Consider the following 222,942-nt stretch of genomic DNA (forward strand, 5'->3'; position numbering starts at 1 on the left):
GAGGGCCGCGTGCCCGCGGGCCTGAAGCCGGCCTTCGACTTCGAATCGCCGCCGCTGGCCGAGGTGGTGCGCGACATCAACAAGTACAGCAACAACGTGATGGCGCAGCAGGTGTTCCTCACGCTGGGCCTCACGCAGAAGCAGCGCGGCACCTTCGAGGCTTCGCGCAGCGCGCTGGGCCAGTGGTGGCGCGAGCGCATCGGCACCGGCGAGGCGTCGCCGGTGTTCGAGAACGGCTCGGGCCTGTCGCGCGACGAGCGCATCAGCGCCGCCGCGCTCGGAAAGATGCTGCAGGTGGCGTGGCGCTCGCCCGTGATGCCCGAGTTGGTGGCCTCGCTGCCCGCGATGGGCGTGGACGGCACGCTGAAGCGGCGCACGCTGCGCTCGGGCGGCGCGGCGCACCTGAAGACCGGCACGCTGCGCGACGCCTCGGGCGTGGCCGGCTACGTGCACGGCGCGAGCGGTCGGCGCTACGTGCTGGTGGCCATCGCCAACGGCGAGAACGCCGGTGCCGCGCGCGCGGCCTTCGACGCGCTGATCGACTGGACCGCGCAGGACCAGTGACTCGGACGGGGCCCGAGCCGCCCCGCTACTGAATAGGTTCTGCTCGCAAACGCTGCTTGCGCGCGGCCATGGCGCTGCCCAGAATCGGACGCTCGTTCGTTTTCGATACAACTCCAGGAGACGCGTCTTGACCTTGCAGCACCCACGGCATTCACAGCCCTCGTCCTTCCCGGTCCGCCGGGTCACCGCCGCGGCGACGCTCGCCGGCGCCACGTTGCTGCTCGCCGCCTGCGGCGGGGGCGGCGGTGGGGGCGGCGTCGGCATCGGATTTCCGCCGCCGGGCGGCGGCAGCGACACCGGGCGCGGCTCGGTCGTCACCAGCCCGCCCGAGCAGGGCACCAAGCTCACGGCCGACCAGTTCAGGGCCAGCCTGCAAGCCTCCGACCAAGGCAAGGCGCTGCTGCAGGTCACCGGCACGCCCAAGTGCGGCGTCGACATGCGCTACCTCGAGTACCGCACCGTCGGCGGCAAGAACGAAGCCACCAACGCCACCGCCGCGATCATGGTGCCCTCGGGTTCGGACGTGGCCTGCAGCGGCGCACGCCCCGTGGTGCTGTACGCGCACGGCACCACGCCGGCGCGCAACTACAACCTCGCCAAGTGGACCGACACCACCCAGCCGGCCGCCGGCGAAGGGCTGATGGTGGCGGCCATGTTCGCGGCGCAGGGCTACATCGTGGTGGCGCCCAACTACGCGGGCTACGACAAGTCGACGCTGCCCTACCACCCGTACCTCAACGGCGAGCAGCAGGGCAAGGACATGGTCGATGCGCTCGCCGCGGCGCGCAAGACCTTCTCGGACATCGGCGCGAACGACGCCGGCTCGCTGTTCATCACCGGCTATTCGCAGGGCGGCTACGTGGCGATGGCCGCGCACCGCGAGATGCAGGCCACCGGCAAGATGGTGACGGCCTCGGCCCCGCTGGCCGCGCCCTCGGCCATCAGCCTCTTGACCGACTACACCTACCTGGGCTGGCCGGCGCTGGGCGCCACGCTGTTCGTGCCGCTGCTGTCGACCAGCTGGCAGCAGCAGTTCGGCAACGTCTACAACAGCACCAGCGACGTCTACGAAGCGCAGTACGCCACCGGCATCGACACGCTGCTGCCCACCCTCACGCCGGGCACCCTGTTCTCCAGCGGCAAGCTGCCGCAGCTGGCGCTGTTCCCGGCCGACGGCAAGCCGGGCCCGGTGAGCCCCGAGCTGGCGATCTTCTACGGCGCCAACAACCTCATCAAGCAGAGCTTCCTCACGCAGGCGGCCACCGACATCCAGTCGGCCCCCTGCCCCGGCAACGCGCTGCCGGCCACGGCCGCGTCGCTCGGTTCGGCCACGCCGCTGGACTGCAAGCCCGCCACGGGCTTCCGCAAGGCGGCCATCGCCAACGACCTGCGCAACTGGGTGCCGACCAAGCCGATGCTGTTGTGCAGCGGCGCGAACGACCCGACCGTGAACTTCCTGAGCACGCGCGCCACGGCCGGCTACTTCCGCGCCAAGGGCATGCCCGCCGCCGCGCTCGCGGTGGTCGACCTGGAAGACCGCGGCACCACCGACAGCTATTCGGCGGCACGCGCCGGCTTCGCGCAAGCGAAGGACCTGCTGACGCAGAGCACGCCGGGCAGCGCCGCCGACAAGGCGCGCGCCGTGACCGCGGCCTACCACGGCACGCTGGCGCCGCCGTTCTGCCTGGCGGCAGCGCGCGGGTTCTTCCAGGGTGTGCTGGCGGCCGGGGGCTGAGCCCCGCGGCCAAGCAGCCGATCCGGCGTTGATCAGGCCGCTGCAGCGCGCTGCAAGCGGTCCTTGACGCCTTCCCACTCGGGCGTGTCGGGCGGCGTCTCGACCCAGATCAGCTTCACGCCCTGCGCGTCGAACTCGCGCAGCACCGCGAACAGCTGCTGCGCGGTGGCCGCCGCGTCGTCGGGCATGCGCCGCAGCAGCACGCGCTGCGAGCGGCTGCGCACATTGCTGCGCGTCCACACGGCGATGTGCGCGGCGTTGGCGCCGAGCACATCGAGGCCGGTCTGGATGGCCTTGGGGTCCATCAGCCGCACCTTGGCGTCGGGCGCGTAGTGCGCCTCCAGCGTGCCCGAGGCGCGCGGGTCGGGCGTGTCGAGCACCTCGCGGTCGCGCAGCGGCTCGCCGACGGCGGCCTCGATCTGGTCGCGCGTGATGAGGCCCGGGCGCAGCAGCACGGGCGCGCCGCGGCTGCAGTCGACGATGGTCGATTCGATGCCCACTTCGCAGGCGCCGCCGTCGATCACCAGCAGCGCGTCGCCGAACTCGTCGTGCACGTGCTGCGCCGTGGTCGGGCTGACGCGGCCGAAGCGGTTGGCGCTGGGCCCCGCCAGGCCGGGCACGCCCTGCTCGGCGCAGGCTTCGAGCAGCGCCTGCGCCACCGGGTGCGCGGGGCAGCGCAGGCCGATGGTGTCCTGCCCGCCGGCCGCCGCCGTGCCCACGCCGGGCTGGCGCGTGACGATCAGCGTGAGCGGGCCGGGCCAGAAGGCCTGCACGAGTTTCTGCGCGAAAGGCGGCAGCGGCTGGGCGAAGCGCGACAGCGCCTGCGCGCCCTTGGCGCCCGCCGCCACGTGGACGATCAGCGGATGGTCGGCCGGCCGGCCCTTGGCCACGAAGATGCCGGCGACGGCGGTGTCGCTGCTGGCGTCGGCGCCCAGGCCATAGACGGTCTCGGTCGGGAAGGCGACCAGCCCGCCCGCGCGCAGCACGCGCGCGGCCTCGGCGATGGCGTCGGGAGCGTGGCCGTCGAGGATCATGCGAGCGCCGGCAGGCCCAGCAGCAGCGCGGCCTGCGAGGCATTGGCGCGCACGCTCTCGAGCGTGGCGCCGGTGAGGGTCAGGTGGCCCATCTTGCGGCCGCGGCGCGGCGCCAGCTTGCCGTACAGGTGCAGGTGGGTGCCGGGCAGGGCGAGCACCTCGCTCCAGCGCGGCGCGACCGGCTTGGCGCCGTCGCCTTCGCCGCCCGGGAACCACAGGTCGCCCAGCAGGTTGAGCATGACGGCGGGGCTGTGCTGGCGCGGCGCGGTCAGCGGCAGGCCGGCGAGGGTGCGCACCTGCAGCTCGAACTGCGACACGTCGCAGGCTTCCATCGTGTAGTGGCCGCTGTTGTGCGGGCGCGGCGCCATTTCGTTGACCACCAGCGAGCCGTCGGCCAGCGCGAAGAACTCGACGCACAGCACGCCCACGTAATCGAGGCCGCTGGCGATGCTCTTGGCGGAATTGACCGCGCCCTGCGCCACGGTCTTGGGCATGTTCTGCGGGTGCACCTCGGTCACGGCGAGGATGCCGTCGCGGTGCAGATTGCGCTGCGGCGGGAAGTGCACGATCTGGCCGTCGCGGCCACGCGCCAGGATCACCGAGCACTCGAACTCGAGCGGCAGCATCTTCTCGAGCACGCAGGGCACGCAGCCGGCGGCCTGCCAGGCCTCGACCAGCTCGGCGCGCGTCTTCACGCGCTGCTGGCCCTTGCCGTCGTAGCCCAGGCGGGCGGTCTTGAGGATGCCGGGCAGCAGCTGGTCACCAACGGCGGCCAGGTGCTCCGCGGTCTCGATGACGGCGTAGGGCGCGCAGGGCACGCCGCAGCGCGTGAAGTGCGCCTTCTCGGCGATGCGGTCCTGCGCGATGGCGATGGCCGAGGCGGCGGGCGACACCGGCCGCGCCACCGCCAGGTGCTCCAGCGAGGGCGCAGGCACGTTCTCGAACTCGGTGGTCACCGCGTCGGCTAGGCCGGCAAGGCGGGCCAGGCCGTCGACGTCGGCGTAGTCGGTGTGGATGTGGTGGTGGCTCACCCGGCCGGCGGGGCTGTCGGCGTCGGGGTCGAGCACTGCGGTGAAGTAGCCCATGCGCTGGGCCGCGTGCGCGAACATGCGTCCGAGCTGCCCGCCGCCGAGCACGCCGAGCGTGGCGCCCGGGAGGATGGGCAGGTCACCCGAATGGCCGGTGCTCACAGCGCACCCCCGCCTTGCGGCGAGAACGGGGACACCGGCGCGCCCGCTTCGGGCGGCGGCAGCACCATGGCCTCCGCTGCGGCGGTCTGGGCCGTGCGGAAGGCGTCGAGCTTGGCGCGCAGCGCCGGGTTGTTCACCGCCAGCATGGCCACGGCGAACAGCGCCGCGTTGGCCGCGCCGGCGGTGCCGATGGCAAAGGTGGCCACGGGCACGCCCTTGGGCATCTGCACGATGCTGTAGAGGGAATCGACGCCCTGCAGGTGGCGGCTGGCCACCGGCACGCCGAGCACCGGCACCGTGGTTTTGGACGCCAGCATGCCCGGCAGGTGGGCCGCGCCGCCCGCCCCGGCGACGATCGCCGTGAGCCCGCGCCCGACGGCGCTTTCGGCGTACGCAAACAGCGCATCGGGCATCCGGTGGGCCGAGACCACCTTCGCTTCGTGGCTGATTCCGAATTGCTGGAGAATCTCGACCGCGTGGCGCATCGTCTCCCAATCGGAGTTCGAGCCCATCACTACACCGACCTGAATGGTTTCGTTCATGGTTTCAATTTTACGTTTCACCCCCAGCTGTTCCCGATGATCGACATCACTCTCGAAAATTTCCAGGCCGAGCTGATCGAAGGCTCGGTCGCCACGCCGGTGCTGCTGGACATCTGGGCCGAATGGTGCGGCCCCTGCAAACAGCTCGGCCCGGTGCTCGAAAAGCTCGAAACCGAGTACGCCGGCCGCTTCACGCTGGCCAAGCTGGACGCCGACAAGGTGCCGCAGATTTCCTCGCAGCTGTCCGAAATGTTCGGCGTGCGCAGCATCCCGTTCTGCGTGATGTTCAAGGACGGCCAGCCGGTGGACGGCTTCGTGGGCGCCATTCCGGCCGAGAAGATCCGCGAATTCCTCGACAAGCACGTGCCGGGCGCGGATGAGGCCGAGGCGGCTTCGGAAGGCGCCGCCGCGCAGGAAGCGCTGGCCGAGGGCGACACCCTGGGCGCGCTCGAGAAGCTGCAGCACGCCGTGGCCACCGACCCGGCCAACGACGACGCGCGCTTCGACTACATCAAGCTGCTGCTGCAGGAAGGCCGCGTGGACGACGCCAAGGTCGCCTTTGCCCCGGTGATCGCCAAGACCACGCTGGTGCGCCGCTTCGATTCGCTGCAGCGCTGGATGGACGCCATCGATTTCGCCGCCCCCGTGACCGGCGCCGCGCCGACTTTGGGCGATTTCGACGACAAGATCGCCGTCAACAAGCGCGACTTCGACGCCCGCTTCAACCGCGCCCGCCTGCTGATGGCCGCCCAGCGCTGGACCGACGCGATGGACGAGCTGCTCGACATCCTCATGCGCGACAAGACCTGGAGCGAAGACCTCGCGCGCAAGACCTACATCGCGATCCTCGACGTGATCGAGCCGCCGAAGGTGAAGGTCGCCGACGGGCAGATTCCGCCGGACGATCCTGTGGTGGCCACCTACCGCCGCCGCCTCAGCAGCGTGGTGTTGAGCTGAACGGCTGAACGACGCATTGCGCCTTTCAGTGCGCAATTGAACAAAAAAGCGACCTGTGGGTCGCTTTTTTATTGCCGCCACCGCCCCACATAGATAGCATTGCTACTCAATTTCCGATAAAAGCGCATTGCAATGCTCCAACTCACTGAAGAACTCGAAAAAGCCCGCAAGGCCGGCGGCCTGAGCCAGGAGGCGCTGGCCACGCGCGCCGGGCTGTCGCGCATGACGGTGCAGCGCATCGAAAGCGGGCAGATCGATCCACGCCTGTCGACGCTGCTCGAAATGGCCCGCGTGCTGGGGCTCGAGCTGATGCCCGTGCCCGCCAGCCTGCGCCCGCAGCTGGAAGACTTCGTGCGCTCGGGCGGGCGCCTGCTCGGCCAGCCGGCGGGCGTGGGGGCGCCGCCGTCCATCGCGCAGAGCCTGGCCGACGAGAACCGGTGAGGCGGTGAGCACGCGCGCCGTCTTCAACACCGGCATCCGCTACCTGCGGATGCACCTGCACCTGCCTGGTGGCGGGCGGCGCGCCATCGGTTACCTCTCGCAGTACGGCGACATCCTGCGCGTGTCCTTCGACGAGGCCTACATCGCCGACCCGGGCCGGCCCACGCTGTCGCTCGCGTACCGCGGTGCCGACGAGGCCGCCACGCGCGCCATCCTGGCCTCGGCGCGCGACACCCGCGTCTCGCGCAGCGACGGCCGCTGGCCCAGCTATTTCCAGAACCTGCTGCCTGAGGGCCACAACCGCGAGCGCCTGGCGCAGCAGCGCGGCTGCGCGGCCGACGACGAGTTCGAGCTGCTGGCCGCCGCCGGCCACGACCTGATGGGCGCGCTCGAGGTCGAGCCGGTGCCCACGTCCGAGGGCATTCCCGACACCGTGCGCCACTGGCACACGGCGCTGGGGCTCGACGTGCTCGAACCCGGCTTTGTCGAGATGCCCGTGGAAGACGCCGCCGCCATCCCCGGCGTGGTGACCAAGTTCTCGGCGGTGCAGGACGGGCGGCGCTACGTGGTCAAGCGCCACGGCGCGGCGGGCTCGTTCATCCTCAAGCTGCCGAGCACACGCCACCCCGACCTGGTCGCCAACGAATACACCGGCTACCGCCTGTGCGGCGCGCTCGGCCTCGACTGCGCGCAGGCCCACGTGATCGACCGCGCCGACGCCGACCTGCCCGAGCAGGTGCCCTTCGCGCAGATCCTGGCGGTGCGCCGCTTCGACCGCACGCCCGAGGGCGGGCGCATCCACATGGAAGAGTTCGCGCAGGTGCTGCAGTACGAGCCGCGCCAGAAGTACGGCCGCGGCCTGGCCACCGACTGGCCCGCCATGCTGCGCGTGCTCGACCGCCTGTCGCCGAACCCGGTGGCCGACGTGCGCGAGTGCGTGCGCCGCCTCGTGGCCTTCATCCTGCTGGGCAACAGCGACGCGCACCTGAAGAACTGGGCGCTGCGCTACCCCGACGGCGTGGCGCCGGTGCTCGCGCCGCTGTACGACCCGGTCTGCGTGGCCGCCTTCTTCGAGGACGTGCCGGCGCGCGATTACGGCGTCAACCGCGCCATCGACGCCACGCTGCGCGCCTTCGACGGGCCGGCGCTGGAGGCGCTGCTGCGCGCGGCCGGGCTGCTACGGCCGGCGCGCTTGATGGCCATCGCGCGCGACACGGTGCGCCAGGCCCAGGCCGAGTGGCCCGCGCTGCTGGCGCAGGACGGCACGCCGGCCAGCGTGCGCCGCTGCGTCGAGGCGCGCCTCGCGGGTGGCGTGGCCCTGGCGGCCCTCGGGGCCTGAAGAAGCCCGGATGCGCCATCGGGCCTGTCTTCGCACCGGCCACGGCGTCGCATACGATGGCGCCGGTTTTAACTTGTTGCAGATTGAAAAGGAAAATTGGCCATGCGTTCCTTCGCCCGCCGTACCGCGCTCCCCGCCATTGCCTCGGCCGCGCTGCTGCTGACCGCCCTGACCGGTTGCGGCAGCGGCATCAGCCTTGACGAGCCGATCGAAGGGCCGGTGTGGCGCCTGGTGCAGCTGGGCGACGAGCCCATCGCGCCGGGCGGCGATGCGCAGCTGCAGTTCGATCGCAACAGCGGACGGGTGAGTGGGTCGGGCGGCTGCAACCGCGTCACGGGATCGTTCACGCGCGCGGGCGTGTCGCTCAAGCTCGGCCAGATGGCCGCGACGCGCATGGCCTGCGCCGACCCGGTGCGCGGCGCCAACGAGGCGCAGTTCCTGTCGGCGCTGCAGAACACGGCCAGCTACCGGCTGGCGCCGGGGCGGCTCGCGCTGCTCGATGGCAGCGGCCGCACGGTCGCGCTGCTCAGCAGCGGCAACCGCTAGGAAAAAACAGATCAGCCGTGGGTGAGGCGGTCCAGCGCCTCGCGGTACTTGGCGGCCGTCTTCTCGATGACTTCGGCCGGCAGGCGCGGCGCCGGGGGCGTCTTGTCCCAGGGCTTGCCGTTGATCTTGGTGGCTTCGAGCCAGTCGCGCACGAACTGCTTGTCGTAGCTCGGCGGGTTGGTGCCGGCGGCCAGCGCGGCCTCGTAGCCCTCGACCGGCCAGTAGCGCGAGCTGTCGGGCGTGAGCACTTCGTCCATCAGCACCAGCGTGTCGTTCTCGTCCAGGCCGAACTCGAACTTGGTGTCGGCAATGATCATCCCCTTGGCGAGCGCGATCTGGGCCGCCGCCTCGTAGATGGCGATGCTGACCTCGCGGATCTGCTGGGCCAGCTTGGGGCCGACGACCTCGACCACGCGCTCGTAGCTGATGTTCTCGTCGTGCTCGCCGGCCGCGGCCTTGGCGGCGGGCGTGAAGATCGGGCGCGGCAGCTTGCTGGCGTTGGTCAGGCCCTCGGGCAGCGGCACGCCGCAGACGGCGCGGTTGTCCTGGTACTCCTTCCAGCCGCTGCCGGCCAGGTAGCCGCGCACCACGGCCTCGACGGGGATCGGACGCAGGCGCTTGACCAGCATCGATCGGCCCGTGACCTGCGCCACCTCGTCGGGCTGCACCACGCTCTCGGGCGCTTCGCCCGTCAGGTGGTTGGGGCACAGCGCGCCCAGGCGGTCGAACCACCACAGCGCCATCTTCGTGAGGATCTCGCCCTTGCCCGGGATGGGCTCGCCCATGATCACGTCGAAGGCGCTGAGCCGGTCGCTCGCGACCATCAGGATGCGGTCTTCGCCGACGGCGTAGTTGTCGCGCACCTTGCCGCGCGCAAGCAGGGGCAGGCTCTGGATGGAAGAGGTGTGAACGGTGGTCATGGACGGATGCTCGGCTGGGAAACGGTGACGGGAAAAGCGGATTGTGCGCGCAGAAAAAAGCCACCGCGAGCGGTGGCCTGCGGCGCGCAGTCTGTCTTCGTTAGATGACTTGCTGCGCCAGGTCGCCCTTGGCGTACTTGGCGGCAACGACCTGCAGCGTGTCGCCCTTGATCTTGGCGCCCTGGCCTTCGCAGCCGAACTCGATGTAGCGCTGCTTGCAGATCTGCTTGGCGGCTTCGCGCGCGGGCTTGAGCCACTCGCGGGCGTCGAACTTCTCGGGGTTCTCGGCCAGGAACTTGCGCACCGCGCCGGTCATCGCCAGGCGGATGTCGGTGTCGATGTTGATCTTGCGCACGCCGTACTTGATGGCTTCCTGGATTTCCTCGACGGGCACACCGTAGGTTTCCTTCATGTTGCCGCCGTATTTGCGGATGATTTCCAGCAGGTCTTGCGGCACCGACGACGAGCCGTGCATCACCAGGTGGGTGTTGGGCAGGCGGGCGTGGATTTCCTTCACGCGCTGGATCGACAGGATGTCGCCCGTGGGCTTGCGCGTGAACTTGTAGGCGCCGTGGCTGGTGCCGATGGCGATGGCCAGTGCGTCCAGCTGCGTGGCCTTCACGAACTGGGCGGCTTCTTCGGGGTCGGTGAGCAGCGACGCGTGGTCGAGCACGCCTTCGGCGCCGATGCCGTCTTCTTCACCGGCCATGCCGGTTTCGAGCGAGCCCAGGCAGCCCAGCTCGCCTTCGACCGTGACGCCGACCTTGTGGGCCAGCTCGACCACCTTGCGGGTCACGTCGACGTTGTAGTCGAACGAGGCGGGCGTCTTGCCGTCTTCGTGCAGCGAGCCGTCCATCATCACGGACGAGAAGCCCAGGTCGATCGCGCCCTGGCAGATGGCCGGGCTCTGGCCGTGGTCCTGGTGCATCACCAGCGGGATGTTCGGGTACTGCTCGATGGCGGCCTGGATCAGGTGCTTGATGAAGGCTTCACCCGCGTATTTGCGGGCGCCGGCGCTGGCCTGCAGGATGACGGGCGCGCCGGTTTCCTTGGCGGCCTCCATGACGGCCTGGACCTGTTCGAGGTTGTTGACGTTGAAGGCCGGAATGCCGTAGCCGTTGGCGGCGGCGTGGTCCAGCAGTTCGCGCATCGAGACGAGTGCCATGGGAAATACCTCGTGGGAATAGAAAAAGACGGGAAAAAGAGAAGGCGGAAAGTCGGGAGAAAACTACCCCGATTCTACCGAGCCCCCTTGTGGGACAGGGCCGACGCCACCCCGGGCGCCACGGGTACTGGCGCGCAGCTCTTTTTCAACTTTTTCAGATCGGCAACTGCGTGGTCGACAGCACCTGCTTGAGCACCACGAAGGTCCGGATCTGCCGCACGCCCGGCAGGTACAGCAGCTGCTCGGCATGCAGGCGGTTGAAGCTGTCGTTGTCGCGGGTGCGCACGAGCATGAAGTAGTCGAATTCGCCCGTGACGACGTGGCATTCGAGGCAGCCCGACACCTTCTGCGCCGCCTTCTCGAAATCGGCAAAAGAGTCGGGCGTGGAGCGGTCGAGCACCACGCCGATCATCACGAGCATGCCGACCTCGAGCGCGTCGGGGTCCAGCAGGGCGACCACGCCCTTGATGAAGCCCGCGGCCCGAAGCCGCTCGACCCGCCGCAGGCAGGCCGGCGCGCTGAGGTTCACCTTGGCGGCCAGCGCCACGTTCGACACCGAGGCGTCGCGCTGCAGGGCGCGCAGGATGGCGCGGTCGGTGCGGTCGAGCTCCGTCGGGGCACGCAACTTTGTTGTGCTCATGGCTTCCTTTCCGGATGAAAAGCCTTCTGTATGGCGATCCTGCCTTCTTTTTAGCGACGAAGCCAGCCAACTTCGCAAGCACATTGCAAAGCCTTCTTCCTACGATCGACAGCTTCAACCCTCACCGCTTTTGGAGCTGCGTCGATGAACCTGAAGAAATTCCCCCGCCACGCCCTGACCTTCGGCCCCACGCCGATCCAGCCGCTGAAGCGCCTGAGCGCCCACCTGGGCGGCAAGGTCGATCTCTACGCCAAGCGCGAGGACTGCAACAGCGGCCTGGCCTTCGGCGGCAACAAGACGCGCAAGCTGGAGTACCTGATTCCCGAGGCGCTCGAAGGCGGCTACGACACGCTGGTGTCGATCGGCGGCATCCAGTCGAACCAGACGCGCCAGGTGGCGGCCGTGGCCGCGCACCTGGGCCTGAAGTGCGTGCTGGTGCAGGAGAACTGGGTCAACTACTCCGACGCGGTGTACGACCGGGTCGGCAACATCGAGATGTCGCGCATCCTCGGCGCCGACGTGCGGCTGGACGCGGCGGGCTTCGACATCGGCATCCGCCAGAGCTGGGAACAGGCCATGGCCGACGTGCGCGCGGCCGGCGGCAAGCCCTTCCCGATCCCGGCGGGCTGCTCGGAGCACCCGCGCGGCGGCCTGGGCTTCGTGGGCTTTGCCGAGGAAGTGCGCCAGCAGGAGGCCGAGCTCGGATTCAAGTTCGACTACATCGTGGTCTGCTCGGTCACGGGCAGCACGCAGGCCGGCATGGTGGTGGGCTTCGCGGCCGACGGGCGCGCGGACCGCGTGATCGGCATCGACGCCTCGGCCAAGCCGCAGCAGACCTACGAGCAGATCCTGCGCATCGCCAAAAACACGGCCGAGCTGGTCGAGCTGGGCCGCGACATCACCGAGAAGGACGTGGTGCTCGACCGCCGCTTCGGCGGGCCCGAGTACGGGCTGCCGAACGAGGGCACGCTGGAGGCGATCCGTTTGAGCGCGCGCTTCGAGGGCATGCTGACCGACCCGGTGTACGAGGGCAAGTCGATGCACGGGATGATCGAGAAGGTGCGGCTGGGTGAATTCCCGGCCGGCTCGAAGGTGCTCTACGCCCACCTGGGCGGCGTGCCGGCCCTCAACGCCTACAGCTTCCTGTTCCGCAACGGCTGAACCAGACGGCGCAATGAAAAAGGCCGGCATGTGCCGGCCTTTGTCTTGTGGCGAACGAACTCAGCTCGCCCTGCAGATCTTCAGCATGTTGGTGCCGCCCGGCGCGCCCATCGGCTCACCGCAGGTGATGGCGTACACGTCGCCGCTTTGCACGATGCCGCGCTTCTTCAGGTGGCTCTCGGCTTGGCGCAGCGCGGTGTCGCGGTCGCTTTCCGAATCCATGAGCAACGGGCGCACGTTGCGGTACAGCGCCAGCTTGCGCTGCGTGGCCAGGCGTGAGGTCAGCGCGTACATGGGAATGTGCGCGCGGTGGCGGCTCATCCACAGGATGGTGGAGCCCGACTCGGTCAGCGCCACGATGGCCTTGGCGCCCAGGTGGTGCGCCGTGAACAGCGCGCCCATGGCGATCGACTGGTCGATGCGGCTGTAGGTCTTGCCGCTGAAGTCGGCGTCGAGCGTCTTGTCTTCGGCGGCCTCGGCGGCTTCGCAGATGCGGCTCATCTCCTGCACGGTCTCGAGCGGGTAGCGGCCCGAGGCGGTTTCGGCCGAGAGCATCACGGCGTCGGTGCCGTCGAGCACGGCGTTGGCCACGTCGCTCACCTCGGCGCGGGTGGGCACGGGGTTGGTGATCATCGACTCCATCATCTGGGTCGCGGTGATGACCACCTTGTCCATGTCGCGCGCCATGCGGATCATCTTTTTCTGCAGCGCCGGCACGGCGGCGTTGCCCACTTCAACAGCCAGGTCGCCGCGGGCGACCATGATGCCGTCGCTGGCGCGCAGGATTTCTTCCAGCTTCGGAATGGCTTCGGCGCGTTCGATCTTGGCGATCATGCCGGGCTTGTGGCCGTACTCGGCGGCCGCCACGTTGCACAGCTGGCGCGCCATTTCCATGTCGGTGGCGTTCTTGGGGAAGCTCACGGCCACATAGTCGGCCTGGAAGCTCATCGCGGTCTTGATGTCTTCCATGTCCTTGGCCGTCAACGCGGGCGCCGTGAGGCCGCCGCCCTGCTTGTTGATGCCCTTGTTGTTCGACAGCTCGCCGCCCAGTTTGACGGTGGTGTGCACCGCCTCGCCCTTGACGCCGTCGACCGTGAGCACGATCAGGCCGTCGTTCAGCAGCAGCTTGTCGCCGGGCTTCACGTCGCGCGGCAGGTCCTTGTAGTCGAGGCCGACGGCGTCGACATCGCCCAGCTCGGTGCGCGAGGCGTCGAGCACGAACTTGGCGCCGGGTTCGAGCCAGATCTTGCCCTGCGCGAACTTGCCGACGCGGATCTTCGGACCCTGCAGGTCGGCCATGATGGCCACTTCCCGGCCGGCCTTGCGGGCCGCCTCACGCACCATGGTGGCGCGGTCGATGTGGTCCTGCGCCGTGCCGTGGCTGAAGTTCAGCCGCACCACGCTGACCTTGGCCAGGATCATCTGTTCCAGCAATTCCGGCGTGCTGGAGGCGGGGCCGAGGGTGGCGACGATCTTGGTGGCGTGGCGGGGGATGCGGTCCGAGCTCATGAAGGGGGTCTCCGTTTTGTATTCGCTACTGTATACACTTTGTGTGTCGAACGGAAGTCAGTCGCCACGGGGGATTTCCCTCCCGTGGCCGGACCGCCGCCGGAATCAGCCGGCCGCGCGCTTGGCCAGGATCTCGAAGGCCGGCAGGGTCTTGCCCTCCAGCACCTCGAGGAAGGCACCGCCGCCGGTCGAGATGTAACCGACCTGCTTTTCGATGCCGTACTTGGCGATGGCCGCCAGGGTGTCGCCGCCGCCGGCGATCGAGAAGGCGCTGCTCTCGGCAATGGCTTGCGCGATGGCCTTGGTGCCGCCCGCGAAGGCGTCGAACTCGAACACGCCCACGGGGCCGTTCCAGACGATGGTGCCGGCTTCGCGCAGCTGCGCGGCCAGGATGGCGGCCGTCTTCGGGCCGATGTCCAGGATCAGGTCGTCCTCGGCCACGTCGGTGGCGGCCTTGACGGTGGCGGGCGCGTCGGCCGCGAAGGTCTTGGCCGTGACCACGTCCACCGGGATCGGCACGTCGGCGCCGCGCGCGCGCATGGCGTCGATCACGGCCTTGGCCTGGTCGAGCAGGTCGGGCTCGGCCAGCGACTTGCCGATCGACAGGCCCGCGGCCAGCATGAAGGTGTTGGCGATGCCGCCGCCGACGATCAGCTGGTCGACGTTGGCCGACAGGCTCTTGAGGATGGTGAGCTTGGTGCTGACCTTCGAGCCCGCCACGATGGCGACCAGCGGGCGCTTGGGCTGGGCCAGCGCCTTGGTGATGGCGTCGATCTCGGCCGCCAGCAGCGGGCCGGCCGCGGCCACCTTGGCGAACTGGGCGATGCCGTAGGTGGTGGCTTCGGCGCGGTGGGCGGTGCCGAAGGCGTCGTTCACGTAGATGTCGGTGAGCGCGGCCAGCTTGCGGGCCAGCGCTTCGTCGTTCTTCTTCTCGCCCTTGTTGACGCGGCAGTTCTCCAGCAGCACGACCTGGCCGGGTTTGACGTCGACGCCGTCGACCCAATTGGCCACCAGCGGCACTTCACGGCCGAGCAGCTCGCCCAGGCGCTGGGCGACGGGGGCCAGCGAGTCTTCGGGCTTGAACTCGCCTTCGGTCGGGCGGCCCAGGTGCGAGGTGACCATCACGGCCGCGCCGGCGTCGAGCGCCAGCTGGATGCAGGGCACCGAGGCGCGGATGCGCGTGTCTTCGGTGATGCGGCCGGCATCGTCTTGCGGCACGTTGAGGTCGGCACGGATGAAGACGCGCTGGCCGGCGGCCTTGCCTTGCGCACAGAGGTCGGTGAATCGAATGACGTTCATGGGTCTGAGGATGGTGAAAGACGGGACTGCCCGCATTGTAGTTTTCGCCCTCTGGCGCCCCTGCGCGTCTCTTGCGGGGCGGTGATGCTTTTTCAGGCCTTCGGCTGCGCGGTCGCGAACTGCTCCAGGATGCCGACGAAGCTCGCCGCCGCGGGCGACAGCGAGCGCCGCGCCGCGCTGTACACGCACACCTCGCGGTGGAAGTCGGGCGACTCGAGCCGCACCATCTGCAGCCCGTGCGCGCGCACCAGCGACGCCGAGTAGGTCGGGCACACGGTCAGCCCCAGCCCCGAGGCCACCATGCCCAGCGCGGTGGTCATGTACGACACCTCCTGCGTGCCCGGCCGCATCAGGAAGGCGCGCTCCTCGGCCCCCAGCTCGGGCAGCACGCGCTGGCGGAAGTCGCGCGTGGGCGCGATGAAGGTGTAGGGCCCCAGCTCGTGCCAGCGCACCTTGCGGCGCTTGGCAAAGGCGTGGCCGGGCGGGCAGATCAGCCAGTGGCGGTCGCGGAACAGCGTGCGGCGCTCGATGGCGGCGGCGTCCACCGCCACGTCCTGGCCCACGGCCAGCTCGACGTCGCCGGCCGCCACGCCCAGCAGCAGGTGCTCGGGCAGCGTGTCGGCCAGGCGCACGTCCACGTCGGGGTACGCCTCGCGGTAGGCGGCGATCACGCGCGGCATCAGCGTGCAGGCCATGAGCTGCGGCGCTGCGAGCCGCAACAGCCCTTTCTTCTTGTCACGCAAATCGGTCACGCCCGCGACCGCGCTCGTGAGGTCGCCGAGCAGCCGGTGCACCGACGGCAGGAACTCGCGCCCCGCCTCCGACAGCTGCACGCGCCGCGTGTTGCGGTCGAGCAGCTGCACGCCCATCTCGCGCTCGAGCTCGCGCACCAGCACGCTGAGCGCCGACTGCGTGAGGTGCAGCTGCCCGGCGGCGGTGGTGAAGCTGCCGGTTTCGGCCACGGCGGCGAAGGCGCGCAGCTGGCGCAGGGTGAGGTTCATATATACGGTTATTTCATCAATCGATGAATTAATTTCGATTGCATCATAAGACGCGGCATTGCCCAATCGCGGCCTCAACGGAGACACGACATGCCGACGACCGCCACCCCCACGGCGCCCCCACCCATTCGCGGGCTGCACCACTTCGCCTGGCGCTGCCGCAACAGCGAGGAAACCCGCCACTTCTACGAAGACCTGCTGGGCCTGCCGCTGGCCCACGTCATCAAGAACGACCACGTGCCGAGCACGGGCGAGTACTGCCCCTACGTGCACATCTTTTTCCAGATGCGCGACGGCGCGTACATCGCCTTCTTCGACCTGGGCGACGACACCGCCGCGCTGCCCTCGCCCAACACGCCTTCGTGGGTGAACCACATCGCGCTGCGCGTCGACTCGGGGGCCGACCTGCTGGCCGCCAAGGCGCGGCTCGAAGGCGCGGGCATCGAGGTGCTGGGCGTGACCGATCACCACATCATCGAGTCGATCTACTTCTTCGACCCCAACGGCATCCGCGTGGAACTCACCACGCCGACCGTGCCGCAGGCAGAGATGGACGCGCACGCGCGCCATGCCCATGCGGACCTCGACGCATGGACCGCGCGCAAGGCGGCGCTTCGCGCAGCGAAAGGCGCGTCGCATGTCTGAGCTGCAACTTGCCGTCATCGACGTGAAGCCCGGCGCGGCCATGGACAGCCAGTCGGGCCTGCAGCTGCTGCGCCCGCGCATCTACGGCGCCTTCCGCGCGCCGCCGGGGCCGAAAAAGATCGCGGCCATCGTGATGCACCCGACCAGCAACTTCATGGGCCACTACCTCATCGGCCCGCTGGCCGAGCGCGGCATCTGCTGCCTGGGCCTGAACTCGCGCTTCGTCGGCAACGACACGGTGCTGCTGATGGAGCGCGCGATTCAAGACCTGGGCGCCGGCGTGCAGTACCTGCGCGCGGCCGGCTACGAGAAGGTGTTCCTGGTCGGCAACTCGGGCGGCGCGGCGCTCTCGGCCTTCTACCAGGCGCAGGCCGAACGACTCACGGCCACGCACCTGCCCGACGGCGACCCGACGCACCTGCACCCCAGCGACCTGCCGCCCGTGGACGGCCTCGCGCTGTGCGCCGCGCACCTGGGCCGCACGCGGCTCATGCGCGACTGGATCGACCCGTCGGTGACCGACGAGCACGACCCGCTCTCGGTCGACCCCGATCTCGACATGTACGACCCGCGCCACCGCGTGCCCTACGAGGCCGACTTTCTCGCGCGCTTCAGCGCGGCGCAGAAGGCGCGGATGGACCGCATCGAGCAGTGGTGCCTCGAGCGCCTCGCGCTGCTGCGCAACACACCGGGCGCACCGCGCGACCAAACCTTCGTCGTCTACCGCACGCACGCCGACCCGCGCTGCGTCGACCTGTCGCTCGATGCGAACGCGCGCCTGCCCGGCAGCGTCTGGGGCGACGCGCGGCAAGTGAACTACTCGGCCAACGCGATGGGCCGCACCACCTCGCTCACCGCGTTCCTCTCGCAGTGGTCGTCGCGCTCGCAGGCCGACGGGCCCACCAACCTCGCGCGCACCACGGTGCCGAAACTGCTGCTGACCTACACCGGCGACCAGTCGACCTTCCCCAGCACGCGCGACGCCTGGATGGCCGCGGGCGGCGCGCGCATCCGCAACGTCGACATCGTCGGCGGCAACCACTACATGGCGGGCCAACCCGAGCTGATCCCGCTGGCGGCCGACGCCATCGCCGAGTTCGCGCACGCGCTGTAGAAGAGCCATGGAAAACTTTGCATTCACGCCGGCCTACGAACTGCCGGTCTGGCCCTTCACGCCGCCGCCCGAGCTGAACGGCACGACCGTCGTGCGCCACCCGGTCGTGATCGTCGGCGCCGGCCCCTCGGGCCTCACGCTGGCTTGCGACCTCGCGCAACGCGGCGTGCGCGCCGTGCTGCTCGACGAGGACGACACCGTGGGCGTGCGCGGCGCCTCGTCGCGCGGCATCTGCTATGCGCAGAAGAGCCTGGAGATCTTCGAGCGCCTGGGCATCTGCGAGCGCATCGCGGCCAAGGGCGTCATCTGGTCGTTCGGGCGCACCTTCTCGGGCAACGAGGAGGTCTACAACTTCAACCTGCAGGCCGCGAGCGTCTCGACGCAGCCGCCCTTCATCAACCTGCAGCAGTTCTACATCGAGTGGTTCCTGGTCGATCGCATCCTGGAACTCGGCGTGACCGACCTGCGCTGGAAGAGCCGCGTGACGCGCGTCGAGCCGCTGGCCGACGGTGTGCGCATCGACATCGAGACGCCCGCCGGCAGCTACACGATCGAGGCCGACCACCTGATCGACGCGACCGGCGCGAACAGCCCGATCCGCACGCAGCTCGGCGTGGCATCGCATGCCTCGCGCAGCACCGACCGCTGGTGCATCAGCGACGTGCGCTTCGAAAAACCGCTGCCCACCGAGCGCTGGACCTGGGTCGACGCGCCCTTCAACGAAGGCCGCGGCGTGTGGCAGCACCTGATGGCCGACGGCGTGTGGCGCATCGACTACCAGATGCCCGAGGACTGCGACCCGGCCGAGATCAGCCGCCCCGAGGTGGCCGGCGCGCGGCTGCGCGAACAGCTCGGGCCCGACGTGGCGTTCGAGTTCGTGTGGATCGGCCCCTACGGCTACCGCGACCACCTGCTCGAGCGCTTCCGCCACGGCCGGGTGTGCTTCATCGGCGACGCCGCGCACGTGGTGAGCCCTTTCGGCGCGCGCGGCGGCAACACCGGCATCCAGGACGCCGCCAACCTCGGCTGGAAGCTCGCGCTGGTCGCGCAAGGGAAGGCCGGCGATGCGCTGCTCGACAGCTACGACGCCGAGCGCCGCCCGGCCGCGCAGGAGAACCTGACGGTCACGAGCCGCTCCGCGCGCTTTCTTGCGCCGCGCTCGCCGGCCGAGCACACGCTGCGCCGCGCCGTGGTGGCGCTGGCCAAGCGCCACACCTTCGCGCGCGCGCTGGTCAACACGGGCCGCATGTCGGTCGCCAACGACTACCCCGCCGCGCCGCTGCTGCCCGAGGGCGGGCGCACGGTGCAGAACCTGCCGCTGCATTGGGCCGACGGGCGCCAGACCACGCTGATGCAGCTGCTGGCCGAGGGCACGCAGTGCCTGGGCCTGTGGTTCGCGCCGACGCGCGCGCAGGCCCAGGCCGCGAGCGATGCCACGGCCGCACTGCCGCTGCGCCTGCTGGCCGTGGGCGGCGACAGTGGCCTGCCGACCTTGCAGGCCGACGAAACGCTGGCGCGCCACCTCGGCATCGACCCCAGTGCAGCGAGCGGCTTCGTGCTCGTGCGCCCCGATGCCTACCGCGCCGCCGTGCTCGCGCAGGCCACACCCGACACGATCAACGCCGTCGTCCACACGGCGCTCGCACTCACCGCTTCGTCCTCATGATCACCGAGCCCCGCATCCCCGACCCCGACGGCTTCTACGCCGCCCTGCTGGCCGCGCACGAAGGCCGCACCGAGGCGCAGAGCGCCGACCTCAACGCGCGCCTCGTGCTGCTGCTGGCCAACCAGTGCGCCGACCAGGCCGTGCTGCTCGCGTGCATCCGCGCGGCGACCGAGGCCGGCGACGACATCCCCCCGACCACGACACCCATCCCATGACCGCCACCGTCTCTTTCGCTTCCGCCTCCGACACCCGCGAGCAGAAGCCCCGGCTGCAGGAACTCGCGCCGGGCGCCTACGGCTACATCAGCGACTTCGATCCCAACTGCGGCTTCGTCGTCGGCGACGAGCAGGTGGTGCTGATCGACACCCGCCCCACACCGCGCATGGCGCGCGACTTCCTCGCGGCGATCCGCAGCGTGACCGACAAGCCGATCCGCACCATCGTGCTCACGCACTACCACGCGGTGCGCGTGATGGGCGCGAGTGCCTTCGACGAGGTGCAGGAGATCGTCGCCAGCAACGGCACGCTCGACTGGATCCGCACGCGCGGCCAGGCCGACTTCGAATCGGAAGTCGGCCGCTTCCCGCGCCTGTTCGCGGGCGTGGAAGAGATTCCGGGCCTGACCTTCCCGACCACGGTCTTCGAACGCGAGATGACGCTGCCGCTCGGCGGCGGCCGCGAGTTGCGGCTCATGGCGCTGGGCCGCGGCCATTCGAGCGGCGACACCGTGGCCTGGCTGCCCGACAGCGGCGTGCTGTTTGCGGGCGACGTGGTCGAGAACCACTGCGGCGTGTACGCGGGCGACGCCTACATCGGCGACTGGGCCGGCACGCTCGACGCGGTGCGCGCGCTGCAGCCGCGCGTGCTGGTGCCGGGGCGCGGCGCGGTGCTGCAGGGCGAAGGGGCCTGCGCCGAGGCGATCGGACTCACGAAGGACTTTCTCTCCACGCTGCTCGACAGCGTGCGCGCGGGCATCGCCGCGGGCGAGACGCTCAAGGGCTGCTTCGCGCGCGCCGAGGCGGCCATGACGCCGCGCTTCGGCGGCTGGCCGGTGTTCCAGCACGTGCTGCCCTTCGACGTCTCGCGCGCCTACGACGAGCTGCGCGGCATCGAGCACCCCGTCGTGTGGACCGCCGAGCGCGACCGCGAGCTCTGGCAGATCCTGCGCGGCACCTGAGCCGCCCCCTTTTCAACAAAGCAACGGAGACAACAAACGATGAAGCGCTTCCTTCCCCTGCTGGCCGCGACCCTCGCGCTCGCCGCCGCCCCCTTCGCGTCGGCGCAACCGGCGGCCTACCCCAGCCAGCCCGTGAAATGGATCGTGCCCTACGTGGCCGGCGGCGGCACCGACAACCTCGCACGTTCGCTGGCCGAGGCCATGCAGCCGTCGCTGGGCCAGCCGCTGATCATCGACAACCGCCCCGGCGCGTCGACCAACATCGGCGTGTCGGTGATGATGCAGGCCAAGCCCGACGGCTACACGATCATGCAGGCCGAGAACGCGGCGCTGCTGTTCAACGAGCACATGTTCGCCAAGCTGCCCTACAAGCCGGCGACCGACTTCACCTACATCGGCACCATCGGGCGCTTCCCGGTGGCGCTGGTCGTGCACCCCGACTTTCCCGCGAAGAGCGTGGCCGAGTTCGTGCGCTACGTGAAGGCCAACCCCGACAAGGTGAGCTACGCCTCGCCCGGCAACGGCTCGCCGCACCACATGGCGATGGAGCTGTTCAAGCAGAAGGCGGGCCTGACGATCACGCACGTGCCGTACAAGGGCGCCGCGCCCGCCATGACCGACGTGATGGGCGGCCAGGTGCCGACGATGATGCTCGACCTGGCCTCGGGCCTGCCGATCATCAAGTCGGGCAAGGTGCGCGTGCTGGCCATCGCGCTGCCGCAGCGCGCCAGTGCGTTGCCCGAGGTGCCGACCTTCGTCGAAGCCGGCTTCAGCGACGTCAACGCCTACGCCTTCCACGGCCTGATCGGCCCGGCCGGCATGCCGCCCGAGGCCGTGGCGCGCATCAACACCGAGCTGCACAAGGCGATGAAGGCACCGAAGGTGGTGAAGCTGTTTGCGGAGTTCGGCTTCGAGGCGCTGCCCGGCACGCCGCAAGACTTCTACAAGCTCTCGCGTGCGGAGAGCGAGCGCTGGGGCAACATCATCAAGACCGCCGGCGTGAAGCTCGACTAGTCTGAGCCGATCACCAGCCCAGGCCGAGGTGCAGGGGCAGGTAGACGGCCATGCCGGCCAGCATCGTGCCGAGCACGCCGCGCCGCCAGAAGTAGTAGGCGCCGCCGACGACCGCTGCGTAGAGGCGGGCGTCGTGCAGCGTGGTGATCAGGTGGCCCTGCGTCATCACGATCTCGGGTGCGATCACGCCGGCCAGCGCGGCGGCCGGCGCGTAGTGCAACGCGCGGTGCGCCCACTCGGGCAGGCCCCAAGGGCGGTCGAGGATGAAGAAGAAGCAGCGCGTGAGCACGGTGACGCCGGCGAGGCCGGCGATCACGGCCAGGGTCCACCAGTCGGTGCCGCCGCCGCTCACTTGTCGTCCTCCGCGTCGGGGTCGAGCCCGAACTGCTTTTCGAGCCAGAAGCACAGCAGCACCGCCACGCCGATCGCGACCACGATGTTGAGCTTGAGCGGCAGCGCATAGGCCGCGACCGCCGTGGCGCCCGCGATGAGCGCGGCCAGCACGCGCAGCCGCGTCGTCGCCATCGAGCAGACGATGGCGACCAGGCTCAGCACACCGGCAAAGCCCAGGCCCCAGGTCTGTGGAATGAGGTTGGCCAGCGCGATGCCCAGCAGGCTCATGCCCATCCACGCGCACCAGGTCACGAAGTAGTTGCCGGTGAGGTAGGCCTCTTGCGCCAGCCGCTCGGCGGGCGTGGTCGGCGGGGCCGTGTACTGCTTCGTGAAGAGCGCGTAGCTCAGGTCGGCCGTCAGGTAGCCGTGCAGCAGGCGGCGCCAGCGCGGCATGTGCATGAGGTAAGGCCGCAGGTGCAGGCTGAACACCACGAAGCGCAGGTTGACGCAGAAGCCCGTCGCCAGGATCACCCAGGCCGGCGCGCCCGCGGCCAGCAGTGGAATGGCGGCCAGCTGCGAGCTGCCGGCGTAGACGAACAGCGTCATCGCCACGGCCTCGAGCACGCTCATGTCCGACTTGACCATGGCCACGCCGGTCATCAGGCCCCAGGCGCCGATGCCGAGCGCGGCCGAGGCCATGTCGCGCATGCCGGCGCGGAATTCGGGCTGGCGGCGCAGCGTGGGCGAGAGGAACATCAGCCGAAGACCTGGCCGGCCTTCAGGTCGAAGCCGCGCAGGAAATCGGCCGCGGGCAGGCGCTTGCCGCCCGGGCGTTGCAGTTCGGTGAGCACCACGGTGGCGTCCGACGCCGCCACGGCGACGCCCGTTGCATCGGCCGAGATGATGGTGCCGGGCGCGGCGCCTGCAGGGCCGGGCGCCACGTGCGCGGCCCAGAGCTTGACGGTCTCGCCACCGAGCGGGCTGTTGGCGCCGGGGAACGGATCGAAGGCCAGCACGCGGCGCACGATGGCCGCGGCCGGCTGCGTCCAGTCGATCAGCGCTTCGTGCTTTTCGACCTTGTGGGCGTAGGTGATGCCTTCGGTGGGCTGCGGCGTGCGAACCAGCTGGCCGATCTGCGCCAGTGCCTCGACCACCATGCGCCCGCCGAGCGCGGCCAGCCGGTCGTGCAGGCGGGCGGTGTTCTCGCCGGGCGCGATGTCGAGCGCCTCGCGCAGCAGCATGTCGCCGGTGTCCAGGCCGGCGTCCATCTGCATGATCGTGATGCCGGTCTGTGCGTCGCCGGCCTCGATGGCGCGGTGGATCGGCGCCGCGCCGCGCCAGCGCGGCAGCAGGCTGGCGTGGATGTTGAGGCAGCCGTGCGCCGGCAGGTCGAGCACCCACTGAGGCAGGATCAGCCCGTAGGCGGCGACCACCATCACGTCGGGCTGCCACGCCAGCAGCGTGTCGCGCGCGGCGGTGGCCTCGTCGGGGTGCTTGCCGTCGAGCCGCAGGCTGCGCGGCTGGGCCACGGGCCAGCTGTGGGCCACGGCGCACTGCTTGACGGGCGAGGCCTGCAGCTTCATGCCGCGGCCGGCGGGCCGGTCGGGCTGGCTCATCACGCCGACGATGTCATGGCCGGCGGCGGCGATGGCCTCCAGGGCGACGCGCGCGAACTCGGGCGTGCCCGCAAAAACGACTTTCAACGCGCTCAATCCCGGATCCGTTCGAATTCGAGGTCATCCCCCGTGTGGTACCGGCGCACCACGCCGGTGGGGTCGATGTAGATATAGAGCATGCGGCGCTCGTTGATGGCCTTGTAGCGCCAGGTCCAGACGGTGCCGTCGAAGGAGCTGACGCGGCTGATTTCGTAGGGCTTGCCGTAGAAGGCCAGCACCTCGTTCTGGCGCCAGCGGTCGACCTGGATGTCGTGGCCGAAGCGTGCCTCGGTCAGCACCTGGGTCACCGAGACGACCTTGCCGGACGCGTCGAGGTCGATGTCGACCACCTCGAAGCCGGCCGGCATGCGCGAGTACTGCAGGCGCTCGCCGCCGCCGTTGAGCGGGTAGCGGCCGGTGGGCGCGCCCAGGCGCTGCAGGGTTTCGGCGGCGGAGGTGCCGGGCTGGATGCGCGTGGGTTCGCTGACGCAACCTGCCAGGAACAGCAGTCCGGCGGCGGCCAGCGAGGACCACGCAGCCCGGTGGCTCATGCCCGTGCTTCTTTCATGTCCTCGCGCTGCTGCTTGAGGAGCTTGCTCTTGATACGGTTGCGCTTGAGCGGCGACAGGTATTCGACGAACACCTTGCCCATGAGGTGGTCGAGCTCGTGCTGAATGCACACGGCCAGCAGGCCGTCGGCCTCGATGGTGTGGGTGTTGCCGTCGGCGTCGAGCGCCTGGACCTTCACCGAGGTGGAACGCATCACGCCGTCGTAGATGCCGGGCACCGAGAGACAGCCCTCTTCATTCAGCACTTTTTCGTCGCTGGCCCAGGTGATTTCGGGGTTGATGAGCACGATCGGCTCGTTTCGCTCTTCGGAGACGTCGATCACGACCACGCGCTCGTGCACGTCGATCTGGGTCGCGGCCAGGCCGATGCCGCTCGCGTCGTACATGGTTTCCAGCATGTCGGCGACCAGGGTCTTGATGCGCGCGTCCACGCCCTGCACCGGCTTGGCCACCGTGTGCAGGCGCTTGTCGGGGTAACTCAGAATGATTCGTTTGGCCATGAAATCGGGGGGAAGTTGTGGCTATTTTCGCCAATTCCGCGACGCGTCGCGGCGCATTGACGCGAAAACGTTGCCCTTGCAAGGGCTTCGGGCGCAGAATTCGTAGCAAATTGTGAGATTCGTATGCGCCACGATACTTCGTGCGCTCACCCATCCAGACATGACACAGCCCAGCTCCACCGAACACCAGCGCCCGACCTTCTTTGCCTTCTGGACGGCCGCCCTGGCAGTGGCCGGCAGTTGCGGCGCCACGGCGGCCTGGGCGCAGACGACCTACCCGGTCACGCCCCAGCAGCGCGCCACCGCCCAGCAGACCGCCCAGGCCGGCGTGCCGTTGAGCGAGCTGTCGCCGAAGGCGCCCGACGAGTACACCGTCAAGCCCGGTGACACGCTCTGGGCCATCTCGCGCCTGTACCTGCTGCGCCCCTGGCGCTGGCCGGAGCTGTGGGGCATGAACATCAACGAGATCCAGGACCCGCACCGCATCTACCCGGGGCAGGTGCTGTACCTGGACAAGAGCGGCGGCCGCGCGCGCCTGACCACGCGCCGCGGCGTCTCTGGCGGCGACGGCGGCACCATCAAGCTGTCGCCGCGCACGCGCTTCGACTCGCTCGCCGGCATGGCCCTGCCCACGCTCAACCCGAGCCTGATCGAGCCCTTCCTCAGCGAACCCATCGTGGTCGATGCCAACACGCTCGACGCCGCGCCGCGCATCGTGGCCGGCAATGACAGCCGCGTGCTGCTGTCGCGCGGCGACCGCGCCTATGCGCGCGGCAATGCCGAATCGCCGCTGGTCGAGAAGCCGGGCCCGGTGCAGCACTACCGCATCTTCCGCAGCGCCACGCCGCTGAAAGACCCCGGCACCGGCGAAATCCTCGGCTACGAGGCGCAGTACCTGGGCAAGGCGCAGCTGCAACGCGGCGAATCGACCACCATCGAGACGACCGGCGACAAGGACGTCATCACCGTCGTGCCGGCCAGCATCGACATCATTGCGTCGCGCGAGGAAATGCGCGCCGGCGACCGCCTGCTGCCCGAGCCGCCGCGCCAGCTGCTGAGCTACGCACCGCGCGCGCCCTCCACCCAGGTGGACGGGCGCATCGTGTCGGTCTACGGCAATGCCGTGCAGTACGCGGCGCAGAACCAGGTCGTGGCCATCAACAAGGGCACGCGCGACGGCGTCGACAACGGCCACGTGCTGGCCATCCTGAAGAACGGCGAGACCATCCTCGACCGCACCGGCGCCCGCAAGGAAACGATCAAGCTGCCGAACGAACGCATCGGCCTGCTGATGGTGTTCCGCACCTTCGAGAAAGTCTCGTACGCACTCGTGCTCGAAATCAACGACACTCCCCGCGCCGGCGACTTCCTCGTCAATCCCTGACACGCGCCTGAGGCTTCTTTCTCGCACACTCGTTTGGAACGCGCAGAACTCGCAGGCTGGCTGCGACTTTCACTGACACCAGGCGTCGGCGACGGCGCCGCACGCCGCCTGCTGGCGGCCTTCGGGCTGCCTGACGCGATCTTCGCGCAGCCCGAGGCAACGCTGTGCGAAGTCGTCAGCACCGCCCAGGCCGCCGCGCTGAAGCAGCCGCCCTCCGGCCTGCAGGCGCAGGTCGACCAGACCTGGCAATGGCTGCACCCCGCGGACGACCCCACCGGCGGCGCCATCACGCGCCGCGTCGTGACGCTCGGCGATACCGGCTACCCGGGTTCGCTGCTCGAAATGGTCGACCCACCGCTGATGCTCTATGTGCTCGGTGCCGCCGCCTTCGACCTCACGCAACTCGGCCGCAGCCTGGCCGTGGTCGGCAGCCGCAACCCGACGCCGCAGGGCGCCAGCCACGCGCGCGCCTTCGCACGGGCGCTGGGCGAAGCGGGCCTGCCCGTGGTCTCGGGCCTGGCACTCGGCATCGATGGCGCGGCGCACCTGGGCGCGCTCGACGCGGCCGGCGACGCCCCGGTGCTCGCCACGGTGGCGGTGGTCGGCACCGGCCTGGACCGCGTGTACCCCGCGCGCCACCGCGACCTCGCGCACCGCATCACGCTGCAGGGGCTGATCGTGAGCGAGCTGCCGCTGGGCACGCCGCCGCTCACGCAGAACTTTCCCAAGCGCAACCGCCTCATCGCGGGCCTGGCGCGCGGCACGCTGGTGGTCGAGGCCGCACTGGCGTCGGGCTCGCTCATCACCGCGCGCCTCACGTCGGAACAGGGCAAGGAAGTGTTCGCGATCCCCGGCTCGATCCACTCGCCGCAATCGCGCGGCTGCCACGCGCTGATCCGTCAGGGCGCGAAGCTGGTCGAGTCGGTGAACGACATCCTCGAAGAACTGCCGCCGCTGGCGGCGCCCGCTCGCACGCCTTCCACCGACACGCCTTCGCCGGCCCCGGAGCATCCGCTGCTCGATGCCCTCGGCTTCGACCCGGTGAGCCTCGATGCGCTGAGCGCACGCACCGGCTGGAGTGCGGCCCAGCTGCAGGCGAAGATGCTCGAGCTTGAACTCGACGGGCATGTCTCGCGGCTGCCCGGCGGCCTGTTTCAAAGAGCCGCCGTCGGCTGACGCCCGGTCCGCGCCCGCTTTTTCGTGGAACACCGCGGAACCGGCTTTGCCGGGCCGCTGGTGTTGCCCCCGGTAGGGGGTTGGCGCAGCGACACGAAGTGCGCGAAGACTGGGGGCGAGCAACGGTTTCCTCGGCTATATTGGGCCCATGTTCGAAGTGCTCGTGTTTGTGTATGAAAACTACTGGCGCGGCGATGCCTGCCCCGAACCCGAACAGCTGGGCCGCAAGCTCAGTGCGCACGGCTTCGAGGCGGACGAGATTCGCGACGCCCTGCAGTGGCTCGACGGCTTGAGCCTGGCCACGCAAGGCCTGCAGTTTGAACACCAGGCCAGTGAAGGCGATGACGACAACGCCATCACCGCCGCCCGCGTCACGCTGCGCGGCGCGCCCGAAGCAGCGCTGCCCCAGTCGAGCCAGTCGATGCGCGTGTACTCGCCGTCGGAACAGGAACACCTCGGCGCCGAGTGCCTCGGCTTCATCCGCTTTCTCGAACTGTCGAATGTGCTGCCCTGCGGCCTGCGCGAGATCGTCGTCGAGCGCGCGATGGCCGCACCGGGTGACCCGGTGGCATTGGACGAACTCAAGATCATCGTGCTGATGGTGCACTGGAGCACGGGCATCGAGCCCGATGCACTCGTGCTCGACGAGCTCTGCGAGAGCCGCGAAGGCCGCACGGCGCACTGAACTCGCCCCCAGGCAGTGCAAGCCCTCCCCGGAACAGACGAGAACCGCCGCGCGGCTGACTAGTTCAGCAGCCGCTCGGGATTCGCATCGAGCTTCGCCAGCGCCTCGCGCGTCGCGCGCGCGGTGAGCGTTTCTTCCTCGGCCGGCACCAGCAGGCCGGCCTGCAGGTACATCGCCAGCCGTCCGGCCTGGATGAGGAAGCTGCGGCCGTCGGCCGAGGCGAACAGGTGCAGCTGCTTGCGGTCGCTGCGCCAGACGAACTGGACCTGGGTCACGCGGTCGTTGTGGTCCAGCATGAACCAGTTGCCGACCTGCAGTTCGTGGGTCCACGCGAGCATGTCCTCGGCCACCTTGACGCCGGCGGTGTCGGAAATGACCTCGATCGCGGTCGCGTCCACGCCGAGCAGCAGTTCGATGCTCTGGGCGTCCAGCGGCAGGCTGGAGGCGCTGCCGTCGTCGGTCACGAAATCTTCCAGGTGCGCCAGCCGCTCGGCCATGGCCTCGATCTTGGCCTGGGGAATGGCTTCGGTCTTCGACATGAAGGCGTCGGTGAGCGTGGCGCCGATGGTCTTGATGTGTCCTTCCTGCGGCTCGCCGACGATGCCCAGCAGGTCCATGCCCTGACGCAGGCGCTGCAGCAGCTGCGGCAGGTCTTGAATGACGCGGGCGCGGTCGGCGCGGTTGGGCTTGGCGCTCGCGGCCCAGACCAGCTCGGAGGCCACGCGCTTGAGCATCACGGTGTGCTCGCCCTGCGCGCCGTAGCGCAGCGCGGCGATGGCCAGCACCTCGGCCCAGACCTTGAACAGGAACTCGCGGATCTCGTCGCGCACTGGCATGTCGTTGAGCATCTTGCGCAACTCGATGGTGTACTGGATCGCCATCGTCTCCTTCTGCTCGACCTGCTGCGCCACGCTCATGACGCGCTGCGTGGCGTCGCTCTGCGTGAGGTAGCGGCTGAGAAAAGCGACGAACTCGTCGAACACCAGCTTGAACACGCGCTGGCCGGTCTCGGGGTACTGCTCGATCACCTGCACCACGCGCTTGATCTCGTTCTCGAGCGCGCTGCCGGTGATGGCGGCGGCGTCGAAGCCCATCACGCACGAGCCCATGCGGTCGATCAGCATGCGCGCGGGGTGCTGCAGGGTGCCGAAGAATTCGGGCTCGGCGATGGCCACGCGCAGCACGGGCATCTGCAGCCGCGCGAACCAGACGCGCGCGGAGAACGGAATGCGCTCTTCCGCGAGGATGGCCTGGAACATCAGCGCCACGATCTCGACCGTGGCCTTGTCGGCCGTGGTGGGCGCGCGCTTCTTGAGCTCGGCGGTGCGCCGGCGCAGGTCGACGGCGGTCTGCTGGATCAGCGTGGCCTGCTCGCCGCCGCCGTCGATGTACTGCGTGGCCGCCATGCGGTAGGCGACCTCGGCATCGGCGATGGCGCCGGCAAAGGTGCGTGAAAACACGCGGGGCGCGGCCACGCCGCCGCCGGTGCCGGTCGTGCCTCCGCCCGGTTGCGAGGCGCCGGCCTCGCCGCCGATGCGCGCGGCGACAAAGCGCTTGAGGCTCAGCAGCGCGGTCTGCGCGCGCTGCCGCGCGAAGGCGAGCGGCGAGCTGCCCATCATCGAGCTGGAGGCCGGCCCCGACGACGGCACGGACGCCGCATGCGAGGCCTGGAAAGCGAAGCCCGGACGTTGCTGTTGCGATGGCTGCTGGCCGTGCGGCATCGCCGCACCTGCCGACGAGCCTTGCCCGATCGGCATGCTCGACGACACCGGCATGCCCATGGACGACGGGCCGCCGCCCGAATCGCCCGTGCGGCGCACGAAGCTCTTGAGGTCGATTTCGGGCATCACGCCCTGCGCGATCAGGAAGGCGTTGGCGCTTTCGTAGGCCTTCACGACCACGTCCGCCAGCGCCTGCTGCACCGTGCCCTGCACGCGGCCCCAGGCCTCGCGGCTCAGGCCGGCGGCCAGCCACTGTTCCACCAGCAGCTTGGCCAGCGTTTCGGGCTTGAGCACGTCCCGGGCATCGAGCTCGTGCGTGCCTTCGAGGTGCTGGATGCGCAGGCGCAGGTCGCTGAGTTCGAAGCTGGCCTTGTCGTGGATGGTCTGCGCGAGGCGCGAGGCAAGGATGTTGCTCTCGACCACCTCGTCGCCGATGAGTTCCAGCCGCAGCGCCGCGGGGGCCGACGAAGTGCCGCCCGCTGGGCCCGTGCCCAGCGCCTTGCGCCAGCCGGTCTGCGCCAGCGACACCCACTGCGATGCATGCCCCTGGAACGCCACGAGGTCGTCGCGGCTTTCCTGCATGGTGCGCGCGCTGCCGACATCGGAGGCCACCGCGGTCAGCCGGTCGCGAATGGCCTGGGCCAGCGGAGCGATCGCACCTTCCGTGGCCGCCACGAAACGCTCACGCGCCTCGCGTGCGAGCTGCAGGGAAGAAACGGACCGCGCAGTGCTCATTGATGGATCGGAAAGGCCGGAGAGAACGGTTCATCGGCGACAGCCCCGAGCTTGCATCGGGATGCGCCACCGCACAAGTGCGGGTGACGCGAAGCTGGCGCCGAAGTATCCCTCAGACGACGGCGCCGGCGTTCGGGTCGTCGCCGCCGGAGTCGCCGTCGCGCTTGACCGGCGGGCCCTTGATCAGGTCCTCGCGCTTCACGCCCAGCCACATCGCGATCGCGGCGGCCACGAAGCACGACGAGTAGATGCCGAAGCAGATGCCGATGGTCAGCGCCAGCGCGAAGTAATGCAGCGTGGGGCCGCCGAAGAAGAACATCGACAGCACCACGAGCTGCGTGGAGCCGTGGGTGATGATCGTGCGGCTGATGGTCGAGGTGATCGCGTTGTCGATGACTTCGGTGGTCGTCATCTTGCGGTAACGACGGAAGTTCTCGCGCACGCGGTCGAAGATCACGACCGACTCGTTCACCGAGTAGCCCAGCACCGCCAGCACCGCCGCCAGCACCGCCAGCGAGAACTCCCACTGGAAGAAGGCGAAGAAGCCCAGGATGATCACCACGTCGTGCAGGTTGGCCAGCACGGTGGACAGCGCGAACTTCCATTCAAAGCGGAACGCCAGGTAGATCATGATGCCGATCACCACCATGGCCAGCGCCTTGATGCCGTTGGAGGTCAGCTCGTCGCCGACCTGCGGCCCGACGACCTCGATGCCGCGCTGCGTGGCCGACGGGTCGACCGACTTCAGCGCCTGCATGACCTGCGCGCTCTGCTGGTCGGAGCTCATGCCCTTCTGGGTGGGCAAGCGGATCTGCACGTCGCGCGAGGTGCCGTAGTTCTGCACCTGCACTTCGGGATAGCCGAGCTTGGTGACGGCCTCGCGCACCTTGCCGATGTCGGCCGATTGCTCGTAGGCCACTTCCATCACCGTGCCGCCGGTGAACTCCACCGACAGGTGCAGCCCGCGGTGGAACAGGAAGAACAGCGCCAGCGCAAAGGTTGCGAAGGAAATGATGTTCAGCACCAGGGCATGGCGCATGAACGGGATGGTCTTGTGGATGCGGAAGAATTCCATGGCGATGGTCCTCGGCCGTTACTTGGTGTCGACCACGGCCGTGCCGTCGGTCTTGGGCCGCCAGACGGTGCCGATCGACACAGACTTGAGCTTCTTCTTCTGGCCGTACCAGAAGTTCACGAGGCCACGCGAGAAGAACACGGCGGAGAACATCGAGGTGACGATGCCGATGCAGTGCACCACCGCGAAGCCGCGCACCGGGCCCGAGCCGAAGGCCAGCAGCGCAATGCCCGCGATCAGCGTGGTCACGTTGGAGTCGAGAATCGTGCCCCAGGCGCGGTCGTAGCCCGCGTGGATGGCGGCCTGCGGCGAGGCGCCGTTGCGCAGCTCTTCGCGCACGCGCTCGTTGATCAGCACGTTGGAGTCGATGGCCACGCCGATGGCCAGCGCCATGGCCGCGATGCCGGGCAGCGTGAGCGTGGCCTGCAACATCGACAGGATGGCGACCAGCAGCATCAGGTTCACGGCCAGCGCGATCGACGAGAACAGGCCGAACAGCGCGTAGTAGGCACACATGAAGACCATGATGGCCAGGAAGCCGTACATCACGCTCTTGAAGCCTTTTTCGATGTTGTCGGCGCCGAGCGTCGGGCCGATCGTGCGCTCCTGGATGATCTCCATGGGCGCGGCCAGCGAGCCGGCGCGCAGCAGCAGGGCCAGGTCGCTCGCTTCGGCCACCGTCATCGAACCCGAGACCTGGAAGCGGTTGCCCAGTTCGCCGTTGATCGACGGGGCCGTGAGCACTTCGCCCTTGCCCTTCTCGAAGATCAGCATGGCCATGCGCTTCTTGTAGTTCTCGCGGCTGACGTCGCGCATGATGCGACCGCCCTTGGCGTCCATGGTCAGGTCGACCTTGGGCTGGTTGCTCTGCTGGTCGAAGCCGGGCTGGGCGTCGGTGAGGTTCTCGCCGGTGACGAGCACCTGCTTCTTCACGATCACCGGGCGGCCACCGCGGTCGAGGAATTTCTCGGAGCCGAAGGGCACGGGCGCGCCGCTCAACTCGGCCGCGCGGCCTTCGGCGCTTTCGTCGACCATGCGCATTTCGAGCGTGGCGGTGCGGCCCAGGATTTCCTTGGCCTTGGCCGTGTCCTGCACGCCGGGCAGCTGCACGACGATGCGGTCCAGGCCCTGCTGCTGGATCACGGGCTCGGCCACGCCGAGTTCGTTGATCCGGTTGTGCAGGGTCGTGATGTTCTGCTTGAGCGCGGCGTCCTGCAGGCGGCGGGCCGCCTCGGGCTTGATGGTGGCGGTCAGGCGCCAGTTGGTGCCATCTTGCGTGTCGGTGGTGCTGAGGTCGGGGAACTGGTCCACGATCAGGCGCTTGGCGGTCTCCAGCGAGGCCGCGTCGCGGAACGTCACCTCGACGGTCTGGCCGTTGCGGCTGACCTGGGTGCCGCGGATGCTCTTGTCGCGGAAGGTGGTGCGCAGGTCGCTCGCGAACGATTCGGCCTTCTTGTCGATGGCGCCCTTCATGTCGACCTGCAGCAGGAAGTCGACGCCGCCGCGCAGGTCCAGGCCCAGGTACATCGGGAACGCATGCAGCGACGTGAGCCACTTGGGCGAACGCGACAGCAGGTTCAGCGCCACCGTGTAGGGCGGGTCGCTGGCGTCGGGCACCAGGGCGCGCTGCACGACGTCGCGCGCCTTGAGCTGGTCGTCGGTGGTGGTGAAGCGGGCGCGCAGCGAGCCGGCGTCCAGCGTCACCAGGTCGGGCGTCAGGCCGGCCGCCTTCAGCGCCTCCTCGACCCGGGTCTGGGTGGCGGCATCGACCTTGACGGTCGTCTTGGCCGCGGACACCTGCACCGCGGGTGCCTCGCCGAAGAAATTGGGCAGGGCGTAGATGAGCCCCACGAGCAGCACGATCACGATGATCGTGTACTTCCAGACCGGGTAACGGTTCATGAGAAGGCGCTTTTCACAAGCGTTTCAGAAATGGAACACGGCGTGACTTGGGGCCCTGCGCCCTGAAGCGCAAGGTTCAGCTCACGCTTTTATTGCTTGACGGCGCCCTTGGGCAGCACCTGGACCACCGCGCTGCGCTGGATCTTGATCTCCACGCCGTTGGCGATTTCCAGGCCGAGGTACTGGTCGTTCAGCGAGGTGATCTTGCCGAGCACGCCGCCGGCCGTGGCGACTTCGTCACCCTTGGCCAGGGCTTCGATCATGGCGCGGGCCTCTTTCTGGCGCTTCATTTGCGGGCGGATCATGACGAAATACAGCACCACGAACATCAGCACCAGCGGCAGCATGCTGCCCAGCGAAGACAACATGTCGCCACCACCGGCGGCTGCGGGCGCGGTTTGAGCGAAAGCAGAGGAAATGAACAAGAGAGTCTCCAGCAGAGGGAAGAGAGAAGAAAAAGACTTCAGATGCGCGGGCCGGGCCCGCGGTTCCGCGCCCACGAGGGATGCGGGCCGCAAGTCAAAGGCTCGGCGGGGGAGGCCGCGCGCAGTCGGGCATTGTATTCGGCGCGGATGGCCGTTTCGCGCCCTTATCCGGCGCACCCCCGAGGGCTTTCAGCTATCGTTTAAATAGCAAAGAGCGCCGCAGGGGCGCTCTTTGTCAGGGGAAACGGGCCTGGCGGATCAGGCCGCTGCGCGCTGCGCCTGGGGGTTGCGCCACTTGCCCATCAGTTCGGTCCAGCGGGTGCGGGCCGCCGCGAGGTTGCGCTCCTTGACGTGGCCGTAGCCGCGGATCTGCTCGGGCAGGCTCGCGATCTCCAGCGCCAGCGCGTGGTTGTCGGCGCGCAGGCCCTTGAGCACTTCCTCGATGCTGGCGCGGTACTCGCCGATGAGGGCTCGCTCGGTCTTGCGCTCTTCGGTGCGGCCGAAGACATCGAGCGCCGTGCCGCGCAGGCCCTTGAGCTTCGCCAGGAAGCGGAAGCCCGTGAGCATCCAGGGGCCGAACTTCTGCTTCTGCAGCTGGCCCTTGGTGTTCTTCTTGGCCAGCAGCGGCGGCGCCAGGTGGTAGTTGAGCTTGTAGTCGCCTTCGAACATGCCCTCGACGCGATCGAGGAAGGTGCGGTCGGTGTGCAGGCGGGCGACTTCGTACTCGTCCTTGTAGGCCATGAGCTTGAACAGGTAGCGCGCCACCGTTTCGGCCAGTCCTGTGCTCTTGCCGACGGCCGACTCGACCTGCTGCACGCGGCCGACGAAGGCCTTGTATTCCTCTGCGTAGGCGGCGTTCTGGTAGCCGGTCAGGAACTCGGCGCGACGAGCGACGAGGGCCTCGACCGTCTCGCGCTTCTTGAACTCGATGACCTGGCCCGGGCGCACGCGCTTTTGCAGCTCGTCGGGACGCACGGCGGCCTGGCGGCCCCACTCGAAGGCGGTCTTGTTGTTCTCGATGGCCACGGCATTCAGCTCGATGGCGCGCATCAGCGACTCGTGCGCCAGCGGCACCCAGCCCCTTTGCCAGGCGTAGCCCAGGATCATCGGGTTGACGTAGATGGTGTCGCCCATCAGCGCGGTGGCGGCGGCATCGGCGTCGAAGGCGCCCAGGCCGTCGATGCCCACGGCGCGCGCAATTTCAGCGGCGCAGGCGTCTTCGGGGTTCTGCCAGTTGGCGTTGCGCACGAAGGCGGCCGTGGGCGCGCTGTGGCTGTTGAGCGCCACGTGCGTGCGCCCTTCGCGCATGCGCGCCATGGTCTCGGCGTTGATCGTGACCAGCGGGTCGCAGGCCAGGATCAGGTCGGCCGCCGCGGTGCCCACGCGGGTGGTGCGGATGTCGTCCTGCGTGTCGCCGATGAGCACGTGGCTCCAGGTGGCGCCGCCCTTTTGCGCCAGGCCCGCCGCGTCCTGCGTGACGATGCCCTTGGCCTCGATGTGCGCGGCCATGCCCAGCAGCTGGCCGATGGTGATCACGCCGGTGCCGCCGACGCCCGCCACCACCACGCCCCAGACCTTGCCGCCCGCGAGCGACGGAATGGCGGGCTCGGCCAGCAGGCCGAACTCGGCCGGCGTGGCCGCCTTGTTCTTGCCCTTCTTCTTGAGCTGGCCGCCCTCGACGGTCACGAAGCTCGGGCAGAAGCCCTTCAGGCAGCTCATGTCCTTGTTGCAGCTGCTCTGGTTGATGGTGCGCTTGCGGCCGAACTCGGTCTCCAGCGGCTCCACCGAGAGGCAGTTGCTCTGCACGCTGCAGTCGCCGCAGCCTTCGCAGACCAGCTCGTTGATGACCACGCGCTTGGCCGGATCGACGGCCGTGCCGCGCTTGCGGCGGCGGCGCTTCTCGGTCGCGCAGGTCTGGTCGTAGATGATGGCCGTGGTGCCGGCCATGGCGCGGAACTCGCGCTGGATGTCGTCGAGCAGGTCGCGGTGCTTCACCTGCACGTGGTCGCCCGGAATGCTCACGCCCTCGTACTTCTCGGGCTCGTCGGTGACGATGACGACCTTCTTCGTGCCCTCGGCATGCAGGCTTTCTGCAATCTGCAGCACCGAGTGGCCCTCGGGGCGCTCGCCCACGGTCTGGCCGCCGGTCATGGCGACCGCGTCGTTGTAGAGGATCTTGTAGGTGATGTTCACGCCCGCCGCGATGCTCTGGCGAATCGCCAGCAGGCCGCTATGGAAGTACGTACCGTCGCCCAGGTTCGCGAAGATGTGCTGGTCGGTCGTGAAGGGCTGCTGGCCGACCCATGGCACGCCCTCGCCGCCCATCTGCGTGAAGCCGATGGTGGAGCGGTCCATCCAGGTCGCCATGAAGTGGCAGCCGATGCCGCCCATCGCGCGCGAACCTTCGGGCACGACGGTGCTGGTGTTGTGCGGGCAGCCCGAGCAGAACCAGGGCTGGCGCGTGGCGTCGGCCACGCTGGTGGAGGCCTGCTGCACCACCATCGCGCGTTCCTTGGCCTCCAGGATGGCCAGCTGCGCGTCGATGCGGGCGGCCATGTCGGCGCCGGCGGCAGCCAGCAGGCCCGTCTTCTTCAGGCGCCCGGCGATGGCCTTGGCGATGAGCGCCGGGTTCAGGTCGGCGTTGGCGCGCAGCAGCGTGTGCGAGGTCGGGTTGGGCATCGACCATTCGCCGCCGGAGTAGCCGTCGTCCGTGGAGCTGGCGCCTTCGTCGAACTTGCCGACCACGTTGGGGCGCACGTCGGAGCGCCAGTTGTAGAGCTCTTCCTTGAGCTGGTATTCGATGACCTGACGCTTCTCCTCGACCACCAGGATTTCCTGCAGGCCGGTGGCGAATTCGCGCGTGAGCTGCGCTTCGAGCGGCCACACCACGCCCACCTTGTGCAGGCGGATGCCCAGCTGGCGGCAGGCCGCGTCGTCCAGGCCCAGGTCGATGAGCGCCTGGCGCGTGTCGTTGTAGGCCTTGCCGCTGGCCATGATGCCGAAGCGGTCGTTCGGGCCTTCGATCACGTTGTGGTTCAGGCGGTTGGCGCGGATGTAGGCCAGCGCGGCGTACCACTTGTAGTGCATGAGCCGGGCTTCCTGCTCCAGCGCATGGTCGGGCCAGCGGATGTGCAGGCCGCCGGGCGGCATCTCGAAGTCGGTGGGAATGACGATGTCGACGCGCTCGGGGTCGATCATGGCCGTGGCGCTGGACTCGACGATCTCCTGGATCGTCTTCATGCCCGACCACACGCCCGAGAAGCGGCTCAGCGCGAAGGCGTGGATGCCCAGGTCCAGGATTTCCTGCACGTTGGCCGGGAAGAACACCGGCGTGCCGCAGGCCTTGAAGATGTGGTCGCTCTGGTGCGCGGCCGTGCTGCTCTTGGAGATGTGGTCGTCGCCCGCCACCGCGATCACGCCGCCCCAGGCGGTGGTGCCGGCCATGTTGGCGTGCTTGAAGACGTCGGAACAGCGGTCCACGCCCGGGCCCTTGCCGTACCAGATGCCGAAGACGCCGTCGAACTTGTTGGTGCCCTGGGGCGAAAAGCCCAGCTGCTGCGTGCCCCACAGCGCCGTGGCCGCGAGCTCTTCGTTCACGCCGGGCTGGAAGACGATGTTCTGTTCCTTGAGGAACTTGCTGGCCTTCCACAGCGCCTGGTCGTAGCCACCGAGCGGGGAGCCGCGGTAGCCGCTGATGAAGCCGGCGGTGTTCTTGCCGACCTGCTTGTCGCGCAGGCGCTGCAGCATCGGCAGCTTGACCAGGGCCTGCACGCCGCTCATGAAGGCGCGGCCGTAATCGAGGCTGTATTTGTCGTCGAGCGTGACGGTTTCTAGCGCGCGGCGAATGTGCTCGGGCAGCGGGGCGTTCATGTGGTCTGTCTCCGTGTGGCAGGGCTTTGTGGGCCTGGCTGAATTGGCGGTGGGTCTGTGCCCGGTAGGGCGCAAGCCCATGGTGACGCAAAGTGTATGCCGGGGTCCGCGACAGGTGTTTGCGTTTTTTGCTTCGAAAAAACGACTTTCAGAAAGAATCTTGCTTAACATCCACCCCTATGGAAAGCATTGACAAGTTCGACCTCGCTATCCTGCAAGAACTGCAGACCGATGGCCGCCTCACGAACGCCGAATTGGCGCAGCGCGTGGGCCTGTCGGCGGCGCCCTGCTGGCGCCGCGTGCGCGCGCTGGAAGACGCCGGCTTCATCAAGGGCTACCGCGCCGAGATCGACCGCCACAAGATCGGACTGGGCGTGCTCGCTTTCGTGCGCGTGGACACCGAGCGCGTGACCCACGAAGCCACGCGCAAGCTCGAGGACGCGATCCGCAAGATGCCCGAGGTGGTGGCCTGCCACTACATCAGCGGCACCGGCACCTTCGAGCTGCAGGTGGTGGCGCAGGACCTGAACGGCTTCTCGGCCTTCGCGCGGCAGAACCTCATGAACCTGCCGAACGTGAAGGACCTGCACACCAGCTTCTCGCTGGGCGAGGTGAAGGCCAACAGCGCGCTGCCGCTGGGGCACCTGGCGAAGTAGCCGCCCCACAAAAGAAAAAGGCCGCCTCCCGCGAGGGAGCCGGCCCGTCCATCCGCCCGAGGGCGGTGCACCTTCTATCTGGTTAGAAGGTGATGTCCTTCTCGACGTCCTGCAGCTTGCGGCGCGCCAGCGCCAGGTTCGACTTCGCCTTGTCGAGCACGAAGTAGATGAACACGCCTTCCTTCTGCGCCATCGGGCGCAGCAGGTGGTACTGCTTGCCCAGCGTGATGAGGATGTCTTCGATGGTGTCGCTCAGGCCCAGCGCGCGCATCGTCTTGAGCTTGGCGCGCATCACTTCGGTGTTGCCGGCGGCGGCCACTTCGAGGTCCACGCCGGTGCCGGCGGCGCCCAGCATCATGCCGCTGGCGGAGTCGACCACGGCAGCGCACAGGGCGCCGTCGGCGGTCAGGAGGGTGTCGAGGCTGGTCTGGATCGAGGCCATGTCAGTAAGTCCTGTGAGTGAAATTCATGCGAATGAAAAAAGAGGGTGGAGACGTCGCATGCCAATCCGTCCCCGCCCGTGAATTCGTGGATAGGGTCTAGAACTGCGGCGCCTCGAGCGCCCGCACGCAGGCCGCCGTGCGGTACATCGCCTGCGCGAGCACCGCGTCGGCGTCGGCGATGACGTTCACCACCAGCGAGGTCTCGCCGCTGTGCACCGGGCTGACGAGCGCAAAGCCGTTGTCGGTCGCGACCGTGATGCAGGTGCAGCGGCCCAGGCGCGCCTCCTGCGACACCACCGCGCCGATGGCGGCGATCGAGCTGGCCATGGCGGCGATGCGCGCGGGCTCGACGTCGCGTCGCGCAACGCTCGCGATCTCGAAGCCGTCGGGCGTGGCGATCACCACCGAAGCGATGCCGCTCACCTCGTCGAGCACGCGACGGGCCTCGACCGCAGCGCGCAGCTTCAGGGCGTGGGGAATCTTCATGGCGCGGCCTCCTCGTCGAGCACTTCGATCTGCATCAGCAGCGTCTCGATCAGCGCGACCACGTCGTCCTTGCGGCGCGGGTCGACCGCCAGCAGCGGCAGCACCAGCCCGCGCGCCGCCAGCGCCTGCGCGTAGTCGTCCAGCGTGGGGGTGGGGTGCGACGGCAGGCGGCTCACGCCCACGGCGCAGGGCATGCGCTCGAGCGCGCCGGCGAAGCCGTCCAGGTACTGGGCCAGGTCGGCCATGGGGTCGGGGCGGCTGTTGTCCAGCAGGATCGCCAGGCCCAGCGCGTCGCGCACCAGGATCTTCCACATGAAGTCGAAGCGGCTCTGGCCCGGCGTGCCGTACAGGCGCAGCCGGTCGCCGTTGTCCAGCGTCACCTGGCCGAAGTCGAGCCCCACCGTGGTGGTGGCCTTGGCGACCGAGGTGTCGGCGTTGGCGACCTCGGTGGCGATCGGCGCGGTCTCGCTGATGGCCGCGATGGCCGTGGTCTTGCCCACGCCCATCGGGCCCGTGAAGACGAGCTTGAAGTCCCTCATGCCGGCGCCCTGCTCAGGCCAGCCCGAGGCGTCGGCGGATGCGCGAGAGCAACCCCCGCTTGTGCTGCGCGGCCTCGCCGCCGGCACTGGCCCCCGAGGGGCGCGGCGCGCGGGCTTCCTCCGACCAGGTCAGCGCGCCTTCTTCCTCCAGCAGGCCGAGGAAGGTGCTGCACTCCTGCACGTCGATGCGGCCCAGCACGCTGAGGCTTTCGGCCGACTGCGCGCTCTTGGACAGGGCCGCCGCCAGCCGCACGTAGATCGGATGGCGCTGCAGGGTCACCTGCGAGGGCCAGCGGATCAGCGAGGCCCGCGCGCGGATCGAGCGCACCATGGCGCGCGCCGCGTCGCCCGAGGCCCCGCTGGGCGCAACCTGGTTGAGCAGCGCGACCAGCTCTTCCGCGTAGATGGGGCGCGCCAGCGTGCGGCGCGCGGGCGCGGCCGCCACGGCCTCGCCGCGCGCCACCATCGGCACCACGAAGCGCGCGGCCGGCGTCTGCCGCTCGGCGGCGGGCGCATCGCCGTCCACCAGCAACAGGTCGCAGGGCTGCGACTCGCTGACTGTCCACAACGACCGGAGATTGGAGCTGAGGCGAACGATGATCCGCAGGAGCTCGACCTCGACCTGAGGGAGCCCCATGACGCCCAAAACCAATGGCATACCTTCTTCCCTGAGCAATTGTTCTTAATAGTTCCTTATTGTTATATGTGTTAACTAATTGATGCGTTGTGTATCGAGTCGATGCCCAAATTTGGACACGCACCGAGAAGTAACGCACACGCTGGGAGCGCCGAGCCGGCGGCGCGGCCCTTCGCGAGACCTCTGGGACACTGGGGCCCATGAATTCCGAAGAAGCTGGCCCACGGGCCCTGTCGCACCTGCACACCCTGGGCCTGCTGACCGACGCCGAACACGCGCAGGCGCTCGCGCACCCCGACCTGCCGGACACGCCGCTGCGCACCCCGAGCGAAGCGCTGGGCTGGGTGGCCGCCAAGGGCATCGTCGCGGCGGAGGCCCTGCCCGGCCTGCGCGCCCGCGCCACCCCCGACGCGCAAGACGAGGCGCACCGCACCGTGGCGAACGCCGTGGCCATGGTCAGCGGCCAGGCGCCGGCCTGGGTGCTGCTCGAGATCAGCCTCATGGCGAACCGCCTGGAAGATGGCGTGACCGATGACGCGCTCGACCGGCTCCAAGCGCTGCAGCTGATCGACCCCGCGCAGCACGCACAGGCCCTCGGCCTGCTGCCCGCACAGGAACCCGAATGGGCAGCGCCCGCCTCGCCGGCCGCCACGCTCGCCTGGGCCGTGCGCACCGGCGTGCTGACGCCCGCGCAACTGCAGGCCCTCGCATCGCCGATGTCCGCGGTCTCGCCGGAAGGCCGGCAGGTCGTGGCCGACGCGCTCGTCCGCACGGAGCGCAGCAGTGGCGGGCGCACGAAGACCGTGCGCACCCACAGCGTGACGTGGAGCTCCACGGGCGCCTCCGGCTCGCCCCGCGCGGGCAAGGTGATCGCTGTCGTGGCCGTGGTGGCCGTCGCGCTCTACCTCCTGTTCGCCCGGTAGGCGGCAAGGGGTCCCGATAGCGACCGCCTAAAATGCTCGCCCACCGCTTCCCGCCGGGCGGCAAAGACACAAGGACCCCGAATGAACTCTCTACGCCGTGCCCTGGCCCTCGGCCTCGCTGCCGCCACGCTCGCCTTCGGTGCCCAGGCCCAGAACCGCGAACTCACCGTGGCCTCCAGCGCCACCTACGCGCCGTTTGCCTTCGAGAACAAGGACAAGCAGATCGTCGGCTTCGACATCGACATCATCAACGCCATCGCCAAGCAGCAGGGCCTGAAGATCAAGATCGTCAACACGCCCTTCACCGGCATCTTCGGCGCGCTGAACAACGGCGACGTCGACCTCGTGATCTCGGGCGTCACCATCAACGAGAAGCGCAAGCAGAGCTACGACTTCACGCCGCCGTACTTTGCGGCCCGCCAGCTGATCGCGCTGCCGAAGAACAGCACCGTGGCCTCGCTGAAGGACCTCACGGGCAAGAAGATCGCCGTGGTCAGCGCCTCCACCGCCGACGACATCGCCTCGCGCGAGTTCGGCAAGACCAGCCCCAACATCCGCCGCTTCGAGAGCACGCCGCTCATCATTTCCGAGCTGGCCGGCGGCGGCGTCGATGCCGCCATGGGTGACAACGGCGTGATCGCCTACCGCGTGGCGCAGCACCCCGAGCTGAAGACGCTGGACGACAAGTCCTTCCCCGAAGAGGGCTTCGGCATCGTCGTGAAGAAGGGCGACAAGGCGCTGCTGGACAAGCTCAGCGCCGGCCTGGCGGCCATCCGCGCCGACGGCAGCTACGTGACGATCTACAAGAAGTGGTTCAACAAGGACCCCAACGTGCGCTGAGCCGCACGGCAATTTCCTGAACACGGCCGCCCTCACGCGGCCGTTTCGTTTTTCCGCTGACCGACAGATAGACAGAGAGTTGAGGACGCAAGCATGGAACAACCAGTGCTGCTTTTCGGATGGTTCCGCTGGGACATCCTCGTGGAATACAAGGACCTGTTCTGGCAGGGCGCCTGGATGACGCTGCGCATGACCGTGGTCTGCGTGCTGCTGGGCGCGAGCTGGGGCCTATGCCTGGCGCTGGCGCGGCTGGCGCAGGCGCGCCACGCACCGTGGACCTGGGTCACGCGCCTGCTGCTGCGCTGGCCCGCCACGGTGTACGTGAGCTTCTTCCGGGGCACGCCGCTGTTCGTGCAGATCCTGCTCATTCACTTCGCGGTGATGCCGGTGTTCATCCACCCGAGCACGGGCATCCTGATCGACGGCGAGCTGGCGCGCACGCTCAAGCAGGAGCACGGCGCCCTCATCTCCGGCGTGGTCGCGCTCACGCTGAACTCGGCGGCCTACATCTCCGAAGTGTTCCGCGCCGGCATCCAGTCGATCTCGCGCGGGCAGTTCGACGCCGGCCGCTCGCTGGGCCTGAGCCCCGCGCAGGTGATGCGCTACGTGGTGCTGCCGCAGGCCTTTCGCCGCATGCTGCCGCCGCTGGGCAACAACGCGATCGCGCTGCTCAAGGACACCTCGCTGGTGTCGGCCATCGGCCTGGCCGAGCTGGCCTACGCCGCGCGCACCGTGGCCGGCGCCTATGCGCGCTACTGGGAGCCGTACCTGGCGATCTCGGTGGTGTACTGGGTGATGACGCTCGTTCTCACGACCTTGCTGCGCCGCCTGGAACACCGTCTCGCACGCAGCGACCGGGGCTAGGCGCGCCGCCTCGCGCCACAATAGCGCGACATGCCGCCCATATCCCCCGAAGAGACACCCCTCCCGCCGGCCCGGCCGCAGCCCTCGAACCTCGCGGCGCTCGAGCCCCTGAAGCTCCCCGTGTTCCGCATGCTGTGGAGCACCTGGCTCATCGCCAACATCTGCATGTGGATGAACGACGTGGCGGCGGCGTGGATGATGACCTCGCTGACCACCTCGCCGATCTGGGTCGCGCTGGTGCAGTCGGCCTCCACCCTGCCGGTGTTCCTGCTCGGTCTTCCGAGCGGCGCGCTGGCCGACATCCTCGATCGCCGGCGCTGGCTGGTGGCCACGCAGTTCTGGCTGGCCGGCACCGCCGTGGTGCTGTGCGCCGCCATCGCGCTCGACGTGATGACCGCGCCGCTGCTGCTGGCGCTCACCTTCGCCAACGGCATCGGGCTGGCGCTGCGCTGGCCGGTGTTCTCGGCCATCGTGCCCGAGCTGGTGCCGCGCCAACAGCTGCCGGCGGCGCTGGGCCTGAACGGCATCGCCATGAACGCCTCGCGCATCGTCGGCCCGCTCACGGCCGGCATGCTGATCGCCAGCGCGGGCAGCGTGTGGGTGTTCGCGCTCAACGCGGTGCTGTCGGTGGCCTCGGGCTTCGTGGTGCTGCGCTGGCGCCGCGAGCACACGCCCAACCCGCTGGGGCGCGAGAAGCTCATCAGCGCGATGCGCGTGGGCGTGCAGTTCGTGCGCCAGTCGCAGCGCATGCGGGCGGTGCTCACGCGCGTGTCGCTCTTCTTCTTCCATTCGACGGCGCTGCTGGCGCTGCTGCCGCTGCTGGCACGCAACCTCCAGGGCGGCGGCGCCGGCACCTTCACGCTGCTGCTGGCCGCCATGGGCACGGGCGCGATCATCGCGGTGCTCTTCTTGCCGCGGCTGCGCCAGGCGCTCGGGCGCGACCAGCTGGTGCTGCGCGGCGCCATGCTGCAGTCGGCCGCCACGGCCGTGATGGCCGTGGCGGCCAACGCCTGGGTCGCGGTGCCGGCGATGTTCTTCGGCGGCATGGCATGGATCACGGTGGCCAACTCGCTGTCGGTGTCGGCCCAGCTGGCGCTGCCCGACTGGGTGCGCGCGCGCGGCATGTCGACCTACCAGATGGCGATCATGGGCGCGAGCGCGATCGGCGCGGCGCTGTGGGGCCAGGTGGCCACCGTCACGTCGCTGAAGCTGAGCCTGGCCATCGCCGCCGTGAGCGGCACGCTGCTGATGCTCGCGGCCATGCGCTGGGTGACCGACGTGAGCGGCGAGGACGACGTGCGCCCCGCCCAGGCCGGCTGGGCCACCGGCCCGCCGGCCGAGGCGCCGCAGGAAGACGGCCGCGTGGTGATCACGGTCGAATACCTCATCGACCCGTCGCGCGCCGCGGCCTTCCACCTCGTGATGCAGCAGACCCGGCGCGCGCGCCTGGGCCAGGGCGCGATCGGCTGGGAGCTGCTGCACGACATCGCGCAGCCCGAGCGCTACGTGGAGCAGATCGTCGACGAGTCGTGGACCGACCACCTGCGCCGCTTCAACCGCGCCACCGCCGCCGACATGGCGCTGCGCGAGCGCCGGCTGGCCTTCCACCTCGGCGAGTCGCCGCCGGTGATCACGCGCTTCGTGGTGCGGCGCTGAGCCGGGCCGTCAGCGGAAGAACGCCAGCCGCGCGAGGAAGGTGTGGTCGGCCTCCGCCGCCATCAGTCCGACCAGCACCAGAAGGCACAGCGGCGGCAGCAGGATCGCGTAGACCAGCGCCATCCGCTCCCAGGCCATGTGCATGAAGACCGCGACGATGAGCCCGGCCTTCAGCAGCATGAAGACGATGATCAGGCCCCAGCGCAGGTAGCCCTGCACATGGAAGTAGTCGACCATGTACGACATTGCGCTGAGCACGAACAGGAGCCCCCAGATCTTCAGGTACAGGCCGATCGGGTGCTGCTGGCCGGTGGTGGCGTGGGTGTTGGTGGTGTTCATGGCGGTCCTCACCAGAGATAGAACAGCGCGAAGATGAAGACCCACACCAAGTCGACGAAGTGCCAGTACAGGCCCACGATCTCGACCACCTGGTAGTTGCCGGCCTTGTCGTAGTCGCCGCGCATCAGCTTGAAGGCCACCGCGAACAGCAGCACCACGCCGGCCGACACGTGCAGCCCGTGGAAGCCCGTGATCATGAAGAAGGCCGCGCCGAACTGCGCCGCGCCCATCGGGTTGCCCCAGGGCCGCACGCCCTCCTCGAGGATCAGCTTGGACCACTCGAAGGCCTGCATGCCCACGAAGAGCTCGCCGAAGGTGGCGGTCACGAGCATCAGCGTGGCGGCGTTCACGCGGTCGCCGCGGTAGGCGAAGTTGACCGCCATCGCCATCGTTCCGCTGCTGCTGATGAGCACGAAGGTCATGATCGCGATCAGCAAAAGCGGCACGTCGGCCCCGCCCACGTGCAGCGCGAACACCTCGCTCGGATTCGGCCAGGCCACGGTGGTCGAGACACGCACCGTCATGTAGCCCGTGAGGAAGCAGCTGAAGATGAAGATGTCGCTCAGCAGGAAGATCCACATCATGGCCTTGCCCCATGAGACGTGGAAGGCCTGACGGTCGGACGACCAGTCGGCCACCAGGCCGCGCCAGCCGCTCGCGGCGACGGCGGAGCCGGTGAGGGTTGCGGTGCTGGAGTTCATGCGAAGCCTCCTCACGCCGTGCCGCAGAGGACGCGCGCCACCTCCGGCGTCACCCACCCCAGCAGCGCGAACAGCGCCAGCCACACGGCCAGCATGAAGTGCCAGTAGCGCGCGCACAGCGCGATGCGCCATCCGGCGCGGGCGGGATCGGCCCACGCGACGCGCGCCGCCATCGCCCACCCGACCAGCCCGCCCGCCAGGTGCAGCCCGTGCATGGCGGTCAGCAGGTAGAAGAAGCTGCCCGACGGGTTGCCCGCCGGCAGCACCTGCGCGTGCGCCATCGCGGCCCAGGCCCACAGCTGCACGCCGAGGAAACCCACGGCGCACAGGCCGCCGGCCAGCAGCAGGCGGCGCATGCGCGCCGGGTCCATGCGGCGCGAGGCGGCTTCCAACGCCACGCTGCCCGCCGCCAGCAGCGCCGAGCTGAGCCACACCTGCCACGGCAGCGCGAGCGCGACCGCGTCGCCGCTGCTCATGCGCATCACGTAGGCCACGGTGAACAGGGAGAAGAGCGCGGTGACCACGCCCATGAAGACCCACAGGCCGATGCCGGCGGCGCTCGCGTGCGCGTCGCGCAGCCGCACGTCGCGGGGCAGGCCGCGCAGGCGCAGGGCGGCGTCCGCGTTCATGCCGGTGCTCCGCGCGCGCCGCTCACGGGCACGTCGTCCTTGTCGTCGCTCGCCAGCGGCGGTGCGTTCTGCGCGATGAAGTCTTCCGCCGCGCCCGGCACGCCGTAGGCATAGGCCCAGCGGTACGCCACGGGCAGCCGCGGCCCCCAGTTGCCGTGGCCGGGCGGCGTCTCGGGCGTCTGCCATTCGAGCGAGGCAGCGCGCCACGGGTTGGCGCCGGCCGGCCGGCCGCGCCAGGCGCTCCAGGCCAGGTTGACGATGAAGAGCAGCTGCGCCGCGCCGACCACCAACGCGACCACAGTGATGAATTCATTCAGGCTGAAGGCCGACGGCGGGATGAACTTGTAGCCGTCGAAGTTGTAGTAGCGCCGCGGCATGCCCAGCACACCGAGGTAGTGCATCGGGAAATAGATCGCGTAGGTGCCCAGGAAGGTGATCCAGAAATGCAGCCGCCCGATCCGGTCGTCCAGCATGCGCCCGGTGATCTTGGGGAACCAGTGGTAGATGCCGCCGAACACCACCAACAGCGGCGCCACGCCCATCACCATGTGGAAGTGCGCCACCACGAAGTAGGTGCCCGACAGCGGGATGTCCACGCTCACGTTGCCCAGGAAGAGGCCCGTGAGCCCGCCGATGACGAAGGTGCACACGAAGGCCAGCGCGAACAGCATCGGCACCGACAGGTGGATGTCGCCGCGCCACAGCGTGAGCAGCCAGTTGTAGACCTTGATCGCGGTGGGCACCGCGATGACCAGCGTGGTGGTGGCGAAGAAGAAGCCGAAGTACGGATTCATGCCGCTCACGAACATGTGGTGCGCCCACACCACCACGCTGAGCCCGCCGATGGCCACGATGGCCCACACCATCGTGCGGTAGCCGAAGATGCGCTTGCGCGCGTGCACGCTGATGAGGTCCGACACGATGCCGAAGGCCGGCAGCGCCACGATGTAGACCTCGGGGTGGCCGAAGAACCAGAACAGGTGCTGGAACAGCAGCGGGCTGCCGCCCTTGTGGCCCGACAGCTGCCCCATCGACACCAGCGCCGGCATGAAGAAGCTGGTACCCACCGTGCGGTCCAGCAGCAGCATCACGCCGCTGACGAACAGCGCCGGAAAACCCAGCAGCGCCAGCACCGTGGCCACGAAGATGCCCCACACCGTGAGCGGCATGCGCAGCAGCGTCATGCCCCGGCAGCGCGCCTGCAGCACGGTGGTCGCGTAGTTCAGCCCGCCCATGGTGGTGGCCACGATGAAGATCAGCAGCGACACCAGCATCAGCACGATGCCGCCGCCGTGGCCCGGCGTGCCGGGCAGGATCGACTGCGGTGGGTACAGCGTCCAGCCCGCGCCGGTGGGGCCGCCCGCGACGAAGAAGCTCGCCATCAGCACCACCACCGACAGCAGGTAGACCCAGAAGCTCAGCATGTTGAGGTAAGGGAACACCATGTCGCGCGCCCCCACCATGAGCGGGATCAGGTAGTTGCCGAAGCCGCCGAGGAACAGCGCCGTGAGCAGGTAGATCACCATGATCATTCCGTGCATGGTCACGAACTGGTAGTAGCGCTCGGCGTTGATGAACTCGAACTGACCCGGGAACCCGAGCTGCAGCCGCATCAGGTTGGACAGCACCAGCCCGACCACGCCCACCGCGATGGCGGTGCAGGCGTACTGCACGGCGATCACCTTGTGGTCCTGGCTCCAGACGTAGCGGCGCAGGAAGCCCTGCGGCGCCGCGTGACCGGCGTCGTCGTGCTCGTCGTCTTGAGTGAGCGCAGAAGAAGTCATCGCGCGGCCTTCTGTTCGGTGGCAGCCTGCGCCGGCGGGCTGCCCAGACTCTGGATGTAGGCCACCAGCGCGGCCAGTTCCTCGTCGCTCAGGTCGATCTTCGGCATCACCGGCGGGAAGCCCTTCACGTGGCGCGCCTGCGGGTCGCGGATGAAGCTGCGCAGGTAGGCCTCGTCGACCAGCGCCGTGCTGCCGTCGGCCATCGACTCGTTCTTGCCGTACAGGCCCTTCCAGGTCGGTCCGACGCGTGTGCTGCCGTCGATGGTGTGGCAGGCCACGCAGCCCTTGGTGTCGGCCAGCGCGCGGCCCTGGTCGACGCGGCCGCCACCGCCGGCCGGTGCCTGGGCAGCCTGCGCCGCCTGGGCCGCTTGCGCCAACTGCATCGCGCCGAAGGTCGGCAGCGCCGTGCGCCAGGCGTCGTAGGCCGCCGCGTCCTCCACCACCACGAAGCCGCGCATGTTCGGATGCCCAACGCCGCACAGCTGCGCGCACAGCGCCTCGTAGCGGCCCGCGACGGTGGGCGTGAACCAGAAGCGGCTGACCTGCCCCGGCACGATGTTCATGCGCGCGCGGATGGGCGGCACGAAGAAGTCGTGCAGCACGTCGTGGGAGCGCATCAGCACCAGCACCGGCTGGCCGATCGGCAGGTGCACCTCGTCGCCGGGAACCAGCAGGTCGTCCAGCCCCGCCGCGTCGGCCGGGTCGAGCCCGAAGGGGTTGGCGGCGCTGACGAAGCGCGCGTCGGTCGCGCCCAGCTTGCCGTCTGCGCCGGGCAGGCGAAAGCGCCACTGCCACTGCTGGCCCAGCACCTCGAGCACGCGCGCGTCATGCGGCGTGCGCACGTAGTTCGCGTACACCACGAGCCCGGGCGCCAGCAGCGCCATGATGCCGACGGTGGTGCCGCCGATGAGCCAGCGCTCCAGCGTGCGGCTCTCGGGCGCATGCGGCGCCACGCGGCGCCCCTCGCGGTGGCGAAAGCGCACCACGGTGTAGGCGAGGAACAGGTTGATGACGACGAAGAACAGGCCCGTGATGAGCAGCGTGATGGTCAGCGTGTCGTCCATGCGCTGCCAGTTGGAGGCCAGCGGCGTCGTCCACCACGGATTGACGGCGTGGAACGCCACCGAGGCCACCACGATGAGCAACAGGACGACGGCGATGGTCATGTGCTGCGCTCCCTGGGGTGGCCATCGTGGGTTCCGGGAGTCGCATGCGCGGCGGCTTCAGCGGATCGCCGGGATCCGCGGCTCTTCGCCCTCGAAGCGGGCCTCGGGGTGCGTGGCCTCCAGCATCGCCTCGACCTCGCGCACGCGCGACGGCGGCAGGTCGACCATCAACAGGACCTGGCCCTGCGCGATGGCGCTCTCGAAGCGCGCCAGCCGCGGGCTCGGGATCGACACGCCGACCATGGTGGCCGACCATGCGCCCACCACGCCGCCCAGCAGCGCCAGGCCCACGGCCACGGCCCATTCGGGCTCGTCGCCGAACACAGGGAACAGCAGCGCGGCCAGCAGCCCGACGACCACGCCGCAGGCGGTGCCGAGCACCCAGCCGGTCTTGGCGGCGTGAACGAGGTCGGAGGTCTGCCAGACGTTGGCCGCATGGAGCCCGGCCATGTCCTGGCCTTCGCGTGCGGCGAAATGCAGGTGCGCGATGTCGACACGCGCCTGCAGCAGATCGTGCATGGCCTGCCTGGCACTCGCCAGGTCCGGCAACAGCCAATAGATGCGTCTTTTCACGGCGCCTCCTTTCCGTCTTGCGACGAGCAAGAGACCATGCTTGAGTTATAGGCTCAACAAGGGCCGCATTCAAGTCGACGCGCCATCGGGACCGACCCGGTGAGTACGGAAGTTCGTCGGTTTCCAGAAGGGCAATTGCACTGAATAATCCGCCGCTCCAGGCCCCCACGGCCTCATGAAAAACAAGAAGGAGCAGACGACATGCGCATGGAGCGAGGCCCCCGGTTTTCCCACTTTTCTCGGTTTTCTTTTCCCCGCCGTCATCCGGCATCCCCCCTTCCCTGGCTCGCGGCCGCCCTTGCAGGGCTCGCAGGCGGCGCCGCGCACGCGGCCTGCGGCCCCACCGCCACGCCGGTCACCGGCGACACGGTGGTCTGCGACGGCACCACGACCGTATCGCCCAGCGTGATCGCCACGCCGGGCAGCACCGGCGTCACCATCACCGTGAACAGCGGCGCCACGCTGACCACCAACGCCACGCAGGCGCTGCTGGTGCGCGATGCGAGCACCATCACCAACAACGGCACGATCACGGTGTCGGGCGGCTCGGGCTCGGCGCGCGCGGCGATGGTCGCCACGGGCAACGACAACACGCTGACCAACAACGGCACCCTGAGCACCACGAGCAGCGGCACCGCGGGCATCCTGGTGACGTCGAACAGCAGCACGCGCACCCTCATCACCAACAACGGCAGCATCGGCACCACGGGCCTCAGCTCGCACGGTATCTCGTTGCTGGGCCCGGGCAACACGGTGGTCAACAACGGCAGCATCTCGACCATCGGCACCTCGGCCAAGGGCGTGTACCTGCAGGGCGGCAACCTCGTGGCCAACCTGCTGGTGAACACCGGCAGCATCGCCACCACGGGCGCCAACTCGCCGGCGGGCGGCGCCGACGCGGTGCATGCGAACACGCTCGGCGGCAGCTTCTTCTCGCGCGTGGAGAACCGGGCCGGCGCCACGCTCTCGAGCGCCAACGGCTACGGCTACCGCGGCCAGAACGGCAACGACGTGATGGTCAACGCCGGCACCATCGAAGGCCACGGCGGCACCGCCAGCACCGACGCGATCTACATGGGCGCGCTCGGCAACGGCACGTTGATATTGCAGACCGGCTCGGTCATCAAGGGTGGCGCCGACGGCGGCGTCGGCAAGACGGCCAGCACCTTTCTCGAAGGCAGCGGCACGGTCGACAACGCCTTCCGCAACTTCCAGCACCTGACGATGCGCGGCACCGCGTGGTCGTGGCAGACCGACGCGAGCTTCTCGGATTCGATCCGCGTCGAGTCCGGCCGCTTCACCCTGCCCGCCACGCTGACCAGCCCGGTCATCGCGGTGTTGCCCGGCACCACCGTCGCCGGCACCGGCACCTTCGCGGGCAACGTCACCAACCAGGGCACGCTGCTGCCCGGCCCGAACGACGGCGTCGGTTTCGGCGCCTTCACGGTGCGCGGCAACTACGTGGGCGGCAGCGGCGCACTGCTGCAGGTCAACACCGTGCTGGCGGGCGACAACGCACCCTCGGACAAGCTGGTGATCGACGGCGGCGCGGCCACGGGGTCCACCGGCCTGCGCGTGGTGAACCGCGGCGGCCTGGGCGCGCCCACGCTGGCCGACGGCATCCTGGTGGTGCAGGCCGTCAACGGCGGCACCACGGCCGACCACGCGTTCTCGCTGACCCATGCGGTGGAGGCCGGGGCCTACAACTACCGGCTGTTCCGCGGCGGCGCGACAGGCAGCAACCGCGACAACTGGTACCTGCGCAACAACGGCTACCTCGTGGGCGGCACCGTGGTGGGCTCGCTGGAAGAAGCCGCCGAGGTGATCGCCGAGTCGGGCTCACCCGCGACGGTGGAGCAGGTCAAGCTCTACCGGCCCGAGGTGCCGCTGTACAGCGCCCTGCCGATCGCCGTGCGCCGCCTCGGGCTGGCGCAGCTGGGCACCTTCCACGACCGGCAGGGCGATGCGCAACTGCTCGCGGACGGTGAAGGCCGGCAGGCCTCGTGGGGCCGCGTGTTCGGCGAAAGCACGCGGCAGCGCCTGCGCGGCGATGCGAATCCGCAGTTCGACGGCAGCGTCAGCGGCCTGCAGCTGGGCCACGACTTTCTGGCGACCACCGACGGCGCGGGCGGACGCCACCGCGTCGGCGTGCTGGGCGGCTACACGCGGGCCAGCGGCCACGCGAGCGGCGTGGCCGGCGGCGCCACCAACGAGGCGGCCGGCCGGCTCACCGTCGAGGGCTACAGCCTGGGCGCCTACTGGACGCGCATCGCGCGCAGCGGCTGGTACAGCGACGCCGTGCTGCTGGCCACGCGCTACAAGGCCGATGCGCGCTCCACCTTGGGGCGCGGCGGCCGCCCGCACGGCACCAGCGTGACCGCATCGCTGGAGGCCGGCTACCCGCTGGCGCTGAGCGACACCGTCACGCTGCAGCCGCAGGTGCAGCTCATCTGGCAACGCAGTTCGCTCGACGACTTCGACGACGGCCTCGCGCGCGTGCGCTTCGAGCGCGACAACGCCGTCACCGGCCGGCTCGGCGCGCGGCTCGAAGGCCGCTTCGAGGCGGGCGGCGGCGTCTGGAAGCCCTACCTGAAGCTCAACCTGTGGCACACCTTCAGCGGCAGCAACTCCCTCTACTTCGGGCCGAGCGATCGGGTCGCCAACCGCCGCAACGCGAGCGCCCTCGAAGTGGGCGGCGGCATCGTCGGGCAGGTGAACAAGACGCTGTCGGTCTACGGCGGCCTGGCCTACACCAGCGCCATCGGCATCACCGAGCAGACCGGCGTGCAGGGGCAACTGGGGCTGCGCATGCGCTGGTGACCCCGGGGCGCCGGGCGCCCGGACGGCTCGACTTTTGACCGTCCGTGTAAATTTGATGGCATGCGGTTTGCTTGATAAATATCAACGGGTATCCACGGATAGCCAGTCTTTTTTGACCGTATGGATAATTTAGCCCATCATCCCGTCCGCCCGCCACGAGGTACACCCCGATGAATCACCCCCCCTTGCGCAGCCGCTTCTGGTCCGACCTGACCAGTGAAGAGTTCTCCCGCCTCGACCGCGAACGGCTGATCGCCGTGCTGCCGGTGGGGGCGACCGAACAGCACGGCCCCCATTTGCCGATGTCGACCGACACCGCCACCATCGACGGCATGGTGCGCGCCAGCCTGCCCTACCTGCCCGACGACCTGCCGGTGCTGTTCCTGCCCACCGTGCCCTACGGCAAGAGCAACGAGCACTCGCGCTACCCGGGCACGCTCACGGTGTCGGCCAACACGCTGATCTCGCTGTGGAAGGACGTCGGCGCCTGCGTCGCCAAGGCCGGCGTGCGCAAGCTGGTGCTCTACAACAGCCACGGCGGCCAGATGAGCGTCATGGACATCGTGGCGCGCGACCTGCGCGAAGAGCACGACATGATGGTCGTGGCCGCCAACTGGTACACGCTGGGCCTGCCCGAGGGCCTGTTCACCGCGCACGAAGGCAAGCACGGCATCCACGCCGGCGACCTCGAGAGCTCGGTGATGCTGCACCTCACGCCCGACTACGTGCGCCGCGACCAGTTCCAGAATTTCGGCTCCCTGACCGAACAGATGGCGGCCGAGAACAAGTTCCTGTCGATCACGCCCAGCGGCAAGCTCGGCTGGCAGATGCACGACATCAACCCGGCCGGCGCCGCCGGCGACGCCACCCGCGCCAGCGCCGAGAAGGGCGCCGCGGTGCTCGACCACGTGGGCCAACGCTTCGTCGAGCTGCTGCACGAGATCGACCGCTTCCCGCTCTCGCGCCTGGCCAACGTTCCGGCCTGGCGCTGACGCCAAGGAGTCCCATGGAAAGCACCACGCCATCCACGCCGCCCCTGGTCCGCCTGCGCAACGTCGGCAAGCGCTTTGCCAACGGCACGCTCGCCCTGCAGGGCATGACGCTCGACATCGGCGAGCACGACTTCGTCAGCTTCCTGGGCCCCTCGGGCTGCGGCAAGAGCACCGCGCTGCGGCTGATCGCCGGGCTCACGCGCATCAGCTCGGGCGACATGCAATGGTCGGGCGCCAACACCGGCAGCGCCAAGGACAGCAAGAGCGACCGCGACCTGGGCTTCGTGTTCCAGGAGCCCACGCTCATGCCCTGGACCAAGGTGTTCGACAACGTCTGGCTGCCGCTCAAGCTCGCGGGCATGAGCCGCGACGAAGCCGCGCCGGTGGTGCAGCACGTGCTGGAGCTGGTCGGCCTCTCTCGCTTTGCCGACGTGTACCCGCGCGAGCTCTCGGGCGGCATGAAGATGCGCGTGTCGATCGCGCGCGCGCTGGTCACGCACCCGCGCCTGCTGCTGATGGACGAGCCCTTTGCCGCGCTCGACGAGATGACGCGCATCAAGCTCAACAACGACCTGCTGGCCATCTGGCGCGAGCACCGCTTCTCGATCGTGTTCGTCACGCACAGCGTGTACGAGTCGGTCTACCTGTCGAACCGCATCGTCGTGATGGCGGCGCGCCCGGGCCGCGTGATCGACGAGATCGCCATTGACGAGCCCTACCCGCGCGGAGAAGCCTTCCGCACCTCCAGCCGCTACAACGCGCACTGCACGGCTGTTTCGCAATCTCTGCACGGAGCGCTCCATGGCCTCGACATCGACCATTGAAACCGTGATGCCCCTCGACACCAACGAAGCCACGCCGTCCGCCGAGACGCTGCGCGCGCACGAAGACAAGCTGCGCCGGCGCGAGGCCACGCTGCGCATCGTCGTGCCGGTCGTTATCGTCGCGGCGCTGCTGCTGGTGTGGGAGTGGATGGTGCGTGCCAACGACATCCCGCACTACATCCTGCCCGCGCCCTCGCTCATCCTGCGCACGCTGTTCGACAACTGGGGTTCGCTCTCGGGCGCGCTGTGGTTCACGGTGAAGCTCACGCTGCTGGCGCTGGGCGCCGCCATCGTCGGCGGCGTGCTGCTGGCGATTGCCTTCGCGCTGTTCAAGTGGGTGGAGATCGGCCTGTTCCCGATCGCCGTGATCCTGCAGGTGACGCCGATCATCGCGATCGCGCCGCTGATCCTGATCTACGTGTCGAGCACCACCGCGGCGCTGTTGCTGTGCGCGTGGATCGTGGCCTTCTTCCCGATTCTGTCGAACACCGTCATCGGCCTGAAGAGCGCCGACAGCAACCTGCGCGACCTGTTCCAGCTCTACAAGGCCTCGCCCTGGCAGACCTTCCGCTATCTGCTGGCGCCCAGCGCGCTGCCGTACTTCATGGCGGGCCTGAAGATCGCCGGCGGCCTGAGCCTGATCGGCGCGGTGGTGGCCGAGTTCACGGCCGGCACGGCGGGCAAGGAAACGGGGCTGGCCTCGCGCATCCTCGAGTCGAGCTTCCGCACCGAGATCCCGATGATGTTCGCGGCGCTGCTGCTGGTGTCGTTGCTGGGCATCGTGATCTTCATCGTGTTCGCCGCCCTGTCGCGCCTCGTGCTCGGCCACTGGCATGAAAGCGAAATGCGCCGTGAACGCTAGAACCCCGCTGTCCACCGTCGACTGGGATGCCGTGCGCGACGACCTGCGCGGCCTGAACGTGATCGCCACGCCCAGCCAGCGCAAGCAGCTGTCGAAGGACTTCTACTGGTACAGCCCGATCCTCACGGCGCAGCTCGCGGGCTGCGTGGCCGACCTCGTGGTCAAGGTCAGCACCGAGGACGACGTGCGCCAGGCCGCGGCCGTGGCCGCCAAATGGAAGCTGCCGCTCACCGTGCGCGCCGGCGGCACCGGCAACTACGGCCAGTGCGTGCCGCTCGAAGGCGGGCTCGTGCTCGACGTGACGCAGATGTGCCGCGTGCTCGACCTGGCCGAGGGCCGCATCCGCGTCGAGGCCGGCGCGCGCATGCACGACATCGACCTGGCCGCGCGCGAAACCGGGCAGGCGCTGCGCATGTGGCCCTCGACCTGGCACGTGGCCAGCATCGGCGGCTTCATCGCGGGCGGCTTCGGCGGCATCGGCTCGTTTCGCCACGGCATCCTGCGCGACCCCGGCAACCTGCTGCGCGCGCGCGTGATGACGGTGGAGCGCGAGCCGCGCGTCATCGAGCTGGTGGGCGACGAGATCCAGCAGGTGCACCATGCCTACGGCACCAACGGCGTGATCCTCGACGTGGAAGTAGCGCTGAGCCCGGCGGTCGACTGGGTGCACTGCACGGCGCTGTTCGACACCTACCGCGGCGCGCTCGACTTCGGCATCGCCGCGCAGGCGCCCTCGCTGGACATCTTCCTGCTGTCGACCGTGGAGGCGCGCTTCTCGCCCTACTACACGGCCATGGGCGATCGCTTTCCGCCCGATCGGCACGCGGTGTTCACCATGGTCTCGCCCGACTCCATGGCCGAGTTCCGCGCGCTCGCGGCGGCGCACGGCGGCACCCTGTCGGTGGCCGGCACCGAGGCCGAACTGCAGGTCGAGGGCCTGCCGCCGGCCTACGAGTGCGCCTTCAACCACACGACGCTGCAGGCGCTGAAGGCCGACCGCAGCTGGACCTACCTGCAGGTGGCCTACGCCCAGCCCTTCGACCCGGCCGTGGTCGAGCGCCACATGCAGATCTTCGGCGACGACGTGCTGCAGCACCAGGACTTCGCGCGCGCCAACGGCGAATGCGGCACCTTCGGCATCCTGCTCGTGCGCTGGAAGGGCGAGGCCCACCAGTACGAGGTGATGCGCGAGATCGAGTCGCAGGGCGGCGCGCAGATCTTCAACCCGCACGTCTTCACCATCGAGGACGGCGGCATGAAGACCATCGACACGCAGCAGATCGAGTTCAAGAAGCGCAGCGACCCGATGGGCCTGATGAACCCCGGCAAGACGCGCGGCTGGACGCCCGACATGGCCGTCGAGCGCTGAAAAACAATTAGTCTTCGCATCCCGTCCCCACCCCAACCTCCACAGGAGTCCGTCCCCATGCGCATCCCCGCTTTCTCTCTTCGGCCGCTGGCCTTCGGCCTGGCCCTCGCAGGCGCCGCCTTCGCCGCACAGGCCCAGGACAAAGTGGTGTTCGCCACCAACTGGAAGGCGCAGGCCGGCCACGGCGGCTTCTACCAGGCGCTGGTGGACGGCACCTACAAGAAGTACGGGCTCGACGTGGAAATCATGCAGGGCGGCCCGATGGTCAACAACCGGCCGATGCTGCCGGCCGGCAAGGTCGACTTCCTCATGACCGGCAACCTGCTGCAGTCCTTCGACAACGTGAAGAACGGCGTGCCCACCGTGGTGGTCGCGGCCATCTTCCAGAAAGACCCGCAGGCCATGTTCGCCCACCCGGGCCAGGGCTACGACACCTTCAAGGACATGACCAAGGCGCCCGTGGCCTTCATCGGCAAGGACGGCCAGTTCAGCTTCTGGCAGTGGATGAAGTCGGAACACGGCTTCAAGGACGCGCAGCTCAAGCCCTACACCTTCAACGTCGGCCCGTTCCTGGCCGACAAGAAATCCATTCAACAGGGCTACGCCATCTCGGAGCCGCTGTCGATCAAGGCGCAGGCCGGCTTCGACCCGGTGGTGCACCTCCTGGCCGACCACGGCTTCTCGACCTACGCCACCACCATCGAAACCCGCGCCGACCTGATCAAGACCAAGCCCGAGACGGTGCGCAAGTTCATCGAGGCCTCGATCGTCGGCTGGAACAACTACCTCTACGGCGACAACAAGGCCGCCAACGAGCTCATCGCCAAGACCAACCCCGACGCCACGCCGGCCGCGCTGCAGGGCTCCATCGATCTCATCAAGAAGATGGGCATCATCGACAGCGGCGACTCGCTCACCAAGGGCATCGGCGCCATGGACGAAGCCCGCGTGAAGGACTTCTACGACAAGATGGTCAAGGCCGGCCTGTACAAGCCGGGCGAGATCGACCTGTCGAAGGTCGCGACCACGCAGTTCGTCAACAAGGGCGTCGGTGTCGACGTCCGCAAGAAGCTCACCGGCAAGTAATTCGCTTCATTTTTTCCCGTGGGTCGCGCGGGGCTTGCGCCGGGGTCAGATGCCGGCGCCTGGGTTGCCATAAGGCACGCGCGGCCTTTTATCCCTGGGCTCTGACCCCGTCTCGCCGAAAGGATCTGTTTTCACTCAAGCGCCCTCGCGAAGCCCTGTTGCGCGGTGCAGTGCAAGGCGCCCTGAGCGCCGTGTAGCACCGCTACACAAGCGAAGGGCAACGCCGCAATGCGCCGCGCAACAGGGCTTCCCTCCGGGCTGGCCCCGCCATACGGCGTCTGCTTTGTCGGCCGACTTGACCATGGATGACCATGGCCTGCGCCGCCCTTCGCGCATCCACCGCATGGCGGGGCCAGCGCGAGGGCGCTTGAGTGAAAACAGATCCTGTGCGAACCGGCCCGAACCATGAAAACGCTCGTCGTCCACTGCCATCCGAACCCTGACAGCTTCAACCACGCGCTGTACCGCACCGCCCTCGAGGCCCTCACGCCGCGACATCCCGTCAAGGCCATCGACCTGTACGCCGAGGGCTTCGACCCGACGCTGACACGCGAAGAGCGCATCGCCTACCTCGACAACCCCGAACTGATCCGCGAACGCGTGAAACCCCACGTCGAAGCGCTGCTGTGGGCCGAGCACCTGGTGTTCGTCTACCCCACCTGGTTCCATGGACCGCCGTCCATGCTCAAGGGCTGGCTCGAGCGCGTGTGGCTGCCGGGCGTGGCCTTCCTGCCCGCCGAGCGCAAGGGACAGCTCGCGAAGTCGGGCATGCGGCACATCCGCCGGCTGACGGTGGTGACCACCGGCGGCTCGCCGCGCTGGTTCGTGATGGCCATCGGCGATCCGGGGCGGCGGCTGTTCACGCGCGCGCTGCGGGCGCTGTTCGCGTGGCGCTGCAAGGTGACGTGGCTGCAGCTGCACGACATGAACGCCGTCACCGACCGCGACCGCACCCGTTTCATCGCGCGCGTGGCGCGCACGCTGCATAACATCCAGTAGACACGCAGGGAGACACACACCATGAGCCTCGAACGCACGCTGACCGTCCGTGTCGAACGCATCTCGCGGCAGACGCCGGAAATCCTGGCCTTCGAGCTGACGCACCCGTGGGGCCGGCCGTTGCCCGGCTACGAGGCCGGCGCGCACATCGACGTGCACATGCCCGGCGGCTTCTCGCGCCAGTACTCGCTGGCGCGCGCGCCCTCGGGCACCGGCAGCTACGTGATCGGCGTGAAGCGCGAGCACGCGAGCCGCGGCGGCTCGGCCTCGATGCACGAGCGCGTGCGCGAGGGCGACCTGATCGCGATCAGCGCACCGCGCAACACCTTCCCGCTGCGCGCCGAAGCCCGGCGCCACCTGCTGCTGGCCGGCGGCATCGGCATGACGCCGCTGCTGGCCATGGCGCAGGCGCTGGCCGCGCGCGGCGCCGACTTCACGCTGTGCGTGTTCGCGCGCAGCGAGGAGCACCTGGCCTTCGCCGAGGCGCTGCACGCGCCCGCGCTGGCACCGCACCTGAAGCTGCACCTGGACCAGGGTGATGCGACGCAACGCATCGACCTGCGCGCGCTGCTGGCCGAGCGCGCACCCGACACGCACCTGTACGTGTGCGGCCCCGGCGGCTTCATGCAGGCGGTGCGCGAGGCCGCCGCGCACTGGCCCGAAGACGCGCTGCACGCCGAGTACTTCGCCGCGCCCACCGGCACGGCCGCCGCCACCACGGGCCTGCCCTTCACGCTGAAGCTGGCGCGGCGCGGCATCGAAGTGCCGGTGGCGGCCGACCAGACCGCGGTCGACGCGCTGCACGAAGTGGGCATCGACATCCCCGTGTCGTGCCAGCAGGGCCTGTGCGGCACCTGCGTGGTCGAGGGCGATGGCGAAGGCGCCGAGCACCGCGACTTCTGCCTCACGGGCACCGAGCGGCGCACCAAGGTGGCGCTGTGCTGCTCGCGCGCCAAGGGCCCCGACCTGGTGCTGCAGCTGTGAGCGTGACGGACACCGACAGCGAAGCCCCCGCCACGCGCGGACGATCGCGCAAGTACACGCAGGTGCTGGGCCTCATCAACCAGGCCGCCATCGAGGTGTTCGCCAGCGAAGGGCTGGCCGGCGCCTCGACGCAGGCCATCGCCGACAAGGCAGGCCTGTCGAAGGCGCAGCTGCACTACTACATCGAGAGCAAGGAGGCGCTGTACCGCCAGGTGCTGCAGGACATCCTGACCGACTGGATCGTGGTGTTCGGCTTCAGCGACGAGGCCTTCGGCCCGCGCAAGGTGCTGGGCGACCTGATCCAGCGCAAGATGATGTTCTCGTTCGAGCACCCGCTGCGCTCGCGCATCTTCACGGCCGAGATGATGCGCGGCGCGCCCGTCATCAACAGCATGATGGACACGAGCAAGCAGCGCACCGACCAGGCCGCCGCCGTGATCCAGAACTGGATGAACCAGGGCCTGATGGACAAAGCCGACCCGATGCTGGTGCTGTTCCACATCTGGGCCGTGACGCAGTTCTACGCCGACCACGCCACCCAGGCCGCCTACTACCGCAACACGGCGCAGCAGGGCGACGACAAGGACCGCCGCTACCTGATCGAGCAGGTGACGGAGTTCCTGCTCAAGGGCGCGGGCGTCAAGTAGCCGCGCGTTGCGGCAGGTACATGGTGGCTTCCACCTCGACGAGCACCTCGTCGCCCGGCAGGAAGCGCGACACCTCGACCACCGTGCTCACCGGCGGCTCGCCCGGATAGAACAGGCCGCGCACGCGGTTGTAGAAGGCGTAGTGCGGCAGGTGGCGGAAGTACTGCACCAGCTTCACCACGTCTTCCATGGTGCCGCCGTGCTCGGCGGCGATCTGGCGGATGCGCTCCAGCACGAACCAGCTCTGCGCCACGATGGGCGCCTCGAAGACGTCGACCGACATCTGGCCCGTGGCGTAGCCCACGCCCTGCAGCGCGGTGCGGGCTTCTTCCGGGATGGCGTCGTAGCCCGCCACTGCGCGGCGCGTGGCCGGGTCGACGGCGACCACGCCGCTCATGAAGACGAAATCGCCGACGCGCTTGGCGGCGGCATAGTTGGCCATCGGCTTGCCCATGCTCATGGTGTGTTCTCCAGTGCCCGGCCTGCGCGGTAGACGGTGCGTTGCCGTCCGCGCGGGCCGATGAGTTCGTGTTCGTCGGTGGCGGCCAGCACCACCAGGTCGGCCGGGCAGCCCGGCGCGATGCGGCCGTCCCACGCGAGCCCCAGCGCCTTGGCGGGGTTCACGGTGATGGTGTCGAGCCAGTCGGCGGCGGGCGCCAGGTGCGCCATCTGCACGCCCAGGCCGAAGGTCTCGAGCAGGTCGTAGCTGCCGTAGGGATAGAAGGCGTCCTGCACGTTGTCGGTGGCCAGGCTGGCGCGCAGGCCGTGCGCCGCGGCCTCGCGGATGCGCGTGATGCCGCGCGCCACGGGCGTGCGGTCCCACGCGCCCTGCAGGTAGAGGTTGGTGGTCGGCAGCGCGACCAGGTGCAGTCCGGCGCCGGCGCACAAGGTGAGCGTTTCGGCGGCCACCGCGTCGTCCTGCACCGAGAGCGAGCAGGCGTGGCCGCAGACCACGCGGCCCTGGAAGTCGCGCGCGCGCACCAGCTGCGCGATGCTGCGCAGGCCGCTGGCGTCGGTGTCCAGGCCTTCGTCGACGTGGAAGTCGAGCCCCAGCCCGTGCTGCTGCGCGAGGTCGAACACGCGGCCCAGCTTGGCGAAGAGGCCGTCGTTGCGATAGATGAAAGCGCCCAGCGCGCCGCCCGCGCGCTTCACGTCCCGCGCGATGCGCTCGCCGGCGGCAAGGTCGGCGAACACGTCGAGCGGCACGAGCGCGACGAACTGCAGCTCGATGCGGCCGGCCCATTCCTCGCGCAGCGCCTCGAACACGGCCAGCGCGGCCGGTGGCTCGGGCTCGACCCAATCGAGGTGCGTGCGCAGCGCGCGCGTGCCGGCGCGCCAGGCCTCGTGCAGCGCGCGCTCCATGCGCAGGCGCAGCGAGGCGCCGGTCCAGCTCGCGCGGTGGCGGCCCATTCGCTCGATGGCGGTGAACAGGTCGCCCTGCGCGGCGCCGACGTCCTGCACGGTGAAGTTCTTGTCGATGTGCGCGTGCGCCTCGACGAGCGCGCTCAGCAGCGTGCCGCGCGCCTGCGTCTGCGTCTGCGAGGCGCTGGGTTCGATGGCCGCGACCTTGTCGCCGTCGATCGTGACGTCGAAGACCTGCGCATCGCCCGCCGCTGCGAAGCCCCGCAGCGGCGCCGGAATGCGCAGCGCTTCGAGCCGCGTCGTCGTCATGCGCGCTGGCGCCAGTCGCGCAGCCAGCCCAGGCCGGCCGAGGTGCCGCCGGGCTCCATGCCGCGGCACGGGCGGTATTCGCACCCGACCCAGCCCTGCCAGCCGCACTGCGCCGACACCTCGTCGATCACGCCGAAGAGGTAGTCGTAGTTCTGCTCGCCCACATCGGGCTCGTGGCGCTCGGGCACGCCCGCGATCTGCAGGTGGCCGACGCGGCCGGTGGGCAGGTACTGGCGCAGCTTCATCGCCACGTCGCCTTCGACGATCTGGCAGTGGTACAGGTCCATCTGCACCTTGAGGTTGGCGGCGCCCACGGTCTCGACGATCTGGTGCGCGTGGTCCTGCCGGTTCAAAAAGAAGCGCGGAATGTCGCGCGTGTTGATCGGCTCGATCAGCACGTCACGCCCGGCCTTCGCGGCCTCGGCCGCGGCCCAGCGCAGGTTCCCGACATAGACGGCCTCTGCCGCCTCGCGCGTGAGGCCTTCGGGCACGAGGCCGGCCATGACGTGGATGCGCGGGCAGTCGAGCGCCACGGCGTAGTCGATGGCTTTCGCAATGCCTTCGCGGAACTCGCCCTCGCGCCCCGGCAGGCAGGCCAAGCCGCGCTCGCCGCCGGCCCAGTCGCCGGGCGGTCCGTTGAACAGCACCTGCTGCAGGCCGTTGTGCTTCAGGCGGGCGACGATTTCCTCTTTCGAGAAGTCGTAGGGAAAGAGGTACTCGACGGCCTGGAAGCCGTCTTTCGCGGCGGCGTCGAAGCGGTCGAGAAATGCGAGCTCCGGGTAGAGCATCGAGAGGTTGGCGGCGAATTGGGGCATGGGGTGTTTGTACTACCAGCGCGCACCGAAAGTGCGGCGCAGTTCATCGATCTGGTCGGGGGTGAGCGGTGCGGGCCGGGTGGCTTGCGTGAGCAGCTGCAGGCGGGCGGTTTCTTCCAGCTCTTCGAGCACGGCCATGGCGGCGGCCGGCGTCTCGTGCCAGACGTTGGGGCCCAGGCGCGCGAGCATCGCCGCGCGGATCGGCGTGCCGGCCGCGCCGTAGCGCGCGATGGTCTGCGCCACCTGCTCGGCCGCCTCGGGCGCGCCGGGGCGGTGGTACGGGATGACCGGCACATGGCCGACCTTCATCACGAAGTAGGGCGTGAGCGCGGGCAGCAGTTCGGCTTGCGGGTTGCCCAAGGTCAGCGCGACGCAGTGCGTGCTGTGCGTGTGGATCACGCAGGCCGTGCCCGCATCGAAGCCGCGCGCGGCGGCATAGATGCGCGTGTGCAGCGCGATGGTCTTGCTGGCGCGGTCGCCGCCGGTCTGCTGGCCCTGCGCATCGAGCCGTGCGAGCCGCGCGGGGTCGAGAAAGCCCAGGCAGGCGTCGGTCGGCGTGATGAGGAAACCGTCGTCCAGCCGCACGCTGATGTTGCCGGCCGTGGCGTGCACGTAGCCGCGCTCGAACAGGCTGCGGCCGACGCGGCAGATTTCGTCGCGGGCTTCGTTCTCGGTCATGCGAGCACTGTAAAAGCTTTGGTGAAGAAATCGTCGCTGCCGAAGTTGCCCGACTTCAGCGTGATGTGCAGCCCCGCTTCGGGCGCCGCATCGCAGCGCGCATGGCACCACGGCACGCCGGGGTCGATCTGCGGACCGATCTGCATCTGCGCGATGCCCAGCGCCTGCACGCACGCGCCCGAGGTCTCGCCGCCGGCCACCACGAGCTGGTGCACGCCGCGCTCGACCAGGCCGCGCGCAATGGCGGCGACGGTGCGTTCGACCATCGCACCGGCTTCTTCCACGCCGAGCCGCCCCTGCACCGACTTCACGGCGCCGGCTTCGGCGGTCGAGTAGACGAGCACGGGGCCTTTGTCGATCAGCGGTGCGGCCCAGGCCAGCACTTCGGCCGCCACGTCCACGCCCGCCGCGATGCGCAGCGGGTCGATGGCCATGGCCGCGCCGCCGCGCTGGATGAAGTCGAGCACCTGCCGGTTGGTGGCGAGCGAGCAGCTGCCCGAGACCACCGCCGTCTTGCCGCCGGCCTTCGGCAGCGCGCTGGCCTGCGACGACGGCGCGAGGCCGAAGTTGGCCGGCAGGCCGATGGCCACGCCCGAGCCCGCGGTGAGCAACGGCAGCTTCGCGAGGGCCGGGCCCATGCGCAGCAGGTCGTCGTTCGACACGGCATCGACGATGGCGATCGACACGCCCTCGGCCTTCAGCTGCGCGATGCGTTCTTCGATGGCCGCTGCGCCGCGTGCGACCACCGCGTGGTCGATGAGCCCCACCTTGCGCGTGCACTGCGCCTGCAGCACGCGCACGAGGTTCGGGTCGGTCATCGGCGTGAGCGGATGGTTCTGCATGCCGCTCTCGTTGAGCAGCACGTCGCCCGCGAACAGGTAGCCCTTGAACACGGTGCGCTTGTTGTCGGGGAAGGCGGGCGTGGCGATGGTGAAGTCACAGCCCAGCGCGTCCATCAGCGCCTCGGTCACGGGGCCGATGTTGCCCTGCGCCGTGCTGTCGAAGGTCGAGCAGTACTTGAAGTAGATCTGCTGCGCGCCCTGCGCCTGCAGCCAGCGCAGCGCATCGAGCGACTGCGCGATGGCCTCGGCCGGCGCGATGGTGCGCGACTTGAGCGCGACCACGACCGCATCCACGTCGGCATCGAGCGGGCCGGCCGGCACGCCGATGGTCTGCACCACGCGCATGCCGGCGCGCACGAGGTTGTTGGCCAGGTCGGTGGCGCCGGTGAAGTCGTCGGCGATGCAACCGAGCACGAGCTTCGCCATCGCTCAGCCCTTCAGCGCCAGCGTGACCGCCTGCGCGTTCTCGCGCACGTAGTCGCGCAGGATGGCGTCGAAGCTGGCGTCGGCCTTCAGGCCCAGCGCCTCGGCGCGTGCCGCGTGGATGCGGCTGGGCCAGCTGGTGACGATCTTCGCGATGGCGGCGTCGGGTTCCCAGTCGATGAGGGCGGTGGCCTCGGTGCCGGCGATGCGCTCGAGCGCCTGCGCCATCTCGCGCACGGTGGTGGTCAGCGCGGGCAGGTTGACCGCGGTGCGCGCGCCCCATTCGGCGGCGCCGGCGGTGGCCGCGCGCACGATGCCGGCGACCGTGTTGCCGGGCGAGGCCAGCGCGACCGGCGTCTCGGGGGCCACGGGGCAGCGTGCGCGCACGCCGGCCAGCGGCTCGCGCAGCATGCCGCTCAGGAAGCTGGAGGCCGCGCCGTTCGGACGGCCCGGGCGCACCGACACCGTCATGAGCCGCACGTTGCGGCCCTGCACGAAGCCCTTGCGCGTGTAGTCGGCCACCAGCTGCTCGCCGATGAACTTCTGGATGCCGTAGCTGTTCTGCGGCGTGGGCAGCGTGGTGTCCTCGATCACCGCGGGCAGGCGCTGCTCGGGCGAATCGCCGAACACGGCGACGGAGCTGGAGAACACGAACACGGGCGCATGGCCCGCGCTGCGGCAGGCGTCGAGCAGGGCGCGCGTGGTGTCCAGGTTGCTGCGCATGCCGAGGTCGAAGTCGGCCTCGCACTCGCCGCTCACGGCGGCGGCGAGGTGGAACACGGCGTCGGTGTCGGCCAGCGGCAGCGCGCCGTTGGCGGCCTGCTCGTACAGGTCGCCCTGCACGAACTGGATGCGCGCGTCGGCGGCGAGGTCGGCGGGCGGCGGCACGCGGTCGGCCAGTGTGATGCGTGCGATGTCTTGAGGCTGGCCGCCGGCCAGTGCGAGCGGGCCGCCGGCGAGCAGGGTGCGGGCGAGGCGGGCGCCGAGGAAGCCGCAGCCGCCGGTGATGAGAACGTTCATGGTGTGTGTCTTTCCTGGGTCGGTGGAGCGCAGACGCTCGATGCTATTTTTTCGATTCTTTCGCAGCAGGCAACTCGATGCCCGGGAAGATCTTGATGACCGCGCTGTCGTCCTCGCGCGCGAAGCCGGCCGTGGAGGCCTGCATGAACATCTGGTGCGCGGTGGACGACAGCGGCAGCGGAAACTTGCTGGCGCGCGCCACGTCGAGCACCAGGCCCAGGTCCTTCACGAAGATGTCGACGGCCGACAGCGGCGTGTAGTCGCCCGCCAGCACGTGGGCCATGCGGTTCTCGAACATCCAGCTGTTGCCGGCGCTGTGGGTGATGACCTCGTACAGCGCGTCCGGGTTCACGCCCTCGCGCAGGCCCAGCGCCATGGCCTCGGCCGCGGCGGCGATGTGCACGCCGGCCAGCAGCTGGTTGATGACCTTCACCTTGCTGCCCGCGCCGGCCGAATCGCCCAGGCGGTAGACCTTGGCGGCCATCGCGTCGAGCATGGCGCCGGCCTTCTCGTAGGCCGCGGGCGTGCCGGCGGTCATCATCGTCATCTGGCCGCTCGCGGCCTTGGCGGCGCCGCCGGAGATCGGCGCATCGAGGTACAGGATGCCCTGCTGCGCCAGGCGCGCTTCGAGCGCCACCGACCAGTTCGGGTCGACGGTGGAGCACATCACGAACAGGCTGCCGGGCTTCATCGATGCCGCGCAGCCGGGCGTGGTGCCGTCGCCGAACAGCACCGACTCGGTCTGCGCCGCGTTGACGACCACGCTGACCACGATGTCGCACTGCGCGCCGAGCGCGGCCAGCGTGTCGCAGGCGGTGCCGCCTTCGCGCGCGAAGGCCTCGGCCACGCCGGGGCGCACGTCGAACACATGCGGCGCATGGCCCGCACGGCGCAGCGATTGCGCCATGCCGCTGCCCATGGCGCCCAGGCCCACGAGGCCGACGACGGGTGTGGTGTTGGAAGAAGAAGTCATGTCGTGCATCCTTCGATCAACGGTTGACCAGTTGCTTGGGCGTGAGCCATACGCCGATGGCGCCGAGCACCAGCGCGCCGGCCAGCACGTACATGCCGATCTGCGTGCTGCCCGTGAGGTCCTTCAGGAAACCGATGAGGTAGGGGCTCACGAAGCCCGCGAGGTTGCCCACCGAGTTGATGACCGCGATGCCGGCGGCCGCCGCCGTGCCCGAGAGGAAGGCGGTGGGCAGCGACCAGAACAGCGGCGCGCAGGTGAGCACGCCGGCGGCCGCGAGCGACAGGAAGGTCAGCGACACGACGGTGTTCTGCGTGTACGAGGCCGCGACCGTGAAGCCCACGGCGCCCATCATCGCGGGGATGATCAGGTGCCAGCGGCGCTCGCGGCGCGCGTCGGCGCTGCGGCCGAACAGGTTCATCGCGACGATCGCGCACAGGAACGGAATGGCGCTGAGCAGGCCGATGTTGAAGTTGCCCTGCACGCCCGTGGCCTTCACCAGCGTGGGCAGCCAGAAGGTCAGCGCGTACTGGCCCATGACGAAGGCGAAGTAGATGAGCGCCATCCACCACACGCGCGCGTCGCGGAACATCGCGCCCACCGAGTGCGGGCCCTTGGCGCCGTGCGCCTGGTCGCGGTCGACCTCGCGCTGCAGCAGGTTCTTCTCTTCAGGCGAGAGCCAGCGTGCGTGCTTGATGCCGTTGTCCAGGTAGAACAGCACCATCACGCCCACCAGCACGGCGGGAATGGCTTCGATGATGAACATCCATTGCCAGCCGTGCATGGCCGACACGCCGTGGAAGGCATCCATGATCCATCCCGACAGCGGGTTGCCGAAGATGCCCGCCACGGGAATCGCCGACATGAACACCGCGATGATCCGCGCGCGCCGGTGCGACGGGTACCAGTGCGTCAGGTACAGGATCACGCCGGGGTAGAAGCCCGCCTCGGCCACGCCGAGCAGGAAGCGCAGGATGTAGAAGCTGGTCGGCGTTTCCACGAACACGAAGCAGGCCGACAGCAGACCCCAGGTGATCATGATCCGCGCGATCCACACGCGCGCGCCCACGCGGTTGAGCAGCAGGTTGCTGGGCACCTCGAACAGGAAGTAGCCCAGGAAGAAGATGCCGGCGCCCAGGCCGAACACGGTTTCGCTGAAGCCGAGGTCCGCGCCCATCTGCAGCTTGGCGAAGCCGACGTTCACGCGGTCGAGGTACGCGACCACGTAGCAGAGCATCAGGAAGGGCACGAGGCGCCAGAACACCTTGGCGTAGGCGCGTTTTTCGAGCGCGGCGTCGGGCGCGTCAGCCGCGAGGGGCGCGCCGGCCTGGAGGGTGGAAGTCATTGGGAGGGAGTCCGCTGGATGAAAAAACGGGGCCGTCCCGTCACCCTGCGGCGCGGTCGCCCCTTACTTGTCAGGTCATCATACAAATTTAAGACAAGTCCTCGGATACGGGATAACCCGCACATTCTGCCCCTGCCGAAAAATTGTGAGCGTGGGCTTACTTGCCCGCCGGCCAGCCTTCGACCAAGGGTCGGGCGAGCTGGGCGCCTTCCTGCTGCCAGAAGGCCGGGTCGGCCTGCTCGATGCGGCGGATGGCGTTGTCCATGTGCGCCTTGGCGGCTTCGCGCGCGGCCAGCGGGTCGCCGGCGTCGATGGCCTCGACGATGCGCGCGTGTTCCTGCGCCACTTCGCGCACGAAGTCGGCGCGGCGCGCCTCGTTGGCGCGCGTGACGCGGGTGGCGCCATGCAGGAACTGCCGCAGGTACTGCAGCGTGCCGATGAGGAAGGGGTTGCGCGCGGCCTCGGCGATGGCGCGGTGAAAGCGCACGTCCTCGTCGGCGCCGTTGCCGCCCATCGACACCGCCGCGTGCAGCGCATCGATGGCGTCGCGGATGCGCAGCATGTCCTCGGGCGTGCGGCGCTCGGCCGCGAGCGCGGCCACCTCGGCCTCGAGCGCACGGCGCAGCTCGACCATCTGCACCACCGCTTCGCGCGAGGCCACATGCGGCATCTCGAAGCGAAGCGGCTCCACCCCGGCGGCGCGCACGTACACGCCGCTGCCCTGGCGCGAATCGACCAGCCCGAGCGACTTGAGTCGCGACACCGCCTCGCGCACCACCGTGCGGCTCACGCCGAACTGGGTGGCCAACGCGGTCTCGGTGGGCAGCCGGTCGCCTTCCGACAGGCGCCCGCTGCGCACCTCGGCCACGAGCGCTTCCGCCACCTGGTCGGCCAGGCGGACGGCGGGAGCAAGGGACTGGAAGCGGGGGGTCATGGGCGCGGGAAGGCGGTGGGGTCTGCGACTCTAACTTAGGGACGAATGCTTCACCGGTTGTTGCGAAGAGGCCGCGAGGATGTACTTCGGCGCATTTCAAGCCGCAGTTTCAGCGCGCAACAAGCAACAGGTTGTATATGACCGCTATCCTCCTCCTGTGATTCCCGACTTCAACCACTCGCACGTCTTGCCGCCTTTTGTGGGCGAACGAATGACAAGCCCGCACAGCTCGCCCTATGCGGTCGCGGCGGTTGAATTGGTGCAACGGTTCGCAATCAATCCGCAGCGGTGTCGCGTACTCGATGGACTGCTACGCTATCGGGCCGAGTTAAGTGCGCTGGGTTTCGTACAGGGCTTTCAGTGGCTCGATGGCAGCTTTGTCGAAGATATCGAAGCGCGCGAAGATCGAGCGCCAAGGGATATCGATGTCGTGACCTTTGCTCACCCTCCTCATGGAATGAGCAAGACGGATATCAATCAAATGATGGATGCTCGGCCCGATCTGTTCGATCTGGACCGATGCAAACATGAATTCCATTGCGACACCAACATTGTTAATCTCACAACGGCGCCTGAATGGCTGGTACAGCAAACACGTTATTGGTATGGCTTGTACTCCCATCGTCGAGGCGATGCACTGTGGAAAGGCATGCTGCAACTGCCGCTGAGTTCTGACGATGTCATCGCGCGCCCGATGCTCGATTCCCTGATGCCCCAAGGAGAACCCCATGTTGGCTCAGCTTGAGAAGCAATTCCTGCAGGCAGACTTGGCACAAGCACGGCAGTTGCTGGCCGATGGCCGGACCCATGAGGATCCGATCGCAGAACGCCAATACGGGCAACGCGTCTTGCGCCTCGAAAAAGAGCTGGCAGAACTGTCGAACGTCAGCGTGCAGGCGCCCGTTGGCGTCGCCCTGTTTTTTGGTGGCCGACCCGTCGTCGGCTCTCATGGGATCAAGGCCGCATTCGGCACGCAGGCGGTCGGAAAATTCCAGAAGCTGATCAGCCAGCGTTACGCCGCAGTGGAGACAGGCCCTCTTTCATCCCGCGGCCGGGTCCCCATGAGCCACGACACCCAATTGGTGGTCACCGACGTCGTGCGCGGATCATTTGGCTTCGTTCTGGAAGGCAACGAACCCGCTTCTGGCGATGTGGTGCTCAAGGAGGTGGTCGATCAGGTTGCCAACACCTTGTCGCGCATGGCCGCCGCAGACGATGCGCTGTTCGATGAAGCCTCGGCCGATGTCGACAACCGACAACTCGGGGCATTGAGAGAATTCTTCAAGTTGCTCGACGATGAAGGCGCCAGCCTTCGCGTGGTCGAGGGCGAGCGCGATTTCGAACTGACGACGCAGGCCATACAACGAGCGCGACAACGCGCCGAGGCCATGACGATCGAAGATCGAGTCGAAACATTTCAGGGTGAAATCATCGGCTGGGCCGAGCATTCATCGCGTTTCGAGTTGCGCCTGCACACGGATCGAAGTGTGATCGTCGGCACCGTGGCACACACTGCGATGGAGCGCTCGCTCCAGGACGGACTTGTTCCTCTGCATCGGCACGTGCGTGCCCAAGTCAAGGTGCGTGAGGCGCGGCTGCGAAACCGCGCGCCGCGCCGAACGTTTGCGTTGCAGTCGCTCGAGACCATCGACGCACCGGCGGACTGGCCCCCTCGGCCAGTCCAGCAGTCCATCTAAGCCCTTTACCCGAGCGCGTGGCGCGCGGCCCGCGCGATGCTCGCTGCGTCCACGCCGAAGAAACCGCGCAGCGCGGCGCGCGTGTCGCTGCGACCGAAGCCGTCGGTGCCCAGCGTGAGGTAGCGGCGGCCTTCGGGCAGGAAGGCGCGCACGCTCTCGGGCAGGGCGCGCACGTAGTCGGTGGCGGCGACGATCGGGGCCTTGCTGCTGCCCTTGCCGAGCTGCTGCGCGACGAAGGGCGTGCCGGCGTCCTTTTCGCCGGCCAGGGCGCGCTGCTCGCAGGCCTGGCCGTCGCGTGCCAGTTCGCTCCAGCTCGTGACGCTGAACACCTCGGCCGCGATGCCGTCGTCGGCCAGCAGCTGCGCGGCCTTGATGACCTCGGTGAGGATCGCGCCCGAGCCCAGCAGCGTGACGCTCTGCTTCGCCTTGCCCGATGCCGGCGCATACGTGCCGAAGCGGTAGCAGCCGCGCAGGATGTCGGCCTCGGCACCCGCCGGCAGGTCGGGCTGCGCGTAGTTCTCGTTCATGAGCGTGACGTAATAGAACACGTCCTGCTGCTCGACCATCATCTCGCGGATGCCCGCGTCGACGATGACGGCCATCTCGCCCGCGAAGGCCGGGTCGTAGGCCTTGCAGTTGGGAATCGTCGCGGCCACGAGGTGGCTGCTGCCGTCCTGGTGCTGCAGGCCTTCGCCGCCGAGCGTGGTGCGCCCCGACGTGGCGCCCAGCAGGAAGCCGCGTGCGCGCTGGTCGGCCGCAGCCCAGATGGCGTCGCCCACGCGCTGGAAGCCGAACATCGAGTAGTAGATGTAGAACGGCAGCATCGCCAGGCCATGCACGCTGTAGCTGGTGGCCGCGGCCGTCCAGCTGGCGATGGCGCCGGCTTCGCTGATGCCCTCTTCGAGGATCTGGCCGTCGGTGGCTTCGCGGTAGCTCAGCACCGAGCCGATGTCTTCCGGCGCATAGCGCTGGCCCACGCTCGAATAGATGCCGACCTGCTTGAACAGGTTGGCCATGCCGAAAGTGCGCGCCTCGTCGGCCACGATGGGCACGATGCGCGGGCCGAGCGCCTTGTCCTTCATGAGGTTGCCCAGCATGCGCACGAAGGCCATGGTGGTGCTCATCTCCTTGCCCGCGGCGGCCGTGGCGAACTGCGCGTAGGCCGCGATGTCGGGCTTGGGCACGACGTCGCACGCGGTCTCGCGGCGCGGCATGGCGCCGCCGAGCGCTTCGCGGTGCTGGCGCAGGTAGCGCATTTCGGCGCTGTCTTCGGCCGGGCGGTAGAAGTCCATCGCGGTGGCCTGCGCGTCGGTGAGCGGCAGGTTGAAGCGGTCGCGGAACTCGATGAGGTCGACGTCGCCCATCTTCTTGTGCGAGTGCGTGGTCATCTTGCCCTGCGCGGCGCTGCCCATGCCGTAGCCCTTCTTGGTGTGGGCCAGGATGACGGTGGGCTGGCCCTTGTGCGCAGCAGCGGCGGCGTACGCGGCATGGATCTTCACGAGGTCGTGGCCGCCGCGCTTCAAGCGGTCGATCTGCTCGTCGGTCATGCCTTCGGCCAGGCGCGCGAGTTCGGGGTTCTGGCCGAAGAAGTTGTCGCGGTTGAAGCGCCCGTCCTTCGCGGCGAAGGTCTGCATCTGGCCGTCGACGGTTTCGGCGAACACGCGCGCGAGCGCGCCGCTCACGTCCTGCGCGAACAGGCCGTCCCAGTCGCTGCCCCACACGAGCTTGACGACATTCCATCCTGCCCCGGCGAAGAGCTTTTCGAGCTCGTCGATGATGCGGCCGTTGCCGCGCACCGGGCCATCGAGGCGCTGCAGGTTGCAGTTGACGACCCACACGAGGTTGTCGAGCTTTTCGCGCGCGGCGAGCGTCAGCGCGCTCATCGATTCGGGCTCGTCCATCTCGCCGTCGCCGAACACGCCCCAGACCTTGCGGCCTTCGCAGTTCAGCAGGTTGCGGTGCGTGAGGTAGCGCATGAAGCGGGCGTGGTAGATCGAGCTGATCGGGCCGATGCCCATCGAGCCGGTGGGGAACTGCCAGAAGTCCGGCATCAGGTACGGGTGCGGGTAGCTGCACAGGCCGCGCGCGCCGCTGCCGTCGGTGAAGGCCGGCGCAGTGAGTTCCTGGCGGTAGTGGTTCAGGTCTTCTTCGCTCAGGCGGCCTTCGAGGTAGGCCCGCGCATACACGCCGGGCGCGCTGTGCGGCTGGAAGAACACGAGGTCGCCGCGGTGCGCCGGGCTGCGTGCGTGGAAGAAATGGTTGAAGCCGGTTTCGAACAGGTCGGCCGCGCTCGCGTAGCTGGCGATGTGGCCGCCGAGTTCGCCGTACGCCTGGTTGGCCTTGGCCACCATGGCGAGCGCGTTCCAGCGCATGAGCGAGGCGAGCTTCTCTTCCACCGCGAGGTCACCCGGGAACGGCGGCTGGTCGGCCGCGGCGATGGTGTTGACGTACGGCGTGGCCAGCTCGGGCTGCCAGCCGATGCGCTGCTGCCGCGCCAGGCGCGCCAGCTCGGCCAGCATCTGGCGCGCGCGCTGCGGACCTTGCGTCTGCGCCAGCGCCAGGAAGGCGTCGCGCCATTCGGCGGTCTCTTCGGGGTCGGGGTCGTGCGACGGCGGCGTGTCGAGCAACAGGGCGCGCATCTGGTCGGCGGAGATCGGGGCGTTCATGCCAGCACTTTAAGCCGCCTTGCGGAAAATTAGCTACCGGCACCTGCGACTTCATGGCTATTCGCAAGCATAAAATGCCGCGACTCAAGCGCTTCACGGAATTTCATGGAACTCGACGCCATCGACCTGCGCATTCTCGACGAGCTGCAACGCGACGGCGCCCTGTCGAACGTCGAACTGGCGCGCCGCGTGCACCTGTCGCCCTCGCCCTGCCTGGCGCGCGTGAAGGTGCTGGAGACCAGCGGCGTGATCGACCGCTACGTGGCGCTCGCGAACGCCAAGGCGCTGGGCCTGGGGCTCAACGTGTTCATCTCGATCAGCCTGACCACGCAGAGCAAGCAGTCGCTGGCCGACTTCGAGCAGCGCATCGCCGAGCACGACGAGGTGATGGAGTGCTATCTGATGACCGGCGACAGCGACTACCTGATCCGCATCGCCGTGGCCGACATGGCGGCGCTGGAGCGTTTCATCATGGAGCAGCTCACGCCGATTCCGGGGATCGAAAAGATCCGCTCGAGCTTTGCGCTCAAGCAGGTGAGATACAAAACGGCGCTGCCGTTGCCAGCAGCGCCGCTTCTTCTGTCGAAAGGGTGAGAAAGAAGGCCGACCATCGGCGGTCGGCCCTTCTCAACAATGTCGTCAGCTGCCGATGCGGCCGCCGTCATCCTTGGTGATGACGATGGTTGCCGAGCGCGGGCGCTTTCCTGCACCGTAACCCGCATTGGAAGGCCACTGGCTGGTGTACTTCGAAGGGTCCGCCAGGTCGGCTTGCTTGGTGTTTTCGCCCGGGTGCTGGATGTTGACGAAGATCGCCTTGCCGTCCGGCGTTTCGCAGAGGCCGGTGAGTTCGCAGCCCGAAGGACCGACCAGGAAGCGCTTGAGCGTGTCCGCCGTCGGCTGCTTACCGATCATGGTGTCGACCGTGTACTGCGTGCTGTCCGCGCGCTGGTAGGTCAGGGTCTTCTTGGCGCCGTCGCCAACCTTGCCCGGCAGCGCGGCCAGCATCATGCAGTTGGTCACGTCGGTGTAGGCGCCGTCGTCGGTCTGGATCCAGCAGATGCCGGTCGAGCGGCTGAACACCAGGCCGTCGGGGCTGGAGAAGTCCTGGTCGGCGGTCAGCTTCGAGAGATTGACCGTGTCGGCATTGGCTCCCGACTCAGCGCCGAAGGCGTAGACGTCCCAACGGAAGCTGGTGCTCGCCGGATTGCCGCCGTTATCGGCCATGCGCAGGATGTGGCCGTTCGGATTCCCGGACTGCGCCTCGGCGCCCTTCATGTCGGTGTAGACGCGCGGATTGGCCGGATCGGGAGTCAGTTGCGACGACGAGGCCGGTTCGATGCGCCGATTGCTGTTATTGGTCAACGTGAGGTAGACCTCGCCGTTGGCCGGGTTGGTGGCGCACCATTCGGGGCGGTCCATCTTGGTGGCGCCCGCAGCATCGGCAGCGAGGCGCGCATTGACCACCACGTCGGCCAGGTTCGCAAACGAATAGCCGGCAAAGCCCGCCACCGCCGGATTCGACAGCGACAGCTCCAGCCAGGCGCCTGCGCCGTCGGCATCGAAGCGCGCCACGTAGAGCGTGCCCTTGTCCAGGTACTTGGCGCCGGTGGCAAGGGGATCCACCGGATTGGCATCGGCATCGGACCAGACCGCATCTGAAACGAACTTGTAGAAGTACTCGTTGCGCGCGTCGTCACCCATGTAGCACGCGACCTTCTGGCCCGCGACCGGCTTGCTGAAGGCGATGCTCTCGTGCGCGTAGCGGCCCAGCGCCGTGCGTTTGACGCCCAGCTTCGACTTGTTGTACGGGTCGAACTCAACGACGAAGCCCATGCCGTTCATCTCGTTGCGGTAGTCGTCCGTGCCGTCGACTGAAGCACCGGTCTTGCTGATGTTCCAGCGCTGGTACTTGTCGTCCACGCCACCGGTTTCCCAGCCATGGCGGCTGGTCGCGCCCGCAGCACGGCCGTAGCGCTTGAGCGAGGTCACGCTCTTGTCATTGCTGCGCGCTGCATCGTCGCCCGCGGCGCGCGTGAAGTAGCCGAACCAGTTCTCCTCGCCGGTGAGGAAGGTGCCCCACGGCGTCTTGCCGGTGCCGCAGTTGTTGAGCGTGCCGCGCGTCTTCACGCCGGTGGGCGAGTACTTGGTCTTCATCAGCGCGTCGCCCATTGCAGGACCGGCGATGTCGATCTCCGTCAGGGGCGTGACGCGGCGGTTGAAGGCCGAGTCCTGGACGTAGCTCCACTTACCGCCGCCGTTCTTACGCACTTCGAGGACCGCAATGCCGTGAATGGCAGTTTCCTTGTCCACTTCCGCCGCCGGGCGGGGCAGCGTGGTGGTGCCGCCATTGGCGTGCAGGAAGAATGAGGAAAGCTTTTGGTCGGTAGTCGCCTCATGATTCACCGCCAGGAGGCCGCGGTCGATGCTCGAGTCGGAGCGCTTGCCGTCGGCGCCCAGACCGAACCATTCCATGCCATCGTGATGGTCGCCGCCGCGGTTCTCGAAGTCGGTGTCGGTGCCGTCGTTGGCATAGGCCGGCGTGGCGCCGGTCAATGGATCGCCCAGCGCATACAGGACGCTGGCGCTGTAGCCGGCGGGAATGAGCACGCTGTCAGCCAAGCTCTTGGGCACGGCGCCGAAGCTCAGTAGCTTCTCGGTCGGTCCCGGCGCAGGTGCGGGGGCCGGTGCGGGCGCGGGCGCCGGAGGAATGATGGGGAACGCCACGCCGCCGCCATTGCCACCGCCGCAGGCTGTCAGCACGGCAGAGCCGACGCCACCCAGCAGCAGACCACGCCGGTTGAGGCGGCTGGTCAGCACGCTGTCGAATGTGGGATTGGCGGATCGGTTGGAGTCTTCGTCGTTGAAATCGATGCGGTCTGACATGGAGGATCTCGTGGGGTGTTGGAGAAAAAACGCCCCATGCTAGAAATCGCCCGTGACATCACCGTGAATACGCAGTGACGATTCGATTGCTTCGTAAGTCTTACTGTTTGGGCCACAGCGCCCACAGCCGCAGCGGCTGGTTCACGCTCGCGGCCAGCCGGCCGGCTTCGGCGCCGGTGCCCGCGAAGTAGTCGGCGCGCACGGCCCCCACGATGGCGCTGCCCGTATCCTGCGCCACCACGAGCTTCTGCAGCTGCGCGGCGGGACCGTTCGATGCGAGCCACACCGGCGTGCCGTAGGGAATGCTCTCGCGATCGACCGCGATGGAGCGCCCCGCCGTCAGCGGCACGCCTTGCGCGCCGCGCGGGCCGAAGGCGGCGTCGAGTTCGCTCATGGTCTCTTCGCGGAAGAACACGTAGCGCGGGTTGCTCCACAGCAGCTGCGACACGCGCTGCGGGTTCTGCGCCACCCAGGCCTTGGTGTCGTCAGGCCACTTGCCGACCTTGGCGACGCCCTGGCTCATCAACCACTGTTGCACGCTGCGGTACGGCTGCTCGTTGGTGGCCGCGTAGGCCACGCGCACGGTGTGCTGGTAGCCGTTGGCCTCGGTGATGCGCAAGCGGCCCGAGCCCTGGATGTGCAGCATCAGCGCGTCGATGGGGTCGGCCATCCAGGCGATCTCGCGACCGCGCAGCGCGGCCTGGGCCTCGGGCAGGGTCTCGATCTCCTGGCGCGTGAACCAGGGGCGCTTGGGCACGAGGCCGTCGGGCGCCTGGTACAGCGGCACGCTGAAGCCGGCCGAGGGCACGCGCGACGCTTCGTACACGGGCTCGTAGTAGCTGGTGAGCTTGCCTTCGCTCTGGCCCGCGAGCGATTCGACGCGGTAGGGCTGCAGCCGGTCGGTCATCCAGCGGCGCTGCTCCTCGGGCGTGGCGATGGCGAGCTGTCGCACCTCGCGGCACAGCGGCGCGAAGGCGGCGTTGGGGCGCGCGCAGTTGGCCAGCAGCGCGATCCACGCCTCATGCAGCGGGTCTTCGCTGAAGCCCGGCAGTTCGGACCAGCCCACGGGCACCCAGCGGCTTTTCGGATGCGCGAGCGATCCGGTCAGCGGACCGAGGTCGCGCGGCGGGGTGACGGTGGGTCGGGTGGGGGTGTCGGGGGCGCGGGGGCCGAGGGAACAGCCGGCGAGCGTTGCTACGATCGCAAGCCCGACCAGCCACTGGAGTCCATTTCTCATGGGTTTGATTCTGCTTGAAGCCCTCGCCGCGGGACTCGTCCTGATCTTGATCATCTGGTGGACCATGTTTTCCGGGCGCAACAAGGGTGAATTGCATGACGACCCCGACGCCGAGCGTGAGGACAAGGATTCGCCGCCCAAAGTGTGAATTGCTCGTGTAGCCACACGGCGCGGCCCACTGTCGGACAAGCACCCTATTGCTACAACTTTAGTAGCAATCATCGCAGCATTCACGGGCGATGGCGAAAGTTTTCTTATTTTCCGTAGGGCTTTGAGCACGTACCATCGCATACCCGCCGGGGGCTAAGCTGTGGCCCGCTTGATTCAACCTTGAAAGGGATCGCCATGAAAAAGTTCGTTCTTGCAACCACCGCAGCTGCCCTCGTCCTGTCCGGCTGTGCCGGCGGAATGACCGACACCCAGCGCAACACCGGCATCGGTGCCGGCATCGGCGCGCTCGGCGGCGCCGCCATCGGCTCGGCCACCGGCGGCAACCGTGGTGCCATCGGCACGGGCGCGGTGGTCGGTGCGGCAGCCGGCGCACTCGGCGGCTACCTGTGGTCGCAGCGCATGGAAAACCAGAAGCGCCAGATGGAAGCCGCCACGCAAGGCACCGGCGTGGCCGTGACGCAGACGGCCAACAACGAGCTCAAGCTCGCCATTCCGAGCGACGTGTCGTTCGACGTGGGCCGCTCCAACATCAAGTCGAACTTCGCGCCCGTGCTCGACCAGTTCGCCAACGGCCTGCGCAACAACCCGAACGCCGAGGTGCGCATCATCGGCCACACCGACAGCACCGGCTCCGACGCCATCAACAACCCGCTGTCGGTGGACCGCGCTGCCAGCACGCGCGACTACCTGGTGGCACGCGGCGTGAGCGCCGCGGCATTCCGCATCGAAGGCCGTGGCTCGCATGAGCCGGTGGCCGACAACAACAGCGACGCCGGCCGGGCACAGAACCGCCGCGTCGAGATCTACGTGGGCGAGCGCGCACAGCGCGGCTGATCGCCGCCCCACCGGGAAACCGGCCGCCCTATCGAACGGCCGGTTCCCGCTTCAGTTTTCATTGGTCCAAGCAGAGGGAAAATTCATGAGGAAGTTTGTTGTGTCTAGCGCGGCCCTGGCCGCTGTGTTGTTCATCGCGGGGTGCGCATCGTCGACCCCGCCGGCCGAAGCACCGGCCGCACAGCAGGCCGCACCGGCCAACAGCTGGACCGCCCGACTGGACGCGCTGAAGGCCGAGCTCGAAAGCTCCACCAAGGGCACCGGCGTGGTGATCTCGCAGACCGCCGACAACCAGCTTCACGTCGTGATCCCGAATGAACTCTCGTTCGACACCGGCCGCGCCAACGTCAAGCGCAACCTCGCGCAGGTGCTGGACAAGGTCGCCGAAGGCCTGAAGAGCGCCACCACCGCCAGCCTGCGCGTGGTCGGCCACACCGACAGCACGGGCAGCGAGGAAGGCAACGAACGCCTCTCGGTGAGCCGCGCCGACAGCGTGCGCAACCACCTGGTGGGCCGCGGCGTGTCGACCACCGTGATCACCACCGACGGCCGCGGCTCGCGCGAGCCGCTGGCGGACAACGGCACGGCCGCCGGCCGCGCGCAGAACCGCCGCGTCGAAATCTTCGTCGCCGAGAAGATCTGAGCCCAGGTGCTGCGCGCACGTCGCGCGGCACCGTGAGGAAATCCCGCATGAGGGCACGGCGCCGCCGGCCCTAACATCGCGCGGCCTGCACGCGGCGCGCGCACCGCGCGCCGGGCGGACACGAGAGGAAACTCCGATGAACGCCATCGCGCCGGCCCCATCGAGCGTCGCATCCCGCTTTGCCCCGGACATCATCGCCGCGGGCACCGGTGCGCAACCCCAGTACCTCGTGACCGGCGGCGACCAGCTGTTCGCCGCCCGCTGGCAGCAGGACGCGTGCTGGCTGCCCTTCCACGGCGCGGCGCACCACGTGCTGGTGCTGCACGAGAACGGCAGCACGGCGGTGCGCAAGTACGAACGCGGCAAGCTCGTCGCCTCGCGTTCGCGGCTGGGCAGCGTGAGCTTCATTCCCTGCGACGGCACCGAATGGGAGATCGGCGGGCGCTGCGGCGTGGTGCACCTGTACATCGGGCAGGCGCTGATCGCGCGCGTCGCCGCCGAGGAAGGCCTCGGGCCGGCGGCGGAGATCGACCCCTTCTTCGCGATCCGCGACCCGTGGCTGCAAGGCTTCTTCCAGATGCTGGTGAGCGAGGTGGAGCTGTACGGCAGCGGGCCCGCGGGCCCCGATTCGCTGCTGCTCTCGCAGAGCCAGCACCTGCTGGCCCATCACCTCGTGCGGCGCCACTGCGCACCGGGGCGCGGTGCGTTGCCGCGCACGGAGGGCGCGCGCCGGCAGCCGGTCCTGACGCCGCGGCAGCTGCGCCGGGTGACCGAGCACATCGACGCGCACCTCGCCACGCCGCTGGGGCTGGCCGACCTGGCAGGGCTGGTGCACCTGTCGCAGGACCACTTCATCCGCAGCTTCAAGGCGGCCAGCGGCATGGCGCCCTACCAGTACCTGCTGCGCCGCCGCCTGGAAGGCGCCGCCGAACTGCTGCGCACCAGCGACCTGCCCGTGGAAGCCGTGGCCGCGCGCATGGGCTTCGGCAGCGCCGCGTACTTCTCGACGCGCTTCCGTGCCTTCCTCGGCGTGGCGCCAGGCGCCTACCGCCGCATGCGCTGAACGGCGCTGCGACTTGCGCAAAAGCGCGCCACTTTCGACATCTCGTGCTTCGTTCGGGCCAACAGGCCATGGCGTGAGAAGCCGCTCCTAGACTGGCTTGGCAGGCCGATCCCGGCCGCATCACCCACGGAGACACCATGACCCTGACCGCCCTGAAAGCCACGCCGCCCGCCAGCGCCGCCCACGCGCGCATCACGCTGCCGTACCCGCATTTCCAGAAGCTCGACAACTATCCATGGAAGCCGTGGGTCATGCCCGGCGTGGCCTACAAGCTGCTGAGCATCAACCGGCGCAGCGGCGGCTTCACCTGCCTGCTGAAGGTCGATCCCGGCACCGAGGCGCCGGTCCACCACCACCTGGGCGCCATCGAGGTGATCGTGCTCGAGGGCGATATCTACTACGAGCGCAGCGACATCGGCCGCCCGGGCGACTACATGCACGAGCCCGCCGGCGACATCCACCAGCCGCGCTCCGACGGCGGCTGCGTGCTGTTCTGCGTGTTCGAGGGCGCCATTGCCGGGCTGGGCGAGGACGGCAACGTCGTCGGCATCGTCGACGGCCGCAGCATGCTGGAGATGGCCACGCGCGACGGCGCGGCGCAGCACGTGCACAGCTGAGGCCCGGCCTGCGGGCTAGAGGTCGCGCAGGCGGTTGGCGAGTTCCACCGCCGACTTCACTTCCATCTTCTCGAACACGCGCGCCCGGTGGACCTCCACCGTGCGCACGCTGATCGCGAGCTGGTCGGCGATGAGCTTGTTCGGCAGGCCCTCGACCACGAGGCGCATCACGTCGCGCTCGCGGTCGGTCAGCTCGGCGATGCGGTCGGCCAGGCCGCGGCGCACGCGCTGCACCTCGAGCGCGCGCTGCGACATGCCCAGCGCCTGCTCGATGCGGTCGACCAGCGCGTTGTCCGAGAACGGCTTCTCGCAGAAGTCGAAGGCTCCGCGCTTGACCGCCTCGACGGCGGTGGGCACGTCGGCATGGCCGGTCAGGAAAATCACCGGCATCTCGGCCAGCAGGCCGCGTTCGGCCAGCCGGTCGAACAGCACCAGCCCGCTCATGCCGGGCATGCGCACGTCCAGCAGCAGGCAGCGCGGCTGATCGGGCAGCGGCGCCTCGTCCAGGTACTGCTCGAAGGCCTCGGCGCTGCCGAAGTGCTCGCTGGCCAGGCGGCGCGAACGCAGCAGCCAGGCCAGCGCCTCGCGCACGCTGGCGTCGTCGTCCACGATAAAGATCAAGCCATCGATCAGCGGTTGCATGCCATGAGGTCCAGCGAAACGGAAAGAAAGAAAAGAGGGGTCCTCACCCCGCAGCGGGGAGCGTAAACCTGAAGACGGTGCCCCGGGGGCGGTTGGGCTCGAACATCAGCGCGCCGCCGTGCTGCTCCACCACGGTGCGGCACAGGCTCAGGCCCAGGCCCATGCCGTCGGGGCGCGTGGTGAAGAAGGGCGTGAACAGGCGCGCCGCCACCTCCTCGCTGATGCCGCAGCCCAGGTCGGCCACGGAGAACTCGAGCCAGCGCCGGCCGTCGGCCGGCACGGTGGCGCCCACCGGCAGGGCGCGCGCCACGCGCAGGCGCAGCACGCGGCTGCCGGGCGCGTGGTCGGCACCGTCCATGGCCTGCATGGCGTTGCGCGCCAGGTTCAGCAGCACCTGCTCGACCAGCGTGCGGTCGCACACCACGGCGGGCAGGCGCTCTTCGCACACGATCTCGATCGTCACGTCGAGCTTGCGCGCCTGCAGCCGCACCAGCGGCAGCACGGCGTCGATCAGCGCCTGCGGCGCCACGGCCTCGCGCATGCGGTCGCGCCGGCGCACGAAATCGTGCACGCTGCGGATCACCTGGCCCGCGCGGTCGGCCTGCTCGGCGATGCGCTTCACGGCCATGGCCACCTCGGCCTGCTCGCCGCGCGCCTCGGGCCCGATCAGGTTGAGCGAGCCGGTGGCGTAGCTGGCGATGGCGGCCAGCGGCTGGGTGAGCTCGTGGCTCAGCAGCGAGGCCATCTCGCCCACGGTGGCCAGGCGCGCGCTGGCCTGCAGGCGCTCCTGGCTGGCGCGCGAGAGTTCCTCGACGCGGCGCTGCTCGCTCACGTCGATGAAGGCGCTCATCCAGCCGGTCTGTACCTTGTGCGCGTTGATCAGCGGCGCCTCGAAGATGAGCACCGGAAAGCGCGTGCCGTCCTTGCGCATGAAGACCGACTCGAAGCCCTCGCGCGGCGGCAGGCCGCCCGCGAAGCGGCGCGTCTGGCGCAGGTGGTATTCGTGCGCCAGCTCGGTCGGCCAGTAGGGCGCCTCGACGCTGTCGGCCATGAGCTCTTCGGGCGTGAAGCCGACCATCTCGCAGAAGGCCGGGTTGACGTAGGTGATGCGCCCCTGCAGGTCGCGCGCGCGCAGGCCGGTGATGACCGAGTCTTCCATCGCCTTGCGAAAGGCCAGCGCGTCGGCCAGGTCGCGTTCGGCGCGCAGGCGGCGGCGGGTGTCGCGCGCCAGCAGCACGAGCACCGACACGAGCGCGATCGAGATCGCCGTGACCAGCGCCGTGAGCATGTTCGGGAACAGGTCGGGCGCGGCGCGCCAGCCGTCCACGCGCAGCATGAGCGAAGCGCCCGGCAGGTCGATGCGCTGCTGCGAGGTGAACACGCGCGTGCCGATGCGCCGCGAGGTGCCCAGCGCCACCAGCCGCGTGCCGTCGGCCTCGGTGAAGGCGACTTCCTGGCCGCGCGTGAGCGTGGGGCCGACCAGCTCGACCAGCGTGTCGCGCAGCGAATAGCTGGCCACCAGGTAGTCGCCGGCGTCCATGGGCAGGCACAGCTCCATCACCTCGACGCCGCCGCCGCCGGCCACGGGCACGTAGTGGCTGGGCGAGTAGGCGGGCGCACCGGCCTTGCGCGCGGTGGCGCAGGCCTGCGCCACGTCGGCCTGCGCGGGACCGCGGTTGCTCTCCTCGAGGATGCGCGTGCGGTAGGGCGTGTTCACGGCCTCGATGGGTTGCAGCTGCGCGTCGCGCCATTCGAGCCGCAGCCATTCGCGGTGCTCGCGCAGCTGCGCCGCCGCGCGGTCGGCCCAGTGCGTGCGCTCCATGCCCGGCGCGAGCGTGGCGCGCAGGCTCTGGGCATTGCGCTGCAGGCCGCTGCGCAGGTCGACGACGGCGTCGGCGGTGTCGCGCTCGAGCGCGGCCTGCACCTGCTCGACCTCGTGCCGACCGGCCAGCCACACGACGGTGACCAGCAGCGCCGACACCAGCACCGCCAGCAGCAGCCACAGAAACCAGCGCTGCCACAGCGAGCGCAGGCGCGCGAAGGCGACGCCCCATCCCCGGCGCTGCGGCTGCTGTTGCGGCGGCGGCGGTGCAGGAACGTCGAGCGCCTCGTCGGCCATCGTCAGGCGAGCACGCGGTGCGACAGCGCGGGCAGCTGGGCGCGCGTGCGCTCGACCTGCCGGGCGTCGAGGTCGAACAGCACCACGCCCTCTTCGGCGGCCTGCTGCGCCACCACCGTGCCCCAGGGGTCGATGACCAGCGACTGGCCCCAGGTCTGGCGGCCGTTCTCGTGCGTGCCGCCCTGCGCGGGCGCGACCACCCAGGCCAGGTTCTCGATGGCGCGCGCGCGCAGCAGCACCTCCCAGTGCGCGGCGCCGGTCGTGCGCGTGAAGGCGCTGGGCACCAGCAGCAGGTCGGCGCCCTGCCCTGCCAGCGCGCGGTACAGCTCGGGAAAGCGCAGGTCGTAGCAGACGCTCATGCCGATGCGCCAGGCGTGGCCGTCGCGCGAGGGCAGCTCGAACACCACGGGCTCGGCACCCGGTGCGATCACGCGGCGTTCGTCGTAGCGCTCGGTGCCGTTGTCGAAGAAGAACAGGTGGATCTTGTCGTAGCGCGCCACGCACTTTCCTTCGGGCGAGAAGGCCAGCGAGCTGTTGAAGACATGGTCGGCGTCGTCGCTCTCGATGGGCAGCGTGCCGCCCACGATCCACAGGCCGAACTCGCGCGCCGCGTCGGCCAGGAAGCCCTGCACCGTGCCGGCGCCGGCGGTTTCGCGCAGGCCGAGCTTGTCAGTGTCGCGCGCGCCCATCATGCAGAAATACTCGGGCAGCACCGCGAGCTCGGCGCCGTCGCGCGCCGCCTGCCCGAGCAGCGCGTGGGCGCGCACGAGGTTGGCTTCGCGGGCGATGGCGGACACCATCTGGATGGCTGCGACTTTCATTGCGTGGTCTCCGTTTTCTTGCCTTCGCTGGCGCCCGTGGATGTCGATGCGCCCGGCAGGCCGGGCAGCAGCTGCAGCGAGCGCGGCACCTTGGCGATCTTGGGGTCGGCCCAGGTGCCTTCGACGTGGAACTCCTGCGTGGCGGCCGCGGCCAGCGGCTTGCTCAGCACCCACTGCGCGAGGAAGGTGCCCAGGCCGATGGCCGGGTTGATGGCCGTGGCCACCAGCGCGGCCGTGCCAGCGTTGATCTCGGGCACCACCACCACGCGCAGGTTCTGCGTCTCGCGCACGATGTCGGCCGAGCCGTCCATGAGCGCGGCGGCGTTCACGCCCTTCATCTGCAGGTTGTTGGTGCTGGCGATGCCCTTGTTGATCTTGGCGTCGCCGCGGATGAAGTCGAAGGCGAAGCCCTGGCTGAACACGTCGCGGAAGTCGAGCGTGAGCCGGCGCGGCAGCGCCTGCAGGCTCAGCACGCCCAGCAGCTTGGCCAGGCCCGGGTCGGCCTTGAGGAACTGGCCCTGCTCCACGTCGACCTGCAGCTGGCCGCCCAGGCTGGGGTAGTCGAGCGAGAACGGCGAGCCGCGCCAGTTCACCTCGCCCTCGAGTCGCCCCTTGCCGCGGCGCAGCACGCCCGGCATGCCGAAGCGCGTGAGCAGGTCGCCGGCGTCGGCGATGTCGAGCTTGAAGTTCATGGCCGTGGTGCGGCGCTGGCCGGCGCTTGCGCCGCCGCCCGCCGGCGCGGCCCAGGTGCCCTTGGCGGTGAAGGTGGCTTCGGGCACGCTGAACGCGAGCTTGTTGAGCAGCCATTCGCGCCCGCCGCGGTTGACGGCGTCGATCTCGGCGCGGCCCAGGCGCTTGCCGAGCAGCTCGAAGTCGTCGACCACGATGTCCAGCGCCGGCAGGGTGCCGGGTTGCTCGTCGAGCAGGGTCTCGACCTGCGTGGCCTCGGCCGGCGCGATCTTCAGGCGCGCGAGCCGCGCATAGAGCCGGCCGGCCTGGCTGTGGCTGTACTCGGCGTAGCCGCTCAGCTCGGAGGCGTCGACGTTGGCGCGCCACAGCGCGCCTTCGCGCGTGCCGCCGAGCACCACGTTGTGCAGGGTGCGCCCCGCGATGCCCAGCTGCTGCGCGCGCACCGCGATGCGCGTGGGCAGGTAGGCCAGGTCGGGATCGTCGGCGCGCTCGCCGCCGCCGACCACCGCGGCGGTGCCCACCAGCGTCTGCCAGGCGCCCATGTCGAGCTTGGCGACGTTGACGTTGGCGAACACGCCGCGGTCGGGCGGCAGCGCCGTCTCGCCGGGCGCCAGCCCGATGCCGATGCCGCCGCGCAGCACGTGCGCCTGGCCGTTGGCCGACAGCTCGCGCACGTACTGCACCGAGCCGACGCGGCCGAGCTCGAGCGTCAGCTGGTCCTGCGTGGCGCGGCGGGCGTCGCGCGCCAGCACCTTCTTCTCGATGCGCAGCGGCATCAGCTCTTCGGCCGTCTTGACCAGCGGCGTGGGCAGCTGCAGCGCCAGCCCCTGCAGGCTGCTGGTGAGCGAGAACTCGGGCGTGTCGTCGCGCATCGAAAAGGTGGCGGCGTAGGGCGTACTGCCGGTGGCGTGCTTGGCCAGGCGCGCGAGCCAGTCGACCTCGCGCGCGCCGCGCAGGCCTTCGGCGCTGGCCGTGCCCTGGGCCTTCAGCGCAAGTTCGCGCTGCGGCCCGCTGAAGCGGCCCTTGCCTTCGACGCGCACCTCGCCGCCCAGCAGGCGGGCCTGCACGCCGGCCAGCGAGAAGCCGGTGTCGGTGAAGTTGAGCGTGCCGCGCGCCTGCGTGAACGGCGGCGCCTCGGGCACCACCTGCAGCTCGTTGTCGGCCAGCGTCACGGTGGCCTGCACCTTGGTGTTGTCGACGTTTTCCAGCGGCAGGTCGAGGCGCAGCTTGTAGTCGGCCGAGCCGGTGGCGCGCGCGCGCTGCAGGAAGGGCCCGGCCTCGCCGGCCAGCGGCGCGCCGGCGCGCAGCACCTCGCCCAGCGGCCCCTTGGCCTGCGCATCGACGCGCAGCAGCGCGGCGTGGTGCGACATGTCGGCGATCTGCGCTTCGGCCTTCGTGACCTCGACACCGGGCGCGCCCGCGATGCGCCCGCGCGCATTGCGCACCAGCATGCCCGCGCGCTCGAACACCAGCTCGCCCGACACGCCCGTGAGCGCCGGCCACACGGGCGGCGGCGCGGCGGGCGGGCCGGTGCGCGACGCCGGGGTCGCGGGCGCGGCGGTGGCGGCCGCGAGCGAGGGCGGCACGTAGGCGTAGTGCACGTCCGACACCTTGGCCGCGATGCGGAACTCGCCCTGCTTCGGGTCCATGAAGGGCATGTCGTGCAGGTCGCCGCGCACGCGGAAATCGACCGTGCTGGCGGTGCCCTTGACGACCGACTCGCGCACGTAGTCGCGCGTGTGCTGCGGGATGTCGAGCGGCAGGTAGCGGAACACGCGGGTGCCGTCGGCGCGCGTGAGCTTGCCCTGCAGGTCGAGCACGCCGGGGTGCTGCGCGCGGCTGCTCGAGGTGGCGGGGTCGCTGGTGCGCCAGTGGGCCTCGGCCTCGCCTTCGGCGTCGGCGTTGGCGAAGCGCAGTTTCGACACCTGCACCTGCATGGCGCCGTTGTCGAGCTTCCACTGCAACTGGGTCGAGAGCCGGTCGATGGGGATCACCGGATCTTCGAACACGCCGGGGAACTCGAGCGTGCCCTTGGCCATGGCCAGCGTGGCGGTGCCGCCGGTGTGGCTGGCGTCGAAGTCGAGCGTGGCGCCGCTGAGGCCGGGGGTGCCGGGGTGCACGCGCGGCGGCGCGGCGGGCGCGCCGGCCGGTGCCGGGGTGGTCGGGGCGGTGACTGCAGGCGCCGGCTGCGAGGCCACGCGCAGGCCGCTGACCCGGCCCTTGGCCTGGTAGCGCGCGATCGCGTCGGGCGCGCCCTGCCAGTTCATGTCGATGCGCTCGACCAGCCCGCGCGGCGCGTAGGCGCCCAGCACGCGGTGCGTGGCCTCGCCCAGCGGCAGGCGGTCGGCGATGAGCGCCAGCGCCGCGAGGTCGAGCCGGTCGGCCTTCAGCGCGCCGTGCTCGGGCGTGCGGCCCTTGGCCGGCGTGTGCTGCAACCACAGGTTGCCGCCCGGCCAGCGCAGGCCGTCGACGGTGTCGAACTGCAAGGCGGTGGTCGAGAACTCGAAGGTGTCCGCGTTCATCTGTCCCGCCAGCCGGCCGGTGACGGCGCGCAGCACCAGCGGCTGCAGCCCCTTGCCGAGCGAGGCGTCGATGCGGTTCAGCCCCAGGTCGGCGGCGCCGCCGACGATGCGCCCGTCGTCCACGTCGGCCCACAGGCGCAGCGCGCCGTTGCCTTCGCGGATGCGCGCGTCGAGCGAGACGTACTGGCCCAGGCGCGTGACGTCGATGTAGGGCAGGTCGGCATAGAGCTGGCCGTCCCAGGTCTGCCAGTGGCCGCTGCGGATCGACAGCAGCGGCTGGCGGAACTGGCCGCGCAGCGTGAAGCGCTCGCCCCAGCCGGCCGGCGGCGTGGCGTCCAGCCGCAGGCCGTGGCGGCGCGCGCCGTTGCGGGACACGAAGCGCACGTCGGTCAGCAGCAATGGTTCGGCGCGGCGCTGCTCGTCGGTCCAGCGCACGGTGCCGCCTTCGATGACGAACTCGCGCTGCGCGAAAAACCAGTCGGCGGCGCGGGTTTCTCCGGTCGTGTCGGTCTCCATGTGCAATCCAGCCACATGGAGTTTTCCCTGAGTGTCGCGGCGCACGTCGAGTTGCGGACCCTCGATATAGAGCTGCTCGAAGTTCAGGCGCCACAGCGACCGCGGCGACACGCTCGCCACCACCCGCACGAGGCGAAGGGCCTCGCGCTGGTCTGCGTCCTGCAGCACCACGTCGCGCAATTCGAAGGCCGGAAATAGCCCTTCGGAACGGGCGGTGATGGCGCCGATGCGCACCGGGACACCGATGGCCTTGCTAGCCTGCGCCTCGAGTGCACCGCGAAAATCGCCGATTCGCGGCACAATCCACGCGTGCAGGACCACGACTGACAGTGCCAGCAGAAGCCACGCAGCGAAGAGCAGACCCAATAGCCAGCGCGCTGTCACAGCGGTGATTTGGAGCAGACGTGAAGGGGAAGACGCCGTGTCGTTCATTGAGGATCGCGCTGTGTCGGGAATTATGACCGCCAGCCTTGAGCCGGGTTCCGCGCCAACCCACACCAGTGTGAATCAGTTGCCATCCAATCCGACGCCTCCCGCGTTTTCTTCCAGTTCCCGATTCGTCCAGCGGCTGCGCCGCCGCTATGCGGCCGAGCTCGAATTGCTGCCGCCCGGCGAGCCCCGGCGCGAATCGATGACCGTCGCCTACGACGCCCTGCGCGCACGCGGCGTGGCCGTGGGCGATGCGCTGCGCATCGTGCGCCAGCTCACGATGGAACGTCTGGTCACACTCGACTGCGACCAGCAGGCCCCGCTCGCGGTGGTGACCACCGCCGTGACCGAGCTGGCCGAACTGGCCCTGGACATCGCCTGCCAGGACGCCTGCCATGAACTCGACGCCCAGCACGGCGCGCCGCTCGGCCCCGAAGGCCAGCGCTCGCAGCTGTGGGTGATCGGCATGGGCAAGCTCGGCGCGCGCGAGCTCAATGTGTCCAGCGACATCGACCTCATCTACCTGTACGACGTGGACGGCGACACGGCCGGCGATGCCGACGGGCGCGGCAAGCTGTCCAACCAGGAGTACTTCGCGCGGGCCGTGAAGCGCATCTATGCGCTGGTGGGCGACGTGACCGAGCACGGCTTCGTGTTCCGCGTCGACCTGGCGCTGCGGCCCAACGGCAACTCGGGGCCGAGCGTGGTCTCGCTCGACGCACTGGAAGAGTATTTCCAGGTGCAGGGCCGCGAATGGGAGCGCTTTGCCTGGATGAAGAGCCGCGTGGTCGCGCCGCGCGCCGTGGTGCTCGACGGCCAGGCCCAGGCGCTGCGCAACGTGGTGCTGCCCTTCGTGTTCCGCCGTTATCTCGACTACAGCGTGTTCGACTCGCTGCGCATCCTGCACCGCCAGATCCGCGAACAGTCGGCGCGCCGCAGCGCCGGACGCCCCGAGCGCGCCAACGACGTGAAGCTCTCGCGCGGCGGCATCCGCGAAATCGAATTCACCGTGCAGCTCCTGCAGGTGGTGCGCGGCGGCCAGTTCCCCGAGCTGCGCACGCGCCCCACGCTCGACGCGCTGCAGCGGCTGGCACGCGCCAACCTCATGCCGCAGGACACGGCCGACACGCTGGCCGCGGCCTACGAGTTCCTGCGCCGCGTGGAGCACCGCATCCAGTACCTGGACGACCAGCAGACGCACGTGCTGCCGGTCAACGACGACGACCTGCGCTGGATCGCGCAGTCGATGGGCTATGCCGACTGCTGCCCCTTCCTCGAACAGCTCGACACCCACCGCGAGTTCGTGGCCCAGGAGTTCGACAAGCTGCTGGGCGGCGAGAAGCCCTGCAACGGCAAGTGCAACGGCAAGAAGGCCGCCGCGCCCGCCGACCTGGCCGACCTGCTCGACGACCTGCCGCCCGTGTTCGCCGAGCGCATCCGCGACTGGTGCGAAACGCCGCGCGTGCTCGCCCTGCGCGAGGAAACCCGGGGCCGCCTGCGCCAGCTGGTGCAACGCACCGGCCAGTGGCTGAAGGAGCCCGACGGCGACGGCGCGGGACAGACGCCGCGCCACGTCGATGCCGCCATGCGCTGGGCCGACTGGATCGAGCCGCTGATGCGCCGCGAGAGCTACCTGGCGCTGCTGGTCGAACGCCCCGCCGTGCAGGAGCGCCTGCTGCGCCTGCTGGGCGCCGCGAAATGGCCCGCGCGCTACCTCATGCAGCACCCCGGCGTGATCGACGAGCTCGCGAGCGACGAGATGCTCTCGGGCCGCTTCATCGCCGACGAATTCGAGCGCGAACTCGAAGCGCGCCACACCTCGCTCACCCGCACCGGCGAGGCCGACGAAGAGCGTTTGCTGAACCTGCTGCGCCACGCCCACCACGCCGAGGTGTTCCGCACGCTGGCGCGCGACGTGGACGGCCGCATCACCGTCGAACAGGTGGCCGACGACCTCAGTGCGCTGGCCGACACCACGCTGCGCGTGACCGCACGCTGGTGCTGGCCGCATGTGCGCAACCGACACCGCGAGGTGCCGCAGTTCGCGATCATCGGCTACGGCAAGCTGGGCGGCAAAGAACTCGGCTACGGCAGCGACCTGGACATCGTGTTCGTCTACGACGATGACGACGAGCGCGCCGGCGAGGTCTATGCGGCCTACGTGCGCAAGCTCATCAACTGGCTCACGGTGAAGACGCGCGAGGGCGACCTGTTCGAGATCGACACCGCGCTGCGCCCCAACGGCAACTCGGGCCTGCTCACCACCAGCTTCGAGGCCTACGAAAAGTACCAGCTCGGTCGCGGCAGCAACACCGCCTGGACCTGGGAGCACCAGGCCATGACGCGCGCGCGCTTCGTGCTGGGCAGCGCCGACCACGGCGCCGAACTGGGCGCGCGTTTCGACCAGGTGCGCGAGGCCGTGCTGGTGGCCCCGCGCGACCGCGAGGCGCTGAAGGCCGAGATCATCGGCATGCGCAACAAGCTGCGCGGTGCCCGTCCCGTGAAGGCCGACCGCTTCGACGTGAAGCACAGCCCCGGCGGCATGGTCGATGCCGAGTTCGCGGTGCAGTTCCTGGTGCTGTCGGCCTCGGGCGCGCACCCCGAGCTGATTCCCAACCTGGGCAACATCGCGCTGCTGCTGCGCGCCGAACAGGCCGGGCTGCTGCCCGAAGGCGTGGGCCGCAACGCCGCCACCGCCTACCGCGAGCTGCGCCGCGTGCAGCACACCGCACGCCTGAACGAAGAGCCCACGCAGGTCACGCCGCCCGCCCTGAGCGCCGAACGCGACGCCATGCTGGCCTTGTGGAAGGCGGTCTTTGGCTGACCGCGCCCTCGCCTCCCGCGCGCTGACGGCCTGCGCCCTGGCCGCCGCGCTCGTGCTGGCGGGCTGCGCCAGCGGACCGCGCAGCAGTGGCGGCGGCGTCGCCAGTGGCCGCGACGGCCCGGGCAGCAACATTCCGTCGGACCTCGACCGCGTGCCCGACGCCGAGCCCCGCATCGAGGCGATCCGCAGCAGCGGCGGCACCAGCAAGCCGTACACGGTGCTGGGCCGGGGCTACGTGCCGATCACCGACGACCGGCCGTTCCGCGAATCGGGCATCGCCTCGTGGTACGGGCGCAAGTTCCATGCGGCCTCGACCGCGAGCGGCGAGCCCTACGACATGTACGCCATGACGGCCGCGCACAAGACGCTGCCGCTGCCGAGCTATGTGCGGGTGCGCAACCCGGCCAACGGGCGCGAAGTGATCGTGCGCGTGAACGACCGCGGCCCCTTCGTGGACGGCCGCGTGATCGACCTGAGCTACACGGCGGCGCTGAAGCTCGACCTGCTGCGCGGCGTGGCGCCGGTGGAGATCGAGCGCATCACCAACGACGACATCCGCACCGGCGCCTGGCGCCGCGACGCGGGCACGGCCTATGCCGCGGCACCTGCGCCAGCGCCAGCCCCCGTCCGGGTGGCGGCTGCGCCAGTGGCCGTGCCGTCGGCCTGGGTCGCGCCGGTCGCGATGACCGCCGCTGCAGCCCCCGCCGCGACGATGCCCGTGGCACCGCAAACGCCGGTGATGGCCGCCGCGGCACCGTCGGAACCCGAGGCACCGGCCGGGCCGCGCGAGGCGATGGTGGTGACCGACCTTGCGCCGCTGGCCCCGCTCGCCGCGCCGGCCACGTCATCGGCGCCCTCTTCCGCTGCCGCCGGTTTCTGGGTGCAGCTCGGCGCGTTCCGCGAACGCGACGGCGCCGAGACGCTGAGAAGCCAGGCCGCGCGCGGCCTGCCCACGCTGGCACCGCAGCTGCGCGTGTTCAGCGAAGCCGGCACGCACCGCCTGCAGGCCGGGCCGTTCCCGTCGCGCAATGCGGCGGGCGAGGCCGTCACGCAGCTGCGCGACAACCTGCGCATCGCGCCGATGGTGGTCGAGCGGCGCTAGAACGCGCCGCCCGGCTCAGGGCATCGCCTTGGCCACGACCTGCGAACGCAGGCCCACGCCCAGGCGGTTCCACGCGTTGATCTGCGCCACGGCGAGCGACAGCTCGACGATTTCCTGGTCGCTGAACACGGCCTTCAGGGCCTCGAACTCGGCATCGCGATCGGCGTGGTGGTCGGCCAGGCGCGTGAGCGTTTCGGCCCAGTCCAGCGCGGCGCGCTCGCGTTCGTTGAACAGGCTCACCTCGCGCCAGGTGGCCAGGCTGTTGATGCGCTGCCAGTCTTCGCCCTGCACGCGCAGGTCGCGCACGTGCATGTCCAGGCAGTAGGCGCAGCCGTTGATCTGCGAGACGCGGGCAAACACGAGGTCGATCAGCACCTTGCCGAGCGTGCTCGACTCGAAGCTGCCGTTGACGGCGATCATGGCCTGGAAGGACTTGGGGGCGAACTTGGTCCAGGCGAGACGGAGGGCGGGGGCTTGGCTCATGAGATGTACTCCAGGGTGGTTGAAGGAAAACAGCGAAATCTGCTTGCTACCCCCTGAAGACGCGCCAGCCACCGGCCCTGTGACAGGCCGCGCGAATTTTCTCTTCAACCGCCCCGTTTGGCCGCGAACAGCTGGGCGATGCGCGCCAGCTTGTCGGGGTTGCGCTGGGCGCGGATGCGCACGATGCGCTCGCCCTCGATCTCGAAGGTCTGGGCCGATTCGAGTTCGCCGTCCAGAAAGCGCAGCATCCCGGGCTCGCCGTTGAGCTCGACCAGCTCCATGCGCACGCCCGCGCCCATGCGGCGCCAGAGCGAGAAGTACAGCTGCGCCAGCCGCTGGCTGCCGCGCAGGATCTTGCTGAAGGTCTGCACCTTGCCCCCGCCGTCGCCGATGAGTTCGACGTCTTCCGCCATCAGCGCCTTCAGGTCCTGCATGCTGCCGCGCGCGGCAGCGTCGGCAAAGGCACGCAGCAGGCGCTGGTGGGTGTCGCGCGAGACCTGGAAGCGCGGGCGCGCCTCCTGCACCTGGGCCTTGGCGCGGTGCACCAGCTGGCGGCAGGCGGCCTCGCTCTTGCCGAGGGTCTGGGCGATCTCGTCGTAGTCGGCGTCGAACACCTCGCGCATGAGGAAGGCGGCGCGCGCCTCGGGCGCCAGGCGCTCGAGCACGGCCAGGAAGGCGACGGAGATGTTGTCGACGCGCTCGAGCGTTTCCTCGGGCGTGTCGGGCGACCCGGTGAGCGTGGGCTCGGGCATCCACGGGCCGATGTAGTGCTCGCGCTGGACCTTGGCGCTGCGCAGCCGGTCGATCGACAGGCGCGTGACGACGGTCACGAGCCAGGCTTCGGCGCTGTCGAAACTGGCCTTGTCGGCCTCGTGCCAGCGCAGCCAGGCGTCCTGCACCACCTCTTCGGCCTCGGCCACGGAGCCGAGCATGCGGTAAGCGATGCCCTGGAGGCGGCGGCGGTGGCTGTCGAAAGTGAGGGTCGGGTCGTCCATGCCCGATTAGACGTTCGAGGCCCGTGCGCTGTGACAGGCCGCGGCCAAAAAAATCGCCCCGGCATGCGGGGCGATTTCATCGATGTCCTGGGACGGCTCAGGCGCCCTGGTATTCGGGCTTGGGGCCCAGCGTGGCCGAGACTTCCTTGCGGTAGCGGTTCAACTCCTGCACGGTCTTGAAGCTGCGGTTCATCAACAGGCTCAGGTTGTGCAGGATGCGCTCGCCGACCTTGGTTTCCCAGCCGGCGTCGAACTTGATCTGCTTGTCCAGCCAATGCTCGAGCCAGTCGGGATCGGGCATGCGGCTCTGGATGGTGTCGTTCGGGAACAGCGCCTTGTTCACGTGCAGGTTGGTCGGGTGCAGCGCCTGGGCCGTGCGGCGCGCGCTGGCCATGAGCACGCCCACCTTGGTGAAGGCGGCGCGGGCTTCGTCGCCGAACTTTTCCATGGCGCGCTTCATGTAGCGCAGGTAGGCGCCGCCGTGGCGGGCTTCGTCCTGGCTCAGCGTGGTGTAGATGTGCTTGATGACCGGCTCGGTGTGCCACTGGGCGGCGCGGCGGTACCAGTGGTTCAGGCGGATCTCGCCGCAGAAGTGCAGCATGAGGGTTTCGAGCGGGGGCGCCGGGTCGAAGTCGAAGCGCACCTCGTGCAGTTCCTGCTCGGTGGGCGCGTGCTGCGGGCTGAAGCGCTTCAGGTACTCCATGAGCACCAGCGAGTGCTTCTGCTCTTCGAAGAACCAGATCGACATGAACGCCGAAAAGTCGCTATCGTGCCGGTTGTCGCGCAGGAACATCTCGGTGGCCGGCAACGCCGACCACTCGGTGATGGCATTCATCTTGATGGTCTGCGCCTGCTCTTCAGTCAGCAAGGAAGCGTCGAACGACTGCCAGGGGATGTCCTTGTCCATGTCCCAGCGGACGGATTCGAGTTGTCTGAAGAGTTCCGGGTAGAGCATCAAAGTCTTTCAATGGCCGCCGATTTTAGTCGGGCCGTTTGGCGCGCCCGTGACAGACGCGCGATGATGTGCTTGTGCGCGCGCCCGCGCCATAGATGCACACCCCCCTTTTCGATCCAGGAGCCCGTCATGCGAACCCCCGCCCGATTGTCGATGCTGCGACGTTGCGCCACGGCCTTTTCCCTCGTGGCGGGCCTGTCCGCCGCCCTGTCGGCGGGTGCCCAGACGGCCCCCGCAGCCCCTGCCGCGCCCGCGGTGGGCGGCGCCACCGGGTGCCCGGCGATCCTGCAGCACAGCTTCCCGCGGCTGCAGGATGAAAAGCCCCAGAACCTGTGCCAGTACTCCGGAAAAGTGGTCCTGGTGGTCAACACGGCCAGTTTTTGCGGCTTCACCCCGCAGTACAAGGGGCTGGAGGCGCTGGACATGAAGTACCGCGCCCGCGGCCTGGTGGTGCTGGGCTTCCCGTCGAACGATTTCTCCCAGGAATCGGGCTCCAACAAGGAAATCGCCGATTTCTGCGAAAGCACCTTCGGCGTGAAATTCCCGATGTTCGCCAAGTCGTCGGTGCGCGGCACCGACGCCAACCCGCTGTTCAAGCAGCTCGCGCAGGCCTCGGGCACGACGCCGAAATGGAACTTCTACAAGTACCTGATCGGACGCGACGGCAAGGTGGTGCAGGCGTGGTCGAGCATGACGGCGCCCGACGAGAACGGCTTCATCCAGGTGATCGAGAAACAGCTCGGCCCCAGCGGCGACTGACCGGCCCTGCAATGTGAACTTTGAGTCACAAACGTTTACCACTCGAACGGGAACCGTGCGGCGGCACCGCGCTCATACTTGAGCGTGGGCGGCCAAGGCCCACAGGTTTTCATGTTGCGAGGTCTTCCGGGCGCCTGCCGTCCGGTTGAAATCCCGAGGCGATTCTTCTCCTCCTCCCTCCCTCCCTCCTTCGTGTCGGGGCGCCTCGCAGCATTTTTGTCTTCCCGCCGACAGCGGGGCCCGCGATGACGCAGCGCCCCCCTCGGCCTTCTTGTACGCGGTGGCCCGAACGGCCCCAAGAAAAAAGCGCCCCGCGGGGCGCTTTGTCGTTTCAGGGCTGGGTGTCGATGAAGCTCGGCCGCAGCATGAGCTTGTCGTACAACTTGGCCAGGTTGGCGTGGTCGCCGCGCCAGTCGATTTCGGGAAAACGCAGCCCCAGCCAGCCCAGCGCGCAGCCGACCGCGATGTCGGACAGGCTCAGGTGGATGCCGCTGCAGAAGGGCTTGTCGCCCAGGCCCTTGGCCATGGCGGCCACGCCGGCCTGGACCTTGGCGCGCTGGCGCTCGATCCAGGCGGCGCTGCGCTCGCCGTCGGTGCGGCCGGTCCAGGTGGCCTCGAGGCGCCAGAGCACGCCGGCGTCCATGACGCCGTCGGCCAGCGCTTCCCAGGTCTTGACCTCGGCGCGCTCGCGGCTTTGCTGCGGAATGAGCTTGCCCACGGGCGACAGGGTGTCGATGTACTCGACGATGACGCGCGAGTCGAACATCGCCTCGCCGCCTTCCATGATCAGGCACGGCACCTTGCCCAGCGGATTCGAATGGGCGATCGTGGTGTCTGCGGACCAGACGTCTTCGATCACGAACTGGTAGTCGAGCCGCTTTTCGGCCAGCACCACGCGCACCTTGCGCACATACGGGCTGGCGGCGGATCCGATCAGTTTCATGAAGGCTCTCTCCCCATCGCTTGTTAACGTTTGTTCGCAGGCATTTTAGGTGAAGGGAAAAAGACGGCGCCCGAATTCCCCCGCGGCGCGGCCACCCGGCGGCCGCCTAAAATTCGGGCATGAGCTTTTCCACCGTCTCCGCCCTCTCCCCCCTTGACGGCCGCTATGCGGCCAAACTCGCGGCCTTGCGCCCGCTGATGAGCGAACAGGGCTATATGCACCGTCGCGTGCAGGTGGAGGTGGCCTGGTTCATTGCGCTGTCCGACTGCGGCTTCGCCGAGTTCAAGCCCCTCACGGGCGGCGCCCGCAAGTACCTGATGGGGCTGGTGTCGCACTTTTCCGAGGCCGACGCGCTGGCCATCAAGGACATCGAGAAGACCACCAACCACGACGTGAAGGCCGTCGAATACTGGATCAAGTCGAAGTTCGAAGCCCGCCCCGAGCTGCTGGCCGCCGCCGAATTCGTGCACTTCGCCTGCACCAGCGAAGACATCAACAACACCAGCCACGCCCTGCAGATCCAGGCCGCGCGCGACACCGTGGTGCTGCCGGCCATCGACGGCCTGATCGCCAAGCTGCGCGAAATGGCGCACCAGTTCGCCGACGTGTCGATGCTTTCGCGCACGCACGGCCAGACCGCCAGCCCGACCACCGTGGGCAAGGAAATCGCCAATGTGGCGGTGCGCCTGACCAAGGCCCGCGCGCAGATCGCCACCGTGCAGCTGCTGGGCAAGATGAACGGTGCCGTGGGCAACTACAACGCCCACTTGGCCGCCTGGCCCGAGTTCGACTGGGAAGCCTTCAGCCGCAAGGTCGTCGAGACGCCCGCGCCGCTGGGCCTGGGCCTGAGCTTCCAGCCGTACAGCATCCAGATCGAGCCGCACGACTACATGGCCGAGCTGTTCGACGCCGTGGCGCGCGTCAACACGATCCTGGTCGACTTCTCGCGCGACATCTGGGGCTACGTGAGCCTGGGCTACTTCAAGCAGCGCCTGAAGAAGGGCGAGATCGGCTCGTCGACCATGCCGCACAAGGTCAACCCGATCGACTTCGAGAACGCCGAGGGCAACCTGGGCCTGGCCAACGCGGTGCTGCGCCACCTGAGCGAGAAGCTGCCCATCAGCCGCTGGCAGCGCGACCTGACCGACAGCACGGTGCTGCGCAACATCGGCGTGGCCTTCGGCTACGCCACGCTGGCCTACGCGAGCCTGGCCACCGGCCTGGGCAAGCTCGAGATCAACCAGGAAGCGCTGGCCGACGACCTCGAGGCCTCGTGGGAAGTGCTGGCCGAACCGATCCAGACCGTGATGCGCCGCTTCGGCGTGCAGGGCGCCTACGAGCAGCTCAAGGAAGTCACGCGCGGCAAGACCGTGACGGCCGAGGCGCTGCACGGGCTGATCCGCTCGCTGGCCATTCCCGAGGAAGAGAAGACCCGCCTCCTGGCCATGACGCCCGCCAGCTACACCGGCAAGGCGGCCGAGCTGGCCCGTAGAATTTAGGCCTCCCCCGCGACGATCCGCCGGCCCGTGCCGCCCACGGCCGGCGCGCCTCGTTCGCCCACCGATACCTCCCAGCCAACGTGCCCCGTTTGGGGCACGCCAGCCGACAACCCAGACGGGACGCCTCGACGTCCCCGTTGTTCATGCGGCGCGCCCCACTGAGACGCCTCTGGCTCACGCTCCACCGATGGATCGGCCTCACGCTCGGGCCGCTGCTCGCCCTCACGGCGCTGCTGGGCGCTGTGCTGGTCGTGGCGCTGCCGCTCGACCGCGCAGCGCATCCTGAGTTCTTCGTCGCGCGCAGCAACAGCAGCACGGCCCCGGCGCCGCTGGAGCCGCTGCGCCAACGCCTGCTCGCCGAGTTCGGCCCCGACACCAACCTCATGCTGCGCCCGCCGCGCCAGCCCGGCGACACGCTCTGGGTGCTGGTGCGCGGCCCGTGGGACGGCACGCTCTACCTCGACCCCGCCACCGGCGCCGAACAGGGCCGCCGCGGCACGCACGAAGGCGCCTACAACCTGCTGTTCGAGCTGCACAGCAGCCTGCTGCTGGAAGACACCGGCAAGGGCATCCTCGCCATCGCCGCGCTGGCCTACCTGTTCCTGCTGGTCACCGGCGTGGTGCTGTGGTGGCCGGCGCGCTGGCCGCCCTCGCTGCGCATCGTGCTGGACCGCGGCCTGCTGCGCGGGCTGTTCGACCTGCACCGCACGGGCGGCGCCGTGCTCGGACTGCTGATCGCGGTGTCGGTCTTCACCGGCGCCTACATGGCCTGGCGACCGCTGGGCGGCTTCATCTCGACCGCGCTCGGGCAAACACCTGCCAAGGCACCCGGGGTGCCCAAGGGCACCGCCACCGGCCCTCGCCTGCCGCTCGACGACCTCGTCGCCCGCGCGCAGGCCGTGTTCCCCGGCCAGCCCATCGGCTACGTGCAGGTGCCCGGCCGCGCGGACCGGCCGCTGCGCGTACGCTTCCGGCTCGCCGACGACCCGCACCCGAACGGCATCGGCTCGGTGTGGGTGCACCCGGTCACGGGCGAGCTGCTCGGCGTGCGCCGCTGGCAGGACATGGACACCGGCAACGGCGCGGTGGTCGTGATCTATCCGCTGCACACCGGCGTGCTCGGCGGCGTGGTGCACCAGGCGGTCACCGCGCTGCTGGGCCTGGCGCTGACCGGCCTCGGCCTGAGCGGCGTGTGGCTCTGGTGGCGCCGGCGCGCCGTGGCTGCGGCCGCGCGCAGCCAGGCGCTGTCCCGCGGCGCGGCGCCCTGAACGACACACACATCCCATCCCTTCATCCATCACAAATACATCGAGGAGGACTCCCCTTGTTCCCGCACAAAAAGACCGCCATCGCCCTGGCCCTGCTGCCCCTGAGCCTGCACAGCTTCGCGGCCGACGCCGAGCCGTCGAAGTCGCTCGAGGCCATCACCGTCACCGGCGACTGGCTCGGCACGCCCACCGAGACCAAGGTGCTCGAGCACGCCGGCGCGCGCAGCATCGTCGAGCGCCAGCAGATCCAGGAAAGCGGCTCGACCAGCGTGCGCGACGTGCTGCGCCAGGTGCCCGGCGTGCAGGTGCAGGAGAGCAACGGCACCGGCGGCAGCGACATCTCGCTCAACGTGGGCGTGCGCGGCCTGACCTCGCGGCTGTCGCCGCGCTCGACCGTGTTGCTGGACGGCATGCCGCTGGCCTACGCGACCTACGGCCAGCCGCAGCTGTCGCTGGCACCGGTGTCGCTCGGCAGCCTCGAGGCGGTCGACGTGGTGCGCGGCGCAGGCTCGGTGCGCTACGGCCCCCAGAACGTGGGCGGCATCATCAACTTCGTGACGCGCTCGATCCCCAAGCAGTTCGCGGGCGAAGTCGGCGTGGGCGTCGAGAGCGCCAGCCACGGCGGCGGCACCAAGACCACGCCGAGCCTGTTCATCGGCGGCACCAACGAGAACGGCCTGGGCCTGGCGCTGCTGTACTCGGGCACGCATGGCGACGGCTGGCGCCAGGGCAACGACCACACCAGCATCGACGACCTGATGCTCAAGGGCGCCTACCGAATCTCGAAGACCGACGACATCGCGATCTCGCTGCACCACTTCGAAGGCAAGGGGCGCATGCCCGGCGGCCTGACGACGGCGCAATTCGCGGCCAACCCGTTCCAGTCGGACCGCCCCTACGACGAGTTCACGGGCCGCCGCACCGACGGCTCGCTCAAGTACACGCACAACGACGGCGTGAACAAGTTCGAGATGCTGACCTACTACACGGACTCGTACCGCAGCAGCTACCTCGAGCAGGAAGGCACGGGCGCCAACGCCAACCGCCGCCGCCTGACCACCGCGCCGCGCAACTACAAGACCTACGCCTTCGAGCCGCGCTACTCGCGCCTGATCGACTCGGGCAGCGTGGTGCAGGAAATCAGCATCGGCGCGCGCTACCTGAAGGAAGATGCCTCCGAAACGGCCACGCGCAGCAGCTACTACCGGCCGGCGCCGGGCTTCGACGCCTACGCGCTCGCGCAGCCGGCGTACCAGACCAGCAAGGGCGGCACGACCGCGCACGCGTTCTACATCGACGACCGCATCGACTTCGGCAACTGGACGGTCACACCCGGCGTGCGCTACGAATCCTTCCGCTCGCACAACGACGTGTTCACCGTGGCCAACAACCGCATCACCAACGCGATCTACCCGAAGATCGATTCCAACGAGGTGCTGCCCACGCTGTCGGTGCTCTACCGCATGAGCGAGCGCTGGACGCTGTTCGCCAATGCCGGCGTGTCGTTCGGCCCGCAGCAGTACGCCCAGCTCGCGCAGTCGACCACCAGCCTGCACCCCGAAAAGGCCAAGACCTACGAGATCGGCACCAAGTACAAGGGCGAATCGTGGAGCGGCGAGCTGACGCTGTTCAACATCAACTTCGACAAGGAGCTGCAGCTGGCGCGCTCCATCACCGGCGACGTCGGCCAGTGGACCGACCTGGGCGCCACGCGCCACCGCGGGCTGGAGTCGGCGCTGCGCTACGACCTGGGCAGCCTGAGCGACGCGCTCAAGGGGCTGTCGGTGTCGGGCACCTACACGTACACGCAGGCCACCTCGAAGGCCGGCGTGTTCGCGGGGCGCGACCTGCCCTTCTACTCGCGCCATGTCGCGACGCTCGGCGCGCGCTACGAGCGCGGGCCGTGGACGCTCAACGCCGACCTCTACGCGCAATCCAAGCAGCGTTCGCCGGGCTCGCCGGACGACGGCGCGAAGTACATCACCGTGGAAGACCCGAGCGGGCGGCTGGGCGACATCCCGGGCTACGGCACGGTGAACCTGCGCGCCGCCTACGACTTCGGCCCCTCGCTGAGCCACCTGAAGCTGGCCGTGGGCGTGAAGAACCTGTTCGACCGCCGCTACTACAACCGCTCGGTCGACAACAACGGCGGCAAGTACGTGGGCCAGCCGCGCACGGTGTACCTGCAGGCGTCGCTGGCGTTCTGAGGCCGAAGGGGCGCGCGCATACACTCGCGCACCCATGGCTCTCAAATCCACCATCTTCAAGGCCACCCTCGCGGTGGCCGACATCGACCACGGCTACTACGCCGACCATGCGCTGACCCTGGCGCGCCACCCCAGCGAGACCGACGAGCGGATGATGATCCGGCTGGTCGCGCTCGCGCTCAACGCGCACCAGCTGCAGGACATCTGCAACGGCGACGGCACGCTGGCCTTCGGCGCGGGCCTGTCGAACGTCGAGGAGCCCGACGTGTGGCTGCGCGACTTCACGGGCCAGACCAAGATATGGATCGAGGTCGGCCAACCGGAAGACAAGCCCATCATCAAGGCCTGCGGCAAGGCCGACGAGGTGATCGTCTACTGCTTCAACCACGCGGCCGAGATCTGGTGGCGCGGCATCGAGAGCAAGCTCACGCGGCCGCAGAACCTGAAGGTCTATCGCGTGCCGACCGAGGCCTCGCAGGCGCTCGCGAGGCTGGCGCAGCGCAGCATGCAGCTGCAGGCGACGATCCAGGAAAGCACGCTGACGCTGGGCGACGGCGTGAACAGCATCGACGTCGAGCTGCTCAAGTGGAAGTGAAGGGTCCGGGCGGCTAGGCCGCCGGCATCATCTCGCCGCACTGCCAGCACTGCTCGAAACCGCCTTCGACCTGCTCGCCGCACACGCAGCGCCAACTGCGCTGCGGCCGGTGCTGCAGTTCGTGCAGCAGGCGCCGCGCGAGTTCGTACTGGGATTCGTCGTCGATCCAGATCTCGGGCAGGCACTGGTCGGGCGGCAGCTGGCCCATGACCGCGCCGAGGAATTCGCGCTGCACCGTCGCGGCCACGCCCTCCTCGCGCAAGGCGTGCGCCCACACGGTCGCGATCGCGAGGTTGGGGGCTTGCGCGAGGCGGCGCATGGTCAGGGGGCCCAGTTTTTCTCGTCGTCCGGGTCGAACTCGGTCTCTGCAGCGGTCGGCTCGGCTTCGCGTGCGCGCTCGGCATAGCGGTTGAAGCGCCAGGCCGAGTCTTCCATGGTGATGCGGCGCCAGGTGACGCGCTTCTCGACCGGCGTCATGGCCGGCCAGTACTGCACCTCGTCGAAGCTGCGTCCGCAGCCCTTGCACTCGTCGTCGCCCTGGCTGGTCGAGCAGATCGCGATGCAGGGCGTGTCGGGCGTGCTGTGGTACCAGTCGAGCCAGGCGGCCCAGGCCTTGGCGGGAAAGCCGACCTCGTCGACCTCGTCTTCGTGGTGGAAGACCATGAGCGCGTAGACCTCGGCCAGCGCGCGCAACTCGGGCGCCAGCGTGATGCCGTCGGGCGAGGGAGACTTCTCGCGCCAGTGGTTGATGGCGGCCTCGATGTCGGTGATGTGGATGGCGGCCATGGAGAGTGAAAAAACAGCGAGCGGCGATCATAGTCCCGCAATGTCCCGCTCCTTTTTAGGGCCATAGTCGCTCCCAAAAATGGAGCATCAAATGCCCGCTGCATGCGCCCCTCCGGACCTTTGCCCTTAAATGTAAAGAAAACTTTTGGTTGCCTCGGCGCGGTCTTCAATGCTCTAATCCCGCCCACGAAGGGGAGTAGCTCCCGATCGCTGTCCCCGGGCAGCGTGAATCGTCAGGTCGTCAATACGAAGCACAACACTTCCGGCCTGTCGGGCGACACACGCGCGGACGCAGGTCGGCGCGCTTGCTGTTGTCGAGCGAGACCTTCGATTTGAACCTGCGCAGGTTTGGTCGAAGCGTTCGCAAGTCCCCGGTGTCACCCGGCCTTCGCTCCCCCGCTTTCGACCGCACCCGCGCAGGGTGAATCGAAACGCATCGGCATGCCGCTGCCCGTCGTGGTCCCCATCAGGGAGCTGCGGGCGTGGCGCCAAGACAAAGAGGAATCTATGGAACAGTTCATGGCCCCGGAATTCTGGGTCGCAGTCGGTCAGATCATCATGATCGACATTCTTTTGGGCGGCGACAACGCCGTCGTCATCGCGCTGGCCTGCCGCAAGCTGCCGCCCGCGCAACGCACCCAGGGCATCCTGTGGGGTACCGCCGGCGCCATCGTGCTGCGCGTGATCCTGATCTTCTTCGCGCTCACGCTGCTCGCGATTCCGTTCCTGAAGCTGGTGGGCGCAATCCTGCTGCTGTGGATCGGCGTGAAACTGCTGGCCCCCGACCATGACGACGCGCACGGCAACATCGCCGGCAGCGACCGCCTCTGGGGCGCCGTGAAGACCGTGATCGTGGCCGACCTGGTCATGAGCGTGGACAACGTGATCGCCATCGCCGGTGCCGCACAAGGCGCGGGCGACGGCCACCAGATGCCGCTGGTGATCTTCGGCCTGCTCGTGAGCATCCCGATCATCGTCTGGGGCAGCCAGCTGGTCATCAAGCTGATGGACCGCTTCCCGATGATCATCACGCTGGGCGGCATGCTGCTGGGCTGGATCGCCGGCACGATGGCCGTGTCCGACCCGGCCCTGGCGAACCCCGCCAACTGGACCTGGGTGCCGAAGGTGCCGCAGACCGACACCATCAAGTACGCCGCCGGCATCATCGGTGCGCTGCTGGTGCTGGCGATCGGCAAGTGGGTGGCTTCGCGCAAGCCGGCCCCCGCCACCCCGGCCCACTGAGCGTTCGTTGAACGATAAACGCCCCGCACTGAAACTTCTTGCATCAATCCGGTCTCTGTCACTCTAACTATCAAAGGAGAGCACTCATGGAAAAGATCATTCTTTACGTCGACGACGCCGTCTATGCCAGCGAGCAGTTCGCCGAACTGGCGCCGGATGCGAACAACGTCGTGGCGCGCCATTGGGTGCTCGTGGCCTGCGCGCCGCGCATGACACACCGGATCAGCAAGTGGGTGAGCCACAGCGCGCGCGAGAACTGGCGCGCCAAGTGGTTCAGCAAGGTGCAGGCGCAGATGCTGCCGCTGCTCGAACGCAACGGCGGCCAGGTGACGGCGGTGCTGGCCAAGGGCCCGCTGACCGACCTGACGCAGCAACTCAAGCGCGAGCACGCGGCCACCCACGTGGTCGATGCGCGCCGCCCGAAGATCGGCGTCGACCTGGAACCGGTCACGCCCGACCAGACCCCGGCCAAGCAATCGGGCTGGGCCTTTCCCGGCGCCGTGATGGGCATGGGCGCGCTGCTGGTGCTGGCCAACGAGCTGGCCGAGTAAGCCTGATCAGGGCCGCACGCCCTCCCGAACCGACACAAGCCCCGCTGCGGCAACGCAGCGGGGCTTGTTCTTTTGTGCGGGCCCGTGGGGTATCCTGCGGCGCATGCGCATCCTCCTCAAATGGCTGCTCAGCGCCGTCGCGCTGCTCGCGGTCGCCTACCTCTACAGCGGCGTCCAGGTCCAGAGTTTCGGTTCGGCGCTGCTCGCGGCGGCCGTGATCGGCCTGCTCAACATGGTCGTGCGGCCCGTGCTGGTGATCCTGACGCTGCCGGTCACCATCGTCACGCTCGGGCTGTTCCTGTTCGTGATCAACGCCCTGCTGTTCTGGGCCGCCTCGGGCCTGCTCGGCGGCTTCCATGTGAACGGCTTCCTCGCCGCGCTGCTGGGCTCGCTGATCTACTCGCTGCTCGGGCTGCTCATCGAGAGCGCGCTGGGCGGGCTGCTGTCCTCCCGGCGCTGAACGCCGCCCCTCGACACTTCACTACTTCAGCGGCGGCTCCTCGGCCTGCTGCTTGACCAGCACGTCGACGGCGCGTGCGCGCGTGTCGATGATCGATGCCTCGTAGTGGTCGATGGGCGCGCCCGACTTGCGGACCAGCTCCTGCGCCGCCTTGAAGCGGTCGCGCGCCGCCGGGTAGTCGAGGATCGCCACGTTGGCCTCGGCGTCGGCACGAATGGCGCGCAGCGTGTCGTTCTGCGCCCCGTACAGGTTGGCCAGCGTGCGCCAGACCGTGGCGTCGCGCGGGTGGACGGCCACCCAGTCGCGCAGCACGGGCACCATCGGCGCAGGCTGGCGCTGGGCGATCGCGGCTTCGGCCGCGAGGATCATCTCGGGCCGCTCCTTCGACTTGGCGTCGAGCAGCGCCGCCGCACGAGCGGCGCCGCCGGCCGCGAGTTCGATCTCGGCCTGCAGCCAGCGCGCCTGCTTGCTCGCGGCCGCGTCGTCGGCCGTGCGGGCCACGAGCCGCTCGGCCAGCGCGCGCGCCGCCTTGAAATCGCGCAGCTCCTTGGCCGCCATCGCCGCCGCGTAGAGCGTGCCCGCCTGCTGGGCCGGTGAACTGCCCGCGAACTCGCCGCTCGACGCCGCATTGACCCACAGCCGCAGCACGTCGACGCCCGGGCGCGTCAGCACGCGGGCGCGCGAGGCGACCATGGCGTGGTCCATGACCAGCGGCACCACCGGCGGCGCGGCGTCGGCGCGGAACTGGAACCGCCCTTGCATGTCCGAGATGCGCTCGGTCGTCAGCGGGTGGCTGCGCAAGTACGGGTACGAGCCGTTGTCGTTCAGGCGCGAGGCGTACTGCAGCTTCTCGAACATCGCCGCGGCGCCCTGCGGCGCAAAGCCCGCCTGCGTCATCACGCCGAATCCGATGCGGTCGGCCTCGCGCTCCATGTCGCGCGAGAAGCTCAGCTGGTTCTGCATGAACAGCGCCTGGCTGCCCATGATCACGGCCTGGCCGGCGTCGGAATTGCGGCTCTTGCTGGCGGCGATCATCCCGAGGATCAGGCCGGCGATCATCAGGGGCATCTGCTTGCCCTGCTTGTTCATGATGCGCGAGATGTGGCGCTGCGTGACGTGCGACAGCTCGTGCCCGAGCACCGTCGCCAGCTCGTCGCGGCTGCCGACCGCGGCCAGCAGCCCCAGGTTCAGCCCGAGGTAGCCGCCCGGCAGCGCGAAGGCGTTGATGTTGCGGTCGCGCCCCAGCAGGATGGTCCAGGCAAAGCGCTCGTCGAGCTCCGGCGTGAGCTCGCCGCGCGAGCGCGCGGCGGCCAGCAGGCGCTGCCAGATGTCCTGCACATAGGCGGCGATCACCGGGTCGTCGATGTAGTCCGTGTCGCGGTACAGCTCGCGCACGATCTGGTCGCCCAGCCGGCGCTCGGCGCTGGCCGTCATCTCGCCGCCGTCACCGAGGCCCGGCAGGATCTGCTGCACCTGCGCCAGCGCGGGGGCCGGCAGCAGCACCTGGGAAGCTATCAAAAAGGTAGCGCACACCGCATGCCGGAGGGGCGTCGGGCGCGTTTTCTTGTGGGAAGAGGGAGTCAAGCGCGGCATTCCTCGTCTGTGGCTCGGGCTCGTATGATGCATCTTCAAAACGAACGTTCACCGATGAGCACCCTCACCCATTTTGACGCCCAGGGCCAGGCCCACATGGTCGACGTGGCGGCCAAGCCCGCCACCCACCGCGTGGCCGTGGCCACCGGCCGCATCGAGATGCAGCCTGCGACGCTGGCGCTGATCGAATCGGGCACCGCCAAGAAGGGCGACGTGCTGGGCATCGCACGCATCGCCGGCATCCAGGCCGCCAAGAAGACCAGCGACCTGATCCCGCTGTGCCACCCGCTGGCGCTGACCCGCGTGGCCGTGGCCTTCGCGCTCGCCGAGGGCGGCCAGGCGCCGCAGGTGGCCTGCACCGCGACCGTCGAGACCGTCGGCCCGACCGGCGTGGAAATGGAAGCCCTGACCGCCGTGCAGGTCGCGCTGCTCACCATCTACGACATGTGCAAGGCCGTGGACCGCGGGATGCGGATCACCGACGTGCATGTGCTGGAGAAGCACGGCGGGAAGTCGGGGAGCTACGTCGCGACGGCGGGCTGAAATCCAGCGGCTATAGCTCGGGTGCGTCGTCCGGGCGGTTGTCCAGCCAGCGGGCGAACGCGGCTGGAAACGCTACACGGAAGCGCTCGGCCAGCGCGTGCGCTTCTGCATCGCGCCCCAGCAGCTCGGCGCTTTCGATCAGCTTCACGATGACACGCGGCTCGGGCGAAAAGTGCAGCACGCGCCCGGCCAGTTCGTGCATGTGCGCGGCATTCGCCGGCGTGACGGTCGTCAGCGTCACCTCGGCGAAATCCACCTGGCGTGAAAACAGCCACGAGCCCTGGAGCTTGGCGAGCGTGTCGTCGCGGTAGGCCGGCATGCGGGCCTCGCGCGGCAGGTAGATCTGGCTGATGCGGGTGTAGTCCCAGGCGGCGTAGCCGATGACGGCGACCCAAGCTGCGGCTGCAGCGAATGCGGCGAGTTTTCTGCCGTTCGCTTCCGGGCGCTTGGGTGATTCTGGCCACAAGATGCCGAGGCACAGACCGAACACCAGCTGGAACGGGCCGTACCAGAGCGGGTATTCGAGCAGGCTGTGCACGAGGATGACGCCGAGCAGGCCCCACGCCATCAGCCGCAAGGGATCGCGCTCGCGCCAAGGCTTCGCCGCACCCACCATCCACAGAAAGCCGCCGCAGATGAGCAGCGCCGCCGGAATGCCCAGCTCGACCGCGAGGTGCAGCGGCAGGTTGTGGGCGTTGTCGAGGATCACGGGGAAACGCGGGCCGTTGTACAGCGTGGCGAAGTGCGCGAAGCTGAGCTCGCCCCAGCCCCAGCCGGTGAGGGGGCGCTGGGCGATCAGGGTCAGGACGTTCTGCCAGAGGACGACACGGCTGTCGGTGGTGACGACGGCGGGTTGCAGGCGTGATGCCAAAACCGCAGTGACGGCCGGGCCATCACCACCCGCGGCGAGATAAGGCAACACCGCATCGAAGGCGAAGTAAAGCGCAATCCCTGCCAGCAGAACGAGTGGCGGCGGAAGGCGAAAGGATCCCGGAATCACCCGCCCGCGGCGCTCTCGCCAAGCCGCAAGGCTCGCAACCGCCATGACCCCTCCGAACTGAAGCAATCCGGTGCGCGACAAGGAGGCCGCTGCGGCGGCAATCAATACGACGGCCGCCGCCATCAGCCCCCATCGCGCTTGGCGCGAATCCCGTGTGCCATAGAGCCACAACATGGCAACGAGGGCCAGACTGAGAAGCGTGGCGAACTGGTTGCGCTGGCGCAGCGTGCCCCACGCCCGCCCTGTGGGAGGTGAAGCGACCCAGGACGCGAGGCCGCCCGCCAGGTCGTAGTACTGAAACAAGCCCAGCACGGCGTTGAGCAATCCCGCGCCGAAGAGCCCCCAAGCCGTTGCCGTCGATACAGAGATATCGCTGCTTGATGAACGGGCACCCAAGCCTGCTGCCAGCGCTATGGCGACGAGCACAGCCAGTGGGAATGCGAGGGGCCACCCAGCGGCACCCCAGATTCCGGTGAGCGCCAGCACCGCTGCGCTTGCACCCAGCCAACGAGTCAGCCCAGAAGCAGGCCAAGCCAACGCCGAGGCACAGAGAAGCCAACCCGCGAGACAGCTCCAAGACACCAACTGCTGCCACACAGTGACCGACGGCCCCGCCACCAGGGGGGAAAGAAACGCGGATGCCAGCAGCGCTGCGCGCACGCCGCAGAGGGTCCGACCCGATGAAGGACGCGGGTCAAGACGGGCTGAAAAAAGCTGCACGAGCCCATTGTGCCCCCCTCTCGATCCGACGAGTGGTCACGGCTGCCGGGCGAGTGGCTTTGGAAAGATTGGCAAATCGACACATTATTTAACAATATTTCGCAATTGTTTCCAAGTCCGATCCGCGGGCTTGAATCCGGCTTGAAAGGCAGTCTTGATGAACCAGCGAGTTGCATTGCCCACCCGATCAAGGATGGGTGCACCAGAACCACGACGGGCGCTGAAAGGGTTCACCTTGATCGAGGTCATGGTCACGATCGCCATCGTGGCCATCCTTGCGAGCATTGCCTACCCGAACTACTCGGACTACGTGCGACGGGGCAATGTTCAAGAAGCGCCCGGGAACCTGTCGAGCTATCGCACCCAACTTGAGCAGTACTACCAAGATCACCGCACCTATGTCAAAGCCGATGGCACCTGCGGCATCGATCCTCCAGCCACCACAGCCAACTTCCAGTACGGCTGCACGCCCTCGTCCACCGGCCAAGGCTACTCGCTCGCTGCCACCGGCAACACCGGCACCTCGGTTACGGGCCTCAAGTACATGCTGGACCAAAAAAACCAGCCGTCCACGACGTGCAGCAGTTGCGCCTGGAACTTCACCGGCACGCAGACCAAATGGATTGTGCGCAAGCCATGAAGCCAAGGGTTCACCGCACGGCGGCGGGCTTCACCCTGATCGAATTGATGGTCGGGATCGCACTCTTCGCGGTCCTGTTCATGCTCGCATATCCCAGCTATGCGAGCTTCATTCGCAACGCACAGGTTCGCACCGCCGCTGAATCCGTGCTCAACGGCTTGCAACTGGCTCGAGCCGAAGCGATCCGACGCAACGGCAACGTCCAGTTCACGCTGACGAACAAATCGAACGGCGTGGCCCTTGCGGGAGGCACCGACTGGGCCCTCTACGGCGCGCTCCCGGATACACCCACGAATCTCAACGACTTGGTGCAAGAACATCGGGAAGGCAATGCCTCGTCCAATGCCCGCGTCCAGGTTTCCGATGCCGTGGGCACCACGACACCCGACCCTGGAGCCGGCATGCCAGCCACCATCACATTCACCGGCCTGGGACGACTCACCACGGCAACAACCGCGCGCCAGATCGATATCACCGGCGCGACCACCGACGTACGCCGGCTGGCGATCATCCTGGCGCCCGGCGGCGACATCCGCATGTGCGATCCGGGCCACTCCTTGGCCACCACCCCGCAAGGTTGCTCATGAGTGCACAGAGAAAAAAATTTCGCGCCATTCGTCGGCGGCCCAGTGCTCAACGCGGCGTGATGCTGATCGAAGCACTCGTTGCGATCGCCATTTTTTCCCTCGCGATTCTCGGGATCCTCGGCTTGCAGGCGACGGCCATTCGCGCCGTGAGCGACGCCGACTACCGTGCCAAGGCCAGCTTCTTCGCGAACCAGATCGTCGGGCGCATGTGGGTGGACCGCTTCAATGTCCCGACCTACGCCTTGAATGCCAGTGCGACAGCCTGTGACCCAGGCGACAACACAGCCGCCAACCCACTGGTGACCAGTTGGCTTTCCGAGTTGAGCAATACAACCAACCAGGGCGCCCTGCCTGGTGCCTCCGGGTTGCAGCAGCAGATCGTCGTTGGACCCAACAACGTCGTGACGGTAACGCTCTGCTGGCAAAGCCCGCAGGATGAGTTGACGCACAACTTCACCCTCACGACACAGATCCAAGGCTGAGATTTCATGCCCTCATTTCAGCAAGGAAACCTCCAGCGAGGCTTCGGCCTCGTCGAAACGCTCGTTGGCATGGTCATCGGACTCGTGGCGACGGTCATCATCTTCCAGGTCATTTCTACCTACGAGGGCATCAAGCGCTCGACCACCTCGGGCGCCGACACGCAGCAGAACGGCAGCTTCAGCCTGGCGACGATCGAGCGCGACCTCCGCGCCGCCGGCTGGGGCATGCCGACTGCGGCCATCATGCCGTGCACCGCGTACTTTGCGTACTACAGCACCGGCGCGACCAGCGGCCCCGTTCCCAATTTCTCGGGCGCGCCCGTGCGCATCGCCGACGGGGGCACTGCGGCCGGAGCTTCCGACAGCATCACGATGCTCTGGGGGACGTCGATTCGCAGCAATGTCCGAAACATGCTGCTGCAAAACGCAACGATCAACCCACCCGGCACGCCAGCCTCCAACCTCCAGCCGACCAGCAAGGTCGGGCTTTCGGGTGTGGGGGGCTTCGTGTGGATGACCGACGACGATGGCAGATGTACGCTCACACGCATCACCGCAAGCGACGCCAACCCCGCCAGCCCGGACAGCGTCGTCCTGACGCATGCGACGGCCACAGGCACCGCAACACAGCCGATCTACAACCCGCCGGCCGAGGTGATGACCACATTGGGCTGGCCCACCAGCTTCACCAAGAACCCGCGGATCTACGACATCGGTACCTTCACGCAGCGAACCTATTCGGTGGCAGGCGGCTCGCTCGTGTCGCAAGACTTCTTCAGCTCGATGACGCAGGTGCAACTCGCCAACAACGTGGTGAGCCTCAAGGCGATGTACGGCATCAGCGATGCCGCCAGCCAGGTCGTCAACAACTGGGTTGCCGCCACCGGGGCCTGGGCCGCTCCCTCCGTGGACGATGCCAGGCGCATCAAGGCCGTACGCATCGCCGTGGTGGTGCGCAGCCCGCTCAAGGAACGGATGGAGGATGGTGCCCAAGCCTGCACCACCACCACCACCGCGCCGAAAAGCTGGACCGGTGGTCCCACGATCGATCTAAGCAACGATTCCGATTGGCGCTGCTACCGCTACCGCGCCTTTGAAACCATCGTGCCGCTTCGCAACGTTCTCTGGGCCAACCTGCAATGAGCCTCACATCCGCTCCCTCCCCCATGAAGCCTGCTTTCACCCGTCGACCACATCGCAGCAGCACGCAGCAAAAAGGGGTGGTCGTTTTCATCGCCTTGATTGCGGTGCTGGTGCTGTCGCTGGCCGCGGCCGCTCTGCTGCGCTCTACGGACACGGCCGGCGTGATCTCGGGCAACGCGGCCTTCAAGCAGGCAGCCACCAGCATCGCCGATACGGGTGCGGAACGCGCATTCAATGCACTGCCCGCGCTCGCCGAAGCCGATGCCGATGTGGCGAACAAGTACTACCGTCTGATGCAGGCCGTGGATGCTACCGGCGTTCCCAGCACGATCACTTGGAGCTCGGTCCCCTGCTACGACCATGAAGGCAGCGTCGCAACCATCTCCTGTACGGACGAATCCCTGTACCGGGTGCAGTACGTGATCGACCGGCTGTGTACCACCGCCCCCGCCAAGACCGACCCCCTGACCCTGCTGACCAGCAAATGCGTGGCCGGGCAGCCGTTTTCAGCAGGAGGAAATGCGGGTGACGACAACAACAGCCATGCGCAGACCACCAACATCTTCGGAAGCCTGACACCGCCGCCGGCAACCCGGCCCACGATTCACTACCGGGTGACCGTGCGCGTTCTCGGCCCGCGCAATACCAGCAGCATTGTTCAGACAACGATCGAATTGCCATTTGGCTGATCGACGGCAACACAAATCAAATTCATCATGCAAAAGAACTATTTCTCGCGCGCCCTTGTTCATGCGCTGATCGCGTCCGTCGCGTTGCAGCCGACGTTTTTGCTGGCAGCAACAGATTTAACGGATGCCCCGCTGATTGTGCAAAGCAGAGTCAAGCCCAACATTCTTTTTACGCTTGATAACTCGGGGAGTATGGCGTGGGAAACAATAACCGGCAATGATGCGACAAGCGAGTACGATAGCGGCAAAACGAATCGTGCTTTTTACTCCCCCGCCTACAACAAGCTTTATTACAACCCGGAAATCACCTATTTGCCGGCGGTAAAATACGACAGCACGGCAACGGTAACGGCATTCACATCCAGCATGGGTGCCAGCCCTCCGGATGCCGCTCGAATCGATCCATATGCCACTAGTGGAAGCAAGAATCTGAAAGAAACCTGCTGGGGAAAATCGAGCATCGCACTGCCGCTCTACAACTCCACATCTTTTGCCAAGAACACCAACTGCCCTGACAACTCCACAGGCACATATAGCCAACAATATACGCGCTATGCCTTCTATTATTCTTGGAAAGGCACCGGGAATCCAAACGGCAATGACAATCAAAACAACGACACCAATTACACGCGCGTAGAGATCACTCCCGGGACGACCACTTATTCACGTGCCGCATCACGTACAGATTGTGGGGCAGGAGCCACATGCACCTACGACCAAGAAATACAGAATTTCGCCAATTGGTTTACGTACTATCGAACGCGTATCGCAACCGCAAAAACCTCTCTTGGAATTGCCTTTTCCGCGCTTGACGGAAAATCGAGGGTTGGCTTTTCCACCATCAACAACAACTCCAGCAGCGAAAATAAAACCGCCGCAAATTTTGTCGCCCTTTCCAATTTCGATTCCACGCAAAAATCCACTTGGTACAGCCGCGTATATGGAATTAATCCCGGCGGAGGCACGCCTCTCGTCCCAGCGTTAGATCGCGCCGGCCAGTACTTCACATCTGGCACCATGCCGGGGGCAACGTCAACGACGGCGCGGAGCGTCACCGTTCCTCTTGCCTGCACTCCCAACTACACAATTTTGTCTACCGATGGATATTGGAACGAAGGGAGTGTGAAGGACGTCGGGAATCTGGACAAAAAGGTTCCCACACTGCCGGCCAATGTCTATTACGACGATGTAGCCAAAGTGGCCATCAACGACCCTATTGCAGGCGTTCCATTGGAGGCTGGGAAAAATTTCCCTGCCCCCTTCTACGATGGAAACAGCGCATCCGACACCTTGGCGGACGTCGCAATGAAGTACTGGATTTCCGATCTCACAGCACCCACCTCATCCGCCGGCAAGGTCGCGGCCAATTCATCCGACCCTGCGACTTGGCAACACATGGTGACGTTCACCATCGGCCTAGGTGCCAGCGGCACCCGTTCCACACCGCCGAGCGGTTCGAGTTCTTGGCCCGCGCCGGTGGCCAATTCAGCAACCGCCATTGACGACCTTTGGCATGCTGCGCTGAACGGCCATGGCCAGTATTTCAACGCCAACGATCCGGCGAAGCTGCAGACCGCGCTCTCGTCGATTCTTAACAACATCGTCAATCGCACAGGCGCGGCCGCCTCTGTGGCCGTGAGCAATCCGAACGTCCGCTCGGGCGACAACACGGCCTTTGCCTCCAACTTCAACTCCGGATCCTGGTACGGCAATCTGGAAGCGTTCGCGATCGATGTCAATACCGGGCTGGTGGGCACGACCCCGCTCTGGTCCGCACAGTCGCTGCTGGACGACAAGGTCTTCAGCACCCGCAAGATCGCCAGCTTCAATGGCACTTCGGGCGTCGCATTCACCACGGACGGGCTCAGCGCCGCACAGATCTCGCGACTGAACTCGCCCGCAACGCCGCCCGGCCCGGCTGACAACGCTGCCGTGCTCTCCTACCTGCGGGGTGATCGCACCAAGGAAGGCACCGACAGTACCAGTGCACGCCCCTATCGGACGCGCACCCACGTGCTCGGGGACATCGTGAACGCCGAGCCCACCTATGTTTCGGCGCCTCGCTCGAGCTACACCGATGCGGGCTACGCCACGTTCAAGGCCGGCGCCGCAGCCAACCGGACCAAAGTCGTCTATCAGGGCGCCAACGACGGCATGCTGCACGCATTCGATGCGACCACCGGCAACGAACTGTGGGCCTACGTGCCCGGCAGCCTGCTGGCCAGCAATCTCTCCGCCACGGCCACGACGACCAGCTCCCTGGTCGGCCTCTCCCAGCAAGCCCCCACATTCCAGCATCGCTTCTATGTCGACGGCACGGCCGTGGCGACGGATGTGGACCTCAGCAATACAAGCGCCAACCTGCCCACACCCCCCTCTCCCAGTTGGGCGACCGTGCTCGTGGGAGGTCTCGGCAAGGGGGGGCGCGGCTATTACGCCTTGAATGTGACCGCGCCTTCGGCTGCGTCGGAAGCCGACGTCGCGAGCAAGGTGATGTGGGAGTTTCCCAATGCGAACACCACCGACACAGTCAGGAACAGCATCGGCTATTCCTACGGCACGCCCCTCAATGTGAAAACCAAGGCCGCGGGATGGGTCACGCTGGTGACCTCCGGCTACAACAACGGCTCCGACACGGGCGGCGACGGGACGGGTCACCTCTATGTTCTGAATACCGCGACAGGCGAACTGATCAAGGACATCAGCACCGGGGTAGGCACGAGCGCCATCCCTAGCGGGCTGGCCAAGATCAGCGCGTTTTTGGTCAGCCCCGGCACCGACGACACGGCCGACTACGTGTATGGCGGGGATTTGTACGGCAACGTTTGGCGGTTCGATCTTTCGTCCAATTCGACGACCGACTGGAATGTCAGGCGGCTAGCGACACTGGTCGACAGCGGTGGCACAGCACAACCCATCACCAACGCGATTGAGTTGGGGGTGGTCAAGAACAAGCGCATGGTGTTTGTGGGCACCGGCCAGTACCTTGGCTCCTCCGATATCCCCGGTGGAACGGGCGCCAATGCCAACGCCAGCCAGGCGCAATCGTTCTACGGCCTGATGGACAACAAGTCCGACTCGCCAACCATCACACCGCTGCGCGCCAGCCTCGTCAGGCAAACGGCGACCCGCTCGGGCGACAACATCAACGTGACCAGCAACCCCCTGGACCTGGCAACCAAGAAAGGCTGGGTACTCGATTTCGCGACCACACCGGTGGGCGAGCGTTCGTACACGAGCCCGGTGCTGTTCCAAGGCGTTCTGGCCTTCACGACAAACATTCCCTCTAGCGACGAGTGCTCACCAGGCGGAAGCTCCAATCTGTACTTCCTCAACTACGCGAACGGCGGGGCGATTCCCAACCTGAGCAGCCGCTTCATCGGCAATGTGCTGGCAAGTCGCGTGCAGCCCGAGGGGCTGCCGAACGGGTCGATCAAGATCCTCGTGCGCACGTCCGATGGGAAGAACAAGGTCTATGACGTGACGGTGCCGTCGGCGACGACGCCTACCCGAATCATGTGGCGGGAAGTCATCGCGAACTGAAGGAGCGCAACGCCGGTTAGCGCGCTCAAAAGAAAGGATCAAACCCGTACGCGGGTTCGCGCAGCAGCTGCCGCTGCTGCTTGAGCCAGCGCTTGGTCGCCGTTGCGTCAGCCAGCGTGCGCAGTTCGCGCTGCTGCTGGCTCAGTTCCAGGCGCAGCTGCCGGCGGTGCTGCTCGAGCAGTGGGCCCAGCTTGCGCGGGTCGATGGCGGTGCGCCCGGGCGCGAGCCCGTGGTCGTAGCAGAACCGCAGCTCGACGCCCTCGATCTCCGCCTTCATTTCCGCCAGTGGTTCGCCCAGCACCTTGTTGTAGTGCTTCAGGCGCTCGGCGCTGGCGCTCGCGATATGGCTGGCGTCGATCTGCTCGATCTGCAGTTGCAACTCGAGCAACGCGAGCAGGTTGTTGGCCGCGTAGGCCTGGTTCGCCTTCTGCTCTGCATCAGCGCCGTCTTGATGTCGCGCTGCTGCGCATCGGTTTCGCGGTCGGGGTTCAGGGCGCTGGCGAGCTTGCGGAAGATTTCGCGCATGGACTGCGTGGCCTGTTGCGCCTCGGCTTCGCGGCGCAGTTGCGCGGCGCTGGCCTTGCAGCGCGGCGCGGCCTGGGTGTTGTGCTCGGCCTCCTTGGCCTCTTGGGCCGCCGCCTTCGCCTGCATCCCCTGCTGCATGCGCGCGAACAGATCGTCGTGCGTGTCGACGCTCTCGCCGTCGCCCAGGTCGGAGCCGGTCATGGCTTCAGCCACGTCCTTCATAGCCCGCACATCTGCTGCCGGTCGGTGTCGAAATCGATCTCGGCGTGCCAGGCGAACAACGCCTTGAGTTCTTCATCATTGTTTTCATCGTCGCCGTCGAGCGCATGCAGCAACTCGCCCGCGGCGTCACACACCAGTTCGCGCAGCGGCTCGCGATCGGTCTGGGTCCATCCGCGCGGCTGGCCCAGCAGTTCGTCCAGCGCGAACACCCATTGCCTGCGCGCGGCCAGCAGTTCGTCTTCCAGCGGCTGCAGCACCTGCGCATGGGCCTGGCGGTAGGTGCCGATGCCGTCGTGCCACGCCGCCAGCGTCTGGCGGGCCTTCTCGATCTGGCGGATCAGGTGTTGAAGCGCTTCTGCGGCGGCGTCAGTGCGGGGCCGGCTTCGCTAGGGGAGATTTGCAGGGCTTGGGGCGCATCTGGCGGATTCGGAATCGACGGCGGAAGACCGAATTGTCGATGAGCGCCTGCGCGTCAGCGCGCCGAAACGAGCCGAGCCTTTGCACCAAAATGACGCGGCTGGAAATTGAATTCCGACCCTATTTTCTACGCGAAGCCTTCATGGCTGCGGAGTTTTCTCCCGGTGAGATCGATGGCCGGGCAGTCAAGTCACGACTGCGAGTGGAGGTTGTGTTCAACGACCCGTCGCCTTCAATGCGTTGAAACGCTCTCCTCAGGTTAAATCTTGCCAGCGTGCGACGAAGTGCGTAGCCGCCGTTCAATCCAGGGAGCTCATCCAGCCGTCCAAGATGGTGTCGATAGAAGCAGGCATCAGGGCCGCGCAGCGCTCTTCGTGAAGAACATCTCGACCATGCAGGACGATAGGACCACCTAACTGTTGGAGCCAGTGAGGTTCGAGTAGACGCAAAAAAGCCGCCCGAAGGCGGCTTCTCTGGAAACAGCAGAGCTGTTACGGGCGGCACGAAGCGGGCAGGAACTTAACAGCCATGCCGCCGGTCGTGCCAGGACGGCACAGCCATTCAATGGAGCCACCAGTGGGAACCGTCGAGCTGCCGCCTGCGCCGGCGACCGTGGCAGTGGGCGCGGTAGTCAGCGCCGTACCAGCCAGAGCAGTACCGCCCGACGTCGGCGTGAGAGTGACGGTGCCGTTGCCAGCTGCCGCCGTGTAGGTAATCGTGATCACGCCAGTCAGATCGGCGATGGCGATGCTCGAAACATTTGGCGTTGCGGCCGGAAGCACATAACCATTCGCGAAGCCGGCGCCTTGGGCGGCGTTTTCAGAGATTGCCGTCTTGGCGCCGCTGGCAAGTGCCAGACCTTCGGTAACGCGCGAGCGGACAACGTAGTCCTGGTACGCAGGCAGCGCAACTGCGGCCAAGATACCAATGATCGCCACAACGATCATCAATTCGATCAGGGTAAAACCCTTTTGCACATTGCGTGCGATAGAACGACGGTTCATTCGATTAACTCCAGGTTGGTTTGTAAAGCCCGGGAACCAGCCCGGAGCGGGGTAACTTCCGCAGCATCCGTGCCACCCGGTTTCCCCACCCTGCAGCCCTCGATCGGGCCGCCTTTGGTCACAAGATAGTTACATGATGTGACACAACTCGCACTCAGATGCCAATTGTGTCGACAAATTTGTCATGCCCGACCGCTTCCAGTCAGAAGGTCAGCACCCCATCCGCCTTGAGCCAGCGGATGTCCCGCTGCGCCAACCCTGCCACCTCCCGCCCGGCCAGCATCTCGATCTGGCTCATGATTTCTTCGGTCTCCGCCGGCTTGGTGTGGGTGATGTAGATCGGGTATTGCTTGCCCGGATCGATGTGCGCCAGTTCGTGCGCCAGCGCCACCGGCGACAGATGCAGGCTGCGTTCGGCCAATGCCTCTTCGCGGGAGCTGAAGGCCGTTTCGATGACCAGCATCGCCACGTCGATCGCGTTGACGCGCTCCCAGAAGGGTGGATTGCGCTCGGTGTCGCCGCTGAAAACCCAGTGGGCGCCGCCTTCGGCCCGGCGGATGGCGAAGCCGCAGGCCGGCACGGTGTGGACGGCCGGCAGCACCTCGATCAGCTTGGGAGCGTCGCTGCCCAGTTCTAGGCGCTGCCCGACCGCGATCTCATGAAAACTCACGAACGGCGATTCGGGGCTGGGAATGCGTTCGAAATTCGGCCAGATGACGTTGTTGAACACATGCGCCCGCAGCGCATCGATGGTGGCCGCCAGGGCGTGCACGCGCAGGGGCCGGACGCGGCGGCTGCCGACGGCGTCGAGCATCAGGGGCAGGGCGGCGATGTGGTCGAGGTGCGAATGGGTGAGCACCACGTCGTCGATGGCGGCCATCTCGTCGAGGGTGAGGTCACCGACGCCCGTGCCGGCGTCCACGAGCAGGTCCGCATCGACCAGGAACGAGGTGGTGCGGCAGTCCTTGGCGATGGCGCCCGAGCAACCCAGCACGCGAACCTGCATTGTGGAAGACCCCTTGTATGCGTCTGTCGTCATTTGGTGTCGAACCGGGTGGCGCCGTCCCAGTCCGGGTCTTGCGGGCGAAGCGCCATCGAGGCTAAACGCTGGGCGTAGAGCTGGTAAAGGACTTTTTTCGCATCCGCGGCGAGCAGGGGGGCCAGCAAGTTCCGGCCCAGCGCCCAATCCTGGCGGCGGTAGGCGGCGAGCACCTGGCTCCAGCGGTCGAGTTGCTGCCGTGTGTCCTGCGCCTCGCCCGCGGCTTCCGGCGCGAGCGGGGTGTAGATGGCGACAGCCTGGGCCTTGCCCTTGACGCGCACGCTGTCGAGCTCCTGCCAGACGAACCCGGGCGCCGCCTCGCGGGTGGCGCCGCTGGCCACGATCTCGACCCCGTAGTGTCCGCTCAGGCCCTCCAGCCGGGACGCGAGATTGACCGCGTCGCCGACCACGGTATAGCTGCGGCGCGCGGTCGAGCCCATGTCGCCGACGCTCATGAGGCCGCTGTTCAAGCCGATGCCCGCGCTGATTTCGGGACGGCCGTTGGCGCGGTGCTGGCGGTTGATGTCGTGCACGGCGGCCGCCATGTCGATCGCCGCCTGCACGGCGAGCGCGGCATGGCCGGGCGTGTCGATGGGCGCGCCCCAGAAGGCCATGACGCAGTCGCCCATGTATTTGTCGACGGTGCCGCGGTGCGCGCTGATCACCTCGGTGAGCCGGCTGAAGACGGTGTTCAGGAAGGCCTGCAGCTCGGCCGGCGCCATCTGCTCGGACAGCCGGGTGAAGTCCCGCATGTCGCAGAACATCACGGTCATTTCCTTGCTCTCGGCGCGCATGCTGTAGCGGCCGGGGCGCACGAGCATTTCGTCGACCAGCTGCGGCGGCACGTAGGTGCCGAAGAGCCGCACCAGCCCGCGCCGCGCGCGCGATTCGACGAAGTAGCCCCAGCTCATGTTGAGCGCGAAGGCCAGCGCCACCATGACGAGCGCCGACGCCAGCGGGAGCACGAGGCTGTGGCCGACGTAGAGCCAGGTGTTGAGGCCGACCAGCGCGGCGACCACGCCCGCGCCGAGCAGCACGGCGCGCGATGCGGACAGCAGCGACAGCCCGAACGCGAGCAGCAGCCCCGCCGCCAGCACGGTCAGCACTTCATAACCCGGCGCGTAGTCGGGCACGGCCAGCAGGCGCCGGTCGAGCAAGCCCGAGACGATGTTGGCGTGCACTTCGACGCCCGGGAACGCTGCGCCGACCGGGGTGGCGCGCAGGTCCTGCAGGCCGGGCGCGGTGGCGCCGAGCAGCACGATCTTGTCCTTCAACTCACCCGGCGCCAGTCGGCCCTCAAGGACGTCGGCAGCGGCCACGTAGCGGAACGATCCTGCGCGCGGCCCGCCGGGGCCGCGAAACGGCACCTGCAAGCTGGCACTCTGGTCGACCGGGATGCGCAGCGACCCCAGCACCAGCGCCTGCAGGCGCGGAAAGTTGCCGTCGCCGGCCACGAGCGCCGGCCGCACGGGCGGCGAGCCGTTCGCCAGCCGGTACACCGCCAGCGCCAGCGACTCGTAGTGCCCGGGCGACGCATGCTCGCCTTCGTAGCGGGCGATGAGCGGCACGCTGCGAATCACGCCGTCGTCGCTGCCGTCACCGACAAGCGTGTTCAGGAACCCCGCGACCGGCGCCGCGCGGCCCAGCACCGGCAGGCTGGCGCCGAAGCCGTTCCAGAGCGTGACGAAGGAAGCATGGGGCGGAAAGGCGTCGGGCGGCAGCACGGGCGTCGCCGGCAGCAGCCCCTTGGCGCTGGGCTGTTCGGTGCGCGTGAAGTAGTAGCCTAGCGCCACGGGCTGGCCGCGCAGGGCCTGGGCCAGTGTGGCGTCGTGGTCGAGGGTGGGGGCGAGCTGGTCGATTTCGGCAGCGAGGCCCGGCACGCCGCTCAATGGCCCGGCCGCGATCTCCTTCAGGCGCCCGAGGCCGGAGCTGCGATCGGGCTCGAGAAACATCACGTCGAAGCCGAGCACGGCCACGTGCTGGCGGGCCAGCAGTTCCGTCGTGAGGCTGGCGATCTTGTCGCGCGGCCAGGGCCACTGGCCCTCGCGCGCCAGGCTGGCGTCGTCGACATCGACGATCACGACCCGCGTGTCGGGCGTGCCCGGCATGGTGGCGCGCAGGCGGGCGTCGTAGATCAGGTGGTCCAGATGCTCGATCACACCCAGCCGCCAGGCGCCGGTGGCATGGAGCAGCGCCAGCAGCACCGGCAGCAGCGTGATGGCGATGCGCGGCCAGTGCCGCCGCAATGCGCTCATGGCTGGTCAGCCTTGGACAACAAATGCCTGTCGGCGAAAAAACGGGGGGCGGAGCGGGGCGCCGGAAGCGGCTCAGATCCGGACGAACTGCATGCGCGAGGCGCCGCCGAGTTCAAGCACGTCGCCTTCCTGCAGCGCGACGGCTTCGGCGCCCAGCGGGGCGCCGTTGAGCGTGACGCTGCCGACAACGGTGGCCGCCACGTAGCCCTGGCGGCGGCGGGTGACGACGGCCACGGCGACGCCGGGCTTGCCGATGGTGGTGACCACCTTCTGCAGCGGGACGTCCTGGCCTTCGTTGGCGCCCGAGAGCACGCGCAGCACGGGCACGCCCAGCTCGACCAGCGCGCCCGATTCGGTGGGTGCCGACGAGAGCGGCATCGGCGCCGAATACTCGGAGAGCGAGGCCCGCACGGAGCCGGGGCCGGCCATGAGGTTGCTGTGCGAGCGGAAATGGATGCGGCAGCCGCCGACCTCGATGACGTCGTTGTCCTGGAGCGCCTGCTTCTGGACGGCCAGCGCATTGACGTAGGTGCCGTTGGTGCTGTTGAGATCTTCAATTTCGACTTCGCCGCCGCTCATGTGCAGCACGGCATGCTCGCCGCTGACGGCGAGATTGTCGATCACGATGTCGTTGTAGGCGCGCCTGCCCAACGTCGTGCGGTTCTTGGCGAGCGCCACTTGGCCGATGACGACGCCATCGACCGAAATGATCATCTTCGGCATGGCCGATTACTCCCCGTTTGCAAAGATCCAGCACCGTCAGGCGGCGCAAACGGTCCGCCGCCTGGGTTGGCTGCTACATGGCCCCGCGGGTCGCTTCGCTGACGCCCGCCTTGGCCAGAACAACTGAAATGTTATCCCGTCCGCCATTGTCGTTTGAAATTGCAACCAAAAGTGAAGCCATCTCCTTCAGCCCCAGATCACGGCTCAAAAGCGTGAAAAGCTGCGCATCCGGCACCATCTCGCTGAGCCCGTCGGAGCACAGCATGTACAGGTCGCCCGGCCTGGCGCTGTGCTCGTGCATCTCCAGCAACACCTGGGCTTCCACGCCCACGGCCCGCGTCACGAGGTTGCGGGTGGGGGAGTTCAGGGCCTCTTCGGGCGTGATGGCGCCCGCGTCGAGCTGCTGCTGGCGCAGCGAATGGTCGCGCGTGAGCTGCTCCAGCTTGTTGTTGCGCAGGCGGTAGCAGCGCGAATCGCCGATGTGGCCGACCACCACGCGCTGGGGGCGGAACGCCGCCAGCACCAGGGTCGTGCCCATGCCTCGCAGTTCTTCGTGGGTGATGCCTGCCTGGAGGATGGCGCCGTTGGCCTCGTCGGTGGCCGCCTGCAGCGCACGCCGGACCACGCGGGCCGGCGCCTGCATGCCGGCCTGGGCGAACCAGCGCCCGAAGCTCGCGTGCATCAGCGAAATGGCCATGGCACTGGCCACCTCGCCGCCCTTGTAACCGCCCATGCCGTCGGCCAGCAGCGCCAGGCCGAGGGCCGGGTCGACATGCACCGCGTCTTCGTTGTGGGCGCGCAGGCGCCCGACATCGGTCAGCGCCGCAAACTCCCAGCTCAGCGCCGGTCGACTGGAGAAAAGGGAAACGCCAACACCTGCCATCGTTTGTCAGCGCTCGCTTTTTAAGGGATCAGTGCGCAGCAGCGCGTGCGCGCCGTTGCAGGAAGCGGCCCAGGGCCACGACGAGCACCGCGCCGGCGATCGCGCCCACGTAGTGCATCCAGGGGTTGGCCGCCAGCGCCTCATGCAGCGACACGTCGCTCACGATGGTCTCGCCGCCGACCCAGCCGATCAGCGCGGCACCCAGCATGACGATGATCGGGAAGCGTTCCATGAGCTTGATCATGAGCGTGCTGCCGAAAATCACCAAGGGGATGCTGATGGCCAGACCCAACACCAGCAGCACCATGCTGCCTTGCGCGGCGGCCGCCACGGCGATCACGTTGTCCAGGCTCATCACCAGGTCGGCCAGCAGGATGGTCCGCACGGCCGCGAACATGCTGCCGTATTCCTTGGACTCGCCGTCGCCTTCGTCTTCCTCGCTGAGCAGCTGCAGGCCGATCCACAGCAGCAGGGCGCCGCCGATGATCTGCAGGTAGGGCAGCGCCAACAGCTTGGCCGCCACCACCGTCAGCACGATGCGCAGCACCACGGCCGCGCCCGAGCCGAACAGCACGGCCTTTTTCTGTTGCGCGGGCGGCAGCGATCGCGCCGCCATGGCGATCACGACGGCGTTGTCGCCCGAGAGGATGATGTTGATCCAGACGATCTTGATCAGACCGATCCAGAAGTCCGTGCTTTGAAGAAGTTCCATGTCTCTGATTCCACTGTGTTGTAGTTAAAAAAGCGCCCGCAACTCAATGCGGGCGCTTTTTCATTTCTGCGTGGTAATGCGAGCGGCGGGAATGCCGCCAGCGGTGGGTGTGCTTTTTACAGCTTGCCCTTGAGCAGCTTGGCCAGCTCCGAGAAGTTGCGCGTCACGGTGAAACCGCACTCTTCCATGATGGCGAGCTTGGCTTCGGCCGTGTCGGCGCCGCCCGAGATCAGCGCGCCGGCGTGGCCCATGCGCTTGCCGGGAGGGGCGGTGACACCGGCGATGAAGCCGACGACCGGCTTCTTCATGTTGTCCTTGCACCAGCGGGCTGCGTCAGCCTCGTCGGGGCCGCCGATTTCGCCGATCATGATGACGGCGTCGGTGTCCGGATCGTCATTGAAGGCCTTCATCACGTCGATGTGCTTCAGGCCGTTGATCGGGTCGCCGCCGATGCCGACTGCCGACGATTGGCCCAGGCCGATTTCCGTCAGTTGAGCCACGGCTTCGTACGTCAGCGTGCCCGAGCGCGAGACCACGCCGATGCGGCCCTTGCGGTGGATGTGGCCGGGCATGATGCCGATCTTGATTTCGTCGGGCGTGATCAGGCCGGGGCAGTTCGGGCCCAGCAGCAGGGTCTTCTTGCCGCCGGCCGCTTCCTTGGCCTTCATCTTGTTGCGCACTTCGAGCATGTCGCGAACCGGAATGCCTTCGGTGATGCAGATCGCCATGTCCAGGTCGGCTTCGACAGCTTCCCAGATGGCGGCCGCGGCGCCTGCCGGCGGCACGTAGATCACCGACACGGTGGCGCCGGTCTGCGTGGCGGCTTCCTTCACCGAACCGAAGATCGGGATGTTGAAGATCGACTCGCCGGCCTTCTTCGGGTTCACGCCGGCCACGAAGGCGTTCTTGCCGTTCGCGTATTCCTGGCACTTCTCGGTGTGGAACTGACCGGTCTTGCCGGTGATGCCTTGCGTGATGACTTTGGTGTCTTTGTTGATGTAGATCGACATGACTTGTTCCTTAGGCCTTCTTGACTGCTGCCACGACCTTCTGGGCCGCGTCCGCCATGGTGTCGGCGCTGATGATCGGCAGGCCCGACTCGGCCAGCAGCTTCTTGCCTTCGACTTCGTTGGTGCCCTTCATGCGCACGACCAGCGGCACTTGCAGGTTCACGGCCTTGCAGGCTGCGATCACGCCGGTGGCGATGGTGTCGCACTTCATGATGCCGCCGAAGATGTTCACGAGGATGGCTTCCACGTTCTTGTTCTTCAGCATGATCTTGAAGGCTTCCGTGACCTTCTCGGGGGTGGCACCGCCGCCCACGTCCAGGAAGTTGGCCGGCTCGCCGCCGAACAGCTTGATGGTGTCCATGGTGGCCATGGCCAGGCCGGCGCCGTTCACCAGGCAGCCGATGTTGCCGTCCAGCGAGATGTAGGCGAGGTCGAACTTCGAGGCCTCGACTTCGGCCGCGTCTTCTTCGTCCAGGTCGCGCAGGGCCACGATTTCGGGGTGGCGGAACAGCGCGTTGCTGTCGAAGTTGAACTTGGCGTCCAGGGCGACGACGTTGCCCTTGCTGTCACGGTTGAGCGGGTTGATCTCGACCAGCGAGGCGTCCGTCTCCATGTAGCAGGTGTAGAGCTTCTTCAGGATGTCGACCGTCTGGGCGGTCGAATCGGCCGGCATGCCGATGCCGTCGGCGATTTCCTTGGCTTGCGCGTCGGTCAGGCCGTCCTTGGGGTCGGCGTAGACCGTGATGATCTTCTCGGGGGTGGAATGGGCCACTTCCTCGATGTCCATGCCGCCTTCGCTCGAAGCGATGAACGCCACCTTCTGGGTGGCGCGGTCGGTCACGGCCGAAATGTAGTATTCCTTGTTGATGTCGGCGCCGTCTTCGATGTAGAGGCGACGCACCTTCTGGCCTTCAGGGCCGGTCTGGTGGGTCTTGAGCTGCATGCCGAGGATCTCGCCAGCCAGCTTCTTGACGTCTTCGATCGACTTGGCGACCTTGACGCCGCCGCCCTTGCCGCGGCCACCCGCGTGGATCTGGGCCTTGACGACCCAGACCGGGCCTCCAAGCTTCTGGGCGGCCTCGACCGCCTCCTGAACCGTATAGGCCGGGATGCCGCGCGGCACCGGCACGCCGAACTTGGCAAGGATTTCCTTGCCTTGGTACTCGTGAATCTTCATGAGGGATGTCTCTCGGAAGGAGGAGGTTGAGAACGGGAGATCGGGAGTGAGACTGTTGTTTCTGCTCTGTTGTTCGCGGGCGACGGCAGCCTGACGGCTGGGGGCGGCGAACAACCGCGGACTGTATCATGGTGCGCCGCACCAATACTTGATGCGCGGTTGCGGTCAATACGTACTTTCTTCTAGCCACCCTACGCATACTCCGATATGGCCAAGGTTTTCATCGACGGCGAAGCCGGCACCACCGGCCTGCAAATTCGCGAGCGGCTGCAGACGATGCCGCAGATCGAGCTCGTGAGCATCGCGCCCGAGCTGCGCAAGGACGTGGCCGCCAAGCGCGAGCTCATGGCCGGCGTCGACCTCGTGGTGCTGTGCCTGCACGACGACGCGGCACGCGAGTCGGTCGCGCTGATCGACCAGCTCCCGGGCAAAAAGCCCAAGATCATCGACGCCTCGACCGCCCACCGCATCGCGCCGGGCTGGGTCTTCGGCTTCCCCGAACTCGTCGAAGGCCACTGGCAGGCCGTGGCCCAGGCTGACCGCGTCGGCAACCCCGGCTGCTACGCCACCGGCGCGATCGCCATGGTGCGCCCGCTGGTCGATGCGGGCCTGCTGCCGGCCGATTTCCCGGTGTCGCTGCCTTCGGTGAGCGGCTATTCGGGCGGCGGCCGGACCATGATCGAGGACTACGAGGGCGGCAAGGCGCCGCTGTTCGAGACCTACGCGCTGGGCCTGAAGCACAAGCACATCCCCGAAATCATGACCTACACCGGCCTCACGCGCCGCCCGGTCTTCATTCCGTCGGTGGGCAACTTCAAGCAGGGCATGCTGGTGCAGCTGCCGCTGCACCTCGACCTGCTGCCCGGCAAGCCGAAGGCCGGCGACCTGCAGGACGCCCTGGCCGCGCACTACGCCAAGAGCAACACGCCCGAGCAGTTCGTGAAGGTGCTGCCGCCGACCGACGACGGCAAGCTCGACGCGCTGGCGCTCAACGACACCAACCAGCTGGAGATCCGCGTGTTCCCGAACGAGGACCACCGCCACGCCGTGGTGATCGCGCGCCTGGACAACCTGGGCAAGGGCGCCAGCGGCGCCGCGGTGCAGAACCTCAAGCTGATGCTGGCGCTCTGAGCCCCCGCTTCAAGCGCTGACAAGAAGGAAAGGCCGGCCCGCAAGGACCGGCCTTTCTGCTTTCAGTCGACCCGCATCGTGCCCGTGTCGCGGTAGCGCACGTGCCACGAAAAGGCCTCTTCGAGCCGGTGCGGCGTGTGGCCGCCGCAGGTCGCCACAGCACGCGTGTAGTAATCCTGCAGCATCGCGCGGTACGGCTCGGCCGCGCAGTTGGCGATGATCGCCGCCGCCCGCTCGCGCGGCGCCAGCCCGCGCAGGTCGGCCAGGCCCACCTCGGTGACCAGGATGTCGACGTCCTGCGGCGCATGGTCCACGTGCGACACCATCGGCACGATGCTCGACACCGCGCCCTGCTTGGCGACCGACTTGGTCGCGAAGATCGACAGGTAGGCGTTGCGCGCGAAGTCGCCCGAGCCGCCGATGCCGTTCATCATGTGCGTGCCCAGCACGTGGGTCGAATTGACGTTGCCGTAGATGTCGGCCTCCAGCGCCGTGTTCAGCGCGATGATGCCCAGGCGCCGGATGATCTCCGGGTGGTTGCTCACCTCCTGCGGCCGCAGCACCAGCCGGTCCTTGTAGCGGTCGAGGTCGCCGAACACCTGCCGCGCCTTCGCGGGCGACAGTGTGATCGACGAGCCCGAGGCGAAATCCAGCTTGCCGGCGTCGAACAGGTCGAAGGTCGAGTCCTGCAGCACCTCCGAGTACATCGTGAGGTGCTCGAACGGCCCCGCGCCCAGCCCCGACATCACCGCGTTGGCGACCGTGCCGATGCCCGCCTGCAGCGGCAGCAGCCGCTCGGTGAGCCGGCCCTGCGCCACCTCGCGCTCGAAGAAGGCCACCAGGTGCGCCGCGATGGCCGCGGTCTCGGCATCGGCCGGCAGCACGGTGGAGGTGCTGTCGGCCTTGTCGGTGATGACGATGCCCAGGATCTTCTCGGGCGGGATCTCAATGGCGCTGGTGCCGATGCGGTCGTGCGGCGCCACCAGCGGCATCGGCTCGCGCTGCGGGCGGTGCTTGGGAATGAAGATGTCGTGCAGCCCTTCGAGCGCGGTCGACTGCGAGGTGTTGATCTCGACGATCACCTTGTCGGCCAGGATCGCGAAGCTCGCGCTGTTGCCGATCGAGGTGCTGGGCACCAGCGCGCCGGTCTCGGTGATGGCCACGGCCTCGATGATCGCGATGTCGATCGGCGGAATCTGCCGCGTGCGCAGCATCTCGACCGTTTCCGACAGGTGATGGTCGATGAACATCACCTCGCCGCGGTTGATCGCCTGGCGCAGCACGGTGTCGACCTGGAACGGCATGCGCCGGCTGATGGCGCCGGCCTCGGTCAGCTGTCGGTCCACGTCGCCACCGAGCGAGGCGCCGGTCATCAGCGTGATCTTCATCGGCTCGCGGCGCGCGCGGGCCGCGAGCGCCAGCGGGACGGCCTTGGCGTCGCCGGCGCGCGTGAACCCGCTCATGCCGACCACCATGCCGTCGCGAATCCATTCGGCAGCGGCCTCCGCGGTGGTGATCTTGCTGCGCAGGGCGGGCAGGCGGATGCGGTCTTCGTGCGACATGGAGGGAAAGCGTCTTTCTTTCGGTAAGGGGGAGGCCGGCACCGCGCGCGCGGCGGGTGTCAGCGCAGGAAGTAGTCGACCGGCACCAGCGGCGCCGGCGCCGGGGCGCCCACCGACTGGCACAGGTCGATCTCGAGCGTGCGGCACAGGGCCTCGAGCGGCAGGTCGTTCGACTCGGTGCCGAAGGGCTCCTCGATCTCGTCGCCGAGCGCGTCCAGGCCGAAGAAGGTGTAGGCCACGATCAGCACCCCCACCGGCGTCATGAACCCGACCGAGTCCACCAGCCCGAAAGGCAGCAGGTAGCAATACAGGTACGCCGTGCGGTGCAGCAGCAGGGTGTACGAGAAGGGAATGGGCGTGCTGAGGATGCGCTCGCACGACGCGGCCGCCGCGCTCAGCGCGGACAGCGTGCCGTCGACGCCCGCCGCCAGCGCCGGGTCGATGCGCCGCGCGCGCAGCGCTTCGCGCAGGTCGGCACCCATGTGCATCAGCAGCGCATGCGGCCGGTTGGCGACCTGGGTCAGGCCCTGCCACTCTGCTTCGCGCAGGAAAGGCTTGGTGTCGGCGGCGGCGTCAGTGCCGCGCAACTGGTGGCGCAGCGCATGGGCAAACGCCGCGGCGCGCAAGGTCATGCGCACGCGCAGGTCGTCCAGGCGGCGGACGGTGTCGGCGCCGGCGTTCACCGGCGCATCGCCGTCGATGAGGCTCTGGCACTGGCGCGCCAGGTTGCGCGAGCGCAGGATCACCTCGCCCCAGAGCTTGCGCGCCTCCCAGAAGCGGTCGTAGGCCGCGGTGTTGCGAAAGCCCAGGAAGATCGCCAGCGGCAGGCCGAGCAGCGCGAAGGGCACGGTGCCGAGCGGGATCTTGATGGAGCCGAAGCGCCCGTGCAGCACCGTGACGACGATGGCCACGATCACGTTGAGCGTCAGCGCCGCGGCGATGCGCGGCAGGACGGAGCCCCGCCAGGACAGAAACAGCTTGAGCCCGGACGGGCGTTTCCGGACGATCATGAAAGCGGGGGGCAGGGGAGACAGGCAGGCATGGAGGCCGCGCACGTCGCAAGGCCCGCGCGGGCGCTGATTGTCGCCGAGGCGTCAGCGCGAGGGCGGCGGGCCGCCCCAAGACCGACGAAGACGGTCGGGCTCAGCGCACGAGCCACAGCCCCACGCCCAAGAGGACCGCCTGCGCGGCCAGCGCGATGTAGAAGAGCTTGCGCGAGGGCGTCGCCATCTCCTGCAGCACCTCGTGGATGCGGCGCGTGAGCAGGGCGCGCAGGGCAGGGTCTTCGCCCGTCGCCGGCGTCGTCGCACCGTGCGCGGCACGCTCCTGCTGCCACTCGGCCAGCATGTCGCTCAGGGGCAGGCGGCCCAGCACGAAGCCGACCACCGCGCGCACGGCCCGGCCTTCGCCGAGCACCGGCGCGAGCTGCTGGCACAGGGCGTCGGGCGAGAGCCAGTCGGCCACGCGCTGCAGGCCGCCGTGGGTGCGCGGCATGGCTTCGATGCGGCCCGCGATCGCGTCGCCCAGCCGCTGCGACACGGCCTCGCCGCGCGCCGCGACCAGGTGCTGCATCGCGCGGGCGCGGCCCCGCTGCACGCCGAGCAGGAAGTACACGCCGACGAACAGCGACAGCAGCACGGCCACCAGCAGTGGCGGCGACATGATCAGCGCCAGGATGGCGCCCGCGCCACCGGCCCGCGCCGCCGGGATGCCCGGGCCCTGCAGCTGGGTCAGGTAGTAGAAGAACACGCCGCCGCCGAGAAACAGGCCGATCAGCGCGCCCTTGATGGCCGAGCCGGCGAAGGCGAAGCCGGCCTTGGCGCCGGTGCGAACGAGTGACTGCGGGTGGGCGGGTTGCGACGACATGAAGGGTTCCTCCGGTTTTTCTGGAAAGCCGCCTCCTGCGAGGCCGGTCGCTGGCGATCATGCCACCGCCTTCCCGCACCATAATCGCGCCACACAACAACGAGGAGGATCGTCATGGGAACCGTCAAGTTTCAGAAACCGACCGGCGCATTCGTCGCCGCATCCTGGGCCGCGCTGATCATCGGCGCCATCGTGTACCTGCTCGGGCTGTGGAATGCCGCGATGCAGCTCAACGAGAAGGGCTACTACTTCACCATCCTCATGTACGGCCTGTTCTCGGCCGTGTCGCTGCAAAAGACGGTGCGCGACCGGCTCGAGGGCATCTCGGTCACCGGCATCTACTTCGGCCTGTGCTGGGTCTCGCTGCTGCTGTCGGTGGGCCTGCTGGCCGTGGGCCTGTTCAACGCCTCGCTGGCCGCGAGCGAGAAGGGCTTCTACGCCATGGCCTTCCTGCTGAGCCTGTTCGGCGCGGTGGCGGTGCAGAAGAACGTGCGCGACATCGCCGCGTACAAGGCCGAGAACCCGCTGGCCGACGACGTCACGGCCACCGAGTAAACCAGGCCGGGCTCAGCCCGCCTCGAGCAGGCGGCGCAGGGCCTGCAGGTCGCGCGCGATCCATCCGGCGTCGCGTGCAAAGGCCGCATCGTCCATGTGCGGCTGGCGCAGCAGCGTGAACTGCAGCTCGCACACGCCGGGCGCCACGCCGATCACGCGAAACGGCAGGTAGACCTCGGGCACGCCTTCGGGCGCCACCCAGTGGTCGAGCACGCCCAGGTCGTTGGGCGGCGCAAAGCGCATGCGGGCCTCGCCGCTTTCGGGCGTGCGCACGATCCAGTGGTCGCCGTGCGGCACCAGCGCGCTCTTCGCGAGGCCGCTGGCCCAGTCGGGCAGCCGCTTCGGGTCGGACGCGAGCGCATAGGCGTCGCGCCATTCGCACTGCACGCGCTGCGTGATGACGCGGGACAAGGCCGCGTCGCCTTCATTCGCCGTTGGGGTCGTCGCTGGGGTCATCGAAGTCGCTCCTGAGCACCTTGGACACGACGGCGCCCGAGAAACCGCGCGCCATCAGGAATCGCATCTGTTTCGCGCGCTCCTTCGCATCGGCGGGTGGCGCGTCGAAGCGGCGGCGCCACAGGGCCGTGGCGCGCTCGACTTCGGTCTCCTGCAAGCCGGCCACCGCTTGCGCGATGGCTTCGGGCGCGATGCCCTTGGCCTGCAGCTCCTGCTTCACGCGCAGCGCGCCCGAACGGGCGGCGCGCTGGTGCAGCACCGAGGCGACGACGCGTGGCTCGCTGATGAAGTCCTTGGCGGCCAGCTCATCGAGCGCCTTCGCCAGCGTGCCGGGCTCTTCCTCGTGCTTGGCCAGCTTGCGCTCCAGCTCCGCGCGCGAATGCTCGCGCTGGCTCAGGAGGCGCAGGGCGCGACCTTTGAGGGAGGGGGCACTGAAGGCCATTCGGGGGTGGTGGGTCGCTCACGCGGCCCACGCACTGCGCGAAGGCCGCTTATCTCAAACTTACTCCGCCGCCTTGTCGGCCTTCGATGCCTTGGCGGGCTTCTCGGCCTTCTCGGGTTCGCTGCCGGCGTCGGCCGCGAGCAGCGGAATGCCCAGCGACTCGCGCACCTTGTTCTCGATCTCGCGCGACAGGTCGGGGTTCTCGCGCAGGAACTCGCGGGCGTTGTCGCGGCCCTGGCCAATCTTCTCGCCGTTGTAGGCGTACCAGGCGCCCGACTTGTCGATGATCTTGGCGTTCACGCCCATGTCGATGATCTCGCCCTCGCGGCTGATGCCTTCGCCGAACAGGATGTCGAACTCGGCCGTCTTGAACGGCGGGCTGACCTTGTTCTTCACCACCTTCACCTTGGTTTCGTTGCCGATGGCTTCGTCGCCCTTCTTGATGGTGCCGATGCGGCGGATGTCCAGGCGCACCGAGGCGTAGAACTTCAGCGCGTTGCCGCCGGTGGTGGTTTCGGGCGAGCCGAACATCACGCCGATCTTCATGCGGATCTGGTTGATGAAGATGACCATGCAGTTGGTCTTCTTGATCGTGGCCGTGAGCTTGCGCAGCGCCTGGCTCATCAGGCGGGCCTGCAGGCCGGGCAGCGAGTCGCCCATTTCGCCTTCGATTTCGGCCTTGGGCGTGAGCGCGGCGACCGAGTCGACCACGATCAGGTCGACGGCGCCCGAGCGCACCAGCGAGTCGACGATTTCCAGGGCCTGCTCGCCGGTGTCGGGCTGGCTGATCAGCAGGTCGGACAGGTTCACGCCGAGCTTCTGGGCGTACTGCACGTCGAGGGCGTGCTCGGCGTCGACGAAGGCGCAGGTGCCGGCCTGCTTCTGCATGGAGGCGATCACCTGCAGCGTGAGCGTGGTCTTGCCCGAGGATTCCGGGCCGTAGATTTCAACGACGCGGCCACGGGGCAGGCCGCCGACGCCCAGGGCGATGTCCAGGCCCAGCGAGCCGGTGGAGACCACTTGGATGTCTTCCAGCGCCTCGCCTTCGCCCAGGCGCATGATCGTGCCCTTGCCGAACTGCTTTTCGATCTGGGCCAGCGCGGCCTGCAGGGCCTTGGCCTTTTCACTGTTGGCGACCGAGATGCTTGCGCCCTTGACGACTGCGTCCATGTGGAAATCTCCTTGAATATCAACGGTTTGTGTCGGGATTCATCCATCTGCTTTTAACCACAGACTGGATGCTTGAACAGTAGTGTAGGGGCTCATGGCGATTCGCAAACCCACTTTAAAGTCAGTTTGCCTTACCATCTAAGGCCATGGCCGACCCCGCCTTTCCCACCGATCCCGACGCCTGGCGCCAGACCCATCTGGGCCGCCTGCTGGGCCATGCGATGCGCCGCTTCGACGAGCGCGTGCTGGCGCTCATGGCGCACGACATCGACGTGCCGCTGGCGCTGTCCAACCTCGCGGCGCGCGCGCAGGTGAGCGCGGCGCACATCCACATCACGCGGCACCTGGCGCGCGAGGGCTCGCGCCTGACCGAACTGGCCGAGCGCGCCGGCATGACCAAGCAGGCCATGGGCACGCTGGTCGACCAGTGCGAGGCCTGGGGGCTGGTCACGCGCGGCCCCGACCCGCTCGATGCGCGCGCGCGACGCGTGCTCTTCACGGCCGACGGGCTGGCCTGGCTGGACGCCTTCCGCCGCGCCGTGACGCAGACCGAGCGCGAGTTCCGCGCCAGCGTGGGCGACGAGATCGCCACCGTGGTAACCATCGGACTCGAAGCCTATACAGCGGGCTAGACTCGCGTTGAGACAAATGTGAACTGCGCCGGCATGGCGCCTGAATCCGCCGGAGGTGGCTCATGCGAATACTGATTGCCGAAGACGACCAGGTGCTGGCCGATGCCCTGCTGCGCAGCCTGCGCACCTCGGGCGCGGCGGTCGATCACGTGGCCAACGGCTCGCAGGCCGACACCGCGCTCATGACCCACAGCGAGTTCGACCTGCTGATCCTCGACCTCGGGCTGCCCAGCCTGCACGGCATCGAGATCCTCAAGCGCCTGCGCGCGCGCGGCTCGCAGCTGCCGGTGCTGGTGCTCACGGCGGCCGACAGCGTGGAAGAGCGCGTGAAGGGCCTGGACCACGGCGCCGACGACTACATGGCCAAGCCCTTCAGCCTGCAGGAGCTCGAGGCGCGCGTGCGCGCCCTCACGCGGCGCGGCATGGGCGCCACCAGCAACGCGATCCGCCACGGCCCGCTGGTCTACGACCAGGCCGGCCGCGTGGCGACCATCGACGGCAAGATGATCGAGCTGTCGGCGCGCGAACTGGGCCTGCTCGAGGTGCTGCTGCAGCGCGCCGGCCGGCTGGTCAGCAAGGACCAGCTGGTGGACCGGCTGTGCGAATGGGGCGAAGAGGTGAGCATCAACGCCATCGAGGTCTACATCCACCGCCTGCGCAAGAAGATCGAGAAGGGACCGGTGCGCATCGCGACGGTGCGCGGGCTGGGCTACTGCCTCGAGAAGATTCCCGGTTGAGCGTGCCCCGCCCGCGCGCAATGCCGTCAGGGCTGCTTGCGCAGATTGACGAGCAGCGTGGCGCCGGTGTTCGAACGGATCAGGAACATGAGGCTGCGGAAGTAGCCGTTGCTGTCGTACACGCCCGCCGGCACCAGCCCGATGATGGCCGGCCCGGCATAGCTGCCGGTGGCGGCGGGGGTGAGCTTGCAGTCGTTGGTGCTGGCCGTGGCGGCATTCACGGCCTTCAGCGTGAGGCTGTACATGTTCTTGGCCGAGCCGGGCTGCGCCAGGGCGACAGTACCCGAGAGCGTGCACTGGCCGATCTGCACGCCGCTCGTGCTGCCGGTGAACACGCCCTGGCCGTCGACCTGCACCGTCACGCCCAGGCTCGGGCTGCTGTCGGTGTTGGACCACGTGCCGGTCATGCTCGCCTGCGACACCGCCAGCGCGTTCTCGATGGTGTAGGCCAGCGGGCCGATATCGGACGGCCTGCCATTGTCGTAGGCGTAGGTGCCATTCACCGACTTCTTCGGCGTGAAGGTGCCCGAGCCGGTCACCGGATACGCGTTGGGCGGGACATACAACTGGGTGTCCGGGTTGAAGGACCAGTCGAGCCCCGTGACCTTCAGCGCCCCCCACATCGTGGTCCCGAGGAAGCTGCCTGCCAACGAACCGTTGGTGCCGACGAAGGCGATGCCTCGCACGCCGGCATAGATGCCTTCGCTGTCGTTGCCCACCGCGGCGGTGGAGCCGGGCTGCGGCGCGCTCAACGAAGGCGACGGCTCGGAGCCCGGCACGGCGGCGCGGTTCTCGGCCGGTGCGGGCGCGGGCGCCGGGGCTGGGGAGGGCGCAGGGGCGGGCGCCGGAACCGGTGCGATCGGCAGCATCGGCATCCCACCGCCGCCCCCGCCACCTCCACCGCCGCATGCAGTCACACCCACGCTGGCGGCCAACACGGTCGCGGCCATCCAGAGCGGCTTGGGGCAGCCGCCCACGGTCTTTTGCTTCATGATTTCTCCCTGATGTTTTTGAATTGCAGAAACTGCACGTCAAGGCTACAACCAGTCACACCTTGTCAATGAAACGTCACACCTGCGAATCGCAGTACTAGTTCACGCTCGCCCGCGTTCTTTCGTCTTGCCAGGAACTCCCTTGAAGCTCTTCCAGCGCGCCCAGCGCTCCCTGTTCGGCGAGATCCTCGACTGGATGCTCACGCCGCTGCTGCTGCTCGTGCCGGTGAGCATCGGCGTGACCTGGCTGGTGGCGCAGGGCATCGCCAACGCGCCCTTCGACCGCGCGCTGGAGCACAACGTGAAGGTGCTGGCCGAACTGGTCACGGTGAAGCAGGGACAGACGCACTTCGTGCTGTCGCAGTCGGCGCGCGAGATCCTGCGTGCCGACGACGCCGGCCACATCTACTACCAGCTGCTCGACGGCCACGGCACGCTGCTGCACGGCGAGCGCGACCTGCCGCAGCCCAACGTGGACGACCCGCCCGGCACCAACGTGGTCCTGCTGCACAACAGCACCGTGCACGGCCAGCCGGTGCGCGTGGCCTCGCTGTGGATTCCCAGCGGCAGCGAAGAAGTACCGCCGTCGCTGCTGCAGCTGGCCGAGACGCGCGAGAAGCAGGCGGTGCTCGCCACCGAGATCATCAAGGGCGTGCTGCTGCCGCAGTTCGCGATCCTGCCGCTGGCGGTGCTGCTGATCTGGCTGGCGCTGGTGCGCGGCATCAAGCCGCTGTCGGTGGTCGAGGCGCGCATCCGCGAGCGCCGCCCGGGCGACCTGAGCCCGCTCGACGAATCCTCGGTGCCGCTCGAGGTGGTGCCGCTGGTGTCGTCGGTGAACGAGCTGCTCGACAAGCTCAACGATTCCATCTTCACGCAGAAGCGCTTCCTGGCCGACGCCGCCCACCAGCTCAAGACGCCGCTCGCGGGCCTGCGCATGCAGGCCGACCTGGCGCAGCGCGAGGGCGCCAACGCCGACGAACTCAAGCAGTCGCTCAAGCAGATCGGCCGCGCCAGCGTGCGCGCCACCCACACCGTGAACCAGCTGCTGTCGCTGGCGCGCGCCGAGGGCACCAGCGCCATGACGCACTGCCAGCCCTGCGACCTCGCGCGGCTGACCATCGAGGTGGTGCGCGAGGCCGTGCCGCGCGCGATCGAAAAGCGCATCGACCTGGGCTACGACGGCGTCCAGGCCGGCGCGCCCGGCGTGATGGTCGACGGCAACCCGACGCTGCTGAAAGAGTTGGTGCGCAACCTGGTCGACAACGCGCTCAACTACACGCCCTCGACGCCCGAGCGCCCCGGCGTGGTCACGGCGCGCGTGCTGGCCGACCCCTTCGGCCACGTGCAGCTGGTGCAGGTGGAAGACAACGGCCCCGGCATCGCCGAGGCCGACCGCGAGCTGGTGTTCGAGCCCTTCTACCGCGTGCTCGGCAACGAGGCCGACGGCTCCGGGCTGGGCCTGCCGATCGTGCGCGAGATCGCCAACCAGCACCGCGCGCGGGTCAAGCTCGAAGACGCGCACCCCGGCAAGCACCCGCCGGGCGCGCTCTTCACCGTGCGCTTCGAGGAGGCCCCGTCGGAATGAATCCGCTCGACACGCTGCGCCAACGCTTCCTGGAAATCCGCCTCGACACCGACGTGTCGGACATGTTCGACTTCGGCGCCGATCTGCTGGAACAGGATTCAGCCGAGGCGCTGGGCTTCCACTACACGCTGCTGCACGACACCGGCATGGACAGCGAGCTCTACGACTGGCTGTGCCGCAAGTTCGGCGAGCGCGGCGACGAAGCCGAAGACCACCTGCTCGCGCAGTTCGACCAAGAGCCCGACCCGGCCATGCAGGCCACGGTGCTGCAGCTGCTCGGCGGCTTCAAGTACCGCAAGGGCCGTCGCCTGAAAGAGACCGCGGCCCTCGCGCGCGCCGCGCTCGCGTCGCCGCACGACGAGCTGCGCTGCAAGGGGCTGTGGGTGATCGGCTGGCTCGGCGGCACGACCGACATCGCCAAGGTCGTGCCGCTGCTCACGCACGATGCCGTCGCCACGAACCGCCGATGGGCCGCGAGCGCGTTGATGCAGATCGTGTTCAACCGCCGCAGCGCTGCGCCCCAGGCGCTCGAGCCCTTGCGCCAGGCGCTCGACACCGAGACCGATCCGGCCGTGCTGGGCGGCATCCTGGTCGCGGTGCAGGAAATCGCGGGCAAGAAATTCGGCCTGAGTTCCAGCTCGCACGAGCCACCGTCCGAAGAAAAACTGCAGGCCGCATTGGCCAAGGCGCGGCGCATGTTCGCGCGCGCTGCTGCGGCCTGACCGGGTCAGGGCGCGGGCGTGCCCGAAGGCTTTGCGTCTTTGCGGATCTGCACCCACTCGGGGTGGATCTGCCGCGCCATTCGCTGCGGCTCGCGCTCGTCGAGCGCCGCGGGTGCGAGCCCGAAGCCGGCCAGGTCGCCGCGCGTCCACAGCCAGTAGCCCGCGTTGGCGGCGAGCAGGGCGACAAGGAACAAGCGAAGCTTCATGCCCTCGCTCAGAAAGACATGCCGCGCGGACGCACGCTCACTTCATCGCTCGAGATCAGTTGCAGGCCGGCGTCGGTGCGCACCTGCAGCTCGCCGCCCCAGGCCACGCCTTCGCACAGGCCGGCGGTGCCGTCGCTGAGCGTCACCTCGCGCCCGCGCAGCACGTCGCGCGCCGCGAAGCGTTCGGCGAAAGGCGCGAAGCCCTGCGCCTCGAAGGCAAGCACGCTGCGCACCAGCGGCTCGGCCAGCGACAGCAGCACCTCGGGCGCGGATGCGTCGGGCTGCCACTGGCGCAGCCAGGCCGGCGGCGTGCGCATGCCGTCGCCCTCGCGCGGGCCGATGTTGATGCCGATGCCCACCACGAGGTAGCGCGCGGCATCGGGCCGGGCGGTCTGCGGCATCGCCGTTTCGATGAGGATGCCGACCAGCTTGCGGTCGTTCACCCAGATGTCGTTGGGCCACTTGAGGCCGACCTGGTGCGCGCCCGTCGGGTCGAGGCTTTCGGCCACGCTCACGCCCACGGCCAGCGACAGGCCCGACCAGTCGGCCGGCGCCAGCGGCATGCCGAGCGAAAAGGTGAGGGAGGCGGGCGCCTCGGGTTGTTGCGCGCTCTGCCAGGGGCGGCCGAGGCGACCGCGCCCCGCCGTCTGGCGCTCGGCCACGAGCAGCACGGGGTCGGTGCGGCCGGCGCGCGCGCGGCGCATCAGCTCGGTGTTGGTGGAATCGATTTCGGCCACGGCCTCGACCGCGAAGCCGGACAGCAGCGGCGCGACCGTCGCGGCGATCCGGTCTTCGAACCAGGCGCTGGCCGGCGTCGTGGCCATCGTCAGTCTCCGGCGGCGGCCGGGGCGTCGCCCTTGGACTTCTTCTTGCCGTCGGCCTTTTTCTTGTCGGCCTTCTTGTCCGCTTTTTTCTTCTCGGCTTTCTTTTCAGCCTTCTTCGCTTCCTTGGCCTCGGCCTTCTTCTTCTCGGCCTTTTTCTTGGCCTTCTTCTTTTTCTTCTTGTCCTTTTCCTCGTCCTCGTCCTTGGGCGTCAGCAGCGTGCCGCGGCACATCTCGGAGCCGCACCAGCACGGGAACTCGGACAGCAGCTTCTCGGTGTACGGCTCGTCGATGATCAGGCCGTAGTCGTAGTTCAGTTCCTCGCCGGCGGCGATGTTTCTCAGGGCCTTGATATAAACGCGCCCATCGACTTCGTCGGCCTCGCAGTTCGGCTCGCACGAGTGATTGATCCAGCGCGCGTCGTTGCCCTTCACGTTGCCGTCGATCACGCGGCCGTCGTCGATGTGGAAGTAGAAGGTGTGGTTCGGCTGGGTCGGGTCGTGCGGATGGCGGCGCAGCGCCTCTTTCCAACTGATGACCTCGCCCTTGTATTCGATCAGCGTTTCACCTTCGGCCAGGTCCTGCAGGGCGAACACGCCGTTGCCGTGGACGTCCGAGCGGCGCATCTGGATGCGCCGGCCACCGGAGCGCGTGGCGGCGGAGCGCGCCTCGGGCTCGGTCACGGGGGCGGCTTCCTTGTCGCGGCCGGCGGAAAGTGGGGATTTGGAAGGCATCGCCGAAGTCTGTTAGGTTGAATATGCACACATGCGTGTGCGCGCGTGCGCACGCGGAAGCCGCAGAGTATAGAGAGCCCTCAGATGACAAAGACTTTGGTAATCGCAGAAAAGCCGTCGGTGGCCCAGGACATCGTCCGGGCCCTCACGCCGGTGGCCGGCAAGTTCGACAAACATGACGAGCATTTCGAGAACGACACCTACGTCGTGACCAGCGCCGTGGGCCACCTGGTCGAGATCCAGGCCCCGGAGGAATTCGACGTCAAGCGCGGCAAGTGGAGCTTCGCCAACCTGCCGGTGATTCCGCCGCACTTCGACCTCAAGCCGGTCGACAAGACCAAGACGCGCCTGAACGCCGTGGTCAAGCAGGCCAAGCGCAAGGACGTGACGCAGCTCATCAACGCCTGCGACGCGGGCCGCGAGGGCGAGCTGATCTTCCGCCTCATCGAGCAGTACGCCGGCGGCAAGAGCCCGCTGGGCAAGCCGGTGAAGCGGCTGTGGCTGCAGTCGATGACGCCGCAGGCGATCCGCGACGGCTTCGATGCGCTGCGCACCGAAAAGCAGATGCAGGGCCTGGCCGACGCCGCGCGCTCGCGCTCCGAGGCCGACTGGCTGGTGGGCATCAACGGCACGCGCGCCATGACCGCATTCAATTCGCGCGACGGCGGCTTCTTCCTCACGACCGTGGGCCGCGTGCAGACGCCGACGCTGTCCGTCGTCGTGGAGCGCGAGGAGCAGATCCGCAAGTTCGTCTCGCGCGAGTACTGGGAAATCCACGGCAGCTTCGCGGCCGAGGCCGGCCAGTACCCCGGCAAGTGGTTCAACCCCGACTGGAAGAAGGCCAACGCGCCGCTGCTGGCCAACGGCGAGCCCGATGCCGAGCAGCGCGCCGACCGCGTGTGGTCCGAGCAGGAAGCCCGCGCGATCGCCGACGCTTCGCGCGGCAAGCCCGCCACCGTCACCGAAGAGAGCAAGCCCACCACGCAGGCCTCGCCCGCGCTGTTCGACCTGACCTCGCTGCAGCGCGAGGCCAACGGCCGCTTCGGCTTCAGCGCCAAGACCACGCTGGCGCTGGCGCAGAGCCTGTACGAACGCCACAAGGCGCTGACCTACCCGCGTACCGATTCGCGCGCGCTGCCGGAAGACTATCTGCCGGTCGTCAAGCAGACCATGGAAATGCTCGCCGGCAGCGGCATGAAGCACCTGGCGCCGTTCGCGCAGCAGGCGGTCGACGGCAACTACGTCAAGCCCAACAAGCGCATCTTCGACAACGCCAAGGTGTCGGATCACTTCGCCATCATCCCGACGCTGCAGGCCCCGAGCGGGCTGAGCGAGGCCGAGCAGAAGCTGTACGACTTCGTGGTGCGCCGCTTCCTGTCGGTGTTCTTCCCGAGCGCCGAGCACCAGGTGACCACGCGCATCAGCACGGTGGAGCAGGGCGGCAAGAAGTACCCGTTCCGCACCGACGGCAAGGTGCTGGTCAAGCCGGGCTGGCTCGCCATCTACGGCAAGGAAGCCCAGGACGACGAGAAGGAAGACGACAAGGACGGCAAGCGCCTCGTGCCGGTGAAGCCGGGCGAGATCGTGCAGAACGAGTCGGCCGACCTCAAGGGCCTGAAGACGCGCCCGCCCGCACGCTATTCGGAAGCCACGCTGCTGGGCGCCATGGAAGGCGCCGGCAAGACCATCGACGACGACGAACTGCGCGAGGCCATGCAGGAAAAAGGCCTGGGCACGCCAGCCACGCGCGCGGCCACCATCGAAGGGCTGATCGCCGAGAAGTACATGCTGCGCGAAGGCCGCGAGCTCATTCCGACCGCCAAGGCCTTCCAGCTCATGACGCTGCTGCGCGGCCTGGGCGTGGAAGAACTCTCCAAAGCCGAGCTCACGGGCGAGTGGGAATACAAGCTGGCGCAGATGGAGAAGGGCGCGCTCAGCCGCGACGCCTTCATGCGCGAGATCGCCGAGATGACGGAGCACATCGTCAAGAAGGCCAAGGAGTACGACCGCGACACCGTGCCGGGCGACTACGCCACGCTCGCCACGCCCTGCCCCAACTGCGGCGGCGTGGTGAAGGAAAACTACCGCCGCTACGGTTGCACCGGCAAGAGCGGCACGGGCGAGGACGCCTGCGGCTTCTCGTTCGGCAAGTCGCCGGCCGGGCGCACCTTCGAGGTGGCCGAGGCCGAGCAGCTGCTGGCCAACAAGCACATCGGCCCGCTCGAGGGCTTCCGCTCCAAGGCGGGCTGGCCCTTCACCGCCGAGATCATCCTCAAGTACGACGGGGAAGAAGCCAAGAACTGGAAGCTCGAGTTCGACTTCGGCGACGACAAGAACGAAGACAGCGGCGAGATCGTCGACTTCAGCCAGCAGGACACCGTGGGCCCGTGCCCGGTCTGCGGTGCGCCGGTGTTCGATCACGGCAGCAACTACGTCTGCGAGAAGTCGGTGCCGACGAACGAGCAGCCGACCCCGAGCTGCACCTTCAAGACCGGCAAGATCATCCTGCAGCAGCCGGTCGAGCGCGACCAGATGGAGAAGCTGCTCGCCACCGGCAAGACCGACCTGCTCGACAAGTTCGTCTCGATGCGCACGCGCCGCGCCTTCAAGGCCTTCCTCACGTGGAACGCCGAAGAAGGCAAGGTGACCTTCGAGTTCGCACCGCGCGAAGGCGGCAGCAAGTTCCCGCCGCGCAAGACCTTCGGCAAGCCGGCCGCGAAAACCGCGGCAGCCAAGAAGGTCGCGGCGAAGAAGACGCCCGCCGCCAAGAAGGCACCGGCCGAGAAGAAGGCGGCCAAGCCGCGCAAGCCGGGCGCGGGCCTCAAGCCCAGCGACTCGCTGGCCGCGGTGATCGGCGCCGAACCGGTGGCGCGCACCGAGGTCATCAAGAAGCTGTGGGACTACATCAAGGCCAACAACCTGCAGGACGCGACCAACAAGCGCGCGATCAACGCCGACGCCAAGCTGAAACCCGTGTTCGGCAAGGACCAGGTGACGATGTTCGAACTCGCGGGCATCGTGGGCAAGCACCTCTCGGCGCCCGACGCGGCCTGACGACGCATGCAGCGCCGACACCTCGCCGCCGCCCTGTGTGCAGCGATGCTGCTGGGCGGCGCGGGACTGGCCCAGGCCGCCGCGTGGCCTGACAAGCCCGTCAAGCTGGTCGTGCCTTTCCCGCCCGGGCAGGCCACCGACATCTTTGCCCGCGCGCTCGCCGAACAGCTCGGCAAGCGGCTGGGCCAGCCCGTGATCGTCGACAACAAGGCGGGCGCGGGCAGCAACATCGGCACCGAGTTCGTGGTGCGCGCGCCGCCCGATGGCTACACGCTGGTCGTGGCGGGCAGCGCGATGGCGGTGAACCAGACGCTCTATGCCAAGCCGGGCTTCGACTCGCGCAAGGACCTGGTCGGCATCTCGCTCATCGCGAAGGTGCCGCTGGTGTTCCTGGCCACGCCCGAAAGCGGCATCCGCACGCTGGCCGAGCTCACGGCGCGCGCCAAGGCCGAGCCCGGCAAGCTGAGCTACGCGAGCGCCGGCATCGGCGGCACGCAGCACCTGTCGGGCGAGATGTACAAATCGGCGGCGCATGTGTTCATCACGCACATTCCGTACCGGGGCAGCGGGCCGGCGCAGGCGGACTTCCTGGGCAACCAGGTGCCGCTGATGGTCGACTCGGTGACGGCCGCGCTGCCGCACATCAAGGCGGGCAAGGCGGTTGCGCTGGCGGTGACGTCGGCCACGCGCTCGTCGCAACTGCCCGAGGTGCCCACCGTGCGCGAGAGCGGCGTCGCGGGCACCAAGAACTTCGAGGCCGTGGGCTGGCTCGGCCTGATGGCGCCGCGCGGCACGCCGTCCGAGGTCGTGGCGCGGCTGAACCACGAAGTGACCGACATCCTCAAGAGCGAGCAGATGGCGCGCTTCATCCGCGACCGGGGCTCCGAGCCGGCACCGACGACCGGCGCCGAGTTCGACCGTTTCGTGGCGAGCGAGATCGGGCTCTGGGGTGCGGCGGTGAAGGCGTCGGGCGCGAAGCCCGAGTAACTTCTCAGGCCGGCGCAGCCAGCGGCAGCGCCGTCGCTTCCCCGCTGCGGTCGACCTCGGCCAGCAGCCAGTGGCGGAAGTGATCCAGCGTGGCCAGCTGGCCGCGCCCTTCGGGGTAGCAGAACCAGTAGCCCTCGCTGCCCCGGTAGCCGCCGTCGGGCAGCGGTTCGTCCACCAGCCCCGACGTGATTTCGTCCTGCACCAGGCAGCGCGGCACCAGCGCCACGCCCATGCCGGCCATGACCGCGCGGATCATGGTCTGGAACTGGTCGAACTGCAGGCCGGCCAGCGGGTCGAGCCCGCGCACGCCGTGCGCCTCGCTCCAGTGCAGCCACGACTGCGGCACGCTCACATGGCGCAGCAGGGTGCAGCGCGCCACGTCCTGCGGCGTGCGGATGGGGGCCTCGGCCTGCGCGGCGCGCGGGGCGATCAGCGCCACGTCCTGCCCCGCCAGGTAGTGCGAACGCGCGCCGGGCCAGTGGCCGTCGCCGAACAGGATGGCGCAGTCGAGCTCGGGCCGCTCGAAGTCGTAGCCGTGCACGAAGGGCACGAAATGCAGCGTGATCTGCGGGTGGCGCTGCTGGAAGTCGGGCAGGCGCGGAATCAGCCACTTGGCGCCGAAGGTGGGCAGGGTCGACAGGTGCAGCGCGCCGCCGCCGTCGCCGCTGGTGATGAGCTCCAGCGTGGCCGCCTCCAGCTGCGCCAGCAGGGCGCGCACCGCCTTCTCGTAGCGTTCGCCGGCCGGCGTGAGCGCCAGGCGCTTGCGGCTGCGCTCGAACAGCGGCGCGCCGATCCAGCGCTCGAGCTCCTGCACCTGCTTGCTCACCGCGCCCTGCGTGAGGTGCAGCGCCTCGGCCGCGCGCGACACACTGCCGAAGCGCACCACGGTGGAGAAGGCGCGCAGCAGGTTCAGGGGCGGGTTGAGGCGTCTCAGCGGCATGGGGGAGCCCATCAAGTCATTCCAGATTGGAATGATATCGGGTATATCCTTTGCTTCAGGTGAGCTGCAGCTTTGCACATTCACTCATCGTTCCATTGGAAGAACCCTCATGCAACGTCGTCATTTCCTCTCCACCCTGGCTGCCGTTTCTTTCGCCCCAGGAATATCCTTTGCCCAAGGCAAGCCGATCCGCCTGGTCGTGCCTTTCCCGCCCGGCGGCGCCACCGACATCACGGCCCGCGTGCTCTCCGAGCCCCTGGCCAAGATCCTCCAGCAGCCCGTGGTGATCGACAACCGCGCCGGCGCGGGCGGCTCGATCGGCATGGCCGAGCTGGCGCGCGCCACGCCCGACGGCCTGAGCTTCGGCGTGGCCACGCTGTCCACGCACGGCGTGAACCCGGCCGTGTACCAGAAGCTGCCCTACGACCCGATCAAGGGCTTTGCCGCCGTGACCGAGCTGGTGAAGGCGCCGGGCGTGATCGTCATCAACCCGGCCGTGCTGCCGGTCGGCAGCTTCGCGGAACTCGTGAAGTACCTGAAGGCCAACCCCGGCAAGGTGTCGTACGCCTCGCCGGGCAACGGCACCATCGGCCACATGTGGGGCGAGCTGTTCAAGAGCAGCACCGGAACCTCGATGGTGCACATCCCCTACCGCGGTGCGGGCCCGGCCATCAACGACGTGCTCGCGGGCCAGGTGCCGGTGTACTTCGACCAGGTGGCCTCATCGCTGCCGCACGTGAAGGCCGGCAAGCTGAAGGCGCTGGCCGTGTCCTGGAGCGGCCGCCTCGACGTGCTGCCCGAGGTGCCGACGTATGGCGAGCTGGGCTACGCGGCCAGCAACGACCCCTCGTGGTTCGGCATGATCGCGCCCGCCGGCACGCCGCCCGAGCTGGTGCTGCGCATGCAGCAGGCCGTGGCCACGGCGCTGAAGGACCCCGCGGTGCGCGAGCGCCTGGCGCTGCAGGGGCTGTACGCCTCGGGCACCACGCCGGCCGAGTTCACGAAGCAGATCGCGAGCGAGATCGAGAAGATGAAGAAGGTGGCCGCCTTCGCGCGCATCCGATTGGACTGACCGACACCGCCTATGCATCCAGTCCTGAAACTGATTCAAACCCGCGCCCAGGTGACCAGCGTCGCCGGGCACACCCCGCTGGTGCTGGACTCCCCGCACAGCGGCACCGTCTACCCCGAGGACTTCCGGCCCGTGTGCGAGCTCGCCACGCTGCGCCGGGCCGAGGACACCCACGTCGAGAAGCTCTACGCCTTCGCGAGCGACATGGGCGCCGCCTGGATCGAGGCGCACTTTCCGCGCAGTTATCTCGACGCCAACCGCGACATGACCGAGGTCGACACCACGATGCTCGACGGCCCGTGGGCCGACCCGGTGTCGACCGACCCGCGCGTGCTGTCGAAGGTGCGCCTGGGCAAGGGCCTGATCTGGAAGCTCACCGACGAAGGCCTGCCGATCTACGACCGGCCGCTCACGGTGGCCGAGGTGCGCCAGCGCATCGACCAGTGCTGGCGCCCGTACCACGCGGCGGTGGCACAGGCCATCGACGACGCGCACGCGCGGCACGGCTACAGCATCCACATCAACTGCCACTCGATGCCGGCCATCGCGGGCAGCCACGCCACCGACTTCCCGGGCCTGGCGCATGCCGACTTCGTGATCGGCGACCGCGACGGCAGCACGGCCGACCCGGCGCTGTCGCACAAGTTGTGCGAACACCTGCGCGCGCGCGGCTACAGCGTGGACTACAACCACCCGTACAAGGGCGTGGAGCTGGTGCGCCGACACGGCAACCCGGCGGCGAACCGGCACAGCATCCAGGTCGAGATCAACCGCAAGCTCTACATGGACGAGGCCACGCTGGCGCTCGACGAGGCCGGCGCGACGCGGCTGCAGGCCGACCTGCGATCGATGGTCGAGATGCTGCTGGCGACCGACCCGCGCGTGGCAGGCTGAACGACGCAGCCCCTGCAGGGGCTGGTGTCTTTGTTACAGGGCGGCCGGAGCCCCCGGCCTATAGTGGGACGTCCTTTGTTCTCTGGAGTCCTGCCGTGAAGTCGATCCTTGCCGCCCTCGCCGTCCTTGCGACCGGTCTGCTGGTCTCGGGCTGCGCCGGCACCGCGCCGTCGCCGTCTTCTTCCTCCACGTCTTCATCGGGCAGCGGCGTGACGGTGTTCGGCACCATCGACGCCGGCGTCAGCGGCACGACGAACAAGTCGTCGCGCTGAGCGAGAGCCTCAGGCGACCGTCGCCAGGTAGCCCCGCAGCGCATCGCGCAACTGGCGTGACAGCGTCTGCAGGTCGGGCCGCCCGCCCGTGCCGATGTGGGTGTGCGCGACCAGGCCGTAGATGATGGTCTGGCACACGCGTGCCGCTTCCTTCTTCTGCGGGGCGTCGGCCTTCACGTCCCCTGCCGCGTCCAGCACGCCCACCCATTCGGCCACGAAGCGGTCGTACATCTTGCGGTAGGCCTCGGGGCTGGAGAGGTGGCGCTCCAGCAGGTAGTGCGCGCCCCAGGCCACGGGCTGCGTGCGGTGCGCGTCGAGCTGCGCATCGATCACCGCGTCGACGATCTCGCGCCACGGCCGGCCTTCGTTCGCGGCCACGACCGCGCGCATGTCCAGCAGCAGCGCCTTGGAGCGCAGGTGCAGGCACACGCGCGCCAGGTCCTCCTTGTTCTCGAAGTACTCGTAGAAGCTGCCCAGGCCCGTGCCCGCCACGGCCACGATCTCGCGGATCGTGATGGCGGCGTAGCCCTTCTCGACCAAAAGCCGAACAAAGGCTTCCTGCAATGCCTGCGAGGTGTGGCGCGCACGGGACTGGCGCGGCTTCCTCCTCGGGGCGGCGGCGGGTGCGCGGGCGCCGGTCATGGCCGCCGAACCCGAACACCTCGCAGGCGGGTTGTTCCTAGAATTTTTGATCCCATCGAAAGGCATTCTGCAATGACCTCGCCCGACCACGCCCCCGAGACAACGCCCCCCGCCGTCTACACCGGCGAGGGCGATGCGTGGCTGCCCGACGCGCTCTCACGCGGCCCGTGGGACCCGCGCGCGCAGCACGGCGGCGCGCCTGCCGCGCTGCTCGCGCACATCGCCGAACGCGCGGCGCCCGGCCCCGGCTGGCAGCTGGCGCGGCTCACGCTGGAGCTGGTGAAGCCGGTGCCGGTGGCGCCGCTGACCACGCGCACGCAGTCGCAAGCCTCGCGCGCCACGGTGCGCGTGGGCATCGACCTGCTCGCGGGCGACACGGTGGTGGCCCGCGCGCACGCGCTGCTGCTGAAGACCTCGCCGCTGACCTTGCCGGCGAACCTGCCCGCGGGCGATGCGCCGCGCGAACTGCGCCCGCTGCCCGAGGACTGCACCGAGCGCCTGCGCATTCCCGGCCTGCCCGACGGCCTCTCGTTCCACCAGACCGCCGTCGAGTCGCGCCTGGCGCAGGGCGACATCGCCCGGCCCGGCGCGGGCGCCGCATGGTTCCGGCTCGCCGTGCCGCTGGTGCGCGGCGTGGCCACGTCGCCCGCGATGCGCGCGGCAGCGGCGGCCGACTTCGGCAACGGCCTGAGCTGGGTGCTGTCGCCCGCCGACTTCCTGTTCTCGAACGCCGACCTCAGCCTGAACCTGTTTCGCGTGCCCGAAGGCGAATGGATCGGCCTGCGCGCCAGCACCGAGATGCACGCCGGCGGCGCGGGGCTCACGGTGTCCCACCTGTACGACACGCGCGGCCTCATCGGCCTCGCGACCCAGACGCTGGTGGTGCGCGAACGCGCCGCCACCACCTGAGCACGCCCCTCTTTCACCGCTTCACGGAGACAACGCCATGACCATTCCCGGCATCCACCCCGACAACCAGGTCCCCGAGCTCAAGGACTACAACGTCTACACCAGCGACCCCGCCCTGCGCGGCGCGGTGGGGCGCGGCGGCGCCGCCTGGCGCGACGACGAGCTGGTGCGTCAGGGCGCCGAGTACGGCGCCGAGGCCACGCTGCGCGCCGCCGAGGACGCCAACCGCCACGAGCCCGAGCTGCACACCCACTCGCGCACCGGCACGCGCATCGACAGCGTGCAGTTCCACCCCGCGTGGCACACCATGATGTCGATCGCGCGGCGCAACGGCATCGCCAACCTGCCGTTCTTCGACGAGCGGCCCTCGGCCTGGGTGGGCTACGGCGCCTCGCTGTACATGCACAGCCAGATCGAGTCGGGCTCCACCTGCCCGACCACCATGACCAAGGCCTGCATCCCCGTGATGCGCCGCAACGCCGCGCTGTACGCCGACCTGCGCGACAAGCTCGCCGCCCACGTGCACGACCCACGCGACATCCCGCTCGAAGGCAAGACCTCGATGACCGTCGGCATGGGCATGACCGAGAAGCAGGGCGGCAGCGACGTGCGCACCAACACCACGCGCGCCGTGCCGGCCGGCCAGGGCCCGTGGGGCAGCGAGTTCCTCATCACCGGCCACAAGTGGTTCTTCTCGGCGCCGATGTGCGACGGCCACCTGGTGCTGGCCAAGACCGACGAGCACGGCTCCTCCTGCTTCTTCGTGCCGCGCTGGCGGCCCGACGGCAGCAAGAACGCGATCCACATCCAGCGCCTGAAGGACAAGGTCGGCAACCGCTCCAACTCCAGCAGCGAGGTCGAGTTCAAGGGGGCCTGGGGCGTGCTCGTGGGCGACGAGGGCCGCGGCATCCCGACCATCATCGAGATGGCCACCGTGACGCGCCTGGACTGCGCGCTCGCCAGCGCCGGCTTCATGCGCCAGGGCTTCGCGCAGGCGCTGCACTACACGCGCAACCGCTTTGCCTTCGGCAAGGCGCTGGTCGACCAGCCGGTGATGACCGAGCTGCTGGCCGACATGGCGCTGGAAACCGAAAGCGCCACGCTGCTGGCGATGGAGCTGGCCTCGCGCTTCGGCTCGCCCGCGCCGCTGGACACGGCCTGGCGCCGGCTGCTCACGCCCGCCGCCAAGTTCTGGAACTGCAAGCGCGCGGTGGCGCTCACCGGCGAGGCGATGGAGGTGTTCGGCGGCAACGGCTACGTGGAAGACGGCCCGATGGGCCGCCTGTTCCGCGAGGCGCCGGTCAACTCGATCTGGGAAGGCTCGGGCAACGTGATGTGCCTGGACGTGCTGCGCGCCGTGTCGCGCAACCCCGACGACGCGCACCTCGTGCTCGACCACCTGCAGGAAGTGACCGCCGGCGAAGCGCGCCTGCAGACCGAAGTGCAGGCCCTGCGCCAGATGGTGCAACTGGCGCCGCAGGACCTGGAACGCCAGGCGCGCCGCTTCACGCAGCGGCTGGTGCGCGCGGCGCAGGCCGGCCTGATGCTGCAGCACGCGAGCCCGCTCGCGGCGGCGGCCTTCGTGTCCAGCCGCTTCGATCCCGACTGGGGCCCGGTGACTGGCATCAGCGCCGGCACCAGCGACCCCGCCGCGCTGGTGCGCGCCGCCTGGCACTGAGCACGGAGCCGACACGGATGGATTTCGTTTCCCTGCTCGACCAGCACGCCCGCACCCAGCCCACCCACGAATGCCTGCGCGCCGCAGGCCGCGCCTGGACGTACGTCGAGTTCGCCGAGCTCTCACGCCGCGCCGCCACCGTGCTGCGCGACCAGGGCGTGGGCCCCGGCGACAAGGTCGCGCTGCTGTGCTTCAACACGGTCGGCTTCGTCGCCGCGATGTTCGGCGCCTGGCGCCTCGGCGCGGCCGTGGTGCCGGTCAACCACAAGCTGCAGGCGCCGGAGATCGACTACGTGCTGGCCCATGCCGGCGTGCGCCTGTGCGTGGCCGACGGCACGCTCGCCACGCAGGTCGCCGCGCGCATCGCGCACCGCTGCGACTGGCTCGCCACCGACAGCGCCGCCGACGGCCTGCCGATGTTCGACGACCTGATGGCGCAGGCCGCACCGCTGGGCGGTGACGACACAAGCGCCCCGGCGCCCGGCACCGACACGCTGGCCCAGGTGCTCTACACCTCGGGCACCACGGGCAAGCCCAAGGGCTGCCTGCACAGCCACCGCAACGTGTTCATGGCGGCCGTGTGCACGGCGGCGGGCATGTCGCTGTCGCGCAACGAGCGCACGCTGGTCGCGATGCCGGTGTGGCATTCGTCGCCGCTCAACAACTGGCTGCTGGGCACGCTGCTCATGGGCGGCACCGTGGTGCTGCTGCGCGAGTACGCGCCCAAGGCCTTTCTCGACACGCTGGCCGAGGAGCGCATCACCTTCACCTTCGGCGCGCCCATCGCCTTCCTGGCGCCGCTGTCGGTGGTGCCCGATGTGGCGCGCTACGACTTCAGCGCGATGCGCCTGTGGGCCTACGGCGGCGGCCCGCTCGGGGCCGACATGGCGCGCAAGCTGGCCGACAGCTACCGCAGCGACCGCTTCGTGCAGGTCTACGGCATGACCGAATCGGGCCCGCTGGGCACGGTGCTCTACCCGGAAGACGCGATCGCCAAGGCCGGCTCGATCGGCCGCGCGGGCGTGCCCGGCGTGGCCATCGAGGTGCGCCACCCCGACGGCCGGCGCTGCGGCGCGGGCGAGGTCGGCGAGATCCACCTGCGTTCGCCGGCCGTGATGCAGGGCTACCTCGACAACCCGCAGGCGAGCGCCGAGGCCTTCGACGCGCAAGGCTGGTACCGCACGGGCGACCTCGCGCGGGTGGACGAGGACGGCTTTTTGTTCATCGTCGACCGGCTGCGCGACATGATCATCACGGGCGGCGAGAACGTCTATTCGAAGGAAGTGGAAGACGCGCTGGGCGCCCACCCCGACGTGCAGGACGTGGCCGTCATCGGTCGCCCGCACCCCGAGTGGGGCGAGACCGTGACGGCGGTGCTGGTGGCGCGCGGCGGGCGCGCACTCGAGGCGCGCGAGCTGGTGCGTTTTCTCGAGGACCGGCTGGCGCGCTACAAGATTCCGCGCATCTTCGAAGTGCGCGAGAGCCTGCCGCGCACGGCGACGGGCAAGCTGCTGAAGCACCTGTTGCGCGACGCGGCGTGAGCGTTGGGCAGTGCAGTCGTTGATCGACCGGCACAACGACAGCGCTCAGCGGGCGCAGGACACTGGGTGCTTCCCGCAGCGAAATCAAGGAGGAGGCCGAAGGCCGGGGGACATTCGCGGAGGGAAGTACCCGGTGGCCTGTGCACACGCCCCGAACAGCAACACTCAGCGCCGCAGCAGCGCCTGCCGCAGCAACCGCGCCGCGCGGTTGCGAATGCGCCCCTGCATCTCGCGCATGCTCGTGCGCGGCGCCACGCGGGCGGTGGCGCAGGCCCACAGGAAGTCGTGCAGGATCGGCGTGTCGTCCACGGTCTCGGTGCTGCCGTATTTGTGGAACTCGGGGTGCCACTGGGTCGCCGCGATGTAGCCGCGCCCCTTCTCGGGCCGGCGGCGGATGGCCTCGGGCACGCGGTCGGGCAGGCTCCAGGCCTCGATCTCGAAGCCGGGCGCGAGCCCCTTGATGCCCTGGTGGTGGATGCTGTTGACGCGCGCCGTGCGCACCTCGGGGTACAGCTTCGCCAGGCGCGTGCCTTCGACGATCTCGATCTGGTGGAAGTTCTGGTCGTAGGTCACCGGGTCGCGGTGGCGCACCGTCTCGGGGTGGCCGTGCTGTTCCTCGATGTCCTGGTAGAGCGTGCCGCCGAAGGCCACGTTGATCAGCTGCAGGCCCCGGCACACGCCGAAGATCGGCTTGCCGGCCTGCTCGAAGGCCTCGACCAGCGCAAGGTCGTACAGGTCGCGGATCTGGTCGCCGATCCAGGCGTCTTTCAGGGGTTCCTCGCCGTAGCTGCCGGGCCAGACGTCGGCGCCGCCGTGCATCACCACGCCGTCGAGCCACTCGGCGTAGTGCGACAGCTTGGTGTCGCCGCGCGCCGTCTCGCCCGTGGGGCAGGGCACCATCACCACCATCGCGCCGGCCGACATGAGCCAGTGGGCGATCGACTGTTCGACGTACTGCAGCGTCTTGTTCGTGAAAAGCGAGCGGGCCGGGTCGGCGTGCGAGAAGCAGGCGGACAAGCCGATCTTGAGCCGGGCGGCGACAGGCTGAGACATGTCGATGGGTTCCCTGTGGACAAAGTTCATTGTGCGCCCATCGAACTTCGGTCGTGTGTCAGCCGAACCCCCGAAGTATGCTGTGCGGCGCATCAGGAGACACGCATGAAGACGATCAAGGGGCCGGGCATTTTCCTGGCCCAGTTCGCGGGCGACACGGCCCCGTTCCACTCGCTCGACGCCATCGCCGGATGGGCCGCGGGCCTCGGCTACAAGGGCGTGCAGATCCCCAGCTGGGACACGCGCCTCATCGACCTGAAGCGCGCCGCCGAAAGCAAGACCTACTGCGACGAGATCAAGGGCACGTTGGCCGGCCACGGCCTGGAGATCACCGAGCTCTCGACCCACCTGCAGGGCCAGCTGGTCGCGGTGCACCCGGCCTACGACGCGGGCTTTGACGGCTTTGCGGCGCCCGAGGTGCGCGGCAACCCCGTCGCGCGCCAGCAGTGGGCGGTGCAGCAGCTGCACCATGCGGCCAAGGCCTCGGCGAACCTCGGGCTCACGGCGCACGCGACCTTCTCGGGCGCGCTGGCCTGGCCGTACCTGTATTCGTGGCCGCCGCGCCCGCCGGGCCTCATCGAGGAAGCCTTCGATGAACTGGCGCGCCGCTGGCGCCCGATCCTCGATGCCTTCGACGCCGTGGGCGTCGACGTGGGCTACGAGATCCACCCCGGCGAAGACCTGCACGACGGCGTGAGCTACGAGATGTTCCTGGAGCGCGTGGGCAACCATCCGCGCGCCTGCCTGCTGTACGACCCGAGCCACTTCGTGCTGCAGCAGCTCGATTACCTGGCCTACATCGACCACTACCACGAGCGCATCAAGCTCTTCCATGTGAAGGACGCCGAGTTCAACCCGACCGGCAAGCAGGGCGTGTACGGCGGCTTCCAGAGCTGGATCAACCGCTCGGGGCGTTTCCGCTCGCTGGGCGACGGGCAGGTCGACTTCAAGGCCATCTTCTCGAAGATGGCGCAGTACGACTTCCCGGGCTGGGCGGTGCTCGAATGGGAGTGCTGCATCAAGCACCCGGAAGACGGCGCGCGCGAAGGCGCGACCTTCATCCGCGACCACATCATCCGCGTGGCCGACCGCGCCTTCGACGACTTCGCAGCCGGTGGCGCCGATGTCGCGGCGAACCGGCGGATGCTGGGAATCGGCTAGCTGGTCGAACGGATCGCGTCGTCGAGTATTTCCAGGCCGCGGTCGACTTCCTCCGGCTTCACGTTCAGCGGCGGCGCGATGCGCCACACGGCCGCCATGCCGCCGACGGCCACGATGTTCATGCTCAGGCCGCGCGCCATGCAGGCGTCGGTGATGGCGCGGCCGCGCTCGGCGTCGGGTTCGCGGGTCTCGCGGTCCTTCACCAGCTCCACGCCCTGCAGCAGGCCGTGGCCGCGCACGTCGCCGATCACCTCGTGCCGCGCCTTCAGCGTGGCCAGGCCCCGGCTCAGCCGTTCGCCCATCGCGGCGGCGCGCTGGTTGAGCCCTTCTTCCTCGAGCACGTCGAGCACCGCCAGACCGACCTCGGCCGGCAGCGGGTCGGACACGTGCGAGGTGACGTGCACGAAGCCCTTCTCGTGGCAATCCTGTTCGATCGCCTCGCTGGTGACCGTGGCGCCGATCGCCAGGCCGCCGCCCAGCGTCTTCGACACGGTAAGGAAGTCGGGCACCACGCCCGCCTGCTCGAACGCGAAGTTGCTGCCCAGGCGCCCGAAGGCGGTCTGCGCTTCGTCCAGGATCAGCAGCATGCCGCGCTCGCGGCACTTGGACTGCAGCTTCGGGAAGTAGCCGGCGGGCGGCACGATCACGCCGCCCGAGCTCAGCACCGGCTCGGCAATGAAGGCCGCGAGCGAGCCGCTGGACTGCGCATCGACCATGTCGAAGCCGACATCGAGGCAGGTGGTGTCGCAGGCATCGCGGCAATGGCGGATGGGGCAGCGGTAGCAGTTCGGCGCGGGGATCGACATGGTGCCGGGCTTGCGCGGCCCGTAGTCGACGTGGTGCCGGCCCGCGAAGGTGAGCGCGGCCATGCCGCCGTTCACGCCGTGCCAGCCGCCGTTCAGGCCCACGATCTCGTAGCGGCCGGTGGTCACGCGGGCCATGCGTGCGGCGGCCTCGTTGGCCTCGCCGCCGGTGGACAGGAACAGCGACTTCGACAGCGACGGCGGCAGCATCGCCGCCAGCCGCCCGGCCAGCGCCGGCACGGCCGGCCCGACGAAGCCGCTGTACAGGTGCAGCGCGCCCTCGCAGGCCTTCTCGATGGCCGCGACGATGCGCGGGTGGTTGTGGCCGATGGTGGCGCACATCTGGCCCGAGGTGAAGTCGAGGATCTCGCGCCCCTGCGCATCCCACAGCGTGGCGCCGCGCGCCTTGACGATGACATGCGGGCTCAGCCCCATGCCGTAGCGCACGAGGTGCTTGCTGACCATGGGGTCGTAGGTTGCGCCTTCGGCCATCGGATGCTCCTTGTTCGTCGGGGGAGCCCCAGCGTAGCCATCGGCCGCGAAATCCGGTGTCGTTGTGCGGGCCCGAAAACGAAGCCGATTGCGCGCGCCTTGCGCCACACTGGCGGCACCATGAAAACCGGCACCCTCGATCGCATCGACCAGTGCATCCTGGCCGAACTGCAGGCCGACGCGGGCCTGCAGAACCAGACGCTGGCCGAGCGCGTGAACCTCTCGCCCTCGGCCTGCCTCAAGCGCGTGCAGCGACTGCGACGCGCGGGCGTGATCCGCGAAGAAGTGGCCATCCTCGACGCCGCGCGCGTGGGCTTTCCGGTGCTGGTGATCTCGCGCGTGTCGCTGCGCAGCACCACGCGCGAGGCGATCGGGGCCTTCGAGCGCAAGGTGCATGCGCTGCCGCAGGTGCTGCAATGCCACTGCGTGGCCGGCGAGACCGACTTCGTGCTCGTGATCTGCGCGCGCTCGCTGCCCGACTACCAGGCCTTCGCGCAGGAACAGCTGGGCGACGCGCTGGAACTGGAGAACTACTCGAGCGACATCGTGCTGTCGACCACCAAGTTCACGACCCGGCTGCCGCTGGACAGCGCCTGATCCCACGCGCTACAGCAGGCGCACCAGCCGCCGGATGGCGCCGTCGATCTGCGGCTCCGCGATCAACCCGAAGCCGAAGGCCAGGCCGTTGGGCGCGTCGGGCGCCTGCGGATCGAGCGCGAAGCGCGACAGCGGCGGCAGCGTGATGCCGGCCGCCGCGGCGCGCTCGACCACCACATGGTCGCGCGCGCCGCCGTGCAGCCAGGCCGACAGGTGCAGGCCGGCGTCGGAAGGAATCGCCTCGAGCCGGCCCGCGCCGTGGCGCGCCAGCGCGTCGAGCAGGGCGCTGCGCCGTGCGCCGTACAGCTTGCGCATGCGGCGGATGTGGCGCGCCAGGTGCCCTTCGGCAATGAAGGCCGCGAGCGCCTCCTGCCCGAGCACCGGGCCGTGCCAGTCGGCCAGCTCGCGCGCCCGCACCAGCGCCGCGCGGGCCCAGGGCGGCGCCACCACGAAGCCCAGGCGCAGCGCGGGAAACAGGCTCTTGGAAAAAGTGCCGACGTAGAACACCGAGCCGGCGCGGTCGAGCGTCTGCAGCGCGTCGAGCGGGCGGCCGGCAAAGCGGAACTCGCTGTCGTAGTCGTCCTCGATGAGCACGGCGTTGCGCGCCCGCGCAAAGGCCAGCAGGGCGGCCCGGCGCGGCGGCGACATCGCCACGCCGGTGGGGAACTGGTGCGAGGGCGTGACGCAGACCACGCGCGCCTCGGGCGGAATGCGGTCCACGCACAGGCCTTCGTCGTCGGTCGGCACCGTGACCACCTTCGCGCCGGCCGCCAGCATGGCCTCGCGCAGCGAGGGATAGAACAGCTGCTCGACCGCGACCACCGTGCGCCCCGGCACGACGAGGATGCGCGCGAGCAGCCCGAAGGCCTGCTGCGCGCCGGCCGTGACCACGATGTCGTCGGCCGTGCAGCCGACCGCGCGCGTGAACGACACGTGCGCCGCGATCGCCTCGCGCAGGGCGCCCTGGCCCTGCGGGTCGGCGTAGTCGGCGGTCTGGCGCGCCACGCGGCGCAGCGCGCGGTCGGACAGGCGGCGCCAGATGTCGAACGGAAAGGCGCCGACATCGGGCAGGCCGACGCGGAAGTCGTCGCGCGCGGCCCGCGGCTGCAGCGTGGGGGCGAGGTCGGCCCCGGGCACGTTCAGCGGCACCAGCCGCGGATCGCGCCGGGGCGCGGCGCCCGCCTCCTCGGGCGCGGGCCGGCCACGCCGCAACGCAGGCAGCGTGTCGGCCACGTAGGTGCCGGAGCCCGGGCGCGCCAGCAGGTAGCCCTCGCTCAGCAGCAGGTCGTAGGCCGCCAGCATCGTGTTGCGCGACACGCCCAGCCGCTGCGCCAGCGCGCGCGTGGCGGGCAGGCGGGCGCCGGGCTGCAGCCGGCCGTCGAGGATGGCGTCGCGCAGCTGGCGGTGCAGCGCGCGCAGCAGGTCGCGCGAACCGGCGACCGGCAGGCGCAGGGCAAGCTCGAAAAGTGGCTCCATGATCTTTGCCGATTGTGGTTCTTTTGAAGAGCCGCCTGCAATCCTATTCTGGAGGCCTTGGAACACCCACCCATGGAGTCCTTCACCATGCACACCGCTCCTGAAACCCCACAGCAACCGCCCGCCGAACGCCTGCCCCTGGGCCTGGCCTGGCTCGCGCTGGGTGCCTTCGCCATCGGCACCGAAAGCTTCATGGTCGCCGGCCTGCTGCCGGTGCTGGCGGCCGACCTGCAGGTTAGCGCCGCGCGGGCCGGCCAGCTGGTGCTGCTGTTCGCGCTGAGCTATGCGATCGGCTCGCCGCTGATGGCCGCGCTGCTCGCGCGCTTCGGGCGCCGCCCGCTGCTCATCGCCAGCCTGGCGACGTTCGCGGGCCTCACGGCGGCGGCTTCGATGGCGCACGGCATCGCGCAGCTGGCCCTGGCGCGCGTCGCGCTCGGGCTGGTGGCGGGCGTGTTCCTGCCGACGGCCAGCGCGGTGGCGGCGGCGATGGTGTCGCCCGCGCTGCGCGGCCGGGCGCTGGCCATCGTGACCGGCGGCGGCACCGTGGCGGTGGCGCTCGGCGTGCCGCTGGGCGCCTGGATCGCGGGCTGGGGCGGTTGGCGCACGGCCTACCTGCTGATCGCCGCGGTGGCGGCACTGGCCACCTGGGGCCTGTTCGTGGGGCTGCCGCGCACGCTGGCGCAGGCCCCGGCCGACGCGGGTCCGCGTGCCCCGGCCTTCGCCGTGGCGCGCGAACCCGGCGTGGCGCCGGCGCTGCTGGCCACCGTGCTGTGGGCCACGGGCGGCTTCAGCTTCTACACCTACATCGCGCTGTTCCTCGGGCACACGCTGGGCTTCGGGGCCGAGGGCGTGGGCGCGGTGTTCTTCGCGATCGGCGTGGCCGCGGCGCTGGGCACCGCGACCGGCGGCTGGGCCACCGACCGTTTCGGCGCCGACCGCATGGCGCGGGGCTTCGCGCTGGCGCTGGTGGTGATCATGGGCGGGCTCTCGTTCGCCGCGCAGATGCTGCCGCGCGGGCTGGCGCTGCCGCTGATCGTGGGCCTGTCGGCGCTGTGGGGCTTCGCCGGCTGGGGCTTCGGCCCGGCGCAGGCGGTGCGGCTGATCCGGCTGGCGCCCGAGCGCGCACCGATGACGCTGTCGCTCAACGCCTCGGCGGTCTACCTGGGCATCGCGGCGGGCTCGGGGTTGGGCGGCGCGACCATCGCATGGTTCGGCGTGAGCGCGGTGGGCTGGGTGGGCGCCGCCGCCCAACTGGCGGGGCTGGTGCTGCTGTGGCGCGCGGCGCGGCGGGCCCGGTCGGCCGCGCCTGTGGCGTCATCGGCACCGGCTTGCGCCTGATCCTGCGGCGGGTTGCTATATTTTTAATAGCTACATTGATAGGATAGATGGCCCTTCGGGGCCTTTTTCATGCGGGCGTTGTTTTTAAGACAAGCAACTGTCATGCCCTGCAAGCTATAATGTCGGGTTCGTTTCGATACCACGACGAAGAATTTCGTCACCCCCGCCGGCCGATCTGCGTTGCCATCTGAATTCGGGTTCCAGGATTCATCAGGCTTCTCGTTTCCAGCCCTCGGGCCACGCCGGCTTTCACAGTGTGTTGGAGCGCCAGACCGGGCGCCCATGAATGCCACCACTGCCTTCGTTCCTGTTGAAGCGAATCGCGCGTGCGGCGCGTCCGTTCTCACTAATTTTTCGGCATTGCGCGCCCCGCACCGGCACGCAGCGCCCCAGGCTTCATGGACACTTTCGCAACAGCATCGCGGTGGGCAGGTTTTTGCTTCTCGCACCGCAACGACAGATTCCTGGACGCCGGCTGACCCGCCGGCCGACTGAAACCAACACGCCCATCTTCATCTCCAACACACATCGAACGATTCAGAGGTAATCACACATGCCCAAGGAAGAACTGATCGAAATGAACGGCGCAGTGACCGAAGTCCTGCCCGACTCGCGCTACCGCGTCACGCTCGACAACGGCCACCAGCTGATCGCCTACAGCGGCGGCAAGATGCGCAAGCACCACATCCGCATCCTGGCCGGCGACAAGGTCTCGCTCGAGCTGTCGCCCTACGACCTGACCAAGGGCCGCATCACGTTCCGTCACCTGGAACGCCGCGGCCCCCCGCCGACCAACTCGGGCAACAACACGCCCCGCCGCTGAGCGACGCCCGGCCGGCCTTGCAGAGCGCCCTCCCGGAGGGGGCCCTGCAAGGCCTTTGTCTTTTCCGGGCCGTCACTTTTTTCCCTTTGCGTTTTCCTGTCTGTCTGTCTCCGGCTGCCGAACGATGAACTCCACCACCTCCCCAGCCGGCGGCCTCCAGGCCGAACCCCACGGCTTTGCCACGCTGGCGCTGTCGCCCCAGATGCTGGCCAACCTCACCCAGCTCGGCTACACGCAGATGACGGCCATCCAGGCCGCCGCACTGCCGCCCGCCTTGCTCGGCAAGGACCTGATCGCCCAGGCCAAGACCGGCAGCGGCAAGACCGCCGCCTTCGCGCTGGCGCTGCTGTCCAACCTGAACCCGCGCCGCTTCGCCATCCAGGCGATGGTGCTGTGCCCCACGCGCGAGCTGGCCGACCAGGTCACGACCGAGATCCGCCGCCTGGCGCGCGCCGAAGAAAACATCAAGGTCGTCACGCTGTGCGGCGGCGTCGCGCTGCGCGGGCAGATCGCCAGCCTGGAGCACGGCGCGCACATCGTGGTGGGCACGCCGGGCCGCATCATGGACCACCTGGAGCGCGAGAACCTCGACCTCTCGGCACTCAACACGCTGGTGCTCGACGAGGCCGACCGCATGCTCGACATGGGCTTCTTCGACGACATCGTGAAGGTGGCGCGCCAGTGCCCGAAGGAACGCCAGACGCTGCTGTTCTCGGCCACCTACCCCGAAGGCATCGCCAAGCTCGCGCAGCAGTTCATGAAGAACCCCGAGCAGATCACGGTGCAGGCCCAGCATGAAGGCAGCAAGATCCGCCAGCGCTGGTACCAGGTGAAGGACAGCGAGCGGCTGCACGCCGTGAGCCTGCTGCTGGACCATTTCCGTCCCGTGAGCACGCTGGCCTTCTGCAACACCAAGCAGCAGTGCCGCGACCTCGTCGATGTGCTGCAGGCGCAGGGCTTCAGCGCGATGGCGCTGTTCGGCGAGCTGGAGCAGCGCGAGCGAGACCAGGTGCTGGTGCAGTTCGCCAACCGCAGCTGCTCGGTGCTGGTGGCCACCGACGTGGCGGCGCGCGGGCTGGACATCGCGCAGCTCGAAGCCGTGATCAACGTCGACGTGACGCCCGACTCCGAAATCCACATCCACCGCGTGGGCCGCACCGGCCGCGTGGGCCAGCAGGGCGGCTCGGAAGGCTTGGCGCTGAACCTGGCCAGCATGAACGAGATGGGCTTCGTCGGGAAGATCGAACAGCTGCAGGGCCGCGAGTCCGAATGGCACCCATTGGCCGAGCTCACGCCCGCCAAGGGCGCACCGCTCACGCCGCCCATGGCCACGCTGCAGATCGTGGGCGGGCGCAAGGAAAAGATCCGCGCCGGCGACGTGCTGGGCGCGCTGACCGGTGACTGCGGCTACACCAAGGACCAGGTCGGCAAGATCAACGTCAACGAGTTCTCGACCTATGTCGCGGTGGACCGCGGCATTGCCGAAGAAGCCGCCCGCAAGCTCGGCAACGGCCGCGTGAAGGGCAAGAGCGTCAAGGTGCGCCTGCTGACACCGCAGTCCACCTGACATCCCTCCCATGCTCCTGTTTGGGCGCTTGGCAGACGAAATCTGCCGATGTGGCCTAATCGGGGGTCGAACATCTTTTTTATCCGAGCTTTCCATGCCCAAGAAAATCCGTACCGAAGCCGACCGTCTTGCCAGCCCGAAGCCGACGCCCATGCCCGGCTACACCGTGCCGCGCAACGGTGGCGGCCAGAAGATCAGCCTCGAGCGCGGCACCGCCACGCGCAGCAAGAAGAACCCGGGCAAGCGCCCGAGCAAGGGCGGCTGATCCAGCCCCCGCGGCTCTTTCTTCGGAGCCACGACGAACGCGCCCCCGGGCGCGTTTTGTCATTGGGGCCTGCCCTGCATCCCGCGCCGCCATGTCCGACGACAACCAGATCTACATCCCGCCCTCGTTCTTCGCGGTCTACAGCGACGCGCGCCAGCGCCTGCGCGAGCCGATCGACGTGGTGCGCGCGCGCTACGAGATCTGCGAAGACCTCGCCGGCCACCTCGTGGGCCATGCGCAGATCCAGCACCACACCGAGGTGCCGGTCGAAAGCGAGATCCTGCGGCGCATCCACGCCGGGCTCGCCATGCCGGAATCGGGCGTGTCGGTGCCCGAGGCCGGCTGGATCGTGCATCGGCTGGCCGAGCTGCTGGGGTGGGAAGCGCCCGAGATCGCCGAGCCGGCGGGCGACTAGCCTCCGCGCGCCTCACCGCGCCGCGAACCGCTCCAGCAGGAAGTCGACGAAGGCCCGCGTCTTCGCCGCGAGGTGACGCGACGGGTACACGGCGTACACCGGCGTGCGGTCGGCCTCCCAGTCGGCGAGCACGGCTTCGAGCCGGCCCGCCGCCAGCTCCTGTTCGACATAGATGCGCGGCACCAGGCTCAGGCCGAAGCCCGCGAGCAGCGCGTCGCGCACGGCGATGCTGGAGCTGACCTTGTAGCGCCCGTCGATGGGCACCGCCACGCTGCGCCCGGCGCGGCGGAAGGTCCATTTGTTCGCGTGGCCCGACAGCGTGAACTGCACGCACTCGTGGGCCTTCAGATCTTCGGGCGCGGCGGGCCGGCCGTGGGCCGCGAAGTAGCCGGGCGCGCCGCACAGCACGTGGGTCATGGTCATGAGCTCGCGCGCGACCAGGCTCGAATCTTCCAGCCGGTCGCTGCCGCGGATCGCGAGGTCGTAGCCCTCGCCGATCAGGTCGGTGCGGGTGTCCTGCAGGTTCAGCTCGAGCCGCAGGTTCGGGTGGCGCGCCATGAAGGCGGGGATGTGCGGCGAGATGCAGGTCAGCGCGAAGGTCAGCGGCGCGCTCACGCGCAGCACGCCGCCCGGGCTCGCGCCCACGGGCGCCAGCGCGGCGTCGGCCTCGTCCAGGTCGTCGAGGATGCGCGCGAGCCGTTCCACGTAGGCCGCGCCGGCCTCGGTGAGGCTCATGCTGCGCGTGGTGCGGTTGATCAGCCGCACCTTCAGGTGCGCCTCCAGCTCGGCGATGTTCTTGCTGACGGCCGCGGCCGACAGCCCCAGCTGCCGCGCGGCGCCGGCGAAGCTGCCCGCCGCGGCGGTGGTGCGAAAGACCTTGAGGGCGGTGAGATGGTCCATGGGCCGGCGCTCGATTGACGACTGTCAGTAAAGAATCAATTCATTATTCGAGCATTCACAACCACAGGTCAACGCCCTAGATTCGAGCCATGACCTCCCGCACCACCGACCTCCTGCTCACCGCGATCGCGCCCGCGGTCTGGGGCAGCACCTACATCGTGACCACCGAGCTGCTGCCGGCGAACTACCCGCTGACGGTGGCGCTGCTGCGCGCGCTGCCGGCGGGCCTGCTGCTGATGCTCATCGTGCGCCAGCTGCCGCCCCGGGCGTGGTGGGGGCGCATCCTGCTGCTGGGCGCGCTGAACTTCTCGGTGCTGTGGGCGATGCTGTTCCTGGCCGCCTACCGGCTGCCGGGCGGCGTGGCGGCCACCATCACCTCGGTGCAGCCGCTGTTCGTGGTGTTCCTCGCCGGCTTGCTGCTGGGCGCGCCGGTGCGCGCGCTGTCGGTGGCGGCGGCCGTGATCGGCATGGGCGGGGTGGCGCTGCTGGTGCTCACGCCGAACGCCGCGCTCGACGCGCTGGGCATCGCCGCGGCGCTCGCGGCGGCCGTGTCGATGGCCTTCGGCACGGTGCTCAGCCGCCGCTGGCAGCCGCCGGTGTCGGCGCTGACTTTCACGGCCTGGCAGCTGACCGCCGGCGGCCTGCTGCTGTTGCCGGTGGCGCTCTGGCTGGAACCGCCGCTGCCCGCGCTCACGGCGATGAACTGGGTCGGCTTCGCCTGGCTCGGCCTGGTCGGCGCCGCGCTCACCTACATCGTGTGGTTCCGCGGCGTGGCGCGGCTGGAGCCCTCGGCGATCGCGCCGCTGGCCTTCCTGAGCCCGGTCACCGCCGTGATCCTGGGCTGGGCCTTGCTGGGCCAGAGCCTCTCGGGCTGGCAGATGGCGGGCATCGGCATCGTGATCGCGAGCATCTGGCTGAGCCAGCAGGCGCAGCGCGGTGCGCAGCCGGTGGCGGCGGTGCAGCCCGCACCCAGCCGCTGAAGGCTTACGCCACTGGCGCTGCCTGGCGCAGCAGCTGCAGGTAGCCGGGCTGCACTTCCATGCGCGCGGTCGCGCCCTGGCGCTGCAGCAGGCGGTGCGCCTTCGGCAGCGCCCAGCAGGGCAGGTTGGTGAACATGTGGTGCTCGCAGTGGTAGTTGACCCAGTAGGGCGCCACGAAGATGCGTTCGAGCCAGCCGGCGTGCGTGGTGCGCGCCTGGCGCAGCGGATCGGCCTCGTTCTGCGCCACCAGCGCATGCTCGGCGATGTTGCGCACGCGGCTCACGAGCGGCAGCCAGGTGGCCATCGGCAGCAGCCACATCAGCACCCAGGCCCACCAGAAGCCCGCCACGGCGAAGGCCAGCAGGCCCAGGCCGTTGCCGATGAGAAAACGCCTGTCCTTCGCCAGCTCGCGCCCGCACACGCGCAGCGCCGATTCGCCCGGCGCACGCTGGCGAATGCCGTCGGCGATGTGGCCGAAGCGCTGCTTGTAGAAGGTCTGGCCGCTGAGGTCGCGCACGACCTTGCGCCACATCGAGTCGCGCGAGATCGGGAAGGGCGCCGACAGCACGAGGTCGGGGTCTTCGGTCTGCTGCACGAAGCGGTGGTGCTGCAGGTGATACGGCCGGTAGTCGCGCAGCGTGGGCGAGCACAGCCAGTAGCCGACCCAGTCGTTGAGCTTGCGATTGCGGTGCAGCCCCGCGTGCGCGGCGTCGTGCATGAGGATGAACAGGCCCAGCTGGCGCGTGCCGACGATCGGCACCATGAGCGGAATCGTCCACGGCCACACGATGCCCACGAGCATCGCGGCGCCGATCACGCCCCAGCAGTGCGCCACCAGCCACAGGCCCCGCCAGGACGAACGCGTGGTGAGCGATTGCCACTCGTCGGGGGTGAAGAAGTCTTCGGGTCGAGCGCGGGGTGCAGCGGCCATCGGGCCAGTATGCGGCGAAGGCGCCGGCAGATCACGCGTAGTTCCCCGGTGTGGGCGGGGGCAGGCGAGGCCCTTCGGCCTACTTGTCGATGATTTTCCGGGCGAAGACTTCGAGGTAGTCCATGAGCCGCTCGGCGCCCGCGATGGCCGCGGCCTCGTCGCCGGTGGCGATGCCCTGCGCCAGTTCGAGGTGCGCGTTGGCGCCCTCGACGATCTCGCCCTCGTGCTGGTAGGCGTACCAGAAGCGCCGGCACTGCACGATCAGCGGCACCACCGCCTTCACCGCCGAGTCGTTGTGGCTCGCCTGGTGCGTGACGAGGTCGAGCGCGCGGTCGGCCTGCATGTAGTCGTTCAGGTCGCCACGGCCCGCGGCTTCGACCATGGCCTCGGCGCAGCGCACGATGGCCTGGCGCTGCGGCGCGGTGGCACGGCGCGCGGCGCAGGCGGCAATCAGCTGCTCGAGCACGCGGCGGGTCTGGATCACGTCCAGGTGGTCGGCCAGGTCGATGGTCGACACCAGCAGGCCGCGGCGCGGCTGCTGCACGATGAGGCCGATCGACACCATGCGCATCAGCGCCTCGCGCACCGGCGTGCGGCCCAGGCCCGTGCGCTCGGCCAGCTCGGCCTCGACGATCTGGCTGCCGGGCTCCAGCTGCATGGTGGACAGCAGCGCCTCGATGGCGTCGTAGGCCAGGTCGGCCGCGCGGCGCTTGGGCGGGGGTCGGGGAGCGGTCTTCGGGGCGGCCATGGTGGGGATGTGGATGTGCTCGTGCGTGTACAGATGCGGGGCCGTCATTGTCGGGCGTCGCCGGGCGCTGCGAGCCCGGCCAGTGTCTCGATGCGCACCGGCACCAGCGGCGGGCGCGGCGCGGGCGGCGTCCAGCCGAACAGGAACTGCGCCGCGTCGCCGCACACGCGCCCCTGGCAGGCGCCCATGCCGCAGCGGCGGTGCAGCTTGGCATCGGTCCAGCCGGTGCAGGCCGAGAGCGCGGCAAAGGGGACGTCCTCGCAGCGGCACACGAGCGTGTCGGGCCAGGGCAGGGCCTTGAGGTCGTCGGCCAGCGCGAAGCGGCGGTGCAGCTGCGCGGCGAAGGCGTCCCAGCGGGCGCGTTCGCGGTCGTGCGCGCGGGCCTGGGTGGCCTCGCCGACGGCGGCGTGACCGGCGATGGCGCCCTGCACCAGCGCGCGCTCGCTGCCGCCGAAGCCGGTGCATTCGCCGGCCGCGTAGATGCCTGCGACGCTCGTGGCCTGCAACGCATCGACTGTGATGGCTTGCCCCGCCAGCGCGCAGCCGAGCAACTGGCCGAGCTGCGTGTTGGGCGTGAGGCCGAAGCCGCAGGCGATGCGGTCGCAGGCCATCTCGACCTCGCGGCTGCCCTGGCGCAGCCGCACCGATTCGACCTGCGTCGTGCCCTGCGCCGAGACCACGCGCGACGCGGTGCGGTAGTTCGCATCGGCCAGCGTGAGCGCCTGCACGGCCTTGCCGGGCCAGCGCACGAGGCTGGCGGCGAAGGCCGCGACCGAGGCGAGCGAGGCCTGCTCGGCGATGCGCAGCACCTGCGCGCCCGCTGCCTTGGCCGTGGCGGCGGCGGCCAGCAGCAAGGGCCCGCTGCCGGCGATGACGATGCGCTCGCCCTCGACCGGCAGGCCGGCCTTGATCAGCGCCTGCAGGCCGCCCGCACCCGTCACGCCGGGCAGCGTCCAGCCGGGGAAGGGCAGCAGCAGTTCGCGGGCGCCGGTGCACAGGATCAGCTTTGTCCATCGCATGCGCGTGGCGCCCTCGGCGTCTTCGAGCAGCAGTTCATGTGAAGCAGGCGCGGCGACCACCCGCGTGCCGCTGCGCACGCGCAGGTTCGCGTGGCGCGCGAGCGCCTCGCGCCACTGGCGTGCCGCCGGCGGCAGCGACGCGCCGGGGCCGTCGCGCCAGATCTGTCCGCCGGGTGCGGGGTTGTCGTCGATCACCACGACCGACGCACCGCTGGACGCCGCTGCCACAGCCGCGGCCATGCCCGCGGGACCCGCGCCGACGACCAGCACATCGCAGGTTTCGAGCGTGACGCCGCTCATGCCGTCGTCTCCACGCGCATGCCCTCGGCGCACACGGTCTGGCACGCGAGGCGTCGCCGCCCATCGATCTGCACGCGGCATTCCTGGCACACGCCCATGCCGCAGAACGGCGCGCGCGGCTGGCCCGTGACCGAGGTGCGCGCCGCGCCCATGCCGCCGGCGATGCGCAAGGCGGCGGCGACCGAACTGCCGGCCTTCACGCGCACGGGCTGGCCATCGATGTGCAGCAAGGTCTGAGCGCTCATGCCCGCTCCCGCAGCCCGCGCGGCGCATACGGCGCGGCGTCGAAGTCGGGCGCCGTGCCGGTCATCAGCGCCGCGAGCACATGCGCGCTGCCCGGCGCCGTGGTCACGCCCAGCCCTTCGTGGCCCACCGCGAGCCAGAGCTTCTCGCGCCACGGGTGCCTGCCCAGCAGCGGCAGGCCGTCGGGCGAGGCGGCACGCAGGCCGGTCCACGCGCGCACGGCGTTCAGGCCGGCGAGCCCCGGCAGGTAGTCGAGCGTGCGCTGCAGCATGCGCGCGAGCATCGGCGCCTCGACGGCCAGGTCGGTCGTGTCGAACTGGCGCGACGAGCCCACCAGCAGCTGCCCCGTGGGCCGCGGCTGCACGTTGAAGGCGACCGAGTCGCCGTCGCTGTGGTGCGCGCTGGTCACGTAGCCGAGTTCGACGAGCTGGTGGCGCACCGTGCCCGGGTAGCGGTCGGTGATGAGCAGGTGGCCCTTCTTCGGGCGGATCGGCAGCTCGGGGCACAGCGTCGTCGCCTCGATGCCGTTGGCGAGCACCACCTGCGGCGCGCTGCGGCGACTGCCGTCGGCCAGGCGCAGCGTGCCGTCGTCCTCGAGGGCCTCGACCTTCGCGTGCTCGACCTGCACCAAGGCCGCATGCTGCGCGAGCAGCCAGCGCGCCGCGTTCGGCGCATAGAGGATGCCGTCGCCCGGCACTTCGAGCGCGCCCGACAGGCCCGCGCGCAGGGCGGGCTCGGCGCGCGCCAGTTCGGCCGCGCCCAGCAGCCGGCTCTCGATGCCGAGCGCGCCCAGGCGCTGCTGCTTGCGTTCGGCCTCGGCCATTTCCTCGTCGTTCGCCGCGATCCAGAGCGTGCCGCAGGGGCTGTAGGCGCAGTCGGCGCCCAGGCGCGGCGCGAGGGCGCGCCATTGCGCGACCGAGTGGCGGCTGAGTTCGAGCTCGGCCGCGTTGTCGTCCATCACCACGAGGTGGCCCATGCCCGCGCCGGTGGCGCCACCCAGGCGCGCATCGAGCACGCACACGCGGCGCCCGGCCTGCGCCAGCGCATGGGCGCACGCCGCGCCGACGATGCCGGCGCCGATGACGATGACGTCCGCGTCCATGCGCCCCGGTGTCAGAGGCGGATGCCCCAGCCGAAGGGGTCTTCGTCGTCGATGAGCAATGTGGCCTCGGCACTGATGTGCGCGCGGCCGCGCAGCGTGGGAATGACGTGGTCGCCGTCCATCGCGTAGCTCGCCTCGAAGACGCTGCCGATCACGCTGGCCTGCCGCCACACCGCGCCCGGCGCGAGCTTGCCGTCGGCCGCGAGGCAGGCGATCTTGGCGCTGGTGCCCGTGCCGCAGGGCGAGCGGTCGTAGGCGTTGCCGGGGCACAGCACGAAGTTGCGGCTGTCGGCGCCTTCGTCGTCGTTCGCGAAGAGTTCGATGTGATCGATCTCCGCGCCGTCCGCGCCCGTGATGCCCTGCGCCGCCAGCGCCTTGCGCAAGGCGGCCGTGTAGTCGGTCAGCGCCGCGAGGTTGTCGCTCGCCACGCGCTGGCCGTGGTCGCTCACGAGGAAGAACCAGTTGCCGCCCCACGCCACGTCGCCGCGCACCGTGCCGTGGCCCGGCAGCTCGACCGCCACCTGGTGCAGGTGCCGGTACGCGGGCACGTTGCGCACGCTCACGGAGCCGTCTTCGTGCAGCGTGGTCGTGACCGTGCCCACGGGCGTCTCGATGCGGTGCTCGCCCACGCCGATGCGCCCCATGTGCGCCAGGCTCGCGACCAGCCCGATGGTGCCGTGGCCGCACATGCCCAGGTAGCCGGCGTTGTTGAAGAAGACAACACCGGCCGCCGCATCGGGCGACACCGGCTCGCACAGCAGCGCGCCGACCACGACGTCGCTGCCGCGCGGCTCGAGCACGGCGGCTGCGCGCCACTTGTCATGCTGATCGGCCAGCAGCGCGCGGCGCTCGGCCATGGAGCCCTTTCCCAGATCGGGAAAGCCGCCGATCACAAGGCGCGTGGGTTCGCCGCCCGTGTGCGAGTCGATGACCTGGATGCGTTGCATGGATGTGCGGCTCACTCAGTAACTGGCAATGGGCACGGGAGCCGCGTTCTTGAAGGTGAAGACGGTGATGGGCGCCTGCTTCATGTTGCCCTTGTCGTCGTAGGCGTAGGTGGCGGCCACGCCCTTGTAGGTGGCCTTGTAGAGCTCGGCGCCGACCTTGTCGGGGTCGATGGCGTTGGCCTTCTTCATTGACTCGCCGATGAACAGCACCTGGTCGTAGTACGAGGCGGCGTACGCGTCGGGATCGACGTTGAAGCGCTTCTTGAACTTCTCCTTGAAGGCCGGGCCGCTTTGCGCCTTCTCGAGCATGGAGCCGCCCTGCGCGCAGAACACCAGGTCGTTCACCGCGTCGCCGCCGATCTTGCCGGTGGCCGGGCTGCACACGGTGTCGCCGCCCAGCAGCTTGCCGGGCACGGCCAGCTGCTTCATCTGGCGCGCCATGGGCGCGGCCTGCGGCGCGTAGCCGCCGAAGAAGATCGCCTCGGGCGCCTTGCCCTTCATGTTGGTCAGGATGGCGGTGAAGTCGACGGCCTTGTCGGTGGTGAACTCCTGGCCCACGATGGTGAGGCCCTGCTTCTTGGCCTCCTTGGTGAACTCTTCGGCGAGGCCCTGGCCGAAGGCGGTGCGGTCGTCGATCACGCCGACCTTCTTCACCTTCAGTTCCTTGGCCGCGTACACGGCCATGGCACCGCCGATCTGGTTGTCGCTGGCAATGATGCGGTACAGGTTCTTGTAGCCGCCCTGCGTGACCTTCGGATTGGTGCCCACGGTGGACACCAGCGTGCCGCCGTCGCTGTAGATGCGCGAGGCTGGAATGGCCACGCCCGAGCAGTACGGGCCCATGACGAACTTGACGCCGTCGTCGACGAACTTCTGCGCCACGCTGACGCCGGTCTTGGCGTCGCACTGGTCGTCTTCGGAGACCAGCTCGAACTTCAGCGTCTTGCCGCCGACGCTGAGCTTCTTCGCGTTGAGCTCCTCGATGGCCAGGCGGATGCCGTTTTCATTGTCCTTGCCCGCAAAGGCGTTGGGACCCGACAGCGGACCGCTGTGGCCGATCTTGACCACCTGCTCCTGTGCCTGCGCGGGGCTGGCCACGGCCAGGGCGACCAGGCCCGCGAGACTGAGTGAGGAAACCATGCCTGCTGGTGACTTCATGCTTCTTCCTAGGGTTGAGAGAGAACAATGAAAAACGACAGGGCCCGGCTGCATGGGATGCCTGTCTCAGTTTAAATATATTAAGCACATATCTCATGGATATCTGTGGGGCAAGCGCTCTTTCGGGCTGAGGGCTTCTGTGATATCTGTGAACGAACGGGCCATTCAGGGTGCGATCACGCCGACAGGGCACCTTGCTCCGCGAATGTCCCCCGGCCTGCGGCCTCCTCCTTGATTTCGCTGCGCAAGGCACCCCATCGACGTGATCGGGTCAGTGCGGTGGTTGATCAGTGGAGAACCAGCAGCGTGCCCCGTGCCCGGGACACTGGGTGCTTCCCGCAGCGAAATCAAGGAGGAGGGGCGAAGCCCCGGGGGACATTCGCGGAGGGAAGTACCCGGTGGCCCGGGCACGCGCCCCGAACAGGAGCGCCAACCCAGGCAAGCAAAGGTCAGTCGACCTTCGCCCCCGAAGCCTTCACCACCGCCCCCATCGCATCCCAATCCGCACGCAGCAGCTTCTGGAAGGCCTCGGCACTCTGGCTGCGCGGCTCCACGCCCAGACGCTTGAAGCGTTCCTGGATCGCCGGATCGGCCAGCACCTTGTTGGCCGCCGCGTTGATGCGCTCGACCTCGGCCTTCGGCGTGCCCGCCGGTGCCAGCAGGCCAATCCACGAATCGAAGGCGTAGCCCGGCAGGCCGCTCTCGCCCACCGTCGGCAGCTTCGGCAGGAAGGGGCTGCGCGCCTGGCCCGTGGAGGCCAGCAGCTTCACGCGCGCGTCGTCCTGGAAGCCCATCACGCCGATGCTCGACGAGATCACCGCCTGCACGCGGCCCGCGAGCACCTCGTTCACGGCCTCGCCGGTCGACTTGGTCGGGATGTGCGTCATCTGCAGCCCCGCCTTCGCGAGGAACGACGCCATCGCCAGGTGCGTGGCGCTGCCGTTGCCGGCCGAGGCGTAGTTGTACTTGCCGGGGTTGGCTTTGACCTCCTTGATGAAGTCAGCCGTGTTGGACACGTTCATGCCGCTGGCCACCGCCAGCACATAGCCCGCGTTGCCCACGTTGGCCACGCCGACGAAGTCCTTCAGCGGGTCGTAGGGCAGCTTGCTGTACAGGAAGCCCGCGATGTTGTGGCTGGCCGCCGCCAGCACCAGCGTGTTGCCGTCGGCCGGCGCCTTGGCCGCCACCGCCGCGCCCACCGTGCCGCCCGCGCCCGCGCGGTTCTCGACGATGGCGCTGCCGCCGAGCGCAACGCCCAGTTCATTGTTGAAGGCGCGCGCCACCGTGTCCTGCACGGCGCCCGTGCCGAAGGGCACGATGATGTGGATCACGCGCTGCTGCGCGTGCGCGGCGCCAAGGCCGCCCAGGGCCACGGCGGCTGCAAGCGCAGCCAGCGAACGTCGGGTGAACAGGGGAAAAGTCATCGAGGTGGCCGCTTTCATCGTCAACAAAAAAAGTCGTTTTTCAGGTGCCCGACGGCAGCCAGCGCTGCACCAGCTTCACGAAATAGCTGGCACCGATCGGGATGATCTCGTCGTTGAAGTCGAACGAGGTGTTGTGGATGATGCAAGGGCCGGGCCCGTGGCCGTCGAGCCGGTGGTCGCCGTCGCCATTGCCCAGGAAGGCGTAGCAGCCGGGCCGCGCGAGCAGCATGTGCGCGAAGTCCTCGGCGCCCATCACGGCGGGGAAGTTGTCGGTGACCATGTCGTCGCCCACCACCTCGCGCATCACGCCGGCGGCAAAGCGCGCCTCGGCCGGATGGTTCACGGTCGGCGGCGAGGAGCGGTTGAAGTACACCTCGGCCGTGCAGCCATGCGCCGCCGCCACGCCGGCCGCCACTTCGCGCAGCCGCGCCTCGAGCTTGTCGATGGCCTCGATGGAAAAGGTGCGGATCGTGCCGCCGACCGTCGCCACATCGGGAATCACGTTCGGCGCATCCGAGCCCTGCAGCTGCGTGACCGCCAGCAGTGCGCGCTCGGTGCTGGGAATGGTGCGCGCCACGATGGTCTGCAGCTGCTGCGCCAGTGTGACCACCGCGGCCACCGGGTCGATGCCGGTGTGCGGCATCGAGGCGTGCGTGCCACGCCCATGCACGGTGATCTTGTAGGTGTTGCTCGACGCCATCAGCGCGCCTTCGTTGAGCGCGAAGCGGCCCACGTCGCCGACGGGAAAGTTGTGCAGCCCGAAGACCGCGTCGCACGGAAAGCGCTCGAACAGGCCCTCGTCGATCATCTTCTTGGCGCCGGCCTTGCCCATCTCCTCGGCGGGCTGGAAGATGAAATGCACGGTGCCGTCGAAATCATCGGGCCCTTGTTGCGACAGGTGCCAGGCGGCGGCCAGCAGCATCGTCGTGTGGCCGTCGTGGCCGCAGGCGTGCATGCGGCCGGGGTTCGTCGACTTGTGGGCGAACTCGTTGGCCTCGTGCAACGGCAGCGCGTCCATGTCGGCGCGCAGGCCGATGGTGCGGCTGCCCGTGCCCTTGCGCAGCACGCCGACCAGGCCTGTGCCCGCGATGCCGCGGTGCACCTCGATGCCCCATTCGGTCAGCAGGCTCGCGACCTTCTCGGAGGTGCGGTGCTCTTCGAAACCGAGTTCGGGGTGCGCGTGGATGTCGCGCCGGATGTCGATGAAACGGGTGGCGTGGGCGGCGAAGGCGTCGACGAGATTCATGGCGGGCGGCTGCGGGATCGTTCGCGAAAAACAGAAGCGAACGATTCTGGCGCAGCCGCCCGCGCGGCGCATGCTGGCTTACGCGCGGTTCGTCGCTCAGGCGAGCCGGCCTTGTGCGCGCAGTGTGGCGCCGATGCGGCGGATCTCGGCCTCGCCCCGGTCGAGCGTCGCGCGGCTCGTGTGCACCGAGTAGTGGCCCATCACCAGCTCATGCGGGTGCGGCACCGCCGAGCCGAGCACGAAGGCCGTGTCGCCCTGCGCCACGACGTCGATGGCCGCACCGGACTCTTCGAACACCGCGAGCTCACCCGTGCCGATGGGGCCGCCGGTGCCGTCGCCCGCGTCGAGCCGGCCCACGTTCACCGCCACCCAGCCCACCGTGTGGCCGGCGGGCGGCGTGTAGCGCCAGCGTTCGCCGTCCTTGAGCTGCACGGCCAGGTAGTTCATCGGCGAGGGCGCCGGAATGGGGCTCTGCGCCGCGCCGTAGCGTCCGAGCAGCACGCGCGCCGGGCCTTCCTGCGGCACCTGCGAGGGCGCGAGGTACATGCTCTGCGCGGGCGCGTTTTCTTCAGCCGCCGGCAGCGCCACCCAGAGCTGGAAGCCCTGCACGCGCGTCACGCCCGGCGCCGGTGCGCCCGTGTGCCACACGCCATTGCCGGCGCGCATCCACTCGACGCCGCCGCCGCGCAACACGCCCTGTTCGCCGGTCGTGTCCTCGTACAACGTGTCGCCTTCGATGAGCCACGTCAGCGTGGCGATGCCCGAGTGCGGGTGCAGGCCGAAGCCCTTGTGGCCGCCGTCGACATCGAAGCCGAACAGGTCGAGGAACACGAAGGGCTTGAGGTATTCGCCCAGGTCGCCCGGGCTCATGAGCCGCGTGATCGGCCCGTGCTTCGCGCCGCGCGTGCGGTAGACGATGGCGCGGGTGTCGGTGGCAACAGCGATGGTCATACAGCCTCCCTGGCGGTCTTCAGTGCGCGGGTCCACCACGCCATGTCGTCGAGCAGGCCCGTGGCCGACTGCGCCAGGTGCGGGAAGTCGTCGAAGGACTTGCCCTGCTGCCAGATGCCCAGGAACTCGACCATGCCGATGTGCACCGCATGGCGCACCGGCGCCATCTGCATCTCGACCGCGACCAGCCGCAGCTGCTCCACCGCCCGCGCCGCGCCCACGCCGCCATAGCCCACGAAGCCGATCGGCTTGCGGATGAACTCCTTGTAGGCCCAGTCGATCGCGTTCTTCAGCACCGCGCTCGGGCCGTGGTTGTACTCGGGCGTGACGATGATGAGCCCGTCGAAGGTGGCCAGCTTGGCCTGCCAGCGCTGCGCAGCCTCGTTCTTCACCGGGCCCCAGGCGGGCGCGCCGGCTTCGTTGAAAAAGGGCAGCGGGTGCTCGCGCAGGTCGACCAGCTCGAAGGCGAGGTCGGTGCGCTGCTTCGCGATCTCGTGGATCCAGTGCGCGGGCTTTTCGCCGAAGCGGCCTTCGCGGGTCGAGCCGATGACGATGCCGATGCGGGGTTGTTGTGCGCTCATGGGGTGCGTGCTCCTGAATGAAATGGGGTGGTCGAAGGCCGGAAAGGCCATGGACTGAAGGTTAGGCACGCACGCATTGATCGACTAGACGGTAGAGTCGGATTGCACTCGTCCACGAACAGAAGGAATAGGCCCCGCCATGCTCGACCTCAACGACATCGCCGTCTTCGTGCAGGTGGTGCGCCACGGCAGCTTCGCCGAGGCCGGCCGCCGGTTGGGCCTGCCGCCCAACACCGTAAGCCGGCGCATCCAGCAGCTGGAGGCGCAGCTCGGCACCCGGCTGCTGCAGCGATCGACCCGCAAGCTCACGCTCACCGGCGCCGGACAGGACTTTCACGAGCGCTGCGCCGAGGCGGTCGACGGGCTGGTCGAGGCCGGGCAGGCGCTCATCACCGGCAGCCAGGAACCCAGCGGCCGGGTGCGCGTGGCGGCCACGGCCGATTTCTTCGACTTCTTCCCCATGGCCTGGGTGGCCGATTTCCTGGCGGCGTACCCGCTGGTGCGCGTCGAGTTCGTGCTCAGCGACGCCAAGGCCGACCTGATCGTCGAGCAGATCGACATCGCCTTCCGCGGCGGCGCGCTGGCCGACTCGGGGTACGTCGCCCGCCAGCTGCTCGGCCCGCGCACCGACGGCCTCGTCGCCAGCCCCGCCTACCTGGCCGCGCGCGGCACCCCCGCCGCGCTGGGAGACCTGGCCGACCACGACTGCGTGACCCCCGCCCACCCCAGCGGCCGCACCACCTGGCGCCTGACCGGTCCCGGCGGCAAGGAAGAAGAAGTGCAGGTGGGCGGCCGCTTCAGCGGCAACACCGCGCAGGCGCTGCGCAAGGCCGCCATCGCCGGCCTGGGCATCGCGCTGCTGCCGCCGGCCATGGGGCGGCTCGACGTGGAGGCGGGGCGGCTGGTGCCGGTGCTGCCGCAGTACCAGCGCACCGGGCACGGGCTGAGCGTGGTCTACCCGAGCCGCAAGCACCTGCCGCGGGCGGTGTCGGCATTCATCGGGATGGTGACGCAGAAGCTGCGGGAGGAGGAGGCGTTGCCGGATGTGTGGCGGGCGACGCGAGTGCGCCCTCTGATTTCGTGACTTATTTTGCAGTTGAAAGGGGTTGACCCCCTTTCAGGGTAGTTCCGCGATGCGGTGCGACGCCGTCTGCTTTACAAGAGACGTTTTGAAACAATCATTTCGAAGCGGACCGAAGCTTGGCCACCCTCATCCCAGCCTTAGGCAGTTGCGTTTCCCGCATGACCTCCGGCGAGCGGCGCCTCGCGGAGCGCCTGGAACAAAAGCTCGACAGCGACTACCTGCTTTGGTACGACGTGCCCGTCGGGCCAAAACGCTCGCATCCCGATTTCGTTGTGCTGCATCCGCATCGCGGACTCTTGATTCTTGAAGTGAAGGACTGGCGGCTCGACACCATTCGCCAGGCCAGCAAGGGCAGTTGGGAAATCCTGGCGGATGGCGTTCCCAAGACCGTCATCAACCCGGCCGAGCAGGCTCGCCAGCATGCGCATCAGGTCGTCGACGCCCTCAAGCGCGACGCGCAGTTGGTCCACGCAGAAGGCAAATGGCAGGGCATGCTGACCTTTCCGTGGAGCTACGGCGTCGTCCTGACCAACATCACGCGCAAGCAGTTCGAAGCAGCCGAATTGCATCGCGCCATCGAAGCCCATCGCGTCGTGTGCTCTGACGAAATGACCGAAAGCGTCGACGCCGAAGCGCTGCAAAGCCAGTTCTGGAGCATGTTCCCAGTGCTCATGCGCGGCACGCTTTCCTTGCCGCAGATCGACCGTGTGCGATGGACGCTGTTTCCTGAGGTGAGGGTACAGAGCCAAGGCATCCTGTTCGACGACAACGACGCGGAAGCGCTGGTTCCCGACCTTCTGCGGGTGATGGACCTGCAGCAGGAGCAACTGGCTCGAAGCCTGGGGGACGGCCACCGCGTGATCCACGGGGTGGCCGGCTCGGGCAAGACCATGATCCTCGGCTATCGCGCCGAGTACCTGGCCAAGAGCGTGACCACCAAGCCGATCCTCGTGCTCTGCTACAACGAGCCGTTGGCCGTGAAACTTGCGTCGATCATGGAAGCCAAGGGCCTGAGCGACAAGGTGCATGCGCGCCACTTCCACAAATGGTGCCGGGACCAGTTGGTTGCGTACGGGCAGGTGCCGACGGAAAAAATGAGCACGTCGAAGCTCATGGAAGAAATCGTCGACCGCGTGATCCGCGGCGTGGACCGCAAGCAGATTCCCTCAGGCCAGTACCAAGCCGTGCTGATCGACGAAGGCCACGACTTCCAGCCTGAATGGCTGCGGCTTGTGACGCAGATGGTCGACCCCGGCACCAACAGCCTGTTGCTGCTGTATGACGATGCGCAGAGCATCTACGAACGGCAGCGCACCAAGCAATTCAGCTTCAAGAGCGTAGGCATCCAGGCGCAGGGCCGCACCACGGTGCTCAAGATCAACTATCGCAATACCAAGCAGATCCTGCAGACCGCGAGCCTGATCGCTTCCGATCTGTTGACCGCGGAAGACAAGGACGACGACGGCATTCCGCTGCTGCACCCCATCAGTTGCGGACGCGAAGGCCATGCGCCCTTGGTGATTCGCCTGCCCACGTTGCGTGACGAGGCGGTCAAGGTCGCTGAGTTGCTGAGCGCCGCACACCAGGAGGGGCATGCATGGGGCGACATGGCCGTGATCTGTCGCCAGTACGCGGCCATGGAGGAGTGCGCAAGCGCGCTGCGGCATCGAAAGTTGCCGCACCAGGTCCGCAAGGGGACGGGCGACTTCAAGCCTGACGCGGACACCATCAAGGTGCTCACGATGCACGCCAGCAAGGGGCTTGAGTTTCCCGTCGTTGCGGTGGTCGGAAGCGGTGCCATGCCCCGCGAGACCGACGACGAACGCGAAGAAGCCCGGCTCTTCTATGTCGCGGCAACGCGGGCGACCCAGGCACTCTTCATCACGGTCAGCGGCGACGCGGCATTCGGCAAGCGCCTTTAGGGCGCCACGCGCATCCGCCGGCATTCACGCCGTCGCCCTGGCATGGCACCTGGGGGTTCGTCCGGCCTCCCAGCGCAACGATGGGCATTCGCGTGAAAATGCCCGCCATGAAAATCGAAAAAGACACCGTCGTCACCCTCAAGTACAAAGTCGCCGACGCCCAGGGCAAGCTCATCGAAGCCAGCCCCGAGCCGATGGCCTACCTGCATGGCGGTTACGAAAACACCCTGCCCAAGATCGAGCAGGCGCTCGACGGCCAGGAAAAGGGCTACCAGACCACGCTGAACCTCGCCCCCGAAGACGCCTTCGGCCTGCGCGACGAGGCGCTGGTGCGCACCATCCCCAAGACCGAGTTCCCACCCGGCGTGAAGGTCGGCGGCCAGTTGCAGGGCCGGCTCGACGACGGCACCGAGCACGTCTTCACCGTGACCAAGATCAAGGGCCCGGTCGTGCTGCTCGACGGCAACCACCCCTGGGCCGGCAAGGCGCTGAAGTTCAGCCTGCAGGTGACGGACGTGCGCGCGGCGCTGCCGGTGGAGATCGAGCACCGGCATGTGCATGGGGCGCATGGGCACCATCACTGAGTGCCGGAGTCGGTGACGAACGCCGAAGGCCGCGTGGCCCGGCGTTTCGCTTCGCCAGCTGCTTCCTAGTTACTTCTTCCAGAACCTCGGGGCCTCGCCGATCGTCTCCAGCGCCTTGCGACACGCCGTCGCCCCCGCCGCGCGGCGCGCGCTGAACCATCCCACCGCGAACCACGCACGCGGATCGCGCGCCGCGACCTCGTGGTACAGCGCAAGTGCGACCGCCTCGTCGTTGAACTCGCCCAGTGCGTCCTGCGCGGGGCGCAGGGCTTTCAGGTAGCGCTCGGCCGCACCCTTCTTCTTTTTGCCGCCGTCCGCCTCGGCGAACAGCGGTGCCGCGAACTCCGCCAGGTAGCGCAGGCGCTTGAGCCGTTTGCGCGCGCGGTGCTGGTGTTCGGTGGCGAGCGATTCGAAGCGCCGGCCGTCGCGCACCGCCTGTTTATGCAGGCGCTGGAGCCGCTCGCGCAGCAACTGAAGGGCCGCGTCGGCGGCGAGCGGTGCCGGGCCCGTCGACTCGGGCGCGACGACGGTGAAACCGATCAGCGACACCAGCACGTCCTGGAACGCGGCGGCACGCACGATGTCGCCGGGTGTCGGTGCCGGCGCGGCAGCCGCATCGCTGGTATCGCCCGCCAGCGGATCGACCTCCGGCGCGCCCGCTTCACGCAGCCGCGGCTGCGCGAGCTTCACCACCTGTTCGCGGTCGCGCAGTTCGCCAAGCGCGCGGAAGGCGTCGACCAGCGGCAGCTCCCAGCCGGCGACGTCGAAGCGGCTCGTGTCGGCATCGAGCCCCGCCAGTTCGCGCAGCGCGGTGCGCAGGCGGCGGATGCCGATGCGCAGCTGGTGGATCTGCTCTTCATCGGTGCTGCCCGCGGCGATCTCGCTGGCGTTGGGCAGCATCTGGTCCAGGCACGACGCGACGATGGCCTGCTGGATGGCGCGGCCGCCGAGGCCATGAGTGGGGAAGCGCGGCGCTTCGGCCTTCACGGCGGGCACCGTCTCCTGCTCGGCCAGCAGGCGCATGCCGCGCTCGGCCTTCGAGACGGTGCTGAACCACAGGCCGTGCTGCTGCGACCAGCGCCGTGCGAGCGCCACGAGCCCCTGCACGTCGCCGCTCTTGAGTTCGAGCTCCAGCTCGCACACGGGCGAGGCGCGCTGCGCGGGCGTGCCCGCGTGCGCGACGACCTTGCCGACGTCGAGCGCCATCTCGACGACGGCGCCGGCCGGGCCGCTCACGCGCAGGTCGCGCGTGAGCCGCACGATGTCGGTCGACTGGCGCTCGACCAGCGGCACCGCGCCGCCGTCGGACTCTTGCAGCAGGCGGGCCAGGCGCTCGCCGACGGGCGTGCCGGCGTGGCGCGCGGGGTCGATGGCGGGCGCGGCGGCGCCGGTGCCCAGGTCGACGTTGTGCTCGAGCCGGTGCAGCGCGTTGTCGCCGGCGGCCTTGACGGTCTGCACCCAGCGCCGGCCCTCCTTGCGCAGCCGCAGCACCATGCCGTCGGCCACGAGGCGCTGGTCGGCGGTGTCGAAATAGCGGGCCTGCAGGCGCGTGCGCACGACGGCGCCGCGCCGCAATGCGGCTTCGACGGCCTTCAGGCGGCCGGCGGGAATGCAGAACTTGAACTCGATTTCCATGGTGTTCATGATGCCCGCTCTTTTTTCCCTCAACGACGTGGTGCCGGCCGATTTCCGGTGCGCCGAAAAATCATGTGGACACCGTCCATTTTCTTTGATATCTTTTGTGGACGGCGTACACAAAGACGCCGACACACACCCGATCCACCCTTCATCGACACAGGAATCCCACCATGGCCACCAAGCAGATCTTCGTGAACCTCCCCGTCCGGAACCTCGACAAGAGCAAGGCTTTCTTCGGCGCGCTGGGCTACACCTTCAACCCGCAGTTCACCGACGCGAACGCCGCCTGCATGGTCATCCACGAAGGCAGCATCCACGCGATGCTGCTGATGGAGGACTACTTCAAGACCTTCACGAACCAGGGCATCGCGGACGCCCGCAAGGAGAACGAGGTGCTGGTGTGCCTGTCGTGCGAGAGCCGGGCCGAGGTCGACGACCTGGTCGCCAAGGCGGTGGCCGCCGGCGGCACGACGCCACGCGAGCCGAAGGACTACGGCTTCATGTACGGCCACGGCTTCCAGGACCTGGACGGCCACATCTGGGAACTGGTCTACATGGACCCGAACGCCGAGATGCCCTCGCAGTGACCGCGGGGGCCGGACGATGCCCATCGTTCCATATGCGCTCTTGATCGTTGCGCGCAAGGCACCTACCGAAAGGCGGCGGCGCCCCGATATTCCTGGTTCCGGCGCGGCCCGCATGGCGGCCGTGCCTGCCTCACCAAGGAATACCGACATGTCCGACAGCAACGACAACCACAGCGCGTCTCCCATCGTCCAGGTCCAGCCGCTCGGCTTCCCGTGGCAGACGCTCGACCCCTTCCTGTTCTGCGTCTACCACGACGACGCGTACCCGAAGGGCAACGGTCGCATGGGCCCCGAGGCCTCGCTGGCCGGCCGCCAGATCGGCCAGGACTTCAGCCGCAAGGACGGCTGGAGCATGTACCACGGCGAGACGGTCCCGGGCTTTCCCTCGCACCCGCACCGCGGCTTCGAGACGGTGACCATCGTGCGCAAGGGCCTGGTCGACCACTCCGACTCGTTGGGCGCCACCGCGCGTTTCGGCGGCGGCGACGTGCAGTGGCTCACGGCCGGCAAGGGCATCGTGCATTCGGAGATGTTCCCGCTGCTGGACGCCGGCGCGCCCAATCCGCTGGAGCTGTTCCAGATCTGGCTCAACCTGCCGGCGAAAAACAAGATGGCCGAGCCGCACTTCACGATGTTCTGGTCGGAGGCGATTCCGCGCTTCGCCTCGGACGATGCGCAGGGCGGCCGCACCGAGGTAGCGGTGATCGCCGGGCGCTTCGGCGCCAATGATGCGCAGGCCCAGGCGGCCATCGACCCGCTCGCGCCGCCGCCCGATTCGTGGGCCGCGCAGGCGGGCGCCGACCTGGCGATCTGGACGCTGCGCATGACGCCCGGCGCGCGCTGGACGCTGCCGCCCGCCGCCGGCGAGGGCACGCGGCGCATGCTGTATTTCTTCAAGGGCGCCACGGCGCAGGTGGCGGGCCGGCGCATCGACGGGCCGGCGGCCATCGAGCTGCGCGCCGACGCGGCTGTGGAGCTGTGCAACGGCCCCGAGGGCGACGGCGAGTTCCTGCTGCTGCAGGGCCGCCCGATCGGCGAGCCGGTGGCGCAGTACGGCCCCTTCGTGATGAACACGCAGGCCGAGATCGCCCAGACGATGGCCGACTACCGCCGCACGCAGTTCGGCGGCTGGCCCTGGGCCGACCCGGCACCGGTGCATGGCGCCGAGGCCGCGCGCTTTGCGCGGCACCCGGACGGGCGCGAGGAACTGCCGGGGGCTTGATCTGCCGGCCCGGCCGCGCGGTTCTCAGTAGCCGCGCAGCACCTCGACGCTCAGCGCGGTCATGCTGGGGATGAACTCGATCACGTCGGTGCGCGCGACGCCGCCCTGCACGAAGGGGTCGCGCGCCAGCACCGCCTCGAGCCCCTCGCGGTCGCCCGAGCGCGCGAGGATCACGCCGCCCTTGCGCGGCACCTGGCGCCCCGAGGCCACGAACAGGCCGCTGGCGTAGTGCTTCTTGAGCCAGGTGACATGCGCATCCATCAGCGCGTCGAGTTCCTCGAGCGGACGGATGTAGGTCAGGGTGACGATGAACATGGCAAAGGCAGGTCGATGCGGAAGATGACCCGATCCTATGACCTCGCCACGACCGTGGCGGGGCGAGAGTGTGTCTCGCGGGTAACTGTCGCATGCGGCATGTGCATGCCGGCCTTGTCGCCCACCGGACCTGCGCACCGGCGTGCGATCTCGTAGATTCGGCCGTTGCATTCCTCTGTTCATGTCACTTCACCGGAGACCCTGTTCCATGATCCAAGTCGTTGCCGTCATCACCGCCAAGCCCGGCCAGCGCGCCCTGCTGCTCGAAGCCTTCAAGGCCAACCGCGCCGCCGTGCTCGCCGAAGAGGGCTGCATCGAGTACGGGGCCACGATCGACGCGCAGGGCATTCCCCCGTCCAAGGCCAGCTTCGGGCCTGACACCTTCGTGGTGATCGAGAAGTGGGCCTCGCTGCCGGCCCTGCAGGCGCACGCGGTCGCGCCGCACATGGCGGCCTTCAGCGCCCAGACCAGGGAGCTCACCGAGAGCAAGCGCATCCACGTGCTCGAGCCGATCTGACCCTGCTGCGCCGCCGCCACCTTCGCGCGCGGCGCGATGCCTGCTACCCTCGCGCCGGGGAGAAGAAGACATCTCGGACAAGGGGGTTCAAGACATGGCGATCGTCTCCAGACCGCAGGGTCTGCGCTGGCGCACCGGCGCGCTCCTGCTGGCGGCACTGGCCACGGGCTGCGCACAGCTCGGCGCACCGCCGTATGCCGCCGACTACGAGGCGCTCGACCGGCTCGAGGCCCACAACCCCGGCAAGGTCGCGGTGGCCAAGGTGCAACCCACCGCCCCCAACGACAGGATCAACACCCTGGGCCTGCGCCGCGCCAGGCTGGTGTCGCCCAGCGGCACCTTCGCCCAGTACCTCGAAGACGCGCTGATGCGCGACCTGGGCGAGATCTCGGCCTACGACCCCAAGGCGCCGACCCGCATCGCGGCGCGCATCCTCGTCAACGAGCTCGACCTGGGCGTGGTCAACGGCTCGGGCCGCATGGACGTGGAAGTCACCGTCACGCGCAACGCCGCGCAGACGCTGCGCAAGACCTACCGCGGCGAGATCGCCTTCGATTCGAGCTACGCCAACATCGTGGCCGTGCCCGCCGGGCAGGCCGCGTACCCGCGCTTGGTGCGGGCGCTGCTGCGGCAGGTGTATGCCGATCCGCAATTCGTCGCGGCCATCGCGCCGCCTGCGCAGTAAGGCCGGAGAAGCACCATGTCGTTTCTTACTTCTCCGATGCCCCGGCTGGCCGCCGCACTGGCAACCGTCGTGCTGCTGGCGGGCTGCTCCCACCCGATCACGATGATCACCGAGACCGCACCGCCGCGGTCGGCCGCCCACCTCATCCCCAAGAAGGTGGCCTACGTAATGACCGACGCGCAGCGCGACCTGCAGGTGACCACCGCCGGCGGCAGCGGCGACCGCGTGAGCTACTACCCGTACCGCGACCTCGAAAAATCGATCCGCGACGCGCTGCGCGCGGTCTACCGCAACGTGGTCGTGCTGCGCACCGCCGGCGATGCCAAGGCCAACGAGGCAGCGGGCGTGTCGCTGGTGTTCACGCCGCAGATCAAGACCGATTCGAGCTCGTCCTCATGGATCACCTGGCCGCCCACCGCCTTCACGGCCGAGGTGGCCTGCGTGGTGACCGACACCGCGGGCGCCGAAGTCACACGCGTGCGCGCGGTCGGCAACGGCACGGCGGAGTTCGGCGAGTTCAACGGCGACTACGGCCTGGCCGCACGGCGCGCGGCCACGCGGATGACGGCACAGCTCAGCAGCGAGATACGGCGCAACGAGAAGCTGCGCTGAACGGCCTCGATCGTTCTCATTGCCCAATAAAAAACGCGCCCGAGGGCGCGTTTTTCGTGGGAGCCGCGAAGTCTTACTTCGACACGACCTTCACCATCTCCAGGCACTTGTTCGAGTAGCCCCATTCGTTGTCGTACCAGCTCACGAGCTTCACGAAGGTGCCGTCCAGCGCAATGCCGGCTTCGGCGTCGAAGATCGAGGTGCGCGGGTCGCCGCGGAAGTCGGTGGCGACGACCTTGTCTTCGGTGTAGCCCAGCACGCCCTTCAGTGCGCCTTCGCTCTGTGCCTTCATTTCGGCGCAGATCTCGGCGTAGGTGGCGTCCTTGACGAGTTCGACGGTCAGGTCGACCACCGACACGTCGGAGGTCGGCACGCGGAAGCTCATGCCCGTGAGCTTCTTGTTCAGCTCGGGGATCACCACGCCCACGGCCTTGGCAGCGCCGGTGCTCGAGGGAATGATGTTTTCCAGGATGCCGCGGCCGCCGCGCCAGTCCTTGTTGCTCGGGCCGTCCACGGTCTTTTGCGTGGCGGTGGCGGCGTGCACGGTGGTCATCAGGCCGCGCTTGATGCCCCACTTGTCGTTCAGCACCTTGGCCAGCGGGGCCAGGCAGTTGGTGGTGCAGCTGGCGTTGCTGATGATGGCTTCGCCGGCGTACTTCTTGTCGTTCACGCCGTAGACGAACATGGGGGTGTCGTCCTTCGAGGGGGCCGACAGGATCACCTTCTTGGCGCCTGCGTCGATGTGCTTCTGCGCGGTTTCCTTCGTGAGGAAGAGGCCGGTCGACTCGAGCACGATGTCGGCGCCGACTTCGTTCCACTTGAGCTGCGACGGGTCGCGCTCTTGCGTCAGGCGGATCTTCTTGCCGTTGACGATCAGCGTGTTGCCTTCGACCGTGACTTCACCCTTGAAGCGGCCATGCACCGAGTCGTACTGGAGCATGTAGGCCAAGTAGTCGGGCTCGAGCAAGTCGTTGATGGCAACGATTTCGATGTCGTTCTTGAAGTTCTGCACGGCTGCGCGCAGCACGTTGCGACCGATGCGGCCGAAGCCGTTGATACCGAGTTTGATAGCCATCTGACTTGCTCCTAAGGTTGAAAAACTTTTGATCGGACGGGAAGAGGACGAACCGCGCGACGCTCAGTCGCGCAGGGCCGCTTCCACGGTGGCGGCCACGTTCTCCGCCGTGAAACCGAAGTGCTTGAACAGCACGGGCGCGGGGGCCGACTCGCCGTAGCTGTCGATGCCGACCACGGCCGCGCAGCCGTACTTCCACCAGCCGTCGGTGCAGCCCATTTCGACCGCGACGCGCGGGATCTTCTTGGGCAGCACGGCCTTCTTGTAGGCCAGGTCCTGGCGGTCGAAGGTGGTGGTCGAGGGTATCGACACCACGCGCACGGCGATCTTCTTGTCGGCCAGCAGCTTCTGGGCGGCCAGCGCGAGCTGCACTTCAGAGCCGGTGGCGATGATGACCGCCGCCGTCTTCTTGTTCTTGAGGCCGACGTTCTCGGGCTCGGACAGCACGTAGGCGCCGCGGCTGATGTCGCCCAGGTCGCTCTTGGCGGCGTAGGCGATGTTCTGGCGGCTCAGCAGCAGGGCGGTCGGGCGCGTGGCGTTCTGCAGTGCGACAGCCCAGGCCACGGCCGTTTCGGCCGTGTCGCCCGGACGCCAGACGTCCAGGTTCGGGATGAGGCGCAGCGAGGCGGCGTGCTCGATCGACTGGTGCGTCGGGCCGTCTTCACCCAGGCCGATGGAGTCGTGCGTGAACACGTGCACCACGCGGCGCTTCATGAGCGCGGCCATGCGGATGGCGTTGCGGCTGTAGTCGCTGAAGGTGAGGAAGGTGCCGCCGTAGGGGATGTAGCCGCCGTGCAGCGCCACGCCGTTCATGATGGCGGCCATGCCGAATTCGCGCACGCCGTAGTTGATGTGGCGGCCGATCTCGCCGTGCGGCGGCTCGACGGCATCACCTTGTGCGGCTTCGTCTTCGCCGCCCTGGGGCACCACCGGTGCAGGGGGCGCGTTCAGCACGACGGCGCCGGTCTTGGCGTCGAAGCGCAGCGCGGCGGTGCTCTTGGTGTTGGTGAGGTTGGAGCCCGTGAGGTCGGCGCTGCCGCCGAGCATTTCGGGCAGCGCGGCCGTGAAGGCCTCGAGCGCGAGCTGGCTGGCCTTGCGGCTGGCCACGGTTTCGCCCTTGGTGTGGGCGGCGACCACGGTGTCGAACGCGACCTGGTGGAAGTTCTTGGGCAGCTCGCCCTTCATGCGGCGCGTGAACTCGGCGGCGAGTTCGGGGTACGCGGCCGTGTAGGCGGCGAAGGTGTCGTTCCAGGCGGCTTCGGTCTTGGCGCCTTCGGCCTTGTGGTCCCAGTCGGCGTATACCTCGGCCGGGATTTCGAAGGCGGGGTAGGGCCAGCCGATGGCTTCGCGCGTGAGCTTGATTTCTTCGGCGCCCAGCGCCTCGCCGTGCGCCTTGGCGGTGCCGGCGCGGTTCGGGCTGCCCTTGCCGATGGTGGTCTTGCAGACGATCAGCGTGGGCTTGGTGGCTTCCTTCTTGGCCTTGGCGATGGCCTTGGCCACTTCCTTGGCGTCGTTGCCGTCGATCGGGCCGACGACGTTCCAGCCGTAGCCCTTGAAGCGCTCTTCGGTGTTGTCGATGAACCAGGGCTTGACCTGGCCGTCGATGCTGATGCCGTTGTCGTCGTACAGGGCGATCAGCTTGTTCAGGTGCCAGGCGCCGGCGAGGGCGCAGGCTTCGTGGCTGATGCCTTCCATCATGCAACCGTCGCCCAGGAAGGCGTAGGTGTGGTGGTCGACGATGGCCAGGTCCTTGCGGTTGAACTCGGCGGCCAGCAGCTTCTCGGCCAGCGCGAAGCCCACGGCATTGGTGATGCCCTGGCCCAGCGGGCCGGTGGTGGTCTCGACGCCGGGGGTGACGTCGACTTCGGGGTGGCCGGCGGTCTTGCTGTGCAGCTGGCGGAAGTTCTTGATCTCGGCCAGGGGCAGGTCGTAGCCCGTGAGGTGCAGCACCGCGTAGATCAGCATCGAGGCGTGGCCGTTGGACAGCACGAAGCGGTCGCGGTCGAACCAGTGCGGGTTGGCGGGGTTGTAGCGCAGGTGCTCGCCCCACAGGGCGACGGCCATGTCGGCCATGCCCATCGGTGCGCCCGGATGTCCGGAATTGGCTTGTTGAACGGCATCCATTGCCAGCGCGCGGATCGCGTTGGCCATCAGGGCTTGGTTTGCCATGGGCAGTGGGCTTTCGGGGGAAAAGGGTGGGTGGGGGATACGGGAGAACCCGAGATTTTACCGGGCGAGCCGCGCCCGGCCTCGATACAGGGCCAACACCCCGCTGATGCTCTCTTGTGTCGCAGGCCCGGCTGCTAGAGTTGCCCCCCATGCAAGGGCTGCACCTCACCGCCGATCTCCACGACTGCCAATGCGGCCTCCAATGGCTCACCGACGGGCGCGCGCTCGGCGAGGTCTGCACCAAGGCCGTGGCCGCCGCCGGGCTGCAGGCCGTGGGCAAGCTGGTCCACGGCTTTCCGGCCACGCCGCAGGGGCCGGGCGGCGTGACGGCCACGCTGCTGCTGGCCGAATCGCACCTGTGCATCCACACCTGGCCGGAGCAGCGCGGCGTGACGCTCGACGTGTACGTCTGCAACTTCGGCGCCGACCACTCGGCCAAGGCGCATGCGCTGATGGCCTGCCTGGTGGCGCTGTTCCAGCCCCGCCACAGCGAACGCAACGAACTGCAACGCGGCCGTGTGGCCGGGTCGGTGCGGTGATGGCGGTGCGCGCGATGATCCTGGCCGCCGGCCGCGGCGAACGCATGCGGCCGCTGACCGACGCCACGCCCAAGCCCCTGCTCGAAGTGCGCGGCAAGCCGCTGATGCAGTGGCCGATGGAAGCGCTGGCCGAGGGCGGCTTCACCGAGTTGGTGGTCAACACCGACTGGCTGGGCGCGCAGGTCGCCGCCCGGTTCGGCGCGCACCCCATGCTGGCGGGGCATGGCACGCTGTCCATCTCCTATTCCGACGAGGGCCGCGACTTCGGCGGCGCGCTCGAGACGGCCGGTGGCATCGTGCGTGCGCTGCCGATGCTGGGCGAGGTGTTCTGGGTGGCGGCGGGCGACGTGTTCGCACCGGGCTTTCGCTTCACCCAGGCCGCCGTCGACCGCTTCCTGGCCAGCGGCAAGCTCGCCCACCTGTGGCTGGTGCCGAACCCGGTGCACAACCTCAAGGGCGACTTCGGCCTCTCGGCCGACGGGCTCGCGCTGAACCAGGCGGCCGAGAAATACACCTTCTCGACCATCGGCCTGTACCGCGCCGCGCTGTTCGCGCCGCCGCACTGCGACATCCCGGCCGGCAACCCGGGCGGCGTCAAGGCCCCGCTGGCACCGATCCTGCGCGCCGCGATGGACAACCAGCAGGTGAGCGCCGAGCTCTACACCGGCGACTGGACCGACGTGGGCACGCCGCAGCGCCTGCAGCAACTCAACGCCGGGGTCGCGCCGGCAGCGGGCGCATGACGCTCGCGCCGCTGCCCGACGCCCTGCGCCTGCTGCCGCAGCGCCTGCAGGACCTGGCCCTGGCGACCGCCGCCGAACGCAACGACGGCGCGCCCGAAGACCCGCTGACCGTACCGCTCTACGTGAGCGACTTCACGCGCCTGAGCCTCGCGCCCATGCGCCAGGGCTGGCACGTCGAATACTTCGGCGACACCTGGGGCGACGCCTTCGACGAAACCCTCGCCTGCCTGAGCCGGCAGGACGTGGCCGACTGCATCACTTCGCTGTCGTTCAGCGGCCCCGACAGCGGCGCCAACGGCTCGCGCGAATGGATGTTCACGCCGCTGCTCGAGAGCCCGGTGATGTTTCCCCGCCTGCGCTCGCTGTTCATCAAGCCGACGCAGCCCGAGGACCACAACCAGTCGCTCGTCTGCACCAGCAACGGCATCCTCGAGGAAGGCGGCGACATCGCGCGCTGGATGCACAAGACGCCGCACCTGAGCGAACTGACGGTGCCGAACGCGCCGAACGCCGACTTCTTCGCCGTGCCGCTGCCGCAACTGACCAGCCTGTGCGTCGGCGCCCATTTCGCCACGCAGCACTTCATCCACCACATGGCCGCCGCAACGCAGCTGCCGGGCCTCAGGCTGCTGGATTTTTCCGAATCCACCGAGCAGCAGATGGCGTGGCCGGCCGACCGGACGCCCGGCGGCATCACGGCTTTCGAAGACTACGAGGCCTTGCTGCACAGCCCCGTGGGCGCGCAGCTGCGCGTGCTGAGGCTGCGCAACACCTGCCTCGACCTGGCCCAGCTGCAACAGCTGCAGAGCGTGCGGCAGCGGCTGCAATTCATGGTCATCCAGTCAACGATCGGCGGCTACGTCAGCCACTTTGCGCAGGATGTGTTCCCATGGCGGCATCTGGTACCCGCGGACCCCGGACTTGCACCGTATCGAAAGTGAAATCCCATGCTCAATGACACCACGATCTACGCCGAGCGCCGCGCGCGCCTCGCTTCGCAACTGGGCAAAGACGGCATCGCCATCGTCCCGACCGCGCCCGAGCGCCAGCGCAACCGCGACAGCGACTTCCTGTTCCGCCACGACAGCTACTTCTACTACCTGACCGGTTTCACCGAGCCCAACGCCTGGCTGGTGCTGGCGGGCGACGGCCGCGCCACGCTGTTCTGCGCGCCGAAAGACCTGGAACGCGAGATCTGGGACGGCTACCGCCTCGGCCCCGACGCCGCCCCCGCCGCGCTGGGCGTGGACGAGGCCTTCTCGGTGAACGACCTCGACGCGAAGTTGCCGAAACTGCTCGAAAACCGCTCGACCGTGTGGTTCCCCTTCGCCACCCACAAGGGCCTGGAAACCCGCATCGACGGCTGGCTGCAGTCGGTGCGCGCGCGCGTGCGCTACGGCGCGCTGTGCCCCGAGGAGCAGCGCGACCTGTGCGGCCCGCTCGACGAGATGCGCCTCGTGAAGGACGCGCAAGAGCAGGACATCATGCGCCGCGCCGCACAGATCAGCGCCCGCGCCCACATCCGCGCGATGCAGCTGTCGGCGCGCATGCTGCGCGAAGGCAAGGACGTGCGCGAGTACCACCTCGATGCCGAGCTGCTGCACGAGTTCCGCCTGGGCGGTTCGCAGTACCCGGCCTACGGTTCCATCGTCGCGGCCGGCGCCAACGCCTGCGTGCTGCACTACCGCGCCGACGCCGCGCCCGTGCGCAAGGGCGAGCTGGTGCTGATCGACGCCGGCTGCGAGCTCGACGGCTACGCCAGCGACATCACCCGCACCTTCCCGGCCGACGGCAAGTTCAGCGGCCCGCAGCGCGCGCTGTACGACCTGGTGCTGGCCAGCCAGGACGCCTCGGCCGCCGCCACCAAGGCCGGCAACCGCTTCAACGACCCGCACGACGCGGCCGTGAAGGTGCTGGCGCAGGGCATGCTCGACCTGGGCCTGCTCGACGGCAACAAGGTCGGCGGCGTCGACGACGTGATCGACTCGCGTGCCTACTTCCAGTTCTACATGCACCGCACCGGCCACTGGCTGGGCATGGACGTGCACGACTGCGGCAGCTATGTCGAACCCACGCAGGTGGGCGAGGTGAGCGAGCGCAAGGACCCGCTGTCCAACGAACTCATCAAGAACCGCCCGAGCCGCATCTTGCACCCGGGCATGGTGCTGACGCTGGAACCCGGCATCTACGTGCGCCCCGGCGAGGGCGTGCCCGAAAAGTTCCACAACATCGGCATCCGCATCGAGGACGACGCGATCGTCACGGCCACGGGCTGCGAACTGATTTCGCGGGGGGTGCCGGTGAAGGCGGATGAGATCGAGGCGTTGATGCGGGGGTGAGCACGGTCCGCAAGCGGCGCGCCAGGCTGGTGGACGACCGCCCGCCGTATTGGATGCAGCAGTGGCTGCTGCATCACAAGGAATCGGACCGGTTCGATGGACGTGAGTACCGCATCTACGACGTCCACGCGTCCAAGGGGCCGCCACTGTCCTCGGTCTGCGCCGAAGGCGTGATTTCGCGGATCAGCGATACCGCACTGGAATTGCGGGAGCCCGAGTCCGTCGTGTCCGCCTATGCGGTCTGGTTCGGTCTGCTGATGGCCGCGCCGCTGGTGGCATTGCTGTTCCATGTAGACATACCCCAGACGATCATGGGCACGCTGATCGCGCTCTGGTTGATCGGCGTGACGCTGTACGCCGTGATTTTCGGCGCGCGCTCGATTTTCATGACCTTCAGGGAGGTGCTGCGCCCCTCGCCGTTGACCGTCGGGATTCTGTGCGACCGGCGCAACCAAAGGCTGTGGTGGCGCGAGGAAGGGAAGGACCGCTGGGTCGCGTGGGAGCGCATCCGTGTCGCCCATCGCAAGGGATGCCCCGCGACGCAGACCTCCGAAGACTTGCGTCTGCTGATGCTGAACAAGGACGATGCCCTCATCACCACCGTGGAGCAGGGCACGGAGCCATTGACGTTGCCGCTGCCGAGCTGGGGCTTCGGTCATCGATGCACGCAATCGCATGAGAACGAGACGCGCAAGGCCGTCCTCGACTTCATCGCGGTGTTCATGCGTCACGGCCCCGAGCAATTGCCCGCCACCCGCTGGCGGACACCGGAACACGACCGCGAACGCCTGTTCCTGGACCTGGCTGGCACCCTGAATTTTTTCGCCGGGCCTCGTGCACATGCATCAAGACCGTTGCGCGCCTTCTGCGCCGTGCTGATGGCACTGGCCGCACCGCTCCTGCTGCCACCGCAATGGCTGCATGCGCTCGCCGAATTTCGGCGTCGGCCGAGCGAATGGTCGGAAGCCACCCTGCAGGCGGTCGGGATCGATTCGCCGACGACCCGCCTGGCCGTGCCCGCGGGCAGCCGGCCGTTGCACGCGCCGCTCGATCAGGAACAACGCGCTCTGGCGTGGATCTGGATCGCCACCGCCTTCGCGACCTACCTCATCGTGGGTTGGAAGATCGTCCACTGAGTGCGCGGACGGGTGCGGGCCCGAATACCCGCGCGATCACAAGCAGAACAGCAGACTGAGAAACGCAACGCCCCCTGCTGCAGACGCGATCCAGTGAAAGCGATGCGGCAACCCGCTCAGCAGCCCCACCGTCGCCAGCGCCGCCGCCGTGAGCGCCCCGAGCCACAACACCCACCCCACCGACCCGCCCGCCGCCTCCAGGCTGGCCCACAGCGACAGGCACAGCAGCGCCGTGCCCCCGAGCTGCAGCCATCGGCGCCAGGCGCCCGGCGTGTGGCCGCGGCCGAAGACGTCTTCGCTGTGACGGTCCATCGCGAGGCTCAGCGCGCAGAAGCCGGCCAGCGAGGCGGCGAACACCAACCCGAGCAGCGGCATCACGACCCCTGGCCCGAAGCTGCGAGTTCTGTCGGCGGCGGCTTGACGGCTTTCTTGGGCGCAGCCAGCGCCTTGCGGCGCTTGCGCTCCACCAGCCAGGTCGCACCGGCCAAGCCCAGGCCGAGCGCAATCGCCACGAGGTCGAAGCCCGCCACCGAACTCGGGCCGCTGCGCAAGCTCACGGTGAGCGGCGCGGGGCCGGTGAAGGCATTGAGCACCGGCAGCAGTGCGAACAGCAGCGCGCCGAGCGCAAGCTGCGCCTGCCACATGCGCAGGGTCGGGCGCAGCAGGCCCAGCACGGCGGTGGCGCCCCAGACGATGAAGAACCAGCGGATCTCGGCCTCGTTGCGGCCGGCCACGTCGACCGGCAGCAGGCGGTTGGCCCAGAAGAAGGCAGCCATCGCCACGGGCAGGCCGGCGATCGCACCGAGATTCAGCCCGTCGACCAGCCGCAGGCCGAAGCCGATGCGCCCGCCCTGCTTGAGGGTCTTGGCGTATTTCTGGCGCTCCTTCACGGCCCACAGCAAGAGGCCTGTGGCCACCATCAGGCAGCCCGCCAGGCCCGAGACGAAGAACAGTGCGCGCAGCAGCGGATCGGCAAAGCGGCCGATGTGCAGGCCGTAGAGCACGCCACGCGTCTCGGCCGCGGCCTTGGGCACGTCGCCGAAGCTGCTGATGAGCGCGCCGGTCGTGCCGTTGAACTGCATGCTGGGCTGGTCGTAAGACAGGTGACGGCCTTCGGCCCGCGTGAGCGAGACCACGGCGTTGGCGTCGTTGGGCTGGTGCACCACGATGCGGCCCACGGGCGCGCCGTCCCAGTGGGCCGTGGCCTGCGCCACCATCGGCGCGAGGGGCGCGAGTGCGGCCTTCGTGCCCGAGGCCTTGATCTGCGTGCGCACGCCGCCCGGGAAGGCCTCGGCGAAGAAGGTGTCGTTGCCGCCGTGTGCCTTGTAGGCCACCTGCGGCCCCCACGGCATGTACATGAACATCAGCGTGACCAGCCCGGTATAGGTGATCATGGCGTGGTACGGCAGCGCGAGCACGGCGGTGACGTTGTGCGCGTCGAGCCACGAGCGCTGGCCCTTCTTCGGACGGAAGGTGAAGAAGTCCTTGAAGATGCGCTTGTGCGTGACGATGCCGCTGACGATGGCCACCAGCATGAACATCGCGCAGAAGCCGACGATCCAGCGCGCCCAGAGCGCGGGCATGTAGTGCAGGTCGAAGTGCAGGCGGTAGAAGAACTCGCCGCCGCGCGTCTCGCGCGGCGCGGTGATCGCCTGGCCCGTGGCCGGGTCGAGCATGGCGCGGTCGAAGCTGCGGCGCCGGTCCACGGGCGGCGAACCGGCCGGCGGCGGCGGCTTGGCCCACAGCAGGCTCACGCCGGGCTCGCGCTCGGTGGGCAAGGTGATGAACCAGCGCGTGGCATCGGGCGCGTGGCGCTGCATGAAAGCCAGCGCGTTGTCGGCGGCCACCGGCTGCGGCACCGCACCAGGCGTCACGGCATGCAGCTCCGGCTTCATCCAGAAGGTGATCTCGTCCTTGAAGTACGAGGCCGTGCCGGCCGCGAACACCATGAAGAGCACCCAGCCGACCAGCAGGCCCGACCAGGTGTGCAGCCAGGCCATCGACTGACGGAATCCTTCCTTCATGCGGCACCTCCGCCGCCCTGGGTCCACAGCAGCAACAGCAGGCCCTGCAGGGCCGCCGCGATGGCAAGGCCGGTCCAGGCGCGCCACGCCGAGCGCGCCGCGAAGACCCACATCACGGCCACGGCGTAGACGAGGAAGGAGGCCAGCGTGCCGGTCAGCGCGGCTTCGCTGCGCGCCATGCCGAAGAGGGCGGGCAGGCCCAGCGCGAGCACGGCGGCCGACAGCGCAGCCACGCCGTAGCCGCCCGCGATGGCAGCGACGGCCCGCGACGCGACGCCCATCCGGTAGCGGAGGCCGGCGCTCACGACGGGCGCCGGACGACGTGCGAGGTCGTTCGGAAATTCATGGGACAGAGGGAGAGGAGAAACCTGGAGAATGAGAATCATACTCATCTTCTGGGTTTTTCTCGCCCCCCGCCCATCCCGCGAGCGGGGCCTTGAAAGGCGCGCGGCGCCTTACTTCGCCTGCAGCAGCGCGCCGGCTTCGAGCAGCACCAGCTCGTTGTCGTCGGCCTTGTTCGGCTCGCGGCTGGTGGAGAAGGGCAGGTTGTTGTCGTTGCCGACCACGATGTGCGTGGCATCGACCACGTCGACGTTCTCGATCGTGAAGAACGGGAACTTCAGCACGCCGTCGTTCAGCGGCTTGCGCGCAAGCTTGTTCGGGTCGGCGATGTTCAGCAGGTCGATGTAGCCGATCTTGCGCACCGCGCCGCCCACGTTCGCGTCGCTCAGCTCGACCTTGTAGACGCGCTTGAACTTCGCGATGTCGTGGAAGCAGTCGGTGCGCTTCTGGCCTTCGGGGCAGGCCTTGTCAGACGTGCCTTCGCCGTTGTCGCGTTCGATGATGAGGCCGGTGGTGCCGTCGATCATGTTGAAGTCGCCGATGGCGTGGCCGTTGGCTTCGAGCACGTACTTCCAATGGCGGCCCGTCCACTTCTCGGTTGCGACGTCGAACTCCAGCACGCGCAGCGCTTCCTTGCCGTCGAGCTTTTCATAGTCCTTGGTCTCGGCATTCCACACCGGGCCTTCGAGCAGCGCATAGAGCTTGCTGCCGTCCTTGGACGAGGCCATGCCTTCGAAGCCCTTCGAACGTTTGACCTGGAAATCGACCGTGCCGCCGGGCGCGCCCGGCGTGGTGACCGCGGGGTGATCGGGCGAGCGCACGGCCTTGCCGTCGACCTGCGTATCGAACACCGCGAGCACCTTGCCCTTCAGGTCGGCCTTGATCAGGAAGGGGCCGAACTCCTCGCCGATCCACAGCGCGCCGCCGGCGAACTGGAAGCTCTCGGGATCGAAGTCCGAACCCGTCAGGTAGCGCTGCTTCGTGCCTTCGTGAACGATGCGGAACGGCACCTTCTTGTCGGGGTCGTGCAGGAAGATGGTGTTGATGCGATTGAACTTGCCGCTCTTGAAGTCCACCTTGTAGTGGTTCAGGTAGAGCATGAAGTCGGGCGAGTTGGCCTTCGCGCCGGCGCCGTTGTCGGTGAGGATCCAGAACGAGCCGTCGTCCATCTTCTTGATGCCCGAGTGCCCTTGCAGCGGCTGGCCCTTGAAGGGCACCGACACGGCGGTGCCGCGGCCGGCCGAGAGGCCTTCGACGGTGCCCAGCGCCTCGACGCGCTTGCCCGAGGTGAACTTGCCGCTGGCCTGCAGGTCGGCCGGCGCGTCTTTCGGGGCGGCAACGAAGCTCTGCGCGGGCAGCACGGCGTGGCCGGCGAGCGTGGCGGGAAAGGCGGTCTGGGCCACAGCGCCACCGCAGGCGAAGGCGGTGGCCAGGGCGACCAGAGAGAGGGAAGCGAAGCGCGTCATGAACGAAAAAGCTTTCAGTCGAAAACGCGTGACCTTGCCGGGCAGGCGTGACGCCGCCGTGACATCCGCTCAGCTCAAGGTGCGATGTCCACCGTCACTTCACGCGACTCGGCGCGGCCCTGGTCATCGACCGCGCGCAGCACGTAGCGCCGGCCTGAATCCGCCATGTCCGGCATCCAGGTGATGCCTTCGCCGGGCGCCGCCTTGCCGACCAGTGCGTCATCGGCGAACCAGTAGATCGTCTGCGTGCCCGCCGCCGCTTCGGCGCGCAGCACGAGCGGCTCGGGCTTCTTCACGCGCAGCGTGTGCCGCACGCCGCGCAAGGGCGATGTGATGAGCGGTGCCGTCTCCGAGGCCTCGCCTTTCTCGCAACCATCGGTCGGCAGGCTCGCGCGCGGCAGGCCGGCTTGACGGAACAGCCGCCGCATGTCGCTGCCCCATTGCTCGACCACCTGCTGGCGCGCGTTGGGCTGCGGCCCGCACACCACCTTGCCGGTCGTCTCGTCGACCCACACGGCACGGTGCAGGTTGCTCACCTGGATCGGCGACTTGCCGGCGATGAACCATGTCGTGGTGCGCACCGGGCACAGCGCATCGGGCAGCCCGCCCGTCGCGGTGCACACCTCGACCTGGCGCAGGTCAGGCGGCTGGCGCGTCGCGATCTCGCCGGGATCGAGCCGCTCCGCGCGCAGCGCATCGACCATGCGCAGGAACAGCGGCGCGGCCGCATCGACGCCGACCAGCGCGGGGTTGCTGGTGCCATCGAAGTTGCCGACCCACACCACGAGCACATGGCGGCCGAACACACCCGCGGTCCACGCATCGCGAAAGCCCCACGAGGTGCCCGTCTTCCATGCGATGGCGGGTCGTGCGGGCAGCGTGGTGTCGGGGCGCGGCGTGTGGCGCAGCATGTCCAGCGTGATGAACGAGGCCTCTTCGCTCAAGAGGCGCAACGGCTGCACCGGCCGCTCGTCGGGCGCGGGCTGCGTGTAGCGCAGCGGCTGCGAGATGCCGCCGTTCGCGAGCGTGGCGTAGAGGCCCGCAAGCTCCTCGGGCGTGACTTCGCCGCCGCCCAGCACCAGCGCGAGGCCGTAGTGCGATTCGCTCTGCAGCTTCTGCACGCCCGCGAGCCGCATGAAGTCGTAGAGCCCCGGCTTCGACAGCTTCGCGGCCACGGCCACCGCGGGGATGTTGCGGCTGCGGATCAACGCCTCCTGCGCGGGCAGCGGACCGGCGAAGCGGTGGTCGAAGTTCTCGGGCATGTAGGGGCCGAACGAGGTCGGTGCGTCCTTCAGCATCGTCTTCGGATGCAGCAAGCCCTGGTCGAGCGCGAGTGCGTAGATGAAGGGCTTGAGCGTGGACCCCGGCGAGCGCTTGGCCTGCGTGCCGTTGACCTGCCCCGCGATGGCGTCGTTGTGCCAGTCGGCCGAACCGATCAGCGCGCGCACCTGCATGGTCGAGGCGTCGAGCAGCAGCGCGCTCGCGTTGGTCATGCCCACATCGGCGTGCGTGCGCAGGTACTGGCCCATCACGCGTTCGAGCGTGGCCTGCATGCGCAGGTCGATGGTGGTGCGCACTTCCTGCACGCCGCGCTCCTGCGCGAGCAGCATGTCGGTGGCGTGCGGCGCGAGAAAGGGGAGGCTGCCGCGCGACTGTGCCGAGAGCGCGAGCTGCGCATCCGGCGCATGCTGCTTCGCGGTCGGATCGCGCTCGGCCCACAGCGCCCACAGGCGTTCGCGTGCCGACTGCAGCTCGGCATTGCGGCCGCGCTCGGCGATGCGCTTGACCGGGTTCTGCGGAATCACCGCGAGCGTCAGCGCCTCGGGCAGGCTGAGCTTGGCGGCGTCCTTGCGGAAGTAGATGAGGCTTGCGGCCTGCACGCCTTCGATGTTGCCGCCGTAGGGCGCGGTGTTGAGGTACGCCTCGAGGATCTCGCGCTTGCCGAAACGCGCTTCGAGCCAGAGCGCCGCGCCGATCTGCGCGATCTTGCCCAGGGCCGTGCGGCTGCCGATGCCGTAGACGCGCCGCGCGAGCTGCATCGTGAGCGTCGAGCCGCCCTGCCTGCGCTCGCCGCTCGCGATGCGCCACGCGCTGCGCGCGAGCGCGGCAGGGTTGACGCCGGGGTGCGCGTAGAAGCGGCGGTCTTCGTACAGCAGCACCGCATCGACCAGCGTCGGCGAGATGCGGTCGAGCGGCACCCAGAGGCGGTATTGCTCGTCGCTTGCGAGGGTCAGGCGCAAGAGTTCGCCGCCTTGCGCGTACACGGCACGCGAGCTGCCGACGGTTTCGCTCAGTGGGGCGTGCGGCCACAGACGCAACAGCGTGAGCAGAAAGGCAACCGCCAGCGCCCACAGCGCAGGCTTGCGGAGCCTTCCCAACTTCACGCTGAAGCGCATGACGGCCTCGCTGCCTGGCGTCAGTTCGCGACGACCTGGAAGCGCGCACCCGCCGAGCGCGAATACACGCGCCGGTCGTACATCGCCTCGCCGTACGCCGCAGGCACCACGAAGTCGCCGACGTTGGTGGCACGCGCCTTGTAGGTCACTTCGAGCAGGTTCTTGTCGACGGCGCCGTAGAACACCACGCGATCCTCGCGGATGTCGGCGTACTGCACCTTCCACGAACCGCCGCCACCCAGGCGCTTCTTCCAGATCGGCGCATCGGCATTGGCTTCCTGGTCGTCGCCCACGGCCTGCAGCACCGGCTCCAGGCCGCCGGGCAGCAGGTCGACCAGCGCCACGTCGTTGAGCTGCGCGCGCTCCAGACTGCGCACGCGCACCCGCACGGTGACCTCTTCGCCAAGCTTCGCCTTGGTGATCGGGTTGCCCTTGGCATCGAGCACTTCATGGAAGATCTCCAGGCCCTGGTTCACCGGCGTGGTGGGCACGTTGCGCTCGAAGCCCTGTTCGGCCCAGCTGTAGTACAGGTTGAAGTCGCTGTCGTTCGACAGCTTGAGCCTGGCCGTGCCGGCGGGCACCGCGGCACGCGTGATCGGGTTCACCGAACCCAGCGCGAGCGCCGCGGCCTGCCCTTGCGCGTTGACGCTCTGCGCCGTGAGCTTGCCCTCGGCGTTCTGCGCCACCGCTTCGAAGTACGCATCGACCGCAAGCAGCATCGAGGCCGACGACAGGCTGTTGTACCAACCGTCGCGCACCATCGCGCCCATGCCCTCCCACACTTCGGGCTTCAGCGTCTTCAGGCGCGAAGGGAAGTGGCGGCCCACCAGGTGCAGCGTCATGCTGTCGTGCACCAGCGGGTCGTAGTAGGCGCCCCACACGTTGCGGCGCTGCTTCTTCTCGGTGCGCGCGAGCAGGTCGGACCACACCGGGTTGAGCAGCTCGTTGGCCACTTGCTCCTGCTTCACGAGCTGGTAGCTCGCGGCGAGGTACACGGCACCGAGGTCGTCGCTCCAGCCTTGCGTCTGCTTGTTGCGCCAGGCTTCGCGCAGGTTGGCCAAGGCGGCCGGCGCGATGATGCCCTGGCGCGTGAGCAGGTAGGCCGCCTGCGTGCGCTGGCGCCAGCCGTCGAGCGAGGTGTCGCTGCTGCCGAGCCAGCCCTGCAGGTACGTGTTCGCCTTCTGCAGCAGGTCTTGCGGCACGGGCAGCTTGTGGTCCTTGGCTTCGATGAGCAGGTGCACCGCGTAGAGCGTGGCGAACGGGTCGGTGCCCGCGCCGGGCCACAGCGAGAAGCCGCCATCGGCCGTCTGCCGTGCGCGCAGTTGCACGAGGTAGCGCTCGAAGGTCTTGCGCGCCTCGGGCATCGGGCCCTGCTCGGGCGTGCGGCCGCGCGCCATTTCCTTCACCAGCTCGGGTCGGCCCGACAGCAGCACGGCCGGGAAGGTCTGGCTCGTGATCTGCTCGGTGCAGCCGTGCGGGTACACCTCCAGGTACTGCATGAGGCCGGTCGCGAAGGCCCACGGCGCGGCGGACACCGCGACATCGCTCTTGCGGAAGTTCGGGTACAGGTCGGCCTTGCTGCTCAGCTCGCCCGCGCGCTGGAAGCTGCCCGCCTGCACCAGCGTGACGAACGGCGATGCGGGCCGCACGCTCACTTCGGTCGACAGGCGCGCGCTGAAGGTCTTGTGCGTCGAGGTGAACACCAGCGCCGATGACCCCAGCACCGCCTGCTCGCCCGGCTTGGCGCGCACGTTGAACCTGGTGCTCGCTTCGCCGCGCTCGTTGACCTTGAGCGTCTGCGTCGCATCGCCCACCACTTCGAGCCCGCCCGCAGCGGTGAGCGTGAGCGCAATGGGCACGTCCTTGCCCGAACCCACGATGTTGTTCGCAAGGCCCACGCCCACTTCAACGGTGTCGCCGGGCGCCATCGCGAGCGGTGCGTTCGGCAATATCACCATGTCGCCGCGCACCACGGTGCGGGTGCTCTTGGCGGCGGTGGTCTCGTCGTTCACCGCGACGGCCATCACGCGCAGGCTGCCGTTGAAGCTCTCGGGCACGGTGTAGCTGAACTCGCGGCTGCCGTTCACATCGACCAGCCCTGACCAGTAGGCCACCGGCTTGTCGCGCTTGCGCTTGAACGGGTTCAGGTGCTTGCCGAGCTCGCCTTCGCCGTCGCCGCCGGGCGCGGCACCCTGCATGAGCTTCTTGAACTCCGGCAGGATCAGGTCGAGTGTCTGCAGGGTGCCCACTTCGAGCGCCCGCTTCTGGAAGAAGTGCTTGAGCGGATCGGGCGTCTTGTAGCGCGCCACCTGCAGGATGCCTTCGTCCACCGCGAACAGCACGGCACGCGTGGGCTTGTCGCTGGTGAGCTTCATCTTCACCGTCTGCCCGGGCTTCACCAGTTCGCTGCTGGTGAGCTGAAGGTTCGCGGTGCGCTTCGCAAGGCTCGTGGCGAAGGGAATGACGCCGTACGACAGCGGGCTCATGTAGACCTCGTCCGAGGCCGGGTCGCGCACGAAGTGCACGTTGATGTAGCCGGTGCCCTCGAAGTCCTTGGGCAGCACGATCTTCTGCACCGAGGCGGTCTTGTCGGTCTTGAACCATGCGTGGGCATAGACCTTGTCGCGCTCGATGGTGATCAGGCCGGCGCCGACGTACGGCGCGCGGATGCTGATCTCGATCTCCTGGCCCGGCTCGTAGTCCTTGCGGTCCAGCGTGAGCTGCAGCTCGGCGTTGCGGTCGAGCGAGCGCGAAACGTTCGCGTTGCCCGCCACGCTGTACTCGACGCGGTTGAGTTCCATGCCGCCGGCATCGCGCACCACGTAGGCGAAGTTGCCGGGCGCCGCGGTGTTGAGCGCCACGGTGTTGCCGCCCGCGGCAATGGCGAAGGGCTTCTCGTCGATCACGATCTCCTTCTTGCGCGACTCGTAGCGGTAGAGGCCGTTGTCCTGCTTCACGAGCACCGACAGCACCTTGCGCTCCACGCGCTCGATCTTCAGGGCGTCCACGGCCGTCTTCTTGGCCTGCGGGTCGATCGCGATCACGGTCGCATTGCGCGCGGCGCCCTTGCTCACGTAGCTGGTATCGCCGTCGACCTTCACGCCCACGAGGTAGGGCATGTCGCTCACCAGCGTCTGCGCCTCGGCCGAGACGCTGCGCCCGCCCTCGGGCTCGAAGGCCTTGGCGAGCACGTGCACCTGGTAGGTGGCGGCGTCGAAGCGCGAGAGGCGCAGGTCGAACTCGGCCTTGCCTTCGGCACTGGTCTGCACGCTGCCCAGGTCGTCGACCTGTTTCTCGGTGGCGCGCTGCGGATCGAAGAAGGCGTAGTCGGCGAACGCGCGGAACACCGGGAAGGCCGGGCTCAGCGTGAGCGTGCCTTCGACCTTGCGGTCGGGCGCGGGCGTGCCGAAGAGGTTCTGCACGTCGATGAGCGCCTTCAGGTCCTTGGGCCTGACCCAGCCCTCGGCGACCTCGCTGCTGAGCTTGGCGACGACCTTGGTGCGGTCGGGCAGGAACTCCTGCACCTTCACCGTGGTGCTGCCGATCAGCAGGCCCTGCACCTCGGGGTTGCCGGGCGAGGATTCGCGCGGCAGGTAGAGGTTGACGGTGTAGTTGCCGGTGGGCGAGGTGTCCTGCGTGGCGTGGGCGATTTCCGCCGCGCCGCCGGGGCCGAGCTTGAGCTTCTCGCGGCGCACGCTGAGGCCGCGCGCATCGATGATCTCGGCCTCGAGCGGCAGGTCGCGCAGCGACGTGGCCCAGTTGCCGGCCTTGACCATCATCGCGATGTGCATCGTGTCGCCCGGGCGGTAGATGCCGCGGTCGCTGAACACGTAGGCGGTCATCTGGTTCGGCACGCCGGCCGCGCGCAGGCCGCCGACGTCGAAGCGCGAGATGTCGAGCGTGCGGTCGCTGCGGTTGAAGGGCAGGAAGCTCAGGTCGCCGTCCTTGCGCACCACCAGCACCACGGGCGCTTTCTCGCGCTGGTAGCCCGCGAGGTTGGGCAGCTTGGCGGCGCCCGTGGCGTCGGTGGACTGCGACGCGACGATCATGCCGTTGCGGCCCCACACCTCGACCAATGCGCCGGCCACGGGCTGCCCGTTGGCGATGCTCTGCACGAACACGTCGCGCGTGCCGTCGAGCGACTTCTTGGCGACGATGCCCAGGTCGGTGACGAGCACCAGGCGCTGGTCCTTCTGGTCTTCGGGGTTGCCGCTTTCGGGGTCGCCTTCGCCTTCCGAGGGCTGTTCTTCCTGTTGTTCCTCTTCGGGCTGGGCCTGCGCCGCATCGCCTTCGGCCTTCTTCTTGGCCTTGGGGTCGAAGCCCTGCACCTTGAGCAGGAACACGCCGCGGCGGTCGGCCACGTCGCTTCGCAGGTACTGCGCGAAATCGACGGTCTCGTAGTGCGCCTTGCCGGCGGGAATGCTGAGCGGAATTTCCTTCTGGAAGCGGTCGACGAGGTTGTCCGACTGCAGGCCGCTGTTGAACTGCGGATGCGCGAAGTCGCCGTTGGTCTGCGTGACCAGGTGCTGCAGCTGCTGCGGCAGCAGGCGTCCGATTTCCAGGCGGATGCCCGGCAGGTCGCGCACCAGGATCGGCAGCTTGCGTTCACCCGAGAGCGCGAGCAGCGAGCCCTGGCTCATGATGGTGAGCTCGGGCGCGAAGGTCTTGAGCAGGCGCACGTCTTGCCGCGCCGCGCCGAGCTGGTAGCCGCCCGGCGTCTTCAGGCCCTTGGCCACGCGCACCAGCAGGTAGCGGCCACCCTCGGCCTGCGGGAGGCGGAAGCTGACCATCTCGGTCACTTCGCGTTCGCTGGCGATGGGCTGCAGGTTGATCTTCTTCGCACGGCGCAGCACGGCGTCGGTGACCTTCGAGGGGTCGGCGGACCAGTCGAACTTTTCTTCCGGGTCCCCCTTGGCTTCTTCCGTGGCGGGCAGCAGCCAGGCCTGCACCACGCGCGCCATTTCGCGCTCGTGCACCGGCATCGAGGCGGTGACGTGCATCACATGCTCGGGCTCGCCGTTCTCGCCCGTGACGATGGTGGGGTCGATGCTCGAGATGTCGAGGCTGAAGAGGCCGGGGATGTCGACCGCGCGCGAGAGGTCGCTGCGCTGGCCGGGGCCGCCCTTCTGCGCGACCGCGCCGGAGGTGAGGCTGAGCACCACGGGGCGCGTCTTCTCGGGAATGGGCAGCGGCTCGGACTGAAGGGTGGCGGTGAGGCGCAGCTTGTCGTAGCTGACAGTGAACTTCTCGCTCGCGCACTTGCCCACGCTGAAGATCGAGGTGCCGCAGGCCTGGTCATAGCTCAGCACCAGGCGCTTTTCGAACTCTGCCGTGTTCAGGGGGTGCGAGAAGCGCACCTGGAAGAGCGCCCGCCGCACGTTGGCCTGCACCGGGTCTTGGTAGAACTCCGCGCCCGCGATGCGCGCGCTGAATTCGGGCGAGGTGAACTCGTACTTGCGCTGCTCGATCTCGATGTGCGGCGCAAGCGCGTCCTTCGAGAGCTGCACCTTGTAGGGCTGGCCGACCGGCCAATCCTGCGCGGGAAGGAATTCGAGCTTCTTCTGGCTGCTCCACGACCAGCGCCCCGCAATGGCGGGCTCGATGGTGACGCCGGTCGCCTCCTGGCCGATGCGCGCGATCGGCGCGACCGAGGCGGAGAAGTTGATGACGACCGGGTTGGGCCCCTTGTCGTTTTCGATCTGCGTGCGCGGCGGCGGCACGATCTGCGCGGTGGAAACGACGGGCTCGACGCGGTCGGGCGTGAGGCCGTGCCACCACTTCAGCACCTGCGGGCTGGCGAACCAGCCGGCCAGCACCAGCAGTGCCAGCAGCACCACCCAGGCCAGCCGTTGCTGCAGCCACTGCAGCCCGAAGAGAAGAAAGGCGCCCACGATGCGCAGCCACCCCGGGGGTCGCCAGGAACCGATGAGTCCGCGTGCCAGCGGACGCAGGAACCCGAGCACGCGGCCCAGTCCGGTGAAGAGCACGTCGCTGAGCGACGCGAGTTTTCGATTGGCAACTTGAAGCATGGACGCTCCCCCGATGTTTTTGTTGGCGCCTGACAGTCTCTGCCCGGTCTGTGAAGCCATGGCGCTGTGTGTGAAGTCTGCGTGAAAACCGCACAGGCCCGCGCACCGGCCCGGTTCAAATCAAAACGGAATGGCGGGCTTGTTCACCATCAGCCAGAACACGATGGCCATGGCCACGAAGGCCGGGTAGCCGAGCCACTCCCAATAGCGTTGATAGCGCGCATACAGCGGCGGCAGCGGCATCGCGTCCCGGTGCGCCTGTCCGGCCATCGCCGCCATGCGGATCTGCAGCCACACCACCGGCAGCCAGCAGAAGCCCGCGAACATGAAGAGCCCCAGCGACACCGCCAGCCACGGCGTCGAGAGCGGCCAGCCCGCCATGTGGGCCAGCGCGAAGCCGGTGACCGGCTGCAGGATGACCGTGGGCGTGGTGAACCACCAGTCCGCACGCACCACCAGCCGGCTCACCACCGCCTGCGCCGGCACGCTGCCGCTGCGGTTGGCAAAGAACATGTAGAAGGCCGAGCCCAGCCCCGTGCCGACCATCAGCACGCTGGAGACGATGTGCAGCCACTTGAGGACGAGGTAGGTGTTCATGGCGTGGCGCGCCGCCGGTACAGGTGCCAGAGCAGCGCGGCGATGGGCAGGTTCTTGAGCAGCGGGCCGAGCGGATGCAGCCACAGGTCCGGCTGCAGCACGGTCGCCACGAGCGTCATGGCGAGCATCAACGCGAAGGCGGCCAGGTAGACGGTGCGGCCGGGTCGCAGCCACAGCGCCAGGCCGATCGCGAGATCGGCCGCCGCGCCGCCGACGATCAGCGCCTGCACCAGCCACGGCGGCGAGGCGATGCCCGCGTCGGCCAGCACGCGGCGGCTCTGGCCGTCGAGCTCGACGATGCTGGCGACGGCGGTGAAGAGCCAGACGGCGACGAGGCTCAGGCGCAGCAGGCGGTCGTCGCCGTCGGCAGCAGAGCGCGTCATGGCGCGGGCGCCCCTTCGTCGATCACATCCGTCACCATGCCCCAGCGCGCGAACTCGGGGTCGAACTCGGGCAACGCGAGCAGGCCGGCACAGGCGTGCGCGCCCACCGGCAGCGCCTCGCCGCGCGCGAGCCGCCGCGCCAGCAGGATGGCGGCCATGCAGGGAATCTCGGGGCCGTGGTTGTCGTCGGCCGCGATGTGCCAAGCGCGGCGCGCGATGGCGCCGTGCGCATCGGTGCCTTCGACCCGCACCACCATGCCACCCAGCGCGGTGCCGAACGCATCAAACACGCCGCCCGTCGCGTGCAGCAGCGGCGCCAGCTTCTGCGGTGCGCGCAGCAGGCCCGCGCGGCGCAGGAAGGCCAGGAAGGCGAAGGCCCGCTGGGTCAGGCCGACTTCGAGTGCGGCGCGGAACATGACCGACTGCACGCCGGCGTAGCGCGCCGGAAAGAGTTCGAGATCGGGGATGTCGCACAAGGCGCCGCGACGCGGCTTCATGCGGGCGAACTGCACCTTCGCGGGATGGGCCCAGCCGGGCTGCTCGGTCCAGCGGCCGCCCTGCCAGACGCGGATCGGCGCGCCGCAGTAGGCCAGTACGCCCGCCAGCGTGGCCTCGCCGCGCGGTGCGCCCTGTGCTGGCGCGATGCAGATGTCGATGCTGCGCAGGCTTTGCCAGCCGGCGGCGAGGTGATCGACCACCGCCGACGACAGCGCCGGCACGGTGCTGGCGCCGGTCACGGCGGTGCGGCCCGCACTGCGGAAGGCCGCGTCCATCGCGGCGGGAAAGTCGCAGACGAAGCGCCGGCCGTCGGCCAGGTCGATGTAGTGCGCGCCGGCGGCCGCCACGGCCTGCGGCACGCGGTAGTCCTGGCCCTGGAACGGGCCCGCGGTGTGGATGACGAGGTCGACGCCCAGGAAGCCCAGGCCCTGCGCGAGATCGGGCGACTGTGCATCGACGCGCACACCGCGTGCACTGCCGCCCAGCGATTGCGCGAAGGCCGTGGCCCGTTCGAGGTCGCGCCCGCCGACCCACAACTCGATGCCCGGGTCCTGCGCCAGTGCGCGGCTGATGCGCGCGCCGAAGTTGCCGTAGCCGCCGAGCACCAGCGTCTTCATGCGACGCTGGCTCCGGCGATGTGGCCGCGCGTGAAGGCTTCCTCGAAGATCGAATAGCCCGACCAGTCCGCGTGCGCGAACGACAGCCGGCCGGCGGCCACGCGGTCGCCATGCGCGCCGATCTGCGCGAGCAGGCCCGGCCGCGGGATCGACATGGCGTGCCCGTAGCGCGTGATCTCGACGCGCGTGGCGAGCGCGGGCAGGTCGGGGTGCGGCACCGACAGCTCGGCCAGCAGCTCGTCACGCCATGCGGTCCACGGGCGCTCGAGCAGCAGCTGGCGGCCGTCGCCGGTGTCGTAGCCGCTCGGGCCCAGCGGGCGGTACCAGCTGAGCACGGTGCCGCGCGGCGTGGGGTCGAGCGTCTGGTGGCGCGCATCGACGTAGCCAAGGCCACGCGTGCCGTAGATCACGTTGTCCCAGCTCGGCGCAGCGCCGACGCGGTCGACCAGCGGGCCGCGCAGGTGCACGTTGGCGACCAGCCACGGGGCGTAGCGCACGTGCACGGCGGCGCTCGTCAGCAGCGCCGGCGGGTTCTCGACCACGCGCGCGGCGATAAAGACGGGCAGCGCGACGATGCAGCGCTCGGCCTGCCAGCGCACCATCGATTTCGACGCGGCATCCCACGCATCGACCTCGACGCCCGCGCGCCCTGCGGCGATGCGCGTGACGACCTGGCCGGTGTGCAGGCGCGCGCCCAGCGGTGCGGCCAGCTGCTTGGTGAGCCAGCCGTTGCCTTCGGGCCAGGTGAGCACGCCGTCGCGATCGGGGTTGCTGTCGTTGACGCTCCCGCTCGCGTCACCGGGCGCATGGAAGCCGTGCCGGCTTGCGAAGTAGTGGATGCCGGCCCAGGCCGACACCTGTGCGATGCCGGCGCCGTAATCGTCGCGGCAGCAGTAGTCGAGGTACCAGCGCAGGTGGGCATCGTCGAAGCCTTCGCGGTCGAGCCAGCCCGCGAAGGGCAGGGCGTCGAGCGCGAGCAGCTCGGGCGTGACGGCGAAGCGCAGCGTGGGAATGGCGAAGTGGGCGGCGTGCTGCAGGGCGTCGATGCGCTGCGCGAAGCGGCGGTACTGCGCGTGCGTGCCGTCGCCCACGTCGTGCACGGGCAGCAGCCCGTCCTGCCATTCGCCGCGAAAGAACAGGCGTTCCTGCGGGCTGTGGCAGAGGTGGCGCTCGTCATACGTCCAGCGGCCGGCCACGCGACGGCGCAGGCCGAGTTCCTCGAGCAGGTCCTGCACCTCGTGCGCGTCGTCGCCGGGCGTGGGCAGGTAGTGCGCGCCGAGCGGGCAGGCGATGCCGCCGACCGAGCCGCCGCGCGCGTTGCCGCCGGCGGTGTCTTCGAGTTCGAGCAGCGCGAAGTCGTCGATGCCCGCGAGGCGCAGCGCGCGCGCCGCCGCCAGGCCGGCGACGCCACCACCCGCGATGACGACGCGGGTGCGTTTGACGGTGGCCGGGGCCTGCGACTTGAGCGTGGCGTCGCGCATGGCGTGGCCGCGCGCGACATCGATGCCGGTGAAGCCGCCTTCGATGGGCGGCGGCGGCGCCTCGCAGCCGGCCAGCGCCAGGGCGCCTGCACCGGCAGCGACGCCAAGAAAGCCACGACGCCTCATGGCACACGGTTCCTTCGTGGAACACCGCGGAACCGGCTTTGCCGGGCCGCAGGTGTCGCCCCCGGCAGGGGGTTGGCGAAGCGACACGAAGTGCGCGCAGCCTGGGGGCGAGCCATATCAGTGCGCCATGACCTTGCCCCACTCCTGCTCGTAGGTGGTGACCAAGGTCTGGTTCGACAGGCGGTTCACTTCGGTTGGCACGCGCGCCATGTCGAGCGGAAAGTCGAACATCAAAGGCAGCGTTGCCGGCGTGAGAAAGCGCATGCCGCCCGGCAGCGCGTCGGGCAGCCGGTAGGGCCGGTGGCTGGCGATGATGTAGCCCCATTCGCCGAAGCTGGGCACGTGCGCGTGGTACGGCGTGGCCTTCAGGCCGACCGACTCGATGGTGCTTGCCACGGTCCAGTAGCTCTTGCGTGCGACCAGCGGCGAGGTGGTCTGGATCACGGCGTAGCCGCTGGCCGACAGGCGCCGGTCGAGCAGCGCGTAGAAGCTGTTGGTGTAGAGCTTGCCGATGGCGAAGTTGGTGGGATCGGGAAAGTCGACCACGATGACGTCGAAGGTGTCGCCCTCCTGCTGCAGCCACTGGAACGCGTCGGTGTTGACGACCTTCACCTTCGGCGACGAGAGCGCGTGCCCGTTGAGCGCGGCCAGCGTCTCGTGCGTGGTGAAGAGCTGCGTCATGTTCGGATCGAGCTCCACCAGCGTGACCGACTCGACCGAGGGGTACTTGAGGATCTCGCGCACCGCCATGCCATCGCCGCCGCCGAGCACGGCGACTTTCTTGGGCGCGCCGTGCGCGGCCATCGCGGGGTGCACCAGCGCCTCGTGGTAGCGGTACTCGTCGCGCTCGGCGAACTGCAGGTTGCCGTTGAGGAACAGCCGGTGGCCCAGCGCGCCGCGCGTGACCACGATGCGCTGGTAGGGCGAGCTGGCGCTGAAGACGATGCGGTCCTGATAGAACTTGTCTTCCGCCAGCGTGGTGATGTGGTCGGCGCCCCAGAAGGCGCCGATGAGCGCGGCCAGCGTGAGAAAGCAGGCCACCGCGTGCGCGCCGGCGCGGCGCAGCTCATGGCGGAACAGCCACAGCGCCCACACGGCCACCGCGGCGTTCATCACGCCGAACAGCAGGCCGGTGCGGATCATGCCCAGCTGCGGCACGAGGATCAGCGGGAACGCGACCGACACGGCGAGCGCGCCCAGGTAGTCGAAGGTCAGCACCTGCGACACGAGGTCCTTGAGCACGATGTTGCGCTTGAGGATGCGCATCACCAGCGGAATCTCGAGCCCCACCAGCGTGCCTACCACCACCACGAGGCCGTACAGCAGCAGCCGGAACGCGCCCGGCACGTAGGCGTTGGCCAGGAACAGGATCGCCGGCAGCGCGCCGCCGATCAGCGCCACGAGCAGTTCGATGCGAAGGAAGTGCGCCGGCAGCTGCCGGTCGAAGTAGCGCGAGAGCCACGAGCCGACGCCCATGGCGAACAGGTAGGTGCCGATGATGGTGCTGAACTGCAGCACCGAGTCGCCGAGCAGGTAGGAGCTCAGCGCGGCCGCGCTCAGTTCGTAGACGAGGCCGCAGGCCGCGACGACGAACACGCTGGCGAGCAGCGCGATCTCCACGGGTTGCGGCCCCCGCGCATCCGGGGTGCGCGCGGGCAGGGCCGCGTCGCTCAATGGATTGCTGCGGCCACGATGACGCTGATGCCGAGGCACATGGCGGCCACGACGAGCGCCAGCGCCCTGTTCTGCTTCTCGACGATCTCGCCCCACAGGTCATAGGGGGTGATCTTGTCGATGATCAAGAAGCAGATCCAGAAGACCACCACGCCGATCAGCGCATACACGAGCGATCCGAGGACCACGCCCGGTTTCAGCCATTCAATTCCCATGGGGACCTCCAGTCGTAGCAATAAAGAGAGAAACAAGAGAGCGCCTGCGCGCGATCTTCGTCATTTGTGGCCGCCGCCGCTCGAATAGCCGCCGTACGAACCGCCCGAGCTGCGGTACCCGCTCGAGGAGCCGCCGCTGCAGTTGCTCATCATGATCAGCACGAAGAGGATGACCACGATGACGAGGATGATCGTGCCGCAGCCCATGCCCGACGCGGCGCTCACGGGCAGCGCGTCGCCGCGCGAGAACAGGTCTTTCTTGGCGTCGAGCTTGAAGGCCGTGGCCACCGCGCCGCTGTCGATCTTGCTGCCCGACGACCACGTCAGCTCGTTGGCCGAGCGCTCCATCGAGAGCAGCGCGCCGCCGCTGGCGAAGTCGCGGTTGAAGGTCTTCTGCCCGCGCTCGACCTGCCAGTAGAACTCGCCGGCCACGTAGGTGGTCTCGGCGTTGTAGGCGTACTGCTGCTGGTAGCGCTTGTTGAGGTAGGTGGCGGTGGTGCCGTTCTCGGCCATCACGGGCGCGCCGGTGGTCGGCTTGACCATGCTCCAGCCGTCTTCGGCATCGACCAGGAAGCTGAAGCCGCGCTTCTTGTTGTACAGCAGGTACTCGTCCCAGCCGAACTGCTCGTCGTCGCCGGGCTCCTGGCCCATGCGGTGCTGGAAGCCCACCACCTGCCACTGCGCGCCCTGCAACTGGCCCATGCTGCCCAGCGCGATGAGCGGGCGCACCGGCTCGTTCTGCTCGGCGTGCTTGAGCTCGCCGCCGATGCCTTGCGACAGGTCGATGATGCTGTTGCACGAGCCGCAGGTGATGCTCTTGCTGTCGGCCAGGTTGACCGTGACGGGCGAGCCGCAATTCGGGCAGTTGAAGCTGCGGCCCTTTTCGTCCTTCGCGGATTCGTCGCGCAGGCCGGTGAGCTGCAGGTCGTCAAGCTGCACCGAGCGGCCGAGGTAGGCCGTGGGCGGGGCGGTGCCGTAGTCGATGCTGAGCACCAGCCCCTTGTCGTTGCGCAGTTCGACCATCGCGAACGCTTGGCCGAGCTCGGGCAGGTGCGGCAACTCGCCCTGCGCGGAGGTCAGCGCCACCTGTTCGTTGGAGGCGACGGTGTAGCTCTGCCCCGCGAAGGCGGTGGTGGCGCCCACGCGCAGGTCGGCCGGCGGCGGCGCGGCGCGCTGCAGGTCGAAGGGCAGCGCGAAGACGTAGGCGCCGTTGTCCTCGCTGAGGACGCCGGTGCGGTCGCCGTCGAGCGCGGCGATCCACTCGGTCCAGCGCCCGCCAGGGTAGGTGTATTGCAGCCGGCCGATCAGCGTGAAGGGCTTGTCCTGGATGCGGCCGGCGGCGAACAGCTGCAGCGGGCTGAAGTCGTCGAACAGCTCGGCCATCTTGCCGGTGCGCGCGAGCGTGTCGCCCTGGCGCACGACGGTGCTCTGGCAGTACGGGCAGACCGCGTGCGTCGATTGCGCCGAGCGGAATTCGACCGGCGCGCCGCAGCCGGGGCAGGGCGCGCGGTAGTAGCGTTGGGAGCCGGTTTCCTCAGCCATGGCGCACCGGGTGCGATGGCGCGGCCGGCCACGAATGATTCAAGCCAAAAAGGCCTCTGACACCCGCTGGGCGGGCGTCAGTCGCTATCGAAAACATTGCGACGAATCAGACGAGCTTTTTCAGCAGTTCGGCCTTCTTGGCGTCGAACTCTTCCTGCGTGAGGATGCCCTTGGTCTTGAGTTCGCCGAGCTTCTCGAGCGTGGTCATCACGTCGGCGGCGCTCACCACGGCCACGGCCGGCTGCTGCGTCGTGGCCGCGGCCTGGGCCGCCGCATTGGGGCTCAGGCCCTGCGCGAGGTTCTGCGCCAGCACCTGGCCGAGCGCCACGCCGGCGCCCAGGCCCATCGCGTCGCCCGCGATGCCGCTGCCACCGGCTGCGCCTTCGGCGAACTTGGGGATGGCCTGCGCCGTCTGGTACTGCATGAACTTGCCCATGTCGTTGCCGACCATGCCCATGCCGATCTTCTGGTCGAGGATCTTCTGCAGCTCTTCGGGCAGCGAGACGTTCTGGACCGTGATGTTCTCGAGCTTGATGCCGATCTTCTCGAACTCGGGCACCAGCTGGGTGGCCAGCGCGGTCGCGAACTGGATCTGGTTGGCCGCCAGGTCGAGGAAGGGCAGGCCGCTGGAGGCGATGGCGTTGCTGATGTTCTGCAGCACCAGCCCGCGCAGCTGGCCGTCGAGGTCGGCCACGGAGTAGATGTCGCGCGTGCCAGAGATTTCGGTGTGGAACAGCTTCGGGTCGCCGATGCGGAAGCTGTAGTTGCCGAAGGCGCGCAGGCGCACGGCGCCGAAGTCCTTGTCGCGGATCGTGATCGGCTGGGGCGTGCCCCACTTCTGGTCGACCTGCTGGCGGGTGCTGAAGAAATAGACGTCGCTCTTGAAGGGAGATTCGAAGAGCTTGTCCCAGTTCTTCAGGTACGTGAGCACGGGCAGCGTCTGCGTCGTGAGCTTGTACATGCCGGGGCCGAACACGTCGGCCACCTGGCCTTCGTTGACGAACACCGCCATCTGGGACTCGCGCACGGTGAGCGAGGCACCGTTCTGGATTTCCATCTCGGCCATCGGGAAACGCCAGGCCAGCGTGCCATCGCCGGACTCGGTCCACTGGATGATGTCGATGAACTGTTTCTTGATGAAATCCATCAGGGCCATGGTCGTTCCTCTCGAGATGTTGTCGGTTTGTGTCCCAGCCGTACATATTGCCACAGGGCCTTGACGGTGCCCCGTGCTTTTGGTCATGCCTGCCACCGGCCATGCGGCGTAGGGCGGTATGGACCGAGGTCTACAATCGGCGCCCCCAGAAGAAGCGCCACCAGGAGCAACGGCACATGTCCGATTCGACCGCATCGTCCCCTTCGACCCCCACCCCGGAAGACAAGCGCGCCCTGTTGCGCCGTGCCGCCCTCGAGTACCACGAGTTTCCCGTCCCCGGCAAGATCGCCATCGCGGCGACCAAGCAGATGGTCAACCAGCGCGACCTGTCGCTGGCCTACTCGCCCGGCGTGGCCGCGCCCTGCGAGGAAATCGTCAAGGACCCGGCCAACGCCTTCAAGTACACCTCGCGCGGCAACCTCGTGGGTGTCATTTCCAACGGCACCGCCGTGCTGGGCCTGGGCGACATCGGCCCGCTGGCCTCCAAGCCGGTGATGGAAGGCAAGGGCGTTCTCTTCAAGAAATTCGCCGGCGTCGACGTGTTCGACATCGAGATCGACGAGAAGGACCCGGTCAAGCTGGTCGAGATCATCGCCTCGCTGGAGCCCACCTTCGGCGCCATCAACCTGGAAGACATCAAGGCCCCGGACTGCTTCTACGTCGAGCGCGAGCTGCGCAAGCGCATGAAGATCCCGGTGTTCCACGACGACCAGCACGGCACGGCCATCACCGTGGCGGCCGCCATGCTGAACGGCCTGAAGGTGGCCGGCAAGAACATCGCCGAAGTGAAGCTGGTCACCTCGGGCGCGGGCGCCGCGGCGCTGGCCTGCCTGAACCTGCTGCTCAAGGTGGGCCTGAAGCGCGAGAACGTGTTCGTCACCGACCTGGCCGGCGTGGTCTACGAAGGCCGCGAAGAGCTGATGGACGACGACAAGCGCCAGTACATGCAAAAGACCGACATGCGCAAGCTGTCGGAAGTGATCGCCGGCGCCGACGTGTTCCTCGGCCTGTCGGCCGGCGGCGTGCTCAAGCCCGAAATGGTCGCCAAGATGGCGCCCAAGCCCGTGATCTTCGCGCTGGCCAACCCGAACCCCGAGATCGCGCCCGAAGACGCCCATGCGGTGCGCAACGACGTGATCATGGCCACGGGCCGCACCGACTACCCGAACCAGGTCAACAACGTCCTGTGCTTCCCGTACATCTTCCGCGGCGCGCTCGACTCGGGTGCCACCACCATCACCGACGAGATGGAGATTGCCGCGGTGCACGCCATCGCCGAGCTGGCCCAGGCCGAGCAGAGCGAGCGCGTGGCCGCCGCCTACGCCGGTGAAAAGCTGAGCTTCGGCCCCGAATACCTGATTCCCAAGCCCTTCGACCCGCGCCTGATGATGAAGATCGCCCCGGCCGTGGCCAAGGCGGCCGAGGAAAGCGGCGTGGCGCTGCGCCCCATCAAGGACCTGGACGCCTACCGCGACAAGCTGCAGAGCTTCGTCTACGCCTCGGGCACCACCATGAAGCCGATCTTCGACGCCGCCAAGCGCGCGCCGAAGAAGCGCGTGGCCTACTGCGAAGGCGAGGAAGAGCGCGTGCTGCGCGCCGCGCAGATCGTGGTGGACGAAGGCCTGGCGCGCCCGACGCTGATCGGCCGTCCGGCCATCATCGCCCAGCGCATCGAGAAGTTCGGCCTGCGCCTGAAGGAAGAGCTCGACTACGACGTCGTCAACGTCGAGCAGGACCACCGCTACCGCGACTTCTGGCAGACCTACCACCGCATGACCGAGCGCAAGGGCCAGACGGTGCAGACCGCCAAGATCGAGATGCGCCGCCGCCTCACGCTGATCGGCGCCATGCTGCTGCACAAGGGCGAGGTCGACGGCATGATCTGCGGCACCTGGGGCACCACGCTGATCCACCTGCACTACATCGACCAGGTGATCGGCAAGCGCCCCGGCGGCTGCGCCAGCACCCCCCAGGACGTGCCGGTGTACGCCTGCATGAACGGCCTGCTGCTGCCCGACCGCCAGGTGTTCCTGGTCGACACGCACGTCAACTACGACCCGACGCCCGAGGAACTGGCCGAGATCACGACCATGGCGGCCGAGGAAATGATGCGTTTCGGCCTCAAGCCGAAGGCCGCGCTGCTGTCGCACTCCAACTTCGGCACCAGCAACGAACCCAGCGCCGTCAAGATGCGCAAGACGCTCGACCTGCTGCGCGTGCAGGCGCCCTGGCTCGAAGTGGACGGCGAAATGCACGGCGACGTGGCCCTGGACAGCAAGCAGCGCGCGGTCGTCATGCCGCACAGCGCGCTCGCGGGCGACGCCAACCTGCTGGTGTTCCCCAACATCGACGCCGCCAACATTTCTTACAACCTGCTCAAGACCGCGGCCGGCGGCAACATCGCCATCGGCCCGGTTCTGCTCGGCGCGGCCAAACCTGTGCACATTCTCACGGCGAGCGCGACTGTTCGCCGCATCGTGAACATGACAGCCTTGACAGTGGCCGACGCAAACGCCGAGAGATAGGCCATTTGGCGAGAGTGGACGCCAACTTAAGGCGTCGCTTTCTGCCCCCGCGACTGCTCAAACTTTGGGCAGTCGCTTGCTATTTTCGCCAGCGTGGTGCACACTCGCGGGCTTGAATTTGCGGGTTAACCCCGAGGTTGAGCGCAATTCAAACCCCCGCTCTTTTCTTGTGGTGCCCCATGGCGGCTTACGCCTCGATCACGTCCTCTGTCACTAAGTTTGCGCTCACCAGCTTGATGCTGGTGGCTCTGACGACGGGGGCCGAGGCCCGCGGATGGTTCGGCGCCGACAAAACGTCCTCCGAGGCATCGATTGCCCTGACCGATCTGCCGGTCCAGGGCCAGCGAACCTACCAGGCCATCCTTGACGGTGGCCCCTTCCGGTACGACAAAGACGGCACGGTATTCGGCAATCGCGAACGCATCCTGCCAGCGGCACGCCGCGGGCATTACCGCGAGTACACGGTGCCAACGCCCGGCGCGCGCAACCGCGGTGCCCGGCGGATCGTTTGCGGTGGCGAGCAGCGCACGGCGCCCGAAGCCTGCTGGTACACGGCGGACCACTATGCGAGTTTCAGACGGATTGCGCCATGAGCGATGACAACGACCTGAGCGGCGCCCCGAAGCGCCCCGACGAGATGATGATGACTATGGAAAGACCAGCGGATATGACCTTATCCCTTCGAGCCGTACGCCCGAACATCGTGCAATCGATCCGCGCGTTCCGCGTGAACGACCTGCAGGATGCCGCCAACGCGGCCGGCCAGCACTTCCTGTACGCCAACCTGGGCAACGCCCAGACCAAGCAGGACGTGCTCGACCTGATTGCCCAGCAGTTCACCTTCCCGGCGCACTTCGGCAAGAACTTCGACGCGCTGTACGACTGCATGACCGACCCGTTGCATAAATCGGGCCCGCAGCCTGGTTTCGTCATCGTGCTCGAACAGATTCCGGCCAACGCCAAGTTCGACAAGGAAGCACGCGAGCAACTGCTCGACATCTTCCGCGACGCTTCGGACTACTGGGGTGATCGCAAGGTCCCGTTCCGCTGCTTCTATTCTTTTCTGTAGCCCGTTCTGCATCTACCAGCCAAGCAGAACGGGCGAACGAGGCTCAGCCGACCGCTGAAACCCTCGATGGCATCGAAGTCAACACCACCGCCACGGCAGCCGCCGCGGCCACGCCCGCCGCCAGCACCGAGCCGGCCGGCGAGAAAATGCCGACCGACAAGCTCGTCGACGTGTCGCCCCTGGCGCTGCGCATGAGCAGCCCCTTCAATGCGGGGTACTGGCTGGCAGCTGCGTAACTGCAACCGCTCGCCGCCACAAAAAAGCCCGTCGTCGACGGGCTTTTTTCATGGGGGAACGGCCTGGGCCAGTGCAACGTATTCGGCCACCGGCACCTCCTCGGCCCGGCGCTGGATGTCGAACTCGCCGGTGAAGCCGTGCTCCCCCAGCCACTTGCCCAGCGTGTGCCGCAGGATCTTTCGGCGCTGGCTGAAGGCGACCTGCACGATCTCGCCGAGCCGCGCCGCATCGACCGCCGGCGGCTGCGCGAGCGGCACCATCCGCACCACGGCGCTGTCCACGCGCGGCGGCGGGTCGAAGCTCTCGGGCGGCACGAACAGCACGTTCTCCATGTCGTAGCGCCACTGCAGCATCACGCTCAGGCGGCTGTAGTCCGAGGTGGCGGGCCAGGCCACCATGCGGTCGATCACTTCCTTTTGCAGCATGAAGTGCTGGTCGGCGATCAGGTGGGCATAGCCCAGCAGGTGGAACAGGATCGGCGTCGAGATGTTGTAAGGCAGGTTGCCCACCACGCGCAGCGGTTTCGGTTCGGCCTTGGCCGCGAGTTCGGCGAAGTCGACCTTGAGCACGTCCGACTCGATGACATCCAGCTGCGGATGTTCGCGCAGCCGCTTGGCCAGGTCGCGGTCGAGCTCGATGACCGTGAGCCGGCCGAGCCGCTCGACCAGCGGCTGCGTGAGCGCCGCCAGCCCCGGCCCGATCTCGACCATCGCATCGCCGGGCTGCGGCGCGATCGCCTGCACGATCCCGTCGATGATCCCGCCGTCGGACAGGAAGTGCTGTCCGAACCGCTTTCTTGCAATGTGCTGTGCCATCGCGGCCTAAGACGCTGCCGCGGCCATCAGGACTGCGGCGTCTCGCGGTATTCGACGTAGGCGCGCGCGCGCACTTCCTGCACCCAGGTGGCGAAGGCTTCTTCGACGCGCTGCTCACGCAATGCGGCACGCGCGGCTTCGCGCTGCTCCGACTGGCTCAGCTTGGCTTCGCGGCGGCCGACCACCTGGATCAGGTGGACACCGAAGCGCGACACCACGGGGTCGCTGATCTGGCCCGGCGTAAGCCGGTCCATGGCTTCCTCGAACTCGGGCACGAACTGGCCGGGGCGCGACCAGCCGAGGTCGCCGCCTTCCTTGGCGCTCGCGTCCTGCGAGTTGTCGCGCGCCAGGCCGGCGAAGTCGGCGGTGCCGGCCTGCACGCGGCGCTTGAATTCCTGCAGCTGCGCCACCGCCTGCGCGGTCGTGCGCTTGGGGTCGTTCAGCAGCAGGATGTGGCGCACCTGGGTCTGGGTGATGGACGCATCCGACGAGCCCACCTGCGCCTTGGTCAGCACCTTGAGCACGTGGAAGCCGGCGCCCGAGCGCACAGGCCCGGCGATGCCGTTCACCGCGGTCGATTGCGTGGCCTCGACGAACACCGGCGGGTAACGGTCGGCGCTGCGCAGGCCGAGCGCGCCGCCGTTGGCACGGTCGGGCGAGTCGGAGTTCTCGCGCACCAGCTTGGCGAAGTCTTCGCCGCTGCGCGCGCGCTGTGCAAGGTCGGTGGCCTTCTTCTGCGCGGTCGCGACCTGCGCCTCGGTGGCGTTCTCGGGCACGGCCACCAGCAGCTGGGCGATGTTGAGGTTGAGCAGGGCGTTGTTCTTGACGGCGCTTTCGCGCTGTTCGCGCAGGTACTCGTCGGCCTCGATGTCGCTGATCTTGACCTTGGACTCGACCTCGCGGTCGCGCAGGCGCGTGAGCAGCAACTGGTCGCGCAGGTCGTTGCGGAATTCGCGCGGCGAGATGCCCTCGGCCGCCACGCGGCTGCGCAGCTCGGTGAGGCTGATCTCGTTCTGGCGGGCCACGGTCTGCTCGGCCTGGTCGATCGCCACGTCGTCGACCTTGATGCCGTTTTCCTTCGCCAGCTGCAGCTGCGCGCGCTCGGTGATCAGGCGCTCCAGCACGAGGCGCGTGAGTTCGGCGCGCGGCACGCGCTCGGCGTCCGGGTTCTCGCGGATCAGGCGCGTGACACGCGACTGCACCTCGGTGTTGGTGATGGGCTCGGAGTTGACCAGCGCCACGATGTACTCGGCCGCGCGCTGCACCGGCGCCGCCGCGGGACCGGCCGGGCGCGCCGCCGGCGGGACGATCCGGGGACCGGCACGCATGATGTCCGTGATGCCGCTGCCGGAACGAAAGCCCTGTGCGCCGGCCGTTGCGGCGATGGCCGCAAGGCAACCCAGGGTGATGAGGGAACGGATGTGTTTCATGGCGTGAACGGTCGTCGTTTCAGTCGTAATTGGTGAAGCGGCTCGGCGCTTCGGTCGGTTGACGCAGCGGCTGGTAGCGCTGGATGTTCTGTCGCAGCGCCTGCATCGGGCTCGACCCGATGCTGGAGAAACCGACGAATTCGAGCTGGAACATGATGCGGGTGTTGGCCGTCACCTGGCCGGTGGTGATGCGCTGCAGCACCACGCGGCTGATCCAGCAGCAGCCGTCGTACTCGACCCCGAGCACGCCGTCCGTGAGCTTCTTGTCCTGCAGGCTGTAGTTCAGGCGGCCCACGGCGTACCAGCGGCCGCCGCCTTCGCCCTTGCCCGGCCCGAGGTCCTTGCCCTTGTCGCCCCACAGGTCGTTGAGCGGCCATTGCCAGCCGAAGTCGATCGACTTGTTGCCGTCGGTTGCGGTGGGCGTGCTCGGCGCCTGGTAGCGGAAGGCGGCGCTGAGGTTGCGGTACGGCCCCGGGTTGTAGCGCGCGCTGATCGCGCTGCGCGTGGAGCGGCGCGAATCGGGGTTGTACTGGAGCAGCGTGTCCAGGCTCCACTTGGGCGTCCAGTTGATCTGGGCGCCCAGCAGCAGGTCGCTGGTGCGGTCGGTGACCGGCGCGACGCCCGGCAGCGTGACCTTCTGGTCGGCGAAGCGGAAGCGCTGCGCGATGCCGAAGCGCACGGCTTCCACGCCGGTGCCCGGGTCGATCAGGCGGGACGTGACGCCCAGCGTGAGCGCGTTGGTGTCCGAGATGCGGTCCGCGCCCGAGAACGCGTTCTCGGTGTAGATGGTCGCAAAGCTGAAGTCGTTGGCGGCCGAATCGTAGTTCGGCAGCATGCTCTGGTTGCGGTACGGCGTGTACACGTAGTACGCGCGCGGCTCCAGCGTCTGGCGGAAGGCGCGGCCGAAGTAGCTGGCGTCGCGCTCGAAGACCAGGCCGCTGTCCAGGCTGAAGGTCGGCACGACGCGGTTCGACGAGGTCGGGAAGAAGTACAGCTGGCTCGGGTTGTACGGCATCCCGTTCACGTAGTCGATGCCATTGACCGACACCTTCGGAATGGACGACTGCGGCAGGTAGTAGTTGTACGAGGTCGCGTGCAGCTGCAGCTTGGGAATGACGAAGGAGCTCGGCGTGAGGAACGGCCGGCTGATCGCCGCCTGCGCGAACACGCGATCACCGTCGGGCTGCGACTGCTGGAGCAGATCGAAGCCAGGCTGGCCGGCCAGGATTGTGTTGACGCGAAAGCGCGAGTAGTCGGTGTTCAGCGAAACGTCGAAGCCGTGCCAGTCGTACTTGGCGTAGTTGGCCGTGATCTGCGGCATGCGGTCGTACGACGGCACGACCGGCGACAGATTGTACTGCAGCGTCTGGTAGCGCAGGGCACGTACGGCGCCGCTCCAGTCGCCCTTGGTCCAACTCACCGCACCCTCATTCGGCAGCTGGCGCTGCGCAAGCGTCGGCGTGCGCGTGAAGTCGCGCCAGTAGTCGTTGTCGCTGACACGGTTGATCGTGAGGCTGGCCGACAGCGAGTCCAGGCCCAGCGCCTTGGCGTCGAAGTCGTGGCGATGGTTGAGCCACAGGCCCCAACGCTTGCTGCTGTCGGGCGGCTTGCCGAAGTTCAGGTCCTTGAGCGCGATCTCGCCGTTGTTCAGCTTCTGCAGCTGCTCGGCGCGCGCCTCGTTGTAGCGCTGGCCCACGAGGCGGTCGCTGCCCATCAGGTCCAGGCGGATGCTGCCGCTGTAGTCCTTCTCGAGGTAGCGGAATTCGCTGGCCAGGTTGAGCCCGCGCTTGCTCATCAGCGTGGGCGTGAAGGTGGCGTCGCGGTTGGGCGCGATGTTCCAGTAGTAGGGCTGTGCGACCTCGAAGCCGTTGGTGTTGTCCAGCCCGATGGTGGGCGGCAGCAGGCCACTCTTGCGCTCGTTCGACAGCGGGAAGGTCACGCGCGGGATCGGCGGCGTCGTGATGCCCATGAAGCTCATGCGCGCATCGATGGCGACGCCCTCGTTTTCCTCGGTGTCGGTGGTCAGCGTGGCGGCGGTCAGCAGCCAGGCCGGCATCCAGCCGGGAAAGTCTTCGCGGCGGCAGGTGGTGTAGCTGGCGCGCCGCGCGATCGAGACGTTGGAGTCGACGAAGTCGATGCGCTCGGCCTCGCCGTGGCCGCCGGTCGCGAGGAAGCGGTAGCGCACGTTGTTGAAGAAGCCCTCGAAGGTCTCGAGCTTGAGCTCCAGCTCGGGGCCCTCGTACACGTTGCCGGCCTGGTTGACCCGCACGTTGCCGGTGGCCTTGGCGCGGTCGTCCGGCTGGTAGTACTCGAGGCGGTCGGCCGTGATGGCGAGCGGGCCACGGCGCAGCGTGGCGTTGCCCTCGACCACGGTCTCGAGGTCGGGGCGGCCGGAAATGCGGTCGCCGGTGACAAGGCTGGGCAGCTGGCTGCGTTGCACGGGCGTCAGCGTCTCGGTGAGCAGCGGCGTGCGCTTCAGCGTGAGCGGTCCCTCAAGCACACCGGCTTGCTGGGCAAAGGCGCCATGCGCGTGCAGCAGCGCCAGCGACAGCACGGCCAGTGGCAGCGGCGGGCTCGAACGTCGCAAGGCAGCGCGTGGGGTCGTAGGCATCGATTCGGAACGAAAAATCGTCGGGACGGCGCGGCAAGCCGGCGGGTTGCGGGGTCCGGCAGCCACCCCGCCCGGTCGGATCGACCTCGAGCAGGGGTGCCGCGCCAGGCGGATTTGTAGAATTGATTATCCATGACAGCACCTTCGACCCCGGCGTCCACGACCCCACACCCCGCCCAGGCCATTCTCTGGACAGATCCGCAGCGGGCCGAAGCGTTCCGGGGCTGGCTGGCCGGCATTGCCGACACCCGGCAACTGCGCCCGGACACCGTCCGACTGGCGTCGGCCGACGCGAGCTTTCGCCGCTACTTCCGCCTCGACACCATCGACGGCGGCACGCGCATCGTGATGGATGCGCCGCCCGACAAGGAAAACAGCGCCCCTTTCGTGCAGGTGGCGCAGCTGATGACCGAGGCCGGCGTGACGGCGCCACAGGTGCTCGAATGGGACCGCGACCACGGCTTCCTGCTGCTCGACGACCTGGGCCGCCAGACCATGCTGGACGTGATCGACCCGGCCCGCCCGGACGCCAACCGGCCGCTCTACGACCTGGCCATCGACGCGCTGATCCGCTGGCAGCTGGCCTCCAGGCCCGCCGTGCTGCCGCCCTACGACCGCGCGCTGCTCGAGCGTGAACTGGCACTCTTTCCCGAGTGGTACATCGGCAAGCACCGCGGCGTGGCCGTGGAGGGCCAGCTGAAGGAGCGCCTGGACCGCGCCTTCGCGCTGATCGTCGAGAACAACCTCGCGTCGCCGAGCGTCTACGTGCACCGCGACTTCATGCCACGCAACCTGATGGTGGGCGACGACGCCGGCCAGCCGCTGGGCGTGCTCGACTTCCAGGACGCCGTCTACGGCCCGATCACCTACGACATCGCCAGCCTGATGCGCGACGCCTTCCTGAGCTGGGACGAGGAGTTCGTGCTCGACATCACCATCCGCTACTGGACCGCCGCGCGCAAGGCCGGCCTGCCGGTCGACGAGGACTTCGGCGCCTTCTATCGCGCGGTCGAATGGATGGGTCTGCAGCGCCACCTCAAGGTGGCCGGCATCTTCGCGCGCCTCACGCTGCGCGACGGCAAGCCGCGCTACCTGGCCGACACACCTCGCTTCATCGCTTACATCCGCGCCACCGCCAGCCGCTACATCGAGCTGAAGCCGCTGTTGCGCGTGATCGACGAGGTCGAGGGCACCACGGCCGTCACCGGCTTCGCCTACGGCCGAGTCTGAAGAGAAACTGAAAAAAGCCGAAAAAGAAAATCGCTGTAGCGCCCGCACCACGGGCGCAGTCAGCTCCTGATCTCATCGCATGCCCCGTTTTCACTGCTCCGTGCCGCTGACCGCCGGCGCCAGCCTGGCGCTGCCGCCGGGCGCCGCGCGCCATGTGCAGGTGCTGCGCATGCAGCCCGGCGACACGCTCACCCTGTTCGATGGCGCGGGCGGCGAGTACGCAGCGACGGTCGAGCGCATGGGGCGCAGCGAGGTCGCCGTGATGGTCGGCGCCCACACGCAGGTGGAGCGTGAAGCGGCCCGCGCCGTGCACCTCGCGGTCGGCATGCCGGCCAACGAGCGCATGGACTGGCTGGTCGAGAAAGCCACCGAACTCGGCGTGACCAGCATCCAGCCGCTGGCCACGGCGCACGGCGTGCTGCGCCTGTCGGGCGAACGCGCCGAGAAGAAGCGGGCGCACTGGGAAGCCATCGCCGTTGCGGCCTGCGAGCAGTGCGGTCGCAACCGCGTGCCGGTGATCCATCCGGTGCAGTCCTTCGCGGGCTGGCTCGGCGGCGCTGCCGCCGCGGATACGGCATCGACGCGACTGGTGCTGAGCCTGGCCGAGGGCACGCGCGCCGTCACCGCCGTGGCCGCAGAGACACCCGCTACGCAACCCGCGCTCGTGCTCAGCGGCCCCGAAGGCGGCCTCAGCGCCAGTGAAGAGCACGACGCCATCGCGCGCGGCTTCGCACCGGCCACGCTCGGTGCGCGGGTGCTGCGCGCCGAAACCGCGGCGCTCGCAGCGCTGGTGTCGCTCGTCGGCGCCTGAACTGTTTGGGGGGTGTTTTCCGCGAGGCGCACACCGGGCGCCTGCGGAA

General features: G+C 68.6%; 209 protein-coding genes (1 of these 209 running past the window's edge). 95 read left to right on the plus strand and 114 right to left on the minus strand.

The annotated features are described in order from the left end of the window. Together dacB and ACAM42_RS32585 are read left to right on the plus strand one after the other, a co-directional pair. Positions 1-564, plus strand: partial view of a D-alanyl-D-alanine carboxypeptidase/D-alanyl-D-alanine-endopeptidase gene (gene dacB / locus ACAM42_RS32580; protein ID WP_369630612.1) — the end only. It extends 858 nt beyond the left edge of the window; only the last 564 of its 1,422 coding nucleotides appear in the window; the start codon falls outside the window, past its left edge; its stop codon occupies positions 562-564. A 133-nt stretch (positions 565-697) separates the two neighbouring features. After that, entirely contained in the window at positions 698-2,299 is a 1,602-nt protein-coding gene (locus ACAM42_RS32585) for an alpha/beta hydrolase family protein (protein WP_369632830.1), read from the plus strand. Positions 2,300-2,331: 32 nt separating this feature from the next. Here the strand turns inward: ACAM42_RS32585 and ACAM42_RS32590 are convergent, their stop codons facing one another. The 3 genes from ACAM42_RS32590 to purE are packed head-to-tail and all read right to left on the minus strand — an operon-like array spanning position 2,332 to position 5,065. After that, on the minus strand, positions 2,332-3,333 hold the full coding sequence (locus ACAM42_RS32590; RefSeq protein WP_369630613.1) for an L-threonylcarbamoyladenylate synthase: 1,002 nt from the start codon (positions 3,331-3,333) through the stop codon (positions 2,332-2,334). Further along, positions 3,330-4,523 carry a 5-(carboxyamino)imidazole ribonucleotide synthase gene (locus ACAM42_RS32595; RefSeq protein WP_369630614.1) on the minus strand — a complete coding sequence of 398 codons (1,194 nt, stop codon included), beginning with the start codon at positions 4,521-4,523 and terminating at the stop codon, positions 3,330-3,332. The genes ACAM42_RS32590 and ACAM42_RS32595 overlap by 4 nt, the downstream gene beginning before the upstream one ends. Continuing rightward, entirely contained in the window at positions 4,520-5,065 is a 546-nt protein-coding gene (gene purE, locus ACAM42_RS32600; protein WP_369630615.1) for a 5-(carboxyamino)imidazole ribonucleotide mutase, read from the minus strand. The genes ACAM42_RS32595 and purE overlap by 4 nt, the downstream gene beginning before the upstream one ends. Before the next feature lie 36 nt (positions 5,066-5,101). Here purE and ACAM42_RS32605 point away from each other — a divergent pair, with 36 nt between their 5' ends. The 4 genes from ACAM42_RS32605 to ACAM42_RS32620 all read left to right on the plus strand — a co-directional run bounded on the left by ACAM42_RS32605 (position 5,102) and on the right by ACAM42_RS32620 (position 8,348). Next, positions 5,102-6,022: a tetratricopeptide repeat protein gene (locus tag ACAM42_RS32605; RefSeq protein ID WP_369630616.1), complete on the plus strand. Its 921-nt coding sequence runs from the start codon at positions 5,102-5,104 to the stop codon at positions 6,020-6,022. A 132-nt stretch (positions 6,023-6,154) separates the two neighbouring features. Next, positions 6,155-6,463 carry a helix-turn-helix domain-containing protein gene (locus tag ACAM42_RS32610; RefSeq protein WP_062481916.1) on the plus strand — a complete coding sequence of 103 codons (309 nt, stop codon included), beginning with the start codon at positions 6,155-6,157 and terminating at the stop codon, positions 6,461-6,463. 49 nt (positions 6,464-6,512) lie between these two features. Further along, positions 6,513-7,802 carry a type II toxin-antitoxin system HipA family toxin gene (locus tag ACAM42_RS32615; protein ID WP_369632831.1) on the plus strand — a complete coding sequence of 430 codons (1,290 nt, stop codon included), beginning with the start codon at positions 6,513-6,515 and terminating at the stop codon, positions 7,800-7,802. Between the two features lie 102 nt (positions 7,803-7,904). Next, the gene (locus ACAM42_RS32620) at positions 7,905-8,348 is read left to right on the plus strand and encodes an META domain-containing protein (RefSeq protein WP_159274102.1); all 444 of its coding nucleotides are present in this window, start codon (positions 7,905-7,907) and stop codon (positions 8,346-8,348) included. Between the two features lie 11 nt (positions 8,349-8,359). Here the strand turns inward: ACAM42_RS32620 and ACAM42_RS32625 are convergent, their stop codons facing one another. The 3 genes from ACAM42_RS32625 to ACAM42_RS32635 all read right to left on the minus strand — a co-directional run bounded on the left by ACAM42_RS32625 (position 8,360) and on the right by ACAM42_RS32635 (position 11,073). Further along, complete coding sequence (locus ACAM42_RS32625; protein ID WP_062478299.1) at positions 8,360-9,268, minus strand: phosphoribosylaminoimidazolesuccinocarboxamide synthase; 909 nt, start codon at positions 9,266-9,268, stop codon at positions 8,360-8,362. A 100-nt stretch (positions 9,269-9,368) separates the two neighbouring features. Continuing rightward, positions 9,369-10,433 carry a class II fructose-bisphosphate aldolase gene (gene fba / locus ACAM42_RS32630; RefSeq protein ID WP_062478296.1) on the minus strand — a complete coding sequence of 355 codons (1,065 nt, stop codon included), beginning with the start codon at positions 10,431-10,433 and terminating at the stop codon, positions 9,369-9,371. 154 nt (positions 10,434-10,587) lie between these two features. After that, positions 10,588-11,073: an Lrp/AsnC family transcriptional regulator gene (locus ACAM42_RS32635; RefSeq protein WP_070063218.1), complete on the minus strand. Its 486-nt coding sequence runs from the start codon at positions 11,071-11,073 to the stop codon at positions 10,588-10,590. Positions 11,074-11,217: 144 nt separating this feature from the next. Between ACAM42_RS32635 and ACAM42_RS32640 the strand changes: the two genes are divergently transcribed. Beyond that, positions 11,218-12,234: a 1-aminocyclopropane-1-carboxylate deaminase gene (locus tag ACAM42_RS32640; protein WP_062478293.1), complete on the plus strand. Its 1,017-nt coding sequence runs from the start codon at positions 11,218-11,220 to the stop codon at positions 12,232-12,234. 60 nt (positions 12,235-12,294) lie between these two features. On the opposite strand, the gene pyk is transcribed toward ACAM42_RS32640, so the two are convergent. The 3 genes from pyk to ACAM42_RS32655 form a co-directional block, all read right to left on the minus strand. Continuing rightward, positions 12,295-13,743, minus strand: a complete 1,449-nt coding sequence (pyk, locus tag ACAM42_RS32645) for a pyruvate kinase (protein WP_062478290.1) — start codon at positions 13,741-13,743, stop codon at positions 12,295-12,297. A gap of 105 nt (positions 13,744-13,848) precedes the next feature. Further along, positions 13,849-15,042, minus strand: a complete 1,194-nt coding sequence (locus ACAM42_RS32650) for a phosphoglycerate kinase (RefSeq protein ID WP_139700730.1) — start codon at positions 15,040-15,042, stop codon at positions 13,849-13,851. 92 nt (positions 15,043-15,134) lie between these two features. Continuing rightward, positions 15,135-16,043, minus strand: coding sequence for a LysR family transcriptional regulator (locus ACAM42_RS32655; RefSeq protein WP_062478283.1), 909 nt, complete (start codon positions 16,041-16,043; stop codon positions 15,135-15,137). Positions 16,044-16,133: 90 nt separating this feature from the next. Between ACAM42_RS32655 and ACAM42_RS32660 the strand changes: the two genes are divergently transcribed. From ACAM42_RS32660 to ACAM42_RS32685, 6 genes are read left to right on the plus strand one after another with little or no spacing between them, the layout of a single operon-like run. Then, positions 16,134-16,688, plus strand: a complete 555-nt coding sequence (locus ACAM42_RS32660) for a VOC family protein (protein ID WP_369630617.1) — start codon at positions 16,134-16,136, stop codon at positions 16,686-16,688. After that, entirely contained in the window at positions 16,681-17,802 is a 1,122-nt protein-coding gene (locus tag ACAM42_RS32665; protein ID WP_369630618.1) for an alpha/beta hydrolase family protein, read from the plus strand. Before ACAM42_RS32660 ends, ACAM42_RS32665 begins: the two co-directional genes overlap by 8 nt. Positions 17,803-17,809: 7 nt before the next feature. Next, entirely contained in the window at positions 17,810-19,468 is a 1,659-nt protein-coding gene (locus tag ACAM42_RS32670) for an FAD-dependent oxidoreductase (RefSeq protein ID WP_369630619.1), read from the plus strand. Beyond that, positions 19,465-19,683, plus strand: coding sequence for a DUF2783 domain-containing protein (locus ACAM42_RS32675; protein WP_369630620.1), 219 nt, complete (start codon positions 19,465-19,467; stop codon positions 19,681-19,683). The genes ACAM42_RS32670 and ACAM42_RS32675 overlap by 4 nt, the downstream gene beginning before the upstream one ends. After that, positions 19,680-20,645 (plus strand): MBL fold metallo-hydrolase, encoded by a 966-nt coding sequence (locus ACAM42_RS32680; protein WP_369630621.1) that lies wholly within the window; start codon positions 19,680-19,682, stop codon positions 20,643-20,645. The genes ACAM42_RS32675 and ACAM42_RS32680 overlap by 4 nt, the downstream gene beginning before the upstream one ends. Before the next feature lie 39 nt (positions 20,646-20,684). After that, positions 20,685-21,659: a Bug family tripartite tricarboxylate transporter substrate binding protein gene (locus tag ACAM42_RS32685; RefSeq protein ID WP_369630622.1), complete on the plus strand. Its 975-nt coding sequence runs from the start codon at positions 20,685-20,687 to the stop codon at positions 21,657-21,659. A 10-nt stretch (positions 21,660-21,669) separates the two neighbouring features. Here the strand turns inward: ACAM42_RS32685 and ACAM42_RS32690 are convergent, their stop codons facing one another. From ACAM42_RS32690 to def, 5 genes are read right to left on the minus strand one after another with little or no spacing between them, the layout of a single operon-like run. Then, positions 21,670-22,011 (minus strand): AzlD domain-containing protein, encoded by a 342-nt coding sequence (locus ACAM42_RS32690; RefSeq protein WP_369630623.1) that lies wholly within the window; start codon positions 22,009-22,011, stop codon positions 21,670-21,672. Further along, positions 22,008-22,748 (minus strand): AzlC family ABC transporter permease, encoded by a 741-nt coding sequence (locus ACAM42_RS32695; RefSeq protein ID WP_062478259.1) that lies wholly within the window; start codon positions 22,746-22,748, stop codon positions 22,008-22,010. Before ACAM42_RS32695 ends, ACAM42_RS32690 begins: the two co-directional genes overlap by 4 nt. Continuing rightward, a complete protein-coding gene (gene fmt, locus ACAM42_RS32700; protein WP_369630624.1) occupies positions 22,748-23,704 on the minus strand; it encodes a methionyl-tRNA formyltransferase in 957 nt (318 codons plus the stop codon). Before fmt ends, ACAM42_RS32695 begins: the two co-directional genes overlap by 1 nt. Further along, the gene (locus tag ACAM42_RS32705) at positions 23,701-24,198 is read right to left on the minus strand and encodes a hypothetical protein (RefSeq protein WP_056577158.1); all 498 of its coding nucleotides are present in this window, start codon (positions 24,196-24,198) and stop codon (positions 23,701-23,703) included. The genes fmt and ACAM42_RS32705 overlap by 4 nt, the downstream gene beginning before the upstream one ends. After that, positions 24,195-24,716, minus strand: coding sequence for a peptide deformylase (def, locus tag ACAM42_RS32710; RefSeq protein WP_070063231.1), 522 nt, complete (start codon positions 24,714-24,716; stop codon positions 24,195-24,197). The genes ACAM42_RS32705 and def overlap by 4 nt, the downstream gene beginning before the upstream one ends. Before the next feature lie 160 nt (positions 24,717-24,876). Between def and ACAM42_RS32715 the strand changes: the two genes are divergently transcribed. The 3 genes from ACAM42_RS32715 (at position 24,877) to ACAM42_RS32725 (ending at position 27,961) form a co-directional block, all read left to right on the plus strand. Further along, the gene (locus ACAM42_RS32715) at positions 24,877-26,100 is read left to right on the plus strand and encodes a LysM peptidoglycan-binding domain-containing protein (RefSeq protein ID WP_070063232.1); all 1,224 of its coding nucleotides are present in this window, start codon (positions 24,877-24,879) and stop codon (positions 26,098-26,100) included. Positions 26,101-26,133: 33 nt separating this feature from the next. Further along, the gene (dprA, locus tag ACAM42_RS32720; protein WP_369630625.1) at positions 26,134-27,276 is read left to right on the plus strand and encodes a DNA-processing protein DprA; all 1,143 of its coding nucleotides are present in this window, start codon (positions 26,134-26,136) and stop codon (positions 27,274-27,276) included. A gap of 148 nt (positions 27,277-27,424) precedes the next feature. Then, complete coding sequence (locus ACAM42_RS32725) at positions 27,425-27,961, plus strand: DUF494 family protein (RefSeq protein ID WP_369630626.1); 537 nt, start codon at positions 27,425-27,427, stop codon at positions 27,959-27,961. Positions 27,962-28,020: 59 nt separating this feature from the next. On the opposite strand, the gene ACAM42_RS32730 is transcribed toward ACAM42_RS32725, so the two are convergent. The 5 genes from ACAM42_RS32730 to ACAM42_RS32750 all read right to left on the minus strand — a co-directional run bounded on the left by ACAM42_RS32730 (position 28,021) and on the right by ACAM42_RS32750 (position 37,689). After that, positions 28,021-30,417, minus strand: a complete 2,397-nt coding sequence (locus ACAM42_RS32730; protein ID WP_369630627.1) for a DUF1631 family protein — start codon at positions 30,415-30,417, stop codon at positions 28,021-28,023. 112 nt (positions 30,418-30,529) lie between these two features. Then, positions 30,530-31,492, minus strand: a complete 963-nt coding sequence (secF, locus tag ACAM42_RS32735; protein WP_062478240.1) for a protein translocase subunit SecF — start codon at positions 31,490-31,492, stop codon at positions 30,530-30,532. A gap of 18 nt (positions 31,493-31,510) precedes the next feature. Next, positions 31,511-33,394 carry a protein translocase subunit SecD gene (secD, locus tag ACAM42_RS32740; RefSeq protein WP_062478237.1) on the minus strand — a complete coding sequence of 628 codons (1,884 nt, stop codon included), beginning with the start codon at positions 33,392-33,394 and terminating at the stop codon, positions 31,511-31,513. Positions 33,395-33,483: 89 nt separating this feature from the next. Next, entirely contained in the window at positions 33,484-33,819 is a 336-nt protein-coding gene (gene yajC / locus ACAM42_RS32745; RefSeq protein WP_062478234.1) for a preprotein translocase subunit YajC, read from the minus strand. Between the two features lie 258 nt (positions 33,820-34,077). Further along, positions 34,078-37,689, minus strand: a complete 3,612-nt coding sequence (locus ACAM42_RS32750) for an indolepyruvate ferredoxin oxidoreductase family protein (protein ID WP_369630628.1) — start codon at positions 37,687-37,689, stop codon at positions 34,078-34,080. A gap of 179 nt (positions 37,690-37,868) precedes the next feature. On the opposite strand from ACAM42_RS32750, the gene ACAM42_RS32755 reads away from it, so the two are divergent. Then, positions 37,869-38,345: an Lrp/AsnC family transcriptional regulator gene (locus ACAM42_RS32755; RefSeq protein WP_062478228.1), complete on the plus strand. Its 477-nt coding sequence runs from the start codon at positions 37,869-37,871 to the stop codon at positions 38,343-38,345. A gap of 82 nt (positions 38,346-38,427) precedes the next feature. Here ACAM42_RS32755 and ACAM42_RS32760 read toward each other — a convergent pair whose 3' ends face one another. From ACAM42_RS32760 to ACAM42_RS32775, 4 genes are all read right to left on the minus strand, one after another. Beyond that, a complete protein-coding gene (locus tag ACAM42_RS32760; RefSeq protein WP_307695214.1) occupies positions 38,428-38,787 on the minus strand; it encodes a hypothetical protein in 360 nt (119 codons plus the stop codon). A 97-nt stretch (positions 38,788-38,884) separates the two neighbouring features. Further along, the gene (locus tag ACAM42_RS32765; protein WP_369630629.1) at positions 38,885-39,274 is read right to left on the minus strand and encodes a roadblock/LC7 domain-containing protein; all 390 of its coding nucleotides are present in this window, start codon (positions 39,272-39,274) and stop codon (positions 38,885-38,887) included. Continuing rightward, on the minus strand, positions 39,271-39,813 hold the full coding sequence (locus tag ACAM42_RS32770) for an ATP/GTP-binding protein (RefSeq protein ID WP_070063237.1): 543 nt from the start codon (positions 39,811-39,813) through the stop codon (positions 39,271-39,273). Before ACAM42_RS32770 ends, ACAM42_RS32765 begins: the two co-directional genes overlap by 4 nt. Positions 39,814-39,826: 13 nt before the next feature. After that, on the minus strand, positions 39,827-40,450 hold the full coding sequence (locus tag ACAM42_RS32775) for a hypothetical protein (RefSeq protein WP_369630630.1): 624 nt from the start codon (positions 40,448-40,450) through the stop codon (positions 39,827-39,829). A gap of 200 nt (positions 40,451-40,650) precedes the next feature. Here ACAM42_RS32775 and ACAM42_RS32780 point away from each other — a divergent pair, with 200 nt between their 5' ends. From ACAM42_RS32780 to ACAM42_RS32795, 4 genes are all read left to right on the plus strand, one after another. Next, entirely contained in the window at positions 40,651-41,373 is a 723-nt protein-coding gene (locus ACAM42_RS32780; RefSeq protein ID WP_369630631.1) for a hypothetical protein, read from the plus strand. 81 nt (positions 41,374-41,454) lie between these two features. Then, complete coding sequence (locus ACAM42_RS32785) at positions 41,455-42,213, plus strand: basic amino acid ABC transporter substrate-binding protein (RefSeq protein WP_062479619.1); 759 nt, start codon at positions 41,455-41,457, stop codon at positions 42,211-42,213. Positions 42,214-42,306: 93 nt separating this feature from the next. After that, positions 42,307-43,077 (plus strand): amino acid ABC transporter permease, encoded by a 771-nt coding sequence (locus ACAM42_RS32790; RefSeq protein ID WP_070063241.1) that lies wholly within the window; start codon positions 42,307-42,309, stop codon positions 43,075-43,077. Between the two features lie 30 nt (positions 43,078-43,107). Next, positions 43,108-44,733 (plus strand): MFS transporter, encoded by a 1,626-nt coding sequence (locus tag ACAM42_RS32795; RefSeq protein ID WP_369630632.1) that lies wholly within the window; start codon positions 43,108-43,110, stop codon positions 44,731-44,733. 9 nt (positions 44,734-44,742) lie between these two features. Here the strand turns inward: ACAM42_RS32795 and ACAM42_RS32800 are convergent, their stop codons facing one another. The 6 genes from ACAM42_RS32800 to ACAM42_RS32825 are packed head-to-tail and all read right to left on the minus strand — an operon-like array spanning position 44,743 to position 49,925. Further along, positions 44,743-45,072 (minus strand): cytochrome C oxidase subunit IV family protein, encoded by a 330-nt coding sequence (locus tag ACAM42_RS32800; RefSeq protein ID WP_369630633.1) that lies wholly within the window; start codon positions 45,070-45,072, stop codon positions 44,743-44,745. 8 nt (positions 45,073-45,080) lie between these two features. Beyond that, the gene (locus ACAM42_RS32805) at positions 45,081-45,773 is read right to left on the minus strand and encodes a heme-copper oxidase subunit III family protein (protein WP_369630634.1); all 693 of its coding nucleotides are present in this window, start codon (positions 45,771-45,773) and stop codon (positions 45,081-45,083) included. Positions 45,774-45,784: 11 nt separating this feature from the next. After that, positions 45,785-46,402, minus strand: coding sequence for a bb3-type cytochrome oxidase subunit III (locus ACAM42_RS32810; RefSeq protein ID WP_369630635.1), 618 nt, complete (start codon positions 46,400-46,402; stop codon positions 45,785-45,787). Beyond that, a complete protein-coding gene (locus ACAM42_RS32815; protein ID WP_369630636.1) occupies positions 46,399-48,186 on the minus strand; it encodes a cbb3-type cytochrome c oxidase subunit I in 1,788 nt (595 codons plus the stop codon). The genes ACAM42_RS32810 and ACAM42_RS32815 overlap by 4 nt, the downstream gene beginning before the upstream one ends. Further along, positions 48,183-49,352, minus strand: a complete 1,170-nt coding sequence (locus ACAM42_RS32820; protein ID WP_369630637.1) for a c-type cytochrome — start codon at positions 49,350-49,352, stop codon at positions 48,183-48,185. The genes ACAM42_RS32815 and ACAM42_RS32820 overlap by 4 nt, the downstream gene beginning before the upstream one ends. A gap of 57 nt (positions 49,353-49,409) precedes the next feature. Beyond that, on the minus strand, positions 49,410-49,925 hold the full coding sequence (locus ACAM42_RS32825; protein WP_062479635.1) for a hypothetical protein: 516 nt from the start codon (positions 49,923-49,925) through the stop codon (positions 49,410-49,412). Positions 49,926-50,126: 201 nt separating this feature from the next. On the opposite strand from ACAM42_RS32825, the gene ACAM42_RS32830 reads away from it, so the two are divergent. The 9 genes from ACAM42_RS32830 to ACAM42_RS32870 all read left to right on the plus strand — a co-directional run bounded on the left by ACAM42_RS32830 (position 50,127) and on the right by ACAM42_RS32870 (position 60,508). Beyond that, complete coding sequence (locus ACAM42_RS32830) at positions 50,127-52,745, plus strand: autotransporter outer membrane beta-barrel domain-containing protein (protein WP_307582200.1); 2,619 nt, start codon at positions 50,127-50,129, stop codon at positions 52,743-52,745. Positions 52,746-52,915: 170 nt separating this feature from the next. Continuing rightward, positions 52,916-53,737, plus strand: coding sequence for a creatininase family protein (locus ACAM42_RS32835; protein WP_307582202.1), 822 nt, complete (start codon positions 52,916-52,918; stop codon positions 53,735-53,737). Between the two features lie 14 nt (positions 53,738-53,751). Beyond that, positions 53,752-54,561: an ABC transporter ATP-binding protein gene (locus ACAM42_RS32840; protein WP_062479639.1), complete on the plus strand. Its 810-nt coding sequence runs from the start codon at positions 53,752-53,754 to the stop codon at positions 54,559-54,561. Further along, on the plus strand, positions 54,539-55,423 hold the full coding sequence (locus ACAM42_RS32845) for an ABC transporter permease (protein ID WP_216360118.1): 885 nt from the start codon (positions 54,539-54,541) through the stop codon (positions 55,421-55,423). The genes ACAM42_RS32840 and ACAM42_RS32845 overlap by 23 nt, the downstream gene beginning before the upstream one ends. Next, positions 55,395-56,792 carry an FAD-binding oxidoreductase gene (locus ACAM42_RS32850; RefSeq protein ID WP_369630638.1) on the plus strand — a complete coding sequence of 466 codons (1,398 nt, stop codon included), beginning with the start codon at positions 55,395-55,397 and terminating at the stop codon, positions 56,790-56,792. Before ACAM42_RS32845 ends, ACAM42_RS32850 begins: the two co-directional genes overlap by 29 nt. Before the next feature lie 57 nt (positions 56,793-56,849). Continuing rightward, positions 56,850-57,878, plus strand: a complete 1,029-nt coding sequence (locus tag ACAM42_RS32855; protein ID WP_307637689.1) for an ABC transporter substrate-binding protein — start codon at positions 56,850-56,852, stop codon at positions 57,876-57,878. Between the two features lie 405 nt (positions 57,879-58,283). Beyond that, positions 58,284-58,877 (plus strand): NAD(P)H-dependent oxidoreductase, encoded by a 594-nt coding sequence (locus tag ACAM42_RS32860; protein ID WP_369630639.1) that lies wholly within the window; start codon positions 58,284-58,286, stop codon positions 58,875-58,877. A gap of 21 nt (positions 58,878-58,898) precedes the next feature. Then, positions 58,899-59,861: a 2Fe-2S iron-sulfur cluster-binding protein gene (locus ACAM42_RS32865; RefSeq protein ID WP_369630640.1), complete on the plus strand. Its 963-nt coding sequence runs from the start codon at positions 58,899-58,901 to the stop codon at positions 59,859-59,861. Continuing rightward, the gene (locus tag ACAM42_RS32870) at positions 59,858-60,508 is read left to right on the plus strand and encodes a TetR family transcriptional regulator C-terminal domain-containing protein (RefSeq protein ID WP_159274126.1); all 651 of its coding nucleotides are present in this window, start codon (positions 59,858-59,860) and stop codon (positions 60,506-60,508) included. Before ACAM42_RS32865 ends, ACAM42_RS32870 begins: the two co-directional genes overlap by 4 nt. On the opposite strand, the gene ACAM42_RS32875 is transcribed toward ACAM42_RS32870, so the two are convergent. The 9 genes from ACAM42_RS32875 to ACAM42_RS32915 form a co-directional block, all read right to left on the minus strand. After that, on the minus strand, positions 60,501-60,968 hold the full coding sequence (locus ACAM42_RS32875) for a RidA family protein (protein ID WP_369630641.1): 468 nt from the start codon (positions 60,966-60,968) through the stop codon (positions 60,501-60,503). The two genes, ACAM42_RS32870 and ACAM42_RS32875, sit on opposite strands and share 8 nt — an antisense overlap. Further along, positions 60,965-62,179: an amidohydrolase family protein gene (locus tag ACAM42_RS32880; protein WP_369630642.1), complete on the minus strand. Its 1,215-nt coding sequence runs from the start codon at positions 62,177-62,179 to the stop codon at positions 60,965-60,967. The genes ACAM42_RS32875 and ACAM42_RS32880 overlap by 4 nt, the downstream gene beginning before the upstream one ends. Next, the gene (gene otnI, locus ACAM42_RS32885; protein WP_369630643.1) at positions 62,176-62,994 is read right to left on the minus strand and encodes a 2-oxo-tetronate isomerase; all 819 of its coding nucleotides are present in this window, start codon (positions 62,992-62,994) and stop codon (positions 62,176-62,178) included. Before otnI ends, ACAM42_RS32880 begins: the two co-directional genes overlap by 4 nt. 12 nt (positions 62,995-63,006) lie before the next feature. Beyond that, the gene (locus ACAM42_RS32890; RefSeq protein WP_369630644.1) at positions 63,007-63,672 is read right to left on the minus strand and encodes an aldolase; all 666 of its coding nucleotides are present in this window, start codon (positions 63,670-63,672) and stop codon (positions 63,007-63,009) included. Continuing rightward, complete coding sequence (gene otnK, locus ACAM42_RS32895; RefSeq protein WP_369630645.1) at positions 63,669-64,940, minus strand: 3-oxo-tetronate kinase; 1,272 nt, start codon at positions 64,938-64,940, stop codon at positions 63,669-63,671. Before otnK ends, ACAM42_RS32890 begins: the two co-directional genes overlap by 4 nt. Positions 64,941-64,943: 3 nt before the next feature. Then, positions 64,944-65,957 carry a D-erythronate dehydrogenase gene (gene denD, locus ACAM42_RS32900; RefSeq protein ID WP_070063257.1) on the minus strand — a complete coding sequence of 338 codons (1,014 nt, stop codon included), beginning with the start codon at positions 65,955-65,957 and terminating at the stop codon, positions 64,944-64,946. Between the two features lie 43 nt (positions 65,958-66,000). Beyond that, a complete protein-coding gene (gene ltnD / locus ACAM42_RS32905; RefSeq protein WP_307695231.1) occupies positions 66,001-66,930 on the minus strand; it encodes an L-threonate dehydrogenase in 930 nt (309 codons plus the stop codon). Between the two features lie 16 nt (positions 66,931-66,946). Continuing rightward, positions 66,947-68,272 carry an MFS transporter gene (locus ACAM42_RS32910; RefSeq protein ID WP_369630646.1) on the minus strand — a complete coding sequence of 442 codons (1,326 nt, stop codon included), beginning with the start codon at positions 68,270-68,272 and terminating at the stop codon, positions 66,947-66,949. Between the two features lie 157 nt (positions 68,273-68,429). Further along, a complete protein-coding gene (locus tag ACAM42_RS32915) occupies positions 68,430-69,206 on the minus strand; it encodes a FadR/GntR family transcriptional regulator (protein WP_062480778.1) in 777 nt (258 codons plus the stop codon). A gap of 79 nt (positions 69,207-69,285) precedes the next feature. Here ACAM42_RS32915 and ACAM42_RS32920 point away from each other — a divergent pair, with 79 nt between their 5' ends. Continuing rightward, the gene (locus ACAM42_RS32920) at positions 69,286-69,951 is read left to right on the plus strand and encodes a hypothetical protein (protein WP_369630647.1); all 666 of its coding nucleotides are present in this window, start codon (positions 69,286-69,288) and stop codon (positions 69,949-69,951) included. Next, complete coding sequence (locus ACAM42_RS32925; RefSeq protein ID WP_369630648.1) at positions 69,935-70,903, plus strand: hypothetical protein; 969 nt, start codon at positions 69,935-69,937, stop codon at positions 70,901-70,903. The genes ACAM42_RS32920 and ACAM42_RS32925 overlap by 17 nt, the downstream gene beginning before the upstream one ends. A gap of 5 nt (positions 70,904-70,908) precedes the next feature. Here ACAM42_RS32925 and mdeB read toward each other — a convergent pair whose 3' ends face one another. Then, entirely contained in the window at positions 70,909-73,569 is a 2,661-nt protein-coding gene (gene mdeB, locus ACAM42_RS32930) for an alpha-ketoglutarate dehydrogenase (RefSeq protein WP_369630649.1), read from the minus strand. A gap of 105 nt (positions 73,570-73,674) precedes the next feature. Between mdeB and ACAM42_RS32935 the strand changes: the two genes are divergently transcribed. After that, complete coding sequence (locus ACAM42_RS32935; RefSeq protein ID WP_095950464.1) at positions 73,675-74,163, plus strand: Lrp/AsnC family transcriptional regulator; 489 nt, start codon at positions 73,675-73,677, stop codon at positions 74,161-74,163. Positions 74,164-74,208: 45 nt separating this feature from the next. On the opposite strand, the gene ACAM42_RS32940 is transcribed toward ACAM42_RS32935, so the two are convergent. Beyond that, on the minus strand, positions 74,209-76,452 hold the full coding sequence (locus ACAM42_RS32940) for a PhoX family phosphatase (RefSeq protein WP_369630650.1): 2,244 nt from the start codon (positions 76,450-76,452) through the stop codon (positions 74,209-74,211). 100 nt (positions 76,453-76,552) lie between these two features. Next, positions 76,553-77,689 (minus strand): murein transglycosylase A, encoded by a 1,137-nt coding sequence (locus tag ACAM42_RS32945; RefSeq protein WP_369630651.1) that lies wholly within the window; start codon positions 77,687-77,689, stop codon positions 76,553-76,555. Between ACAM42_RS32945 and ACAM42_RS32950 the strand changes: the two genes are divergently transcribed. From ACAM42_RS32950 to ACAM42_RS32970, 5 genes are all read left to right on the plus strand, one after another. Further along, positions 77,688-77,837 carry a hypothetical protein gene (locus ACAM42_RS32950; RefSeq protein ID WP_167395077.1) on the plus strand — a complete coding sequence of 50 codons (150 nt, stop codon included), beginning with the start codon at positions 77,688-77,690 and terminating at the stop codon, positions 77,835-77,837. The two genes, ACAM42_RS32945 and ACAM42_RS32950, sit on opposite strands and share 2 nt — an antisense overlap. A gap of 197 nt (positions 77,838-78,034) precedes the next feature. Continuing rightward, on the plus strand, positions 78,035-78,694 hold the full coding sequence (locus ACAM42_RS32955) for an OmpA family protein (RefSeq protein WP_062480790.1): 660 nt from the start codon (positions 78,035-78,037) through the stop codon (positions 78,692-78,694). 85 nt (positions 78,695-78,779) lie between these two features. Beyond that, positions 78,780-79,337 (plus strand): OmpA family protein, encoded by a 558-nt coding sequence (locus ACAM42_RS32960; protein ID WP_062480792.1) that lies wholly within the window; start codon positions 78,780-78,782, stop codon positions 79,335-79,337. Positions 79,338-79,473: 136 nt separating this feature from the next. Next, the gene (locus ACAM42_RS32965) at positions 79,474-80,400 is read left to right on the plus strand and encodes a helix-turn-helix domain-containing protein (RefSeq protein WP_369630652.1); all 927 of its coding nucleotides are present in this window, start codon (positions 79,474-79,476) and stop codon (positions 80,398-80,400) included. 137 nt (positions 80,401-80,537) lie between these two features. Next, entirely contained in the window at positions 80,538-81,017 is a 480-nt protein-coding gene (locus ACAM42_RS32970) for a 2,4'-dihydroxyacetophenone dioxygenase family protein (RefSeq protein ID WP_369630653.1), read from the plus strand. Positions 81,018-81,032: 15 nt separating this feature from the next. Here ACAM42_RS32970 and ACAM42_RS32975 read toward each other — a convergent pair whose 3' ends face one another. From ACAM42_RS32975 to ACAM42_RS32990, 4 genes are read right to left on the minus strand one after another with little or no spacing between them, the layout of a single operon-like run. Then, a complete protein-coding gene (locus tag ACAM42_RS32975; protein ID WP_062480799.1) occupies positions 81,033-81,659 on the minus strand; it encodes a response regulator transcription factor in 627 nt (208 codons plus the stop codon). 43 nt (positions 81,660-81,702) lie between these two features. Further along, on the minus strand, positions 81,703-83,778 hold the full coding sequence (locus ACAM42_RS32980; RefSeq protein WP_369630654.1) for a sensor histidine kinase: 2,076 nt from the start codon (positions 83,776-83,778) through the stop codon (positions 81,703-81,705). Between the two features lie 2 nt (positions 83,779-83,780). Next, a complete protein-coding gene (locus tag ACAM42_RS32985; protein ID WP_307695237.1) occupies positions 83,781-84,599 on the minus strand; it encodes a carbon-nitrogen hydrolase family protein in 819 nt (272 codons plus the stop codon). Beyond that, positions 84,596-88,759, minus strand: coding sequence for a YhdP family protein (locus ACAM42_RS32990; RefSeq protein WP_369630655.1), 4,164 nt, complete (start codon positions 88,757-88,759; stop codon positions 84,596-84,598). Before ACAM42_RS32990 ends, ACAM42_RS32985 begins: the two co-directional genes overlap by 4 nt. Before the next feature lie 25 nt (positions 88,760-88,784). Between ACAM42_RS32990 and glnE the strand changes: the two genes are divergently transcribed. Then, positions 88,785-91,580: a bifunctional [glutamate--ammonia ligase]-adenylyl-L-tyrosine phosphorylase/[glutamate--ammonia-ligase] adenylyltransferase gene (gene glnE / locus ACAM42_RS32995; RefSeq protein ID WP_369630656.1), complete on the plus strand. Its 2,796-nt coding sequence runs from the start codon at positions 88,785-88,787 to the stop codon at positions 91,578-91,580. Then, the gene (locus ACAM42_RS33000) at positions 91,573-92,682 is read left to right on the plus strand and encodes a septal ring lytic transglycosylase RlpA family protein (protein WP_369630657.1); all 1,110 of its coding nucleotides are present in this window, start codon (positions 91,573-91,575) and stop codon (positions 92,680-92,682) included. The genes glnE and ACAM42_RS33000 overlap by 8 nt, the downstream gene beginning before the upstream one ends. Before the next feature lie 15 nt (positions 92,683-92,697). Here ACAM42_RS33000 and ACAM42_RS33005 read toward each other — a convergent pair whose 3' ends face one another. The 3 genes from ACAM42_RS33005 to ACAM42_RS33015 all read right to left on the minus strand — a co-directional run bounded on the left by ACAM42_RS33005 (position 92,698) and on the right by ACAM42_RS33015 (position 95,115). Further along, the gene (locus tag ACAM42_RS33005; protein ID WP_062475252.1) at positions 92,698-93,165 is read right to left on the minus strand and encodes a carboxymuconolactone decarboxylase family protein; all 468 of its coding nucleotides are present in this window, start codon (positions 93,163-93,165) and stop codon (positions 92,698-92,700) included. 104 nt (positions 93,166-93,269) lie between these two features. Continuing rightward, the gene (locus ACAM42_RS33010) at positions 93,270-94,160 is read right to left on the minus strand and encodes an RNA polymerase sigma-70 factor (protein ID WP_369630658.1); all 891 of its coding nucleotides are present in this window, start codon (positions 94,158-94,160) and stop codon (positions 93,270-93,272) included. A gap of 97 nt (positions 94,161-94,257) precedes the next feature. Further along, on the minus strand, positions 94,258-95,115 hold the full coding sequence (locus ACAM42_RS33015) for a hypothetical protein (protein WP_062475258.1): 858 nt from the start codon (positions 95,113-95,115) through the stop codon (positions 94,258-94,260). A gap of 129 nt (positions 95,116-95,244) precedes the next feature. Here ACAM42_RS33015 and ACAM42_RS33020 point away from each other — a divergent pair, with 129 nt between their 5' ends. Then, positions 95,245-95,874 carry a glutathione peroxidase gene (locus tag ACAM42_RS33020; RefSeq protein WP_062475261.1) on the plus strand — a complete coding sequence of 210 codons (630 nt, stop codon included), beginning with the start codon at positions 95,245-95,247 and terminating at the stop codon, positions 95,872-95,874. Between the two features lie 331 nt (positions 95,875-96,205). Here ACAM42_RS33020 and ACAM42_RS33025 read toward each other — a convergent pair whose 3' ends face one another. Next, positions 96,206-96,817, minus strand: a complete 612-nt coding sequence (locus ACAM42_RS33025; RefSeq protein ID WP_369630659.1) for a glutathione S-transferase N-terminal domain-containing protein — start codon at positions 96,815-96,817, stop codon at positions 96,206-96,208. A 119-nt stretch (positions 96,818-96,936) separates the two neighbouring features. Here ACAM42_RS33025 and purB point away from each other — a divergent pair, with 119 nt between their 5' ends. From purB to ACAM42_RS33045, 4 genes are all read left to right on the plus strand, one after another. Beyond that, positions 96,937-98,316: an adenylosuccinate lyase gene (gene purB, locus ACAM42_RS33030; RefSeq protein ID WP_369630660.1), complete on the plus strand. Its 1,380-nt coding sequence runs from the start codon at positions 96,937-96,939 to the stop codon at positions 98,314-98,316. Between the two features lie 143 nt (positions 98,317-98,459). Beyond that, positions 98,460-99,584 carry a PepSY-associated TM helix domain-containing protein gene (locus ACAM42_RS33035; RefSeq protein WP_369630661.1) on the plus strand — a complete coding sequence of 375 codons (1,125 nt, stop codon included), beginning with the start codon at positions 98,460-98,462 and terminating at the stop codon, positions 99,582-99,584. 56 nt (positions 99,585-99,640) lie between these two features. Beyond that, positions 99,641-101,791 carry a TonB-dependent receptor family protein gene (locus ACAM42_RS33040; RefSeq protein WP_369630662.1) on the plus strand — a complete coding sequence of 717 codons (2,151 nt, stop codon included), beginning with the start codon at positions 99,641-99,643 and terminating at the stop codon, positions 101,789-101,791. A gap of 34 nt (positions 101,792-101,825) precedes the next feature. Then, the gene (locus tag ACAM42_RS33045; RefSeq protein WP_159279170.1) at positions 101,826-102,386 is read left to right on the plus strand and encodes a YaeQ family protein; all 561 of its coding nucleotides are present in this window, start codon (positions 101,826-101,828) and stop codon (positions 102,384-102,386) included. A 13-nt stretch (positions 102,387-102,399) separates the two neighbouring features. Here the strand turns inward: ACAM42_RS33045 and ACAM42_RS33050 are convergent, their stop codons facing one another. Both ACAM42_RS33050 and ACAM42_RS33055 read right to left on the minus strand, forming a co-directional pair. Continuing rightward, positions 102,400-102,705 carry a DUF2007 domain-containing protein gene (locus ACAM42_RS33050; protein ID WP_369630663.1) on the minus strand — a complete coding sequence of 102 codons (306 nt, stop codon included), beginning with the start codon at positions 102,703-102,705 and terminating at the stop codon, positions 102,400-102,402. 2 nt (positions 102,706-102,707) lie between these two features. Beyond that, positions 102,708-103,172, minus strand: a complete 465-nt coding sequence (locus tag ACAM42_RS33055) for a DUF3717 domain-containing protein (RefSeq protein WP_062475279.1) — start codon at positions 103,170-103,172, stop codon at positions 102,708-102,710. A 507-nt stretch (positions 103,173-103,679) separates the two neighbouring features. Here ACAM42_RS33055 and ACAM42_RS33060 point away from each other — a divergent pair. The 3 genes from ACAM42_RS33060 to ACAM42_RS33070 all read left to right on the plus strand — a co-directional run bounded on the left by ACAM42_RS33060 (position 103,680) and on the right by ACAM42_RS33070 (position 105,425). Then, a complete protein-coding gene (locus ACAM42_RS33060) occupies positions 103,680-104,414 on the plus strand; it encodes a TerC family protein (RefSeq protein WP_062475282.1) in 735 nt (244 codons plus the stop codon). An 86-nt stretch (positions 104,415-104,500) separates the two neighbouring features. Beyond that, the gene (locus tag ACAM42_RS33065) at positions 104,501-104,965 is read left to right on the plus strand and encodes a hypothetical protein (protein WP_369630664.1); all 465 of its coding nucleotides are present in this window, start codon (positions 104,501-104,503) and stop codon (positions 104,963-104,965) included. Between the two features lie 103 nt (positions 104,966-105,068). Next, positions 105,069-105,425, plus strand: a complete 357-nt coding sequence (locus ACAM42_RS33070; RefSeq protein ID WP_095747298.1) for a phage holin family protein — start codon at positions 105,069-105,071, stop codon at positions 105,423-105,425. A gap of 21 nt (positions 105,426-105,446) precedes the next feature. Here ACAM42_RS33070 and ACAM42_RS33075 read toward each other — a convergent pair whose 3' ends face one another. Beyond that, on the minus strand, positions 105,447-107,018 hold the full coding sequence (locus ACAM42_RS33075; RefSeq protein WP_369630665.1) for a M48 family metalloprotease: 1,572 nt from the start codon (positions 107,016-107,018) through the stop codon (positions 105,447-105,449). A gap of 54 nt (positions 107,019-107,072) precedes the next feature. On the opposite strand from ACAM42_RS33075, the gene moaC reads away from it, so the two are divergent. Beyond that, positions 107,073-107,561, plus strand: a complete 489-nt coding sequence (gene moaC / locus ACAM42_RS33080) for a cyclic pyranopterin monophosphate synthase MoaC (RefSeq protein WP_062475294.1) — start codon at positions 107,073-107,075, stop codon at positions 107,559-107,561. A 10-nt stretch (positions 107,562-107,571) separates the two neighbouring features. On the opposite strand, the gene ACAM42_RS33085 is transcribed toward moaC, so the two are convergent. Both ACAM42_RS33085 and ACAM42_RS33090 read right to left on the minus strand, forming a co-directional pair. Then, the gene (locus tag ACAM42_RS33085) at positions 107,572-109,047 is read right to left on the minus strand and encodes a PglL family O-oligosaccharyltransferase (protein WP_369630666.1); all 1,476 of its coding nucleotides are present in this window, start codon (positions 109,045-109,047) and stop codon (positions 107,572-107,574) included. Between the two features lie 318 nt (positions 109,048-109,365). Next, positions 109,366-109,545, minus strand: a complete 180-nt coding sequence (locus ACAM42_RS33090; RefSeq protein WP_369630667.1) for a hypothetical protein — start codon at positions 109,543-109,545, stop codon at positions 109,366-109,368. On the opposite strand from ACAM42_RS33090, the gene ACAM42_RS33095 reads away from it, so the two are divergent. The 6 genes from ACAM42_RS33095 to ACAM42_RS33120 are packed head-to-tail and all read left to right on the plus strand — an operon-like array spanning position 109,529 to position 116,365. After that, positions 109,529-109,921, plus strand: coding sequence for a type IV pilin protein (locus ACAM42_RS33095; RefSeq protein ID WP_369630668.1), 393 nt, complete (start codon positions 109,529-109,531; stop codon positions 109,919-109,921). The two genes, ACAM42_RS33090 and ACAM42_RS33095, sit on opposite strands and share 17 nt — an antisense overlap. Further along, positions 109,918-110,508 carry a GspH/FimT family pseudopilin gene (locus ACAM42_RS33100; RefSeq protein WP_369630669.1) on the plus strand — a complete coding sequence of 197 codons (591 nt, stop codon included), beginning with the start codon at positions 109,918-109,920 and terminating at the stop codon, positions 110,506-110,508. Before ACAM42_RS33095 ends, ACAM42_RS33100 begins: the two co-directional genes overlap by 4 nt. Further along, on the plus strand, positions 110,505-110,990 hold the full coding sequence (locus tag ACAM42_RS33105) for a hypothetical protein (RefSeq protein WP_369630670.1): 486 nt from the start codon (positions 110,505-110,507) through the stop codon (positions 110,988-110,990). The genes ACAM42_RS33100 and ACAM42_RS33105 overlap by 4 nt, the downstream gene beginning before the upstream one ends. Positions 110,991-110,996: 6 nt before the next feature. Continuing rightward, complete coding sequence (locus ACAM42_RS33110) at positions 110,997-112,133, plus strand: PilW family protein (RefSeq protein WP_369630671.1); 1,137 nt, start codon at positions 110,997-110,999, stop codon at positions 112,131-112,133. 23 nt (positions 112,134-112,156) lie between these two features. Continuing rightward, the gene (locus ACAM42_RS33115; RefSeq protein WP_369630672.1) at positions 112,157-112,822 is read left to right on the plus strand and encodes a hypothetical protein; all 666 of its coding nucleotides are present in this window, start codon (positions 112,157-112,159) and stop codon (positions 112,820-112,822) included. Positions 112,823-112,849: 27 nt separating this feature from the next. Next, the gene (locus ACAM42_RS33120; RefSeq protein ID WP_369630673.1) at positions 112,850-116,365 is read left to right on the plus strand and encodes a pilus assembly protein; all 3,516 of its coding nucleotides are present in this window, start codon (positions 112,850-112,852) and stop codon (positions 116,363-116,365) included. 25 nt (positions 116,366-116,390) lie between these two features. Here ACAM42_RS33120 and ACAM42_RS33125 read toward each other — a convergent pair whose 3' ends face one another. From ACAM42_RS33125 to sucC, 11 genes are all read right to left on the minus strand, one after another. Beyond that, entirely contained in the window at positions 116,391-116,753 is a 363-nt protein-coding gene (locus tag ACAM42_RS33125; protein ID WP_369630674.1) for a hypothetical protein, read from the minus strand. Beyond that, positions 116,681-117,091, minus strand: a complete 411-nt coding sequence (locus ACAM42_RS33130) for a hypothetical protein (RefSeq protein WP_369630675.1) — start codon at positions 117,089-117,091, stop codon at positions 116,681-116,683. Before ACAM42_RS33130 ends, ACAM42_RS33125 begins: the two co-directional genes overlap by 73 nt. A 17-nt stretch (positions 117,092-117,108) precedes the next feature. Further along, positions 117,109-117,369 carry a hypothetical protein gene (locus ACAM42_RS33135; protein WP_369630676.1) on the minus strand — a complete coding sequence of 87 codons (261 nt, stop codon included), beginning with the start codon at positions 117,367-117,369 and terminating at the stop codon, positions 117,109-117,111. Positions 117,370-118,020: 651 nt separating this feature from the next. After that, positions 118,021-118,533, minus strand: coding sequence for a pilin (locus ACAM42_RS33140; RefSeq protein WP_369630677.1), 513 nt, complete (start codon positions 118,531-118,533; stop codon positions 118,021-118,023). A 202-nt stretch (positions 118,534-118,735) separates the two neighbouring features. Beyond that, positions 118,736-119,539, minus strand: a complete 804-nt coding sequence (locus tag ACAM42_RS33145; protein ID WP_369632832.1) for a 3',5'-cyclic-nucleotide phosphodiesterase — start codon at positions 119,537-119,539, stop codon at positions 118,736-118,738. A gap of 29 nt (positions 119,540-119,568) precedes the next feature. Beyond that, a complete protein-coding gene (locus tag ACAM42_RS33150) occupies positions 119,569-121,827 on the minus strand; it encodes a CHASE2 domain-containing protein (protein WP_369630678.1) in 2,259 nt (752 codons plus the stop codon). A 72-nt stretch (positions 121,828-121,899) separates the two neighbouring features. Continuing rightward, positions 121,900-122,550: an FHA domain-containing protein gene (locus ACAM42_RS33155; protein ID WP_095747310.1), complete on the minus strand. Its 651-nt coding sequence runs from the start codon at positions 122,548-122,550 to the stop codon at positions 121,900-121,902. A gap of 73 nt (positions 122,551-122,623) precedes the next feature. Next, entirely contained in the window at positions 122,624-123,433 is an 810-nt protein-coding gene (locus ACAM42_RS33160) for a Stp1/IreP family PP2C-type Ser/Thr phosphatase (RefSeq protein ID WP_070063289.1), read from the minus strand. A 28-nt stretch (positions 123,434-123,461) separates the two neighbouring features. After that, positions 123,462-124,145: a TerC family protein gene (locus ACAM42_RS33165; protein ID WP_062475329.1), complete on the minus strand. Its 684-nt coding sequence runs from the start codon at positions 124,143-124,145 to the stop codon at positions 123,462-123,464. Positions 124,146-124,261: 116 nt separating this feature from the next. Then, entirely contained in the window at positions 124,262-125,155 is an 894-nt protein-coding gene (sucD, locus tag ACAM42_RS33170; protein ID WP_056575184.1) for a succinate--CoA ligase subunit alpha, read from the minus strand. Positions 125,156-125,165: 10 nt separating this feature from the next. After that, positions 125,166-126,332, minus strand: coding sequence for an ADP-forming succinate--CoA ligase subunit beta (gene sucC, locus ACAM42_RS33175; RefSeq protein ID WP_062475330.1), 1,167 nt, complete (start codon positions 126,330-126,332; stop codon positions 125,166-125,168). 207 nt (positions 126,333-126,539) lie between these two features. On the opposite strand from sucC, the gene argC reads away from it, so the two are divergent. Then, a complete protein-coding gene (gene argC / locus ACAM42_RS33180; protein ID WP_062475332.1) occupies positions 126,540-127,463 on the plus strand; it encodes an N-acetyl-gamma-glutamyl-phosphate reductase in 924 nt (307 codons plus the stop codon). Positions 127,464-127,525: 62 nt separating this feature from the next. Here argC and ACAM42_RS33185 read toward each other — a convergent pair whose 3' ends face one another. From ACAM42_RS33185 to ACAM42_RS33195, 3 genes are all read right to left on the minus strand, one after another. Further along, a complete protein-coding gene (locus tag ACAM42_RS33185) occupies positions 127,526-129,025 on the minus strand; it encodes a succinate CoA transferase (RefSeq protein WP_369630679.1) in 1,500 nt (499 codons plus the stop codon). A gap of 59 nt (positions 129,026-129,084) precedes the next feature. Further along, the gene (locus tag ACAM42_RS33190; RefSeq protein ID WP_369630680.1) at positions 129,085-130,035 is read right to left on the minus strand and encodes a bestrophin family protein; all 951 of its coding nucleotides are present in this window, start codon (positions 130,033-130,035) and stop codon (positions 129,085-129,087) included. Between the two features lie 133 nt (positions 130,036-130,168). Next, positions 130,169-130,891, minus strand: a complete 723-nt coding sequence (locus ACAM42_RS33195) for a hypothetical protein (protein ID WP_307582288.1) — start codon at positions 130,889-130,891, stop codon at positions 130,169-130,171. A 114-nt stretch (positions 130,892-131,005) separates the two neighbouring features. On the opposite strand from ACAM42_RS33195, the gene yiaA reads away from it, so the two are divergent. After that, positions 131,006-131,446, plus strand: a complete 441-nt coding sequence (gene yiaA / locus ACAM42_RS33200) for an inner membrane protein YiaA (RefSeq protein ID WP_062482786.1) — start codon at positions 131,006-131,008, stop codon at positions 131,444-131,446. A 12-nt stretch (positions 131,447-131,458) separates the two neighbouring features. On the opposite strand, the gene ACAM42_RS33205 is transcribed toward yiaA, so the two are convergent. The 3 genes from ACAM42_RS33205 to recA are packed head-to-tail and all read right to left on the minus strand — an operon-like array spanning position 131,459 to position 133,514. Beyond that, a complete protein-coding gene (locus ACAM42_RS33205; protein ID WP_307695263.1) occupies positions 131,459-131,857 on the minus strand; it encodes an SRPBCC family protein in 399 nt (132 codons plus the stop codon). Between the two features lie 13 nt (positions 131,858-131,870). Beyond that, complete coding sequence (gene recX, locus ACAM42_RS33210) at positions 131,871-132,344, minus strand: recombination regulator RecX (protein WP_095747317.1); 474 nt, start codon at positions 132,342-132,344, stop codon at positions 131,871-131,873. Between the two features lie 60 nt (positions 132,345-132,404). Further along, positions 132,405-133,514, minus strand: a complete 1,110-nt coding sequence (gene recA, locus ACAM42_RS33215) for a recombinase RecA (RefSeq protein ID WP_062482792.1) — start codon at positions 133,512-133,514, stop codon at positions 132,405-132,407. A gap of 146 nt (positions 133,515-133,660) precedes the next feature. On the opposite strand from recA, the gene ACAM42_RS33220 reads away from it, so the two are divergent. Both ACAM42_RS33220 and ACAM42_RS33225 read left to right on the plus strand, forming a co-directional pair. Continuing rightward, entirely contained in the window at positions 133,661-134,146 is a 486-nt protein-coding gene (locus ACAM42_RS33220) for a MarR family winged helix-turn-helix transcriptional regulator (protein ID WP_062482795.1), read from the plus strand. Between the two features lie 62 nt (positions 134,147-134,208). Then, positions 134,209-134,883 (plus strand): response regulator transcription factor, encoded by a 675-nt coding sequence (locus ACAM42_RS33225; protein WP_056575150.1) that lies wholly within the window; start codon positions 134,209-134,211, stop codon positions 134,881-134,883. Positions 134,884-134,909: 26 nt separating this feature from the next. Here ACAM42_RS33225 and ACAM42_RS33230 read toward each other — a convergent pair whose 3' ends face one another. Next, positions 134,910-135,875, minus strand: a complete 966-nt coding sequence (locus ACAM42_RS33230) for a hypothetical protein (protein WP_369630681.1) — start codon at positions 135,873-135,875, stop codon at positions 134,910-134,912. Between the two features lie 142 nt (positions 135,876-136,017). Between ACAM42_RS33230 and ACAM42_RS33235 the strand changes: the two genes are divergently transcribed. Then, positions 136,018-137,460: a sensor histidine kinase gene (locus tag ACAM42_RS33235; RefSeq protein ID WP_062480377.1), complete on the plus strand. Its 1,443-nt coding sequence runs from the start codon at positions 136,018-136,020 to the stop codon at positions 137,458-137,460. Next, complete coding sequence (locus ACAM42_RS33240) at positions 137,457-138,182, plus strand: HEAT repeat domain-containing protein (protein WP_369630682.1); 726 nt, start codon at positions 137,457-137,459, stop codon at positions 138,180-138,182. The genes ACAM42_RS33235 and ACAM42_RS33240 overlap by 4 nt, the downstream gene beginning before the upstream one ends. 5 nt (positions 138,183-138,187) lie before the next feature. Here the strand turns inward: ACAM42_RS33240 and ACAM42_RS33245 are convergent, their stop codons facing one another. From ACAM42_RS33245 to ACAM42_RS33255, 3 genes are read right to left on the minus strand one after another with little or no spacing between them, the layout of a single operon-like run. After that, the gene (locus tag ACAM42_RS33245; RefSeq protein WP_369630683.1) at positions 138,188-138,388 is read right to left on the minus strand and encodes a sporulation protein; all 201 of its coding nucleotides are present in this window, start codon (positions 138,386-138,388) and stop codon (positions 138,188-138,190) included. Positions 138,389-138,396: 8 nt separating this feature from the next. Beyond that, a complete protein-coding gene (locus tag ACAM42_RS33250) occupies positions 138,397-139,212 on the minus strand; it encodes a biotin--[acetyl-CoA-carboxylase] ligase (protein WP_369630684.1) in 816 nt (271 codons plus the stop codon). Between the two features lie 2 nt (positions 139,213-139,214). Next, positions 139,215-139,835, minus strand: a complete 621-nt coding sequence (locus tag ACAM42_RS33255; RefSeq protein WP_095747777.1) for an SET domain-containing protein — start codon at positions 139,833-139,835, stop codon at positions 139,215-139,217. A gap of 192 nt (positions 139,836-140,027) precedes the next feature. Between ACAM42_RS33255 and ACAM42_RS33260 the strand changes: the two genes are divergently transcribed. Then, positions 140,028-142,997, plus strand: a complete 2,970-nt coding sequence (locus ACAM42_RS33260; protein ID WP_070063301.1) for a DNA topoisomerase III — start codon at positions 140,028-140,030, stop codon at positions 142,995-142,997. Positions 142,998-143,003: 6 nt separating this feature from the next. Further along, complete coding sequence (locus tag ACAM42_RS33265; protein WP_369630685.1) at positions 143,004-143,984, plus strand: tripartite tricarboxylate transporter substrate binding protein; 981 nt, start codon at positions 143,004-143,006, stop codon at positions 143,982-143,984. Positions 143,985-143,988: 4 nt separating this feature from the next. Here ACAM42_RS33265 and ACAM42_RS33270 read toward each other — a convergent pair whose 3' ends face one another. Next, the gene (locus ACAM42_RS33270; RefSeq protein WP_369630686.1) at positions 143,989-144,924 is read right to left on the minus strand and encodes a LysR substrate-binding domain-containing protein; all 936 of its coding nucleotides are present in this window, start codon (positions 144,922-144,924) and stop codon (positions 143,989-143,991) included. Positions 144,925-145,033: 109 nt separating this feature from the next. Here ACAM42_RS33270 and ACAM42_RS33275 point away from each other — a divergent pair, with 109 nt between their 5' ends. From ACAM42_RS33275 to ACAM42_RS33285, 3 genes are all read left to right on the plus strand, one after another. Beyond that, the gene (locus tag ACAM42_RS33275; RefSeq protein ID WP_062480391.1) at positions 145,034-145,996 is read left to right on the plus strand and encodes a tripartite tricarboxylate transporter substrate binding protein BugE; all 963 of its coding nucleotides are present in this window, start codon (positions 145,034-145,036) and stop codon (positions 145,994-145,996) included. Positions 145,997-146,008: 12 nt separating this feature from the next. Next, entirely contained in the window at positions 146,009-146,890 is an 882-nt protein-coding gene (locus ACAM42_RS33280; protein WP_369630687.1) for an N-formylglutamate amidohydrolase, read from the plus strand. 95 nt (positions 146,891-146,985) lie between these two features. Then, positions 146,986-147,162, plus strand: a complete 177-nt coding sequence (locus ACAM42_RS33285; protein ID WP_167481182.1) for a hypothetical protein — start codon at positions 146,986-146,988, stop codon at positions 147,160-147,162. A gap of 9 nt (positions 147,163-147,171) precedes the next feature. Here the strand turns inward: ACAM42_RS33285 and ACAM42_RS33290 are convergent, their stop codons facing one another. Beyond that, a complete protein-coding gene (locus tag ACAM42_RS33290) occupies positions 147,172-147,804 on the minus strand; it encodes a TetR/AcrR family transcriptional regulator (RefSeq protein WP_307582320.1) in 633 nt (210 codons plus the stop codon). Positions 147,805-147,876: 72 nt separating this feature from the next. On the opposite strand from ACAM42_RS33290, the gene ACAM42_RS33295 reads away from it, so the two are divergent. From ACAM42_RS33295 to ACAM42_RS33305, 3 genes are read left to right on the plus strand one after another with little or no spacing between them, the layout of a single operon-like run. Further along, entirely contained in the window at positions 147,877-148,713 is an 837-nt protein-coding gene (locus ACAM42_RS33295; protein WP_369630688.1) for a thioesterase family protein, read from the plus strand. Positions 148,714-148,750: 37 nt separating this feature from the next. Beyond that, complete coding sequence (locus ACAM42_RS33300; protein ID WP_369630689.1) at positions 148,751-150,391, plus strand: acyl-CoA dehydrogenase family protein; 1,641 nt, start codon at positions 148,751-148,753, stop codon at positions 150,389-150,391. Positions 150,392-150,408: 17 nt separating this feature from the next. Next, positions 150,409-151,932, plus strand: a complete 1,524-nt coding sequence (locus ACAM42_RS33305; protein ID WP_369630690.1) for a class I adenylate-forming enzyme family protein — start codon at positions 150,409-150,411, stop codon at positions 151,930-151,932. Positions 151,933-152,097: 165 nt separating this feature from the next. Here ACAM42_RS33305 and ACAM42_RS33310 read toward each other — a convergent pair whose 3' ends face one another. Then, a complete protein-coding gene (locus ACAM42_RS33310; RefSeq protein WP_062480404.1) occupies positions 152,098-152,985 on the minus strand; it encodes a gamma-glutamyl-gamma-aminobutyrate hydrolase family protein in 888 nt (295 codons plus the stop codon). Positions 152,986-153,090: 105 nt separating this feature from the next. On the opposite strand from ACAM42_RS33310, the gene ACAM42_RS33315 reads away from it, so the two are divergent. Beyond that, positions 153,091-154,146, plus strand: coding sequence for a sugar phosphate isomerase/epimerase family protein (locus tag ACAM42_RS33315; protein WP_369630691.1), 1,056 nt, complete (start codon positions 153,091-153,093; stop codon positions 154,144-154,146). Here the strand turns inward: ACAM42_RS33315 and ACAM42_RS33320 are convergent. Further along, positions 154,143-155,441: an aspartate aminotransferase family protein gene (locus ACAM42_RS33320; protein ID WP_369630692.1), complete on the minus strand. Its 1,299-nt coding sequence runs from the start codon at positions 155,439-155,441 to the stop codon at positions 154,143-154,145. The two genes, ACAM42_RS33315 and ACAM42_RS33320, sit on opposite strands and share 4 nt — an antisense overlap. Before the next feature lie 120 nt (positions 155,442-155,561). On the opposite strand from ACAM42_RS33320, the gene ACAM42_RS33325 reads away from it, so the two are divergent. After that, on the plus strand, positions 155,562-156,038 hold the full coding sequence (locus tag ACAM42_RS33325; RefSeq protein WP_159274176.1) for an Lrp/AsnC family transcriptional regulator: 477 nt from the start codon (positions 155,562-155,564) through the stop codon (positions 156,036-156,038). 9 nt (positions 156,039-156,047) lie between these two features. Here ACAM42_RS33325 and ACAM42_RS33330 read toward each other — a convergent pair whose 3' ends face one another. Then, positions 156,048-157,514 (minus strand): PLP-dependent aminotransferase family protein, encoded by a 1,467-nt coding sequence (locus ACAM42_RS33330; RefSeq protein WP_369630693.1) that lies wholly within the window; start codon positions 157,512-157,514, stop codon positions 156,048-156,050. An 87-nt stretch (positions 157,515-157,601) separates the two neighbouring features. Here ACAM42_RS33330 and ACAM42_RS33335 point away from each other — a divergent pair, with 87 nt between their 5' ends. The 5 genes from ACAM42_RS33335 to ACAM42_RS33355 all read left to right on the plus strand — a co-directional run bounded on the left by ACAM42_RS33335 (position 157,602) and on the right by ACAM42_RS33355 (position 161,922). Next, positions 157,602-158,852 (plus strand): MFS transporter, encoded by a 1,251-nt coding sequence (locus ACAM42_RS33335; protein WP_369630694.1) that lies wholly within the window; start codon positions 157,602-157,604, stop codon positions 158,850-158,852. Between the two features lie 553 nt (positions 158,853-159,405). After that, positions 159,406-159,675: a translation initiation factor IF-1 gene (infA, locus tag ACAM42_RS33340; RefSeq protein WP_062482563.1), complete on the plus strand. Its 270-nt coding sequence runs from the start codon at positions 159,406-159,408 to the stop codon at positions 159,673-159,675. A gap of 124 nt (positions 159,676-159,799) precedes the next feature. Further along, complete coding sequence (gene dbpA, locus ACAM42_RS33345) at positions 159,800-161,242, plus strand: ATP-dependent RNA helicase DbpA (RefSeq protein ID WP_062482564.1); 1,443 nt, start codon at positions 159,800-159,802, stop codon at positions 161,240-161,242. A 94-nt stretch (positions 161,243-161,336) separates the two neighbouring features. Next, the gene (locus ACAM42_RS33350) at positions 161,337-161,507 is read left to right on the plus strand and encodes a hypothetical protein (protein WP_167395080.1); all 171 of its coding nucleotides are present in this window, start codon (positions 161,337-161,339) and stop codon (positions 161,505-161,507) included. Positions 161,508-161,598: 91 nt separating this feature from the next. Then, complete coding sequence (locus ACAM42_RS33355) at positions 161,599-161,922, plus strand: hypothetical protein (protein ID WP_369630695.1); 324 nt, start codon at positions 161,599-161,601, stop codon at positions 161,920-161,922. A gap of 12 nt (positions 161,923-161,934) precedes the next feature. On the opposite strand, the gene ACAM42_RS33360 is transcribed toward ACAM42_RS33355, so the two are convergent. Continuing rightward, complete coding sequence (locus ACAM42_RS33360) at positions 161,935-162,822, minus strand: LysR family transcriptional regulator (RefSeq protein WP_369630696.1); 888 nt, start codon at positions 162,820-162,822, stop codon at positions 161,935-161,937. A gap of 89 nt (positions 162,823-162,911) precedes the next feature. Here ACAM42_RS33360 and ACAM42_RS33365 point away from each other — a divergent pair, with 89 nt between their 5' ends. Continuing rightward, positions 162,912-163,802, plus strand: coding sequence for an EamA family transporter (locus ACAM42_RS33365; protein ID WP_070063314.1), 891 nt, complete (start codon positions 162,912-162,914; stop codon positions 163,800-163,802). Positions 163,803-163,806: 4 nt separating this feature from the next. Here the strand turns inward: ACAM42_RS33365 and ACAM42_RS33370 are convergent, their stop codons facing one another. From ACAM42_RS33370 to ACAM42_RS33420, 11 genes are all read right to left on the minus strand, one after another. After that, positions 163,807-164,733 (minus strand): fatty acid desaturase family protein, encoded by a 927-nt coding sequence (locus tag ACAM42_RS33370; protein WP_369630697.1) that lies wholly within the window; start codon positions 164,731-164,733, stop codon positions 163,807-163,809. A gap of 79 nt (positions 164,734-164,812) precedes the next feature. Beyond that, positions 164,813-165,481 carry a GntR family transcriptional regulator gene (locus ACAM42_RS33375; protein WP_062482582.1) on the minus strand — a complete coding sequence of 223 codons (669 nt, stop codon included), beginning with the start codon at positions 165,479-165,481 and terminating at the stop codon, positions 164,813-164,815. Positions 165,482-165,525: 44 nt separating this feature from the next. Continuing rightward, positions 165,526-166,800: an FAD-dependent oxidoreductase gene (locus ACAM42_RS33380; protein WP_369630698.1), complete on the minus strand. Its 1,275-nt coding sequence runs from the start codon at positions 166,798-166,800 to the stop codon at positions 165,526-165,528. After that, on the minus strand, positions 166,797-167,045 hold the full coding sequence (locus ACAM42_RS33385) for a (2Fe-2S)-binding protein (protein WP_070063317.1): 249 nt from the start codon (positions 167,043-167,045) through the stop codon (positions 166,797-166,799). Before ACAM42_RS33385 ends, ACAM42_RS33380 begins: the two co-directional genes overlap by 4 nt. Then, positions 167,042-168,145: an NAD(P)/FAD-dependent oxidoreductase gene (locus ACAM42_RS33390; RefSeq protein WP_369630699.1), complete on the minus strand. Its 1,104-nt coding sequence runs from the start codon at positions 168,143-168,145 to the stop codon at positions 167,042-167,044. The genes ACAM42_RS33385 and ACAM42_RS33390 overlap by 4 nt, the downstream gene beginning before the upstream one ends. Positions 168,146-168,156: 11 nt before the next feature. Beyond that, positions 168,157-169,092 (minus strand): 4-hydroxyproline epimerase, encoded by a 936-nt coding sequence (locus ACAM42_RS33395; RefSeq protein WP_369630700.1) that lies wholly within the window; start codon positions 169,090-169,092, stop codon positions 168,157-168,159. Positions 169,093-169,107: 15 nt separating this feature from the next. Beyond that, positions 169,108-170,250 carry a branched-chain amino acid ABC transporter substrate-binding protein gene (locus ACAM42_RS33400; RefSeq protein WP_369630701.1) on the minus strand — a complete coding sequence of 381 codons (1,143 nt, stop codon included), beginning with the start codon at positions 170,248-170,250 and terminating at the stop codon, positions 169,108-169,110. Between the two features lie 449 nt (positions 170,251-170,699). Then, entirely contained in the window at positions 170,700-171,674 is a 975-nt protein-coding gene (locus ACAM42_RS33405) for a tripartite tricarboxylate transporter substrate-binding protein (protein ID WP_307582357.1), read from the minus strand. Positions 171,675-171,714: 40 nt separating this feature from the next. After that, positions 171,715-172,920 (minus strand): M20 aminoacylase family protein, encoded by a 1,206-nt coding sequence (locus ACAM42_RS33410; protein WP_369630702.1) that lies wholly within the window; start codon positions 172,918-172,920, stop codon positions 171,715-171,717. Positions 172,921-173,016: 96 nt separating this feature from the next. Beyond that, positions 173,017-173,871 carry a pirin family protein gene (locus ACAM42_RS33415; RefSeq protein WP_369630703.1) on the minus strand — a complete coding sequence of 285 codons (855 nt, stop codon included), beginning with the start codon at positions 173,869-173,871 and terminating at the stop codon, positions 173,017-173,019. Further along, the gene (locus tag ACAM42_RS33420) at positions 173,868-174,452 is read right to left on the minus strand and encodes an NADPH-dependent FMN reductase (protein WP_369630704.1); all 585 of its coding nucleotides are present in this window, start codon (positions 174,450-174,452) and stop codon (positions 173,868-173,870) included. Before ACAM42_RS33420 ends, ACAM42_RS33415 begins: the two co-directional genes overlap by 4 nt. Positions 174,453-174,591: 139 nt before the next feature. Between ACAM42_RS33420 and ACAM42_RS33425 the strand changes: the two genes are divergently transcribed. The 3 genes from ACAM42_RS33425 (at position 174,592) to ACAM42_RS33435 (ending at position 178,042) form a co-directional block, all read left to right on the plus strand. Continuing rightward, on the plus strand, positions 174,592-175,536 hold the full coding sequence (locus ACAM42_RS33425) for a LysR family transcriptional regulator (protein WP_369630705.1): 945 nt from the start codon (positions 174,592-174,594) through the stop codon (positions 175,534-175,536). A 116-nt stretch (positions 175,537-175,652) separates the two neighbouring features. Continuing rightward, positions 175,653-177,458: a DEAD/DEAH box helicase gene (locus tag ACAM42_RS33430; RefSeq protein ID WP_369630706.1), complete on the plus strand. Its 1,806-nt coding sequence runs from the start codon at positions 175,653-175,655 to the stop codon at positions 177,456-177,458. A gap of 107 nt (positions 177,459-177,565) precedes the next feature. Next, positions 177,566-178,042, plus strand: a complete 477-nt coding sequence (locus tag ACAM42_RS33435; protein WP_062473516.1) for a peptidylprolyl isomerase — start codon at positions 177,566-177,568, stop codon at positions 178,040-178,042. Positions 178,043-178,111: 69 nt separating this feature from the next. Here ACAM42_RS33435 and ACAM42_RS33440 read toward each other — a convergent pair whose 3' ends face one another. Then, positions 178,112-179,686, minus strand: coding sequence for a CHAD domain-containing protein (locus ACAM42_RS33440; RefSeq protein WP_369630707.1), 1,575 nt, complete (start codon positions 179,684-179,686; stop codon positions 178,112-178,114). 164 nt (positions 179,687-179,850) lie between these two features. On the opposite strand from ACAM42_RS33440, the gene ACAM42_RS33445 reads away from it, so the two are divergent. Together ACAM42_RS33445 and ACAM42_RS33450 are read left to right on the plus strand one after the other, a co-directional pair. After that, complete coding sequence (locus ACAM42_RS33445; RefSeq protein WP_095747343.1) at positions 179,851-180,267, plus strand: VOC family protein; 417 nt, start codon at positions 179,851-179,853, stop codon at positions 180,265-180,267. Between the two features lie 148 nt (positions 180,268-180,415). Continuing rightward, positions 180,416-181,489, plus strand: a complete 1,074-nt coding sequence (locus tag ACAM42_RS33450) for a pirin family protein (protein ID WP_369630708.1) — start codon at positions 180,416-180,418, stop codon at positions 181,487-181,489. 24 nt (positions 181,490-181,513) lie between these two features. On the opposite strand, the gene ACAM42_RS33455 is transcribed toward ACAM42_RS33450, so the two are convergent. Further along, positions 181,514-181,804 (minus strand): YciI family protein, encoded by a 291-nt coding sequence (locus ACAM42_RS33455; RefSeq protein WP_062473524.1) that lies wholly within the window; start codon positions 181,802-181,804, stop codon positions 181,514-181,516. Between the two features lie 208 nt (positions 181,805-182,012). On the opposite strand from ACAM42_RS33455, the gene ACAM42_RS33460 reads away from it, so the two are divergent. The 3 genes from ACAM42_RS33460 (at position 182,013) to ACAM42_RS33470 (ending at position 183,618) form a co-directional block, all read left to right on the plus strand. Then, positions 182,013-182,321: a putative quinol monooxygenase gene (locus ACAM42_RS33460; RefSeq protein ID WP_369630709.1), complete on the plus strand. Its 309-nt coding sequence runs from the start codon at positions 182,013-182,015 to the stop codon at positions 182,319-182,321. A gap of 94 nt (positions 182,322-182,415) precedes the next feature. Then, positions 182,416-183,006: a hypothetical protein gene (locus ACAM42_RS33465; RefSeq protein WP_369630710.1), complete on the plus strand. Its 591-nt coding sequence runs from the start codon at positions 182,416-182,418 to the stop codon at positions 183,004-183,006. A gap of 15 nt (positions 183,007-183,021) precedes the next feature. Continuing rightward, complete coding sequence (locus ACAM42_RS33470; protein WP_369630711.1) at positions 183,022-183,618, plus strand: hypothetical protein; 597 nt, start codon at positions 183,022-183,024, stop codon at positions 183,616-183,618. 73 nt (positions 183,619-183,691) lie between these two features. On the opposite strand, the gene gap is transcribed toward ACAM42_RS33470, so the two are convergent. After that, entirely contained in the window at positions 183,692-184,693 is a 1,002-nt protein-coding gene (gap, locus tag ACAM42_RS33475; RefSeq protein ID WP_369630712.1) for a type I glyceraldehyde-3-phosphate dehydrogenase, read from the minus strand. A gap of 63 nt (positions 184,694-184,756) precedes the next feature. Continuing rightward, the gene (locus ACAM42_RS33480; RefSeq protein ID WP_369630713.1) at positions 184,757-186,862 is read right to left on the minus strand and encodes a transketolase family protein; all 2,106 of its coding nucleotides are present in this window, start codon (positions 186,860-186,862) and stop codon (positions 184,757-184,759) included. A 149-nt stretch (positions 186,863-187,011) separates the two neighbouring features. Between ACAM42_RS33480 and ACAM42_RS33485 the strand changes: the two genes are divergently transcribed. Genes ACAM42_RS33485 through ACAM42_RS33505 form a run of 5 tightly spaced genes read left to right on the plus strand, consistent with a single transcriptional unit; the run spans position 187,012 to position 191,619 of the window. Beyond that, positions 187,012-187,401 (plus strand): S-adenosylmethionine decarboxylase family protein, encoded by a 390-nt coding sequence (locus ACAM42_RS33485; RefSeq protein WP_153281429.1) that lies wholly within the window; start codon positions 187,012-187,014, stop codon positions 187,399-187,401. A gap of 14 nt (positions 187,402-187,415) precedes the next feature. Continuing rightward, positions 187,416-188,144 (plus strand): nucleotidyltransferase family protein, encoded by a 729-nt coding sequence (locus tag ACAM42_RS33490; protein ID WP_369630714.1) that lies wholly within the window; start codon positions 187,416-187,418, stop codon positions 188,142-188,144. Beyond that, on the plus strand, positions 188,141-189,085 hold the full coding sequence (locus ACAM42_RS33495; RefSeq protein ID WP_369630715.1) for a hypothetical protein: 945 nt from the start codon (positions 188,141-188,143) through the stop codon (positions 189,083-189,085). Before ACAM42_RS33490 ends, ACAM42_RS33495 begins: the two co-directional genes overlap by 4 nt. Positions 189,086-189,091: 6 nt before the next feature. Further along, a complete protein-coding gene (locus ACAM42_RS33500) occupies positions 189,092-190,483 on the plus strand; it encodes an aminopeptidase P N-terminal domain-containing protein (RefSeq protein WP_369630716.1) in 1,392 nt (463 codons plus the stop codon). Further along, positions 190,480-191,619 carry a hypothetical protein gene (locus ACAM42_RS33505; protein ID WP_369630717.1) on the plus strand — a complete coding sequence of 380 codons (1,140 nt, stop codon included), beginning with the start codon at positions 190,480-190,482 and terminating at the stop codon, positions 191,617-191,619. The genes ACAM42_RS33500 and ACAM42_RS33505 overlap by 4 nt, the downstream gene beginning before the upstream one ends. A 36-nt stretch (positions 191,620-191,655) precedes the next feature. Here ACAM42_RS33505 and ACAM42_RS33510 read toward each other — a convergent pair whose 3' ends face one another. The 14 genes from ACAM42_RS33510 to ACAM42_RS33575 form a co-directional block, all read right to left on the minus strand. Beyond that, the gene (locus ACAM42_RS33510; RefSeq protein WP_235926935.1) at positions 191,656-191,994 is read right to left on the minus strand and encodes a DUF3325 domain-containing protein; all 339 of its coding nucleotides are present in this window, start codon (positions 191,992-191,994) and stop codon (positions 191,656-191,658) included. Next, positions 191,994-193,643, minus strand: coding sequence for a PepSY-associated TM helix domain-containing protein (locus ACAM42_RS33515; RefSeq protein ID WP_369630718.1), 1,650 nt, complete (start codon positions 193,641-193,643; stop codon positions 191,994-191,996). The genes ACAM42_RS33510 and ACAM42_RS33515 overlap by 1 nt, the downstream gene beginning before the upstream one ends. After that, on the minus strand, positions 193,640-193,924 hold the full coding sequence (locus ACAM42_RS33520) for a DUF3649 domain-containing protein (protein ID WP_062473633.1): 285 nt from the start codon (positions 193,922-193,924) through the stop codon (positions 193,640-193,642). Before ACAM42_RS33520 ends, ACAM42_RS33515 begins: the two co-directional genes overlap by 4 nt. A gap of 174 nt (positions 193,925-194,098) precedes the next feature. After that, a complete protein-coding gene (locus ACAM42_RS33525) occupies positions 194,099-195,451 on the minus strand; it encodes an esterase-like activity of phytase family protein (protein WP_369630719.1) in 1,353 nt (450 codons plus the stop codon). A gap of 74 nt (positions 195,452-195,525) precedes the next feature. Further along, the gene (gene pbpC, locus ACAM42_RS33530) at positions 195,526-197,847 is read right to left on the minus strand and encodes a penicillin-binding protein 1C (protein WP_369630720.1); all 2,322 of its coding nucleotides are present in this window, start codon (positions 197,845-197,847) and stop codon (positions 195,526-195,528) included. Between the two features lie 20 nt (positions 197,848-197,867). Next, positions 197,868-203,876: an alpha-2-macroglobulin gene (locus tag ACAM42_RS33535; RefSeq protein ID WP_369630721.1), complete on the minus strand. Its 6,009-nt coding sequence runs from the start codon at positions 203,874-203,876 to the stop codon at positions 197,868-197,870. Positions 203,877-203,996: 120 nt separating this feature from the next. Next, positions 203,997-204,473: a DUF2269 domain-containing protein gene (locus ACAM42_RS33540; RefSeq protein WP_176661165.1), complete on the minus strand. Its 477-nt coding sequence runs from the start codon at positions 204,471-204,473 to the stop codon at positions 203,997-203,999. Further along, positions 204,470-204,856: a DoxX-like family protein gene (locus ACAM42_RS33545; RefSeq protein WP_369630722.1), complete on the minus strand. Its 387-nt coding sequence runs from the start codon at positions 204,854-204,856 to the stop codon at positions 204,470-204,472. Before ACAM42_RS33545 ends, ACAM42_RS33540 begins: the two co-directional genes overlap by 4 nt. After that, positions 204,853-205,971 carry a saccharopine dehydrogenase family protein gene (locus tag ACAM42_RS33550; protein WP_369630723.1) on the minus strand — a complete coding sequence of 373 codons (1,119 nt, stop codon included), beginning with the start codon at positions 205,969-205,971 and terminating at the stop codon, positions 204,853-204,855. The genes ACAM42_RS33545 and ACAM42_RS33550 overlap by 4 nt, the downstream gene beginning before the upstream one ends. Further along, the gene (locus ACAM42_RS33555) at positions 205,968-207,578 is read right to left on the minus strand and encodes an FAD-dependent oxidoreductase (RefSeq protein WP_369630724.1); all 1,611 of its coding nucleotides are present in this window, start codon (positions 207,576-207,578) and stop codon (positions 205,968-205,970) included. The genes ACAM42_RS33550 and ACAM42_RS33555 overlap by 4 nt, the downstream gene beginning before the upstream one ends. A gap of 117 nt (positions 207,579-207,695) precedes the next feature. Continuing rightward, positions 207,696-209,237, minus strand: a complete 1,542-nt coding sequence (locus ACAM42_RS33560) for a polyamine aminopropyltransferase (RefSeq protein ID WP_307582708.1) — start codon at positions 209,235-209,237, stop codon at positions 207,696-207,698. Between the two features lie 11 nt (positions 209,238-209,248). Next, the gene (locus tag ACAM42_RS33565; RefSeq protein ID WP_062473571.1) at positions 209,249-209,467 is read right to left on the minus strand and encodes a DUF350 domain-containing protein; all 219 of its coding nucleotides are present in this window, start codon (positions 209,465-209,467) and stop codon (positions 209,249-209,251) included. Positions 209,468-209,527: 60 nt separating this feature from the next. Continuing rightward, a complete protein-coding gene (locus ACAM42_RS33570; protein ID WP_369630725.1) occupies positions 209,528-211,009 on the minus strand; it encodes a DUF4178 domain-containing protein in 1,482 nt (493 codons plus the stop codon). A 106-nt stretch (positions 211,010-211,115) separates the two neighbouring features. Continuing rightward, the gene (locus tag ACAM42_RS33575) at positions 211,116-212,165 is read right to left on the minus strand and encodes an SPFH domain-containing protein (RefSeq protein ID WP_062473577.1); all 1,050 of its coding nucleotides are present in this window, start codon (positions 212,163-212,165) and stop codon (positions 211,116-211,118) included. Between the two features lie 176 nt (positions 212,166-212,341). Between ACAM42_RS33575 and ACAM42_RS33580 the strand changes: the two genes are divergently transcribed. The 3 genes from ACAM42_RS33580 (at position 212,342) to ACAM42_RS33590 (ending at position 215,759) form a co-directional block, all read left to right on the plus strand. After that, complete coding sequence (locus ACAM42_RS33580) at positions 212,342-214,690, plus strand: NADP-dependent malic enzyme (RefSeq protein ID WP_062473579.1); 2,349 nt, start codon at positions 212,342-212,344, stop codon at positions 214,688-214,690. Positions 214,691-214,869: 179 nt separating this feature from the next. Beyond that, a complete protein-coding gene (locus ACAM42_RS33585; RefSeq protein ID WP_056574987.1) occupies positions 214,870-215,283 on the plus strand; it encodes a ribonuclease domain-containing protein in 414 nt (137 codons plus the stop codon). 50 nt (positions 215,284-215,333) lie between these two features. Then, positions 215,334-215,759: a barstar family protein gene (locus ACAM42_RS33590; protein WP_095747788.1), complete on the plus strand. Its 426-nt coding sequence runs from the start codon at positions 215,334-215,336 to the stop codon at positions 215,757-215,759. 43 nt (positions 215,760-215,802) lie between these two features. Here ACAM42_RS33590 and ACAM42_RS33595 read toward each other — a convergent pair whose 3' ends face one another. The 4 genes from ACAM42_RS33595 to ACAM42_RS33610 all read right to left on the minus strand — a co-directional run bounded on the left by ACAM42_RS33595 (position 215,803) and on the right by ACAM42_RS33610 (position 220,852). Next, positions 215,803-215,967 (minus strand): hypothetical protein, encoded by a 165-nt coding sequence (locus ACAM42_RS33595; protein ID WP_190276597.1) that lies wholly within the window; start codon positions 215,965-215,967, stop codon positions 215,803-215,805. Between the two features lie 76 nt (positions 215,968-216,043). Beyond that, positions 216,044-216,811 carry a 16S rRNA (adenine(1518)-N(6)/adenine(1519)-N(6))-dimethyltransferase RsmA gene (gene rsmA / locus ACAM42_RS33600; RefSeq protein ID WP_369630726.1) on the minus strand — a complete coding sequence of 256 codons (768 nt, stop codon included), beginning with the start codon at positions 216,809-216,811 and terminating at the stop codon, positions 216,044-216,046. Positions 216,812-216,837: 26 nt separating this feature from the next. Continuing rightward, on the minus strand, positions 216,838-218,241 hold the full coding sequence (locus tag ACAM42_RS33605; protein ID WP_070063345.1) for a peptidylprolyl isomerase: 1,404 nt from the start codon (positions 218,239-218,241) through the stop codon (positions 216,838-216,840). Positions 218,242-218,260: 19 nt separating this feature from the next. Beyond that, entirely contained in the window at positions 218,261-220,852 is a 2,592-nt protein-coding gene (locus tag ACAM42_RS33610) for an LPS-assembly protein LptD (protein WP_369630727.1), read from the minus strand. A 132-nt stretch (positions 220,853-220,984) separates the two neighbouring features. On the opposite strand from ACAM42_RS33610, the gene ACAM42_RS33615 reads away from it, so the two are divergent. Together ACAM42_RS33615 and ACAM42_RS33620 are read left to right on the plus strand one after the other, a co-directional pair. After that, positions 220,985-222,082 carry an aminoglycoside phosphotransferase family protein gene (locus ACAM42_RS33615; protein ID WP_369630728.1) on the plus strand — a complete coding sequence of 366 codons (1,098 nt, stop codon included), beginning with the start codon at positions 220,985-220,987 and terminating at the stop codon, positions 222,080-222,082. Positions 222,083-222,161: 79 nt separating this feature from the next. Further along, entirely contained in the window at positions 222,162-222,893 is a 732-nt protein-coding gene (locus ACAM42_RS33620; RefSeq protein WP_095747364.1) for a 16S rRNA (uracil(1498)-N(3))-methyltransferase, read from the plus strand. The last annotated feature ends 49 nt before the right edge of the window (positions 222,894-222,942 follow it).

The sequence above is a fragment of the Variovorax sp. V35 genome (assembly GCF_041154465.1).
Classification (GTDB): Bacteria; Pseudomonadota; Gammaproteobacteria; order Burkholderiales; family Burkholderiaceae_C; genus Variovorax; species Variovorax boronicumulans.

What these genes read in the sequence shown, in the direction of transcription:
- ACAM42_RS32840 (WP_062479639.1), top strand. Translation starts at nt 53,752, where the DNA reads ATGGAAAGCACCACGCCATCCACGCCGCCCCTGGTCCGCCTGCGCAAC.
- ACAM42_RS33510 (WP_235926935.1), bottom strand. Translation starts at nt 191,994, where the DNA reads ATGCCGCTGCTCGGGTTGGTGTTCGCCGCCTCGCTGGCCGGCTTCTGC.
- ACAM42_RS33300 (WP_369630689.1), top strand. Translation starts at nt 148,751, where the DNA reads ATGACCATTCCCGGCATCCACCCCGACAACCAGGTCCCCGAGCTCAAG.
- ACAM42_RS33370 (WP_369630697.1), bottom strand. Translation starts at nt 164,733, where the DNA reads ATGGCCGCTGCACCCCGCGCTCGACCCGAAGACTTCTTCACCCCCGAC.
- ACAM42_RS33610 (WP_369630727.1), bottom strand. Translation starts at nt 220,852, where the DNA reads ATGCCTACGACCCCACGCGCTGCCTTGCGACGTTCGAGCCCGCCGCTG.
- ACAM42_RS33400 (WP_369630701.1), bottom strand. Translation starts at nt 170,250, where the DNA reads ATGAAGTCACCAGCAGGCATGGTTTCCTCACTCAGTCTCGCGGGCCTG.
- sucC (WP_062475330.1), bottom strand. Translation starts at nt 126,332, where the DNA reads ATGAAGATTCACGAGTACCAAGGCAAGGAAATCCTTGCCAAGTTCGGC.
- ACAM42_RS33115 (WP_369630672.1), top strand. Translation starts at nt 112,157, where the DNA reads ATGAAGCCTGCTTTCACCCGTCGACCACATCGCAGCAGCACGCAGCAA.
- ACAM42_RS32790 (WP_070063241.1), top strand. Translation starts at nt 42,307, where the DNA reads ATGGAACAACCAGTGCTGCTTTTCGGATGGTTCCGCTGGGACATCCTC.
- ACAM42_RS32655 (WP_062478283.1), bottom strand. Translation starts at nt 16,043, where the DNA reads ATGAACCTCACCCTGCGCCAGCTGCGCGCCTTCGCCGCCGTGGCCGAA.
- ACAM42_RS33405 (WP_307582357.1), bottom strand. Translation starts at nt 171,674, where the DNA reads ATGACTTTTCCCCTGTTCACCCGACGTTCGCTGGCTGCGCTTGCAGCC.
- ACAM42_RS33185 (WP_369630679.1), bottom strand. Translation starts at nt 129,025, where the DNA reads ATGTCGCACGAAGACCGCATCCGCCTGCCCGCCCTGCGCAGCAAGATC.
- ACAM42_RS33005 (WP_062475252.1), bottom strand. Translation starts at nt 93,165, where the DNA reads ATGAGCCAAGCCCCCGCCCTCCGTCTCGCCTGGACCAAGTTCGCCCCC.
- ACAM42_RS32605 (WP_369630616.1), top strand. Translation starts at nt 5,102, where the DNA reads ATGATCGACATCACTCTCGAAAATTTCCAGGCCGAGCTGATCGAAGGC.
- ACAM42_RS33280 (WP_369630687.1), top strand. Translation starts at nt 146,009, where the DNA reads ATGCATCCAGTCCTGAAACTGATTCAAACCCGCGCCCAGGTGACCAGC.
- otnI (WP_369630643.1), bottom strand. Translation starts at nt 62,994, where the DNA reads ATGCCCCAATTCGCCGCCAACCTCTCGATGCTCTACCCGGAGCTCGCA.
- ACAM42_RS33410 (WP_369630702.1), bottom strand. Translation starts at nt 172,920, where the DNA reads ATGAATCTCGTCGACGCCTTCGCCGCCCACGCCACCCGTTTCATCGAC.
- ACAM42_RS32965 (WP_369630652.1), top strand. Translation starts at nt 79,474, where the DNA reads ATGAACGCCATCGCGCCGGCCCCATCGAGCGTCGCATCCCGCTTTGCC.
- ACAM42_RS33335 (WP_369630694.1), top strand. Translation starts at nt 157,602, where the DNA reads ATGCACACCGCTCCTGAAACCCCACAGCAACCGCCCGCCGAACGCCTG.
- recX (WP_095747317.1), bottom strand. Translation starts at nt 132,344, where the DNA reads ATGGCCTTCAGTGCCCCCTCCCTCAAAGGTCGCGCCCTGCGCCTCCTG.
- ACAM42_RS32680 (WP_369630621.1), top strand. Translation starts at nt 19,680, where the DNA reads ATGACCGCCACCGTCTCTTTCGCTTCCGCCTCCGACACCCGCGAGCAG.
- ACAM42_RS33305 (WP_369630690.1), top strand. Translation starts at nt 150,409, where the DNA reads ATGGATTTCGTTTCCCTGCTCGACCAGCACGCCCGCACCCAGCCCACC.
- ACAM42_RS33470 (WP_369630711.1), top strand. Translation starts at nt 183,022, where the DNA reads ATGTCGTTTCTTACTTCTCCGATGCCCCGGCTGGCCGCCGCACTGGCA.
- ACAM42_RS32775 (WP_369630630.1), bottom strand. Translation starts at nt 40,450, where the DNA reads ATGGGGCTCCCTCAGGTCGAGGTCGAGCTCCTGCGGATCATCGTTCGC.
- ACAM42_RS32910 (WP_369630646.1), bottom strand. Translation starts at nt 68,272, where the DNA reads ATGACTTCCACCCTCCAGGCCGGCGCGCCCCTCGCGGCTGACGCGCCC.
- pbpC (WP_369630720.1), bottom strand. Translation starts at nt 197,847, where the DNA reads ATGCGCTTCAGCGTGAAGTTGGGAAGGCTCCGCAAGCCTGCGCTGTGG.
- ACAM42_RS33245 (WP_369630683.1), bottom strand. Translation starts at nt 138,388, where the DNA reads ATGAAGCTTCGCTTGTTCCTTGTCGCCCTGCTCGCCGCCAACGCGGGC.
- dbpA (WP_062482564.1), top strand. Translation starts at nt 159,800, where the DNA reads ATGAACTCCACCACCTCCCCAGCCGGCGGCCTCCAGGCCGAACCCCAC.
- ltnD (WP_307695231.1), bottom strand. Translation starts at nt 66,930, where the DNA reads ATGACTTCTTCTTCCAACACCACACCCGTCGTCGGCCTCGTGGGCCTG.
- ACAM42_RS32940 (WP_369630650.1), bottom strand. Translation starts at nt 76,452, where the DNA reads ATGTCAGACCGCATCGATTTCAACGACGAAGACTCCAACCGATCCGCC.
- ACAM42_RS33380 (WP_369630698.1), bottom strand. Translation starts at nt 166,800, where the DNA reads ATGAGCGGCGTCACGCTCGAAACCTGCGATGTGCTGGTCGTCGGCGCG.
- ACAM42_RS33105 (WP_369630670.1), top strand. Translation starts at nt 110,505, where the DNA reads ATGAGTGCACAGAGAAAAAAATTTCGCGCCATTCGTCGGCGGCCCAGT.
- ACAM42_RS32990 (WP_369630655.1), bottom strand. Translation starts at nt 88,759, where the DNA reads ATGAACGACACGGCGTCTTCCCCTTCACGTCTGCTCCAAATCACCGCT.
- ACAM42_RS32850 (WP_369630638.1), top strand. Translation starts at nt 55,395, where the DNA reads ATGAAAGCGAAATGCGCCGTGAACGCTAGAACCCCGCTGTCCACCGTC.
- pyk (WP_062478290.1), bottom strand. Translation starts at nt 13,743, where the DNA reads ATGAGCTCGGACCGCATCCCCCGCCACGCCACCAAGATCGTCGCCACC.
- ACAM42_RS32670 (WP_369630619.1), top strand. Translation starts at nt 17,810, where the DNA reads ATGGAAAACTTTGCATTCACGCCGGCCTACGAACTGCCGGTCTGGCCC.
- sucD (WP_056575184.1), bottom strand. Translation starts at nt 125,155, where the DNA reads ATGTCGATCTACATCAACAAAGACACCAAAGTCATCACGCAAGGCATC.
- ACAM42_RS32675 (WP_369630620.1), top strand. Translation starts at nt 19,465, where the DNA reads ATGATCACCGAGCCCCGCATCCCCGACCCCGACGGCTTCTACGCCGCC.
- ACAM42_RS33565 (WP_062473571.1), bottom strand. Translation starts at nt 209,467, where the DNA reads ATGGGAATTGAATGGCTGAAACCGGGCGTGGTCCTCGGATCGCTCGTG.
- ACAM42_RS32820 (WP_369630637.1), bottom strand. Translation starts at nt 49,352, where the DNA reads ATGACCATCGCCGTCGTCCTGTTGCTCATCGTGGTGGCCTCGGTGGCG.
- ACAM42_RS33310 (WP_062480404.1), bottom strand. Translation starts at nt 152,985, where the DNA reads ATGTCTCAGCCTGTCGCCGCCCGGCTCAAGATCGGCTTGTCCGCCTGC.
- ACAM42_RS32810 (WP_369630635.1), bottom strand. Translation starts at nt 46,402, where the DNA reads ATGAACGCGGACGCCGCCCTGCGCCTGCGCGGCCTGCCCCGCGACGTG.
- ACAM42_RS32975 (WP_062480799.1), bottom strand. Translation starts at nt 81,659, where the DNA reads ATGCAACCGCTGATCGATGGCTTGATCTTTATCGTGGACGACGACGCC.
- ACAM42_RS33290 (WP_307582320.1), bottom strand. Translation starts at nt 147,804, where the DNA reads ATGACCGGCGCCCGCGCACCCGCCGCCGCCCCGAGGAGGAAGCCGCGC.
- ACAM42_RS33385 (WP_070063317.1), bottom strand. Translation starts at nt 167,045, where the DNA reads ATGAGCGCTCAGACCTTGCTGCACATCGATGGCCAGCCCGTGCGCGTG.
- ACAM42_RS33620 (WP_095747364.1), top strand. Translation starts at nt 222,162, where the DNA reads ATGCCCCGTTTTCACTGCTCCGTGCCGCTGACCGCCGGCGCCAGCCTG.
- ACAM42_RS33265 (WP_369630685.1), top strand. Translation starts at nt 143,004, where the DNA reads ATGCAGCGCCGACACCTCGCCGCCGCCCTGTGTGCAGCGATGCTGCTG.
- ACAM42_RS33615 (WP_369630728.1), top strand. Translation starts at nt 220,985, where the DNA reads ATGACAGCACCTTCGACCCCGGCGTCCACGACCCCACACCCCGCCCAG.
- ACAM42_RS33460 (WP_369630709.1), top strand. Translation starts at nt 182,013, where the DNA reads ATGATCCAAGTCGTTGCCGTCATCACCGCCAAGCCCGGCCAGCGCGCC.
- ACAM42_RS32920 (WP_369630647.1), top strand. Translation starts at nt 69,286, where the DNA reads ATGTACTTCGGCGCATTTCAAGCCGCAGTTTCAGCGCGCAACAAGCAA.
- ACAM42_RS33330 (WP_369630693.1), bottom strand. Translation starts at nt 157,514, where the DNA reads ATGGAGCCACTTTTCGAGCTTGCCCTGCGCCTGCCGGTCGCCGGTTCG.
- ACAM42_RS33485 (WP_153281429.1), top strand. Translation starts at nt 187,012, where the DNA reads ATGCAAGGGCTGCACCTCACCGCCGATCTCCACGACTGCCAATGCGGC.
- ACAM42_RS33020 (WP_062475261.1), top strand. Translation starts at nt 95,245, where the DNA reads ATGCGAACCCCCGCCCGATTGTCGATGCTGCGACGTTGCGCCACGGCC.
- ACAM42_RS33550 (WP_369630723.1), bottom strand. Translation starts at nt 205,971, where the DNA reads ATGAAGACGCTGGTGCTCGGCGGCTACGGCAACTTCGGCGCGCGCATC.
- ACAM42_RS33520 (WP_062473633.1), bottom strand. Translation starts at nt 193,924, where the DNA reads ATGGGCGTCGCGTCGCGGGCCGTCGCTGCCATCGCGGGCGGCTACGGC.
- ACAM42_RS33155 (WP_095747310.1), bottom strand. Translation starts at nt 122,550, where the DNA reads ATGCCGAAGATGATCATTTCGGTCGATGGCGTCGTCATCGGCCAAGTG.
- ACAM42_RS32880 (WP_369630642.1), bottom strand. Translation starts at nt 62,179, where the DNA reads ATGACGACGACGCGGCTCGAAGCGCTGCGCATTCCGGCGCCGCTGCGG.
- ACAM42_RS33535 (WP_369630721.1), bottom strand. Translation starts at nt 203,876, where the DNA reads ATGCTTCAAGTTGCCAATCGAAAACTCGCGTCGCTCAGCGACGTGCTC.
- ACAM42_RS33360 (WP_369630696.1), bottom strand. Translation starts at nt 162,822, where the DNA reads ATGGACCATCTCACCGCCCTCAAGGTCTTTCGCACCACCGCCGCGGCG.
- ACAM42_RS32795 (WP_369630632.1), top strand. Translation starts at nt 43,108, where the DNA reads ATGCCGCCCATATCCCCCGAAGAGACACCCCTCCCGCCGGCCCGGCCG.
- ACAM42_RS33060 (WP_062475282.1), top strand. Translation starts at nt 103,680, where the DNA reads ATGGAACAGTTCATGGCCCCGGAATTCTGGGTCGCAGTCGGTCAGATC.
- ACAM42_RS33065 (WP_369630664.1), top strand. Translation starts at nt 104,501, where the DNA reads ATGGAAAAGATCATTCTTTACGTCGACGACGCCGTCTATGCCAGCGAG.
- ACAM42_RS33045 (WP_159279170.1), top strand. Translation starts at nt 101,826, where the DNA reads ATGGCTCTCAAATCCACCATCTTCAAGGCCACCCTCGCGGTGGCCGAC.
- purB (WP_369630660.1), top strand. Translation starts at nt 96,937, where the DNA reads ATGAGCTTTTCCACCGTCTCCGCCCTCTCCCCCCTTGACGGCCGCTAT.
- ACAM42_RS33165 (WP_062475329.1), bottom strand. Translation starts at nt 124,145, where the DNA reads ATGGAACTTCTTCAAAGCACGGACTTCTGGATCGGTCTGATCAAGATC.
- ACAM42_RS33450 (WP_369630708.1), top strand. Translation starts at nt 180,416, where the DNA reads ATGTCCGACAGCAACGACAACCACAGCGCGTCTCCCATCGTCCAGGTC.
- ACAM42_RS32650 (WP_139700730.1), bottom strand. Translation starts at nt 15,042, where the DNA reads ATGAACGTCATTCGATTCACCGACCTCTGTGCGCAAGGCAAGGCCGCC.
- ACAM42_RS33275 (WP_062480391.1), top strand. Translation starts at nt 145,034, where the DNA reads ATGCAACGTCGTCATTTCCTCTCCACCCTGGCTGCCGTTTCTTTCGCC.
- ACAM42_RS32845 (WP_216360118.1), top strand. Translation starts at nt 54,539, where the DNA reads ATGGCCTCGACATCGACCATTGAAACCGTGATGCCCCTCGACACCAAC.
- ACAM42_RS33110 (WP_369630671.1), top strand. Translation starts at nt 110,997, where the DNA reads ATGCCCTCATTTCAGCAAGGAAACCTCCAGCGAGGCTTCGGCCTCGTC.
- ACAM42_RS32685 (WP_369630622.1), top strand. Translation starts at nt 20,685, where the DNA reads ATGAAGCGCTTCCTTCCCCTGCTGGCCGCGACCCTCGCGCTCGCCGCC.
- ACAM42_RS33315 (WP_369630691.1), top strand. Translation starts at nt 153,091, where the DNA reads ATGAAGACGATCAAGGGGCCGGGCATTTTCCTGGCCCAGTTCGCGGGC.
- ACAM42_RS32625 (WP_062478299.1), bottom strand. Translation starts at nt 9,268, where the DNA reads ATGACCACCGTTCACACCTCTTCCATCCAGAGCCTGCCCCTGCTTGCG.
- ACAM42_RS33325 (WP_159274176.1), top strand. Translation starts at nt 155,562, where the DNA reads ATGAAAACCGGCACCCTCGATCGCATCGACCAGTGCATCCTGGCCGAA.
- ACAM42_RS32610 (WP_062481916.1), top strand. Translation starts at nt 6,155, where the DNA reads ATGCTCCAACTCACTGAAGAACTCGAAAAAGCCCGCAAGGCCGGCGGC.
- ACAM42_RS33555 (WP_369630724.1), bottom strand. Translation starts at nt 207,578, where the DNA reads ATGAGGCGTCGTGGCTTTCTTGGCGTCGCTGCCGGTGCAGGCGCCCTG.
- rsmA (WP_369630726.1), bottom strand. Translation starts at nt 216,811, where the DNA reads ATGGCACAGCACATTGCAAGAAAGCGGTTCGGACAGCACTTCCTGTCC.
- ACAM42_RS33050 (WP_369630663.1), bottom strand. Translation starts at nt 102,705, where the DNA reads ATGCGCCGCCTCGCGCAAGCCCCCAACCTCGCGATCGCGACCGTGTGG.
- ACAM42_RS32730 (WP_369630627.1), bottom strand. Translation starts at nt 30,417, where the DNA reads ATGAGCACTGCGCGGTCCGTTTCTTCCCTGCAGCTCGCACGCGAGGCG.
- ACAM42_RS33575 (WP_062473577.1), bottom strand. Translation starts at nt 212,165, where the DNA reads ATGGCCCTGATGGATTTCATCAAGAAACAGTTCATCGACATCATCCAG.
- ACAM42_RS33320 (WP_369630692.1), bottom strand. Translation starts at nt 155,441, where the DNA reads ATGGCCGAAGGCGCAACCTACGACCCCATGGTCAGCAAGCACCTCGTG.
- ACAM42_RS33190 (WP_369630680.1), bottom strand. Translation starts at nt 130,035, where the DNA reads ATGATCGTCCGGAAACGCCCGTCCGGGCTCAAGCTGTTTCTGTCCTGG.
- ACAM42_RS32890 (WP_369630644.1), bottom strand. Translation starts at nt 63,672, where the DNA reads ATGACCGAGAACGAAGCCCGCGACGAAATCTGCCGCGTCGGCCGCAGC.
- fba (WP_062478296.1), bottom strand. Translation starts at nt 10,433, where the DNA reads ATGGCACTCGTCTCGATGCGCGAACTGCTGGACCACGCCGCCGCCAAC.
- ACAM42_RS33490 (WP_369630714.1), top strand. Translation starts at nt 187,416, where the DNA reads ATGATCCTGGCCGCCGGCCGCGGCGAACGCATGCGGCCGCTGACCGAC.
- ACAM42_RS33240 (WP_369630682.1), top strand. Translation starts at nt 137,457, where the DNA reads ATGAATCCGCTCGACACGCTGCGCCAACGCTTCCTGGAAATCCGCCTC.
- ACAM42_RS33130 (WP_369630675.1), bottom strand. Translation starts at nt 117,091, where the DNA reads ATGACCGGCTCCGACCTGGGCGACGGCGAGAGCGTCGACACGCACGAC.
- ACAM42_RS33440 (WP_369630707.1), bottom strand. Translation starts at nt 179,686, where the DNA reads ATGAACACCATGGAAATCGAGTTCAAGTTCTGCATTCCCGCCGGCCGC.
- ACAM42_RS32865 (WP_369630640.1), top strand. Translation starts at nt 58,899, where the DNA reads ATGAGCCTCGAACGCACGCTGACCGTCCGTGTCGAACGCATCTCGCGG.
- mdeB (WP_369630649.1), bottom strand. Translation starts at nt 73,569, where the DNA reads ATGAACGCCCCGATCTCCGCCGACCAGATGCGCGCCCTGTTGCTCGAC.
- ACAM42_RS33455 (WP_062473524.1), bottom strand. Translation starts at nt 181,804, where the DNA reads ATGTTCATCGTCACCCTGACCTACATCCGTCCGCTCGAGGAACTCGAC.
- ACAM42_RS33230 (WP_369630681.1), bottom strand. Translation starts at nt 135,875, where the DNA reads ATGAAGCAAAAGACCGTGGGCGGCTGCCCCAAGCCGCTCTGGATGGCC.
- ACAM42_RS33070 (WP_095747298.1), top strand. Translation starts at nt 105,069, where the DNA reads ATGCGCATCCTCCTCAAATGGCTGCTCAGCGCCGTCGCGCTGCTCGCG.
- ACAM42_RS32760 (WP_307695214.1), bottom strand. Translation starts at nt 38,787, where the DNA reads ATGGCCTCGATCCAGACCAGCCTCGACACCCTCCTGACCGCCGACGGC.
- ACAM42_RS32980 (WP_369630654.1), bottom strand. Translation starts at nt 83,778, where the DNA reads ATGGCCGACGAGGCGCTCGACGTTCCTGCACCGCCGCCGCCGCAACAG.
- ACAM42_RS32815 (WP_369630636.1), bottom strand. Translation starts at nt 48,186, where the DNA reads ATGACTTCTTCTGCGCTCACTCAAGACGACGAGCACGACGACGCCGGT.
- def (WP_070063231.1), bottom strand. Translation starts at nt 24,716, where the DNA reads ATGGCCAAACGAATCATTCTGAGTTACCCCGACAAGCGCCTGCACACG.
- ACAM42_RS33035 (WP_369630661.1), top strand. Translation starts at nt 98,460, where the DNA reads ATGCGGCGCGCCCCACTGAGACGCCTCTGGCTCACGCTCCACCGATGG.
- ACAM42_RS32755 (WP_062478228.1), top strand. Translation starts at nt 37,869, where the DNA reads ATGGAAAGCATTGACAAGTTCGACCTCGCTATCCTGCAAGAACTGCAG.
- purE (WP_369630615.1), bottom strand. Translation starts at nt 5,065, where the DNA reads ATGAACGAAACCATTCAGGTCGGTGTAGTGATGGGCTCGAACTCCGAT.
- ACAM42_RS32705 (WP_056577158.1), bottom strand. Translation starts at nt 24,198, where the DNA reads ATGAGCCACCGGGCTGCGTGGTCCTCGCTGGCCGCCGCCGGACTGCTG.
- ACAM42_RS32695 (WP_062478259.1), bottom strand. Translation starts at nt 22,748, where the DNA reads ATGTTCCTCTCGCCCACGCTGCGCCGCCAGCCCGAATTCCGCGCCGGC.
- ACAM42_RS33255 (WP_095747777.1), bottom strand. Translation starts at nt 139,835, where the DNA reads ATGCGCCGCTCGGACGTCCACGGCAACGGCGTGTTCGCCCTGCAGGAC.
- ACAM42_RS32590 (WP_369630613.1), bottom strand. Translation starts at nt 3,333, where the DNA reads ATGATCCTCGACGGCCACGCTCCCGACGCCATCGCCGAGGCCGCGCGC.
- gap (WP_369630712.1), bottom strand. Translation starts at nt 184,693, where the DNA reads ATGGCTATCAAACTCGGTATCAACGGCTTCGGCCGCATCGGTCGCAAC.
- ACAM42_RS33250 (WP_369630684.1), bottom strand. Translation starts at nt 139,212, where the DNA reads ATGGCCACGACGCCGGCCAGCGCCTGGTTCGAAGACCGGATCGCCGCG.
- ACAM42_RS33160 (WP_070063289.1), bottom strand. Translation starts at nt 123,433, where the DNA reads ATGGCAGGTGTTGGCGTTTCCCTTTTCTCCAGTCGACCGGCGCTGAGC.
- ACAM42_RS33605 (WP_070063345.1), bottom strand. Translation starts at nt 218,241, where the DNA reads ATGAAACACATCCGTTCCCTCATCACCCTGGGTTGCCTTGCGGCCATC.
- ACAM42_RS32925 (WP_369630648.1), top strand. Translation starts at nt 69,935, where the DNA reads ATGTTGGCTCAGCTTGAGAAGCAATTCCTGCAGGCAGACTTGGCACAA.
- ACAM42_RS33465 (WP_369630710.1), top strand. Translation starts at nt 182,416, where the DNA reads ATGGCGATCGTCTCCAGACCGCAGGGTCTGCGCTGGCGCACCGGCGCG.
- ACAM42_RS33350 (WP_167395080.1), top strand. Translation starts at nt 161,337, where the DNA reads ATGCCCAAGAAAATCCGTACCGAAGCCGACCGTCTTGCCAGCCCGAAG.
- ACAM42_RS33375 (WP_062482582.1), bottom strand. Translation starts at nt 165,481, where the DNA reads ATGGCCGCCCCGAAGACCGCTCCCCGACCCCCGCCCAAGCGCCGCGCG.
- ACAM42_RS33545 (WP_369630722.1), bottom strand. Translation starts at nt 204,856, where the DNA reads ATGACGCGCTCTGCTGCCGACGGCGACGACCGCCTGCTGCGCCTGAGC.
- ACAM42_RS32835 (WP_307582202.1), top strand. Translation starts at nt 52,916, where the DNA reads ATGAATCACCCCCCCTTGCGCAGCCGCTTCTGGTCCGACCTGACCAGT.
- ACAM42_RS32860 (WP_369630639.1), top strand. Translation starts at nt 58,284, where the DNA reads ATGAAAACGCTCGTCGTCCACTGCCATCCGAACCCTGACAGCTTCAAC.
- ACAM42_RS33195 (WP_307582288.1), bottom strand. Translation starts at nt 130,891, where the DNA reads ATGTCGTCGCAACCCGCCCACCCGCAGTCACTCGTTCGCACCGGCGCC.
- ACAM42_RS33445 (WP_095747343.1), top strand. Translation starts at nt 179,851, where the DNA reads ATGGCCACCAAGCAGATCTTCGTGAACCTCCCCGTCCGGAACCTCGAC.
- ACAM42_RS33055 (WP_062475279.1), bottom strand. Translation starts at nt 103,172, where the DNA reads ATGGCCGCCATCCACATCACCGACATCGAGGCCGCCATCAACCACTGG.
- ACAM42_RS33515 (WP_369630718.1), bottom strand. Translation starts at nt 193,643, where the DNA reads ATGAAGGAAGGATTCCGTCAGTCGATGGCCTGGCTGCACACCTGGTCG.
- infA (WP_062482563.1), top strand. Translation starts at nt 159,406, where the DNA reads ATGCCCAAGGAAGAACTGATCGAAATGAACGGCGCAGTGACCGAAGTC.
- ACAM42_RS32970 (WP_369630653.1), top strand. Translation starts at nt 80,538, where the DNA reads ATGACCCTGACCGCCCTGAAAGCCACGCCGCCCGCCAGCGCCGCCCAC.
- ACAM42_RS32660 (WP_369630617.1), top strand. Translation starts at nt 16,134, where the DNA reads ATGCCGACGACCGCCACCCCCACGGCGCCCCCACCCATTCGCGGGCTG.
- secD (WP_062478237.1), bottom strand. Translation starts at nt 33,394, where the DNA reads ATGAACCGTTACCCGGTCTGGAAGTACACGATCATCGTGATCGTGCTG.
- ACAM42_RS33010 (WP_369630658.1), bottom strand. Translation starts at nt 94,160, where the DNA reads ATGGACGACCCGACCCTCACTTTCGACAGCCACCGCCGCCGCCTCCAG.
- ACAM42_RS32950 (WP_167395077.1), top strand. Translation starts at nt 77,688, where the DNA reads ATGGGTTTGATTCTGCTTGAAGCCCTCGCCGCGGGACTCGTCCTGATC.
- ACAM42_RS32960 (WP_062480792.1), top strand. Translation starts at nt 78,780, where the DNA reads ATGAGGAAGTTTGTTGTGTCTAGCGCGGCCCTGGCCGCTGTGTTGTTC.
- argC (WP_062475332.1), top strand. Translation starts at nt 126,540, where the DNA reads ATGGCCAAGGTTTTCATCGACGGCGAAGCCGGCACCACCGGCCTGCAA.
- ACAM42_RS33270 (WP_369630686.1), bottom strand. Translation starts at nt 144,924, where the DNA reads ATGCCGCTGAGACGCCTCAACCCGCCCCTGAACCTGCTGCGCGCCTTC.
- ACAM42_RS33585 (WP_056574987.1), top strand. Translation starts at nt 214,870, where the DNA reads ATGGCGGCTTACGCCTCGATCACGTCCTCTGTCACTAAGTTTGCGCTC.
- ACAM42_RS33150 (WP_369630678.1), bottom strand. Translation starts at nt 121,827, where the DNA reads ATGAGCGCATTGCGGCGGCACTGGCCGCGCATCGCCATCACGCTGCTG.
- ACAM42_RS33425 (WP_369630705.1), top strand. Translation starts at nt 174,592, where the DNA reads ATGCTCGACCTCAACGACATCGCCGTCTTCGTGCAGGTGGTGCGCCAC.
- ACAM42_RS33100 (WP_369630669.1), top strand. Translation starts at nt 109,918, where the DNA reads ATGAAGCCAAGGGTTCACCGCACGGCGGCGGGCTTCACCCTGATCGAA.
- ACAM42_RS32785 (WP_062479619.1), top strand. Translation starts at nt 41,455, where the DNA reads ATGAACTCTCTACGCCGTGCCCTGGCCCTCGGCCTCGCTGCCGCCACG.
- ACAM42_RS32770 (WP_070063237.1), bottom strand. Translation starts at nt 39,813, where the DNA reads ATGAGGGACTTCAAGCTCGTCTTCACGGGCCCGATGGGCGTGGGCAAG.
- ACAM42_RS33420 (WP_369630704.1), bottom strand. Translation starts at nt 174,452, where the DNA reads ATGAGCGCACAACAACCCCGCATCGGCATCGTCATCGGCTCGACCCGC.
- ACAM42_RS33435 (WP_062473516.1), top strand. Translation starts at nt 177,566, where the DNA reads ATGAAAATCGAAAAAGACACCGTCGTCACCCTCAAGTACAAAGTCGCC.
- ACAM42_RS33525 (WP_369630719.1), bottom strand. Translation starts at nt 195,451, where the DNA reads ATGACGCGCTTCGCTTCCCTCTCTCTGGTCGCCCTGGCCACCGCCTTC.
- ACAM42_RS33395 (WP_369630700.1), bottom strand. Translation starts at nt 169,092, where the DNA reads ATGCAACGCATCCAGGTCATCGACTCGCACACGGGCGGCGAACCCACG.
- ACAM42_RS33120 (WP_369630673.1), top strand. Translation starts at nt 112,850, where the DNA reads ATGCAAAAGAACTATTTCTCGCGCGCCCTTGTTCATGCGCTGATCGCG.
- ACAM42_RS32635 (WP_070063218.1), bottom strand. Translation starts at nt 11,073, where the DNA reads ATGAGCACAACAAAGTTGCGTGCCCCGACGGAGCTCGACCGCACCGAC.
- ACAM42_RS33225 (WP_056575150.1), top strand. Translation starts at nt 134,209, where the DNA reads ATGCGAATACTGATTGCCGAAGACGACCAGGTGCTGGCCGATGCCCTG.
- ACAM42_RS33220 (WP_062482795.1), top strand. Translation starts at nt 133,661, where the DNA reads ATGGCCGACCCCGCCTTTCCCACCGATCCCGACGCCTGGCGCCAGACC.
- ACAM42_RS33355 (WP_369630695.1), top strand. Translation starts at nt 161,599, where the DNA reads ATGTCCGACGACAACCAGATCTACATCCCGCCCTCGTTCTTCGCGGTC.
- moaC (WP_062475294.1), top strand. Translation starts at nt 107,073, where the DNA reads ATGAGCACCCTCACCCATTTTGACGCCCAGGGCCAGGCCCACATGGTC.
- ACAM42_RS33145 (WP_369632832.1), bottom strand. Translation starts at nt 119,539, where the DNA reads ATGCAGGTTCGCGTGCTGGGTTGCTCGGGCGCCATCGCCAAGGACTGC.
- ACAM42_RS33415 (WP_369630703.1), bottom strand. Translation starts at nt 173,871, where the DNA reads ATGACCATCGCTGTTGCCACCGACACCCGCGCCATCGTCTACCGCACG.
- ACAM42_RS33570 (WP_369630725.1), bottom strand. Translation starts at nt 211,009, where the DNA reads ATGGCTGAGGAAACCGGCTCCCAACGCTACTACCGCGCGCCCTGCCCC.
- ACAM42_RS32985 (WP_307695237.1), bottom strand. Translation starts at nt 84,599, where the DNA reads ATGAAAGTCGCAGCCATCCAGATGGTGTCCGCCATCGCCCGCGAAGCC.
- denD (WP_070063257.1), bottom strand. Translation starts at nt 65,957, where the DNA reads ATGAACGTTCTCATCACCGGCGGCTGCGGCTTCCTCGGCGCCCGCCTC.
- ACAM42_RS32750 (WP_369630628.1), bottom strand. Translation starts at nt 37,689, where the DNA reads ATGAACGCCCCGCTGCCCGAGCACATTCGCCGCGCGCTAGAAACCGTC.
- ACAM42_RS32945 (WP_369630651.1), bottom strand. Translation starts at nt 77,689, where the DNA reads ATGAGAAATGGACTCCAGTGGCTGGTCGGGCTTGCGATCGTAGCAACG.
- ACAM42_RS32715 (WP_070063232.1), top strand. Translation starts at nt 24,877, where the DNA reads ATGACACAGCCCAGCTCCACCGAACACCAGCGCCCGACCTTCTTTGCC.
- ACAM42_RS33090 (WP_369630667.1), bottom strand. Translation starts at nt 109,545, where the DNA reads ATGGCGATCGTGACCATGACCTCGATCAAGGTGAACCCTTTCAGCGCC.
- ACAM42_RS32640 (WP_062478293.1), top strand. Translation starts at nt 11,218, where the DNA reads ATGAACCTGAAGAAATTCCCCCGCCACGCCCTGACCTTCGGCCCCACG.
- ACAM42_RS33590 (WP_095747788.1), top strand. Translation starts at nt 215,334, where the DNA reads ATGACTATGGAAAGACCAGCGGATATGACCTTATCCCTTCGAGCCGTA.
- ACAM42_RS33495 (WP_369630715.1), top strand. Translation starts at nt 188,141, where the DNA reads ATGACGCTCGCGCCGCTGCCCGACGCCCTGCGCCTGCTGCCGCAGCGC.
- ACAM42_RS32955 (WP_062480790.1), top strand. Translation starts at nt 78,035, where the DNA reads ATGAAAAAGTTCGTTCTTGCAACCACCGCAGCTGCCCTCGTCCTGTCC.
- ACAM42_RS32915 (WP_062480778.1), bottom strand. Translation starts at nt 69,206, where the DNA reads ATGACCCCCCGCTTCCAGTCCCTTGCTCCCGCCGTCCGCCTGGCCGAC.
- ACAM42_RS32615 (WP_369632831.1), top strand. Translation starts at nt 6,513, where the DNA reads ATGCACCTGCACCTGCCTGGTGGCGGGCGGCGCGCCATCGGTTACCTC.
- ACAM42_RS32800 (WP_369630633.1), bottom strand. Translation starts at nt 45,072, where the DNA reads ATGAACACCACCAACACCCACGCCACCACCGGCCAGCAGCACCCGATC.
- ACAM42_RS33025 (WP_369630659.1), bottom strand. Translation starts at nt 96,817, where the DNA reads ATGAAACTGATCGGATCCGCCGCCAGCCCGTATGTGCGCAAGGTGCGC.
- ACAM42_RS32875 (WP_369630641.1), bottom strand. Translation starts at nt 60,968, where the DNA reads ATGAGCATGGGCAAGCCGATGGCCAACTATGCCGCCGCCAAGCGCGTC.
- secF (WP_062478240.1), bottom strand. Translation starts at nt 31,492, where the DNA reads ATGGAATTCTTCCGCATCCACAAGACCATCCCGTTCATGCGCCATGCC.
- ACAM42_RS32765 (WP_369630629.1), bottom strand. Translation starts at nt 39,274, where the DNA reads ATGAAGATTCCCCACGCCCTGAAGCTGCGCGCTGCGGTCGAGGCCCGT.
- ACAM42_RS33140 (WP_369630677.1), bottom strand. Translation starts at nt 118,533, where the DNA reads ATGAACCGTCGTTCTATCGCACGCAATGTGCAAAAGGGTTTTACCCTG.
- ACAM42_RS33580 (WP_062473579.1), top strand. Translation starts at nt 212,342, where the DNA reads ATGTCCGATTCGACCGCATCGTCCCCTTCGACCCCCACCCCGGAAGAC.
- ACAM42_RS33095 (WP_369630668.1), top strand. Translation starts at nt 109,529, where the DNA reads ATGGTCACGATCGCCATCGTGGCCATCCTTGCGAGCATTGCCTACCCG.
- ACAM42_RS32620 (WP_159274102.1), top strand. Translation starts at nt 7,905, where the DNA reads ATGCGTTCCTTCGCCCGCCGTACCGCGCTCCCCGCCATTGCCTCGGCC.
- ACAM42_RS33295 (WP_369630688.1), top strand. Translation starts at nt 147,877, where the DNA reads ATGACCTCGCCCGACCACGCCCCCGAGACAACGCCCCCCGCCGTCTAC.
- ACAM42_RS32855 (WP_307637689.1), top strand. Translation starts at nt 56,850, where the DNA reads ATGCGCATCCCCGCTTTCTCTCTTCGGCCGCTGGCCTTCGGCCTGGCC.
- ACAM42_RS32935 (WP_095950464.1), top strand. Translation starts at nt 73,675, where the DNA reads ATGGAACTCGACGCCATCGACCTGCGCATTCTCGACGAGCTGCAACGC.
- ACAM42_RS32830 (WP_307582200.1), top strand. Translation starts at nt 50,127, where the DNA reads ATGCGCATGGAGCGAGGCCCCCGGTTTTCCCACTTTTCTCGGTTTTCT.
- ACAM42_RS33390 (WP_369630699.1), bottom strand. Translation starts at nt 168,145, where the DNA reads ATGGACGCGGACGTCATCGTCATCGGCGCCGGCATCGTCGGCGCGGCG.
- otnK (WP_369630645.1), bottom strand. Translation starts at nt 64,940, where the DNA reads ATGGCGAAGCTCGTGCTCGGTTGCATCGCCGACGACTTCACCGGCGCC.
- ACAM42_RS32665 (WP_369630618.1), top strand. Translation starts at nt 16,681, where the DNA reads ATGTCTGAGCTGCAACTTGCCGTCATCGACGTGAAGCCCGGCGCGGCC.
- ACAM42_RS32805 (WP_369630634.1), bottom strand. Translation starts at nt 45,773, where the DNA reads ATGAACTCCAGCACCGCAACCCTCACCGGCTCCGCCGTCGCCGCGAGC.
- ACAM42_RS33500 (WP_369630716.1), top strand. Translation starts at nt 189,092, where the DNA reads ATGCTCAATGACACCACGATCTACGCCGAGCGCCGCGCGCGCCTCGCT.
- ACAM42_RS33260 (WP_070063301.1), top strand. Translation starts at nt 140,028, where the DNA reads ATGACAAAGACTTTGGTAATCGCAGAAAAGCCGTCGGTGGCCCAGGAC.
- ACAM42_RS33480 (WP_369630713.1), bottom strand. Translation starts at nt 186,862, where the DNA reads ATGGCAAACCAAGCCCTGATGGCCAACGCGATCCGCGCGCTGGCAATG.
- ACAM42_RS32725 (WP_369630626.1), top strand. Translation starts at nt 27,425, where the DNA reads ATGTTCGAAGTGCTCGTGTTTGTGTATGAAAACTACTGGCGCGGCGAT.
- ACAM42_RS33015 (WP_062475258.1), bottom strand. Translation starts at nt 95,115, where the DNA reads ATGCTCTACCCGGAACTCTTCAGACAACTCGAATCCGTCCGCTGGGAC.
- ACAM42_RS33365 (WP_070063314.1), top strand. Translation starts at nt 162,912, where the DNA reads ATGACCTCCCGCACCACCGACCTCCTGCTCACCGCGATCGCGCCCGCG.
- yiaA (WP_062482786.1), top strand. Translation starts at nt 131,006, where the DNA reads ATGGGAACCGTCAAGTTTCAGAAACCGACCGGCGCATTCGTCGCCGCA.
- ACAM42_RS32780 (WP_369630631.1), top strand. Translation starts at nt 40,651, where the DNA reads ATGAATTCCGAAGAAGCTGGCCCACGGGCCCTGTCGCACCTGCACACC.
- ACAM42_RS33075 (WP_369630665.1), bottom strand. Translation starts at nt 107,018, where the DNA reads ATGCCGCGCTTGACTCCCTCTTCCCACAAGAAAACGCGCCCGACGCCC.
- glnE (WP_369630656.1), top strand. Translation starts at nt 88,785, where the DNA reads ATGACCGCCAGCCTTGAGCCGGGTTCCGCGCCAACCCACACCAGTGTG.
- recA (WP_062482792.1), bottom strand. Translation starts at nt 133,514, where the DNA reads ATGGACGCAGTCGTCAAGGGCGCAAGCATCTCGGTCGCCAACAGTGAA.
- ACAM42_RS33540 (WP_176661165.1), bottom strand. Translation starts at nt 204,473, where the DNA reads ATGAACACCTACCTCGTCCTCAAGTGGCTGCACATCGTCTCCAGCGTG.